The following is a 226,682-nucleotide window of genomic DNA, read 5'->3' as shown; positions in this document are numbered from 1 at the left end:
AGCTTGGCGGCAACCTCCAGGTCGATGCCCTGCAGCGCTGCATATTCGTTGAGGCCGTACACGGTCTTTTCACCTGCCGCGGCGAGCCCCGGCAGGCACATGAAGCAGAGGACAGCGGATAAGGGCTTGAATGTCATAGATCCTGGTGCACGGCGTTCCGTTTATCGGTTCAGGCCCTGGCATTACTGCACAAGCTCCTTCGGTAGCCTTCTCTCTCTATTAATAAGAGCAGGAGAGCGGCAAACAGCGCGGCATTCTAGCACGGTGGTTTTCTGACGCCACCGCCGACCGGATCCGGCGGACCCAATGAAGAGACAGTTATGGTGGAGGGGGTTATTAGACGATTGTCGACAATGTGGTTTTTTGTTTTGACGTATTCGCTTTGATTGGGTAGTTTTTGCCGTATTGATTCTCAAGGTGTCGACAATATGCTCGATCAGCTCGAAACGCCGGTGCTGGCCCAGGATGATTCGGAAACCCTTTCCGAAAACGTCTTCCGGCGTATCCAGGCCGCCATCGTCAAGGGTGAGATTGCCCCCGGCAGCAAGATCTCCGAGCCCGAGCTGGCCCGTACCTACGGCATCAGCCGGGGTCCACTGCGCGAAGCGATCCATCGCCTGGAAGGCCAGCGCCTGCTGGTGCGGGTGCCGCATGTCGGTGCCCGGGTGGTGTCCCTGAGCCATGCCGAGTTGCTGGAACTCTACGAAATCCGCGAGTCCCTGGAAGGCATGGCCTGCCGCCTGGCGGCCGAGCGCATGACCCTGGCGGAAATCGACGAACTGCGCCAGGTCCTGGAAACCCACGAGCGCGACGCGGCATTTCAGGCCGGTGTCGGCTATTACCAACAGGAAGGCGATTTCGACTTTCACTATCGGATCATCCAGGGCAGCGGCAACCGCACCCTGACGCAAATGCTCTGCGGCGAGTTGTATCAACTGGTGCGCATGTACCGCATCCAGTTTTCCACCACGCCCAACCGTCCGCGCCAGGCCTTTGCCGAGCACCACCGGATTCTCGATGCCATCGCCGACCGTGACGGCGAACTGGCTGAATTATTGATGCGCCGGCACATCGACGCTTCCAAACGCAACATCGCGCGTCATTTCCAAGACAGCGCCGCCACTGAACGAGGTGAGTCATGAGTTCCAGCAAGAGCACGCCAGGCCAGCGATTCCGCGACGCGGTCGCCACCGAGCACCCGTTGCAGGTGGTTGGCACGATCAACGCCAACCATGCGCTGCTGGCCAAGCGCGCCGGCTTCAAGGCGATCTACCTGTCGGGCGGTGGCGTGGCGGCCGGTTCCCTCGGCGTGCCGGACCTGGGCATCACCGGCCTGGATGATGTGCTGACCGATGTGCGGCGGATCACCGACGTGTGCGACCTGCCGTTGCTGGTGGACGTGGACACCGGTTTCGGTTCCTCGGCGTTCAACGTGGCCCGCACCGTCAAGTCGATGAGCAAGTTCGGCGCGGCGGCGATCCACATCGAAGACCAGGTCGGCGCCAAGCGCTGCGGCCATCGGCCGAACAAGGAAATCGTTTCGCAGCAGGAAATGGTCGACCGCATCAAGGCGGCCGTCGATGCCCGCACCGACGACAGCTTCGTGATCATGGCCCGCACCGATGCCCTGGCGGTGGAAGGCCTGGAGTCCGCGTTGGACCGTGCGGCCGCGTGCATCGAGGCCGGTGCCGACATGATCTTCCCCGAAGCGATTACCGAACTGGAGATGTACAAGCTGTTCGCCAGCCGCGTGAAGGCGCCGATCCTGGCTAACATTACCGAGTTCGGCGCGACGCCGCTCTACACCACCGAACAGCTGGCCGGTGCCGACGTGTCCCTGGTGCTGTACCCGTTGTCGGCGTTCCGCGCGATGAACAAGGCTGCCGAGAACGTCTACACCGCGATCCGTCGCGACGGCACGCAACAGAATGTCATCGACACCATGCAGACCCGCATGGAGCTCTACGATCGCATCGACTACCACACCTTCGAGCAAAAGCTCGATGCGTTGTTCGCTGCGAAAAAGTAACGGGCGAAGCCCTGCAACGTGCCGATTCCCTACAAATTCAAGAACTGGAGATAGCAAATGGCCGAAGCAAAAGTACTCAGTGGTGCCGGGCTCCGTGGCCAGGTAGCCGGCCAAACCGCCTTGTCCACCGTGGGCCAGTCCGGTGCCGGCCTGACCTACCGTGGCTATGACGTTCGCGACCTGGCGGCGGATGCGCAATTCGAAGAAGTGGCTTACCTGTTGCTGTACGGCGAACTGCCGACCCAGGCGCAGTTGGAGGCTTACATCGGCAAACTGCGTCAATTGCGCGATCTGCCCCAGGCTCTGAAGGAAGTACTGGAGCGCATTCCCGCCGACGCCCATCCGATGGACGTGATGCGCACCGGTTGCTCGTTTCTCGGCAATCTGGAACCCGAGGCAAGCTTTTCCGAACAGCACGACAAGACCGACCGCCTGCTGGCTGCATTCCCGGCGATCATGTGCTACTGGTATCGCTTTAGCCACCAGGGCCAACGCATCGAATGCGTGACCGACGAAGCGTCCATCGGTGGCCATTTCCTGCACCTGCTGCACGGCAAGAAACCGAGCGAGCTGCACGTCAAGGTGATGAACGTGTCGCTGATCCTCTACGCCGAGCATGAATTCAATGCTTCGACCTTCACCGCCCGCGTCTGCGCCTCGACCCTGTCGGACCTGTTTTCCTGCATCACCGCGGCGATTGGCTCGCTGCGTGGCCCGTTGCATGGCGGCGCCAACGAAGCGGCCATGGAAATGATCGAGCGCTTCGACTCGCCGGAAGCGGCAATCAAGGGCACCCTGGCGATGCTGGAGCGCAAGGACAAGATCATGGGCTTCGGCCACGCGATCTATAAGGACAACGATCCGCGCAACGAGGTGATCAAGGGTTGGTCGAAAAAACTCGCCGATGAAGTGGGCGACACCGTGCTGTTCCCGGTTTCCGAAGCCATCGACAAGACCATGTGGGAGCAGAAGAAGCTGTTCCCCAACGCCGATTTCTACCATGCCTCGGCGTACCACTTCATGGGCATCCCGACCAAGCTGTTCACGCCGATCTTTGTCTGCTCGCGCCTGACCGGCTGGGCCGCCCACGTGTTCGAACAACGCGCCAACAACCGCATCATCCGCCCGAGCGCCGAATACACCGGCGTCGAACAGCGCAAGTTCGTGCCAATCGAACAACGCTGAGCCCGGAGGGTTTAACCGCCGGTACTGGAGAAACCCGGAACCCTGTGGGAGCGAGCCTGCTCGCGATACGTCGGGTCAGCGACATCATTGTTGGCTGACCCACCACAATCGCGAGCAGGCTCGCTCCCACAGGGGAACAGGTTCACTTCAATGCTGCGCCAGCCCCTCCTGAACCCACCGTGACCGAGTCCTGACGATGAACACAGAATTTCGCAAACCGCTGTCCGGCACTTCGCTGGATTATTTCGACGTTCGCGGTGCCGTGGATGCCATCCGCCCCGGCGCCTACGACGGCCTGCCGTACACTTCGCGCGTGCTGGCGGAAAACCTGGTGCGTCGCTGCGACCCGGCCACCTTGCGCGAGTCGCTGCTGCAACTGATCGAGCGCAAGCGCGACCTGGACTTCCCATGGTTCCCGGCTCGAGTGGTGTGCCATGACATTCTCGGCCAGACCGCCCTGGTGGACCTGGCCGGTCTGCGCGACGCCATCGCCCAACAAGGTGGCGACCCGGCGCAAGTCAACCCGGTGGTGCCGACCCAACTGATCGTCGACCACTCCCTGGCAGTGGAAAGCGCCGGCTCCGACCCCCAGGCATTTGCCAAGAATCGTGCGATTGAAGACCGCCGCAACGAAGACCGCTTCCACTTCATCAACTGGACCAAAAAGGCCTTCAAGAACGTTGACGTGATTCCGCCGGGCAACGGGATCATGCACCAGATCAACCTGGAAAAGATGTCCCCGGTGATCCAGCAACGGGACGGCGTCGCCTTCCCCGACACCTGCGTGGGCACCGACAGCCATACGCCTCATGTCGACGCCTTGGGTGTGATCGCCATCGGCGTCGGTGGGCTGGAAGCCGAGAGCGTCATGCTCGGTCGCGCATCGTGGATGCGCCTGCCGGAAATCGTCGGCGTCGAGCTGACCGGCAAGTTGCAACCGGGCATCACCGCCACCGACATGGTGCTGGCGCTGACCGAGTTCCTGCGCAAGCAAAAGGTCGTTGGCGCCTGGCTGGAGTTTTTCGGTGAAGGCGCCCAGGCGCTGACCCTGGGCGACCGCGCCACCATCTCCAACATGGCCCCGGAATACGGCGCCACGGCGGCGATGTTCTACATCGACCAGCAGACCATCGACTACCTGAAGCTCACCGGTCGCGAAGACGCGCAGGTGCAATTGGTGGAAACCTATGCCCGGCAAGTGGGCCTGTGGGCCGACAGCCTCAAGGGCGCGCAATACGAGCGCGGCCTGAGTTTCGACCTGTCCTCGGTGGTGCGCAACATGGCCGGGCCGAGCAACCCTCATGCCCGCGTCGCGACCGCCGATCTGGCGGCCAACGGCATCGCCGGGCAATGGACCGACGTGCCAGGGCAGATGCCCGACGGCGCGGTGATCATCGCCGCTATCACCAGTTGCACCAACACCAGCAACCCGCGCAACGTCATTGCCGCAGGCCTCCTGGCGCGTAATGCCAATCGCCTGGGGCTGGCCCGCAAGCCGTGGGTCAAGTCGTCCCTGGCACCGGGTTCGAAAACCGTGGCGCTGTATCTGGATGAGGCCGGCCTGACCAAGGAGCTGGAGCAATTGGGCTTCGGCGTGGTGGCCTTCGCCTGCACCACTTGCAATGGCATGTCTGGCGCGCTGGACCCGGCGATCCAGCAGGAAATCATCGACCGCGACCTGTACGCCACCGCCGTGCTGTCGGGTAACCGCAACTTCGATGGACGTATCCATCCATACGCCAAGCAGGCGTTCCTCGCATCACCGCCATTGGTGGTGGCCTACGCCATCGCCGGGACCATCCGTTTCGACATCGAGAAGGATGTGCTGGGCGTGGTGGACGGTCGGGAAATCCGTCTCAAGGACATCTGGCCGAGTGACGAGGAAATCGAAGCGGTGGTCAAGGCTTCGGTGAAGCCGGAACAGTTCCGCCAGGTGTACATCCCGATGTTCGCCATCCAGGAAGACACCGGGCCGAAAGTCACGCCGTTGTACGACTGGCGTCCGCAAAGCACCTACATCCGTCGTCCGCCGTACTGGGAAGGGGCGTTGGCGGGGGCGCGGCCGCTCAAGGGCATGCGTCCGTTGGCGGTGCTGCCGGACAACATCACCACCGATCACCTGTCACCGTCCAACGCAATCATGCTGGACAGCGCCGCTGGCGAATACCTGGCGAAAATGGGCCTGCCGGAAGAAGACTTCAACTCCTACGCCACGCACCGGGGCGACCATCTGACCGCCCAGCGCGCCACCTTCGCCAACCCGAAACTGTTCAACGAAATGGTCCAGGAAAACGGCAAGGTCAAGCAGGGTTCCCTGGCACGGGTCGAGCCTGAAGGCAAAGTCATGCGCATGTGGGAAGCCATCGAAACCTACATGGAACGCAAGCAGCCGCTGATCATCATCGCCGGTGCCGACTACGGCCAGGGTTCGTCCCGGGACTGGGCGGCCAAGGGTGTGCGCCTGGCCGGAGTCGAGGCGATTGCCGCCGAAGGCTTCGAGCGCATCCATCGCACCAACCTGGTGGGCATGGGCGTGCTGCCGCTGGAGTTCAAACCCGGCACTGATCGCAAGACCCTGGGCATCGATGGCAGCGAGATCTATGACGTAATTGGCGAGCGCACCCCACGTGCGACGTTGACGTTGGTCATCACCCGCAAGAACGGTGAGCGCGTTGAAGTGCCGGTGACCTGCCGTCTCGATACGGCTGAAGAGGTGTCGATCTATGAAGCGGGTGGCGTGTTGCAGCGCTTTGCCCAGGACTTTCTTGAATCGGCGGTCGCCGTTTAAATCTCACGATAGGGAGTAGGTGCTTCATGGCTCATGCACCACGCTTTTCACCACAGATCAAAATCCCCGCCACCTACATGCGCGGGGGCACCAGCAAGGGCGTGTTCTTCAAATTGACGGACCTGCCCGAAGCCGCCCGTGTCCCAGGCGCGGCGCGCGATGCCTTGCTGCTGCGGGTCATCGGCAGCCCCGACCCGTATGAGAAACAGATCGACGGCATGGGCGGGGCGACGTCCAGCACCAGCAAGACGGTGATCCTGTCCAAGAGCGACCAGGCCGACCACGACGTCGATTACCTGTTCGGCCAGGTCTCCATCGACAAGCCGTTCGTGGACTGGAGCGGCAACTGCGGCAACCTGTCGGCGGCGGTGGGATCGTTTGCCATCAGCAGTGGCCTGGTGGAGCCCAGCCGCATTCCGCAAAACGGCGTGGCCGTGGTGCGGATCTGGCAGGCCAACATCGGCAAGACCATCATTGCCCACGTGCCGATGACCGATGGCGCGGTGCAGGAAACCGGTGATTTTGAACTCGACGGGGTGACTTTCCCGGCGGCAGAAGTGCAACTGGAATTCATGGCCCCGGCCGCCGAGGAAGAAGGCGGGGGCGGTTCGATGTTTCCCACCGGCAACCTGGTGGACGACCTGGAAGTGCCTGGCGTCGGTACGCTCAAGGCAACCCTGATCAATGCCGGGATCCCGACGATTTTCATCAATGCCCGAGACGTCGGTTATACCGGCACTGAGCTGCAGGGCGCCATCAACGGTGATCCAAAGGCCTTGGCGATGTTTGAAACCATCCGCGCCCACGGTGCCCTGCGCATGGGGCTGATCAAGCAACTGGACGAAGCCGCCCAGCGCCAGCACACGCCGAAAGTGGCGTTTGTCGCGCCGCCGGCGGAGTACGTTTCATCGAGTGGAAAAGCCGTAGCGGCGGGTGACGTCGACTTGCTGGTGCGGGCGCTGTCCATGGGCAAGCTGCACCACGCCATGATGGGCACCGCCGCCGTCTCCATCGGCACCGCTGCCGCCATTTCCGGCACCCTGGTGAACCAGGCTGCCGGCGGTATCGAGCGCAACGCCGTGCGCTTCGGCCACCCGTCCGGCACCTTGCGCGTCGGCGCCGAGGCCAGCCAGGCCAACGGCGAATGGACGGTGACCAAAGCCATCATGAGTCGCAGCGCGCGGGTGTTGATGGAAGGGTTCGTGCGGGTACCGGCAGACACGTTCTGATTCACTACAAAGGATCTGGGTGAAATCACCGCTGATCATTGTGGGAGCGAGCCTGCTCGCGATAGCGTCGGGTCAGCAACATCATTGTTGGCTGACACACCGCTATCGCGAGCAGGCTCGCTCCCGCAAGGTTGCGGTTTGACTGACCGGCCCGGTTCAGCCCTGTTGAAACATCTCCCTGGCCCGTTGCTCGATCTGCTCCTGAGTCAGATCTTCCTTGTGGGTGGCCAGGAACCACACATGCCCATAGGGATCCTTCAAGCTGCCGGAACGATCGCCATAGAACTGATCCTTGACCTCGGCGATCACCGTGCCTCCGGCGGCGATCGCCTGGGCGAACATGCGGTCCACATCCTCGACATATAAGTGCAGGCCCACCGACGGCGATTGGTCCGGATTGCGCAGCGGGCCTTGATCGCACGGCGTGCCGAGCATGATCGGGCTGCCGCCGATCCGCAGTTCGGCATGACCGATGCCACCGTCGGGCATTGCCAGGCGCATGACTTCAGTAGCATTGAAGGCTTTTTTGTAGAACTCGATGGCTTCGGCGGCTTTATGAATGCCCAGGTAGGGCGTAATGCTGTGGAAACCTTCGGGAATGGCTTTGACGCCCATGACGTTTCTCCTTTTTTGTATCGGGCGAAGAGAGGCTTCGTCGATTTGCGCCCATTCACTATAGGCCAGTGATTTCGAGTCGACCCACGTCCCGACGAACGCCTTACGACTCGTCCAGCAGATGTGCACCCGGCCCGCGCTCGCCCAGCACATCGCCCTGGTTACGCAGCGGGCAAGCCTCCATCGACAGGCAACCGCAGCCGATACAACCGTTCAGCCGGTCGCGCAACGCCATCAATTGGTTGATGCGTCTATCCAGGTCCTGGCTCCATTGCACCGACAGAACCTGCCAATCGGCAGCCGTTGGGGCGCGATCGTCCGGCAGGGTCTTCAATGCTTCGCCGATCTCCGCCAAGGGAATCCCCAGGCGCTGGGCAACCTTGATCAGCGCCACGCGCCGCAACACCCCTCGGGGATAGCGGCGTTGGTTGCCCTGGTTGCGGGTGCTTTTGATCAGGCCCTTGGTTTCATAGAAGTGCAGGGCGGTGACGGCCACGCCGCTACGGGCGGCCACCTGGCCAACGGTGAGTTCCTTGTGGATGTCTATCTGTGCCATAGCGGATTCATTGCTTGACCTTGACTTAAGTGGAGGTTTTACGCTGCACGCCTTCGGATCGCAAGATTCTTACGTTTGTCGAGGACCTTTCATGCACTCATCAAGGAACAATCGCAGCTTCACCCAACTGATCGAATTCGACATCGAGCCTCACTGGCAACAGGCGCTGATCACCGCCCTGTCGGAGCAGACCGAGCGCCTGGCGCGGGAGCATCAGGGCTTCCTGAGTGCCAGCATCCAGGTCAGCGAGGACGGCAGGCGCGTACTCAACTATTTGCAGTGGCAAACCCGCGAAGCGGGTGAGGTGGCGTTTCGACGGTTTGAAAGCGGTGAGCAGGATTTCTGGTGGCTGATCCAGGCCCACCGGGCCAAAGCCGTGACGTTTGGCTCGTTCCAGATGGTCCACAGCATCGAACGCAGCCCGGATAATGCGCTGCAGTGTCAGCTGGTTGGTTGAGGGTAATGAGGGATCCGGAGGGGCGATACCCACTATCAAGAGGGTTGATTTCTGCCGTGCGGGGCCGGCGGGTAGCCTTTGTTCATCGCCCCACGACACCGGACACTCGTCATGAATCGTATCCTTGCCGTTTCGCTGCTGTTGGTCGCCACCGTATTGAGCGGTTGTGCCGCCTCGTCGCCTGAACTGCGCCCCTACACCGCCGAAGAAACCCGCGAACTGGCCCTTGAAGCCTTGAATCGCCGGGGCCTGTCGTTCGATGAATATCACGCGAAAAAAGCCGAGTTGCTCGGTCCATCGCAGAAAAACAGTGGTTTCGACGATCGCGGTGAAATGAGCGCCGGACAGCCGGTGCAGTTGTCTGGAAAGCCAAGCTGAGAGACTGTACCGCCAGAAGTTTTACCCAACTGTCCATGGGTTTGCGACAGGACCAAGAGTAGGGTCATCACCTGACCACACGACGGACTGACCGCCATGACCCTTTCGCTGGACCTGCTGCTGGGCTTCGCCCTGTTTGCTCTTGTCACCTCGATCACACCGGGCCCCAACAACACCATGTTGCTGGCTTCGGGCGTGAATTTCGGCTTCAACCGCACCATCCCCCACATGCTGGGCATCAGCTGTGGTTTCTTTGTCCTGGTGCTGGCGGTGGGCTTTGGCCTGGGCGCGGTGTTCCAGGCGTATCCGCTGCTTTACACCGTACTGCGCTACGTTGGCGCGGCGTACCTGTTGTATCTGGCATGGAAAATTGCCCACTCCGGCCCGGTTTCCGAGAGCGAGTCAGGTAAGCGCACGCCGATCAGCTACTGGGGCGCCGCGGCATTTCAATGGGTCAATCCCAAGGCCTGGATCATGGCCATCGGAGCCATCAGCACCTACACGCCGCTTCAAGGCTACTTTTTCAATGTGGTGGTGATCGCGGCCGTGTTCGCCCTGATCAACCTGCCCAGTGTCAGCCTGTGGGTGGTCTGCGGCAGCCTGTTGCGCAACCTGCTGCGTGATCGTCGCTGGCTGCGTCTGTTCAACTGGGGAATGGCGTTGTTGCTGGTGGCCTCGCTGTATCCGTTGTTGCTTGAAAGCATGAGATGAGGGGCTGAGCTTCGACTGGATGCCTGCTAAGCTCGCTGTTCAGGAGCGTTCCTACGCACTTTTAAACGAAGTCTCACTTCTTTAAGGTTGATCGGGTAGTAACCTCGAACCCAACGAGAGCGCCCGATCCCGGAACAGGCTCTGCGAGTTTTCCATGAATAAACGTCCTTTATATTTCGATTACGCCGCCACTACGCCGGTGGATGAGCGGGTCATCCAGGTCATGGTCGAATGCCTGGGCTTCGACGGCAACTTCGGCAACCCGGCCTCCAGCTCCCATGCCTTCGGGCAGGAAGCCCGGCGCTCGGTGGAGCGGGCGCGGCAGCAGGTGGCGCAGTTGGTGGGCGCGCAGGCGCAGCAGATCGTCTGGACTTCCGGCGCCACCGAATCCAACAACCTGGCCCTCAAGGGTGTGGCCCAGGCGCGCGGGGCGTCCGGCGGCCATGTCATCACCAGCCTGATCGAACACAAGGCGATCCTCGACACCGCCCGGCAGCTCGAAGAGAGCGGCGTCGCGGTGACCTGGCTGGCTCCGGATGCCGAGGGTCTGATCAGTCCGCATGCTGTCCGCGAAGCCCTGCGCGAGGACACCTTCCTGGTGTCGCTGATGCTGGTGAACAACGAGCTGGGCACCGTCAATGACGTTGCGGCCATCGGCGAACTTGTCCGTGGGCACGGCGCGTTGTTCCATGTGGATGCTGCCCAGGGCGCGGGCAAGGTCAGGATCGACCTGGCCCATTGGCCGGTGGACCTGATGTCCTTTTCCGCGCACAAGATCTACGGCCCCAAAGGCATCGGCGCGCTCTACGTCGGCGAGCGTGCCCGACCGCGCCTGTCGGCGCAGATCCATGGGGGCGGGCACGAAGGCGGTTTTCGCTCGGGAACCCTGGCGACTCACCAGATCGCGGCCATGGGCGCGGCCTTCGAGCTGGCGGCCGAGTCGTTCGACGACGAACTCGACAAGATTGTCCATTTGCGCAATCGTTTGCTTGAGCCGCTGCTGGCGCTGCCTGGTGTGTGTATCAATGGCAGTGCGACCCAGCGCATTCCCCACACGTTGAGCCTGACGTTCCATGAAGGTGAGTTCAACCCGGCCGCGTTGGGCGCTTCGCTCGCTTTTTCCGCCACATCGGCCTGCAACTCGGCGAATAACACGCCGTCCCATGTGCTGCTGGCCTTGGGGCACGATGCTCGTGCGGCTGGGCGGACCATACGCCTGAGCCTGGGGCGCTTCACCCGTGAACAGGACATCGACGAGGCCGTGCGGCTGATCAAGGCCGCCTGCGTCGCGGCACCGGCATTCTGGGCCAGTACCCCCTGAGCCGGTTGCCTGGGCCTCGAACAATAATATTGATAAACAGGAGACACGATGAGTACCGAGCCTTTGACCCATGGACTGGTTCCCCAGCGCCTGGCGCGAATCCGCCAACTGATGAGCCGGGAGGGTATCCACGCGCTGCTGGTGCCGTCGGCTGATCCGCATCTGTCGGAATACCTGCCTGGCTATTGGCAGGGAAGGCAGTGGTTGTCGGGCTTCCATGGCTCGGTCGGGACCTTGATCGTGACGAAGGATTTCGCCGGGGTCTGGGCCGACAGTCGTTATTGGGAGCAGGCCACCCAGGAACTGAAGGGCAGCGGCATTGAACTGGTCAAGCTCATTCCGGGCCAACCCGGCCCTCTGGATTGGCTGGCCGAACAGACGCCCGAAGGCGGGGTGGTCGCGGTCGACGGCGCGGTAATGGCTGTGGCGTCGGCCCGAACCCTGGGCAGCAAGCTCGCGGAGCGAGGCGCACGTTTGCGCACCGACATCGATCTGCTGAATGAAGCCTGGTCCGATCGTCCAAGCCTGCCCGATCAGCCGGTGTATGCACACCTGCCACCCCAGGCTACTGTCAGCCGGGTCGAGAAACTCGCCAAGCTGCGTGAAACCCTCAAGGCGCGTGGCGCCGACTGGCACTTCATTGCCACGCTGGACGACATTGCCTGGTTATTCAACCTGCGCGGCGCGGATGTGTCTTTCAACCCTGTGTTCGTCTCGTTTGCCCTGATCAGCCAGCAACAGGCAACCTTGTTTGTGGCCCTGGACAAGGTCGATGGTCCGTTGCGTGCGGTCCTCAAGCAGGACGGCGTAACCCTGCGTGACTACAGCGAAGCAGCGAGCGCGTTACGTGACGTGCCGGGCGGCGCGAGCCTGCTGGTCGATCCGGCCCGGGTCACGGTCGGTTTGCTGGATAACCTGGGCAGTGGCGTGAAACTGGTGGAAGGGCTCAATCCCACGACACTGGCCAAGTCCTGCAAGAGCCTGGCCGACGCCGAGCATATCCGTCGCGCGATGGAGCAGGATGGCGCAGCGTTGTGTGAGTTCTTCGCCTGGTTGGAAAGTGCCTGGGGTCGTGAGCGCATCACTGAACTGACCATCGACGAACACCTGACCGCGGCTCGCAAACGCCGGCCGGATTTTGTCTCCCTGAGTTTCAACACCATTGCCGCTTTCAATGCCAACGGCGCGATGCCCCATTACCACGCCACGGAAGAAGCCCACGCGGTCATCGAGGGTGATGGGCTGTTATTGATCGATTCGGGTGGCCAATACCTGGGCGGCACCACCGACATCACCCGCATGGTGCCGGTTGGAACACCCAACACTGAGCAGAAACGCGACTGCACGCGTGTGCTCAAGGGGGTCATTGCCTTGTCCAGGGCCCGATTCCCGCGTGGCATTCTGTCGCCGCTGCTGGATGCCATCGCACGGGCGCCGATCTGGGCCGAGCAGGTGGATTACGGGCATGGTACCGGTCACGGCGTCGGTTATTTCCTGAATGTCCACGAGGGACCGCAGGTCATCGCCTACCAGGCGGCTCCCACGCCGCAGACAGCCATGCAGCCAGGCATGATCACTTCCATCGAGCCGGGGACTTATCGTCCGGGACGCTGGGGTGTGCGCATCGAGAACCTGGCCTTGAACCGCGAGGCGGGGAGCAGCGAGTTCGGTGAATTCCTTGAGTTTGAAACCCTGACCTTGTGTCCAATCGACACGCGCTGCCTGGAACCGTCGTTGCTGACCCAGGATGAAAAAGCCTGGCTCAATGCCTATCACGCCGAAGTTCAGCGTCGCCTGAGCCCGTTGCTGGAAGGCAGCGCACTGCAATGGTTGCACACGCGAACGATGGCGGTCTGACGCCGGGATCAGCCGAGGGCTTCACGGACGAAGTCCAGGCGATCCTGGCCAAAGAACAACTCATCGCCGACGAACATGCTGGGGGCACCGAACACGCCCCGGGCAACGGCTTCTTCGGTGGTGGCCTTGAGTACTTCCTTGACCTGCTCGTCAGTTGTCAGCGCCAGCACATAGCCAGGGTCGAAACCGTCTTTCTCCAGCACCGCCGCTACGGTCTGCGGATGGCTGAGATCACGGGCGTCGACCCATAAGGCGCGGAACAAACAGTCGATGAACGCCATAAAACGTTCAGGATGACGCAGCTGCATGCCGGTAATGGCGCGCATCAACGACAGCGTGTTGATCGGAAAGTACGGATTGAGCCTGAAAGCCACGCCGTAACGCCTGGCGAAGCGATCCAGGTCCTTGGCCATATGCGCGCCCTTGGCCGGCACGGTAATCGGCGACGCATTGCCCGTTGCCTTGAAGACACCTCCCAGCAACATGGGTCGGTAGACCAGTTCGCTGCCGGTGTGTGCGCAAAGCTGCGGGAGTTGGGTATACGCCAGGTAGGTCGCCGGGCTACCAAGATCAAAGAAAAACTCCACCGATTTGCTCATGGTCACAGCTCTCTTGTTGTTATGGGGAGGGGCTTACCAGCGTTCGCTCCAGGGACGCAGGTCCAGCTCGAAGGTCCAGGCGTCGCGTGGTTGGGTATGCAGGTACCAATAGTTTTCGGCGATGTGTTCGGGATCGAGGATGCCGTCTTCATCCCTGGTCGCATATTTTTCTGGAAAGTTGCTGCGGATGAAGTCAGTGTCGATGGCGCCGTCCACTACCACATGCGCCACATGTATATTCAGCGGGCCCAACTCGCGAGCCATGCTCTGGGCCAGAGCGCGGATGCCGTGTTTGGCCCCCGCGAACGCGGCGAACCCCGAGGCGCCCCTTAAACCCGCCGTGGCACCGGTAAACAGAATGGTCCCGCGCTGACGCTTGACCATGCGTTTCGCCACTTCCCGGGCATTGAGGAAACCGGAGAAACAGGCCATCTCCCAGATCTTGAAGTATTTACGGGCGGTCTCTTCGAGAATGCTGCAGGGCACGTTGGCGCCGATGTTGAAGACAAACGCCTCGATGGGGCCGATCTGGCTCTCGATTTGCTCGATGAGCGCGATCACGTCGTCTTCCTTGCGAGCGTCACAAGCAAAACCGTGGGCTTCGCCGCCCTGGGCGCGTATCGCTTCGACCAATGGGGCGAGTTTGTCGGCGCTACGGCGGGTTACGCACGCGATAAATCCTTCTTGCGCGAAGCGTTTGGCAATTGCGCCGCCTGTGGCATCCCCCGCGCCAACAACCAGTACGACCTTCTTGTTATCCATGATTCGCCTCATTGGTAAACGATCGTTAGCTGAACGAACGTTATGCTACGCTCCGGTGTACGTCAAGTTGAGCGATTAGAGGCAGGATTCATGCGTTATTCCGCCAATCACAAAATGGAAACCCGGGAAAAGCTGCTTGCCAGCAGTGCCGTCTCCGCCAAGAAATCCGGTTTTTCGACGGTGGGCGTCGACGGTCTGATGAAGGCGATCGGATTGAGCGGCGGGGCGTTTTATAGTCATTTTTCCTCCAAGGACGAGCTTTTCAAGGCCATCGTCGAGCGCGAGCTGACCCAAAGCCTGGAGCGCCTGAGCGGTGATCATGTCCTGGACTCGGCCAGGTTGGAGCGTTGTCTCAAGCAGTACCTGAGCATGAGTCACGTTGATCAACCTGAGGCCGGTTGCGCGTTGCCGGTGCTTGGCGCTGAAATCGCCCGCTCGGATGTACAGGTGCGGGAAGCTGCGCAAACGTGGATCTGTCGTTTGCATGAGAGCTGGGCGCGGATACTGGAAAGCGACAGCCTGGCCTGGGCCATCCTGTCGCAATGCGTTGGAGCGCTGGTCGTTGCGCGGATGCTGGTAACGCCGGAGATCCAGCGTAATGTCCTCGAGTCCAGCCAGGAGGAGATAAGCCGTCGAATGGCCGAGCAGCGAGTGGGTTGAGGACCGTTCGCTACTTGCAGATGACGATCATGCTGCGGCTGGTGTAGCCGGCAGGGTTGAGTCCGAAAGGATAATCCCCTGGCTCTTCGACCGCGTCCCCCGACTTGGCGATGATCTTGTAGTTCTTGGGGGCACATGAGTTGGCGGCACTGGCGGCGCATTGGTCCCAGGAGGACGTCAGGCCGGAGCAATTGATGTGCAGGGCTTTCTTGCCGCGTTTGACTTCAGTTCTCGTCGTCGCCGCGCAACCTGCAACTGCAAGTACGACGACCAATATCAAGATTCGTTTCATTCCCGTCCTTAACGCCGTCGTGGATCTCTGTCCACGTATGACTACATTCGCTTGCGCATGAAGCGTTCGTGACGTCCTGTATGAAAAATTCCATGTTTGACATTGGGTTACGGACCTAAACATGGCCTAAATGCGCGACAAATGCCAGAGCTTCGTTGAATCCTGCCTCAATCCGCCGCAATGGCGGGCTTTACGGTGTTATTCAGGGTCAGGGTTGCGCCGATTGACGCAAGGATGATGCAGGCGATCGCCATCCATTGGGCCAATGACAGGTACTCCTGAAGAAATACGAACCCTGACAGGGCGGCGACGGCGGGTTCGACGCTCATCAGGGTGCCGAAGGTGCGGGCAGGCAGGCGGGTCAAGGCGATCATTTCGAGGGTGTAGGGCAAGGCCGTGGAGAGAATGGCGACGCCAATGGCGACTGGAATCAGGCTCGGTGTCAGCAGCGTGGCCCCGGCATGGACGATGCCGATAGGGGCTACGAACAGGGCTGCGATTACCACCCCCAGCGCGGCAGTCTGTACGCCATTATCTGCCCCGGCCTTCTGGCCAAACAGGATATAGAGCGCCCAACAAACGCCCGCGCCCAATGCGTAGCCGGCGCCGACTGGGTCAATGCCGGCGGTGGTGGCTCCCGTCGGTATCAGCAGGAGCAGGCCTGTCACTGCCAGTGCAATCCAAAGGAAGTCGATTGCCCGGCGCGAGTTATAGATAGCCACCGCCAGGGGGCCGGTAAATTCCAACGCCACGGCGATTCCCAGTGGCGTCGTGCGGACTGACATATAGAAGAGGAAGTTCATGCCGCCCAGCGCCATTCCGTAGACGACCACGGTGCGCAGGGACTGGGCTGTCAACTTGGCGCGCCAGGGACGCAGTAGCAGCAGCATGATGATGCTGGCAAAAATGAGTCGTAGCGTCGTAGTGCCTTGGGCGCCTATGACCGGGAACATACTTTTGGCCAGGGAGGCACCAGATTGAATGGATGCCATGGCGATTAGAAGCAGGGCAACCGGGTACAAAGTGGAGGCCAGGCTGCGATGTGGGGGATTCATTACGGAGGCTTGTCCAGGGTAAGGGCGAGGAAAATGATTGTGTTGAGCAATATACTGCGCACTTTGGGCGGCAGCGTCTATATATAAGGCGGATTTCATTTGCCGGATGTCGCGTATGGATAGAAAAGCGAAATTAAGGGTTGACGGCAGATTCTGAGTCTCTATAATTCGCCCCACTTCCGGCGCAGCCGAAACGGAAAACTCCTTGAGTTTCAATGAGTTAGATGTTTTCTGGCAGCGCAGGACTTCAGTTCATCGAAGTCCGGAAGGAGTCGGCAGGGCAGGTTGTTTGGCTCAGTTGACGGTTCGATCTTCTCGGTCGAAAGCGGTGAAAAAGAGGTGTTGACAGCAGCGACCAACGCTGTAGAATTCGCCTCCCGCTAACGAGAGATCGGAAGCGCAAGTGGTTGAAGTTGTTGAGGTTTTGGAAAGCAAAACTTTGAAAACTTCTAAAATAACCGCTTGACAGATACACGGGGCGCTGTAGAATGCGCGCCTCGGTTGAGACGAAAGGCTCAACCCACCGCTCTTTAACAACTGAATCAAGCAATTCGTGTGGGTGCTTGTGGAGTCAGACTGCTAGTCAACAGATTATCAGCATCACAAGTTACTCCGCGAGAAATCAAAGATGTAACCAACGATTGCTGAGCCAAGTTTAGGGTTTTCTCAAAACCCAAAGATGTTTGAACTGAAGAGTTTGATCATGGCTCAGATTGAACGCTGGCGGCAGGCCTAACACATGCAAGTCGAGCGGTAGAGAGGTGCTTGCACCTCTTGAGAGCGGCGGACGGGTGAGTAATGCCTAGGAATCTGCCTGGTAGTGGGGGATAACGCTCGGAAACGGACGCTAATACCGCATACGTCCTACGGGAGAAAGCAGGGGACCTTCGGGCCTTGCGCTATCAGATGAGCCTAGGTCGGATTAGCTAGTTGGTGAGGTAATGGCTCACCAAGGCGACGATCCGTAACTGGTCTGAGAGGATGATCAGTCACACTGGAACTGAGACACGGTCCAGACTCCTACGGGAGGCAGCAGTGGGGAATATTGGACAATGGGCGAAAGCCTGATCCAGCCATGCCGCGTGTGTGAAGAAGGTCTTCGGATTGTAAAGCACTTTAAGTTGGGAGGAAGGGCCATTACCTAATACGTGATGGTTTTGACGTTACCGACAGAATAAGCACCGGCTAACTCTGTGCCAGCAGCCGCGGTAATACAGAGGGTGCAAGCGTTAATCGGAATTACTGGGCGTAAAGCGCGCGTAGGTGGTTCGTTAAGTTGGATGTGAAAGCCCCGGGCTCAACCTGGGAACTGCATTCAAAACTGTCGAGCTAGAGTATGGTAGAGGGTGGTGGAATTTCCTGTGTAGCGGTGAAATGCGTAGATATAGGAAGGAACACCAGTGGCGAAGGCGACCACCTGGACTGATACTGACACTGAGGTGCGAAAGCGTGGGGAGCAAACAGGATTAGATACCCTGGTAGTCCACGCCGTAAACGATGTCAACTAGCCGTTGGGAGCCTTGAGCTCTTAGTGGCGCAGCTAACGCATTAAGTTGACCGCCTGGGGAGTACGGCCGCAAGGTTAAAACTCAAATGAATTGACGGGGGCCCGCACAAGCGGTGGAGCATGTGGTTTAATTCGAAGCAACGCGAAGAACCTTACCAGGCCTTGACATCCAATGAACTTTCCAGAGATGGATTGGTGCCTTCGGGAGCATTGAGACAGGTGCTGCATGGCTGTCGTCAGCTCGTGTCGTGAGATGTTGGGTTAAGTCCCGTAACGAGCGCAACCCTTGTCCTTAGTTACCAGCACGTTATGGTGGGCACTCTAAGGAGACTGCCGGTGACAAACCGGAGGAAGGTGGGGATGACGTCAAGTCATCATGGCCCTTACGGCCTGGGCTACACACGTGCTACAATGGTCGGTACAGAGGGTTGCCAAGCCGCGAGGTGGAGCTAATCCCACAAAACCGATCGTAGTCCGGATCGCAGTCTGCAACTCGACTGCGTGAAGTCGGAATCGCTAGTAATCGCGAATCAGAATGTCGCGGTGAATACGTTCCCGGGCCTTGTACACACCGCCCGTCACACCATGGGAGTGGGTTGCACCAGAAGTAGCTAGTCTAACCTTCGGGAGGACGGTTACCACGGTGTGATTCATGACTGGGGTGAAGTCGTAACAAGGTAGCCGTAGGGGAACCTGCGGCTGGATCACCTCCTTAATCGACGACGGCAGCTGCTTCATGAGCTCCCACACGAATTGCTTGATTCATTGAAGAAGACGATTGGGTCTGTAGCTCAGTTGGTTAGAGCGCACCCCTGATAAGGGTGAGGTCGGCAGTTCGAATCTGCCCAGACCCACCAATTACTGGTGCACCCTGTAGCGATACGGGGCCATAGCTCAGCTGGGAGAGCGCCTGCCTTGCACGCAGGAGGTCAGCGGTTCGATCCCGCTTGGCTCCACCATTACCGATTGGTGACCCTCGTTAAAGCTTAGAAATGAGCATTCCATCAAGACGATGCTGAATGTTGATTTCTAGTCTTTTGATTAGATCGTTCTTTAAAAATTTGGGTATGTGATAGAAAGATAGACTGAACGTTACTTTCACTGGTAACGGATCAGGCTAAGGTAAAATTTGTGAGTGGCTCTTTGAGCACAATCGAATTTTCGGCGAATGTCGTCTTCACAGTATAACCAGATTGCTTGGGGTTATATGGTCAAGTGAAGAAGCGCATACGGTGGATGCCTTGGCAGTCAGAGGCGATGAAAGACGTGGTAGCCTGCGAAAAGCTTCGGGGAGTCGGCAAACAGACTGTGATCCGGAGATGTCTGAATGGGGGAACCCAGCCATCATAAGATGGTTATCTTGCACTGAATACATAGGTGCAAGAGGCGAACCAGGGGAACTGAAACATCTAAGTACCCTGAGGAAAAGAAATCAACCGAGATTCCCTTAGTAGTGGCGAGCGAACGGGGACTAGCCCTTAAGCTTCTTTGATTTTAGCGGAACGCTCTGGAAAGTGCGGCCATAGTGGGTGATAGCCCTGTACGCGAAAGGATCTTAGAAGTGAAATCGAGTAGGACGGAGCACGAGAAACTTTGTCTGAATATGGGGGGACCATCCTCCAAGGCTAAATACTACTGACTGACCGATAGTGAACTAGTACCGTGAGGGAAAGGCGAAAAGAACCCCGGAGAGGGGAGTGAAATAGATCCTGAAACCGTATGCGTACAAGCAGTGGGAGCCCACTTTGTTGGGTGACTGCGTACCTTTTGTATAATGGGTCAGCGACTTATTTTCAGTGGCGAGCTTAACCGAATAGGGGAGGCGTAGCGAAAGCGAGTCTTAATAGGGCGTCTAGTCGCTGGGAATAGACCCGAAACCGGGCGATCTATCCATGGGCAGGTTGAAGGTTAGGTAACACTGACTGGAGGACCGAACCGACTACCGTTGAAAAGTTAGCGGATGACCTGTGGATCGGAGTGAAAGGCTAATCAAGCTCGGAGATAGCTGGTTCTCCTCGAAAGCTATTTAGGTAGCGCCTCATGTATCACTGTAGGGGGTAGAGCACTGTTTCGGCTAGGGGGTCATCCCGACTTACCAAACCGATGCAAACTCCGAATACCTACAAGTGCCGAGCATGGGAGACACACGGCGGGTGCTAACGTCCGTCGTGAAAAGGGAAACAACCCAGACCGTCAGCTAAGGTCCCAAAGTTATGGTTAAGTGGGAAACGATGTGGGAAGGCTTAGACAGCTAGGAGGTTGGCTTAGAAGCAGCCACCCTTTAAAGAAAGCGTAATAGCTCACTAGTCGAGTCGGCCTGCGCGGAAGATGTAACGGGGCTCAAACCATACACCGAAGCTACGGGTATCACGTAAGTGATGCGGTAGAGGAGCGTTCTGTAAGCCTGTGAAGGTGAGTTGAGAAGCTTGCTGGAGGTATCAGAAGTGCGAATGCTGACATGAGTAACGACAATGGGTGTGAAAAACACCCACGCCGAAAGACCAAGGTTTCCTGCGCAACGTTAATCGACGCAGGGTTAGTCGGTCCCTAAGGCGAGGCTGAAAAGCGTAGTCGATGGAAAACAGGTTAATATTCCTGTACTTCTGGTTATTGCGATGGAGGGACGGAGAAGGCTAGGCCAGCTTGGCGTTGGTTGTCCAAGTTTAAGGTGGTAGGCTGGAATCTTAGGTAAATCCGGGATTCTAAGGCCGAGAGCTGATGACGAGTTACCCTTTGGGTGACGAAGTGGTTGATGCCATGCTTCCAAGAAAAGCTTCTAAGCTTCAGGTAACCAGGAACCGTACCCCAAACCGACACAGGTGGTTGGGTAGAGAATACCAAGGCGCTTGAGAGAACTCGGGTGAAGGAACTAGGCAAAATGGCACCGTAACTTCGGGAGAAGGTGCGCCGGTGAGGGTGAAGCACTTGCTGCGTAAGCCCACGCCGGTCGAAGATACCAGGCCGCTGCGACTGTTTATTAAAAACACAGCACTCTGCAAACACGAAAGTGGACGTATAGGGTGTGACGCCTGCCCGGTGCCGGAAGGTTAATTGATGGGGTTAGCTAACGCGAAGCTCTTGATCGAAGCCCCGGTAAACGGCGGCCGTAACTATAACGGTCCTAAGGTAGCGAAATTCCTTGTCGGGTAAGTTCCGACCTGCACGAATGGCGTAACGATGGCGGCGCTGTCTCCACCCGAGACTCAGTGAAATTGAAATCGCTGTGAAGATGCAGTGTATCCGCGGCTAGACGGAAAGACCCCGTGAACCTTTACTATAGCTTTGCACTGGACTTTGAATTTGCTTGTGTAGGATAGGTGGGAGGCTTTGAAGCGTGGACGCCAGTCTGCGTGGAGCCATCCTTGAAATACCACCCTGGCAACTTTGAGGTTCTAACTCAGGTCCGTTATCCGGATCGAGGACAGTGTATGGTGGGTAGTTTGACTGGGGCGGTCTCCTCCTAAAGAGTAACGGAGGAGTACGAAGGTGCGCTCAGACCGGTCGGAAATCGGTCGTAGAGTATAAAGGCAAAAGCGCGCTTGACTGCGAGACAGACACGTCGAGCAGGTACGAAAGTAGGTCTTAGTGATCCGGTGGTTCTGTATGGAAGGGCCATCGCTCAACGGATAAAAGGTACTCCGGGGATAACAGGCTGATACCGCCCAAGAGTTCATATCGACGGCGGTGTTTGGCACCTCGATGTCGGCTCATCACATCCTGGGGCTGAAGCCGGTCCCAAGGGTATGGCTGTTCGCCATTTAAAGTGGTACGCGAGCTGGGTTTAGAACGTCGTGAGACAGTTCGGTCCCTATCTGCCGTGGACGTTTGAGATTTGAGAGGGGCTGCTCCTAGTACGAGAGGACCGGAGTGGACGAACCTCTGGTGTTCCGGTTGTCACGCCAGTGGCATTGCCGGGTAGCTATGTTCGGAAAAGATAACCGCTGAAAGCATCTAAGCGGGAAACTTGCCTCAAGATGAGATCTCACTGGAGCCTTGAGCTCCCTGAAGGGCCGTCGAAGACTACGACGTTGATAGGCAGGGTGTGTAAGCGCTGTGAGGCGTTGAGCTAACCTGTACTAATTGCCCGTGAGGCTTGACCATATAACACCCAAGCAATTTGCTTGCTCCGAGCTGAGAAGCGCAAGGGCACCAGATTGCGGTGTGTGAAGACGAAATGAACCGAAAGTTCGACGCTCACAAAGCACCGAAAGCTGTCACATACCCAATTTGCTGAAGCGAGGCCAGCCGGTCACGAGTCAGTACCCGAATTTCTTGACGACCATAGAGCGTTGGAACCACCTGATCCCATCCCGAACTCAGCAGTGAAACGATGCATCGCCGATGGTAGTGTGGGGTTTCCCCATGTGAGAGTAGGTCATCGTCAAGATTAAATTCCGAAACCCCTATCTGCTGACGCAGGTAGGGGTTTTGTTTTTGTTCGTGAAAAACTCGTAACCATTGTGGGCGCATGAGACCAGGTGCCTACTGCGTCGATGGGCACCCGTTTAACCACGTAGGTGAGACGTTTATGCCTCAGGCACCGGGCAGCTCAGATCCCCTTCCTTACATCTGAGGTAAGTCTTGAAGGTCTCGACTCGCGCCTTGGTGAGCGCTGTGATGCAGTTGCCGTAGATCAGCGGATAGACGCTGCCACCCTTGACCCCAGACGCAGAGAAAGTGCATTCGGCATCACGGAAACCTATCCAGGCCCGCTGTGCTTTGACCAGTGACTGCTTGGCCTCGGGATTGTCTTTCAGGCGCGCTGTGATCTGTTTGTACAAGCTGTTCAGCTCGTTGTCGGCGGCATTCTTCTCTTGGGCCGCGCATTGGTTCATCTCGCCTTGGGTGGTGGCATTGGCGCAGTCGTCGGCTTGGGCGGCGGCAACAAAGAGCAACGGTGTCAGGGCCAAAAACAAGCGTGAGGGCATGGTCGATCTCTCCTTGAAAGGGTTGGAAAAATGCCGGGGGAGTGTACATCGCTCCTTTGGATCTGGCGTCAGTGCAGGGTCAAACAACGGCCTGATACAACTTTCCTGTTGGCCTTGTGGTCTTACAAAGCCTACTGTTGAACACAGGAGGTGACCCATGCATTTATCCGATCGCATCGAAAGAAAGATCTTGCTCAAGGCTCCCCGCTCCCAGGTCTGGCGAGCCCTGGTCAATGCCGAAGCCTTTGGCCAGTGGTTTGGCGTGGCTCTGGACGGCAAACGGTTTGTGGCGGGAGAACGGACCCAAGGCCAGATTACTTATCCTGGTTATGAACACCTTACCTGGGACGTGCTGGTGGAGCGGGTCGAGCCCGAACGGGTGTTCTCGTTTCGTTGGCATCCCTACGCCATCGAACCCCAGGTGGATTACTCCCAGGAGCCCGAAACACGAGTTCAGTTCGAACTGGAAGACATCGACGGAGGCACTTTGCTCAAGGTGGTAGAGTCGGGGTTTGACGGCATTCCCGAAGTACGCCGACTCAAGGCATTCCGCATGGACAGCCGCGGCTGGGATGAGCAGATGGCCAATATCGAAGAGTTCCTGAACAGGTCTTGAGTCGGTGCCATCGGCGGGCTTCATGGGGCTCACCTGAGGGAGCTAAGGGTTTTCGGAAGGGATGTATAGCGAATGTCTTACACGCGATGGTAGTTATGTCGACTATTGCACTTTGGATCCGACGCGTAATCTGTGCTCATCCACTGAAGCACAGGGAGTGCTCAGGATCAGGGACGATCGACCTTGCAAGGATGGCTATCGACAGGGAGTCGTAATGGTCTTGGAAAACCCGCTTCGGCGGGTTTTTTTTCGCCTGTTAAAAGGTACCACGGCGCTGTATAGCGAAAGGCTTACACATCGGCGCTGCGTTCTCGTCTTTTCCCGGGCCGGTCATGGGCTTAATCTGTATCCATCCACTGAGTACAGGGAGTGCTCGGGATCATGGATGACGGGACCAGGCATGGAATGCCAGACAGGGAGTCAAATTGGTCCTCAAAAACCCGCTTCGGCGGGTTTTTTTTCGTCTGTGAAAAAGTGTCACGGCGGTGTATCGACACCCGTGCTGGGGGAATCAGGCGCCGTTGGTCGGTAGCACCTGGGCACGCAGGCGAGCGATGTCCTTGCTGGGGGAAGCGCCAAACAGACGGCTGTATTCGCGGCTGAACTGCGAAGGGCTTTCGTAGCCCATCTTGTAGCCGACTGACGAAACGTCGCTGTTTTCCGACAGTAGCAACCGCCGGGCTTCCTGCAGGCGCAGTTGCTTCTGGTATTGCAGTGGGCTCATGGCGGTCACGGCCTTGAAGCGGTGATGCAATGCCGAAGGGCTGAGGTTGATCATGTGTGCGAGGCTGTCGATGCTCAACGGCTCGGCGTAATGGGTATTGAGCCACTCGATGGCGCGGCTGATGCGATGGGCCTGGGTGTCCGGGATGGCGATCTCATGCAAGCGCTGGCCTTGGGCGCCGCGCAACAGGCGATAGAAAATCTCCTGCTGGGCCAGAGGGGCCAGGGTAGCGATGTCGTCTGGAGTGTCGAGTAATCGCAGCAGGCGCAACACCGCATCGAGCAGTGGCGCATCAATGCGGTCCAGGAACAATCCGCGCCCGGCCCCTTGAGCCGGTACACCGATAGGGCTGGCGTCTGCGATCAGGCGGCAGATCTGGGCCGGGTCGATGTCCAGGCGAATGCACAGATAAGGTCTCTCGGGGCTGGCTTCGATGACCTGTCCGGCTAATGGCAGTGTGACCGAGACCACCAGGTAATTGAGTGGATCGTAGACGTAGCACTCATCTGCCAGCCGTACCTCCTTGCTTCCCTCGATGATCACGCATAGGCCGGGCTTGTGCACGACGTGCAGGGCATCGGTTGGCTGGTTGCTGCGAATCAGGTTCAAGGAGCCGATGGCCGTGGGGAACACTCCATTTTCTGGCGCGAAACGTTTCATCAGCGCCGCCAGTTCGGTGCGGCGTTGGTTGACGCTGTCGTCTGGCGCAACCTGTATGGACGTGGATACCGACATCCGATCAATCTCCCGGGCCAAATAATTGGATCGCGCTAGTAAAGCCGATTGCACGGCCGGCGACCATAGCCGGTTTTATTGCTACAGGATCGTGCAAGTGCGCAGGAGGATCCGGCTAACCCAGCCAGTGGCTGCTTCCCTAATCTGGACCTGTCAGAGCGCTCCCACCGAGGGCGAACACATCCAGACGAGGAAACCATCATGTCCGATATCCAGAATAAAGTAGTCGTGATTACCGGTGCCAGCAGCGGGATTGGCGAAGCCGCGGCGCGTCTGCTGGCCGCCCGTGGGGCCCGCGTGGTGCTTGGCGCCCGGCGCGTCGATCGTCTGCAAGCGCTGGTCCAGGAGCTCGAAGCCGCTGGCCAGCAGGCTTTCTGCAAAGCCGTGGACGTGACCCGCCGCGACGATGTCCAGGACCTGATCGACTTCGCTGTCGAACGTTTTGGCAAGGTGGATGTGATCATCAACAACGCCGGCGTCATGCCGCTCTCCAAGCTCGAAGCACTGAAAGTCGAGGAGTGGGACCGCATGATCGACGTCAACATCCGTGGCGTGCTTCATGGCATTGCGGCGGGCCTGCCCTTGATGCAGCGTCAGCGCAGCGGCCAGTTCATCAACATCGCATCCATCGGTGCCTACGCCGTCAGCCCCACCGCCGCGGTGTATTGCGCCACCAAGTATGCCGTGCGGGCGATTTCCGAAGGGCTGCGCCAGGAGGTCGGCGGTGATGTGCGGGTGACGGTGATTTCCCCCGGCGTGACGGAGTCGGAACTGGCCGAGAGCATTTCCGATGAAGGTGGGCGCGCCGAAATGCGCGAGTTTCGCAGGATCTCCATACCCGCCGAGGCCGTTGCCCGGGCGATTGCCTACGCCATCGAGCAACCGGCGGATGTGGACGTCAGCGAACTGGTCGTACGGCCGACGGCCAGTCCGTACTGAGTGGAACGACCGAACGGCGAGCGAACTGATCCTCTCGCCCCAAACCACTCGTGGCCCGCGCTAGGCAGAAATTTCCAACCGCGCCGCGGCACGCTGGGTGATCTGCGAGCGCACCCGGAATGATTCCGCCGCTCGCCGCTTGGCTTCTTCCAGTATCTGCGCAGGCGCGGTGTCCGGGCAGCCGGCGTCGAAGGGTGGGGCCGGGGCGTATTCGAGTTGGAGCTGGACCAGTTCGGCGGTGTCCTGATCGAACAGTTCGGCCGCCAGGGTCAAGGCAAAATCGATTCCGGCGGTAATACCGCCACCGGTGATCAATTTGCCGTCACGCACCACGCGGTCCTTGATCGGGGTGGCGCCCAGGGTTGATAGCAAACTGTGGTAGGCCCAATGGGTGGTGGCCCGCTTCCCTTGCAACAGACCCGCCGCACCGAGCACCAGCGCCCCGGTGCACACCGACGTGATGTACTGCGCTTGGCTGGCCTGGCGCTTGATGAACGCCAGTGTCTGTTCGTCCTCCATCAAGGGACCAACGCCAGTGCCCCCGGGGATGCAGATCACGTCCAGCTTCGGACAGTCTTCGAAGGTGGTGGTGGGCAACAACACCAACCCGGTGCTGGAGGTGACCGGCGCCAGGTCTTTCCAGATCAGATGCACCTTCACGTCGGGCAACGAGGCCAGCACATCATAAGGGCCGGTCAGGTCCAACTGTTGGACCTGGGGGAATAACAGCAAACCGATCTGCAATGTCATGGTGTTCTCCTTTGGCTAATGCCCGGGGGGTGGACGGTTCCACTTTAGGTCCGTAGGCTCTGGCGTATACGCCAATAAGCCCACGAATTACGCCAACATGCCCAATTCACCGAAAACCGTTCATGTCCTGGCTTTCGCCAACGTGCAAGTGCTCGATGTCACCGGGCCTTTGCAGGTATTTGCCTCGGCCAACGATATGGCCCGCCAGCGAGGCCTGCCATTGCCGTACGCCCCGACGGTGATCGCCGCCGGTGGTGGCGCGGTGGTGTCTTCGGCGGGCTTGGCATTGATGGCCGAGCCGCTACCGACCGAAGGCAGCGACACCCTGTTGGTCGCTGGCGGCTGGGGCGTGTACGAGGCGGCGAAGGATCCGATGCTGGTGGCCTGGGTCAAAGACCAGGGCCGGCGTTCGCGGCGGGTGGCCTCGGTGTGCACCGGGGCGTTCCTGCTGGCCGCCAGCGGTTGGCTGGACGGGCGTCGGGTGGTCACCCACTGGACCCGTTGTGAACAACTGGCCGAGCAGCATCCTCAGTTGCGCGTCGAACCCAATCCGATTTTCATCAACGATGGTCCGGTCTGGACCTCGGCCGGGGTCACAGCGGGCATCGACCTGGCCCTGGCGCTGGTGGAAGACGACTTGGGTCGCGCCGTGGCCTTGGAAGTCGCCCGGCAGTTAGTGGTTTTCCTCAAGCGGCCGGGTGGGCAATCGCAATTCAGCGTGACCCTGTCGCTACAGAATCAGGGTAGCCGTTTTGACGAACTGCACGCCTGGATCGCCGAGAACCTCACTCAGGACCTCGGACTGCCCAACCTGGCCGCCCAGGCGGGCATGAGCGAACGCAGCTTTGTCCGTCACTACCGCGCCGAGACCGGGCAGACCCCGGCGCGGGCGGTGGAATTGATTCGCGTGGAAACCGCCCGCCGTCTGTTGTCCGACACCGGCGTGCCGATCAAGCGGGTGGCGGTGCAATGTGGCTTCGGCAGCGAGGAAACCCTGCGCCGGAGTTTCCTGCGGGCCATGGGGGTGACGCCACAGGCGTATCGCGAGCGTTTCGCTGTCAGCCTTCAAGCAGATCCAGCAGGGCATTGAGGGTGGCTTCGGGAGCCTCCTGGGGAATGTTATGGCCAACGCCGCTCAGCACTCGACGCTCGTAGGGGCCGCTGAAGTGTCTGGCGTCTTCATCCTGTTCAGGGGCAGGCCCCACGCCGTCGTCGGCCCCGCAGAGGGAAATGCTGGGCACGCTGATGTCCGGTTGCGCCGTGAGCCGTTCTTCCAGCCATTCAAGGGTCGGATCCCCCGGTGCGTACATGAACCGATGGCGGTAGGAATGGATCACCACGTCGACGAAGTCCGGGTTGTCGAAAGAGGGCGCGGTGAGTGGATACAGTTCCGGGCCGCGCTTCCAGATCGGTGACCACAGGCGCCAGAGCCACTCACACAGCTCACGCCGGTTTTGCGTCAGACCTTCCACGCCCCGGGCGGTATGGAAGTAATACTGATACCACAGGCGATGTTCCGTCTGCGGGTCCAGCGGTTGGGTTGAACGGGGAATGTCCTGCAGGTTGTAGCCATCGCCGGTGACCAGACAGCGCACGCGCTCGGGCCACAGCGCCGCCACGATACACGCCGCCCGGCCGCCCCAGTCATAGCCGCATAGCGCTGCCTGGGGAATGTCGAGTCCGTGCATCAGGTCCAACAGGTCCTGGGCCAGCGCGGCTTGCTGGCCGGAGCGCATGATCGCCGGGTTGTTGAACCGGGTCGGGCCGTAGCCGCGCAGGTAGGGCACGATGACCCGGTAGCCACGCCGGGCCAGGACCGGAGCGACTTCATCGAAGGCCCTGGGATCATAGGGAAAACCGTGCAGCAGGATGACCGGCTCGCCGCTGGCGGGACCGTGCTCTTCGTAGGCGATGCGCAACAGCGGCGTCACCGCGAAACTGATTTTGAGATCCTGATTCATGTCGGCCTCCGGCAGCGCCCGGTTGCGCTCAGGCGGGTTCCTGATTCACGTATTTGGCCCGGTCCGGCGTGAAGGTCACGATCATCTTCGTGCTGGTACAGGTCAGCGTGCGTTCCTGGGACAAGTCGATGTCCAGGTCTTCACCGCGCAGGCCTTGCCATTGGGCGAGGTATTTGAGGCAGCCGAATTTTTCGTTTTTCTTCAGGCTACGGTTGACCCCGCCTTTCCAACCCAGCACCGGCAATTCACCGGCCAGGCAACGTTGCGCCAGCTCGGGGAATTTTGTTGCACGGTCGCGGCCGATTTCCCAGCACTTGATCAAACCCTTGTCCTGGCCTTCCCAGAGGTCTTCTCGGGTCAAGCCGGTACGGGGCGGGGTGTCGATGGTGCATTTCACGTTGGTCATGCCTGATCCTTGAGTCGGGTTTTTATCGGGCAGCTCCGCTGCACCCGTGAGAGCATCGATCTTAGGAGGGGTTTGGAGGACTGGCAACCTGAAAGGCCCCATGACAAATGAATGGGCCGAATGCCCCTGGTGCTTGTGTGTTCCTACAGAAAAGTTCGGGAACAAGAAATTTCTGACGAGTCGCGACGGTTGTCGGTTAGGAAGCAGTGGAGATAGGCTCTGCCGGTCGCTGCAAAATCAGCGACCGGGCTTGGTCGTCCGGGTTTAGAATGGCGCACGATGCCGCGCAAGCGGCTGTCTGCTTTATGGCTGGCTGTGCGTGGGAGGGCTTCGGGCCCTGCCGGGTTTCCATTCCCTGGTCGACCAACCTGCGTACAGTTCGCCACCCTCTGCTTGGTCGCGGAAATGGCGAACTCCACATTTGAATGGAGTTTCACAGTGGTCAAAATTACCCCCAATCCGCCCAAGGCTGAAAATCTCTCTGCCTACACAAACCTTGATTCAAGAAAACTTCGTGAGGCCGCCGATCGTGCGCTGAGCGTGCATCTCTCTCCAACCACCGAAGCTAAACCCGACACCCACGACGGCCAGGTCTTTTCGGTGGTTCCGGGCATCAATACCGAATCGGTGTTGACCAGCCTCAGCGAAACCCTGGCGTCGGCCAATGCGATGGCCAGTGACCTGGCGTTCGAGCTGGAAGGGTCCCGGCGGCATGTGGCGTTAGGAATTCAGCAGTTGATTGAGTTGGGTACGTTGCTGGCCAATCGTGCGCTGGATGACATCGAGCCAGCGGCCTGACATATCGCCACAAGGCGGTGTTTACTCGAGAGTGACGTCAGTCCGTCTCACGGTTGCCAGTTGTTCTTCTCCCCACTCAACTTGCGATCCAGGAAACTCGCCGCACTGATCAACGCCAGATGGCTCAGGGCCTGCGGGGTATTGCCCAGGTGATAACCATGGCCGTCGAATTCTTCGGCATACAACCCCAGGGGATTGGCGTAGCGCAGCAGTTGCTCGAATTCCAGCTGGGCCTTTTCCACACGGCCGGCACGGGCCAGGCATTCGACGTACCAGAACGAGCAGGCGACGAACGAGCCTTCAATGCCGCTGAGGCCATCGATGGGATCATCGTCGTTGCGGTAGCGGTACACCATGCCGTCGCGCACCAGATGCTTTTCGATGGCATCGAGGGTGGACAGCCAGCGCGGATCCCGGGCGCTGACAAAGCGCACCAGCGGCATCAACAGCATCGAACCATCAAGGGCGGTGCTGCCCAGGCGCTGGACGAAATGCTGGCGTTCATCGTTCCAGAAACGGGTCCAGATGTCTTTGTAGATGGCCTGGCGAGTCTCGTCCCAGCGGGTGAACGGCGCGGGCAGGGAGCGTTTGACGGCGAGGCGGATGGCGCGGTCGACGGCCACCCAGCACATGAGGCGCGAATGCAGGAAATCCTGTTTATCGCCGCGCATTTCCCAAATCCCTACGTCCTTGTCCTGCCAGATTTCGCACACCTGGTCGATCACGTTGACGGTGTGTTTCCAGCCTTCGTGGGAAATGGCTTCGCCGTATTTGTTGACCAGGTACACCGCGTCCATCAACTCGCCGAAGATGTCCAACTGTACCTGCTCGTAGGCCAGGTTGCCGATGCGCACCGGCCGCGCATTGCCGAAGCCGCTCAGGTGCGTCAGTTCGGTTTCCGGTAACTCCTGCCTGCCGTCGAGGCCGTACAGGATGTTGAGTTTGACCGGCTGTCCGCGGCAATCGCTGACACGACCGTGCATCCAGCGCATGTAGGCGTTGGCCTCTTCAACGAAGCCCAGGCGCATGAACGCGTAGACGGTGAACGAGGCATCGCGGATCCAGGTGTAGCGGTAATCCCAGTTGCGTTCGCCGCCGCGTGTTTCCGGCAGGCCGAAGGTGGCGGCAGCCAGGATGGCGCCGTGTTTGCGTGAGGTCAGCAGCTTCAGCGCGAGGGCGGAACGGTTGACCGTTTCCCGCCAGCGGCCCCGGTAGTTGGACTGGCCGATCCAGCCGCGCCAGAACGCCAGGGTCCGCTCCAGGCATATTGCACTGACATCATCCTGAAGCCGGGGATCGTCGATGCCGCCCAGCAGGAACTCGGCGCTCTGGCCTTCCTGCAGGGTGAATTCGGCCACCGCTGCGTTGCCGTCCAGGCTCATGGCCTGGTCGCCGCGCAGGCGCAGGCTCGGTTGCCCCTGCGCCTTGAAGCAGACGTGGGCGCCTTCCAGGTGCGCGGTGGTGGTGGCCCGGGCGTAGTCATGGCGCACTGCGCAGCGCATGCGAAACGTCGCGTGGCCGACCGTCATGTGCACCTTGCGCATCAGCAACGGCAGGTCATCTTCGGTGTCGCCGATGGGCAACAGATCGGTGATTTCCACCACTACGCCGTCGCTCAGCCAGCGGGTTTGCAGCACATTGGTGTCGGGCAGGTAGATCTGCTGGCGCCGGGCGTCCGGCAGGTCGGGCGCGATCTGGAAAATGCCCGCTTGCGGGGTGTCCAGCAGTGAACAGAAGATCGACGGGCTGTCGAATTCCGGCCAGCAGAAGAAGTCGACGCTGCCCCGGTCGTTGACCAGCGCGGCACTGCGCATGTCGCCGATGATGCCGTGGTTTTCAATGGGGCTCTGTGGTTCGTCATGGTCAGCCATTGCCGCGAAACCCCGGATAAAGGCTCATCCCGCCATCGATGAACAGCGTGGTGCCCACCACATAATCGGACAGGTCCGACGCCAGCCAGACCACTGCGTTAGCGACATCTTCCACGTCGCCGATACGACCATAAGGAATCAGCTCCAGCAGCTTTTGCCCCTGTTCGCCCTCGGTGACCTCCCGGTTGATGGCGGTGCGGATGGCGCCAGGGGCGATGCTGTTGATGCGGATGCGATGGTGACTGGTTTCCTGGGCCAGGCTCTGCATCAACAAGTCGATACCGCCCTTGGACGCCGCGTAGTTGATGTGACCAGCCCAAGGAATGCGCTGATGAACCGAACTCATGTGGATGATTTTTCCGGCTGCCCGGGAAACACCCTGGCGAATGCCCTGGCGGTTGAAGACCCGCAGCGCGGCGCGAGCGCAGAGGAACTGGCCGGTGAGGTTGACGCCGATCACGGTGTTCCAGTCGTCCAGGCTCATGTCGACGGCTGCGGCGTCTTTTTGCAGGCCGGAGTTGGCGACCAGGATGTCCAGCGTGCCGAAGGCCTCCACGGCCTGGGCGAACAGCCGCTCGACCTCTTGCTCCTGAGATACATTGGCGCCGAGGGTGATGGCGCGGCCGCCGTTGTCATTGATCTCGCGGGCCAGCGCTTCGGCCGGGGCCGCGTTGGAATGGTAATTGAGCACCACGGCGGCGCCGGCGGCGGCCAACGCCCTGGCCGAGCCCGCGCCAATGCCGGAGCTGGCGCCGGTGACGAGGGCAACTTGTTGCGCGAGGGAAATCTGCATGGGCTTAGCACCTGAACTGAGGGCTTTACCTGCTGACTGGCGTGGAGCATGCAGAGTTCATTTAGGGGAGGCAGTCTTCATGTTCCCCGGGCTCAACTCCCCGACGCGGCTTCCTGGCGCGTCGCAACCATGAACACCCGTGGAAACGGCAGCAGCACCGTACCGTCGTCGAGGGCCGGGTAAGCCTGTTCGACGGCGCGGAGGTACTGCTCCAGGTACTGCGCACGCTGCCCCTTGTCCAATGGCTCGAGAAACGGCCGCAAACCACTGCCCTTGAACCATTCCACCACACCCGCGGCACCGCCGGCCAAAGGGTGATGGTAGGTGGTACGCCACACATCGACGCGACTGCAATGGGGTTTCAGGATCGAATAGTAGGTGCTTGCGTCCGCCACTTCCGTGCGGGTATCGGCCGCCCCGGCCAATTGCTGGGCCCAGGGTCCACTGGCGGCGATGTCGCGCATCAGGCGGTGGGAAGGCTGATGGAGCGTGTCGGGCATCTGGATCGCCAGGGTGCCGCCCGGCGCGAGTTTGTTCACCAGCGACGGCAGCAGGGTGGAATGGTCGGGCAGCCATTGCAGCACGGCGTTGGCGAAGATCACATCGAACGGTCCGGGCTCGTCCCATCGGCCGATATCGGCGATGTCGAACGCCACGGCGGGCAGGCGCTGGCGAGCGGCGTCGATCATGTCGCCGGAACTGTCCAGGCCGCGCACGGTTGCCCCGCTGAAATGCTCCACCAACAGTTCCGTGGAGTTGCCGGGGCCGCAACCCAGGTCGATCACCGAGCGTGCTTCCACAGGGGGAATGGCGGCCAGCAGGTCCCGGGCAGGGCGGGTGCGTTCCTGTTCAAACGTGACGTATTGCCTGGCGGACCAGCTCATGGGGTTCTCCTTCGTCGAAATCGAATCGGGTCGCCGCAGTATAAAGGTGCCAGAGGGATGAGGCGCGTACCTGTTAGTTCTTACAGCAGACAGGTCGATTGACCCGGAATACATTGCCCAATGACATGAGGGGCATCCACCAAGGAGTCATCGAATGGAAACCAGCAAGGGCATCCTGATTACATTGACCGAGAAAACCGGCCAGACCTACCGTGCGGTAGAGATCGATTTCGTGACCCGTATGGCGGGCTTCGTCGATGACGACCCGGATAACGAATTCCACGACTCGATCATCTCGTCCTACAGCTTGCGTGTTTCCAGGAGGGCGCCGGAAGGGCCGTTCAACCAGGTTTCGGCGCATGGCGATATCGATCGTGACAACGATGTGGACGCCGATGACAAGCAGGTCTTGATTGACCTCGCCATCGCCGCGAGCAAGATTTCGGCGCCGACCTGAGCGGGAACCGAGCGCGGGTCTGAACCTATCAGCCGCGTCCCCCTGACCCGATATGAAAACAAAGAGGTGTCGGGGCCGATTCCGCCAGGCGAAAACCTGATTCCGATGATGCTGCTTCTACGCACGGGCCTGGTGGCGTTGTTGCTGGGCTTACTGAGTGTGGCGCCACGGGTTGGCGCAGTTCCCGAATCGCTGCACGTGCTCGGGCGCTCCCATGTGGATGACTATTCGGTGTCCCTGGATGAGGCCGACCGGGTCTGGTTGCGGCGCAAGGGCAGGTTGCTGGTGGGAGCCTCGGCACCGGATTACTCACCGTTCAGCATCACCGGCAATGACAACGATTACGAAGGTCTGACCGCCGACTATGTCCAGTTGCTCGGGCAGTTGTTGCAGGTCGAGGTGCAGGTGCGGCGCTACCCGTCCCGTCCCGAATCGCTCCAGGCGTTGCACGGCGGTGAGATCGACCTGCTCGGTACCGCCAACGGCTTCGAGGCCGCTGACCCGGACCTGATCATGTCCCAGGCCTATGCCGATGACTTGCCCACCCTCGTGGCGCGCATTGATGACAGCCAGGACCTGCCTCCGGACCTGGCGGGCAAACGCTTGGCGATGCTGTACCACTATTTGCCGCCGGCCAAGGTCGAGGCGTTCTATCCCGATGCCACCTTGCAGTTGTACCCCTCGACCTTGAGTGCCATTGGCGCGGTGGCGTTCGGTCAGGCCGATGTCTACCTGGGGGATTCGATCAGCGCCAACTACCTGATCAGCAAGAACTACCTGAACAATATCCAATTGGCGGATTTTTCCCGCATGGAGGTGCAACCGTTCGCCTTCGCGATCAAGCGTGATAACCCGCGCTTGTTGCGCATTGTCGATGCCGCCCTGCAAGCGATCCCCACCCCTGAACGCATGAGCATCCTGCGGCGCTGGAGTGCCGGTGGCGCCAGCATGCCGGGGCAGCAGGCGCTGCATTTCAGTGTTAATGAACAGCGTTGGCTGGATGCGCATCCGCGGATCACGGTGGCCGTCAATGAACATTTCCCGCCGCTGACGTTCGTCGATGACCAGGACCATGTCCGCGGCATCAGCGCCGATGTGCTGGCCAGGATCAGCTTGCGTACCGGCCTGAAGTTCAATCTCCAGCGTGGCAGTTCGCTTGACGGCCTGATCGAACAGGTCAGGAGTGGCCAGGCCGATGTCCTGGCGGCGGCGCCCGTGACCCCTGAGCTCGAGCAATCCCTGCGCTTTACCCGACCCTACCTGAGCGCGCCATTCGTGCTGGTGACACCGCGCAAGGCCAAGCTCCCGCCGACTCTGGACCGGATGGACGACAAGCGTCTGGCACTGACGCGGGGCAACGTGCTGCATGAATACCTGCTGGAGCAGTTCCCCCGTGTGCAGTTGGTTCCAGCGCAAAACACTGCCGATGCCATGGCCATGGTCGCCGCCGGCACGGTGGACGGCGCAGTCAATTCGCTGATCAGCGCCCGTTACCTGATTTCGCGGCAGTACCGCGACAGGCTGCAGATCACCAGCACCGTGGGCACCCTGCCGGCGCGTGTCGCCCTGGCGACCCGACGGGATGCGCTGGAGCTGCATTCGATCCTGGACAAGGCACTGCTGAGCATCTCCCCCGAAGAAATGGATGAGCTGACCAATCGCTGGCGCAGTGAAGTGGTGATCGACGACAGCTACTGGTTGCGTAACCGCACCACCATCCTCCAGGGGTTTGCCATCGCCGCGCTGTTGCTGTTGCTGGCCCTGGGCTGGGTCGTTTATCTGCGGCGGCTGCTGGAGCAGCTGCATGTTGCCAAGGAAAGCGCCGACGACGCCAATCGGGCCAAGACCACCTTCGTGGCGACCATGAGCCATGAAATCCGCACGCCGATGAATGCGTTGATCGGCATGCTGGAATTGGCCCTGAAAAAAGCCGACCAGGGTGTCGTGGACCGGGTTGCCATCGAAGTCGCTTCCGACGCGGCCCAGGGGTTGCTGGGCTTGATCGGCGACATCCTGGACATTGCTCGTATCGAGTCGGGGCGATTGTCCCTGGCGCCGGAGCGGGCCAACCTGGCGCAACTGGTCGAGTCGCTGACGCGGATGTTCGAAGGCCTGGCCCGGCAAAAACACCTGCGTCTGCAGCTGGACCTGGACCCGGCGATCGACAAGGACGTCTTGATCGATCCCTTGCGCTTCAAGCAGATCGTGTCGAACCTGCTGAGCAACGCGATCAAATTCACCGATCAAGGCCAGGTACGCCTGAGCGTGCAAGCAACCTCCGGTCATGACGACAAACGCCTGGGCATTCGCCTGCGGGTGGAGGACACCGGCAGCGGGATTTCCCAGCAGGACCAGCAACGCCTGTTCAGCCCCTTTACCCAGGCTGGCAATAATCGCCAGTCCGCCCGCAGCGGTTCCGGGCTGGGGCTGATGATCAGCCGCACTCTGTGCGAAATGATGGGTGGCACCCTGGCATTGAGCAGCGCCCCGGGGGCGGGCACGCAGATCGAGATCCTGTTGCGCCTGCCCTTGCTCGACGCCCAGGTGCAAGCACCGTCGGCCGAGGTCGAGGCGTCGGTGCCGACCCAGGCCCTGGACATCCTGGTGATCGATGACCATCCGGCCAATCGCCTGCTGCTGTCGCGGCAACTGAGCTACCTGGGGCACCGGGTCCAGGAGGCCGGGGACGGTATCCAGGGTTTGCAGGTCTGGCGCGCCGGACACTTCGATGCGGTCATCACCGATTGCAACATGCCATTGATGAGTGGCTATGAACTGACACGCGCCATTCGCGACGAAGAGCGGGCCCAAGGCTTGTCCCGTGGGGTGATCCTGGGATTTACCGCCAACGCCCAGCGCGAGGAAAAGGAGCGCTGCATCGACGCCGGGATGGATGACTGCCTGTTCAAACCCATCGGCCTCAAGGAACTGCAGGCGCGCCTGGGTTCGCTCAGCGCGTCGCTTGACGAGGAGGAGGCCGTTGCGTTGACCGACAGTTTCGATCTGACCAGTCTCGAACAACTGACCGGCGGCGACATCGTCTCGATCAAGAAACTGCTGGAGGAATTGATCAGCAGCAATGCTGACGACAAGGTACGACTCATCGAGTTGTTCAGCCGACACGATGTCTCCGGGCTCGCGGATCTGGCGCACCGGATCAAGGGCGGGGCGCGAATCATCCAGGCGCAAGGCCTGGTCGCCGCATGCGAGTCGGTGGAAAGCGCCTGTCGAAGCGCTGACGGCATGTTGCTCGCCAATGCGGTGGGTGACTTGCGCCAGGTCATGGACTTCCTCAGCGAACAATTGGAGACCCATGTGGCGAAGGACCTTGCTCCTCCCGGCGCCTTGCGCGAATGACTTCCTACAACCGTGTATCGAGGAGGGCTTTTTCCGACTGTTTTTAAGACTCGTCCTACAGCGTCCCTCAAAAGCTTCCTCTAGCCTGAGGCCCCTTAACGTTTACGAGCCGGTTCATATCCGTCGCGTTGTCATTGGGAAGCCTGTCATGCCGAATAAAGCACTACGTATCATGATTGCCGATACAGACCCTTCTCATCGAATGAAGCTTGAGTACCTGTTCAATCAACAGGGCTATTTCCGGATTGCGCCCGTGAGCAGTGCGCAGGAGCTGATGACATTGATGGCGTTCGGTATCGAGCCGTTCGACCTGCTGGTCGTCGACGCCTGCCTGGCGGAAGGGGTGTTGGATCTGCCGGGGTTCTTCCTCGATAACCCGCAGGTGCGCCATGGAATGATCTACAACGCGCAACAGGGCGGGCTCCTGTCGGTCCCTGTCGCGCGTCGGGCAAGCGTGCAGTTGCATCCTGCGCCGCTACCGGATCTCGCCGCCCTGGCGCGTCTGATGGCACGGGTCGATCCAGCGGACCGCGAAGCGGGCCATTCTTGGAGCCGTCCCCTCAGGCACAGCCACGGCGGCTGATCCTGACCATTGGTCGGCACTGTCAGACCTGACAGGTGGCCGGGCCTGTGGCTTGTGCAAGAGTCCGCTGGAGCATGGCATCGGCGTAGTTTGTATTCATCTGGGGAGTTGCCTTGAAAGACGTGTTGATCGTGGATGACCACCCTGTCATACGGGGGGCATTGCGGCTGATTTGCCAGAACGAGGGGTTTACCCAGATCAGGGACGCCAATGGCGTGCTCGATGCCAGGGCCCTGATCAAGGAGCGCACGCCTGAACTGGTGATCCTGGATCTGGTGATGAACGGCTTCGATGGCCTGGACTTGCTGGTCTGGATCATGGCCCAGTACCCCGAGTGCGGCGTGCTGGTGTTCACCTCCCAGGATGCGCAGCACTTCTGCAACCGCTGCATCTCGGCTGGGGCCAGGGGCTTCGTGACCAAGAAAAGCGATCTGAAGGAACTGACCAAGGCCATTCATGCCTTGAAGTCCGGTTATTCCTATTTCCCCCAGATGCCTGTCAGGCTGGACTTCCAGCAGCGCACCGAACAGCAGGCCCTGGAGAGCCTTTCCACTCGCGAACTGTCCATTCTGCGAATGCTGTCCATGGGCATGCGCGGCAAGGATGTCGCCGAATCCTTGTACCTGAGCCCGAAAACCGTCAGCACCTACAAGACCCGGCTGCTGGAAAAGCTTGGCTTGAAGACCCTGGTGGGTTTATCGGATTTCGCCAAGCGCAATCACCTCTGAGTCGTGGCTTTTCCCTGTGGGAGCGAGCCTGCTCGCGATGCGGGCAACTCGGTCTATCCGCAGACCGCGTTATCGTTCATCGCGAGCAGGCTCGCTCCCACATGAAGCTGCACTACGCCATATCACTCTGGCTGAATTCCTCGGCCAGAAAATCGATCAATGTGCGCACCGACGGCAACAACCCGCGACGTGACGCGAAGATCGCGTGGACAATCCCGCAATTCGGTGCCCAGCCCGGAATCAGTTCCACCAGTCGCCCGGCCGCCAGGTCATCGCGAACCAGCACGTAGGGCAGGTGAGCAATACCGATGCCTGCCAGCGCCGCTTGGCGCAGGGCCAGCAAATCGTCGGTGACCATGCGTGGCGCATGGCGGATCAGCGCGCTGGCGCCGTCCGGCCCCGACAACGCCCACTGATACTCCCGTTGCGCCGCTCCCCAGTGCAGGCTGGGCAAGCCGTTGAGGTCGGCCGGGGAAGCGGGGGAGGACAAGCGTTCCCGATAAACCGGGCTGCCCACCAGGCATTGGGTGCTCTTGCCCAGCGCTTTCATCACCATGTCGGTGTCTTCCAGCGGCGGGAAGCGCACCCGTAACGTGATATCGAACCCTTCGTGAATCAGGTCGACCCGGCGGTTGGTGCTTTCGATGAACAATTCCACCCGTGGGTAACGGATCATGTAGCGGGTCAGCATCGGCCCGACCCAACTGTTGAGCAACGCCGTCGGACAGCTGATGCGCACCAGCCCCTGAGGTTCGGAGCGGTTGCGCTCGATCACTTCCGCCGCGCTCTCGGCCTCGACCCGCATCGCCAGGCAGCGCTGGTAGTAGGCCTGGCCGATTTCCGTCAACGAACAATGCCGGCTGGTGCGGTGGATCAAGCGCACGCCCAGGCGCTCTTCCAGCTGTGCGATGCGTCGGCTGAGCTTGGACTTGGGCATGTCCAGCGCCCGGCCGGCGGCGGCGAAACCGCCGTGTTCGACCACTTGGGTGAAATAGTAGAGCGTGTTCAGGTCTTCGATGATCGTTCTCCAGATAGAACGCTAAAGCCGATTTTTGCAGTCTAGTGCCTCAAAGGTCTCAGTTTTAAGCTGTACCCATCGAATCGCAACACCTGATTGGGAGACACAGCATGAAAAAGATCATTGGTCTGTACACCAGCCCGCGACCCCATTGGGTCGGTGATGGCTTCCCGGTTCGCACGCTGTTTTCCTACGACAACCTGGGCAAGCACATCAGCCCGTTCCTGCTGCTGGACCATGCCGCCCCAAGCGAGTTCGCCCCCACCGATCAGCGTCGCGGTGTCGGCCAGCATCCGCATCGGGGTTTCGAAACCGTGACCATCGTTTACCAGGGTGAGTTGGAACACCGGGATTCCACCGGCAGCGGCGGCAAGATCGGCCCGGGCGATGTGCAATGGATGACCGCCGCTTCCGGGATCATCCATGAAGAGTTCCATTCCGAAGCCTTTGCCCGCCAGGGTGGGTTCATGGAAATGGTCCAGCTGTGGGTCAACTTGCCCGCCAAAGACAAGATGGCCCCGGCCGGCTACCAGACGCTGCTCAAGGGTGACATTCCGAACATTGCGCTGAAGGACGACGCCGGCAGGCTGCGCCTGATCGCCGGGACCTTCGAGGGCCAACAAGGCCCGGCGAAGACCTTCACGCCCATCGACGTCTGGGATATCCGCTTGAATGCCGGCAAGGACCTGACCCTCGACCTGCACGAAGGCCGCAACACGGCACTGGTGGTGCTGCATGGCACGGTCCAGGCCAACGGTCGCGAGCGGATCGAGGCGGGGCAACTGGCCCTGTTCGAACGCGCCGGCGACCAGTTGACCCTGCACGCCAATAACGACGCGGTGGTGCTGCTGCTCAGCGGCGAACCTATCGACGAACCCATCGTCGGCCATGGCCCGTTCGTGATGAACAGCGAGCAGGAAATCCACCAGGCTTTCAACGACTTCCACTCCGGGCATTTCGGCCAGATGGACGCTTGATTGCCGGCCACGCCGATCCATGTGGGAGCGAGCCTGCTCGCGATAGCGGTCCGCCAGTCGCTGAAGCGTTGACGGATCAACCGGCATCGCGAGCAGGCTCGCTCCCACACGGGTTGTGGTGATTCCACGGCGTATACATCTGTGCCAATCTTCTCGCCAATAGCCTTGCTGGAGCTGTCCCCATGCTGTCTCTGATCACCGATCACCCGCTGCTCGGCGCCCTGGTGCTGCTTGTGCTCGACATGCTGTTGTGGCGACTGGTCAGTGCGCAGCGGTCCTATTGGAAGATCGGCGGGCGGCTGGTGATTTTTTCGTTGTTCAGCATGCTGCTGTTCAATGAAGGCCTCAACCCCATGGAGCCGGCGCAGTGGGTCGACGATGTGCCGCGGCACCTGGCGGCCACTGGCTTGCAGATCGCCTGGTGGCTGTTCGCCGCACGAACCCTGACGGTGCTGATCGGTGCGGCAATGATGCAACGGGTCGGCCATACCGGGCGGCTGTTGCAGGATCTGCTTGGTGCGGTGATCTTCCTGATCGCCGTGATTGCCGCGCTGGCTTATGTCCTGGATCTGCCGGTCAAGGGGGTGCTGGCGACGTCCGGGGCGATGGCGATCATCGTCGGCCTGGCGTTGCAAAGCACCCTCAGCGACGTGTTCTCCGGCATCGTGCTCAACACCACCAAGCCTTATCAGCTCGATGACTGGATCTCCATCGACGGCACCGAGGGCCGGGTCACCGACATCGACTGGCGCGCCACGCGCTTGCAGACCGCCCAGGGCAGCATGGCGGTGATTCCCAACTCACTGGCGGCCAAGGCCAAGGTCATCAACTTCAGCCGGCCCAGCGATGTGCACGGGTTGTCCATCAGCGTTCAGGTCAGTCCCCACGCCCGGCCGCAGAAAGTGATCGAAGCGCTGGAGCGCGCCATGATCGGCTGCCGCGCCTTACTTGCCGTGCCGGGCCCTTGCGTCACGCTGAAAAGCTCCACCAGTGCTGGGGCGGAATACGAAATCAGCGGCTTTGTCGTCTCGAGAGCCCAGAAGCGCGAGGTGCGCAATCAATTGTTCGACCTGGCGTTCCGACACCTGCGGGCGTCTGGGATCAGTCTCCTGTCCCACAGCGAAAGCGCCTCGGCCAATGGTTCGTCGCGGCCCCGCGCATTGCTGGACAGCTCAAGCATTTTCTCGACCTTGCGCCAGGAAGAAAAAGACACCTTCAGCCAGAACATGACCCTGCAGACCTTCCGTGCAGGAGACATGATCCTGCCCGCCGGCGAGGTGAGCGATCATCTGTTCATCATCGAATCCGGCGTGGTCAGCGTAACCATGGTACGCGACGGCCAGGTATTGGAAGGCGGGCGCATGGGGCCGGGAGAAGTGATTGGCGAAGCCGGTATCATTTCCGACGTGGCCGCATTGGCAAGCTTTTCGGCCAAGACGTTCTGTACCCTTTATCGCATCGAGAAGGACTACCTCAAACCGTGCCTTGACGCCCGTCACGACATCAATGACGCCATGAAGAACCTGTTGGACGTACGCATGCACCTCGCCCAGAACCTGATCCTCGAAGCCCCCAAGCCCGTGACCAAGAAACGCTTCCTGCACTGGCTGCGCAGCCGGGCCTGAACAACCTGCCCATTGGTCACTCGAACTTCCTAATAATTGGCTATTTGTACCGCGCCGGCCTGGGGCTAACGTAGCGCCACACCCCATTGTTCTGGAGCACACCATGCAACCGCGTATCGATTTCTACACCGCTTCCCCCGACGCCTTCAAAGCCATGCTGGCCCTGGAAAACGCTGTCATGAAACTGGGCCTGGAAAAGTCCCTGCTCGAGCTGGTCAAGCTGCGTTCCTCGCAAATCAACGGCTGCGCCTTCTGCATCGACATGCACACCGCCGATGCCCGCAAGGATGGCGAGACGGAGCGTCGCCTGTACGCCGTGACCGCCTGGCGCGAAGCACCGTTCTTCACCCCTCGCGAGCGCGCCGCGCTGGCCTGGACCGAAGCCCTGACCCGCCTGAGCGACACCCATGCGCCGGATGCCGACTATGAACTGCTGAACGAGCATTTCAACCCCAAGGAAATGGTCGACCTGACCGTGGCTATCAACGCCATCAACGGCTGGAACCGCCTGGCGGTGGGCTTTCGCAAGATGCCCGAGGCGTGAATCTGGCTTCGTAATCAATCCAGATAGGCTTTCGGCGTGCGGCCGGTCATGTGCCTGAAGAACGCGATGAACGCGCTGTCGCTGGCAAAGCCCAGTTCAAAGGCGCTGTGGCTCAGGCTGTGACCGGTGGCTAACAGTTCAATGGCGCGCATCAAGCGCCATTGCTGGCGCCACTGCTGATAACCCATGCCGGTTTCCCGCTGAAAGATCCGTCCGATGGTCCTGCCGCTGGCGCCGATGTGTTGTTCCAGCACCACTAGTGTCGGCGGCAGGCGATCCGGGATGGCAAGCAAGGGGGCCAGGCGCTTGTCTTCGGGCATCGGCAATAGCATCGGTTGTTGCGTCGCCGTGCGAATCTCATCCAGGCACAACCCCAGCAGATGCACGTTACGCCCCTGCGTCCAATCGCTATCGAACGCTGCATCGGTGATCGGTTCGAGGACCGCTCGCAGTAACGGCGAGACATCAATGATGCACACCTGGGGCGGCAAGTCTTTGCACAGCGACGCCGCCAGGTAGATCGACCGATAGTCCACGCTCTGCTGCATCACCGCACGATGAGGTATCAGCGGCGGAATCCAGGCGGCTCGCGACGGCGGCAGCAGGCAGAGCTGCTGTGCCAGCGTGATGCGGGCACAACCTCGGCGTGTGAACAACAGTTGGCCGCGCTGATGTTTGTGCAGGCCGGAGTCGTGCTGGCCCAGCGTCGACGCCAGGCCGATCACCGCTGCGTGGTGGCGGTCAGGGTCGAAATGGGCATGAGAGTCGAGCCAGGCCATAAGGTGTCCGATTTCAGCGATTAGTTGTCTGGCTTTGGATAATACGACAAACGCGAACCTCTAAAATGGCTCGTCTTCAATCCGACGAGCTTGCTGTCATGACTTCAAGATATTTACTCAAACTGGCGATTGCCCTGGTGATGTTTCCCCAGATCGCCCAGACGCTCTATAGCCCTGCACTGGGAGACATCAGTCTTAAATTTACCGTCGGCGCCCAAATGGCAGCGCAGACATTGTCTGTATTTTTCCTCGGTTTCGCCCTGGGTGTGATGGTGTGGGGGCGCCTGTGTGACCGCATCGGTCGTCGGCCCGCCATGCTCGGCGGCATGGCGTTGTATGCATCGGCAACGGTGCTGGCGCTGGGTGTCGATACCTTCAATGCCTTGCTGGCGCTTCAGGCGTTGGCTGCGTTTGGTGCGGCGGTTGGTTCGGTAGTGACCCAGACGATCCTGCGCGACCGTTTTCAGGGTGCTGAACTGGGACAGGTCTTCTCGATGATCGGCATCGCCCTGGCGGCCAGTCCGGCGATTGGCCTGTTCTGTGGTGCCGGCCTGGTGGAGTTCTTTGGTTACCAGGGGGTACTCGGCGCCTTGTTGGCACTGTCGCTGATCCTCCTGTTCTGGAGCGCGCGTTCACTGCCTGAGACACTACCGGCCAACCTGGTGTCGCCACCGCTGCTGAAGACGCTTTGGCGGATGCTCAAGGACCCGGCCATCTGGCGGTCGACATTACTGGTGGCGACTTTCAACGTCGCGCTGTTCAGCTACTACAATCTTGGGCCATTCCAATTCGAGCGGCTTGGGTTGAGCCCCAGGTTGTTCGGTTACAGTGGCGTCATCCTGGCGCTGGGCTCGGGTTTGGGCGCCTGGCTGAACAAGCGGCTGCTGGCACGAGGGTTCAAGGGCAACCGGTTGTCGGCTATCGCGGCACTGATGCTGCTGATCGGTGGGATGAGTGTTCAGGGTCTGCTCGGCAGCCCTGTTTTTGTCGCCGCGATGCTGTTGATCGTACTGGCGTTCGGCGTGGCCATACCTAATGTGCTCGGCACCGCGCTCGCTCATTATCGCGATTGCCTGGGTACCGCCGGGGCACTGTTCGGCTTGTTCTATTACTTGTTGATCAGTGGTGCGCTGATGCTCGCCGGCTGGGGCCAGGCGTTGGGCTGGACCTTGGTTCTATGCGGAACGTTGGCGGTGTGCTTGACCGTCCGCCAGTTGCGGGTCTGAATCCGTTGCTTCTCATTAATGGTAACCATTACTATTCAGACCCCGTCCCCGCAGCGCGCCGTAATGACCCTCAAGTTGCCTCGCAAACCCGGCTTTTTCGAGCATTACGAAGAGTTGATCGGGACCTGGACCCGGCGCCTGCGCAATCGCGAACAGGCCGAGGACCTGGCTCACGACACTTTCGTGCGGGTGCTTGAGGCCAATTCGGCCGGTGTCGAGCAGCCACGGGCCTATCTGCACCAGACGGCACGCAACATCGCAGTCGATGGCTATCGGCGCGAAGATCGACGGGGTGCCATGGAGGAGGCTGTCGACCATAGTCAGTCGTTTTCCAGCGACCCGGAGCATTTCATGCACGCGATCCAGCTGGCGGACTCCATCGAGCGGGCGCTTGCCGAGCTTCCGGCCAACTGCCGCACCGTGTTTGTCTGGCAGAAGATCGAAGGCCTGACCCAGGCGGAAATCGCCGAGCGCCTGGGGCTGTCAAAAAACATGGTGGAAAAGTATATGATCCGCACCCTGCGGCATCTGCGTGATCGCCTGGATGGTGATCTATGACTCCTCGCGCGCTCCCATCCGAATCCGGCCACTTGAGCCTGGCGACCATGAGTCCGGCTAATTTGAACCACAGGACCTCCCATGACCGATAGCCGTGAATGCCCGTGCGGGCGGGACAGGCTTCGCGACGATGCGGCGCGATGGTTCCTGCGCTTGCAAGCCCCGGCCATGAGCGTCGAGGAGCGCCAGCATTTTCACGCCTGGCTGGACGAACATCCCATCCATCGCGACGAAATCCAATTGTTGCAAGGTATTTGGAGTGCCACGGACCTGGTGCCCAGGGAACGCCTGCAAACGCTGTGCGAACGTCCCGCCGCGCGACCCAAGCGTCGACCCCTGTTGCGATATGCAGTGGCCGCCGGCCTGCTCGCGGTGGCGGTTGGATTGGGCTTGTTCAGCGGCCTGGGTTCTCCCACCGAATACAGCGCGGAATTTGCCACGGCCCTGGGTGAGCGCCGGCACATCGCCTTGCCGGACGGCTCGATGATCGACCTCAACAGCCGCAGCCGGGTGCGGATTCGATTTGCCCATCACCAACGGCGAGTGGAACTGGCCGAAGGCGAGGCCTTGTTCAGCGTCGAGCATGACGCCGGTCGGCCATTCACCGTGGAGGCGGGCAACGGCCAGGTGACAGTGACCGGCACGCGCTTCGACGTGCGCCGCGATGCCGACAACACCCGGGTGGCGGTGGAGCAGGGCAGCGTCAAGGTCCAGGGGCGCGATGCGCCGCAGGCTCAGTTCGTCAACCTCACGGCAGGGTTTGGTACCCGGATCGATGCCCAAGGCAAGGTCGCTGCGCCTTATGCGATCAACGCCGATGAACTCACCGCCTGGCGCAACGGCAAACTGGTATTCAACAACGCGCCGCTGAGGGACGTGGCGGAAGAAGTCTCCCGTTATCGCGGCAAACCCCTGCGGGTTGGCAGTGCAGCGGTGGGCAACCTGCTCCTGACCAGCGTGTTCCGTGCCGACAACCCCGAAGCGCTGATCAAGGCCTTGCCGAATATCCTGCCGGTGGCCGTTCATACCCTGGACGACGGCAGCCAGGAAATAATTGCGCGATAGATTCAGGTTTTTTTCGAGTTCTTCGTCTTCTTGTCCAACTGCAACTGGTTTGCATTAACAGACGCGTATTCTTGCGATTTGACAGGACAAGGTTCGACGTGAAAACCCCCGCCAAAAACAACAACCGCACTTCTGCACCCTGGCTGCCGCTGGCCTTGACCCTGGCCGTCAGCGCCGCGCTGCCCCAGGCTTTCGCCGATCAGGCCGCCACCGCGATTCATATCCAGGCGCAGCCGCTGGGCCAGGCCTTGAGCCAGCTTGGGCAGCAGACCTCGTTGCAGGTTTTCTTCCGTCCGGAGGTGGTGGCCGGCAAACAGGCCCCGGCCGTGGACGGCAATCTGTCGCCGGAAGCGGCCTTGCGCCAATTGCTGCAGGGCAGCGGGCTGCGCTACCAACTCGATGAAGGTTCGGTGACCGTGTTGCCGGCACCATCGGTGTCCACCAGTGGCCCGATGGAACTGGGGACTACCGAAATCCAGGTGGTGGGCGACTGGCTCGGCGACGCCAACGCCGAAGTGGTGCAGAACCATCCCGGCGCGCGGACGGTGATCCGTCGCGAAGCGATGGTGGAGCAGGGCGCCATGAATGTCGGCGAAGTGTTGCGGCGCGTGCCGGGCGTGCAGGTGCAGGACGCCAACGGCACCGGTGGCAGCGACATCGCCCTGAACGTCGGCGTGCGCGGCCTCACGTCACGGCTGTCGCCACGTTCTACCGTGCTGATCGACGGCGTGCCGGCGGCGTTTGCGCCGTATGGTCAGCCGCAACTGTCCATGGCCCCGATCTCTTCGGGCAACCTGGACAGCATCGACGTGGTGCGCGGCGCCGGGTCTGTGCGCTATGGGCCGCAGAACGTCGGCGGGGTGATCAACTTCGTGACTCGCGCCATCCCGGAAAAAGCCACCGGCGAAATCGGCACGACCCTGGAAACTTCCCAGCGCGGTGGCTGGAAGCACATCGACACGGCGTTCCTCGGTGGCACGGCGGATAACGGTTTGGGCGTTGCGCTGCTGTATTCAGGTGTGAACGGCAACGGTTATCGCCAGAGCAACAATGGCAACGACATCGACGACGTCATCCTCAAGACCCATTGGGCGCCCACCGAGGTGGACGATTTCTCGCTGAACCTGCATTACTACGACGCCCGGGCCGACATGCCGGGCGGGCTGACCCAGGCCCAGTACGACGCCGACCCGTACCAGTCCGACCGCGACTGGGACAACTTCAGCGGACGGCGCAAGGACGTCTCGTTCAAGTGGATCCGGGAAATCAGCGAGCGTACCCAGGCCGAGGTGCTGACTTATTACTCGGACAGCTACCGTGGCAGCACCATTGCCGCCCGGGACCAGCGCACGTTGGTGTCCTACCCGCGTACCTACTACACCTTCGGCATCGAGCCGCGGGTGTCCCATGTATTCGACCTCGGCGCCACCACCCAGGAGGCCAGTGTCGGTTATCGCTACCTCAAGGAGGGCATGCACGAAGAGGCCAGTCGCCTGGCGTTGCGCGATAACCAGCCGGTGGTGCGTCCGGGCTCCGACGGCCATGTCTATCAGGACCGTACCGGCGGCACCGAGGCCCACGCGGTCTATGTCGATGACAAGATCGACGTCGGCAAATGGACCATCACCCCGGGCATCCGCTTTGAAAGCATCAGTACGCAGTGGCACGACCGCCCGGTGCTCGACACGGCCGGCCGTCCGGTGCAGGAGAAACGTCGCAGCATCGACAGCAACGAGCCGCTGCCGGCCCTGAGCGTGATGTACCACCTGTCCGATGCCTGGAAGCTGTTCGCCAACTACGAGACTTCGTTTGGCAGCCTGCAATATTTCCAACTGGGCCAGGGCGGCGATGGCAACAACACCGCCAACGGCCTGAGCCCGGAAAAGGCCAAGACCTACGAAATCGGCACGCGCTACAACGATGACGTGTGGGGCGGGGAAGTGACGCTGTTCTACATCGACTTCGACGACGAATTGCAGTACATCAGCAACGATGTGGGCTGGACCAACATGGGCGCCACCAAGCACCAGGGCCTGGAAGCCTCGGTGCATTACGACATGGCCGCGCTGGACCCACGCCTCGAAGGCTTGAGCGCCAATGCCGGCTTCACCTACACCCGGGCGACCTATGAAGGTGAGATCCCGAGCTTCAAGGGACGTGACCTGCCGTTCTACTCCCGCCAGGTGGCAAACGTGGGGTTGCGTTACGAAGCCAATCGCTGGACCTACAACCTCGATGTCTTTGCCCAGTCCAAGCAACGCTCACCGGGCAACAGCGTCAATGCCGATGGCAGCTTCAGCGATAACTACCATACCCACGGCAGCGCCGATGGGCAGTTCGGCGACATGCCAGGCTACGTGCTGTGGAACGTGCGCGCGGGTTACGACTTCGGTGAGCAACTGTCGAACCTGAAACTCGGCGCCGGGGTGAAAAACCTGTTCGATCATCAGTACTACACCCGCTCCAGCGACAACAACTCGGGGATCTACGCCGGCGCCCCGCGGACGTTCTTCGTGCAGGCCAGCGTGGGCTTTTAAGTTTCACATCTGCTTCTGTGGCGAGGGGATTTATCCCCGCTGGGCTGCGAAGCAGCCCTAAAACCAGGCCCCTCGGTGTGTCCTGACACACTGCATCGATTGGTTGGGGCCGCTTCGCAGCCCAGCGGGGATAAATCCCCTCGCCACAAGGGTTCCGGGAACATTCAGACTTTCAGGACCTTCCCACTGGCCGCCACCACTACCAGCGACAACGCCAGCAGCCCGAAGGCCACGCTCAGGCTGCTGCCGTGGGCCACGAACCCGATCAGCGCCGGGCCGGCGAGGATGCCGGCGTAGCCGATGGTGGTGATGGCCGGTACGGCAATCGCTTCTGGCATCAGGGTCTGTTTGCCGACGGCGGTGTACAACACCGGCACGATGTTCGAACAGCCGGCTCCCACCAACGCATAACCCAACAGCGCTGCCTGCCACATCGGCGCCAGGGTGGCCAGCAGGAAGCCGACTGCGGCCGTGGTGCCGCCATAGATGATCACCCGTCGGGCGCCCAGGCGGTGCACCACCGCATCGCCGGTCAGGCGGCCGACGGTCATGGTCAGCGCGAACGCGGCATAACCCAACCCGGCATAGGCGGTCTCGACCCCGCGCTCTGTGGCCAGGAACACGGCGCTCCAATCCAGCACCGCCCCTTCGGCCAGGAACACGATGAAACACAGGATGCCGATAAACAACACGATGCCGTGGGGAACGGCGAACGCCGGGCCCGAGCTTTCACTGCCATAAGGCAGCAAGTGCGGCGCGGCCTTGAACAGTGCCACCAGCAGCAATCCATTGACCACCAGCGTCGCGCCCAGCGGCGACAACCCTAGGCCGAGCAGGGCGCTGACGCCAGCCGCGCCGATGATCCCGCCGAGGCTGAACATGCCGTGGAAGCCCGACATCATGGTCTTGCCACTGGCCCGCTCGACGATCACCGCTTGCAGATTCACGGTCGAGTCCACCGTGCCGAGCCCGGCGCCGAACAGAAACAACGCGGCCACCAACCAGGAAAACGTGCTCATCGTCGCCAGCAAAGGCAACGCCAGGCAGATCAGGACCGTGCCACCGCTCAGCACCCGTCGACAGCCGAACCGTGCCGCCAATGCGCCGGAAATCGGCATCGCCAGGATCGACCCCACCCCCAGGCACAACAACAGCAGGCCGAGGGTGCCTTCATCCAGGTTCGCCCGCACCTTGGCATAAGGCACCAGTGGTGCCCAGGCGGCGATGCCGACGCCGGCGATGAGATAAGCGATGCGGGTGGACATCTGTTCCAGGCGTCCGGGCACAAACGTGGGTGGGGGCGTGATGGCGGTCATGAAGCGTCCTTGGTTTTGCGAGGCTGTGATGCGGGTGGGAACCCTATGCTGGCATATCCACTGACCTCACGGCGACCTCTAGGTGCCGACCGAGGGTGCTGCATCGAGCAAGCTTTGCTCCCACAGGCCAGGGCAGCATACAGTGGCGACCCTGCTGGTTGAATGCGGATCGGGTCCATGACGCAGTTCTATGATGCACGCGGCAATATCTATGGTGTCGTTTCACCGCAACAGGTCCGTGCCCAAGGTGTGGACCTGCCGTCGTCTGCGGCCCAGGCGGCACAGGCGCGTGAGTCCTGGGCAGCGGCTGCGGTGCATGGGTTTTGCGCCTGGGCGCCGGGTGAGCAACCACCGGGCGCCAAGGCTCATCGCAGCGACGGTCTGCTGATCGGGCCGTTCCAGGACGAACCGCCCTTTGACCTGTTGATCGTCAACACCGACGGTACCCTGGCCGAGCGCAGTGGCAACGGCCTGACCATTTTCTCCCATGCCCTACAGGCACAAGGTTTGATGCCGGGAGAGGACGATTGTGTGTTGCAGGTACATCACGACAAACACGCAGGCTCATCGCCGCTGCAAACGTCGGTTCGTGCCGCTGAGTTCGAAGGCACGCAGGGCTTCTGGCTGGACCTTGGGCAACCGCTGTTCGGGCCCCAGGCCGTTGCTGCCCAAACGACGGAAAGCGTGCGCTTCAACCAGCGCGAAGTCAGCCGAGTGGCGGTGCTGCAAGCGTTGAACCCGGCGTGGGGCAACAGTCAGTTCGTGAGCATGGGCAACCCCCATTGCGTGACCTTGGTGGACAGCGCCGAAGCGCTGCCGAGCAATGCGCAGATGAGCGCCCCGGCACTTTCCCAAAGCTTGACCCGTATCGCTTATGCCACGCCCGGTGGCGCCGGGATTCCGTGCCCGGCGGGGGTGAACCTGCAATGGGCCTGTCTGGAAGCCGAAGGACAGATCGCTGCCCGGGTATTCGAGCGGGGCGAAGGGCCGACCGCTTCTTCCGGTACCAGCGCCAGTGCCGTGGCCAGCGCCGCTTGGCGGGTGGGTTGGGTGAAAGCGGGACCTGTGCGTGTGGTGATGCCGGGCGGGACGGCACCGATCCTGTTGACAGAGGTGGGCGGGGAGCTGGTGCGGGTCAGTTTGTTTGGGGCGGCGCGGCTTCTTTAGCGTCCTGCTGTGTGGCTGATGACGCTATCGCGAGCAGGTTCGCTCCCACATTGGATCTTCGCAGGCATACATCTTGTGTCCGCCGCATCCCCCCTGTGGGAGCGAGCCTGCTCGCGATAGCGTCGGGCCAGCCACCTCACGGTCAACGGACAGACCGCTATCGTCGGCTCGCTCAGCCCAACTGCGGCCCAAACTCCACCACTGGCATCTGCCGCCTCATCAGCACTTCACCGTTGCGAATCGAGTAGAGCGGCAACCCCTGGCTGCGGATCACTTCATAGTCGCTGTCGGCCGAAAGGATCAGCAGGTTCGCCGGGCGTCCGGCTTCCAGCCCGTAGCGTTCGCCCAGGGCCATGGCCTTGGCGCTGTTGTCGGTGACCAGGTCGAGGGCGCTTTGCAGGTTGCGGTAGCCAAGCATGTGGCAGATGTGCAGGCCGGCTTCGAGTACCCGCAGGATGTTGCCGTTGCCCAGGGGATACCATGGATCGACGATGGAGTCCTGGCCGAAACACACGTTCATCCCGGCTTCCAGCAGTTCATTGACCCGGGTGACGCCGCGGCGTTTCGGGAAGGTGTCGAAGCGTCCCTGCAAGTGGATGCTTTCGGTGGGGCAGGAGACGAAGCTGATGCCCGAGTGCCCGAGCAGGCGAAACAGCTTGGCGCAGTAGGCGTTGTCGTAGGAGCCCATGGCCGTGGTGTGGCTGGCGGTGACCCGGGCACCCATGTCGCGGCTGCGGGCTTCCTCGGCCAGCACTTCGAGGAAGCGCGAATGCGGGTCGTCGGTTTCGTCGCAATGTACGTCCACCAGGCAGCCGGTGCGCTCGGCCAGGTCCATCAGGAATTTCACCGAGCTGACGCCCTGGTCGCGGGTGTACTCGAAGTGCGGAATGCCGCCCACCACGTCGGCGCCCATGCGGATCGCTTCTTCCATCAGATCGCGGCCGTTGCGGTAGGACTCGATGCCTTCCTGGGGAAACGCGACGATCTGCATGTCGATCAGATGACGGTTTTGCTCGCGCACTTCCAGCATGGCCTTGAGGGCGGTGAGCGCGGGGTCGGTGACGTCGACGTGGGTGCGCACATGCTGGATTCCATGGGCGGCGAGGGCCTGGATGGTTTTCGTCGCGCGGGTCCGGGTGTCTTCTTCGGTGATGGTGGCCTTGCGTTCACCCCAGCACTCGATGCCTTCGAACAAGGTGCCGCTCATGTTCCAGCGCGGCTCGCCAGCGGTGAGGGTGGCGTCCAGGTGAATGTGCGGCTCGACGAAGGGCGGCACCACCAGGTTGCCGCCGGCATCGAGATCCTCCGGGCCGAGGCTGGGGGCCTCGGTCTGGCGGGCGATGCTGGCGATCAGGCCGTTTTCCAGGTGCAGCTCATGCAAGCCTTCGCGGTTGCGCAGGCGAGCGTTGATGATGTGCATCGGGCGAATCCTTCTTATAGGTCTTGGAGTGGCGCGTCGGTGGTCCGGGTACCCATGACGCCGATCAATAGCACATACGTTAGCGCGCCAGTGGCGATTCCTACCAGCGGTGCCACCCAGGGTGAATTGAACGCCGCGACAGTGCCGAGCCCATAAGCCAGCAAGCCCGGCCAGTTGAAGGCGGGCAGCCGTGCATCGGACAGGCGTGGATAACGCCCGCGCCAGCGGAAGAAGAAGTCGGCCATGATCACGCCGCCTATGGGCGGGATCACCGTACCCAGCAGGATCAGGTACGGCACCAGCATGTCGTACATGCCCAGCAGGGCCAGCAGGGTGCCGATCACGGCGCCGCCCAGGGTGACGGTCTTGCGTCGACGGGTGCGTAGCAGGTTGCAACCGGCCACGGCGAAGTTGTAGATGGTGTTGTCCTGGGTGCTCCAGATGTTGAGCAGCAGCATCGCCATCGCCGCCATGGCGAAGCCCTGCAACAGCAGCACTTCGACCACATCCGGCTGCTGGTAGACGATGGCCCCGTAAGCGCCAATCAACACCATCAGGCCATTGCCGAGGAAGAAACCAATCAGGCTTGCCAGCACCGCGACTTTCGCCGAGCGGGAAAACCGGGTCCAGTTGGTCGCCTGGGTGGCGCCGCTGACGAAGGTACCGAACACCAGCGTGATGGCGCTGGACCCATCGAGGCTGCCCGTGGGTACCACCGCCAGCAGGCCCTCCAGGCCCCCGACCTTTTCCGTCGCGACCCACATCGACAGCATCAGCAACAACATCATGGCCGGCACGGCGATGTACGAGAGCATCTCCAACCCGCGATAGCCGATGTAGGCCGTGGCGCAGAACCCCAGGCCGAACAGCACCATCAGCCCCAGCACGGCGCCTTCGCCCAGGCCGAAATATTTACCCAGCACCACCGCGGCGGTCGCCGTGCCCCAGGCGTACCAGCCGATCTGGGTGAAACCCAGGATCAGATCGCTGAGCTTGCTGCCGACCTCGCCAAAACAGAAACGGCCCATCAGCACCGAATTGAGCCCGCTCTTGAACGCGATGTAACCCAACCCCGCGGCATAGAGCCCCAGCAGCAGGTTGCCGATCACGATCACGGTGAGCATCTCGGCAAAACCGAACGCGACTCCCAGCTTGCCGCCGGCAAACATCGTGGCGGTGAAGAAGGTGAAACCCAGCAACACCATGGCCGTGGAGGCCAGGCCCTTGCGGGCGTGCACCGGGACTTCGCTCAACGGGTAGTCGTTGCCTGGATCGTTCTGAGTCATGTGGCGGTCCTTGCGCAGGAGGGGGAATGTCGCAAGCGTGCAGCGGTCGTGCCAAGCGGATGATCACGAGGTTATTTATAGACAATCCGAGGAAATGGGGGCGGGCGGGGCGTGAAAGTGGTGCAGCGATGATTCAAGTTGGAACACGGTTCTCATTACCCCCTGTGGGAGCGAGCCTGCTCGCGATGGCGCCGGATCAGTCACGTCCATTTCAACGGATAGGCCGCCATCGCGAGCAGGCTCGCTCCCACAGGGGATTGGGTTTCAGAGAGGCTGGAGCTGTAACAAGAAACCCAAGATTGCCGCCACAATGGCTTCCGGCGCATCTTCCTGGACCAGATGCCCGGCGTTCGGCACCGGGTGGAATTGCGCGCCTGGAATCAGCGCGTGCAGCGCCCGGCCGCGCTCGATGGGGATCCATTGGTCATCCTCGCCCCACAGTATCTGCGTCGGGCAGCGCACACTCGAATACAGGCCCTCTGCCTCGCGGGTGTAACGCTCGTCCATTTGCGCAATCTGCCGATAAAACGCGGCCTGGCCTGTCTCGCCAAGCCACGGCTGTACGTAGGGCGCCAGTTCTGCGTCCGGGATGTCCCGCTTGATCGCGCCGCGGATATACGTCGGCACAATGGCGCGCTGAATGTAATCGGGCAGCCCGCTGAAGGCTGCTTCATGCCGTCGCACATGCTGGACGAAGGGGGAGCCCCAGGGCGACAGCGCCACCGGGTCGATCAGCGTCAGGCTGCGGTAGTTTTTGCCATTGAGCAGGTGCGTGCGCAGGGCGGTGGCGCCGCCAAAGTCGTGGGCCACCACATCGGGACAGTCCAGGCCCCAGTGCTCCAGCAGCTGCGCGAACAGGTGGTTCTGTACGCCGAGGGAGACATCGGCATCGGGTTGCCCGGATTGGCCATAACCCAACAGGTCAAAGTAATGCACCCGGTGGGTGGCGCTCAAGAGCGGGGCGATTCGATGCCACACGTACGACGAAAAGGGCGTGCCATGGACGAATACCAGCGGCGGGCCGTCACCGTGGATGGCATAGCGAATGGTGTGTCCGTTGAAGGTGTATGCCTGATCCAGCGGCCAGTCGGTCATGGTCGATGCTCCACTGAAGGGGGGTTCAGGGGATAGAGCATAGGCCATTGCAGTTTTCCTGGGGAAACATACCTGCGGCGAGGGGATTGATCTGTGGAGAGGGGGGCTATCTGTGGAGAGGGGATTGATCTGTGGAGAGGGGGCTATCTGTGGAGAGGGGATTTATCTGTGGAGAGAGGTCTATCTGTGGAGAGAGGTCTATCTGTGGCGAGGGGATTTATCCCCGCTGGGCTGCGAAGCAGCCCCAAATTTCCAGCATTAATTCGCTTCGTATCTTTGGGGCGCGCTACGCACGCCAGCGGGGATAAATCCCCTCGCCACAGATAGACCCCTCTCCACAGATCAATCCCCTCGCCACAAAAGCTCTATGCAAGATTGGGACTGCGGGTTACTCGCCGCGATAGATGCAGCCGCTGGTGCACGTCTCATGGATGCGAATGGCGCTGAGTTCCGGCAGCAACGGCTTGAGCTCGTTCCAGATCCACTTGGCGAGGACTTCGCTGGTGGGGTTTTCCAGGCCAGGGATGTCGTTGAGGTAGTTGTGGTCCAGGCGCTCGTAGAGCGGCTTGAAGATCGCCTTGATTTCCGAGAAGTCACGAATCCAGCCGGTGTGCGGGTCGATGTCACCGCTCAGGTGAATCGCCACCTTGAACGAGTGGCCGTGCAGACGGCCGCACTTGTGGCCGTCCGGTACGTGGGGCAGGCGGTGGGCGGATTCGAAGGTGAATTCTTTGAAGATTTCCACAAGTTCAGGCTCTTTAAGGTAGCGGTCGCGAGGCAGGCGGCGGAGTTTATCAGTTTGGCTCCGGCGTTGCGCGCTCATGCTGACTAAAGGGTCAGCAAACGCTCGCCCAGCCCACCGTTGGCCGCCAATTCAAGGAACTCGTCGCCCAGGCGGCGACTCTCGTCCATCGCCGTCTGCCAGTAGGTGCGGCGGCTCGCGTCATCGCCCATGAAACGCTTGAAGTCGTTCCGGTCCGGCAGCTTGCCGTAGGGCAGGCGAGCCAGGTACTCACGGGACGGCGCCACCAACAGGACATCTTGCAGGCGTCCGATGTTGCCCCGGCGCCACGGCAGGCTCTTGTCGAACCAGCCGGGAATGACCCGGTCGGTGAAATGGGGATACAGCACGATGTCTTCGCCGCTGTAGGGCAGGTCGAGGTGATAGTCCAGCAAGCCGCCGTCGCGGTAGGTGCCGGCACCGGCGCCCGGCAGGTCGCGCACGCCCTCCATCACCATCGGAATCGAGCCCGAGGCCAGCAGCGCCTGGCGCAGATTGCCGGCCGCAAGCGGGACGAATCGTGATGGGAAGTCGTTCAAGGGATGCAGCGGCGGTGCCAGGCGCGGGTCGTGGATGATCAGCCGTTCGAAATGCCGCGACAGCCGCGCCCGGCCTCGCAGGTTGTCGGCAATGACCGACGACAGGCCCAGGCCCAGCCGCCCGCGATGATCCTGCGCGAGCAAGCCGTGGCTTTTGACTACCATGATGTTGAGCCGGTAATGCGGGTTGGCGAGGATCGTCGCGTCGCGGCCTTCGAGCAGGTCGTCGAGCATGCGTTGCGAACTCTGGCTGACCCCGGCCATGGTCACGCCCTTGGCGAAACTTTGCCCGTTGTACAAACTGCCCAGGCGTCGGATGCTGTCGGCGGCATCCGGCAGGCAGGCGCTGGCGAAGCGCCAGGAGCCCACGGAAGCGCCGATCAACGAGCGCTCACGGGGAGCGGCAGGCAGCCATTCGCCAAACAGCGCCAGGTCCAGTCCCTGGATGCCCAGGGCCTTGGGACCACCGGCGGCACCGGGCAGGATGCCGACGTCGGCCGCCTTGAGGCCGGCTTCGCGAATCCGCGCCAGGGCACGGGGACCTGCCTTGAGGGTGAGGGCGGGAAACTTGATGTGGATGGCGGTCATACCGGTCTCTTGGCGTGGGCAAGCAACGGATTATAGCGACACAAATCCCTGTGGGAGCGAGCCTGCTCGCGATGGCGGCGCATCAGATTTCAACAAGGTGACTGACCCACCGCCATCGCGAGCAGGCTCGCTCCCACAAGGAGCTCGGTCGTTGATCTGTGTTCCATGATGGCCATTCAGCTTCAGTTAAGTTCACCCGGCTACAGTCGCCCCGTGACGATTATAAAAAGGAGATAACCCTTGAACCGCCTGACTGCCTTTTTCATCGCAACGCTCATGGCACTGGGCGCCAGTCTTGCCCACGCACGGGACCTGGGCCCCGACGAATCCCGAAAACTGCAAGACGCTGGTACCATTCAGTCCTTTGCAACACTCAATGCCGCCGCCCTGGCCAAACACCCTGGCGCCACCGTGACCGACGTCGAGCTGGAAGAAAAGTACGGCAAGTTCATTTATCAGGTGGAGCTGCGCGACACCCAGGGCGTTGAATGGGATATGGAACTGGACGCCGTTACCGGCAAGGTGCTCAAGAATCATCAGGATACTTAATGAAGCTTAATCTCTGCGCCCGCGGTCGATGGCCGCTGGTGCTGCTGGCGTTTTGTTCGGTGGTCATGGCGCGGGACCTGGACCAGGACGAGGCCCTGCAACTGCGCCAGCAAGGCGTGATACTGCCGCTGGAGCAATTGCTGCAACAGGCGCTGGACCTGCATCCCGGCGCCAAGTTGCTGGAGGCCGAGCTGGAAGAGAAACACGGCGTCTATATTTATGAGGTCGAGATGCTGGACACCGACGGTGTCGTGCGCGAACTGGATCTGGAGGCCGCATCCGGCCGCTTGCTCAAAGATAAGGAAGACTGATGCGCCTGCTTCTGGTGGAAGATCACGTTCCCCTGGCCGACGAGTTGATGGCCGGGCTGACACGACAGGGCTACGCCGTGGACTGGCTCGCCGACGGTCGCGACGCGGTGTATCAGGGCAGCAGCGAACCCTATGACCTGATCATCCTCGACCTTGGCCTGCCGGGTGTGCCGGGGCTCGAGGTGTTGGCCCAGTGGCGTGCCGGCGGCCTGAGCACCCCGGTGCTGATCCTCACCGCCCGCGGTTCCTGGGCCGAACGCATCGAGGGCCTCAAGGCCGGTGCCGACGATTACCTGACCAAGCCGTTTCATCCCGAGGAACTGCACCTGCGGGTCCAGGCGCTGCTGCGCCGCTCCCATGGCCAGGCCAATCAGCCGACGCTCCAGGCTGCCGGGCTGCATCTGGATGAGGGGCGCCAGTGTGTGGTCCGCGACGGCGCGGACATCCAACTGACCTCCGCCGAATTTCGCCTGTTGCGCTATTTCATGCTTCACCCCGAGCAGATCCTCTCCAAGAGCCATCTCGCCGAACATCTATATGACGGTGAAACCGAGCGTGATTCCAATGTGCTGGAAGTCCACGTCAATCACCTGCGACGCAAGCTGGGACGCAACGTGATCGAAACCCGTCGCGGGCAGGGTTACCTGTTCGGCGGACAGGCCCGGTGAGATCTATTCAGCGACGGCTGAGCCTGGGCCTGATCGGTGTGATGGTGGTGGTCGGCCTGGTCCTGGCGCAAACCAGTCTGTGGCTGTTCGAGCTGGGGTTGCAGCGCTATCTGGAAGCCGGCTTGCGCAATGACAGCGAGAGTCTGCTGGTGGCCCTGGCGCGTGGCCCCCAGGGGCTGCAACTGGATGAGCGGCGCTTGTCGCCGGCCTATCTGCGACCGTTCTCCGGGCATTATTTCCGCATCGATTTTGCCGACGTGCACTGGCGTTCCCGTTCCCTGTGGGACCAGGAACTGCCCCGGCTCGACCATCCGGGCCTGCACAGCAACCTGCAACTGGGGCCTGAAGGCCAGAAACTGTTGGTATTGCGCACCGACTATCGGCGCCTGGGCCAGGCGATTTCCATCAGCGTGGCCCAGGACTACACGCCCGTGCGCGACAGTTTCCTGCGCATGCAGCAGATCGGCCTCGTCCTCGGCCTGGCGGGGCTGTTGCTGATCCTGCTGCTGCAACGGTTTACGGTGCGCCGTGCCTTGCGTCCGCTGGAGAAGGCCCGGGAACAGATCGCTCAACTACAGCGTGGCCAGCGTTCGCAACTCGACGAACAGGTGCCCCTTGAGCTGGAACCGCTGGTGGCGCAGATCAATCATTTGCTGGCCCACACCGAAGACAGTCTCAAGCGCTCGCGCAATTCCCTGGGCAACCTGGGCCATGCCCTGAAAACCCCGCTGGCAGTGTTGCAAAGCCTGGCCTCGAACGAAAAGCTCGATCCATACCCTGAACTGCGCAAGTTGTTGCTTGAACAACTGGAACAGGTGCGCCAGCGCCTGAACCGTGAGCTCAACCGCGCCCGACTGGCCGGCGATGCCTTGCCCGGCGCGCAGCTGGACTGCGATGCGGAACTGCCGGGGCTGCTGGCGACGCTGAACATGATCCACGGCGAGCATTTGCACCTGAGCTATGTGGCCGCGCCAGGCCAGCACCTGCCCTGGGACCGCGAAGACCTGCTGGAACTACTGGGCAACCTGCTGGACAACGCCTGTAAATGGTCGGATGCCGAAGTGCGCCTGACCGTGACCGAAACGGCCGGGACATTCACCCTGGCGGTGGAAGACGACGGCCCAGGCATTCCCGAGGAGCGGCGCGAGCAGGTCTTCAGCCGGGGCACGCGCCTGGACGAGCAGACCGATGGCCACGGCCTGGGGCTTGGTATCGTGCGGGACATTGTCGACACCTGGGGCGGGACGCTGACCCTGCACGACAGCGAGTGGGGCGGGCTGAAAGTCCTGATCGAACTGCCTCGGCGCTGATCACACCAAATCACCCTGTGGGAGCGAGCCTGCTCGCGATGGCGGCGTATCAGCTTGCATCAAGGTGACTGACCGGACGCTATCGCGAGCAGGCTCGCTCCCACAGGAGGGCTGCGGTGATTTTGAATACGGCAACCTCGAAACCCGCCGCACGGCCCTTGCAGCTTGGCGCCGCTTGCTGCAAAGTCCCCGCCTTTTTTCCGGTGGCTTTGCACCGCTGTGCCTTGAGGTAACGATGATAAATGCAGTAATTGCCGCGGTTGGCGTCATGCTGGTGCTCAGCCTGTCCCGTGTGCATGTGGTGATCGCGCTGATTATCGGCGCGTTGGTGGGCGGCCTGACCGGTGGCCTGGGCATCGAGGCGACGCTCAAGGCGTTCAACGCGGGCCTTGGTGGCGGTGCGACAGTGGCATTGTCCTACGCCTTGCTCGGCGCTTTCGCGGTGGCGATTGCCAAGTCCGGCATGGCCCACGCCCTGGCCGACAAGGTGCTGGCCCTGGTGGACCGCCAGGACGCCGCCGGGGGCTCCAGCGTCAAATGGGTGCTGATCGGTTTGCTGGGGACGGTGGCCGTCGCGTCCCAGAATATCCTGCCGATCCACATCGCCTTCATTCCGCTGCTGGTACCGCCGCTGCTCTACGTGCTGACCAAGCTGCAGATGGATCGTCGGATGATCGCCTGCGTCATGACCTTCGGCCTGATCACCCCCTACATGTTCCTGCCCGTGGGGTTCGGCAATATTTTCCTCAATGAAATCCTGCTCGCCAACATCGCCCGCAGCGGCGTGGACGTCAGCGGCATCAATGTCACCCACGCCATGGGCATCCCGGCGCTGGGCATGGTATTCGGCTTGCTGCTGTCGTTGTTCAGCTACCGCAAGAAGCGCGTCTACGACCTGAAGAAAATTGCCCGGGCCGAGCAGGTGGCGGTGCGCTACAACCCGATGAGCCTGATGGTGGCCGGGATCGCTGTGGCGGCGGCGTTCGCGGTTCAGTTGTTGGTGGATTCGATGATCATCGGTGCCCTGGCCGGGTTCCTGATCTTCTCGCTGTCGGGGGTGGTGCGTTGGCGCGAGACTGACGACCTGTTCACCGAAGGCATGAAAATGATGGCGATGATCGGCTTCATCATGATCGCCGCTTCGGGGTTTGCCGAGGTGATGAAGGCCACCGGCGAAGTGCAGAACCTGGTGGAAGCCTCGGCGGCCTGGATCGGCCACAACAAGGCTATCGGCGCGCTGATGATGTTGCTGGTGGGCCTGCTGGTGACCATGGGCATCGGCTCGTCGTTCTCCACCGTACCGATCCTGGCCACGATTTTCGTGCCGCTGTGCCTGCAACTGGACTTCAGCCCGCTGGCGATCGTCTGCATCGTCGGCACCGCCGGTGCCCTGGGCGATGCGGGCTCGCCTGCCTCGGACTCGACCCTCGGCCCGACCTCCGGCCTGAACATCGACGGCCAGCACCACCACATCTGGGACACGGTGGTTCCAACCTTCCTTCACTACAACCTGCCGTTGCTGGCGTTTGGTTGGGTGGCGGCGATGGTGCTGTAGTCCGAGACAGGTTCGCTTTCATCGCGAGCAGGCTCGCTCCCACATTTCCCGTGGGAGCGAGCCTGCTCGCGATTGCTTTTGATATTGGCCTACAGTTTTCCCCAAGCTTGCCGTTAACACAGCTAACCACGCCAATAACACTTACAAGAGTGATCAGCATGCGCCTGAGCCTGAAGGCTAAAGTCCTGTCCCTGGCAATATTGCCGGTACTGTTGTCCGCCATGATCATCAGCTTGACCACGGCTTTCATCTTGACGGAACAGGCCGGTAAAGAGGTTCAGCAGACCCGCGAACGCCTGCTTACCGATGCCAAGGCGACGCTGCAGAGCTACGTAGCGGTGGGCCTGACCGCCATCAAGCCGCTGTACGATGCAGCCGCTCCCGGTGATAACGCGGCGCGGGCCGAGGCCATCAAGCTGCTGTCGAACATCAGTTACGGCAAGGACGGCTACTTCTTCGGCTACGACTCCGAAACCGTGCGGCTGTTCAAGGCCAACAGCCCCGACGGCGTGGGCAAGAGTTTCAAGGAAAACCGTGATCCGAACGGTGTCTACGTCAACCGTGACCTGGTGAAAGTTGCCAAGGACGGGACCCACTACCTCGAATACAGCTCGCCGCTGCCCAATAGCAAGGCCTTGGTGCCCAAGCTCGGCTACACCGAATACCTGCCCAAGTGGGACATGGCAGTCGGCAGTTCGGTCAACCTGGACGGTATCGAAGCCCAGGTGGCGCTGGTGGAAGCCAAGGTCCATGAGCGTGTGCAAGGCGTGATCCTGAGCATTGTCGGCATCGCTGCCGTCGTGCTGCTGGTGATTGCGGTGGTGGGCCTGCTGCTGGCCAACACCATCCTGCGACCCTTGAACCTGATGAAAGACAACCTCGACGACATCGCGGCGGGCGAGGGCGACCTGACCCGGCGCCTGGCGATCACCAGCCAGGACGAACTCGGCCAGCTGGCCGGCTCGTTCAACCGCTTCGTCGACAAGATCCATGGCCTGGTGCGACAGATCACCGACATGACTTCGCAACTGACCGGGCTGGTGGCCCAGGTCTCCGAACAGGCCCAGCGTTCCGAGCAGGCCATGGAGCGCCAGCGCCACGAAACCGACCAGGTCGCCACGGCGATCAACGAGATGTCGTCCGCCGCCCAGGAAGTGGCCCGCAGCGCCCAGGGCGCCGCCGTAGCCGCCCAGCAGACCGACGAAGAAGGTCAATCCGCCAAGCGGGTGGTGGCTGGCAGCATCCAGCAGATTCATGCGCTGGTAAACGACATCCGCAGCAGTGGCGTGTCCCTGGACAGCCTGCAACAGGACGTGGCTTCGATTGTCAGCGTACTCGGGGTGATTCGTTCGATCGCCGAGCAGACCAACCTGCTGGCCCTCAACGCGGCCATCGAGGCGGCGCGTGCCGGGGAAGCGGGACGTGGTTTTGCGGTGGTGGCCGATGAAGTCCGTGCCCTGGCCAGCCGGACCCAGCAGAGCACCCAGGAAATCCAGGGCATGATCGACCGCCTGCAATCGGGTACCCATGCGGCGGTGGAAGCGATGCGTCGTTCCAGTGAGGCCGGTGACGGCACATCGGTCCGGGCCAACGAGGCGGGAGCCTCCCTGGACACCATGGCGCAGTTGATCGGCACCATCAACTCGATGAACGCCCAGATCGCCAGCGCCGCGGAAGAGCAGACCGCGGTAGCCGAGGAAATCAACCGCAGCGTGCATCAGATCGCCGTGGCGGTGGACAGCGTGGCCGACGAAACCCAACTCGGCGCCCAGACCTCCCGCAGCCTGAGCGACCTGGGCCAGCGCCTGGGCAAATTGGTCGGACAGTTCCGGATCTGACGGCCAGGAGCTGCCGAAGGCTGCGATCTTCTGCTTCCGATCCAGATGTCTTCGCCTGGGATGCCAGGCCCTATCGGGAAAGGAGGATCGCAGCCTTCGGCAGTTCCTGCCGTGGTCCGTTGGGTGGCCCCCATCCCTGTTGGAATGGTGAGCCAGTTAAACATTCATGACCGATCCACCGCCATCGCGAGCAGGCTCGCTCCCACAAGGGATCGGTGGTGACGTGCAAGTATCAGATTCAGCCCGGACCCTGTGGGAGCGAGCCTGCTCGCGATAGCGGCGGTTCAGTTGGCAAGGATGCCAACTGCCAAGCCCGCCCCTCCTATGACTTGCGCACATCCCGCATCAACAACCCGAACCGCAGGTCCACCGCATCCGGTATCGGCACGTACACCACATGCCCGTCCCCCGGCGCGACGTCGATGCTCCGGCCTTTCACGTCCTGCAGTTGATGCAGGTCGAAGTGAAAATTGCCCTTGGGCGTCATCAGCTCCATGTGGTCGCCCAGCTCGAAGCGGTTCTTGACCCGCACTTCAGCCAGGCGTTCGCGCCGCTCGCCGGTGAGTTCGCCGACGAACTGCTGGCGCTCCGAGACTGAGCTGCCGTTCTGGTAGTTCTGGTATTCATCATGCACATGCCGGCGCAGGAAGCCCTCGGTATAGCCGCGCTGGGCCAGTGACTCCAGGTCGGTCATCAGGCCACGGTCGAAGGTGCGGCCGGCCATGGCGTCATCGATCGCCCGGCGATACACCTGGGTGGTGCGCGCGCAGTAGAAGTGCGACTTGGTCCGGCCTTCGATCTTCAGGGAGTGCACGCCCATGCGGGTCAGCCGCTCCACATGCTGCACGGCACGCAGATCCTTGGCGTTCATGATGTAGGTGCCATGCTCGTCCTCGAACGCCGGCATGGATTCGTCCGGACGGTTGGCCTCCTGGAGCAGGAATACCTGGCCGGTGGGCGCGCCGAGGCCCAGGGTGGGTTCGGGCTGGTAGCTGTGCACGATGTCGCCCACGGCGTTTTCCACCGCTGGCTGGGCCGAGTATTTCCAGCGACAGGCGTTGGTGCAACTGCCCTGGTTGGCGTCGCGCCGATTCAGGTAGCCCGACAACAGACAACGCCCGGAATAGGCCATGCACAGGGCCCCATGGACGAACACTTCCAGTTCCATGGCCGGCACTTGCTGGCGGATCTCGGCGATTTCCTCCAGGGACAGTTCCCGGGAAAGAATGATCCGGCTCAGGCCCTGTTGTTGCCAGAACTCGACGCTCGCCCAGTTCACCGTGTTGGCCTGCACCGACAGATGGATCGGCATCTGTGGGAAGTTCCGTCGCACCAGCATGATCAGCCCCGGGTCGGACATGATCAGCGCATCGGGCGCCATGGCGATCACCGGCTCGAGGTCCTTGAGGAAAGTGCGCAGTTTGGCGTTGTGCGGCGCAATGTTCACCACCACGTAGAAGCGCTTGCCCGAAGCTTGGGCTTCACGAATGCCCAGGGCCAGGTTGGCATGGTCGAATTCATTGTTGCGCACCCGCAGGCTGTAGCGCGGCTGGCCGGCGTAAACCGCGTCGGCGCCGTAGGCGAAGGCATAGCGCATGTTTTTCAGGGTGCCGGCCGGGGCAAGCAGTTCAGGGGCTACGAGGGGCATGGTGACGTCTGATCGCAAAAAGCGCCGAGGGTACGCCACGGCCGACCAGGCGCTGTTGATCTGGATCAATGGGGTCGGTGAACGCAACGGCACTCCGGCGAATCCCGACGGACTAACACTTATCGAGCCTGTGACATGGAAAGCAAATGAACCGAAAGAGCCTGCAATACAAATCCCAGATGCTGCTGCTGATCCTGGTCAGTGTCGCCTTCATCTGGATCCTGCTGCCGTTCTATGGCGCGGTGTTCTGGGCGGTCATCCTCGGCATTGTCTTCGCGCCGATGCAGCACCGCCTGCAACTGAAGTTCGGCTGGCCGCGCAATGTCACTTCGCTGTTCACCCTGGGCATCTGTGTGGTCATCGCGATCCTGCCGGTGATCGTCATCAGCACGCTGCTGGTCCAGGAAGGCACGGCGTTATACAAGAGCCTGGAAAGCGGGGAGCTGGACATTGCCGATTACCTGGCGCGGTTCAAGGACGCCTTGCCGCCGTACTTCCAGCATCTGCTTGACCGCTTTGGCTTGGGTAACCTGAGCGGATTGCGGGACAAGATCGTCAAGAGCGCCATGCAGGGCAGCGAGTTCTTCGCCACCCAGGCCTTCAGCTTCGGCCAGGGGACGTTTCAGTTCCTGGTCAGCTTCTTTGTGATGCTCTACCTGCTGTTCTTCTTCCTGCGCGACGGCGCGGAACTGGTGCGCAAGGTGCGCACGGCCATTCCCCTGGCGGAGTACCAGAAGCGGCGCCTGCAATTGAAGTTCAATCGGGTGGTGCGCGCGACGGTCAAGGGCAACCTGCTGGTGGCGATCACCCAAGGGGCTCTGGGCGGGCTGATCTTCTGGGTCCTGGGCATTTCAACCGTGTTGCCCTGGGCTGTGCTGATGGCCTTCCTGTCGCTGCTGCCGGCGGTGGGGGCGGGTATCGTCTGGGCGCCGGTGGCGGTGTATTTCCTGCTCTCCGGGGCGATCTGGCAAGGCGTCGTGCTGACGCTGTTCGGCGTGTTCGTGATCGGCCTGGTGGATAATCTCCTGCGCCCGATCCTGGTAGGCAAGGACACCAAGATGCCGGACTACATGGTGCTGGTTTCGACGCTGGGCGGCCTGGCGGTGTTCGGGCTGAACGGGTTCGTGATCGGGCCGCTCATCGCTGCCTTGTTCATTTCCTGTTGGGCCTTGTTTGTCGAAAGCGCGCCCCGGGTGAAGTTGCCCTAGTCGTGCGCCATCAGGCGCTCAACAGGTAGGTGCCGATGCGCTGCGACAGGGCCTGGGCGGCGGGCAGTGAAGTCAGTGGGCCGCTGATGGTCACGCCGTCCTGGACCAGATACCAGCAGGCCAGCAGGCCACGTTCACGGAGAGCGGCGGGAACGGCGCTGCCAATGACAGACATGATTTGAATGTTGAGCATGGGGACAACCTCCATCTATCGATGGGGTTACCTTACGACTCAGCCGGCAAGGGGAAAAATCAACTGCTTCAATAGTGGGAATCGATGCCGCTCAATCGACCACCAGATCGAGCATGTGCACCACTTCCCGTTCATTGAGCACCCCCTTGCGCACCAGGTTTTCCGTCAACAGCGAAAGGAACTTGGCGGTACGATGGCCTTCCAGGTGCTTGAGCTCGGTCAGCACGTTGTACACCTTGCCGGAGGTGCACAGGCCGACGATGCGGTGGGGGTTTTGCGTGGGCATACCTTCGTCCTTGTTGTTATGAAGCTGTTGTTGACGGACAGGGCCAGCTTGCGGCACAGCCATGACGCTCACGTGACAGCTCGGGTTGGCGGAAAAAGAAAGCAGGATTCAGACCATAATGCCTTTTTGGCGCCGGAATATTGTTCCGGTAGCGACCTCGGGCGGGCCTTATACGGCCTCCGGCAGGTTTTTCGCCCACAAAAAAGCCCCTGGATCTTTCGATTCAGGGGCTTTTGATATTGCTGTCTGGCTCCACGACCTGGACTCGAACCAGGGACCCAGTGATTAACAGTCACTTGCTCTACCAACTGAGCTATCGCGGAATGACGCGTATGTTACTGATTGGAAAAGAGAAGTCAAGCTTTGGGTGGTGGGCGGTGGGTTTGATTGGTCGTGGGGGGTACTCAAACACTTGTTACCGCTTCACACAAGTAAGGATCATGCCGCAAAAACGACTGTGGGAGCGAGCCTGCTCGCGATGGCGGCGCATCATTCAACATCAATGTTGGATGACCCTCCGCCATCGCGAGCAGGCTCGCTCCCACAGGTTTTATGCGGTTTTTTAGATCACCTGGACAATCGCCTTGGTCACCGCATCGATGTTGTTCTGGTTCAGCGCGGCTACGCAGATGCGGCCGGTGTCCAGGGCGTAGATGCCGAACTCGTTGCGCAGCCGCGTCACTTGTTCAACGGTCAGGCCGGAGTAGGAGAACATCCCGCGCTGACGTGCGACGAAGCTGAAATCCCGGTGCGGCGCGGCCTTGGCCAGCATGTCCACCATCTGGTTGCGCATGCCACGGATCCGCAAGCGCATTTCCGCCAGCTCGGCTTCCCACTGGGCCCGCAGCTCGGGGCTGTTGAGCACGGCGGCCACGATGCTGGCGCCGTGGGTCGGCGGGTTGGAGTAGTTGGTGCGGATCACGCGCTTGACCTGGGACAGCACGCGAGCACTTTCTTCCTTCGATTCGCTGACGATCGACAGGGCGCCTACGCGCTCGCCGTACAGGGAGAACGACTTGGAGAACGAGCTGGACGCAAAGAAGGTCAGGCCCGATTCGGCGAACAGGCGCACGGCTGCCGCGTCTTCGTCGATGCCGTCGCCAAAGCCCTGGTAGGCCATGTCCAGGAACGGCACATGGTTCTTGGCCTTGACCACGGCCAGTACGTTTTTCCAGTCCTCGGGGCTCAGGTCCACGCCGGTCGGGTTGTGGCAGCAGGCGTGCAGCACAACGATCGAACGGTCGGGCAGGGCGTTGAGGTCTTCGAGCAGGCCGGTACGGTTCACGTCGTGAGTGGCGGCGTCGTAGTAGCGGTAGTTCTGTACGGGGAAACCGGCGGTTTCGAACAGGGCGCGGTGGTTTTCCCAGCTCGGGTCGCTGATGGCCACGACGGCGTCAGGCAGCAATTGCTTGAGGAAGTCGGCACCGATCTTCAGTGCGCCAGTGCCGCCCACGGCCTGGGTGGTAATGACGCGGCCGGAGGCGATCAGTGGCGAGTCCTTGCCGAACAGCAGGGTCTGGACCGCCTGATCATAGGCCGCGATGCCGTCGATCGGCAGGTAGCCACGGGAAACGTGCTGAGCCACGCGAATCGTCTCGGCTTCGACAACGGCGCGCAGAAGCGGAATACGCCCCTCTTCATTGCAGTAAACACCCACGCCCAGGTTGACCTTATCGGTACGGGTGTCGGCGTTGAATGCTTCGTTGAGGCCCAGGATTGGGTCGCGGGGTGCCAATTCGACAGCGGAAAACAGGCTCATTAGTGCGCGGCTCTGAATGGAGTGTGAGGGGACGTGTGGCGCTCCAGCCGGATGCACTAGAGCGGTGCACAAACGGGGAGCTAGTATAGAGGCCATCACCGGGCAGAGCGACAGGCGATTCGGTTTTTACGATAAGTATTTTCGATTTTTTTCGACCGTTAGTCCCTTCGCCGCGTCAAAGACTCCAAGGCGTGTAGGACGTTCGTCTTGAAAGCGAAGGCATTCACCTCCACATTGTCTGCATTCCAGCTTTTTCCACGGGCGACATCAGTCGTTTCGGTCTTCCTCATTCCCGTCGCCTGGCCGACAGGCGTGAACCCAGGGGTTATGTTATGTCTGAATTCCAGCTAGTCACCCGATTCCAGCCCGCTGGCGACCAGCCGGAAGCCATCCGCCTGATGGTCGAAGGTATCGAAGCGGGGCTGGCCCACCAGACGTTGCTCGGTGTGACCGGTTCGGGCAAGACCTTCAGCATCGCCAACGTGATCGCCCAGGTGCAGCGCCCGACCCTGGTGCTGGCGCCGAACAAGACCCTGGCGGCGCAGCTGTACGGTGAGTTCAAGGCGTTTTTCCCGAACAACGCGGTGGAGTACTTCGTCTCGTATTACGACTACTACCAGCCGGAAGCCTACGTGCCGTCGTCGGATACCTTCATCGAGAAGGATGCCTCGATCAACGACCACATCGAACAGATGCGACTGTCGGCGACCAAGGCGTTGCTCGAACGCAAGGACGCGATCATCGTCACCACGGTGTCGTGTATCTATGGCCTGGGCAGCCCGGAAACGTACCTGAAGATGGTGCTGCACGTGGATCGCGGCGACAAACTCGACCAGCGTGCCTTGCTGCGCCGCCTCGCGGACCTGCAATACACCCGCAACGACATGGACTTCGCCCGGGCGACGTTCCGGGTGCGCGGCGATGTAATCGACATCTACCCGGCGGAATCCGACCTGGAGGCGATCCGCATCGAGCTGTTCGATGACGAAGTGGAGAGCATTTCGGCGTTCGATCCGCTGACCGGCGAGGTGATCCGCAAGCTGCCGCGTTTCACCTTCTACCCCAAGAGCCATTACGTCACGCCACGGGAAACCCTGCTGGACGCCATTGACGGGATCAAGGCCGAGCTCCAGGAACGCCTGGAGTACCTGCGCTCGAACAACAAACTGGTGGAAGCCCAGCGCCTTGAGCAGCGGACCCGGTTCGACCTGGAGATGATCCTCGAGCTGGGCTACTGCAACGGCATCGAAAACTATTCGCGCTACCTGTCGGGTCGCCCGGCGGGTGCGCCGCCTCCGACCTTGTATGACTACCTGCCGGCCGATGCCTTGCTGGTGATCGACGAATCCCACGTCAGCGTGCCCCAGGTCGGCGCGATGTACAAAGGCGACCGGTCCCGCAAGGAAACCCTGGTGGAATACGGTTTCCGCCTGCCTTCGGCGCTGGACAACCGGCCGATGCGCTTCGATGAATGGGAAAGCGTGAGCCCGCAGACCATCTTCGTCTCGGCCACCCCCGGTAACTACGAGGCCGAGCATGCCGGCCGGGTGGTCGAGCAGGTCGTGCGGCCGACCGGCCTGGTGGACCCGCAAGTCGAAGTGCGCCCGGCACTGACCCAGGTCGATGACCTGCTGTCGGAAATCAACAAGCGCGTGGCCATCGAAGAGCGGGTCCTGGTGACCACCCTGACCAAGCGCATGGCCGAGGACCTCACCGATTACCTGGCCGACCATGGCGTGCGGGTGCGATACCTGCACTCGGACATCGACACGGTGGAGCGGGTCGAGATCATCCGCGACCTGCGCCTGGGCACCTTCGACGTGGTGGTGGGCATCAACCTGCTGCGCGAAGGCCTGGACATGCCGGAAGTGTCGCTGGTGGCGATCCTCGACGCTGACAAGGAGGGGTTCCTGCGTTCCGAGCGTTCGCTGATCCAGACCATCGGTCGGGCGGCGCGTAACCTCAACGGCCGGGCGATCCTGTATGCCGACCGCATCACCGGCTCCATGGAACGGGCCATCGGCGAGACCGAGCGCCGTCGTGACAAGCAGATCGCCTTCAACCTGGCCAACGGCATCACGCCCAAAGGGGTGTTCAAGGACGTGGCCGACATCATGGAAGGTGCCACCGTGCCCGGTTCGCGCAGCAAGAAGCGCAAGGGCATGGCCAAGGCCGCCGAAGAGAGCGCCCGCTACGAAGCGGAACTGCGCTCGCCAAGCGAAATCACCAAGCGCATCCGGCAGTTGGAAGAGAAGATGTACCAACTGGCCCGGGACCTGGAGTTCGAGGCGGCGGCGCAGTTGCGGGACGAGATTGGCAAGTTGCGTGAGCGGTTGCTGACTGTCTGAGGTTTTTGCGTCGACCTTCCAGGCGCCATCGCGAGCAGGCTCGCTCCCACGGTTGGAATGCGTTCTCCTGTGGGAGCGAGCCTGCTCGCGATGGGCGCGATCCGGTCTGGCAGGTGCCACTCAAATCCCCCTCTGACTGGAGCCCGCCCACCAACGCCTGTTACCATTCGCCCCCTGTTTCATCTTCGCTTTTATATTCTTTCCGAGACATGCCATGACCACCGTCCGTACCCGCATCGCGCCTTCGCCCACTGGCGATCCCCATGTCGGCACCGCCTACATCGCTTTGTTCAACTATTGCTTTGCCAAGCAGCACGGCGGTGAGTTCATCCTGCGGATCGAGGACACCGACCAGTTGCGTTCGACGCGCGAGTCCGAACAGCAGATTTTCGACGCCCTGCGCTGGCTCGGCATCGACTGGAGCGAAGGCCCGGACGTTGGCGGCCCACACGGCCCGTACCGGCAAAGCGAGCGTGGCGACATCTACAAGCAGTATTGCCAGCAACTGGTGGATATGGGGCACGCGTTTCCCTGCTTCTGCACGGCTGAAGAGCTGGACCAGATGCGCGCCGAGCAGATGGCCCGCGGTGAGACCCCGCGCTACGACGGCCGCGCGCTGCTGCTGTCCAAGGAAGAAGTCGCCCGGCGCCTGGCCGCCGGCGAGCCCCATGTGATCCGCATGAAGGTGCCGAGCGAAGGCGTCTGCGTGGTGCCGGACATGCTGCGTGGCGATGTCGAGATCCCGTGGGATCGCATGGACATGCAGGTGTTGATGAAGACCGACGGCTTGCCGACGTACTTCCTGGCGAACGTGGTCGACGACCACCTGATGGGCATCACCCACGTATTGCGCGGTGAAGAATGGCTGCCATCGGCGCCGAAACTGATCCTGCTCTACGAATACTTCGGCTGGGAGCAACCGCAGCTGTGCTACATGCCGCTGTTGCGTAACCCGGACAAGAGCAAGCTGTCCAAGCGCAAGAACCCGACCTCGGTGACATTCTACGAGCGCATGGGCTTCATGCCCGAGGCGATGCTCAATTACCTGGGCCGCATGGGTTGGTCGATGCCGGACGAGCGCGAGAAGTTCTCGCTGCAGGAAATGGTCGAGCATTTCGACCTGTCGCGGGTGTCCCTGGGCGGTCCGATCTTCGACATCGAAAAACTGTCCTGGCTCAACGGCCAGTGGCTGCGCGATCTGCCGGTGGAAGAATTCGCCGCACGCGTGCAGAAGTGGGCATTGAACCCCGAGTACATGATGAAGATCGCGCCCCACGTGCAGGGCAGGGTGGAGACGTTCAGCCAGATCGCGCCGCTGGCCGGCTTCTTTTTTGCCGGTGGCGTGACGCCGGATGCGAAGCTGTTCGAATCCAAGAAACTCTCGGGCGATCAGGTGCGCCAGTTGATGCAATTGATCCTGTGGAAGCTCGAAAGCCTGCGTCAATGGGAAAAGGACAGCATCACCGCGACCATCCAGGCCGTGGTCGAATCCCTGGAGCTGAAATTGCGCGACGCCATGCCGCTGATGTTTGCCGCCATTACCGGCCAGGCCAGCTCGGTGTCGGTGCTCGATGCGATGGAAATCCTGGGGCCGGACCTGACCCGTTTCCGCCTGCGCCAGGCCATCGATCTGCTCGGTGGCGTGTCGAAGAAGGAAAACAAGGAGTGGGAAAAACTGCTGGGCGCGATTGCCTAAGCGGTCGTTGGGGCAGGGCATACCCCGGTTTTCCGGGGTTTGTCGGTAAGTGATTGTTATCCCGGCAAAAAATTTTCAAATTTGTTGAAAATAAATTTGACAGCCCTCCGATACGCCCTTAAGATTCGCCCCGTCCTCAGCGATGAGGGGCTATAGCTCAGCTGGGAGAGCGCTTGCATGGCATGCAAGAGGTCGACGGTTCGATCCCGTCTAGCTCCACCAATTTACACTTCAAGGTCTGGCCACACCGGCCTTGAAGCGATCAGCACTCAGCGTTGATCAGCAGTTAGAAGGGTTTGCGTCCCCTTCGTCTAGTGGCCTAGGACACCGCCCTTTCACGGCGGTAACAGGGGTTCGAGTCCCCTAGGGGACGCCAGTTTTACAGAAGCGATGTTGCAAGATGTCGCTCCGCCGCGAGGCGAAAAACCTGGGGCTATAGCTCAGCTGGGAGAGCGCTTGCATGGCATGCAAGAGGTCGACGGTTCGATCCCGTCTAGCTCCACCAATCGTCAGGTTCAAGGTCTGGCCACACCGGCCTTGAATCGATCAGTTCTCAGCGCTGATCAAGCAAGAAGGTTTGTGTCCCCTTCGTCTAGTGGCCTAGGACACCGCCCTTTCACGGCGGTAACAGGGGTTCGAGTCCCCTAGGGGACGCCACGATTACCCGCTCTGCGGGATTTTATGAGGGTCATTCAATTCTTGAATGGCCCTTTTGTTTGTCTGGCGTTCAGCCAATTCTCCTATCCTCGAAAAATAGACTGCCGACCAGCGGATCGAGATTCTGCTTGCGGAAAATTATTATGAGAATAATATTGTGATCGTAATATTCGGAGGCAAACGATGAGCGATAAAAAAGCACAGACCCGTGAACGCATTATCAAGGCCGCCAGCGATGCGCTGATCCAGCGCGGTCCGGTCGAGCCGAGCGTGGGCGACGTCATGGGCGCGGCCGGGCTGACAGTGGGCGGGTTCTACGCCCATTTCGAAAGCAAGGATGCGTTGATGCTGGAAGCTTTCAAGCAACTGCTCAGCCGGCGTCGCGGTTTGATCGCCGACATGGATGCCGAGCTGACCGGCGAAGAGCGGCGAGCCCTGGTGGCAGCGTTTTACCTGTCACGCAAGCATCGGGACTCTACCGAAAACGCCTGTCCGATTCCGGCATCGATTGGTGAACTGGGACGGCTGCCGGATCCGTTTCGTGAAGTGCTCAACGAACACATTGAGTTAATGGCCGCGCAATTGGCGGCCAGCCCGGAAGATGCCGACAAGGCCCTCGCCGACATTGCCTTGATGGTAGGTGGCCTGGCGCTGGCCCGGGCATTGGGCCCGGGAGAGTTATCGGATCGTGTTCTGCGCGCCGCCAAATCCGCGATGCGGTGAGCCAAGGCGCAAACCGTGGGAGAAGAGCGATGGACAGATTGAGCTGGATTCGTGGTGTCAATGGCACGCTGGGGCGGGTAGCTCCGCGTTTGGTGGCAAAGAAGATGCGCGCACTGTTCATGCGTCCCCGGAACCTGCCGCCACGGGACTGGGAACTGCCATTGCTGGCAACCTCCGAGCGCATCACCTTGCGCTTCGGTCTTTCTGCCCTGCGCTGGGGCAAAGGCCCGACCGTCTTGCTGATGCATGGCTGGGAAGGGCGACCCACGCAGTTCGCCGCACTGATCACGGCGCTGGTGGAGGCTGGTTATATGGTAGTGGCGCTGGACGGTCCGGCCCATGGCCGCTCACCTGGTCGCGAGGCGAATGTCCTGCTGTTCGCCAGGGCGATGCTTGAAGCCGCGGCCGAACTGCCGCCGCTGCAAGCGGTGATCGGGCATTCCATGGGCGGGGCCAGTGCCATGCTCGCGGTCCAGTTGGGGTTGCGCACCGAGACGCTGGTCAGTATCGCCGCACCTGCGCGCATCCTTGGGGTGCTGCGCGGCTTCGCCCGGCTGGTGGGCCTGCCGCCCCACGCGCGTTCGGCCTTCATTCGTCAGGTGGAAAACGATGTGGGCATGCGCGCCTCGAAGATGGACGTTGCGCATTATCAGCTGGATGTGCCGGGGTTGATCGTCCACGCCGAGGACGACACGTCCGTCTCGGTCAAGGAGTCGCAGCTGATTCACGAGGCCTGGTTCGACAGCCGCCTGCTGCGCTTGCCCCAGGGCGGGCACCAGCGGGTGCTGGCCGATCCCCGGGTCATCGATGGCGTGTTATCACTGTTGGCCGGGCGCAATCTGCAAGCACGGCAATCGGCCTGAGTTGTGGGAGCAAGGCTTGCCCGCAGGGATCGGGTACACTGCCCCGATCCACATTCGACCGGGAGAGGGGCATGGGCTGGGATCGGGCAACACCGTTCATCATTGATCTTCAAGTAGCCGCCGAAGACATCGACGGGCTGGGCCACGCCAACAACGCGGTTTACGTCACCTGGCTCGAACGCTGTGCCTGGCGTCATTCCCAGCGCCTGGGGCTGGATCTGGCGGAGTATCGCCGGCTGGACCGGGCGATGGCGGTGGTGCGCCATGAAATCGATTACCTGGCGGCCGCCTACGAAGGCGACGAGCTGCAACTGGCCACCTGGATCGTCGACTGGGACCAGCGACTGAAGATGAGCCGGCATTTCCAACTGATCCGCCCCAGCGACAACGCCACCTTGCTGCGGGCGCAGACCTCATTCGTCTGCATCGAGCTCTCCACCGGCAAACCCAAGCGCATGCCGCCGGAGTTCATCGAAGGCTACGGCCCGGCGCTGGAGGCCTGTGGCACAGTTGGCATCCTCGCCAGCTGATCCACCGCCATCGCGAGCAGGCTCGCTCCCACAGAATCCGGTAAACTGCCGCACGTTTTTTCGTTGAGTGCGTTTTCCCATGCAAATTGCCCTGGCGCCCATGGAGGGGTTGGTCGACAACATCCTGCGGGACGTCCTGACGCGCGTCGGTGGTATCGACTGGTGCGTGACCGAGTTCATCCGCGTCAATGACCGCCTGCTCACACCGGCCTATTTCCACAAGCTCGCCCCCGAACTGCTGACCGGCGCGCGGACCGCTGCCGGCGTGCCGCTGCGGGTGCAGTTGCTGGGTTCCGACCCGGTGTGCCTGGCGGAAAACGCGGCACTGGCCTGTGAGTTGGGTTCAGAGGTGGTCGACCTGAATTTCGGCTGCCCGGCCAAGACAGTGAACAAGTCCCGGGGCGGCGCGGTGTTGCTCAAGGAGCCGGAACTGCTCAACCAGATCGTCGAACACGTGCGTCGCGCCGTGCCGAAACACATTCCGGTCACCGCCAAGATGCGCCTGGGCTTCGATAGTCCGGACGGCGCGCTGGTCTGCGCCACGGCGCTGGCCGAAGGCGGGGCGGCGCACATCGTTGTGCATGCGCGGACCAAGACTGACGGCTACAAGCCGCCGGCCCACTGGGAATGGATCCCCCGGGTTCAGGAAGTGGTCAAGGTGCCGGTGTTCGCCAACGGGGATATCTGGAGCGTCGAAGATTGGCGTCGTTGCCGTGAGATCAGCGGCGTAGAGGACATCATGCTCGGTCGTGGCCTGGTTTCCCGTCCGGACCTGGCCCGGCAGATCACCGCCGCTCGCGCCGGTGAAGAGGTGGTGCAGATGTCCTGGGCCGAGCTGCAGCCGATGCTCCAGGATTTCTGGGGACAAGTGGTCGAACAGCTGACCCCACGTCAGGCGCCTGGGCGGTTGAAGCAATGGCTGGCGATGTTGACCCGCAATTATCCCGAGGCGGTCGAGCTGTTTACCGCGCTGCGCAGGGAAACCGAGCTCGATGCCGTGGGTCATTTGCTAGGTATGCAGCGCACTGAAGCGGCCTGAAAAAAATTTGAAAAAAAGCTCTTGAAAAGTATTTGGCGGCCCCTAGATAAGGGGTACGCGATGCCGAATTCGGGTCGCGGAGACAAAAAACCTTGCTGAACTTTTCAGGAGATTTGAATCATGAGTACTGCATTTTCGCTGGCCCCTCTGTTCCGTTCCTCGGTGGGCTTCGACCGTTTCAACGACCTGTTCGAAACCGCCCTGCGCAACGAACCGGGCAGCAGCTATCCACCCTACAACGTGGAAAAATACGGTGATGATGAATACCGTATCGTAGTCGCCGCCGCTGGCTTCCGGGAAGAAGACCTGGACCTGCAGGTGGAAAAAGGTGTGCTGACCATCAGCGGTGGCAAGCGTGAGGCCAGCAACGACAGCGTGACCTACCTGCATCAGGGCATCGCCCAGCGTGCATTCAAGCTGTCCTTCCGCTTGGCGGATCATATTGAGATCAAGTCCGCCGGCCTGAGCAACGGTCTGTTGAGTATCGACCTGTTGCGGGTGGTTCCGGAAGAGGCGAAAGCCAAGCGCATCCCGATCAACGGTGCGCAGCAGCAACCCGCGCTGCAGAACTGATATATCGCCACTGAAAAAGGGCGCCGAGATGGCGCCCTTTTTCATATCGAAAACTTTGTAAAACTCCATTGTGGCGAGGGGATTTATCCCCGCTGGGCTGTGCAGCAGCCCCATTAGACCGGTCCACCCTAGTCAGCCTGGCACACCGAGGTGGCAGGTTTTAGGGCTGCTTTGCAGCCCAGCGGGGATAAATCCCCTCGCCACAGAAAACAGCTGCGCTCGTTACGGCAACAACCGCTCAAACGCATCCAGCGGCAACGGCCGACTGTGCAGGTAGCCCTGGTACAGATGGCAGTCGAGGCCTTGCAGGAAGTGCAGTTGTTCCAGAGTTTCCACGCCTTCGGCAATCATTTCCAGGTTGAGGCTGCGGGCCATGGCGACGATGGCGCGGATGATCTCGGCGTCGTTGGGGTCGCTGGTGGCGTCGCGCACGAATGACTGGTCGATTTTTAGCGTATCCACCGGCAGACGCTTGAGGTAGGTCAGCGACGAATAACCGGTGCCAAAGTCGTCCATGGCGAAGCTCACCCCCAGTTTCTTGAGGCGGCGCATCTTGCCGATGGTGTCGTCCAGGTTCTGGATCACGATGCCTTCGGTGATTTCCAGTTTCAAAATGGTACAAGGCAGGCCGTGGATCGCGAGGCTGTTCTCGATGCGTTCGACAAAATCGCTCTGACGGAACTGGCGCGGGCTGATGTTCACGCACAGGCTGAACCGTTGCGGATCGATCTTGCCCTTGGCGATCAATTGCTTGAAGCCATCGCAGGCTTCATCAAGGATCCAGGTGCCCACTTCCAGGATCAACCCGCTGTCTTCCAGGACTTTGATGAACTCGCTGGGCGACTGGGCGCCCAGTTCGGGATGATGCCAGCGCACCAGTGCTTCGGCACCGACGATTCGGTTATCCCGGGCGTCGACCTGGGGTTGGAAATGCAGGCTGAACTCGTCGCGGGCCAGGGCCTGGCGCAGGTCGGTTTCCATGCGCAGCCGTTCACTGGCTGCCTTCTGCATGGTGGTGTGGAACATCTGCGAGGTGTTGCGCCCCGAATCCTTGGCGCGATAGAGCGCAATGTCGGCGCGCTTGAGCAGATCGGTTGGGGTGGAACCGTGGTCGGGAATCAGCGCCATGCCGATGCTGGGCGTGACCTGCAGTCGCTGGCCGTCGAGGAACATCGGTTCCGAAAGCAATTCGCGCAGGGTGTCGGCCAGCTTCTGCACCTGCTCGCTGACTTCATTGCGGGTGCCTTCCAGGCCGCTGAGCAGCACCACGAATTCGTCACCGCCCAACCGCGCGACGGTGTCCTCCAGGCGCACGCTGGCTTCCAGGCGCGCGGTGATGATTTTCAGCACGGTGTCACCCACCGGATGGCCCAGGGAATCGTTGATGTGCTTGAAGTGGTCAAGATCGAGGAACAGCAGCGCGCCCCGTAGATTATGGCGCTTGAGCAGGGCGATCTGTTGGCTCAGCCGGTCCATCAGCAAGGCCCGGTTGGGCAGGTTGGTCAGCGGGTCGTGATAGGCCAGGTGACGGATCTGGGCCTCGGCGTTGCGCAGCAGGCTCACGTCCCGGGCGGTCAGCAGCAGGCAGTCCGTCTCGTTGAGCGTAATTGGCTCAACCGACACCTCAACCGTGAGCATTTCCCCGCGCTTGTTGCGCCCGAGCATTTCCTGGTGATGCACGCGGCCCTTGAGTTGCAATTCGGCCAGCAGGGTTGCGCGCTGTTTTTCCTCGGCCCAGATGCCCACCTCGTACACTGTGTTCCCGATCACTTCGTCGGCGCGGTAGCCGGTCAGGCGGCAAAAGCCGTCGTTGACCTCAAGGTAGCGGCCGCTTTCGCGTTCGGTGATGGTGATGGCGTCAGGGCTGGAGTGGAACGCCTTGGCGAATTTTTCCTCGCTGGCCTTGAGGGCCGCTTCGGAGCGTTGTTGCTGGGTGATGTCCCGCAGGGTGGTGACGATGCAGGGCTGGTTGCTGACGTTGATCTGCCGGCTGGAGATTACGCAGGTCAGCGGCTGGCCATCCTTGTGATGGACGACAATGGCAACGTTGTTCAGCGATTGCTCGCGAATCACCCGTTCGATGCGTTGCAGGCTGTTGCCCGAAGCGTCCCAGAGGCCGATTTCATCGGCGCTGTGGCCGATCACGTCACTGGCGGACCAGCCGAAGGTCTGAGTGAAGCTGGAGTTGATCTCGAGGAAGCGGCTGCTGTCCTGATGGGTGACGCAGATCGGATCGGGGCTGACCTGGAACAGCGTGGCAAATTTTTCCTCCGACGCCGCCAGGCTCTGCTCGCGCTCCACCTGATCGGTGATGTCCAGCAGGGTTCCGGCCATGCGCTGTGGGCTGCCGTCGTCATTGCGGTAGAGGCGGGCGCGGCTCTCCAGGTAACGGGAGCTGCCATCCGGCAATTGCACGCGGTAGGTCAGTTGATAATTGCCCGCCGGGCCTTCGCGCAGGCTGCGATACGCATTGCGCATGTTGTTGCGCTCTTCATTGGGCACTCCCTCGAAAAACGCGTCGAACGACTCGTGGAACGGTTTGGGCTCCAGGCCATGGAGCTGCGCGGCACGGGCCGAGCCGTAGAGCATGCCGCTGGGGATGTGCCAGTCCCAGGTGCCCAGTTGTGCCGAGTCGAGGGCCAGGTCGAGGCGTTCCTGGCTGTCCTTGAGGGCCTGTTCGGCCAATTTGCGTTCCGTGGTGTCGAGAAACGTGCTCAGCAAATAGGGCTGGCCTTCAAGTTCGACCTTCTGCGCGCTGAGGATGCCGTTGTGGATCTGGCCGTTACTGGCGCGGAATTCCACTTCCATGCTCACCAGTTCGCCCTTGGCCTTGGTGGCCTCCACCAGTTTCGCCCGCTGGCTGGGGTCGACCCACAAGCCCAGCTCCAGGGTGGTACGGCCGATGACGTCGTGCACCGGCCAGCCGAACAGGCTTTCGAAATACTGGTTGGCTTCGCTGATCAGCCCATCCTCCTGGCGGGTCAGCAGGACCATGTTCGGGCAGAGATGAAAGAGCGTGGCGAAGCGCTTCTCCGAACTGCGCAAGGCCTGTTCGCGCTCGCGCTGGTGGGTGATCTCGCGGATGACCCCGATCATCCGCGGGCGCCCGTGCTTGTCGGGCGATACGCTGCCGCTGATTTCAAGCCAGTGCAGGCTGCCGTCGGGCCAGACAATACGATGGTGCATCGCCTGTTCCAGCGGCGCGCCGGCCACTGCCGCGTGAAAAGCGCGGACGGCCTTGGCCCGGTCTTCAGGCAAGAGCAGGTCCAGGTAGTCCACGTCCGCCGGAAGCGGCTGGCGCGGATCGAAGCCGAACAGCGCCTGGGTGCCCCTGGACCAACTGATCCGCCCGGTGTCGATGTCCCACGACCAGGCCCCCAGCCGTGCACCGTTCAGGGCGGCCAGTAACTGCGGCGCGCTGTCCCAACTTTGCTCGGACCGTTTCGGGTCAAGCGCCTGGATGCGCGGCAGGGGCGGAAGATGGTCGGCGGGTTTGGGCATTATCTAGCGAGCCTTGGGCAGTTGGGCGTTAAGCGCAGGCATTTCGGCTCTATAGGAGTAGCACAACCTATGCCTTTGTCCCTGGCAGATCGATTTGTGCGTCCAGTAAGGACATGAAAGCGCGCGCAGCATTCGACAGCGTCCGTTCAGTGTGCAAGATATAGCCTAGCTGGCGACTGAGTTGTATGCCCGGCAAAGGAATGCGCGCCACCTGATCGTCGAGCATGGTGCGCGGCAGGACGCTCCAGGCCAGGCCGATGGAGACCATCATCTTGATGGTTTCCAGATAATTCGTGCTCATGGCGATGTTCGGTGTCAGACCCTGGGCCTCGAACAGACGCCGGACGATATGATGGGTAAAAGTGTTGCCCCCCGGGAAAACCGCGGGGTGCAGGGCGATGTCCGCGAGGCTGACCGCGGGGTTGTCCAGCAGCGAATGTTCCGGTGCCACGACGAAATCCAGGGGGTCGTCCCAGACCGGTGTGGCGCGCATCAACGCGTGCGGTTCGGGGGCAAGGGTGATGACCGCCAGTTCCGCCCGGCCGTGGAGAATTTCCTCGTAGGCCACTTCCGAATCCAGAAACTGAATATCCAGCGCTACCTGTGGGTAACGTCGGGTGAACTCCCTCAACAAAGGCGGCAGGCGGTGCAGGCCGATGTGATGGCTGGTGGCGAGCGTCAGCCGTCCGGTGACTTCGCCGGTCAGGTTGGTCAGGGCGCGACGGGTGTCGTCCAGCACATTGAGGATCTGATAGGCCCGGGGCAGCAGGGCCCGACCGGCCTCGGTCAGGCCGGTTTCGCGGCCCAGCCGGTCGAACAGGCGGACGTTGAGCTGCTGTTCCAGCCCGGCGATACGCTTGCTGATGGCCGGCTGGGTCAGGTGCAGGTGTTCACCGGCGCCGGAGAAACTGCCCGTCTCGGCAATGGCGATAAAGGCGTTGAGGTTGGCGAGGTCCATGGCGGTCTCGATAGAATTCCTGTTGGTTATGCAAAGTATGAAAAATATGAATTTGAGTTATTTAATGTAGCCCCATAACATCAGCCTCACAAGCCAAAGGGTTATTGAGACACTCAAGATCCAGGGCATAGAAACAAGCTGATGAGGAACCGTCTGATGGCCGGCAAAACGCTCTACGACAAGCTCTGGGATTCGCATTTGGTCAAGCAGCGCGACGATGGCTCGGCGCTGATCTATATCGACCGTCACATCATCCACGAAGTGACCTCGCCGCAAGCCTTCGAAGGGCTGCGCCTGGCCGGGCGCAAGCCATGGCGGATCGATGCCAACATCGCGACCCCGGACCACAACGTGCCGACCACCCCGGAGCGCAAGGGCGGTATCGACGCCATTGTCGACCAGGTTTCGCGTTTGCAGGTCCAGACCCTCGATGACAACTGTGACGAATACGGCATCGTTGAATTCAAGATGAACGACGTGCGCCAGGGCATCGTCCATGTCATCGGCCCGGAGCAGGGCGCGACCTTGCCCGGCATGACCGTGGTCTGCGGCGACTCCCACACCTCCACCCACGGTGCCTTTGGTGCCCTGGCCCACGGCATCGGCACCTCCGAGGTCGAGCATGTGCTCGCCACCCAGTGCCTGGTGGCCAAGAAAATGAAGAACATGCTGGTGCGCGTCGAGGGCAAGCTGCCGTTCGGCGTGACGGCCAAGGACATCGTCCTGGCCGTGATCGGCAAGATCGGCACCGCTGGCGGTAACGGCCATGCCATCGAGTTCGCCGGCAGCGCGATCCGCGACCTGTCCGTCGAAGGCCGCATGACCATCTGCAACATGTCCATCGAGGCCGGTGCCCGCGTGGGCCTGGTGGCCGCCGATGAAAAGACCGTCGAATACGTCAAGGGTCGCCCATTCGCCCCGAAAGGCGCCGAGTGGGACCTGGCGGTCGAGGCCTGGAAAGACCTGGTGTCCGACGCCGATGCCAAGTTCGACACGGTGGTCGAGCTCGATGCGACCCAGATCAAGCCGCAGGTCAGCTGGGGTACGTCCCCTGAGATGGTCCTGGCGGTGGATCAGAACGTACCGGATCCGGCCAAGGAGATGGATCTGGTCAAGCGCGACTCCATCGTCCGCGCCCTGAAATACATGGGCTTGAAGGCGAACCAGGCGATCACCGACATTCAGCTCGACCGCGTGTTCATCGGTTCCTGCACCAACTCGCGGATCGAAGACCTGCGCGCCGCGGCGGTGATCGCCAAGGGCCGCAAGGTCGCGTCGACTATCAAGCAGGCCATCGTGGTGCCGGGCTCCGGCCTGGTGAAGGCCCAGGCCGAAGCGGAAGGGCTGGACAAGGTGTTCCTCGAGGCCGGTTTCGAGTGGCGCGAGCCAGGGTGCTCGATGTGCCTGGCGATGAACCCGGATCGCCTGGAGTCGGGCGAGCATTGCGCTTCCACTTCCAACCGTAACTTCGAAGGCCGTCAGGGCGCCGGTGGCCGTACCCACCTGGTCAGCCCGGCCATGGCCGCGGCGGCTGCCGTCAACGGCCGTTTCGTCGACGTTCGTGAATTGATCTGAAAGGAGAGCGCAGCATGAAAGCTTTTACCCAGCACACTGGTCTTGTCGCGCCTCTGGATCGTGCCAACGTCGACACCGACCAGATCATCCCCAAGCAGTTCTTGAAATCCATCAAGCGCACCGGCTTCGGTCCGAACCTGTTCGACGAATGGCGCTACCTGGATGTGGGCCAGCCCTACCAGGACAACTCGAAGCGGCCGCTGAACAAGGACTTCGTGCTCAACGCCGAGCGCTACCAGGGCGCCAGCGTGCTGCTGGCCCGGGAGAACTTCGGTTGCGGTTCGAGCCGCGAACACGCGCCATGGGCGCTTGAAGAGTACGGCTTCCGCAGCATCATCGCGCCGAGCTACGCCGATATCTTCTTCAACAACAGTTTCAAGAACGGTTTGCTGCCGATCATCCTCAGCGACGCTGAAGTGGACGAGCTGTTCCAGCAGGTCGAGGCCAACCCGGGTTATCAGCTGCAGATCGACCTTGCAGCCCAGACCGTGACCCGTCCCGACGGCAAGGTGCTGGGGTTCGAGATCGATGCGTTTCGCAAGCATTGCCTGCTCAACGGCCTGGACGACATCGGCCTGACCCTGCAGGACGGCGAGGCGATTGCCGCGTTCGAAGCCAAGCATCGGGCGAGCCAGCCCTGGTTGTTTCGCGAGGTTTGATTTCGCATAAGGCATGACGACGCCATCGCGAGCAGGCTCGCTCCCACATTGGATTTGCGGTGTATCCCAAACCCTGTGGGAGCGAGCCTGCTCACGAAGAGGCCAGCCCAGGCACTACAAAACCCTAAGGACATCCCATGACCAGCACCGCCCACAGCCAGGTTGTACAAAAGCAATTCGGTGAACAGGCTTCGGCTTATCTGAGCAGTGCCGTGCACGCCCAGGGCGCCGAGTTCGCGCTGCTACAGGCTGCGTTGGCTGGTCATGGCGATGCCCGGGTGCTGGATCTGGGTTGCGGCGCTGGTCACGTGAGTTTTCACGTGGCGCCGTTGGCCGGTGAAGTGGTGGCCTATGACCTGTCCCGGCAGATGCTCGATGTCGTGGCGACGGCGGCTGCGGAACGTGGGCTGGGCAATATCACCACTGTGTGCGGCGCCGCCGAGCGCCTGCCGTTCACCGATTCTGAGTTCGACTTCGTGTTCAGCCGCTATTCGGCGCATCATTGGGGCGACCTCGGTCTGGCCTTGCGGGAAGTGCGCCGGGTGCTCAAGCCGGGCGGCGTGGCGGCGTTCATTGATGTGCTGTCGCCGGGCATGCCGTTGCTGGACACCTACCTGCAAAGCGTCGAGGTGCTGCGCGACACCAGTCATGTGCGCGATTATTCGGCCGCCGAGTGGTTGCGTCAGGTCAGCGAGGCGGGGTTGCAGGTGAGCAGCACCTCTCGCCAGCGCCTGCGCCTGGAATACCGCTCCTGGGTCGAGCGCATGCGCACGCCCGAGGTGATGCGCGGGGCAATACTCGAGCTGCAACGCGCGATGGGCGATGAAGTGCGTGAATATTTCGAAATTGAGGCCGATGGTTCTTTCAGTACGGATGTACTGGTGCTGTGGGCCGAGCGATAGCCTTTTTCCTGGCCTGCCCGGAAGTAGAAAGCCTGGCGCGTCGGTACAACAAACGAGGAAAGCATGAGCAAGCAGATTCTGATTCTCCCAGGTGACGGCATTGGTCCGGAAATCATGGCCGAAGCGGTCAAGGTCCTGGAACTGGCGAATGACAAGTACGGCCTGGGTTTCGAACTCAGCCACGACGTGATCGGCGGCGCGGCCATCGACAAGCACGGCGTGCCCCTGGCCGATGAGACCCTGGACCGTGCCCGTGCAGCCGATGCCGTGCTGCTGGGGGCCGTGGGTGGCCCGAAATGGGACAAGATCGAGCGCGACATCCGCCCCGAGCGCGGCCTGCTGAAGATTCGCGCCCAACTGGGCCTGTTCGGCAACCTGCGTCCGGCGATCCTCTATCCGCAACTGGCCGACGCCTCGAGCCTGAAGCCGGAAATCGTTTCCGGCCTGGACATCCTCATCGTCCGTGAACTGACCGGCGGTATCTACTTCGGTGCCCCGCGCGGTACCCGTGAGTTGGATAATGGCGAGCGTCAGGCCTACGACACCCTGCCGTACAGCGAGAGCGAAATCCGCCGTATCGCCCGGGTCGGCTTCGACATGGCCCGCGTGCGTGGCAAGAAGCTGTGCTCGGTGGACAAGGCCAACGTGCTGGCATCCAGCCAACTGTGGCGCGAAGTGGTCGAGCAGGTGGCCAAGGATTACCCGGACGTCGAACTGAGCCACATGTACGTCGATAACGCGGCCATGCAACTGGTGCGCGCACCGAAGCAGTTCGATGTGATTGTCACTGACAACATGTTCGGCGACATCCTGTCCGACGAAGCGTCGATGCTCACCGGCTCCATCGGCATGCTGCCGTCGGCCTCCCTGGATGCCAACAACAAAGGCATGTACGAGCCGTGCCACGGTTCGGCGCCGGATATTGCCGGGCAGGGCATTGCCAACCCATTGGCGACCATCCTGTCGGTGTCGATGATGCTGCGCTACAGCTTCAACCTCACCGACGCCGCCGACGCCATTGAAAAGGCCGTCAGTGTGGTGTTGGACCAAGGTTTGCGCACCGGCGACATCTGGTCGGCCGGTTGTACCAAAGTCGGTACGCAGCAAATGGGCGACGCGGTAGTCGCCGCGCTGCGGAATCTGTAATCTCTCTGGTCCACCGCTTCGACGGTGGCCCACTTTTGTATAGGTGCAGTTGCGATGAAACGTGTAGGTCTGATCGGTTGGCGGGGCATGGTCGGTTCCGTGCTCATGCAGCGAATGCTGGAAGAGCAGGATTTCGATCTCATCGAGCCGGTGTTCTTCACCACTTCCAATGTCGGTGGCCAGGGCCCGTCCGTGGGCAAGGATACCGGTGCGCTCAAGGATGCCTACAGCATTGATGAGCTCAAGACCCTCGATGTGATCCTGACGTGCCAGGGTGGCGACTACACCAGCGAAGTCTTCCCGAAACTGCGCGAAGCCGGCTGGCAGGGCTACTGGATCGACGCCGCTTCCAGCCTGCGCATGCAGGACGACGCGGTGATCATCCTCGACCCGGTCAACCGCAAGGTCATCGACCAGCAACTGGACGCCGGCACCAAGAACTACATCGGCGGCAACTGCACCGTCAGCCTGATGCTGATGGGCCTGGGCGGCCTGTTCGAAGCCGGTCTGGTGGAGTGGATGAGCGCCATGACCTACCAGGCGGCTTCCGGTGCCGGCGCGCAGAACATGCGCGAGCTGATCAAGCAGATGGGCGCGACCCACGCGGCCGTCGCCGATGACCTGGCGAACCCGGCCAGCGCCATTCTGGACATCGACCGCAAGGTCGCCGAGGCGATGCGCAGCGATGCCTACCCGACCGAGAACTTCGGTGTGCCGCTGGCCGGCAGCCTGATTCCGTGGATCGACAAGGAACTGCCTAACGGCCAGAGCCGCGAAGAGTGGAAGGCCCAGGCCGAAACCAACAAGATCCTCGGTCGCTTCAAGAGCCCGATCCCGGTGGACGGCATTTGCGTGCGCATCGGCGCCATGCGCTGCCACAGCCAGGCGCTGACCATCAAGCTGAACAAGGACGTGCCGATCGCCGACATCGAAGGGCTGATCAGCCAGCACAACCCTTGGGTCAAGCTGGTGCCGAACAACCGCGAAACCAGCATGCAGGAGCTGAGCCCGACCAAGGTCACCGGTACCCTGAACGTGCCGGTGGGACGCCTGCGCAAGCTGAACATGGGCTCGCAGTTCGTCGGTGCCTTCACTGTCGGCGACCAACTGCTGTGGGGCGCGGCCGAACCGCTGCGGCGCATGCTGCGGATCCTGCTCGAGCGTTGATTGTCTTTGCTGTGTAAAGAACCCGTGCCTTGTGAGAGGTGCGGGTTTTTTTATGGGTAATGTGTGTCTGGGGAGATCGCCATCGCGAGCAAGCTATGCTCCCACAATGAAACTGTCACAGTAGGTTTTCAATGAGCACAGGGCTTGTGGGAGCAAGGCTTGCCCGCGATTTGGCCGGTGCAGTCAGCGCAAGAATTCCCTGCCAATTGCCTGCATACCAACCACCCGGTAAAGTGCCGCTCCCCACGTTTTACCTGAGGTAGACCCATGAGCCAGTCCTTTGACATTGCCGTGATCGGCGCCACCGGTACTGTCGGCGAAACCCTCGTCCAGATTCTCGAAGAGCGGGACTTCCCCGTCGGCAACCTGCACCTGCTGGCCAGCAGTGAATCGGCAGGCAGTTCGGTGATGTTCCGCAACAAAAACGTGCGGGTACGAGAAGTCGACGAGTTCGATTTCAGCAAAGTGCAACTGGTGTTCTTTGCGGCCGGTCCGGCGGTCACCCTGAGCTTCGCCCCGCGTGCCACCGCCGCCGGTTGCACGCTCATCGACCTGTCCGGTGCCCTGCCACCGGAACAGGCACCGCAGATCGTGCCGGAAGCCAACGCCCAGGTGCTGGCGGGCCTCGGCAAGCCGTTCCAGGTCAGCAGTCCGAGTGCGTCGGCCATCGCACTGGCCGTGGCGTTGGCCCCACTTCGCGAGTGCCTGGATGTGCAGCGCATCAGCCTGACCGCCAGCCTCGCCGTATCTGCCCAAGGCCGCGTCGCCGTGACCGAGTTGGCGCGCCAGACCGCCGAGTTGCTCAACGCCCGTCCACTGGAGCCGACTTTCTTCGACCGGCAAATGGCATTCAACCTGCTGGCCCAGGTCGGTACCCCGGATGAGCAAGGCCACACGCAACTGGAAAAACGTCTGGTGCGTGAGTTGCGCCAGGTGCTGGATCAACCTTTGTTAAAGATTTCCGTCACTTGCATTCAAGCCCCGGTGTTTTTCGGCGATAGCTTTAGCGTGACCGTGCAGTCTGCGAACGCTGTCGACCTGACGAAAGTCAACGCTGCCCTGGAAGCGGCCCCCGGCATCGAACTGGTGGAGGCGGGCGATTACCCGACACCGGTCGGCGATGCGGTGGGGCAGGATGTGGTGTATGTGGGGCGCGTGCGCGGTGGTATCGACGACCCGACGGAACTGAATATGTGGCTGACGACGGATAACGTGCGCAAGGGCGCGGCGCTCAACGCAGTGCAGGTGGCGGAGTTGTTGATAAAAGACCTGCTGTAAAAGATACTTGGCAACAATTTGTCGAATGATTCTAGCCGGGCGCTATGCTTGGCCTGGACGCTGAAGGCGAAAATCTCCCGCTAGGGACGTTCCCGGGCATGAGTAGAAACGATCGTGCGCCCCGTCCTTCGGGGCTGCGTGAAATGCCTAGCGGCAGCGACATCAATACCTTCTCGCTGGCCGAGGAATGTTCAAACAAAGGAAGAGGCTATGGTTCAAGTTCGCAAACTGGTGTTAGCAATAGCGGCCGCCTCGGCGCTGTCCTCCGGTATGGCGCAAGCGCTCGGGCTCGGGGAATTGACCCTGAAGTCGACGCCGAACCAGCCTCTGGTCGCGGAGATCGAGCTGCTCGATGTCCAGCAACTGACCGCTGCCGAAGTCGTACCGAGCCTGGCCTCGCCCGAGGATTTCGCCAAGGCCGGCGTACCCCGCCAGGCGTTTCTCAATGACCTGGCTTTCACTCCGGTGATCAACGCCAATGGCAAGAGTGTCCTGCGGGTGACGTCCAGCCGGCCGCTGTCCGAGCCGCTGGTCAAGTTCCTGGTACAGGTGATGTGGCCCAACGGCCGCCTGCTGCGTGACTACAGCGTACTGGTCGACCCGTCCAAGTTCTCGCCCCAGGCTGCCGAGGCTGCCCGACCGAAACCACCCCAGGTGGTGTCGACGCCGGTCACTGGCGCCACCAAGCCGTCCCAGTACACCACCACGCCGCGCGATACCCTCTGGGAAATCGCCGCCAAGGCCCGCAACGGCGGGTCGGTCCAGCAAACCATGCTGGCGATCCAGGCGCTGAACCCGCACGCTTTCATCAACGGCAATATCAACCTGCTCAAGACCGGCGAGGTCCTGCGCCTGCCGGACCCGGTCCAAAGCACCGCGTTGCCGCAACCCCAAGCCATCGCCGAAGTGGCTGCGCAGAACGCCGCCTGGCGCCAGGGGCGCCAAGGCCGTGCGACTGCGGCACCTGGTGGCCAGCAGCAACTGGACGCGACCAAGCGTGGCCAGGGCAAAGCCGCGCCGTCGCAGACCGCCGGCCGCGATAACCTGAGCCTGGTGACAGCGGAGTCTGCGAAGGCAGGCAAGGGTAAAGGCAAGGGGGCTGCCGGCGATGCCCAGGCCCTGAGCGACAAGCTCGCGGTCACCCAGGAAAGCCTCGACTCGGCTCGTCGTGACAACGAAGAATTGAAAAGCCGCATGGCGGACCTGCAGAGCCAGTTGGACAAGCTGCAGCGCCTGATCGAGCTGAAGAATAATCAACTGGCGAAGATGCAGGCCGAAGGTGCCGCAGTTCCGCCAGCCAACGAAGCAACGCCAGCGATGTCGGCGCAGTTGACGCCGGAGCCATCGGCACAAGTCCTTGCACCGGCACCGCAAGCCGCTCCCGAAGCGACGCCCGAAGCGACGCCACCGGCGGCTCCGGCCGAGACCCCGGCGGCATCCAGTGAACAGAAATACAACGACCTGCTGACCAACCCGATCCTGCTCGGCTTGATCGGTGGTGGTGCGTTGGTCCTGCTGTTGCTGCTGCTGTTGCTCGCCCGCCGCCGCAAGGCCCAGCAGGAAGCCGAGAAGCACTTGCGCATGGCCCGGGCCCTCGAGGAGGAGGCCGACTTCTCCCCGGAGCTCGATCTGCCCCCGAGCAGCTTCGAGGGCATTGAAGTACCGGCGCCAAGCGTAAAGCTCGACCCTAAGCCAGCCCCCGCGCCGGCACCCAAACCCGTTCCCCAGCCGGCCCCGGTGGTCGCGCCTGTGGTGGTTTCGCCGCCTATCGCCGCGCCATTGGTCGCCCCGGCTGCCGATCGCTTCGACGATGTGCTGGGCCAGGCCCAGGCCCATATCGATCGCGGTCGCTTGAACCAGGCGGCCGATCAGCTCGAACAGGGCATCAAGGCCGAGCCACAACGCAGCGACCTGCGTCTGAAATTGATGGAAGTCTACGGCCTGCAGGGCGACCGCGACGCGTTTGTCGCCCAGGAACGCCAATTGGTAGCCAATGGTGAAAACTTCGCCCAGGTCGAGCAGCTCAAGAGCCGCTTCCCGGCCATGGTGGTTGCCACCAGCGCGACCCTGGCCGCGGCGGCGGTGGCTGCCGAGCTGGACGCCCAGTACGTCAAGGAGTTGCTGGAAGAAACGCCGGCCACCAATGAAGAACTGGACAGTGCCTTCGACCTGAGTCTGGAGGACCTGGAAAACACACCGGCGGCGCCGGCCCCTGAGCCAGTGCCAGAGCTCGATGCGTTCCCGATGGACGACGATCTGAGCTTTGAATCGGTGCTCAAGCAGCAGACCGAAGCCAACGAAAGCCTGGACGATCTGTCGGAGTTCGACCTGGACCTGGGCGCCGATGCGCCGGCGCCAGCGCCGGCCCTGGACGACGAGGATTTCCTGCTGGACCTGGGCGACGATCTCAAGGGGCTGGACGAACCTGCAGCCGAGACCCCGGCCTTGCTCGACACCCCGGCCGACGATCTCGAGCTGCCGGCGGATTTCGATCTGTCCCTGGCCGACGAAATGGACGCGCCGAAGGATCCCTTCGAGTCCGAGCTGGATGATGTCAACGCCGAGCTGGATCGCCTGTCCGACAGCCTGGGCCAGCCATCCTTCACGGCGGAAGACGCCATGGCCAGTGCCGAAGACGAGCCGGACTTCGACTTCCTCAGCGGCACCGATGAAGTGGCGACCAAGCTCGACCTGGCCCAGGCCTACATCGACATGGGAGACCACGACGGTGCCCGGGATATCCTTGGTGAAGTCCTCAGCGAAGGCGATGCCACCCAGAAGAGCGAAGCGCAGGAGATGCTCGCGCGGCTGGCGTGAGACTTGGGTTCAGACGCAATCCTGTGGGAGCGGGCTTGCTCGCGAAGGCGGTGTGTCAGGCTGCATCAATGTTGGCTGTGCCACCGTTTCGCGAGCAAGCCCGCTCCCACAGGGTCTTGTGAGTGCCGCAAATCCCCTGTGGGAGCGAGCCTGCTCGCGATGAGGCCGGCACATCCAACACCGGATCGACGGTTGCACTGGCATCCCACCCCACCCGCCTTATAATGCCCGCCTTTGCGTACCTCAGCAGGCTGTAATTCCTTGGCAAACATAGACAACCCGGCTGCCGAAATGGCGGCTGACGGCTTTTTCCGGATCGCCTTGGGCGTGGAATACAAAGGTTCGCGTTATCGTGGCTGGCAGCGCCAGGCCTCCGGCGTCGCGACCGTGCAGGAAACCCTTGAAAACGCGCTGTCCAAAGTCGCCGATTCACCCGTGTCGCTGCACTGTGCCGGGCGCACCGATGCCGGTGTGCACGCCTGCGGCCAAGTGGTGCATTTCGACACCCAGGTCGAGCGTTCGATGAAGGCCTGGGTCATGGGGGCCAACATCAACCTGCCCCATGACGTCAGCGTCAGTTGGGCCAAGGTGATGCCGGCGCATTTCCACGCACGCTTCAAGGCCATCGCCCGGCGTTACCGCTATGTGATCTACAACGATCAGATCCGTCCGGCGCACCTGAACGAAGAAATCACCTGGAACCACCGTCCGCTGGATGTCGAGCGCATGGCCGAGGCCGCGCAGTACCTGGTCGGGGTTCACGATTTCAGCGCTTTTCGCGCCGGCCAGTGCCAAGCCAAGTCTCCGATCAAGGAGCTGCATCACCTGCGTGTGACCCGTCACGGCAAGATGATCGTGCTCGACATCCGCGCCAGTGCATTCCTGCATCACATGGTGCGCAACATCGCCGGCGTGCTGATGACCATCGGCGCCGGTGAGCGGCCGGTGGAGTGGATCAAGGAAGTGCTCGACAGCCGCATCCGCCGCTCCGGTGGCGTGACGGCGCATCCGTTTGGCTTGTACCTGGTACAGGTTGAATACCGCGACGAGTTCGAATTGCCGGAGCGTTACATCGGGCCACATTTCCTCACCGGCTTCTCGGAACTCGACGGCTGACGCCCTCCGCTGCATTTGCTACCATCCGGGACTTTCACGGATTTAGCTGGGGTTTTGACAACATGTCGGTCGTTCGCAGCAAGATTTGCGGGATCACCCGCGTTGAGGACGCGCTGGCAGCTGTCGAGGCCGGAGCCGATGCCATCGGGCTGGTGTTCTATGCCAAGAGCCCGCGGGCGGTGACCGTGCAGCAGGCGAGGGCGATCATCCAGGCCTTGCCGCCGTTCGTGACCCCGGTCGGCCTGTTCGTCAACGCCAGCCGTTGCGAGCTGGGCGAGATCCTCGATGCGGTACCGCTGGGCCTGTTGCAATTCCATGGCGACGAGAAGCCGGCCGACTGCGAAGGCTGGCATCGTCCCTACATCAAGGCACTGCGGGTCAAGGCGGGGGATGACATCGCGGCTGCATGCGAGACGTTCGCCAGCGCCAGCGGCATTTTGCTGGATACCTATGTGGAGGGCGTTCCAGGTGGGACCGGTGAAGCGTTCGACTGGTCGCTGGTGCCCCGGGGGCTGAGCAAACCGATCATCCTCGCCGGTGGCCTCACGGTTGACAACGTGGCCGAAGCGATTCGCCAGGTTCGTCCTTATGCGGTGGACGTGAGCGGCGGGGTGGAGCAGGGCAAGGGCATCAAGGATCCGGCGAAGATCCGGGCATTCATGGCCGCTGTGCGCAGCAGCCAGTCGCCAATGTGACGGCTGGCAGACTGCCGCCGTCCATACCTGCACTGTACACAGCAGGCAGGCGCCGCCTCCGGGCGGGCCGATAGCGTAGCGGCAACCGCGGTGCAGCGGTTGCAGGAATGGTTGAGAAAGGTTGGGCCGCACGCAGGTCATGTTTCGCGCTGACCGTGGTGGCCTTTCGGCCCTCGCCGCACAATGAATTTAGCTCAAGGGCATACGCGGGGCCGCGAACCAGAGCGTTCGGGCCGCCGGTACTGGAGAAAGAAAGCATGAGCAACTGGTTGGTAGACAAACTGATCCCCTCGATCATGCGTTCCGAGGTGAAGAAAAGCTCGGTGCCTGAAGGTCTGTGGCACAAATGTCCATCCTGCGAAGCGGTGCTGTACCGTCCCGAGCTGGAAAAGACCCTGGACGTTTGCCCCAAGTGCAATCACCACATGCGCATTGGCGCGCGTGCCCGTATCGATATTTTCCTGGACGCCGAAGGCCGTGTTGAGCTGGGTGCGGACCTGGAGCCCGTGGATCGCCTGAAATTCCGCGATGGCAAGAAGTACAAGGATCGCCTGACCGCGGCCCAGAAGCAGACCGGCGAAAAAGACGCCCTGGTGTCCATGAGCGGCACCCTGCTAGGCATGCCGGTGGTGGTCTCGGCCTTCGAGTTCTCGTTCATGGGCGGTTCCATGGGCGCCATCGTCGGTGAGCGCTTCGTTCGCGCCGCCAATTACGCCTTGGAAAACCGCTGCCCCATGATCTGCTTCGCCGCTTCCGGCGGTGCGCGGATGCAAGAGGCACTGATCTCGCTGATGCAGATGGCCAAGACCTCCGCCGTCCTGGCGCGTCTGCGTGAAGAAGGCCTGCCGTTCATCTCGGTGCTGACCGATCCGGTCTACGGCGGTGTCTCCGCCAGTCTGGCGATGCTGGGCGACGTGATCATCGGTGAGCCTAAAGCCCTGATCGGCTTCGCTGGCCCGCGGGTCATCGAGCAGACCGTGCGCGAAAAGCTGCCGGAAGGCTTCCAGCGCAGCGAGTTCCTGCTGGAGCACGGTGCCATCGACATGATCATCCATCGCCAGGAGCTGCGTCCGCGCCTGGGTAACCTGTTGGCTCAACTGATGGGCCTGCCGACGCCTCAGTACGTCGCCGCACCCATCGAGCCGATAGTGGTTCCGCCGGTGCCTGCCGGGCTATGACCGAACGCACCCTGGACGACTGGCTGGCCTACCTCGAGCAATTGCATCCATCCGCCATCGATATGGGGTTGGAGCGCTCGCAAGCGGTCATGTCCCGCATGGGGCTGGGCAAGCCGGCGCCCCGGGTCATCACCGTCACCGGCACCAACGGCAAGGGCTCGACCTGTGCCTTCGTGGCCTCACTGCTGCGGGCCCAGGGGTTGAGCGTCGGTGTCTACAGCTCGCCACACCTGCTGCGTTATAACGAGCGGGTGCAGGTCAACGGCGTCGAAGCCGCCGATGCCGAGCTGTGCGAGGCTTTCGCCGCGGTGGACGCCGGGCGGGGCGAGATTTCCCTCACGTACTTCGAGATGGGCACCCTGGCGGCCTTCTGGCTGTTCGCTCGTGCCGGCCTCGACGCCGTTGTGCTGGAAGTCGGCCTGGGCGGGCGGCTGGACACGGTCAACCTGGTGGATGCGGACATCGCATTGGTTACCAGCATCGGCGTGGACCATGCCGATTACCTGGGTGATACCCGCGACTCCGTGGCCTTCGAGAAGGCCGGCATCTTTCGTCAGGGCGCGCCTGCGCTCTGCGGTGATCTCAATCCTCCGCAACCGCTGCTGGACAAGGTCCGGGAACTGGCCTGTCCGTTCTTCCTGCGGGGACGGGATTTCGATCTGGCCATGACCGAGCAGCATTGGCAATGGCGCGGTAGCGATCTCCAGGGGCACCCGGTGGAGTTGCGCGACCTGCCGCTGCTGGATCTGCCTATGGAGAACGCCGCGCTGGCGCTCCAGGCCTACCTGCTGCTGGGTCTGCCGTGGGACGCCGGGCAGATCGTCAAGGCGTTGCAGGCGACTCGCGTTGTCGGTCGTCTCGATCGGCGCCAGTTCCAGTGGCAGGGCAAACGCCTGAACCTGTTGCTGGATGTCGGTCACAACCCCCATGCGGCACAGTACCTGGCCGAGCGCCTGGCGCGGCGGCCGGTGGCAGGGCGACGCCTGGCGGTGTTCGGCCTGCTGTCAGACAAGGATCTGGATGGCGTGGTCGAGGCGTTGGATGCTAGTGTCCAGCACTGGGCGGTAACGCCCCTGGATTCGCCGCGCTCACGTCCTGCAATTGAATTGCAGGCGGCCTTGCAGCGCCGTGGCGCTTCGGTGGATGCTTACGACAGCGTTGCTGCCGCACTGGAAGGGCAGTGCGCCGTGGCAACGGCCGATGACGAAATCCTGTTGTTCGGATCATTTTTTTGTGTTGCCGAGGCCCTGCAATGGCTGGCCCGGCGCTCCACGGAGGAAGCTGCAGATGGCATTGCTGGATAAGGCATACAAGCAGCGCATGGTGGGGGCCCTGGTATTGGTGGCCCTGGCGGTGATTTTCCTGCCGATGCTGTTTTCCCGTCAGGACGAGCAGCGCCAGGTCACGGTCGATGCACCTGCCGCGCCCCAGGCGCCATCGGTTCCGCCTGTGCAGGTCGAGCCGGTGACGGTGCCCGAGCCGCAGGCACTGCCCCAAGAGCCGGTCCCGAGCGACGAGGAACTGGCTGAGCAACCGGCCACGCCATCTGCACCGATCCCCGCGGCACCGGCTGTCCCGACCAAGCCCGCTGTCGCTCCGGCGCCAGCTCCTGTGCCGGCGACCCCGGCGGTCAAGCCCGCGCCGACCCAGCCGACCCAGCCGATCACCGCGGCACCGACCAAGCCGGACACCAGTCAAAGTCGCGTGGACGCCAATGGCCTGTCGGTCAGTTGGTCCGTGCAGCTGGCCAGCCTGAGCAGCCGCGAAAGCGCGGAAAACCTGCAGAAATCCCTGCGCAGTCAGGGCTACAATGCCTACATCCGTTCCGCCGATGGCAAGAATCGGGTGTTTGTCGGGCCGTTGATCGAGCGTGCCGAGGCCGACCGCCTGCGCGACCTGCTCGGTCGGCAGCAGAATCTCAAGGGTTTTGTGGTGCGTTTTCAGCCGGAACGCGGCTAAGCATCTGATTTCATACACACTGACAATCGCCGCTTACCGACAGCCCTGGGCTCTGCTAAAATGCGCCGCCTTATCCGTCTGTAGGCTGCACCGTGCCATTTACCTGGGTTGACTGGGCGATCGTTGCGATCATCGCCATCTCCGCATTGATCAGTCTGAGCCGAGGCTTCGTCAAGGAAGCCCTCTCGCTGCTGACCTGGATCATCGCGGGAATCGTTGCCTGGATGTTTGGTGGCTCGCTGTCCCAGTACCTCGCCGGATACATCGAAACGCCGTCGGCTCGCGTGATCGCGGGCTGTGCCATCTTGTTTATCGCCACCTTGCTGGTCGGCGCCATGATCAACTATCTGATCGGCGAACTGATTCGCGTCACCGGGCTTTCCGGGACGGACCGGTTCCTGGGCATGGCCTTTGGCGCCGCGCGTGGCGCGTTGCTGGTGGTCGTGGCTGTCGGGCTGCTGAGCCTGGGGCCGGTACAACAGGATTCGTGGTGGCAGGAGTCCCGGCTCGTGCCACAATTTCTATTGGTCGCAGACTGGTCAAAAAACCTGATCCTGGGTTGGAGCAGTCAGTGGCTTGCCAGCGGTATCAGCGTACCCGCTGAAATACCGTTCAAGGAACACCTCTTGCCGACGGCCAAAACGCCGCAGTGAGTGTTGTTCAGTTCAGATCCATTAAGTAGGGGTTGCGTCGCATGTGTGGCATCGTCGGTATCGTCGGTAAGTCGAACGTCAATCAGGCGCTGTATGACGCGCTAACCGTGCTCCAGCACCGCGGCCAGGACGCTGCCGGTATCGTGACCAGCCATGACGGCCGGTTATTCCTGCGCAAGGACAACGGTCTGGTGCGTGACGTGTTCCACCAGCGTCACATGCAGCGCCTGGTCGGCCACATGGGTATCGGCCATGTGCGCTACCCGACGGCGGGCAGTTCGACCTCGGCCGAAGCCCAGCCGTTCTACGTCAACTCGCCGTACGGCATCACCCTGGCGCACAACGGCAACCTGACCAACGTCGAACAGTTGGCCAAGGAAATCTACGAATCCGACCTGCGTCACGTCAACACCAGTTCCGACTCGGAAGTGATGCTCAACGTGTTCGCCCACGAGCTGGCCCAGCGTGGCAAGCTGCAGCCGACCGAAGAGGATGTGTTCGCTGCCGTGACCGACGTGCATAACCGTTGTGTCGGTGGCTACTCGGTGGTGGCGATGGTCACCGGCTACGGTATCGTCGGCTTCCGCGACCCCCACGGCATTCGTCCTATCGTCTTCGGCCAGCGTCACACCGACGAAGGCGTCGAATACATGATCGCCTCCGAGAGCGTGTCCCTGGACGTGCTGGGCTTCACCCTGATTCGCGACCTGGCGCCGGGCGAAGCGGTCTACATCACTGAAGACGGCAAGCTGTTCACCCGCCAGTGCGCGACCAACCCGAGCCTCACGCCGTGCATCTTCGAACACGTCTACCTAGCGCGCCCGGACTCGATCATCGACGGCATCTCGGTCTACAAGGCCCGCCTGCGCATGGGCGAGAAACTGGCCGAGAAGATCCTGCGCGAGCGTCCGGACCATGACATCGACGTGGTCATCCCGATCCCGGACACCAGCCGCACCGCGGCCCTGGAGTTGGCGAACCACCTGGGCGTCAAGTTCCGCGAAGGCTTCGTGAAGAACCGCTACATCGGCCGGACTTTCATCATGCCGGGCCAGGCCGCGCGGAAAAAATCCGTGCGCCAGAAGCTCAACGCCATCGAGCTGGAATTCCGCGGCAAGAACGTGATGCTGGTGGATGACTCCATCGTGCGTGGCACCACGTGCAAGCAGATCATCCAGATGGCCCGCGAAGCCGGTGCCAAGAACGTGTACTTCTGCTCGGCGGCCCCGGCCGTGCGCTACCCGAACGTCTACGGCATCGACATGCCGAGTGCCCATGAGCTGATCGCTCATAACCGCACGACTCAGGAAGTCGCCGACCTGATCGGTGCCGACTGGCTGATCTACCAGGACCTGCCGGACTTGATCGAAGCCGTGGGCGGCGGCAAGATCAAGATCGAGCAGTTCGACTGTGCGGTGTTCGACGGCAAGTACGTCACCGGCGACATCGACGAGGCCTACCTGAACAAGATCGAAAGCGCCCGCAACGATGCGTCCAAGGCCAAGACCCAGGCGGTCAGCGCGATCATCGATCTGTACAACAACTAAAGTGACGCACCGGCCCTGAGGGGCCGGTTTGCGTTTGACCGATTGCAGGAGTGACAGCATGAGTCAGGATTGGGATGCCGGTCGGCTGGACAGCGACCTTGAAGGCGTAGCGTTCGACACCCTGGCGGTTCGCGCCGGCCAGCACCGCACGCCGGAAGCCGAACACGGCGATCCGATGTTCTTCACCTCCAGCTACGTGTTCCGTACCGCGGCCGACGCGGCGGCGCGGTTCGCCGGTGAAGTACCGGGCAATGTCTACTCGCGCTACACCAACCCCACCGTGCGCGCTTTCGAAGAGCGTATTGCCGCGCTGGAAGGGGCCGAGCAGGCGGTTGCCACCGCCACCGGCATGGCGGCGATCATGGCCGTGGTGATGAGTCTGTGCAGCGCCGGTGATCATGTGCTGGTATCGCGCAGTGTCTTCGGCTCGACCATCAGCCTGTTCGAAAAGTACTTCAAGCGCTTCGGCGTGGAAGTCGATTACGTGCCCCTGGCGGATCTGTCCGGTTGGGATGCGGCGATCAAGGCCAATACCAAATTGCTGTTTGTCGAATCACCGTCCAACCCCTTGGCCGAACTGGTGGACATCGCCGCGTTGGCGGAAATCGCCCACGCCAAGGGCGCCATGCTGGTGGTCGACAACTGTTTCTGCACCCCGGCGCTGCAACAACCGCTGAAACTGGGCGCGGACGTGGTGGTGCATTCGGCCACCAAGTTCATCGACGGCCAGGGCCGTTGCATGGGCGGCGTGGTGGCCGGTCGTGGCGAGCAGATGAAAGAAGTGGTGGGCTTTTTGCGCACCGCCGGGCCGACCCTCAGTCCGTTCAACGCCTGGGTCTTCCTCAAGGGCCTGGAAACCCTGGGCCTGCGCATGAAAGCCCATTGTGCCAATGCCCAGGCCCTGGCCGAGTGGCTGGAGCAGCAGGACGGCATCGAGAAAGTCCATTACGCCGGCCTCAAGAGCCATCCGCAGCACGACCTGGCCCTGCGTCAGCAGCGCGGTTTCGGTGCCGTGGTGAGCTTCGAGGTCAAGGGGGGCAAGGAGGGCGCCTGGCGCTTCATCGATGCTACCCGGCTGGTGTCCATCACCGCCAACCTGGGCGACAGCAAGACCACCATTACCCACCCGAGCACCACCTCCCACGGCCGTCTGTCGCCGCAGGAGCGTGAAGCAGCGGGAATCCGCGACAGCCTGATCCGCGTCGCGGTCGGCCTGGAAGACGTGGCCGACCTGCAAGCCGACCTGGCGCGTGGGTTGGCGGCCTTGTGATCGAGCTGGCAACGCCGTCCAGCGGCACCCATGGCCGGGTTGCACTGGTGACGGGCGCTGCCCGGGGCATTGGCCTGGGCATCGCCGCCTGGCTGATCTGTGAAGGTTGGCAAGTGGTCCTGACCGACCTGGATCGCGAGCGCGGTTCCAAGGTGGCCAGGACGTTGGGCGATAACGCCTGGTTCATCGCCATGGACGTAGCGGACGAAACCCAGGTCGCCACCGGCATTGCCGAGGTGCTGGGCCAGTTCGGCCGGCTCGATGCGCTGGTGTGCAACGCGGCCATTGCCGACCCGCACAACATCACCCTCGAAAGCCTGGACCTGGCCCACTGGAATCGGGTCCTGGCGGTGAACCTCGGCGGGCCGATGCTGCTGGCCAAGCACTGTGCGCCTTACCTGCGTGCCCACAACGGCGCCATCGTCAACCTGGCCTCGACCCGTGCCGCGCAGTCGGAACCCGACACCGAAGCCTATGCCGCGAGCAAAGGTGGCCTGTTGGCCCTGACCCATGCCTTGGCGATCAGCCTCGGGCCGGAGATCCGGGTCAATGCCGTCAGCCCTGGCTGGATCGACGCACGGGACCCGTTCCAGCGCCGTGCAGAGCCGTTGACCGACGCCGATCATGCCCAGCATCCGGCGGGCAGGGTAGGCACGGTAGAAGACGTGGCGGCGATGGTGGCGTGGTTGTTGTCGCGCAATGCCGGTTTCGTCACGGGCCAGGAGTTCGTGGTGGACGGCGGCATGACCAAGAAAATGATTTATGAATGATTGCAGCTGCAAGTGGCGAGCTACAAGCTGCCAGCGGTTTCGCGGTGTTGGCATTTCTGCTTGCAGCCCGAAGCTTGTCGCTCGAAGCTGTTTTTGAAAAAAACTCAACCCTGCTATTGACTTAGCTTCGGCACCTGCGTAAATTTCGCGGCCTCAGCGAAGCAAAGGGTGATTAGCTCAGCCGGGAGAGCGTCTGCCTTACAAGCAGAATGTCGGCGGTTCGATCCCGTCATCACCCACCATGTTCCATGAGAGTCTTGCGAAAGCAGGACGGAAGCTGTCAAAAGCCTCCACCGACGCGCAGCGGTAGTTCAGTCGGTTAGAATACCGGCCTGTCACGCCGGGGGTCGCGGGTTCGAGTCCCGTCCGCTGCGCCATATTTTCCGAGTCAGGTTCGCCTGGTTCGAGATCAAGCCCAAGGGGTTGGTCAGACGAGTCAAATGGACGCAAGTCCACAGCGATACGCAGCGGTAGTTCAGTCGGTTAGAATACCGGCCTGTCACGCCGGGGGTCGCGGGTTCGAGTCCCGTCCGCTGCGCCATATCTGCTTCGAGGCCCACTGAACGCCTTGAAGCCGGGAAGAAAGCCGAAAAGCCTCTTCTGATCGATAGCAAAGACCCTGGTCGAAAGACCGGGGTTTTTTGTGTCTGCAATTCAGGTCAAGCCTGCGACCATTCCAGTTTCTGAAAGAGTGGATTGTAGTTTGTGCGGATTCCGTCGCAGGTGCATCGGAGGGAATATGAGCGCTCACGCTCACCTCCGCGGGGGGTGAAAGAACCCTGACCATAGCCGCTGGCGCGAATTGTCGCCGCGTGCGCGAGGTGACCTCGAATGGATAAAGTCTCGACTTCGCAATTTTCTGCTTGGCATGAAGGCGAGTTGACCTTGCAGCGCGCAGTCGGTGCGGTCGACATGATGGTGGGTGTCGGCCAACGACAAATGGCCCGCTCATGGATGCCGGACCAGCATCGCGAGTTCTATGCCCAGTTGCCCTTCGTAGTGCTGGGAACGGTGGATCGGCAAGGCGATGTATGGGCGACAATTCGCACGGGGCAACCTGGCTTCATGAGTTCTCCCGCGCCGGAACGTCTGCACATCAGCCTCCAGCCGCAGCCCGACGACCCGGCCCAGAACGGCATGAAGCCGGGCGATGCCATCGGCATGCTTGGCATCGAGCTGCATACCCGCCGGCGCAACCGCATGAATGGCAACGTACTGCGTCAGTCGGATGAGGGGATTGAAATCGCCGTGACCCAGGCCTACGGCAATTGCCCGCGCTACATCAACTTGCGTCAGTACGCCTTCGTCGATGAGGCCGCAGGCGCCGTGCTTGAGTTGACCGGCGCGGACCCGCAGGTGCGTCGTATGGTCACCGCGGCCGACTCGTTCTACGTCGCGACCTACGTGGTGCGCGACGGCCAGAACCAGGTCGATGCCTCGCATCGCGGCGGCAAGCCCGGTTTTGTGCGAATGGAAGAAGACGGGACCCTGACCATTCCGGATTTCTCCGGGAATCTGTTTTTCAACACCCTGGGCAACATCCTGCTGAACCCCCGGGCCGGTCTGGTATTTATCGACTTCCAGAGCGGTGACCTGTTGCAAATGAGCGGTTCAGCCGAGGTGCTGCTGGACAGCCCCGAAATCGCCGCGTTCCAGGGCGCCGAGCGGCTATGGCGCTTCAAGCCGCAGCGTATTGTCTACCGTCAGGCCGCGCTCCCGTTGCGCTGGACAGACACGGTCGAGGGCGCCTCACCCAACTCGATGATGACGGGCAGTTGGGAGCGGGCGGCCGAGCGCTTGCAGGCCGAAGCTTTGCGCAGCCACTGGCGAGCGATGCGGGTGGAGCGCATCGTGGATGAGAGCCGCGCCATTCGCTCGTTCTATCTGCAAGCCAATGACGGCGTCGGACTGCCCAGGTTCGAGCCGGGGCAGCATTTGCCCGTGCGGGTTCTGCTGGAAGGGCAGCAGGCCCCCGCCATTCGCACCTACAGCGTTTCCAGTTCACCATCGGATGAATTCTTGCGCATCAGCGTCAAGCGCGACGGTTCGGTGTCCTCGCACCTGCATGAGCGGATTCAAGTAGGGGACTGGATCGAAGCCCGTGCGCCCCAGGGGGATTTCACGGTCCAGGCTTCCGAGCGGCGTCCACTGGTGCTGCTGGGCGCGGGCGTTGGTATCACGCCGTTGCTGTCGATGCTGCGCGAAGTGGTCTATCAAGGAAAACGCATCAATCGTATGCGGCCGACGTGGCTGATACAAAGCAGCCGTTCAGTCGCCGACCTGGCCTTTCGCGATGAGGTCGACGAACTGGTGGCTCGTGCGGGGGACAAGATCAAGGTCCTGCGTGTGGTCAGCCAGCCGCCCATCGACGGTTCAGCCGACCATTACGACATGGCCGGCCGCATCGACATTGAACTGCTCAAGACCTTGCTCCCGTTGAATGACTACGACTACTACCTCTGCGGGCCGGGGAGTTTTACCCAGGCGCTGTACGATGGTCTGCGCGAATTGCGCATTCCGGATGATCGCATTCACGCGGAAACCTTCGGTCCGTCAACACTGGTTCGTGACATTGAAGTCAGCGTGCCAGCGGCGGAACAGGTGCCCATGGCCGATGAAGCGGTGAAAGTCCTGTTCGCCACCTCGGGCAAGGAAGCGCGCTGGGAACCCGGCACCGGGACGTTGCTCGAACTGGCGGAAGCACGGGGTCTGAATCCGGAGTTCAGTTGCCGCGGAGGTTCCTGCGGCACCTGCAAGACCCGACTGAGCAGTGGCCAGGTGCATTACCTGAACACGCCGGCGCAACGATTGGAGGCGGATGAGGTGTTGATCTGCTGCGCCGTGCCGGCGCAGGGGAGTGAGACGTTGGTGCTGGACGTTTGAGGCGGTTGGAGGCTGTTCCGGGTTCAATCGGGTGCCTTCAGCAAGTTCGACAGGCGGGTCAGCCCCTGGGTCAACTCCTCGAAAGATGGACCCCCAAGACACAGGCGAATGCCAGTCATCGACTGATCGCGATCCACCATCAGCGATTCTGGTGCTGTCACCCTGATGCCCGCCTGGGCCGCCGCCTTGGTGAAGTGATCAGCGGCGTCGCGAGGCATCGGTAGCCAGATGTGATAGGCGTCCGGATGCGAAACGAGTGCGGCCTCGTCGAGCAATGCGGTGGCGAGGCTTGTCCTGCGTCGCGCTTCGTGGCGCAAGTCCTGCTGGATTGAAGCGATCACGCCGTTGGACAACCAGTCCTCCACCACGGCGCAAGACAACGGCGACGGACCCAGGGGAATATCCTGCAAGGCTTCCTGCGCAGCGCCGTGCAATTCAGCGGGCAGCGTGAGCATGCCGATCCTCAGCCCGGGACCGAGGGACTTGGACAGACCGTTGACGTGCAACACCCTCTCGGGCGCCAGCGTCGCAAGGGCAGGCCCTGGCGCAGATCCCAGCGCATAGACACCATCTTCGATGATCCACACACCCGCTTGTCGACAGACCTCGACAATAGCCTGCCGTCGCGCCGCACCCATCGTCGCCGTGGTCGGGTTGTGAAGCGTGGGGGTGAGATAGACCACTTTGTTGCTGGCTGCTGCGAGATGACCGAGGGCCTGGGCGAGTGCCTCCGGCAGCATGCCTTGCGCGTCGATCTCGATCCCCTGCATCCGATGGCTTTTGCGCCGGGCCAGGGCAATCGCGCCGGGATAGGTAAGGCGTTCCGTCAGGATCACCCCGTGGGGGCCGCAGGCGAGATCGAAAGCCAGGGAGATGGCTTGGCGGGCATTGCTCGTCAGCACCAGGTGGGACGGTTCGACCACGATGCCGAGGGTTTCAAGCCAGCGGGCCAACAGGCGACGATGTTCCAGATGTCCGGCGGGGGGTGAGTAGAGATTGAGATGGTCGGCGTCGATCTTGCGAGCGATACCGGTCAAGGTCCGCGCCAGGAGCCGGCTCGTCAACATGGCGGGCGGCACGTTGGATGAAAGATCGATCAGCCGCTGCTCGTGTGCCTGCAGGATGGCCACGAACGTTGCCCGACCCTTGACGCTGCGCACCAGCCCCCGCCGTTCCAGGGCGGCATAGGCTTTCGTCACCGTACCCAGCCCGATCCCCAGTTGCCAGGCGAGCTGCCGATGGGCGGGGAGGCGGTCGCCACTTTTCAATCGACCTTCAACGATGTCGTCGGCCAGGGCGCGCACCAGGCGTTCCGATGCGTTCGCGTCGATGTCCGCGAGACGGGGTGTCCAAGGCGATTGAAGGTGCATTGCGGATACCCGTTGAACGAATAGTGTCGCGTGACACTATTTCAATAGTCATGAAGTGTCACGCGCATTATGGTGCTTGCGGAACAACGGTTCGGCTGTTCCGGACGACGGAAACGCCGCCGTCTCGGACGCCTCTTGAGGACATCCAATGATCGATCATCCGGTCATGCTTGCCTTTGGCAGCTACATCCTTGCCGCCGCCAGCCCGGGCCCGAGCAATATGGCGATCATGGGCGTGGCGATGCGTGACGGGCGCTCCCACGCCTTGGTCCTGGCATCCGGCGTCATGACCGGTTCACTCTTCTGGGCATTTCTGGCGGCGACGGGCATCTGCGCATTGTTGGCCGCTTATGCCCAGGCGCTTTTCATCATCAAGGCGGCGGGCGGGGTCTATTTGCTCTACCTGGCGATGCGCGCGGGCAAGGCTGCCATGGCATCGACACACGACAGCGCCGAGACGGTTGCCGGGCGGGAGGCTCGGCGTTATCTGCCGCTGTACCGCCAGGGCGTGCTCATGCACATCGGCAACCCCAAGGCCATCATGTCCTGGATGGCGATCATGTCGCTCGGGCTCCGTGAAGATGCCCCAGCCGGCACCTTGCCTGCGATCATCGGCGGTTGCGCTTTGCTCGGCATCATTATCTTCGGCGGCTACGCCATCGTGTTTTCGACGGCCCGGATGATCGCCGTCTACGCCCGGCTGCGGCGTTGGATTCAAGGGCTGTTTTCTACGCTGTTCGCGGTCGCGGGATTGAAGCTTCTCCTGTCCTCCCATTGATTTCTGCGTTTTGAAGCCATCAGGAAAACGAAGGAGGGTGCCTTGGACCCTGTGATTAAAATCATCGACGTGTTTGGCGCCGGGCCGTTCTCCGGCAACCCACTGGCCGTGGTCATGGGGGCCGACGCGCTGGAGACGGCTGGCATGCAACGACTGACTCGCTGGTTCAACCTGTCGGAAACGGCCTTTGTGCTATCGCCAACGCACCCGGACGCAGACTACCGGGTCAGGATCTTTTCGCTGGACCGGGAGTTACCGTTCGCCGGGCACCCGACATTGGGGAGCTGCCATGCCTGGCTTGCGACCGGTCGCAAACCCAAGAACGAGGCGCACGTTGTCCAGGAATGTGGTGCGGGGCTCGTGAGCATTCGTCGCGATCAAGGCCGGCTGTGCTTTGCCGCTCCTGCGGTGATTCGCTCCGGAACCCCGTCAAGGGAAGAGCTGAGCGAGGCGGTGCAACTTCTGCGGATAGATCCGCGTGACGTCGTCGATGCGGCCTGGGTCGACAATGGTCCTGGCTGGCTGGGCATCCGACTGGCCTCGGCCGAGCAAGTCCTGGCCCTGCAACCGGCACAAAACTGGCCGCGCAGAATCGATGTGGGCGTGGTCGGGCCGCATTCCAGTGGTGATACGGCCTTTGAGGTGCGCGCCTTTTTCAGCAACCACCTGGGCGCCATCGTTGAAGACCCGGTCACGGGCAGCCTGAACGCCTCGCTGGCGCAGTGGTTGTTCGAGGCTGGTCTGGCTGGGCAAGCCTATGTTGCAGCTCAAGGCACCCGTCTCGGTCGCAAAGGCCGCATCCATGTGTGTCGCGATGACGCCGGCCAGGTCTGGATTGGTGGCGAGACGCGCACTCAGGTGGAGGGGAGGTTGCAGGGACTTTCTGAATATCAGGCCCTTGATTGAGTGGCCCCACCCATCACATGGGGCCACCGAATGCGGGTTTCACACCCCCAGCTTGTCCCGCAACCCGTAATACCACGCGCCCAACGCCGCGAATGGCGTGCGCAGTAGCTGGCCGCCAGGGAAAGGGTAGTGGGGCAGGTCGGCAAACGCATCGAAACGCTCGGCCTGGCCACGCAGCGCCTCGGCCAACACCTTGCCCGCCAGATGCGTATAAGTCACGCCATGGCCGCTGCAGCCCTGGGAGTAGTAGATGTTATCCCCCAGCCGTCCGACCTGCGGAAGACGCGACAATGTCAGCAGGAAGTTTCCGGTCCAGGCGTAGTCGATCTTCACATTCTTGAGCTGCGGGAACGCCTTGAGCATCTTCGGCCGGATGATCGCTTCGATGTTCGCCGGATCCCTCGCGCCATACACCACGCCACCGCCGAAGATCAGGCGCTTGTCGCCCGTCAGCCGGTAGTAGTCGAGCAGGTAATTGCAGTCCTCGACGCAATAATCCTGGGGCAACAGGCTGTGGGCCAACTCGTCTCCCAACGGCTCGGTCGTGATCACCTGCGTGCCGCAAGGCATGGACTTGGCCGCCAGCTCCGGCACCAGGTTGCCCAGATAGGCATTGCCGGCCACGATAATGAACTTGGCCCTGACCTTGCCCTGCGGCGTATGCACCACCGGGCTGGCACCGCGCTCGATGCGCACCGCCGGCGACTGCTCATGAATCACCCCACCCAGGGACTCCACGGCCGCCGCCTCACCCAAGGCCAGATTGAGCGGATGGATATGCCCGCCGCTCATGTCCAGCATGCCGCCGATATACTGATCGCACGCCACCACCTCGCGAATACGACGCTGATCCAGCAGCTCCAGCTGGGTATGGCCGAAGCGCTCCCATAAACGCTTCTGCGACTCCAGATGGCCCATCTGTTTAGCCGTGAGGGCGGCAAATACACCGCCGTCCTTCAGATCGCACTGAATCTGATACTTCGCCACCCGCTCCCGAATGATCCGCCCACCCTCGAATGCCATCTTGCCCAGCAACTGCGCCTGCTGCGGGCCGACACTGCGCTCGATCACATCGATGTCGCGGCTATAGCTGTTGACGATCTGCCCGCCATTACGACCCGACGCGCCAAACCCCACCTTGGCGGCCTCGAGAATCGTGACCTTGAAACCGTTTTCCAGCAAAAACAGGGCAGAAGACAGGCCGGTATAGCCTGCGCCGATCACGCACACATCAGTCTCGATGTCATCCTGCAGGGCCGGGCGGGGCGGCACCGGGTTGGCCGACGCGGCGTAATAGGACGCTGGATAAGGTGTGTTCGCCATTCTGCAACCTCTGTTTTATATTTTTTACGAGTGCGCAGATCCTACCCGAGATAAAAATCGGCCGCCAGCCACCTCAAAATCTTCGTCCCATGGGGGAAATTAAATATTTTGCATATTCATAGGGTTAGGTGAAAAAAAGGTGTTGACACCCCTTCGGAATTCCGTAGAATGCCGCCTCACAGCAGGCACGTAGCTCAGTTGGTTAGAGCACCACCTTGACATGGTGGGGGTCGTTGGTTCGAGTCCAATCGCGCCTACCAAACAAAATCCGCTCTGCTGGGCGGTCTAGAAGGGCTCACCGAAAGGTGGGCCCTTTTTTGTTGTCTGCAATTTGCAGAACGATCCCATCCCATGGCTCCATCGACGCGACAATCTCAAAAACTCTCCCCCTTCTTCCTGATGCATAGACAAAATGGCCGGGCCGTAATAGCGTTGTGCCTTATTTCTTCAGGTATGAGTGAGTATAGGGATATGCGCGGGATCATTATGTTGGTTGGTATGGCGGCTTCATTTTCGGCAGTGGCGTACGCAGATACCGATGTGAAAAAGGAGATCATCGATCGATGCAAGTCACAGATGGGGACGTATGGGGCTGCAATGGTGAAGGCTTGCGTTGACCAGGATCTGGATGCTTTAGCTGCCGTCAATAAAATTCCTGAAAAGTACAAGCCGACGGTAGCGCGCTGCATGAAGCAAATGCGCACATACGGATTCGCGATGGTTAAAGCCTGTGCTGATCAGGATATTGAGGCAGAAAAAGCTCTTAGTGAATATTGAGCAATGATTCCCTGTTAGACGCTTTGTTTTCAGGAGTACATCCCCCGTCTGTCTCATAGGAGGCTTCCATGAAAATGCTGTCTGCATTGACATTGCTGGCATCGGTATTAAGCGCAACAGCTTCTGCGGATACGTTTGACGGCTATGGATGCACCGATGACTGCTCAGGGCATCAAGCGGGGTATGAGTGGGCGGAAGAAAATGGAATCGATGATGAGGGGGCCTGTGACACGGGGTCTCCGTCATTCGATGAGGGTTGTCAGTCATTTGTTGACGGTGGCAGTGGGATTATCTCGTCGGATAGCGATGAATAGGACGAGTGAATGGCGTGCTGGCAGAGGGAAGAGAACCGGGAAAACTAGGACAGACAACGATTATGACGAGCTGATAGGAAGTGAGCCAAATCCTAGGTGGAAATAAATCTGTCCCCTTTTTACCTTTTTACCGGTAGAGGGGGCCGTGGGCGACTTTCTCGACCCGGGCATTGATTGGGGCTGCTCGGTCCTTGGCCCAGTGCGGCCGCCAGCCCCAACGGACCAGGTCGGCGTGCAAGCTGTCGCCTTCCTGATGGAAGAGGGCGAGCTGTTGCGATGGAGCGGCGTTGTACCGCTCCAGTTGATCGCCCACGGTGCTGACCATGGCGTTGGGCATGCTCAGCGCAGCCACGAAGTCATGGATGCCGGTGTATTGGGATAGTCGTCCGCACATAGCGCCCCCTGGCTGCTCAGTTCCGATTCTTGCCGGTTCTCACATCGGGAAGGCTATCGCCCTCATACACCTTCAGGCGCTGGTACAGGTCGGCTATCAATTTGTCTTGCCCACCGAGTTCATTGTTGGTCCTGTTCATCAGCTTCACGTATTCCAGTTGCTCTGAATTCCGATCCCACTTCACCTGCTTCAGTTTAGCGCGAGCTTGGCGCATTCCTTGGCCTCGGCGGCGTGCATTTCGACCAAACCGAAGATGTCCTGCCGGGCTTTGCGTAGCTGAGCGGTCAGCTCCTGGACCTCGTTATCCAGCATCAAGTAGGATTGTTCGTACATTTCCAGAGTTTCTGAACGAGCCCGAAACCCTCTCTCTAAAAATAAGCCGCTCTCCATAAAATGATACGTGCGCCGACTACATCGGAGGACGTTGCAATTTGACCCACTCTTGTACGGTTGGTCGTTGCCATTGGCGCTGCGCGTACTCCACCAGCGCGGGTGGTACGGAGTCACCATTGAGTATCAGCCGGTTGAGCATCAAGGCCAGATCCACATCGGCGATCGACCATTGGCCAAACAGGTACTCGGGGTTGTCGGCCAGTAGCGTTTGTGCGGCACCGAACAGCTTGCGCGCTGCCGACTCGGCAGCTGGCGACAAGGGGGTTGATTTGAGTCCATAAAACACAACCAATGTGGATCGTTCCTGCCGAATGGGCAGCAGGTCACTTCGCACCCATGCCTGTACTTGTCGTGCCTTTGCATGCTGCATCGGATCTTGTGGGTAAACCGGCGCCTGGGGGAAAACGTCTTCTAGGTACTCAGTGATCGCCGACGATTCAGATAAGGCGAAGTCGCCGTGCACAAGTGTGGGTACCCGCTGGGTCTGCGAGAGGCTGGCATAGTCTTCTGACTGGTTTTCGGATGCGTCGAGGTCTAGCGGGATCATTTCAAATTCGATGCCCTTTTCGCGGAGTACCACGAAAGCCGACATGGCATAGGGGCTGGAAAATTGAGAGTCAACGTACAAGCGCAGGCGGGAATTATTCACAGGGTCATCTCCTTATGCAGAAGGAGGTACGCTACGAGATCCACAGCAATAAATAAAATTCATGATTTTCATGGGCTTATTCCTGATCGGAATACCTTGTCGCCGCCCGCCCTCGTCTGGCTTGCCACTGAATAATCATTCAGTGCTGCTGTCACGCGTAACTTCGTCCGAAGTCGGTCATTCAGGCGTCATCAGAACCGCCAAGGTCATCTTGATGAACTCTTCGTTCTTGTCGATCGTGTCCAGGGCACCGCGCGCATTGTCGGCGACATCAGCTGAGCCGCGCGCCTCGACCCAGTTGGATAGCTCCAAGATGGCAGCCTCCAGGGCGAGCTGGTTCTCGTTGATCTTGAAGAGCAGGGAGGGGAGCAGGTCTGAGTTGGGTATGGGCGACTCCTTGTTCGATGAAAACAGGGTAGCAGTTTGGGAGGGATATTCGGTTGGCAGAGCGCCGGGGAGGGTGGTAGTACTGTAGGAATATACAACGCTAAGTTATTGATTCTTATAGGGCGTATCGCCAGTTTTGGAACGATCAAAAAACTATTATTTCCCCAATGAATCAGGAGCTTATGCGTGTCTCGTGGTCACCTTGACATGGTGGGGGTCGTTGGTTCGAGTCCAATCGCGCCTACCAAACAAAATCCGCTCTGCTGGGCGGTCTAGAGGGGTTACCGGAAACGGTAACCCCTTTTTGCTTTTTCCCTTGGGCAAACTTTGGGAATATTTTGGGCAAACGAACACCGCACTACACCTTCAGGTCGGCTTTGACCTTCATGTAAACCACCGCCTCTTCGCCGTGCCCTGTCTGGTAGTGCTCGGTCATCTTGACGTCCGCGTGCCCCATCAATCCCTGGATGTATTCCTGATCGAAACCCTGCTGCTCGTATAGCCAGGCACCGAGTGCTCGGATCTCGTGAAAGGTCGGGCGCTCGCCGGCCGGCATATGGTCGTAACAAGAACAAAAGAGCCGTACCAGGCGAAGATCGAGGCTGGTCTACTCGATGTGAAGTTCGGCACCTTCGAGCATCCAATAGACGGCATCGTCCCAATGTGCTCCACGCTGATCACAGGCAAGGGGCTGACCAAGCTTCAGGCAATGTGGCAGAGCAGGGAAGAGAACTTGCTGACCTAGCAAATGCAGAGAGCCCGGCCATACGCCGGGCTTTCGCAGGATAGGGGTGTTAAAGTCCTGCCCATTAGAGGGATGAATTCATGACGCAGGAAGAGCAAGCCATTTCTGAGCGTGCTGCGGTATTTGCAAAGCAAAACCGAACCCGTATCGCCCGGGATCTGGCCTGTTTGGAGACCTATCCGAGCGATGAGTACCCAGTCTCTGTGTTCATGGCTGGGTCGCCGGGCGCAGGGAAAACTGAGGTGTCCCGGGCGTTTATTGGAATGATGCAAGCCGGTGGATCGAAGGCGTTACGGATCGATCCTGATGATTTTAGAGTTTATTTTCTTGAGTACACGGGGCGAAACTCCAGTCTTTTCCAGCGCGGGGTAACGACCATTGTTGAGCGAACCCTGGATTTGGTTTACCAGCAACGTCAATCGTTCCTGCTGGATGGGACTCTTGCGAATCTCGAAGTGGCGCGCCGAAATATCTCGCGGGCCCTTGATAAAGAGAACAGGTCTGCCCAAGTAATCTACGTCTACCAGCGTCCTGAGCTTGCCTGGGAGTTTGTTCTCGCGAGAGAAAGGAAAGACGGAAGGAATATTCCTTGCCCTGAGTTTGTCAGACAATTCTATGCTGCAAAGGTCTCTGTCTGTACTCTCAAGCGTGAGTTTCAGGATGCGTTGCAGGTGGATGTGATCATCAAGGACAACGATGGCGCGAACGGCGATATTGGCATTGACCTTTCAGCTGACGAAATTGACGGGTTTATCAACCAGCCCTATGATCCCAACGAGCTTGAACGTATTTTGAACGGAGTATTCCCATGAAAGGCGAAAAGGCAGCAGGCGCTTCGACGAAGCCTCATGGTTCGTCGACAATGTCTGAATTTTTCCGCCACGGGTCCGCGGAAGAAAGGCGAGAGATTTATCATATGGCGGCTCGTGCGGCCATTGATGAGCAGAAGGATGTGATCCGCTCGTCGAAATCTGGCGAGTTTATGGCTGCAAAATGTAAATAATTCTGTCTCCATCTCCAAAGCCCGGCCTAGCGCCGGGCTTTTTGCATCTGGGCTCAAGGTTTTTCGGCGTTAGCCTTCTCTAGCAGGCCTGCGATGTCCTCCAAGAGCACCAAGTCCGACTCTCTGAGCCTTCCCTTCGCCGCGGCTCTGGCCAGCTTCTCAATGACTGCTATCGCCTTGGGCGAAGCGCTTTGTTGCATTTGCCTGATAGTTGCCGAGGTCGGCGCGGGTGCAATAGCGCATGATCAACCCGCCTTCAGTTCAACGAGGGCTTCGGGAACAAACACATGGCCAAAGGGTTGGCCTGGGCTTCCAGGTCCCAGCCTTTGCCCATCTTGCGTGGCTCGGCCTTGCTGTAGAACGGTTGGCCCAGGGTGTTGACGGTTTCGTTGTAGTTGGCCGGGGCGTTGAACAAACGGAACACGCCGCGGGCGACCGGGAAGACCTGGGCGACGTCGGCCGGGATGAAGCGCTGGCCGCTGACGGTGACGTCGTACTCGACGTATTCGATGCCGCCAAAGGTGAAGCCCGAACGCAGGTCACCGCCGAGACGATCTTGGGCCGCTTGATAATGGGCGAACGCTTCTTTGACCTTGGCGTGGTCGGTGAGCGCGTCAAACCAGTCTGGCCCACACAAGGCACGAAAGCCGGTGACCATCACGCCGCCTAGTTCGGATTCTGCGTGGCGTTTGGCGTCGAGGCAGGCTTTGCGCACGTTGGTCTCGGGCTTGCTGAGGGGCACGGTGACCCTCTTCTGCTTGACGTCGAATTCATCAAACAGGTCGAACAACACCGAGCCGTCGGCATCCAGCAGTTGGCCGCGCAATGCGCCAACGCGCTGGAATTCGCGGATGGCTTCGACGCTGTTTTTCAGCTCCTGCAGGTGGTCGTTGACGACGGTGACGACGGGCGCGGTGGCGCTTTCCTGGCCGAACGCGGCGATGCCTTGCAATTGGCTGGGCAGGATTGAGCTGCTGACCGGCAGGTGCAGGGTTTCGAAGGTGCGACGTTTACGTTTGCGGCCTTCGAGCGGCGTCGGGTCGTCGTTGCGGGACGTATTGGGCACCAGCACTAGGCGGCCTTCGCGCTCATCAATGACGACGGCGGTGCTGGTGACGCCTTTCTCGTCGAACAGCCCCATGACGCCGACTTTGCCGGGGATGGCTGGGAGCTTGTTCACGGCGGCGGTGAGGTTGGCAACGCTGAACAGGTCTTGCAGGTTCATGGTGGGCTCCGGTTAAAGGGTGGCGCGGGAGACAATGCCTTGGGCGTTGAGTTCGGCGAGGGCCGCGGTCTTCTGCGGCTCGGTGATGCCGGCCGGCCAAACCAATTCGGCCAGGGCGAGGACCGCACCGCGAGCGATGACGACGCCGGGCTTGTCGCCGGTTCTGGCGTCGACGTGCTCGGCCAGTACGGCAGCGGCTTTTTTGGCGCCGGTGCTGCTGAGGTCGAGGGCCTGGTATTTGCCGGCCACCTTGGCGAGTACCTGCCCCAGGGGGTAGTCGGTGCCGCCGAGTAGGACGGCCTTGTCTTTGGTCCAGCCGGGACTGACTTGCATCAGCAGTAAATCGCCAAGGTCTTTGGGTGGGGTGAATGTGGCCATGGGGTTTCCTATCGTTGGGCACGGGCTTCGGCGTCGGCGAGCAAGGGGTTGGCAGTGGCGGCGTCGGCCTGACCGGTGCGGGCCTTGGTGGCGACTTCGGTGGAGCTGACGGCTTGGGTCAGGTCCTTGAAGAGGGTTTTGAGGCCGACGCTTAGGGGCTGGCGTTGGTCGCCTTCGCCGAACTCCAAAGGGGTGGTGCCGGACTGCACGGCGTCGAGCGCCGCGATGAACACGGGGGCGTGCAGTGGCTTCATGCCGGCGGCGACCAGTTGCTCAGCGTAGGCGACTCTGGTGGCGTGAAGGGTTTGTTGGGCGGCGATGCGGGCAGCGTTGTCGCGTTGGGTGAGTTCGGCTTCTAGGCGGAGGTTCTCTGCTTCTAATGCGGTGGTGTTTGGGTCGCTTTCGCTGAACTCGATGACGCCGGGTTCGCCTTCGGCCAGTTCGATGGGGCGAAGGCCTTTGACGGCCGGTGGTTGGGCGCCGAGGAAGCCGACGTGGCGTAGGTAGTAGACGCCGGGCACGGGGTTGTTGGCGGCGGTTGGGTGGTAGAAGGACGCGGAGATTTTTTTGTAGCTGCCCTTGGCGATTTGCTCGGCGAACGCGGCGTCGATTTGCTGGGGTTCGGCGATGAGGCCGTGGGCGGTGGCGGATAGGGATTTGACCCAGCCGGCGGCTGGGGCATCGTGTTGCGGGTGGCCGATGACCAGGGGGGCTTCGTGGAGGGTTGGGTTGTAGGCGGCGACGGTGGCGGCTAGGTCGGCTTCGGTGAAGTTGTAGGTGGTACCGCATTGGGCGGTGTGGGTGCCGGGTTTGAAGATGTGGAGTGGGTTCATGACGGCTGCGCTGTTGGGATGGTGTGCGCAGTTTCGGGGCTTCGGACGGGTTGGGCTTTTAATCAGGATTAGGGAGGTGTTGCCCCGAGGTTGGCGTGGTTGAGGTGGGTACAAAACGGCAGCAAAAGACGCGAACGTGTGCGAGCAGACGTTGGCTTTGAGGGAAGCATTGGGGTTGATCGCGGATGATGAGGTCGGCTGCCGAGGGGCAAGGCCTCTGACGCGTTTTATAACGTATTTATGCCGGGGATCTGAGGTTGCCGCCGGGCAACGTGAGTTGGCTGATGCACGCGGGCGACAGGCGCTTATAGGGCTGAGTGGCTTGACGCCCCCTTGCCGGGTGGGCGAGTCGGCGGCTCTGTAGACTGGGGCTACAAAGGTCCGACTCGGCCTCACGTTACGGGCTGGCTGCTAGCGTGGATCGACGTTATCCAACGCCCTGTTTGCCAATAGCTCGCTCAGCTCGATCACCTGCTGAATGCCCAGCGCGACATGTCGGCGTGATCCGTCCAGGTCGAACGCCAGGTCGTTGATCATGGCGTTGGCCGAGGCTAGGTTTTCGCTGAGGTTGGCGAGCAGGCTTTCAGTGTCGATGCCGTCGATGACGGTGAAGAGCTGGCTCGGGGGTGGATCTTTCTTGGGTTTGTCCTGTTCGGGCTTCAAATAGAAATTGAGTGCCCGCTCGGTAGCTTCGTGGAGTTTCTCCGGATCGAGGCTTGAGTAGGATGAGGTGGGATCCGAATCCGGAGGATTGGGTGTGACCTTGAACATGATGAAACTCCTGTACCTGGTTGAGCCACACCATGCTTGTCGCTAAGCAAGTTAGGGTGGCGGCTGTACGCAGGTTAGCGAACCGGGGGTACAGGAGCCCGGCAGACCCGAAGGTCTCCCGCGCACAGCCACCATTACAACAGTCGCAGATAGGAATATCTGCAATGAGATCAGGAGCGCTGATGCAACCGTACCGATTCGGGTCGCTAAACCCGGTCACTGATGAGCAGTGACGGAAACCAAGCTACCGGTACGGCCCAGGGCACACAAGCGGGCGGATTCTGGCTTAGTTGTAGGCAAAGGCGCAAGGTGACGTAGCCTTGGGATTAGGGCTCGGTGTTACGGGGTGTGTATGGTGTAGGACTCGAGGATATGTCCATTTGCCATTATATTCCGACAGACGATAGGATGCAGCATCACATGGGAGGTGTCATGAACCTACATGAAGTGTTTGGCATTCAGCCTACGCTGCGAGAGCACTCGTAATATAGATCACATTGATCTTGATTAGACGACTAAAAAACCGTTCGAAAGAATCAGATCCGCGTTGCACTCCGAGTGCCAATTCGAGATAAGTTGGCCGAATATTGATATTCAAATTTTTAACAAGGAAGGCGTTAATGCAGGGGCCTGTGCAGGATCGTTTTGGTCGGGATACATCACATTTGCTGGACTCGACAGGCGTAAAATCGCCAGAGTTCGCAACCGAATGTATTGCTGCGGTCGAAGGCCTTTTCGGAAGGTCTTGGTTGGATGGTAATGAAGGACAATTAGGTCATCGACTTCAGACTCTCTGGAGAAGAAAGGATTGGTTGGCCACCAATGAACTTTTTGGTTTGGGAAAAACGATTCTAGAGCTGGAGAAAACGCATCAACAATGGCTAAATTCAACGGCAAAAAAAATAAAGTCAGGCATTAAAAATGCTCATGGATTTATCACGGAAATATTAACTTGCGGCTCTATAAAGGCAAACACAGGAAAAGTTAGCCCCGCACCAGGCAATCAAAAGGGCTATGATTTCGCTGTCGATTTTTCCAAGCGGTTTCAAATATTTCATATCAATTAAGAGCCAGACAATGGCTCAGTATGAAACTGAATTTCATCAGTTAGGCGACCAGTTGAAGTCAGCTTTTTCTGAGCGACTTAATTCTTTAGGGAAACGTGGAAGACTGATCCTTTACTCGGATCTATACATTCCACCGAGTACTTTTGAATTCTTAATAGATTTTGTGCGCAATAAGCTAAGAAGATACGACACCTATACATACAAAGGCTGTAGCCTAAGATTTGCTGAGCTTGAACGCTCAAAGGAAACTTATGCATCCTCCATCCAGTCGCACTTTGTCCTCATTTATTGCCCGCAGCATTTCAGTGCGTTGAGAAATGCAAAAAACAAACTAGTCGAAGCTGGCGAAAATATGCTAGCGCAACTGCCATGCTCTGATAATTATTTTCGCTATCTATGGGTCAGAGTGCACAGCTCAACAGAAATAGCGATACTAAAAGAGGCATGTGATTTAATGCTGAAGGATCATGGACATGATTATGGATTTGATGCTGTAGTTTTTCTTCAACCATCTGTAGCGAGAGATGGCTCCGATAGCGTCATTAATACTTATGTCACCATTGCAATGGCCGAACTGCACCAAGGGTTTAATCGCGCAATTGTGGAGGGACGAGCTGGGCAGTTAATCATAGACACGCCTGTGGGCACTCTTTCGAACAAACCTTCAGAGCTATATCTGTTCAATGAAAACGGACGAATGAAGATACCTGAGGGCAATTATGTCTATCAGAAAGCGGATCTCTATCATTTGCTACGGAGAGAGGGTGATGAATTCGTTGGTAATTTTTCCTCTCCCGCCTCGGGCGTTCGTCATCACCTTGTTTATAAAGACGCATCAGGAGAAGCTCTTTTCGATGCGAAATTTGTAGAGGTGGACGAAACGCTGATTATCTAAAAATCTCATGATTCATAGCTGTCACGACCGGCCGGTTTGGTTAAATGTCGGTCAATCGTGATGGGCCAGGGGGCTCCCCAAAGTAACCTGCATGCAATGAGACGCGTTTTCACGCACCCTGCTGCCGCTCGCTCATCCGGCCCACACGTCACCTATCCCTTAAAGTATTTTTTCTCCACCGGAGGCATGTTTACCTCTTAATGTACGCTCAAGAATCAGGTACGGAAATGTGAAACCTTCTTGAGTGAAAACCCTGTTTGTGGATGGCATGGAAAGCAAGAGTCGCATGGCAGACGAGTTGAACGGTGAGCGATCAAATATTCGGGTGGCGACGCACTCCTCGATTTCACTGCCCTCATGAGCTATGCACCATGCGTAGCACGCATACCGCTCAGGTTCAGCTTTTTGGATCGAGGGTAACAACTGCTTCCACCACCTTGCGTAAAAGTCGAGGATGAGCTTCTCTGATATACGACGCGGACTTGATGACCGCGTCCACTACGGACGGGATCTACGCCTTACCTTGCCAACGACTAAAACAATAATGGGTAGCGCACATGGAAATAAAATATTGCTTGGCTTTAATCAGCACAGTGAGTCTTCTGGCTGGCTGTAATATTATGACTAATTATAAAGAGCTGGAGGCTAGTAAGCGCTTGGCAATAGTGACGGAGGTAAAACAGGAAATAGGAAGCGGTAAGTATCACGAATTCAAAGTTACTTGCCCAGAAGCTAGTCCAGACGCGCTCATGATGTTGGCGGGGAGTTTGAGCGGCGAAGCTAAAAACGGAGTGGCAATCGCTTCGGCTTTTTCGGAATCAGGATCTAACATAGGTCTAAGAACCCACTCAATTCAGTTGCTAAGGGACCAGCTATTCAGTATTTGTCAGGCATACGCAAACCAAGGATTGACAGCATATACCTACCAAACATTGCTGAGCCGAAACCAGCAAAATACAATCGCACTTATGGCAATTGAACAGCTAACCGGAGTGCTTAAGTCCCCACAAATTTCGATTACTACAAACTCCGACTCTGGGGCATCACAGCTTTTAAAACTAGAGGAAGAATTGACGAAGGGGAAGGAAAAATTAGCTTCGATCAAGGACCAAACCTCCGTTGAGGCTGTAGCCCTGAAGAAAGAAATAGCGGAATTGGAGAGCAAAAAAACTACGACTCAAAAAATCACAGCATCTACCTCTGGGAAAATTGAAGTAAAGTTACCAGACTCGACTGGACAAGGCTTAACATCAACAAATGTCAAGGTTGTTACGGATGCGGTGCTTAAACTAGTAGAGATGACAAACGACACAACCGGTGCCCCTAATACATTTATGGTGTGTACTGATTTATTGCAAAGCAGTGCTTACTTGTCAAAAGTCAATATTGAATCTAGCCAAGGTAGAGCGCAATGGACGCCCTTGGAGTCCGCATGCAAAGATTTTGTTGCTCAAACCATGTCAGCAAATACAGAGCTGGCAAAAGCAATCAATACTGAGTCGATAGAGCTGAACAAACCTTTCAAGCCAACTACAGTAAGAGATGGCTCCATACAGAGAATAAAGGCGTTGCAGCAGATAATGAAGCAAGCCTACTAGTATATATTCTTGTTCAGCTAAAAAACTGCTGATTAACTTGCCGCATTTGTGCGGCAAGTTTTATCACTCCGCTAGCTAGTTTTGTGCTCAATCAGTAAAAGTTAGCTTGATAAAGCTTGAATGGTGCTCAAACGATAACTCTGAACCGATGTTCGACTCTTGCAATGAGCTACTATCTCCACATAGCTGCAGATGCCCCTAATGAGTGCGTCGGCAGCCCGGCGAGTATGGATGGATGCAGATGAGATTTCCCAGAGAGCATTTTAGGTTAGCTCAGGCGGCCCAACTGTTACATGATATTAGGCGTGCCCCCAATCAGCTCTCAACTGTGCTTGAGTTGCAGCGTTCGCTCATCCGTAATATTTCGCGGGGAGAAAGGCGTATTCGCCGGCTGAAACGAGCAAGGCATCGGTTGAGCGCGTTGAAGTCTCGTGGTCGGTTGACTAAGGAAAAGGCGAAGCTGGTTAAGCTCTTAGTTAATCGAATAGACGCTATGGTCGTTGAAGTGCGCCATCTTCTATTCCTATGGAGATGCTTTGGTGACGGAATAGCTTTTACTTACCAGTCGAAATACAGCTTAAAGCATTTGCTCTACGATGGCGACTACAACGTCAAACAGGATGCAGGATTTATCTCTGACAAGACTGGCTTTCGCCAAGAGTATCGGCACTGCCGCCTCGGAATACGCATGGGCGTCCCAGTAGTATTGTCAGATCTGACCAACATCATTCGCCACGGCGACATTTGTGCGCTCGGCGCTGAAGATCCTGTGCCTATTGAAATGAAGTCATCCAAGAACCGTAACGCACGTAGTGATCGGCAAGTTGAGCAACTTCAAGTACTTGCCGATTTCTTTGCAAATGATGGAGCTGTGAATTTTCGAGGTACCGGCAACACCAAGCGCGTTGAAATTATAAATCCTGAGATCAACTACGAGCGAGAAATCAACGATTGCATGACGCGGGTGACTGCCTGCGGGTTTGCTTCAAGTTCCCCCGAGCCAGGCCTTAGGTACATAATATTCAGTACCGAATGGTTTACAGAAAATCCTGGGCTTCTTGACGCCGAGTTGAGAGCCTATGCCAGCTATTCGACCCTATGTGTTTCACTGACACCAGACATGAGTTGGTTGCCTGCCTATCCGTTCACCCTATCGATGGACGAACATAATTCAATTCTCTTCATGCAGGAGATTGTCCATATTGTCGCACTCATCGACCTTCTAGTGCTAAAAAAGCATTTTAACGCCCAAGGGCTTCACGCCACTATGCTCATGAATGGCGCCGATGCTGTTCAGATATGTATTGACCCAACAGACCTAATGAAAGGAGCAATGCGCTTAAGTGAACAGCTACTCCTGCGTACGGTGTGCGAGTTTCAGTCAATTAAGTGGTTCGCTGACGAGCACTCATTATTTTTTGAGCCCAAGAACTGGACCCTAAGTATCGCCCCGGATACGCCTGGCTTGATATCTGAACCTCTTCCAGGTTGGCAAGACGTCATTGACTGCTTCGAAGGTCTCGAATGATTGCCAATCACATTCAAAGTATAATTTTTCCAGGGACAAATTCCACGTCTAGCGGTGATTCATCTGTGCCAATATAATTTGCATGAATTAATAGACTTTGCGGATCTTCTTTCTTAAGTAGATGTATAACGATTTCGCCTGTTATAGTTGCGTTTCTTAGTACGCTAAACTCGCAGGCTCCGTCCCCATTAGCGGAGTCGACGCCCACCTCCCGTTTAACTTCATCGGAAGCATGAAGCCATTCCCCATAGTCACCGACGAAACTGATTGGGATGTCGGCGCAAAACGATACAGGTACCACGTAATGCCCAGGATCAATGCACGCCACCGGTGCAAACTTTTTTTGCTCAATGCTTGAGATCACTAGACTTCCTGCACTAACCCCGCCGAAAACGGAAAGCGGCAAGCTACCCTGATTTTCTATCTGATCATCTTCCCAGTACGCATAAAAGAAATCCGACTCAGGAGATGAAAAATAATTAATTACTTTCTGAAGAAAAGCGTCAGAACCAATAACCGTTTTAAATTCTTCGATAGCTTTATCCTGGGCATCTAATGCATGTAGCTTACTCTCAAAAACTGGGCTGCGAGTTAGTTCTGAAAGCTCCCCGAATACTTGCACATTAGCGTTTTTTCCTAAGTGCGCTTTTAGCTGGCCATCCTTACAAATAAAAACAAGTGGTTTGCCATCATCAATCAAATTTTCTAGCGAGCAACTTATTACTGCATCAGGGATGTCATCGCGATTCTTAGGTTTTTTAAAGCATCCATTGCCTGAAAAATAGTCATCCCATATATTTTCGTAGCACTCTGGAGCCATATCGATGACACTTACGTTGAAATCAGAAAGCCATTTCCGCGTGGTTTCTTTAAGATAAGACTCAAGCTCAGGAAAAAAATTAGACAATTGGGAGTCAAGGGTATCAAGCATAGAAATATTCTTGTTAGCCTTGGTGAATATTTTATTGATATCTTTCAGGTTATCTTTAGCTCCCTGCAACTTTGATGAGATTTCTGCTAGCCGTTTGGTGTCGTATTCACGAATAACCATCCGACTGATAACTATTTGGATAGAGCCTGCGACAACCAGGCGATGCAAAAGTCGCATCGACTGGGACGTATACCCCTCTTGATGCAAGATATTTGTATCTAATGAAATCCTCAATTAGCGTCTCCAGCCGACTCTCAAGATAATTCCCTAAATTTCAGCCTGCGCGTCTAACTTTTAGGCTGCGCTTCGACAGCTACCAGATGTAGCACATTACCATCTCACTTGCACAAGGTGTCTGACTTTTCAGAGCGCCTGGCGGATCAAACTGCAATCTAATCTCAAGATAGTAGCCATTAATCTAGATGAGCTAACGCTGAATTTAGGCTCTGTACGAAATCCCGAGAAACCCAATTGGCGCTCCTTGCACGCTGAGATTTTGTAGAGTCACCCGCCATCAGCGGAAAGGAATTCTGTGATGGCGAAGCGTTATGAACTCTCGGATGAGGCCTGGGATGTGGTCTCCGATCTCTTCATCGAAACTCATGGCCGGGGGCGGCCTCGACTGAGCGACCGATTGATGCTTGACGGCGTGCTATGGGTGCTCTGTTCGGGTGCTGCATGGCGAGATATGCCTGAGCGCTTCGGCCCATGGTCAACGGTGTATCAACGGTTTCGGGGCTGGCGAAATCAGGGAACGGTCGAACAGATGCTCAAACGCTTGCACCTGAGATTGAATGAGCAGGGCTTGATCGATCTGCAAACCTGGATGATCGACTCAACAGCAGTACGCGCAACCCGGGCCTCATCTGGCGCCGGGAAAAAAGGGGGCTGACGAGCCTGCCGATCACGCTCTAGGCCGTAGTCGCGGCGGCCTGACAACCAAAATCCACATGCTTTGCGACGCCAACGGAACACCGTTGCGCTTCCTCCTCTCTGGCGGTCAAGCCAGTGACATCAGCTACGCACAACCACTGTTGGACGAGGTCAGCATTCCATCGAGCCAACGTGGCCGTCCGCGCAAGCGCTGTAAATGGCTGCTCGCCGACAAGGGCTATGATGCCGAAGCGCTGCGCCGCTACTGCGACCAATATCGAATGCAGCCCGTCATCCCGCTGCGCTCAATGAAGCGCAAGCCCAAGCCTGGTTTACCCAGACTGTTTGATCGGCCCAAGTACCGACAGCGCAACATCATCGAGCGCATGTTTGGCTGGCTGAAAGAGAACCGTCGGATCGTGACACGCTTCGACAAGCTCGCAAAAAGTTATGCCGCCATGGTCTCACTCGCATGCTCCATGCGGTGTTTGCGACATCTCTTTTCGTACAGAGCCTAAGCGATGCCTACTACGCTACCTACTTTTTGTTGTGTGAACTGCACCGTCGGGGCGTGGACGGGGTGTTCGAACAATACGGCGCTCGACGGCGCAGCACGGATTTTCAGTTGGGGAAGTCCTTGGGGTCGGAAGATCATTTGGTTGAACTGAAAAAACCAAAGGCAAAGCCGTCCTGGATGAGTCAGGCCTATTACGAAAGGGCACCTGAAACGCTGACGGTACGTGAGTTGAAGGCCGGAGGGAAAATCCTGGTCACCACTTCGAGTTGCCCGCAGCAAGTGCCCAAAGCGTCCCTCAAATCCCTGTTCAAGGATCGATGGCATGTGGAGTTGGATCTGCGCAACCTCAAGACTACGCTGGGGCTTGAAGCACTGAGCTGCAAGACGCCGGATATGGCCGTCAAAGAGTTATGGATTTACTTGTTGGCGCACAACCTGATACGGATGCTCATGACGCAATCAGCTCTGTTAGTCGACTGCCTGCCTCGCGAACTGAGCTTCAAGCATAGCCTTCAGCTGTGCCTTGCGTTGAGGCAGTACGGGGCTCAAGAGCAAGAGGACAAGATGCTCAATCTGCTTGAGCTGATTGCCCAGAAGCGCGTCGGTAAGCGTCCAGGCAGAATTGAGCCGCGAGCCATAAAACGAAGACCCAAGCCTTACCCCATGCTGATGGAAACACGTCGATCAGCAAGGGCCGAGGTCAGGAAGAATGGACATCCGAAGAAGGTTAAGTAAGTGCCATTCGGAACGGGTACATTTTTGGTTTCGTTCATAATTGGTCCTATCTAATAATCGTAACCGGTCCCTTTTGCAATAGAGCTTTTTCGCTACTCGTTCTCCATATTGCTTTCGATGGACGGGTTAGACCTCAGGGGGCACACAACGCTCTTAGCCTTGGGATCAGCCAGCCAAAGGCCAACCAACCCGCGCCGCACGCAGGAGACTGGCCTTAACAACCAAGCGGTGAAATGGGGCAATGATCAAAATATAGGCCCGGCCTAGACGATTGTGACACTGCACCACGGTTGAAAAAACCAGTTGGCGACTGCCTTCCAGTTCTGCTTCTTCAACACATAGGATCGATATCCGGAAGTCGAGGTGCTTGTCGTCCTCTCCCAGCACGATTTCAGTCTGGTTTGTGCTGTAGACCTTGAAGATTCCAACCCGATTGGCAAGGGTTGCCAACTGTTTGGCTGTCTTGAGACCAAAACAGGCAACGATAGTGTCTCGGACTTTCATGAGCCCGCCGATCCAGGAGGGCTGGTGGGAAAGGATGAATCGAGCCAGTAAATCCGGATTGCCAGAGGCGCCCGCCGGGAGCCGAATCGCAAAGGCGTCCGCCAGGTTCGTCGACTTGTAAAGGTGGGTGATGCCGGACCTGGCGGGGACTGGTACGGATGTAATGAGCTCAAATTCTCGGCGCATCGGGGGATCCTTCCTGAGTTCTGACACGAATTAATTGGATGTTGTTGAAGCGCCCATTTTTCCTTGGCAAATGCTGAGCCCAATCAAAGCATCATAGAGCGCTTGCTGCCCGGTTGGCAGAACAGGAAGCAACGTCGCACGGCGCTTGTCGACATCGAACCAGGATTCCACCAACCATCCCACCAAGTAGAGTGCCGAAAGGCATCCGCCAGCGGTTGCAATGTTCCCCTGGCATACAAGAGGCTGGTCCATGGACTCAAGTCCCAGGGCTTGCAGTTCCGATCGTGCATCCGGGTGTGTAGTCGCTTGGCCGTTAAGCAACCCAAGTCGTTCGAGAATGAAGGCACCGGCGCAGATGGAGCCGATTCTCTGGCGTCTGGCGTCAAGTTCAAACGACGGCAGGAAATCCGGGGCGGCAAGTGCGGAGGGGATGCCTTCCTTGCCGCTGACGAACAATACCGCGTCGGCACTATTGGCTTCGGAAAGCGGACCGTGCACCGAAACAGGCAGGCCGTGCGCCGATCGCACGATAGGGCTGGAGCCCACTATTCGGACGTGCCAGTCCTCAGTATTGCGGCCTAGAATGTCCCACATCAGGAACAGGTCGATATCAGTGAATTGTCGAAAGCGACCAGAACGATTTTCTTCAAGGCGAGCTCCATGACAAGTGCTGGTGTTCGCAACGTATCAATCGGTTGCCCACCCTACACAGTCTGTATGGTGCTACACAGGGAGCGAAATAACGGGTGAGAAAACTAACGCGTAACCATTGGATCGCGGCTGGTTTTGAGGCCCTCGACCAAATAGGACACATGGGCGTTTCGGCCGAGAGTCTATCGCGCCGATTGAATGTGACCCGTGGATCGTTCTATCACCATTTCCGCAATCGCGAAGACTTTGTCCGCACCTTGCTGGCCGCTTGGGAAGAAGACTACACGGAGCGCATGCTCGCTTATGCGGCGCAGGGACGGAGTGCGGGCGAAACCTTGAAACGCTACTTGAGTATTGCGGCTGAGAAACAGCCTGGACGGGAAGTTTCCATTCGAGCCTGGTCGCTGCACGATCCGTTGGTAGGTGAGTTTCAGCAGCGTGTCGACACAAGACGACTGGACTTCGCGATACGGACCTGCCGCCGCTTGGTCCATAGGCCAGGCGAAGCAGAAGTGATGGGTCAGATGGCCCATTTATGCCTGATTGGCGGCCAACAAGCGGGGCTGCGGCGTAAGCGTCTGGGCATCACATCTTGCGTGATGAAACCGGTTCCTAGTTATGCGGCAGCAACTGGCCCATCTCACTCGCCTCCAACGTCGGGAGGCGCATCAAACATCGTTTGCTGTGCTCGCCGTCGCGGCTTTTAGAGTTGAGGTACGGGGCTTAAATTCCAGCCTCGCGGAGCCTCAGTGACTGTGAAAGCCGAAGTCTTTAAAACTTCTCTTTTAAGGTTGAGTGAGTTTTCAACTCTTCTTCAATGAATGCAGAGATCATAGCTCTATATACCCGTTCCACGACATCAGGTGAGGCGCCGAAATCGGTTGCAATTCCGCGCACTTTACTGATGACCTGTTCAACCCTGGCTGGAGCGCGCACATCATCAGTGGTTTTCTTGAAACCCGCCGCCTGAGTGACGAGGTCGCCTCGCTTGGCGAGGAGTGCAACCACATCGCGATCGATGCGGTCTATGTGCTGACGAACTTCCTCAATTGATGCGCAACGTACTTCCATATAGATATCCCTTTTTAAGTAGCCGAAATGCGTCAGTATTCTGGATATGACATTAGCGAGAAGCACTCCATAAGTCCACCGCAAGGTAAGCAGCCAAAGGCCAAGGTCTCCATGTACACCGAAGCGATTACTCGGTGACCGGCGCTGTAGCGTTAACTCGACGACTCGGCCAATATTTGGGCGGGGAACTAGATCCGACCTTGGGCGTTGGGGGTTAGAACTGGCTTTTCGCAGTTTCTGCGGAGCGGCAAACAGACGTCGACGATCATGAGTTTATCCAATCCGTACGCATGAACGGACATGATCCCCATGCTTACTCCAAGGACGTTTTGACTCGTTCGCTGACACAGCGGATGAGTGAATTCGAGCAGTTGCTTTCTCATGTGTGGATGCTGAACTGAGTTATGCGAGGTAAAATTAGACTACGAATCCAGTGAACCTGAAAGATAGAAAGCATGCATACCTACTACTTCCGGCTGAGTCGTACTGAGGATGTGGCGGATTTATGCCGTATCTCGGCAGAGGCTCGTCTGCGTTACAGGACATTTCCATCTCTAGCCCATATCGCTGACACACCTGCGTTGACCCCTTGAGTCCATTTAAAATGCTCTCTCAACACCCCAGCTGTGGAGACATAAGCCGCAGCATGGGTCTTCCGACAGGTACTACAATGACAATGGCTAATTGGCGTATCAATGCTATCGATCTCATAACCTACAGCCCCACAAGCGCAGCTTCCTTTCATTTTCATCCTCCGATTTCGACACAGTGCGAAAATTATGGTCACCATCGTAAATCGAACCAACAAGCAGTGACTAGAATGCTACGCGGAGCGCATGCCTCCGGGATCACGCCCCGCGCAACCAAACCGGTTGCCAGTTGTGTGGCAGCAATTGATCGATCTCACTAGCCCGCTGTGTCGGCAGGCGCGTGAGAACGTCCTTCAGATAGGCATACGGATCATGGCCATTCAGCCGCGCAGACTGGATCAAGCTCATGATCGCTGCCGCCCGCTTGCCGCTGCGTAACGACCCTGCGAAGAGCCAATTCTTGCGTCCAAGAGCCCATGGTCGGATCTGGTTCTCGGCCCAATTGTTGTCTATGGGTACGGCCCCGTCATCAAGGTAGCGCGACAGCGCTGACCAGCGTTTCAGGCTGTAATCCAGTGCTCTGCTGATAGCTGAACCTTCGGGCACGAGATCGCGCTGGGCGATCATCCAGGCATGCAGCGCATCCATCACAGGCACAGCCTTTTCTTGCCGAATTCGACGGCGTAAATCCGGTTCCAGGTCGCGAACTTCACTTTCGATTTCGTAAAGCAACTGGATGTAGCGCAGGGCCTGCTCGGCGAGCATGCTCTTGTTGGTGGCATGCAGTTCGAAGAACTTGCGTCGCGCATGGGCCATGCAGCCGATCTCGGTCACACCGAGTTCGAAGCTGGCCTTGTAACCACCAAAATCATCGCAGACCAGCTTGCCCTTCCAGCCTTGCAGGAAGCTGCGAGCATGCTCACCGGCGCGGCTGGGGCTGAAGTCGTAAACGACTGCCGCTGTTTCGCAGAATTGGCTGGTGGCGTAGGCCCACACATAGGAGCGGTGAGTCTTCTTCGTTCCCGGCATGAGCATTTGCACGGGTGTTTCATCGGCATGAATAACCAGCTGCCCGAGCACCACGTCGCGCAGCGCATCGACCAGCGGCTGCAACTGAACCCCAGTTACACCAACCCATTGAGCCAGGGTTGAGCGTGGAATCGCCAGGCCAGCTCGACCGAAGATCGATTCCTGACGGTAAAGCGGCAGGTGGTCGGCAAACTTGGCGATCATGACGTGGGCCAGCAGGCCCGCAGTCGGAATGCCTTTATCAATAACCTGCGCCGGTACGGGCGCCTGGGTCAGCGTTTCGCAGTCATCGCAGACCCATTTGCCACGTACATGGCGTTCAACGGTAAATACGCCGGGCGTGTAGTCCAGCTTCTCGCTGACATCCTCGCCGATGCGCTTGAGAGCACAGCCACATGGACAGTAAGTGTCGTCCGGTTCGTGATGGATCAGCGTGCGTGGAAACTCAACCGGTAATGCGGTGCGCTTGGGCTTCTGCTTTTTCTCAGACGGAGTTATCACTGCCTGCAAGCTTTGAAGCTCTGCTTCAATCGCTGCGATATCGGTATCGATCAGGTCATCGAGCAGGCTGGCCTGCTCGGGATTCATTTGCTCGCTGCGTTTGGCAAATTTCAAACGCTTGAGCTGGGCGATTTCGTGGGTCAGTTTCTCGATCAGCGTTTGATCACGGTTGATCTTCTTGCCCATGGTCTCAACGGTCTTGCCCATCGTCTCAACTTGTTGGTCGAGCGTCTCGACACGCTGAATTAACTGCGCCGCCAAGGCGCGCAGTTGTTCAGGGGGCAGGTGATCGAGATTGGGTAGCGAAGTCATGGGGCCGATTTTGCCAGAGCAGGCAATTCGCGGCGATAGACCGATAGGCTAATGGTCGCGGTTAAAGCAGTGTGATCGAGCCTCCAGAGCCTGCACGTTGCCATGGCAGACCCAGCACCAATGCCTGAAGCTGCTCGGTATCGAGTTCCATTTCAGAGCCATGGCGAATGCCAGGCCAGTGAAACTTGCCTTGGTTTAACCGGCGCGCTGCCAGCCATATCCCGAAGCCGTCATGCACTAGCACTTTAATGCGATTGGCGCGGCGGTTGGCGAACAGATAAGCACAGTGCGGCTGCGCCGCACCGAACACTGCGATCACCCTGGCCAATGCCGTCTCGGTACCGGCGCGCATGTCCATCGGCTCGGTGGCGAGCCAGATGGAGTCGATGCGAATCATCGCAGAAGGTCTCGAAGAAAGGTCGCGCAGGCAGCAGCATTTTCAGTGGGCCAGCTCACTTTTACGGTGCCGCGCGTGTGCTGTATTTCAACGCAGATGTTCGATGATGATGGGTGGGATTTTGTCCCAGCCAGCGACACGGGTAATGGAATAAATGCAGGTTGCAGCGCTGTGCTTTTCTGCGATTGCAGCCGAATCCATTTGTGGACGAGGTTTGCGTTGAGGTTATGGCTGAGGGCGACGCTGGCAATCGAAGCACCAAGCTGGGCACACTCTTGAATGACTTGGGCTTTGAAGGACTTGGAATAGGAACGGCGTGTTGGCTGCATAAATACCCACTTAAAAGGTTAGAACTGGTGTCCACTTAATTTAAGTGCACACCATGTCTTGGCTTTTCGGGGCTGGGTAGATGACTTGGCCGGACGCATACGCTGCGGCGTGATGCCGCTCGCTTCAATCGTTTCATGCAGCGCGCCTTTTCGCTGTTCGAAGGGGCTCTTCCGCCGTGGCGAGTTAAGTCGTGAGCTAGTGCCTTCCCGGTGCGAAATGAGTCCCTGCACTGGCGCTATGGGCAGGCAACAGACTTTCGGGATTGATGCTTGGTCCATAGGAGACGTCCATTGATCTTTCCTTCAGACCATGACTCGGTCACCAGAGAGCAATGGCCGCTCAGGTTCTCAACAAATGTCCTTGGATAGCCTTCAGGTTCATCTCCACCAAGACGCATCCAATTTGGATCTGTCGAGGCCAGGGATCTATAAGGGGTGCAGGCGGCCAATGTGACCAGCGAGAGTGCCAAAACCAGCTTTTTCATAAAGTCTCGATCAATCTGCAACATGCCAGGCCACTCCATTGCTGACCACCGTCTATTTTCTCGTCCGCGAAGGCGGTCGATAAGTGTGCGGGCAGAAACTGGGCGTGTAGATAGACGGGCTCTTTCCCAATACGCGCTACGGTGAGGCGTTGCTGCAAGTGACGCTATATGACCCACCTCAATCGGCGGAAACCAGACAGCTGGGGGCAGGGCACCGCTTGAGTTCATTTGTAATCGGACCGTCTCATAGTTGTGGTCTGCCCGCGTTTTCCTAGCATCCGCAGCCCACAAGACCATTGTCGCGACTGACAAAGGGATAGCGCTCGATCTGAGCATGATCTCTTTCTGCTCTATTGCACTGCCACCCTGGTAATGCTCGCTCCCTGCGAGCCCGACCTGCGAAGAAGGCGGCCGTTCGTGTAGTTGTACGGCATTAACGTTCCTTATTCCGGCCTGACATTGGAACACCTGGTTTGCCCATTCACCGCACATCCATGGCCCTTGTCCGCAACGCTATCAGGTCAGGATTGGCCATGCTCGATTTCTTCTGGCGCCTGCTGGCACGCTCGAGATAAAGCCTTTTGAAGATGATGGGGCTAAATCTGTAAGGCTCCCGAGGGTCAGTCGTGTCGACGCGACTGGCTAGCCAATAACCTGTACATAATTTATATTTTTGTACAGGTTTTGTAATGGGATGTAGGAAAGTGACCCCTCTCGAAAAGCTTATCTCATGGCATGAGAACTGGGCGCTGCGCAATCAGGTTGTTAAATGCAAGGGCTGTGGCGCAGAGCAGTCCGAGAGCGATAGAGAGCTGGCGTTCATTCATGAGCCGAGCTGTTTGAATGCGAGATTCGCCACCCAACCCTGGCAGGCGTTGGACGAGGTGAGAGAGGCTTATTGGGGCCCGCCGGAAACCTCGTCAGTGGATTAGAGCGGGGAAAACAGCGGCGAACCACGATGGAGACGGATCGATTAAGAGTGAGAGGAGCATCGTGGTTCTGACCCTATTTCATAAAGCCCCCGGCTCGTAGTGGCAAAGTAATGATGCTAAATTCTGCGCATTCAACGTGTGCGCTCATCTGCCGCCACGGGAATGCCTGACCTCTCTCAACCAATTCTGTGGATATGGACATCAATGAACAAAATGAAGCTCTCGATTGCGCTTTCCTGCGCTGTTGCCATTGTGATGTTAAGTGGGTGTGCTGCCTCTGTGAAAAGCGGCGGGACTGAGACGCTGGTCATCCAGGAGTCGGCCAAGCAGAACCTGGTCGTCAATTTCCAGGGAAACAGCAAGGTTGAACAGAACGAGGACTGGTCTCGCCTGAAGCAAGAATGGAGTGACGCCCTGCAAGTGGAAGCGACTCGCGCGGGCTACCACCTTGCCGAAGCCCAGCCGACAAGCCTCGACGGCAAGGACGGGGTCGGCATCAAGATCAACGTGACCAATTTCCGTTACCTGACCCCAGGCGCACGCTACGGAGCTGGTGTCATGGTAGGAAATGCGTGGGTCAATTCCCGCGCAGATTACTCGGACTTGAAATCAGGCCATCTGATTGGCACCCGGACCTATGACACGTCGTCGTCTGCCTGGGAAGGTGTCATGTCGGCCATGACCCAAAAGCAGGTCCAGGCTATTTCTCAGCAAATCATAAGCGACATCAAGAGCGCGAAAACCAAGTGAATGCGAGGGCAGGCTGCGATTGGGTGGATTTCGTGGTGCCGTGATCTTACGTGTAACCAAAGATCAAGAGCCATGGAATGAATACGGATGACGCAATGGCGGACACAAGGATTCTGGAGCAAAGCACGGATCTATGCCGTGCTGGCACTTATCGCAGTGTTTAGTTTCTACTCCGACGCCACTTGGCTCGGTGACGGTTCGTCCAACCGTAAGCGGGTTTTCAGCCCAGGTTTTCTGACGCTGTGCGTTTTGGTGGCGATCTTTGAGCTTGTCGTGCTGAATGGTTTATATGGTGTGCACGATTAAATTCTTATTGTTCGGAGCCCCAAAATACTGACCATTTTCAAAACTGCCGGTGCGCCTCTACAGAGAACGCATCGGGAGGTATCTTAGAGTCAGCTTGCGTGTCCGATCCGGATTTTCTCTATTAACGCCCCAAGTCTTCCAGGGTTTGTCTGGAGCCCACCCTCTTTAGCACGAGCCACTCAGATTGCGTTGCAAATTCCTACGCAAATCTCGGAATCCAGCACCTTGTCGCATCAAAGGATGAATCTTAAATTCCCTCCGTCGCCCGATGGCGACTCGGACTTGCCAACTGGATGGAAGAAATTGCAATTTGGACGAGTTAGTAAAAGAAGTGATCCCGCTGCTGCAGTATTTGATTCCAGGTTTTTTGACTGCATGGATTTTCTACTCGCTGACAGCATTCAAACGGCCCGACACGTTCGGTCAGATTGTCCAGGCGCTGATTTTCACCTTCGTGATTCATGGCGCTGTTTTAGTAATCAAAGCTGGACTGCTGTGGATAGGCTCTAAGGGGTATACGGTTGGACTATGGGATATAAAAGCCGAGGCTTTCTGGTCCTTCGTGGTTTCAGTCCAGCTCGGCTTGCTGTCCTGCTATTGGGCTACAAACGATAAGCTTCATGCCTGGTTGCGGAATAAAAATATTACGAAGCAAACCTCCTATCCAAGTGAGTGGTACAGCACATTCGCAAGGCATGAAAGATTTGTGGTTTTGCATCTGAACGATGAGCGACGTCTTTATGGTTGGCCTTCCGAATGGCCGTCGGATCCATCGAGCGGGCAGTTTGTGATCGAGGGGCCAAGCTGGCTCGAAGATGAGGGCGAGCGGCCTTTCGGGGCGGATTTTGTGGTTGTAGATTCATCGAAGGTACAATGGGTCGAGTTCACCAAGGACGTTTCGGAGTAATTACATGACGAGCAAAGCTCCACAGCCGATGCCCGGCGGCGGAAAATGGGTGTCTACTCAAGACGAAAAATGCAAATCAACGCCGCAGAACGTTAGGCCCAAGGCTCCCTCAGCACCGCCTCCGCCCAAGAATAAGTGATTGTGGGCGATGGCGAAGATCTTATCCCCTGGCTTGCTGGGGCGTGTAGCGTCCGCAAACTTTCGTTTCCAGCATAAATCGCCCTTTCTTGAAAGGAAATCAGTTCTGCTGAGGTCCATAGACGGCATGCTCGACTCTGGATCATGTGTGCTGATGGGGAGTCGCCGCACTGCAGCCGGCGAAGCACGCCCTGAGGAAGGGTTGATCAATGCCTAAGAAACAGCAGGAAAGCAAAGCGGTGACTGCTGCTGACATCGAGCGTTCTATCCAGGCACTGAATAAAATGGCTGAACGCCTCTGGGGCGACGGTCGGGAAGCTGAGGCGAAAGCGCTGATCGATGCCTTGGATGCGTTAAATAGAGCCCTCGATCGGATCAGGATTGGTGAAAGCCGCAGGGTGCTTCATTGACGAGAAGAGCAGCCCGTAACGCTTGATGCCAGTCAGTTAAGCCACAAACCTGTGGGAGCAAAGCTTGCTCGCGATAACGACAGACCAGTCAACATTGCTGCTGACTGACTTACCGCAATCGCGAGCAAGCTTTGCTCCCACAGGTTTTGCGCCGTTTGATCCTTAACTGACTGGTATTAGGCTGTAACACTTCGTTTTGAGTGGACTGATCAGAGGGGGAGGCGTCCTCAGCGGCGTGTGTCTAGCCATTGGTCCGCCACATCACCCATCGTCGATGGCTCGCCACTCTTGATCCAGGCCATGAAGGCGCGATCGAACTTGAATGCGCCGCCGCACTCGTTGGTGAGGAACTGGCGTACCTTCTGCGTATTCCGGTAGTTCTTGTCGATAAGTGTGGAGCGAGTGATAGGTCCTGAGTGCCAATCGAAAGCCATGATCATTCCTTTGATGGATGCCGGTCCGTCCCGGCGTTCCATTGAAAATAGCATCTAGGCGCAACGTTTTCGAACGACTCCATTGCCAAGACGAGACGTGCGTGCAGAGTCTTGGATCAATGAGCAAGCCTGAGCGCCCAATGTTCAGCCCCTGGTCTGCTCCACCAACCACTCACTAAAAACCCGCACCACCGCCTGCCGCTCCCGCCCTGGCACGCACACTACGCTATACCGTGCCCCAGGCAGACGCACCTCAGGGCGATAGCCAACCAATTGCCTTCGTGCAACCGCTTCAGCAACCAGCACGTTACTGGCGAGCACCAGTCCATGGCCGGCAATGGCTGCCTGCAGCGCATGTTGTTCCTGGTCATAACGTCGCAAGCGTGCATTATCCAGCCAGCTCAGGGTGCCTGCCGCGGCGCACCAGGCTGGCCAGTCGACCGCGACGCTTGAGTGGCTCAACCACGGCACGTCGATCAGCTCGACAGGTGAGTTCTCTACGGGCGGCTGCCAGTCGGGGCGGCAATAGACGCCGAAGTACTCGTCCAATAACGGCTGTTCGATCAGCTGTGGGGCAGGGGTGAACAAGGCGCGGATCGCCAGGTCGATGCTTGCGTCACGCTGGAGGTCCACCACCTCGTTGCTGCTGTGAAGGCTGACGTCGATATCCGGGTGCAACCGATGAAAATCCCCAAGCCGGGGTATCAGCCACAGGCTGGCGAACGCTGGCGTAGTACTCACCACCAGAGACTGCTCAGCACCAGATGGCGACAGCATCTGCAGGCCGTGTTGGATATCGAGCAGGGCCCGGTGGATGTGCGGGTGAAGGCGCTCGCCGTCGGCGCTCAGGCGCACGTTCTGGCTGGAGCGTTCGAACAGTTGCACGCCAAGGAAGGCCTCAAGGCTTTTGACCTGATGGGAGATCGCCGCCGGGCTGATATTCAGTTCCTGGGCCGCTGCCTTGAAACTGCCGAGCCTTGCGGCAGACTCGAAGCCGCGCAGGGCGGTGAGGGGCAGTCTGGCGAACATGGGGATGGATGACTCAAGTTGAGCGTGGCTCAATTTAGCTCAATTGTGCGTGGGCGCTCAACTCGCCAGGCTGTGGACTTCTAACCCCAACCCGTGAGAGCCACGATGCAAGGCACCCCCCGCAAGATTCTCCAGGCGATCCTCTATGAGGCTGGCGGCGTGCTGTTCGTGGCGCCGGCCCTGGCGCTGTCCTACGATCAGGGTCTGGTCTATTCGACCCAACTGTCACTGGTGATTTCTGCCGTGGCGCTGGCCTGGAACATGCTTTTCAATGGCCTGTTCGAATGGTGGGAGCGCCGCCAGTACCATCGTCATCGCAGTTGGCGACGACGCTTGCTTCACTCCTTGGGATTCGAGGGGGGATTGACGCTGATCCTGACTCCGGTGATTGGGGCGTGGCTGGGCATCAGTCTTTGGCTGGCATTGATCACCAACCTGGGGCTGTTTGTGTTTTTCTTTTTCTATTCGCTGGCTTTTCAATGGGTGTTCGATCGAGTGTTCGATGTACCGCTTTCGGCGCAGCCCGATCAGGATGCTGCGTCCAGTGCCAATACTCCCTGAGGCTGAACGGACTCTTGGCTTGTCCGCGCTCGGTGATACTGCTAGTTTCACTGCATGGCTCTCTATTGTCTCACCTCGACGACCACCACCACGACCGCTGAAAGCGGAGCGTGCGAGGTGTCGTGAACGATCAGTAGACGAACTTCAAAGGCCCGCCAGCGATGGACAGGGCCTTTTTTATCGCCTTGTGTCGGTGGCTCTAACGCAAGGAGATGCACCATGTACGCACTGTTGATACTTGATGTTCAGGTTGGACTTGTCCATGGCCCGGAAAAGCCATGGCGCTGTGAGGCGTTGTTGAAAACCATCAACGCCCTGATGACGAAGGCGCGCCGCGCTGGCGCTCCTGTTTTTCTGGCTCGGCACATCGGGCCTGCGGGTTCTGCCATCGAAACGGGCAGCCCGCTGACGAACATTGCGCAAGAACTGGAACTGCAGGGCACGGAAGTGGTGTTCGAGAAGCGACGGCCCAATGCCTTTGAGAAGACCAATCTGGCGGATGAGTTGCGATTTCGCGGCGTGACTGGCGTAGTGGTCACCGGCATGAAGACTCAATATTGCGTAGACAGTACTTGTCGTGCCGCTCGCGATCTTGGCTTCGATGCCGTACTCGTTGCCGATGGACATACCACTTCGGATTCGCCTGTGATGAGTGCTGAAGCCATCGTGGCTCACCATAATGCGACGCTGGATGGGCCGTTCTGCCAACTGGTTCCAGCAGGGGAGTGGGACTTCCAGTAGCGTGGCGGTCATGTACCGGAGAGGTGGACGGACCGCACAATTTAATCCGTACCTCTTCCGGTCCTTCGGTAACTTGGGCTTGTTGCCCCCTGCCCATAAGTAGCCGGATTGCCTGGGGTTGCTGTGCGGCCCAGCGAGAGCGAACTCGGCACTTGTGAAGTCCTTCAGCCGGCCACTTCGTCACTCAAGCGCCATCAGGTACTCAGCAGCCTTGCGATACTTTTCAACCCGCTCCAGATCGTTCTGGCTCGGCCTGTCTATCCGTGACAAATCACTGTTTTCCGCGAGGTCGGCCAGTTTCACTCGGCGCGCCAGGGGATCACGGCCGGCCCGTTCGATGAAGACCTGATAGGACTCGCCTTCGCGCTTGGTGAGGGACTCAATGGCGGCCAGAATCGCCTCGCTGAAACCCTCGTTGCGCAGGTCTGCGAGCGTCACGTGGGTGTCTTCGATCACGTCATGCAGCACCGCCACAATACGTTCTTCGTGACGCGACAGACGCAACATGACTTTCAGCGGATGCAGGATGTAAGGCGAGCCACCCTTATCGGCCTGCCCTTCGTGGGCCCGGGCGGAAATCGCAATGGCTTTCTCAAGCGTACTCATGCCACCTCACTCGTTCTACAGGGATGCTCGACGCGGGGACTGATCAATCCCGCAGCAATCTTAGCCAATGCCCAGGTATCCCGCTCGTGCTAGTACGCTGGAGTCCGGGAATCCGGATAAGCCTCTGTCAATATGAACGCATTCACTGAGGCATGAGGTTATCGAATAGGGCCTGTTCGAATTATGTGCTTTTCGGAAGTTGTCTGCGGCTCGCATACTTGCCCCTTCTAAGCCGATCCTTGAACGAGGCGCTGTCTTGTCAAACGTTGAACCCCCTCTGCATGAGTTGAAGCGCGAGTACATCTACGACGGCTTCAAACTGTTGATGCCGATCTCTCTGTTCGTCGTGGTGTTCGGGGTCGCGTTCGGCCTGGCCGCTGCGCAAACGGGCTTGAGTGATACCTCGGCCGTACTCATGAGTACGCTGGTGTTTGCCGGCGCTTCACAATTTGCCGCGCTGGACCTGTGGGGTGAACAGGTCCCTGTGGTGCCGTTGATCATCACTGTGTTCGCCATCAACGCCCGCCACCTGTTGATGGGCGCGACGCTCTATCCGTGGCTGCGGGAGCTGCCGGTGGCCAAGCGCTACGGTGTGATGCTGGTGGTCTCGGACGCCAACTGGGCCATGGCGATGCAAGCGTTCAACCGCGGCAAACCGGGGTTCGGGTTGTTGTTCGGGGGCGGCATTGCGCTGTGGGCCGCCTGGATCCTGGGCAGTTGGCTGGGCCTGCATTTCGGCAGCGCCATCCAGAATCCCGTCAGTTTCGGACTCGACATGGTGATGGGGTGTTTTCTGTTGGCGATGGTGGTCGGCGGCAAGAAGAACTTGCGCATGTTCATCATCTGGACCGTCGCGGCCTGCTCTTCGCTGATGGCTTACTGGTACTTACCGGCCAACAGTCATGTCGTCGTGGGGGCGTTGGCGGGTGGGCTGCTGGGCGCGTTATGGATGGAGGAAAAACAATGAATATCGCGACGGCGGGGTACGGCACGCTGGTGATCATCCTGATCATGGCGCTCGTGACATTGGCGACTCGGTGGGGCGGGGTCTTCGTGATGTCGTTCGTGCCGATCAACTATCGGGTACAGCAGTTCATCACCGCCATGTCGGGCTCGGTATTGGTGGCGGTCCTGGCACCGATGGCGGTCAAGGGGGACGACGGCGCACGCCTGGCGTTGCTCACCACGGCAGTTGTCATGCTGGTCCTGAAGAAACCGTTGCCGGCGATTGCGGCGGGCATACTGGCAGCTGCTGTGGTGAGGCACCTTTGATGCCTATGATTTCATGGGGGGAAAGCCCCTGATCGTGAGCTCTTCATGATTTCCCGAGGGAATAACTGCTTTTTCTCCATGCCTTACCCTTTCAGTCGCAATACGAAAGGGAATACCCGGCGGTTCTCAGCAAACCGACCGACTACGACGATGGCATGGTCCTGCTGTACCGTCAGTGCTGACAGAAACATTTCGTCTTTCATGGGATATTCGGTCCAGCCATGGTTTTTGCCGAAGCTGACGTCGAACGTCCCATCGGGCTGATAACGGCCAACGATCAGGAGCTCTTCATTTTTCCCGGAGCTGCCACAGGTCACAATGCGCCCGTCCGGTTGAACCGCACAGTCGTGCCATCGAGAGCTATCATTCATGATACTGAGGATGGGCTCGCCATAATTGAAACTCGGATCTGCGTTGCCTTCCTTGTCGATGCTTGCCAGCATTCCATGAATCGTACGCCGAGTGGCGGCGCTCCTACCGCTGCCGACTCCGACAAGCGTGAGGTCGTTTCTGAATGCGATGGAGTTGAAAGTTCCTCTGCCTTTATCGCCGAAATCAAAGACAAAGCCACCTGCGCCAAAGCTCAAATCGAGCTGCCCGCTCAAATGTACTCTGACCCATGCCATGTAATTCTTTTGGTTGTACTGTATATGACCTCCCAGATAGATATGGCGATCGGTGACCAACATGCTTCGTGCATTCACACTATGGGTATCGGGGTACGGCTTGGGATGCTCAATGATACTTCCTCCCTTGTTGCCAAAGTCCTGTACGAGATTGCCCAAGTCATCCAGACACATGAGCAGCGTCAAGGCTTTGCCCTCTCTCACAGTAAATCCCGAAATGTACGTGCGCCCGCCATGCAGAAATAACGAAGTTTGCCCAGACTCAAGATACTTTGGGGCAGGGGAGTCGGCTGCAAAGTTGTAGCTGCTCACGCTTAGATTATCGAAATCTTCATGAAGCGGAACCGAGTGACCGTTGACGCCGAATGAAAGATCCGGGGTGCCGTCTGGCAGGTAACGGGCCAGTGCGAAATTGCTAACCATAAAATCAGGTGGAATTATTACTCTTCCAAGGATGAGGATTTTTCCATCTGGTAATAAGTGAACCTGATCTGCCAAGCTTGGTAAGTCAGGTACGAATGAGTTCGTAACGGGGCGGCCGTTATTGAAGGTCTGATCGGGAGTACCGTCAGGATTGAGTGCGGTAATCATGTACTGACTACTGAAGTTGAGTGCAGTGCCACCCACGATATACAGCTTGTTCCCTGGACCAATTGCGACATCGGTGGCGTCTGTTCCGGAAAGAATGAAGATCTGACCATTATTGAATTCGGGATCAAGTTCGCCTGCCCGGGGTGAGGCTGCGTTTGTAGTTTTACTGTTGTCGGTGTCCACGCCTGTATCTCCATTTGGGGTACTGGCGTCATTTCATGCCTCGATCCGATTCATGGCTACTGTCAGAGTTGACAGGTCGCGCTATGTATCTGATGAGTGGTAATGGAAGGACTTATGCAGTTCATAAGTCCTGTACACGTGTTTCCAGAATGTGCTTCTCCGGTCCCCTCGACACCGGAGTGAGAAATCAGATCGTGCAGCCAGTGCCTTCCACGAACGAATGCTCCAGAACGGGAGCCATGAAGAACAAGGACGACTCCTGCGTCGCATCAACAGACGGCAGTTCAAAACCACCCAGCACCTGCGCATGAAACTCACTCAGCCGTTTCGATTCATCTTCCTTTGCCTTTGCCATTCTCGCGTGGTTCGCTGCGATTTCATTGAGAGTTGACACGGTACATCTCCGGTGGCTGACCAAGCGTGATTGGGTTGTCGCAGCGCCAGGATATCGTCGTCCTGGCTGCTACCGCGATTGCTGCAAACCCTGAGCCAGACGTGGCCGGGCAAGGTTGGCCACGTCTGGCAGGCGACGAATGGATTCGTACACCTGTAATGCCTCAACCATGCCTCAACAATAAGTCAGTAAGCGTGCAGCGACGGGCTTAGCGCGAGGTCAGCATCGGTTGCGCGATTTCATTCGGTATCCGCGCCACGGAGCGTTGATCGAGGACTCGGGGTCCGATAGGCCACTACCACCCCGAGGCCGATCAGTCCAGCCGCCAACGCCAGCAGCAGAATCACCTTTTGCAATCCGATCGGCGCCGCCAGCAGCGCGACCAGCAGGCCCGCCAGCGGTTGTGACAGGTTGTTGAGCAACGTGATGATGCCGACGGTCTTGCCGAAATCCTGGGGCGGGATGACTTGCTGGCGGATGCTGCGCATGTAGACGTTGAACATTTTGTCGAAGCCGACGACCAGCAGAAAACCCACCACATAACCCCAGGCGTTCGGGCTGAGGGCGGTGATGAAGGCGCCTGTGGCGATCAGCATGTACGACAGGATGCCCAGCCACTTCAAGGGCAGTGTGACCCGTGCCAGGAGGAACAGGATGCCGATGGTGGTCACGGCACCGGCCGCCTGCAACCCGGCGTAGTAGTCCTTGCCGGCGCTGTATTGGCCAATGACCATGGCCGCCGAAGTGGCGAGCGTGACGCCAATGATCAGATTGACGCCGACCGCCAGGCTGATGATCTTCTTCAGTTCCGCCAGGTTGCGGATATGGCTGAAAGCGATGCGTAGCGGGTTCAGCCACAGGTCGTGATGTTGCTCGAACGTTTCCAGGGTGACTGAACTGGTGCTCTGCCAGTAGCGCATGGCCAGGTCCGCCAGCAGGAACAGCGCGGAAATTGCCAGTACCACCCAATGCCATGCCCACACCTCAAGTATCAGCGCGGCGAGCAGCGGGCCCAATACCAGCCCGCCCTGGTCGGCGATCTGCGAGTAGGACAGGGTCTTGGCATAGGTGTAGTGCTTGAAGATGTAAGGCATCACCACTTCTCGGGCCATGATGCCCTGGGTGGTCAGCACGCCGCACACGGCCGAGAGAGCGATGATCCAGTAGAGGCCGCCAAAGATCCCGTAGAGCGTTATGGCAGCGAGGCACGCCACGGCACGGTAGACCTGGCTGATGTGCAGGATGCGGACGGGCGAGAACTTGTCGCACAACGCGCCGCAGATCGGGAACGACAAATAGCGCGGCAGGGATTCGACAAAGAAAGCCAAGCCCGCCCAGGAGACGCTGTTGGTGGTCTGGAACACAATCAACGGGACGATAAACAGCAAGATCTGATCGGCCAGCCGGGAGAGGAATAATGAAACGAAGAAAGCCAGGTAATCCTTGCGCATGGAGCTCCTTTGGCGTTCGTTGCAGGCCTCAGCGGCGGGGGACGTGATGTGGAACTAATATCATCCTAAGCGTCCATATGTGCAGGGACCTTCCCTTTTTAGTGAGAACCATCATGCTCAAGTCTCGCTCGTTGATAGCAGTGGTTACATGCTTCGCCTTGGTGGCGGGGCCTGAAATTGTCGTCGCGGATCCGGGGAACGGCAAGGGAAACGCTCAGTTCGACCAGGTGCCAGGTCACGGGCAGGGCAAAGGAGGACAAGGCAACAAGGGCGGTCAAGGCAACTATGGTAACCAGGGTGGCAAGGGCAACGCTCACGGCGGTGGCGGTGGCGGCGACTGGCACAACGGCCCGAGCATCGACCGGGGCGGCATCATCGGTGTGATCGGTGGTTACCGCGACTATTGGAGCCCCGGCCCGGCGCTGCCACCGGGCATCCAGAAAAACCTTGCCCGGGGCAAACCGATGCCGCCGGGTATTGCCAAGAAGCTGGACGGGCGTCTGTTGGGACGCTTGCCGCACTACGATGGCTACGAGTGGCGGCAGGTGGGCACTGACTTGATCCTGGTGGCGATCGCCAGTGGCATCATCTACGAAGTGCTGAACGGTGCGTTTGATTGAGGCTCGGCTGAACCCGGCGTAGCAGCCTGTTGGCAGGCTGCTGCTCCCTCAGTTTTCAAGCTGCCGCAGGCGTTTATACAAGGTATTACGGCTGACCCCGAGCCGGCGCGCCAAGTGCGAGATGTTTCCGCCGACCGCCTGCAATTGGCGGTTCAAGTCTTCGGCGTCGTTCAGGTCCACCGACAGTGGCTCCGGTGCGTCCACCGGGTCCATCTCCAGGTCCACGAAGAAATCATCCGGCAGGTGTTCAGGGCGGATCGGCTGTTCCTCCGCCATCGCCAAGGCCACTTGCAGCACGCTGCTGACTTGTCGCAGATTGCCCGGCCACGGATGACGCTCGAACAATTCCTGTACCTCGCGGCTCAAGCCAGCCCATTGGGTCGGCTCGCGATGATGTTCCCAGAGACGTTTGAACAGCGCCTGCTTGTCGCTGCGTTCGCGCAGGGGCGGCAGTTCCAGGGTCAGGCCGCCGATGCGGTAGTACAGGTCTTCGCGGAAACGGCCCAGTTGCACTTGTTCGCGCAGCGAGCGGTTGGTGGCGGAGATGATGCGGATGTCCACCGGGAACAGCTCGGCGCTGCCCACCGGTTGCACGCAACGCTCCTGCAGTACCCGCAGCAAGCGGGCCTGGGTCGGCAGGGGCATGTCGCCGATCTCGTCGAGGAACAGTGTGCCACGGTCGGCCTTGCGGATCAGGCCGATGCTGCCCTTCTGGTTGGCGCCGGTGAAGGCGCCTTTTTCGTAACCGAACAATTCCGATTCCACCAGCTCGGCCGGGATGGCCGCGCAGTTGACCGCAATGAATGGCTGCTGGCAACGGGAGCTGGCCTGGTGCAAAGCCTTGACGAACACTTCCTTGCCGACGCCGGTTTCGCCGTGGATCAGCAGCGGAATGTCTTTTTCCAGCAAGCGTTCGGCCTGGCGCACGGCTTTTTCCACGCGGCTGTCACCAAAGTGCAGGGTATTGAGGCTGATGACGTGGCTGGCGGGAGCGGGAGCAGGAGCAGATGAGGGCGCCGGCACCGGTTCGGTGAAGATGCGTGGCTTGATCGAGATCTGGTTCGGGCGCTTGAGCATGCACTGGAAACGATTGCGCCCGGCTGCTTGCAGGGAAAACGGCAGGCCGTCGGGCTGGTTCAGCAGGTCCAGCAACGAGACCTTGAACAGGCTTTCGATGCTCACCCGCGACAGGCTCAGGCCCAGCAGGTTATCGGCCCGACGGTTGGCGGAGAGGACCTGGCCGCTCTCATCGAAAATCAGCAGGCCGGCCCATTGGCTGTCGAGGTTGTTCAAGCCGGTGTTGAAGATGAGCTGGAAGTGTTCACCGCGGAACAGGTTGAGGATCAGCCGGTTCTCCACGGTCTGGCTCATCATCTTGACCATGCCCAGGGTATGGGAGGGCGGCAGGTAGCTGTCGCTGGACACGTCCAGCACGGCGATGACCTTGCGCTCGGCATCGAAGATCGGCGCGGCGGAGCCGGTCATGAAGCGGTTGGCCTTGAGGAAGTGTTCATCGTGTTCAATGTGCACGGCCTGTTCGCAGGCCAGCGCGGTGCCGATGGCATTGGTGCCGGTGCAACGCTCCATCCAGCTCGCCCCGGCGCTGAAGCCGTGGGCCAGTTTTGGCTCGATGAAGCGCTGGGTGCCCCAGGAGGTCAGCACCTGTCCCTGGTTGTCGGCCAGCATGATCAGGCAATTGGAATTGCTGAGGATGTTCTCATAGTAAGGCAGGACTTCCTGGTGGGTGGTCTGCACCAGGGAATGCTGGCTTTCCAGCAACTGGGCAATGCCTTCGGCGGGCAACGGGTCGAAGGTCGGCGCGCTCTGGTGATTCAGGCCAAAGGCACGGCAGCGGGACCAGGAAGCCTGGATGATGGCGTCGTGGGACAAGGCAGGAGCTGGTGCGGCCATGGGGCACTCTCGCAGAAGCTGTTTTTTATTGTTGTGGTGAGTTTCGCACAGACTCCTTGTGCTGGGGCAAGCCCGATTGCCAGGTAGAACGCAAATCCTGTGGGAGCGAGCCTGCTCGCGATAGCGGTCTATCGGCAATATGGGTGCGGCTGATCCGACGCTATCGCGAGCAGGCTCGCTCCCACAGGAAGACAGTTAAGCCTCAAAAAACCTTCATTCATTGTTGTTCATAATTGTTCATTGTCAACCAGCGAATTGTTCAGTTGTTCAGTCATGTCTGTTCACTTGTGTTCATCGGCGAACGTATTTCTCCTGAAAAAATCCATAAAACCCAATAAATTCAGGGTGTTGAAATTTCTGGCACGGCTTTCGCTTTTAACCTTCGGTCGCTTGACTCCAAAAAATAAAAAGGCCGAGCCATGTCATTAACGCTTGAGCACATTTGTCGCACCGTCGAGGGCCAGTCCTGGATCGACGATGCCAACCTGAATTTCGAACCCGGATCCTTCAACGTTCTGTTGGGCCGCACATTGTCCGGCAAGACCAGTCTCATGCGCCTGATGGCCGGCCTGGACAAGCCTGACAGCGGTCGCATCCTGATGAACGGCGTTGACGTGACGAATCGTCCGGTTCGGTTGCGTAACGTGTCGATGGTCTATCAGCAGTTCATCAACTACCCGACCATGACCGTTTTCGAAAACATCGCCTCGCCCTTGCGCCAGGCCGGTGTGTCCAACGAGGTGATCCAGAGCAAGGTGCTGGAAACCGCGAAGATGCTGCGGATCGAAAAGTTCTTGAAGCGCCATCCACTGGAACTCTCCGGCGGCCAGCAGCAGCGTACCGCCATGGCCCGCGCGCTGGTCAAGGATGCGGAGCTGATCCTGTTCGACGAGCCGCTGGTGAACCTGGACTACAAACTGCGTGAAGAGCTTCGCCAGGAAATGCGCGAACTGTTCCAGGCCCGCCACACCATCGCCGTCTATGCCACCACCGAGCCCAACGAAGCGTTGGCCCTGGGCGGCACCACCACTATTCTTCACGAAGGCCGGGTGATCCAGAGCGGCAAGGCGGCCTCGGTCTATCACCAGCCACAAACCGTGCTGGCCGCCGAGCTGTTTTCCGAGCCGCCCATCAACCTCATGCCGGGACGCATTGCCGGTAATGAAGTGAGCTTCGCCAATTTCGTGCATTTCCCGCTGAACGTCGATCTGCGCCCGGTGGGCGAGGGCGAATTCCGCTTTGGCGTGCGCCCCAGCCATATTTCCCTGGTGCCGAGCAACGACGACGACCTGGAACTGGCGGTGACCGTCGAGGTGGCCGAGATCAGTGGCTCGGAGACCTTCCTGCACGTGCGCAACGAACATTTCCTGTTGGTGCTGCACCTGCCCGGCGTGCATGAGTACGACGTCGATGCGCCGATCCGCATCTACATCCCGACCCACAAACTGTTTGTCTTCGACGCCCAGGGCAAGTTGGTTCAGGCCCCGGGCCAGCGTATTGCGAGGGTTGCCTGATGGCTGAAATTCATTTGCAGAACCTCGCCCACAGCTACACCAGCACCCCGGCGGGCCCCGAGGATTACGCGATCCGCGAGATGAACCACGTCTGGGAGCAGGGCGGCGCCTATGCGTTGCTTGGGCCTTCGGGGTGCGGTAAATCCACCTTGCTCAACATCATTTCAGGATTGCTCAGCCCTTCCGAGGGCCAGGTGAAGTTCGACAACAAGGTCGTCAACGACCTGAGCCCGGAGCGGCGCAACATCGCCCAAGTGTTCCAGTTCCCGGTGGTCTACGACACCATGACGGTGTTCGACAACCTGGCGTTCCCGCTGCGCAACCAGGGTATGGCCGAAGCGAAAGTCCATACCAAAGTGCAGGAAATCGCCGAAGTCCTCGACCTTCAGAACCTGCTGGACAAAAAGGCTCGCAATCTCACCGCCGATGAGAAACAGAAAGTCTCCATGGGCCGTGGACTGGTACGCGACGACGTGTCGGCGATCCTCTTCGACGAACCGCTGACGGTGATCGACCCGCACCTGAAATGGAAGTTGCGGCGCAAGCTCAAGCAGATCCACGAGCAGTTCAACATCACCATGGTCTACGTGACCCACGACCAGTTGGAAGCTTCCACCTTCGCCGATAAGATCGCAGTGATGTACGGCGGCCAGATCGTGCAATTCGGCACGCCCCGGGACTTGTTCGAGCGCCCGAGCCACACCTTTGTCGGTTACTTCATCGGCAGCCCCGGGATGAACCTGATCGAGGTCACCGCGCAACCGGGCGGCGTCGGTTTCGGCTCGACCCACCTGCCATTGTCCGAAACCCTGCAAAAGCGCGTGGCCGAGGCTGAAGGCAAGACCCTGAAAGTCGGTATCCGCCCCGAATTCGTCCATGTCTGGGATGGCCCCTACGACGACGCGATGCGCGCCGAGGTGACCCACGTCGAAGACCTGGGCACCTACAAGATCCTGACCCTCAACCTCGACGGCGCGCCGCTCAAGGTGCGCCTGGCCGAAGACAAACCGGTGCCGGAAGGCACGGCGTATATCAGCTTCCCGGCCCAATGGCTGATGGTGTACGCCAATGAATATTTGCTGGAATCGTCGAACGAGGTGCAGCCATGAACAAGGTGCAGAACAACAAGGCCTGGTGGCTGGTGTTGCCGGTGTTCCTGCTGGTGGCCTTCAGTGCGGTGATCCCGATGATGACCGTGGTCAACTATTCGGTGCAGGACATCTTCGACCAGTCCAGCCGCTACTTCGTCGGTGCCGACTGGTACAAGCAGGTGCTGCTGGACCCACGGCTGCATGACTCGTTGCTGCGCCAGTTCATCTATTCGGCATGCGTGCTGCTGATCGAAATCCCCCTGGGGATCGCCATCGCCCTGACCATGCCGACCAAGGGCAAATGGTCATCCCTGGTGTTGATCATCCTGGCGATCCCGCTGCTGATCCCATGGAACGTGGTCGGCACCATCTGGCAGATTTTCGGCCGCGCCGATATCGGCCTGCTCGGTTCGACCCTCAACGCCCTGGGCATCAACTACAACTATGCGGCCAATACCATGGACGCCTGGGTGACGGTGCTGGTGATGGACGTCTGGCACTGGACTTCGCTGGTGGCGCTGCTGTGCTACTCCGGGTTGCGGGCGATTCCGGATGTGTATTACCAGGCGGCGCGGATTGATCGGGCGTCCAACTGGGCGGTGTTCCGGCACATTCAGTTGCCGAAGATGAAGAGCGTGCTGCTGATCGCGGTGATGCTGCGCTTCATGGACAGTTTCATGATTTACACCGAACCGTTCGTGCTCACCGGCGGCGGGCCGGGTAACGCCACCACGTTCCTGAGCCAGACCCTGACGCAGATGGCCATCGGTCAATTCGACCTGGGCCCGGCGGCAGCGTTTTCCCTGGTGTACTTCCTGATCATTCTGTTGGTGTCGTGGCTGTTCTACACCGCCATGACTCACTCCGACGCCAACCGTTGAGGCCCGCACGATGAGCAATAAAAAGCTGATCCCGTTGCTGCTCTACATCCTGTTCCTGCTGGTGCCCATCTACTGGCTGCTGAACATGTCGTTCAAAAGCAACACTGAAATCCTCGGCAGCCTGACCCTCTGGCCCCAGGATTTCACTTTTCACAACTACAAGGTGATCTTCACCGACCCGAGCTGGTACACCGGCTATCTGAACTCGCTCTACTACGTGAGCCTGAACACGCTGATTTCCCTGGGCGTGGCGCTGCCGGCGGCTTATGCGTTCTCGCGTTACCGGTTCCTGGGGGACAAGCACCTGTTCTTCTGGCTGCTGACCAACCGCATGGCGCCACCGGCGGTGTTCCTGTTGCCGTTCTTCCAGCTGTATTCGTCCATCGGGCTGTTCGACACCCATATCGCCGTGGCGCTGGCCCACTGCCTGTTCAACGTGCCGTTGGCGGTGTGGATCCTCGAAGGCTTCATGTCCGGGGTGCCAAAAGAAATTGACGAGACCGCCTACATTGACGGCTACAGTTTCCCCAAGTTCTTCGCCAAGATCTTCATCCCGTTGATTGGCTCCGGCATCGGCGTGACGGCGTTCTTCTGCTTCATGTTTTCCTGGGTCGAACTGTTGCTGGCCCGCACGCTCACTTCGGTGAATGCCAAGCCGATCGCTGCGGTCATGACCCGCACCGTGTCGGCCTCGGGTATCGACTGGGGGGTGCTGGCGGCGGCGGGGGTGTTGACCATCCTGCCGGGCATGCTGGTGATCTGGTTCGTTCGCAACCACGTGGCCAAGGGCTTTGCCCTGGGTCGGGTCTGAGGAGTCGATGATGGAATGGATGAACTGGACCGTCCCTACGGCGGCTTTTTTTGGGGTCATCGCCTTGCTGCTTGTGGGCATGACCACCTGGGAACTGCGTTCGCCGAGTATCCCTCGGCGCGGTTTCCTGCCGATTGCTACCACCCGTGGCGATCGGTTGTTTATCGGTCTTCTCGGTAGCGCCTACCTGCATCTGCTGGTGATCGGCGTGACCGACTGGAGCATCTGGATAGCGTTCGCGTTGTCTTTGGTGTGGCTGTTGGCAGTGATGCGGTGGGGCTAGTGGCCGTACAGGTCACGTCGAAGGTTCGACGATCAGGCTCTTAAACCCAAACAGGAGGTCTCTATGTTCAATAAAAACAATAAGCTGCGACATAGCGTTTCATTGGCAGCCGCACTGGCACTCAGCGGGTTGAGCGCTGTGGCCTGGGCCGACGCCTATGAAGACGCCGCTAAAAAATGGATCGGCAGTGAATTCAAGCCGTCAACCCTGACAGCCGAGCAGCAGCTTGAAGAACTCAAGTGGTTCATCAAGGCGTCCGAGCCGTTTCGCGGGATGAAAATCAACGTGGTGTCGGAAACCATCGCCACCCACGAATATGAATCCAAGGTGCTGGCCAAGGCCTTCAGCGAAATCACCGGCATCCAGCTGACCCACGACCTGCTTCAGGAAGGCGACGTGGTGGAGAAGCTGCAGACCCAGATGCAATCGGACAAGAATATCTATGACGGCTGGGTCAACGACTCGGACCTGATCGGTACGCACTTTCGCTACGGCAAGACCGAAGCGATCACCGATCTGATGGCCAACGAAGGCAAGAATTTCACTTCGCCGACCCTGGACCTCAAGGATTTCATCGGCACCTCCTTCACCACCGCGCCGGACGGCAAGCTCTATCAACTGCCCGACCAGCAATTCGCCAACCTCTACTGGTTCCGCGCCGACTGGTTCGAGCGTCCGGACCTGAAGGCCAAGTTCAAGGAGAAGTACGGCTACGAGCTGGGTGTACCGGTGAACTGGTCGGCCTATGAAGACATCGCCAAGTTCTTCTCCGAGGACGTCAAGGAGATCGACGGCAAGCGCGTCTACGGCCACATGGACTACGGCAAGAAAGACCCGTCCCTGGGCTGGCGTTTCACCGATGCCTGGTTCTCCATGGCCGGTGGCGGCGACAAAGGCCTGCCTAACGGTTTGCCGGTGGACGAGTGGGGTATCCGCGTCGAGGACTGCCATCCGGTCGGTTCCAGCGTGACCCGTGGCGGCGACACCAACGGTCCCGCGGCCGTGTTCGCCACCACCAAATATGTGGACTGGATGAAGAAGTACGCGCCACCGGAAGCGGCGGGCATGACCTTCTCCGAGTCCGGCCCGGTGCCGGCCCAAGGCAACATCGCTCAGCAGATTTTCTGGTACACCGCCTTCACCGCCGACATGACCAAGCCGGGCCTGCCGGTGGTAAACGCCGATGGCACGCCGAAATGGCGGATGGCGCCTTCGCCGCGTGGTCCGTACTGGGAAGAGGGCATGAAGCTGGGGTATCAGGACGTGGGTTCATGGACCTTCATGAAATCCACGCCGGAGAAGCAGAAGCTTGCGGCCTGGCTCTATGCCCAGTTCGTGACATCGAAAACCGTGTCGCTGAAGAAAACCATCGTTGGCCTGACGCCGATTCGCGAGTCGGACATCAACTCCCAGGCGTTGACCGACCTGGCACCGAAGCTGGGTGGCCTGGTGGAGTTCTACCGCAGCCCGGCCCGCGTGCAATGGACCCCGACCGGGACCAACGTGCCGGACTATCCGCGTCTCGCTCAGCTGTGGTGGAGCCACATCGCCGAAGCTGCCAGCGGCGAGAAAACTCCGCAACAGGCACTCGACGGCTTGGCCAAGGATCAGGACGCGATCATGACCCGTCTGGAACGCTCCAAGGCCCAGGCCACTTGCGCGCCGAAAATGAACCCGGAACGCGATGCGCAGTACTGGTTCGACCAACCGGGCGCACCGAAGCCGAAACTGGCGAACGAGAAGCCAAAAGGCGAAACGGTTAACTACAACGAACTGCTGAAATCGTGGGAAGCAGCCCGCAAGTAAGCACCCTGCAATAAATGAACGGCACCGAAAGGTGCCGTTTTTTTATACCTGGAAACACCACCGAACCCTGTGGGAGCGAGCCTGCTCGCGATGACACCAGCCAGACCCCACCGCCATCGCGAGCAAGCTCGCTCCACTGTCAGGTCGCTGAAAAATTGTCAGCCTGCCTTGACCTTACTTGTCTTGGGACCCCCGGCCACTGGGGTGGGCGTGGCTTTCATCAGGGTATCCAGCGCCTGCCGATAGTTCTTGCCGGCCAGTTTCATGCTGTTGATGTGCGTCCCACCAGGTACCAGCAGCAGGTGCTTCGGCTGATGGGCCGCCTTGAACAGTTGTTCGCTGAACCGCGGCGGAACGTAGTTGTCCGCCGCGCCATGTACCACCAGCAGCGGCATGTTGATCTCGGGGATCTTGTCGATGGAGTCGAACTTCTGCGACAGCAGCCAGCGCACGGGCAGGGAGGTATTCGCCATGGCGGTCGCCACGTCGCCCAGCGAGGTAAAAGTGGATTCGATGACCAGGCCTCGGGCCGGCACGACGCTACCGTCTTTCGCAGCCTTCTGACCGAGTTCGGCAGCGAGGTCCACCGCGACGGCGCCGCCCAGGGAGTGACCGTAGATCAGCCGCAAGGCCGGGTCCGGTTGCAACACTTCAAGTCGTTCCCAGGCGAATCGCGCATCCTCATAAACGCTGGCTTCGGACGGCAGGTCGCCATGGCTCTTGCCAAAGCCACGGTAATCGATCGCCAGCACTGAAAAGCCCAGGGCGTGCAACTGCTGGATGCGAAACAACTGGCCAGTCAGGTTCCAGCGCACCCCGTGCAGGTAAAGGATCGCCGGGGCATTCTTGCGTTCGGCCGGCCACCACCAGCCATGGATATTTTCCCCGGCCTTGAAGCTTTTGGGCTTGAGGTCGAACTCCTGCACGCTACTCGGAAGGCCGCTGAACCAGCTCGCCGTCCCTGGCTCGATGCGAAACACCAGCTCGCGTTCCTTGTGCTGCAACACAGCGCAGCCCACCGGCAACCCGACCACCATCGCAGCCATGCACAAATAGGCGAGCCAGCGGCGCCGACGGGGGAGCAAGGATGAAAGCATCGACGCGACTCGCTACTCTAGACAGAAAGATGCGTTTTAACAGATCCGCACGCAGGGTGGACGGATTTTGCGTGGCTGCTTGTTTCTGACGAGTGGCTTGTACGGTTAATGTGATTACACGAAGCAGCCACACAGCATCACTAGCCACTCACATCCTCGAACTCAGCCAACACCAACCGCTGTCTCGCCCCGCCATAAGGCACCTTGGGTACCCCCGCCAGGCGTTTGCGCAACACCTCGGTCAATGAACACCCGGCTTCCAGGCTGTCGTCGCCAAAGTCCTCTTCGAGGTGCAGCGGATGCACGATCACTTCGAGTGTGCCATGGTCCGGTGGTGCTGCATATTGCAGGTCGGCCGGCGTGCAGACGTAGTCGGCCGTGGCGCCGCCGAGACTGCGCAACCGCCGATTGAAAAAAGTTTTGAAAATACGTTTGGGCAGGCTCAGGTTCTCCCCCAGGTTGCGTGCCAGGCGTATGGGCACGCCTTGTCGGGCGGCGAAGCGGGCCACGACTTCGCCGATGGGCCAGATGTTGTGCACATGGTTGTGGGAATCGAGGTGGCTGGGTCGCACGCCGTAGTCCAGGCAACGTTGCCACTGGGCTTGGAGTTCCTCCTGCACCGCGGCCAGGTCCTTCGCGCCCAGACGCAGGGCATAACGCGACAGGCTCAGGTCGAATTCACCGTTTGCGTCGCAAAATGTGCGGCGCGATGCAATCCACGGGCTCAGCGGCGAGCCATGAGTAATATTGAAGTGCAAGCCAATACGCCCGCGGAGCATGGGGTGTCGGGCCATCTTGCAGGCCTGTTCGAAACCTGGGGTATTGACCATCAGGGTGGCGGAGCTGATGACCCCTGCCTTGAAGGCCGCTTGAATGATTGCGTTGTCGCTGATACTGAGTCCAAAGTCGTCAGCATTGATTATGACCTCGCGAGGCATGATCGTTCTCCTTGCTCTTGGGATTGGGTGAAGATACAGCCGTTGAGTTCCGTTCGGCCGGGCGCTTGCCAAGCCACGGCTTCAGACTTTTCCATAGCCGCAACGCCAGCCCCAGGACCAGGCCACCCGGTTGCCATGAATAGAAGCTCCAGCGCCAGTGTTCCAGTTGTCCGGTCATGCGCTCATGTAATTGATGGCTGGAGTTTTCCAGGCTGACCCGGGATGCGTCGATCCATCGCCAGTTTTCGTCCAGCCCCCAGCGAATCCACTCTTCGAGCAATACCCGGCCGCTGCCCAGGTCGGCGTGCTGCGGCAGGAACGCCAGGTTGTAGTCGTACAATCGGCCTTGGTCCAGCAGGCCGAGGCGATAGCTGATGCAGTCGCCATTCAGTTCCAGCACCACCACCCGCACCAGGCCCTGGGCGGCGAGGGCGGTGAAGGCATGGTTCATCCATTGCCGGCGCCTGGGATCGGCGAAGATGCCGACGCCTTCCTCACCTTTCCAACTGGCGGCCTCGACCTCGGCAAGCGTCCGCAACAGCTGGCCCATGCTGATAGCGTCCGGCGTCACGCGGCGGATTTCGGCACCGCAAGCGGCGATCCGCTTGCGCGCCCGACGCAGCTTGTAACGCGGATCGCCAGAGACCTCCTGATGATCACTGTCACTGATCAAGTGCACCGGAACCCGGCAACTGAGCCGCCGCTCCCCGGTGGAGCTCAGTGCCATCCAGGCGCTGAGGACGCTTTGCTCGCTGACCGGGTCCACCACTTCATTGAGTTGCAACATCGCGTGGGGCACCTGCTGACGGATCTGCATCAGCGCCTGACCCATGCCTTCGGCGTCCAGGCGCGCCAGCAGGGCGATGCGATCGGCCAAGGGGTAACCCAAGTGATGCAGTACCCGGAACCGCAGTCCGCCGATACGCTCACGTCCCGAAACCAGAGGCAGGCATAGAGACAAGTCCTGGTCCTGCCAGCCCAGTAATACATGCAATTGCTGATCAGGCAACAGGGCAAATTCCGCCGCCTGCAGCCAGGCCAGGGTGTTGAACGGGGTTGTGTCGGCCACCTGGGTTCGCAGCTGTTCATAAGCTGATACAGGAAAGTCCGCCGCGCCCAGGGAGCGACACCATTGGAACCGGATGGTCATGGACGTCAGGCCGTCGCAGTGGACGAAACCGGCTTGGCCGGTTTACGGAAAGAGTCCAGGATCGAGCCGGTGTAAAACGTGTCACGGAAGAACCGCCAGCGGCCGAACAAGCAATACATATGGGTGATCTGGCCGCGCTCCTGATAATCCATGCGCAGGTGCAGTTTGACGGCTGGAATATTGCGCAGCTCGAAGACGTCGACCACTTTGTTGCAACCTTGCTCGGCCATGGCTTTCCACAGGTCCAGCTGGAAATCCGCCGATAGCTGGGTCCCCCAGTAAGCGCGGTACAGCTCACCACCGAACTCGAAGAACTCACCCGGTTTGACCGGGAACCAGCAGCGAAAGAAGTGGCGGTCGAAATAGTCCCGTGTACTGCCCCAGATGAAAGCGACGGTATTGCCCTTGTCGTCCAGGTACATGAGCCCGGTGTGGCCTTCGGCAGCCAGTTCGCGCATGGTCTCGACGCGGTCGCCAAAGTACTTGGCGAAGGCATCGGCATTGCTGGTGGTAATGATTTCCCGGCGCAACGGCGTATAGGGCCTGAGGTTGTTGGGCCGTATCGGACTGACCAGATCGCGTTCCATCCACACCAGTTGTTCGTGGAAATACACATAGTGTCTGCACAGCTGATTTAGAACGGCGCGCAGACCTTTTTGCTGAATGCGATCACGCAATTTTTGCAGAACGTTCATGATGCCTCCTGACGGGGGGCGGGTTGAGGAAAGGCCCCATCGCGAGCCTGTTCGCGATGGGGTTGGATCGCCATGGACATCAGGCCGGCGCGGTCGATGCAAGCGGCTGGGCTGGTTTACGAAAGGCGTCCAGTACCGAGCCGCGGTAGAGCGTGTCGCGGAACAACCGCCAGCGACCGAACAGGCGATACACGTGGGTGATCTTGCCGCGCTCCTGGAAGCCCATGCGCAGGTGCATCTTGATCCCCTGGATGTTTTGCAAATCGCAGACATCGACCATGGTGTTGCAACCGTGGCCTGCCATGACTTTCCAGACTTCCAACTGCATGTCCGCCGATATGCTGGTACCCCAATATTCACGGATCGCCTCGCCACCGAACTGAAAATACTCGCCAGGCTTGATCGGAAAATTGCAGCGATAGAAATGACGGTCGAAATAGTCCCGTGTACTGGCCCAGGCGAAACCCACGGTGTCGCCCTGAGCATCCAGATACATCAAGCCTGTGTAGCCTTCGGCCGCCAGCTCGCGCATGGTTTCGACGCGGTCGCCGAAGTGCCGGGCAAAAGCATCGGCATTGCTGACCGTGATGAACTCCAGGCGCATCGGTGGGTAGGGCTTGAGGTTATGCGGGGGGAGTGGGGTCCGCACATCGTGCTCCAGCCACACCAGTCGGGTGTGGAAAAACACGTAGCGCCTGAACAGCAGTTTGAGGACGGAGCGCAGGCCTTTTTTCTGAATGCCGTTACGTAATGTTTGCAAAACGCTCATGGTGCCTCCTGACGGGTGGCGGCTTGGGGGAAAGAGAGGGCGGTCCAGCCCAGGGCAAACACGGTGTCTCCTGGCAGGAGAAACCGGATCTGCCCGGCCTCGCAGTTGAACGGGGCGCTGCGGCTTTGGTTGTCGGGGCCGAAATACACCAGCTCCGCTTGCGCCTGCGGACAGGACGCGCCGTCCAGGCTGACCTGTTGCGGCCGCGTGCTTTTGTTCACGCCCAGCAGGCTGCGCTTCGCGTCGGAGGCCATGGCCAGCACGTCGACTTCGAAGGCGTCGTTATCCAGGCGTAGCACCTGGTTGAGCCAATGCTGTTGGATGAACTGCTGGGCCAGACCCACTGGCTTGAGTTCGAAGCGCTGGCTGTCCAGCACCCGCACCATGCCTTTGGGGTACTCGGGTTCGTCGGCGAGCATGAACCAGTTGAGCATGTCCAGCCAGCCGTCGGCCGAGGCGTTGATGACCACGGACGTCCACCACAGGGCGGCGTAATGGGTTTCCTGGTCGTAGGGGCTCAGGCTCGAGCCGCTGGACATGTTGGTCTGGTCCAGCAGCAGGGCCTTGCGTGGTCGTCCGTTGTTATCCAGGCCCACCAGGCGGGCGGCCTGACGCACACTGTGGCGGTATACACGGGTGGCGAGCAGGTCGCGAATCATCCATTCATGCCAGGCCAAGGCGTCGATCTGATCATCGTATTTGGCCAGCAGACGCCGCGCCCAATCGATACCGCGTTTATCGGCAGCATTGTCGGCCAGAGGGCCGTTGGTGAACCGTGAGCTGGCGGGAATGGCAATGCGCACGCCTGCCCGTGCGTTGGCGGGTAGGGCGCGGACCTGATTGGCCATGCTCTCGAACACTTGCTGGTAGCTGGCGAAATCGGCGTAGTTGAGGTTCGGCTCATCGGCGAAACTGAGGTAGTGGATGCCTTTGCCACCCAAGGCGCGGGTCGCCTTGAGCCAGGCTTGCAAACCGTTGTTGCTGATGCGGTCGGCCTGCAGGTCGGCCTTGCGCGCGCTACCGGCCAGCAGGGTGATGTCCCGGGTGATGCCGAAGCGGTCCTGGTACAGGCGCCGAAACTGATTTTCATAGTCCGGTCTGTCCGCGGTGATGTCGACCAGGCTGTAATAGCTGGCGGCCTGAGGCTTGAGGGCTTCGATCACCGGGTAGGCCGATGGCGGGGGCATGACGTAGGGCAGGTAGACCCCCAGTTTCGGAGTGGTTCCCAGGACCTCGTCATAGAGTTTCAGGCGCGCCTGCCCCGGGTCCTGGCGCAGCGGTCGCAGATGCTCCGGGTCCTGGGCGAACAGATTCGCCGTGCCATCCAGCCAGAATGCCGCCTTGCCGTTGCCCTGCAATTGCAGGCGCCAGGTTTGCTCGACATTGGCGACGGGCAGGGCGACTTGATCGAACTGCCCATAGGCCGGATACGGCTTGAGGTTCAACTGCACCTGTTTGCCATCGGCGACGCGCCGGGCTTGCAGGCTGCGCACGCCGCCGTGGAATTTGCCCGCCAACACGGCCTGTTCACCGGGGGCGACCTTGAAATACAACTCATCGCCGTCGTGGGTTTCGGCATTGAAATGCACCTTGGCCGGGGCGAACAGTGCCCGGGTATGGGCGTCGTGTTCGACGGTGTAGCGGCGGAAACTGTAGCCGGGAATTTCCAGGCGATAGCTGGCGGTCCCCGGCAGCAAAGGCCACTGCTGCTCGCCACGTTCCTGGACCTTCTTGATCAAGCGTTTCCCTACCAGGCGCCCCTGGCCGTCGAGCAGGTACAGGTGTTCCGAATTGGCGTTGGCCTGCCAGGCCGGCACCCAGCGCACGGTCACCCGGTCCGGCCGGTCGGTCTGCAGGTACAGGCTGCCATCGCGGATGCCGGTCCAGGACATGGAGGCGCCATGGGCCGGAAGTGCCAGGGCCCACAGGCATGCAGCCATTGTCCAGCACCGCGCCGACCCTATCGTGAGCAGGCTCGCTCCCACCCTGGATCTGCATCGGGCACTGCTACTGTGATCGACACCAGGCCCCTGTGGGAGCGGGTTTGGTGAGATCCCTGTGGGAGCGAGCCTGCTCGCGATGGCGGACTGAGGGGCGACGAAGCTCATGCCGATTTCCCCATCAGCATCTGCCGCATCGGCAACAGGTCGCTGGGCAGGATGATCAGTGTTTGCCACAGCGCCACGCCGCTGAGGCGGCAATACATCGCCAGCAGCGCCAGGGTCACCCCCAGGTACGCGATGGAGGAAGCGGCAGCGGCACCGACGATGCCATAGCGGGGAATCAACAGCAGGTTCAGCGCCAGGTTCAACAACGCCCCCAAACCCATCAGCAGCGATACCGTACCGGGCCGGTTCTTGCCCAGCAGGTCCAGGCGCAGGATGCTCGCATAGCACAACCCGAACAGCCCCGGCAGCAGCGCCAGCAAGGCAGGATAGGCCGGTTGGTAGACCGCACCGAATAGGGTGACGATCAACCATTCGCCGATCAGCGCCATGCCCAGGCAGGCGCCGAGCATCACCGTGGCGGTCAGACGCAGGGCCAGGGGCGTCAGGCGCTGCATGTCGCGGTCCTGTTGCAACAGGCGTTTCATCAGGGGCGTGGTCACTGCCTCCGGCACGATCAGCAGTAGCTCGGCGGCGGCGCTGGCCATGGCGTAGTGACCCAGGGCCGTGCTGCCCAGCAGGGCACCGATGAACAGGAAGTCCGAGCGCAGCAGCATTTGCTGGAACAGCAGGTCCGGATGGCTGCGGGCGCCGTAGCGCAACAGTTCGTTCTGATGGCTGCGATCCCAGCGCAGGGTGACCACATGATCGCGGCGCAACCACACCCAACCGGCCAGCACCACCAGGCTCAGCCCCGTCAGCCAACTGATCAGTGCCGCTTCCAGGGCCGCGTCCTTCCACATCCAGAACAGCGCCAGGAACAGCAGCAGCGGCGCCAGGGATTCCATCAGGCGCAAGGCATTGAAGCCGCCCACGCCGCCCGAGGCATTGTGCAGCGTCAGCAGGCCGCTCTTGAGCACGGTCAACGGCACGGCGAGCAACAGCAGCCAGGCCAGCAAACCCAACTGCATGGTGATATCCAGCTCAGCACCGAACACCCGCGCCAGTGCCACCACCAGGAGGGTCAGCACCCCGGCCAACAGGCAACCGAACACCAGCACCTGGCTGAGCAGCAGCCCCATCGGGCGTTGTTGTGCCGCCTGGTAACCCACGGCGGTATTCAGGCCGCCACTGGTGGCGGCGCTGATCAGGTCCGGCAAGGTGCTGAGCAAGGCAAACAGCCCGCGTTCGCTGGGCCCGAGAATCCGTGCCAGCAGCACATTGCGCAGCAGGCGCAGGCCGATCATCGCCAGGCGCGTGCCCATGCTCAGTGCCAGGTGCTTGAGGTAATGAGCGCGGCTCATGGGCGTGTCCCTCGGCGGATCCGCCAGGCCAGCAGTTCGGGATGATGGGCATTGCGCTGGCTGACGCCGAAACGCGGCAGGTTCAAGGGGTCGCCGTCGTTGCGATACAGCCCCGCCTCGGTGCCCAGGGCGAAGGTAAAACCGTGGGCCGCCACCTGTTGGCGCACGCGGGCATCGTGATCGCCGTTGGGGTAGCAATACACCGGCAACGGTTGGGCGCAGCCGTTTTCCAGGGCCGTCCAACTGCGCGTCAGTTCTTCGTGCAGGTGCTGGTCGTCCAGCCCGGTCAGAATCGCGTGGCTGGCACCATGGGGCCCGAAGCGGATCAGGCCGGAATCTTCGAGCATGCGCACCTGGGACCAGTCCAGGGCCTGGGGCTGGGAGCCCTGCGGGCAGGTGTCGGTGAGTTCGCTCAAGGTACGTGGATCGAGGCTCTTGAGGCTCTGCAGGTAGTGCAGCAACGCCAGGCTGCGACGCTCGTCGTCGATGTCATCGAGCAGCACCGGCAACGGACGGCCGGCGTTCTGCAAGTGCTCGATCAACGAATGCCGGGCCACCTGGCCATGGCTGCCCCACAGGGTCTCGCCAATGCTTTCCCACCAGAAGTGCTGGCGGCTGCCAATGAAATCGGTGGACAGGAAAATGCTCGCCGGCACCTGGTATTGGCGCAGCAACGGAAAGGCATTCATGGCGTTGTCGCGCCAGCCGTCGTCGAAGGTCAGGGCCACCCGTGGGCGGTTCGGGACGCTATCAGGATCAGCCAGCAACAAGCTCATCAGGGGCACGCATTCGAAGTAGCGTTGCAGCCAGATCAACAGGTGCTCGAAGGCTTCGGGGCCCACGCACAGTTCATTGCGGTGGGGAAGCTCGGCGGCCCGGTCGTTGCTCAATACCCTGTGCAGCATCAGGATCACGCCGGCGCCGCGCATCGGGTGGCGGCCCAGTGACGTGTTCAGGTACAGCCAGCCGCCGGTGCGCTTGAAGACTTGTTTGATCGACATCGGCCACCTCCTCAGCGGTTCTGCTCGGGATTCCATTGGCTGTAGCGCCGGCCCCGCAGGAACTGCCACAGGCCGATGCTCATGCCCGCGAGCGTCACCAGCACGAACGCCGCGAGGCGAAAGGGCCGGGGCAAGCGGTGGTGCATATCCACCAGCCCAAGCAGCGCCATGGCGTAGCCGAGCACCTGGGCGGCCAGGCTCAGGCGATAGAACCCCTGGTCGCTCCACAACCAGAGGTTGCTGAGCAGCAGTGGCAGCAGCAACACCGGCGCCAGGCGGCGGATCAGCTTGTGGCTGATCAGGCCGATGGCGTACAGGCCATGACGCATCGGATTGAGCAACGCCCGACGCTGGGCCAGGCTCTGCAGGCCACCGACGGTGACCCGCTGGCGCCGGCGAAACTGCTTGTCGGCTTCGTCCACGCCCTGGTCGGTCACCCGGGCCTTCGGCACATAGACGATGGACTTGCCGGCGGCCGGCGCGCAGGTGCTGAGGAAGAAGTCATCGTTGACCTGGGCCGGGATCGGCTCGAACAGCTCCCGGCGCAGGGCCAGCAACGCACCATCGGCCGAGACCATGCAGTCGGTGCGGCTTTCCACCCGCCGCAGCCAGCCTTCGTAGTGCCGATACAGGCTGTCCCCCAGGCTCAGGCCCTTGCCCGGCACGGGGATTTCCATGTGTCCGGCACAGGCGCCGACCTCCGGATCACCCAGGGGGGCGAGCAAATGGCCGAGGGTGTCGTGGGCCCATTGGTTATCGGCGTCGGTAAAGACCAGGATCTCGCCGCTGCTGTGGGCCACGCCGGTATTGAGGGCCGCGGCCTTGCCCTGGCGGGGCAGGTCGAGCACGGTGAGGCGCGGGTCGATTACCCGGCGTGCGCAGGCCACCGTGTCGTCGCTGGAGCCGTCGCTGGCGAGGATGATCTGCAGCGAGCGCGCCGGATAGTCCTGGGCGAGCAAGGTGCGCAGTTTGTCTTCGATGTGTCGTGCTTCGTTGTGGGCGGCGATGACGATGCTGATGTCCATCGGCAGTGCCTTGCCGTAGCGCCGGACCGGAAACAGCGGGGTCAGCAGGCCCAGCATCAGCGGGTAACCAAGGTAGGCGTACACCGGCAGCAACAGGCAGGTCCAATAAATGAATTCAGCCACGGGCAGGTCTCCTGACGTTCCAATGACAGAGGTTGAGCAGCAACGCGGCACCGGTCAGGTGCAGGCGCACCCCGTGCAAGGCCCATAGCTGCAAGGTCAGGCGCGGGTCGCGGCGGCTCTGGCGCAGGCTGAGGAACAAGGGGACAAGCAAGGTGATCGACAACAGCATCAGCGCCAGGCGCAACTGGCCCTGGAGCAAGGCAAGCAGCGCCAGCAGATCCAGCCCCCAAGCGGTGATGGACAACACCGGGAACCGCAGCAGGCGCAAGCTCGGACCGTGGCTGCGCAGCAGTTGCAGATGACTGCCCTGGCGCCACAGTTCCTTGCTCATCCACTCGCGCCAACTGCCTTCGTAGCCCCAATGCAGGGCCACGCATTCGTTGACCAGCAACAGTTGCGCGTCGATCTGGCGCAGGCGCAGGGAGAAGTCCTTGTCCTCGCCGGTGCGCAGGGTTTCGTCGAAACCGCCGATCCGTTCGAACCACGACCGACGCATCAACAGATTGGCGCTGGGCAGCCACTGCACCCGGTGCAGGCGATGGGTGCCGGGACGCTGGCTGCGACGCTGCCAGGCTTCCGCGAACCAAGGTGCCTGGCGGGGGGTGTCGAGGTCCAGTCCGAGGACATCGCCCTGGTGACCTTCCAGCTCCAGCAGCAGCTTGAGCCAGTTGGCCGGCATCTCGATGTCGGCATCGATGAACGCCAGCCAATCGCCATGGGCCAGCGCCGCGCCGCGATTGCGCAGGGCGCCGATGTGCACGCCCGGGACGATCAGCACCCGCGCGCCCAGTTCATTGGCGATGCGCGGGCCGTGGTCGTCGGAGCCGTTGTCCACCACGATCAACTCGCACGCCAAGCCTGCCTGGCGAGCTGCTTCCCGGGCCGCCCGCAGGGTCCGGCCGATGTGCCGGGCCTCGTTATACATCGGGATCACAATGCTGACGCCACTCATGGACGAGCCTCCTGTGGCGCGGCCTGTTCGGCCTCGTAGCGCAACACGCTGGTGAGGGCGAGCATGATCCACAGCAACTTGTGGTTCGGCGCACTGAGAAACATCAAGAACAGCCCCAGCGACAGGAAACTCATGCCCAGGTGTGTCAGCAGGTCCGCCTGCGCCCAGTCGCGGCGCTGTAACCAGAGCCCACGGGCGTGCAGCAGGTTGTACAGGCCAAGGCCAAGCATGCCGACGAACATCAGCCCGCCCGGCACGCCGATCTCGCTGAAGATTTCCAGGTAGGTGTTATGGGCCCGGCGATACAGATCCCCCAGCTTGCGGTTGGCCGAGAACGCTTTGGCATAGCCGGTGGGCGCGTAGTGCAGGGGGAAGGTTCCGGGCCCTGACCCGAGTATCGGGTTTTCGCGGATCATCTGGCTGCCGACCAGAATGTAGGAGGCGCGGCGGCCCAGGGATTCGTCCTTGTGGGCGTTGACGCCGGCGCTGAGTATGCTCAACGACTGTATGCGTGCCACGTAGCCGGCGGGCATCACCGCGACCGCCAGGGGAATCAACAATGCCAGCCCGAGCATGGCGAAGCCCAGGTGCCGCGGACGGATGCGTGGCAGCTGCGCACGATAGTGGTACAAGCCGATCACCAGACTGAGCAACAGCACCACCAGTCCGGAACGCGACTCGGTCTTGGTCATGCCGCCCAGCAACAGGATGAACCCCCCGCCCCAGAACAATCGGTGCAACAGGTTCGGACTGCGCAGCACCAGCCACAAGGCCAGCGGTACGGTGAACGCAATCAACAGCGCAAAGGCGTTGGGGTCTTCCAGCAGGCCGGAAGCGCGGCCCTGATCCTGATACTTGGCCGAGAACATCGCGAGCACGCACGTGGTGGCGACGCTCACCGTCATCAGGCGGGCGAACAGATCCAGGTTCAGCTCGCGACCGATCAGCAAGGTGATCACGAATAGAATTGGCCCCACCGTCAGCTCTCGCAGGTGAGGCAGGGACAGGTCCATGTTTTCCGAGATCAACAGGCTCAGGCCATAGAGCACCATGAAGCCGATCAGAGGCTTCCAGATATTGCTGCGCAAGCGTGTCGCGGGAATCTGGTGCAGGGCCAGTTGCAGCATCAGGATCAGGATCAGCGCCAGGCCGAAGAACTTGCTGCCGGAAAACGCGTTGTCCTTGAACAGACCTTCGAATGGCACCAGCGCGGCAATGCCCAGCAAACCCCAGCCGGGCTTGCGGTACAGCACGGCGACGCCGACCAGGCCGAGCACCGCACCCGGGGCGAGGAACGGATAAGGGCTGGCCAGCAACGCCAGGCACACCAGCCCCAGCAGGCTGACGATCGAGAGTGGGACAATCATGGACGAGCCTCCCGTGCCGTACGGATGTAGAGCTGCGACCAGCGTTCGGCCAGCCTGCGCAGGTCGTAGCGGTCCTGTTGGGTGCGGCGTGCGTTATCGGCCAGGATCTGCGCCAGGGGCGGTTCGCTGAATAGCGTTTCGATCTGCCGCGCCAATTCGGCGCTGTCGGCAGGTGCGGCGAGCAAACCGTTGTGACGGTCCTGCACGACATCGGGAATGCCGCCGACGCCGAACGCCACCACCGGTACCCCGGCTTGCATGGCCTCGAGCAGAATCATCGGCGTGCCTTCGGTGCGCGAGCTGATCACCAGTGCGTCGAGTCGACTCCACCAGGCATTCATGTCGGTCTGGTACCCGGGCAGCTCAATGCGCGTGGGCAACCCGGCCTCGGTGATGCGCTTGAGCAGGACCTGGCGTTCCGGGCCGTCGCCGAGCATCACCGCGTGCAGCGACGGGTGCCGCTGGCACAGGGGAATCATGGCGTCGAGGAACAGGTCCGGGCCTTTCTCGCTGCTCAAGCGGCCGACGTAGCCGACCCGCCAGCGTTGCTGGTCGGTGCGGTGGGTCAGTGGCGTGCTGGCTGCTGGCAGGCCGTTGGGGATCACATCGAGTTTTTCCGCCCGCACGCTGGCCTGGCGGTGCAGCGCGGCGATGCTCTCGGCTACGCAGACCACGCGCTTGACCGACGCCGTGCGGCACAGTTGCAGGCTCAGCCAGGTGTAGAAATGCTGCTTGGGGCTGCGCGGCGTGAAGCCATGCTGGGTGATCACCAGCGGCAGATGCAGGAGCGTGGCCGCCGACCAGCCGAACAACAACCCCTTGAAGTTGTGGGTGTTGATCAGCGGTCGCTCGTCGCGGCGCTGGCGCAGGTGCTGCAACAGCTCGGCCCAACTGGCGCAGTGACGGCAATCGACCCCGGCCTGGCGAAAGCGCGTGATCAACGTCGGCGGCGCCGCCAGGAACAGCACCTGATGCTGTCCGGGCGTTGCCAGGCAATGATCGAGCAGCATCCGCTCGGCCCCATAGAAGCCGCCGCTGTCGAGCAGATGAATGATCGACAGGGGGCTGCTGTGGAGGGGCGGGTCGAACGGCGCGTTCAATTTCGCACCCAATGGACAAGGCTGGGCAGGCTCCAGTTGCGGTGCGGGTTGACCTGGTCGGGGGACTGTTCGTTGATCACCAGCAGCACCGGTACATCCAGTTGCTGGCTGATCTGCGCTGGGTGCTTGAAGCGATGGTCAAAGAACTCACGCACGTAGACCAGGGCAATCGCCAGCAGCAGGCCGCTGAACAGGCCAAACGGGATAATCAGCATCGGCTTGGGAAAGGCCGCAGCGGTCGGTTCGAACGGCGGGCTCAGAACCCGGGCGTTGGACAGATCGTTGTCCAGCGAACGGGCGGTGCTGGCTTCGGCGAACCGTTGGGCGTAGGTGGAGAACGCCGCATGCAGGGCGTTGATCTCGGTGTCCATCTGCCGCAGCTTGCTTTGGGTTTCCTGCAACTGATGGATGCGCTCCTTGAAGGCGGCGATGCGTTCGACTTTCTGATTGATCACCGAACTGACCACCGCCAGGTCGGTGGTGCGCTCCTGGACCCGGTTGTTGACCACTTTCAGGAACTGTTGGCGCGTGCGGACGATCTGTTCCCGGGCCAACAGCATCGGTTCGCTGCTGGGCTGGAAGATCGCCAGATCATTCATGTAGCGGCTGACCTGGCTGGTCAGTTGCTCGCCCAGTTGTTTGATCTCCCGGTCCTCGAAGGCAATGTTGTCCACGGTGGTGGTGAAGGTGAACGGGAAGGTGTAATCGTTGAACCGCGAGCTGTTCGCCGACGCCAGACTGGTCTTGAGGTAATCGAGCCAGCGTTGGCTTTGCAGCAGGCGATCCTGATACAGGTTCAGGGCCTGCTCTTCGGTGTTGATGGCGTTCAGGCGGAAGGTGATTTCTTCCTTGGGGTCGGACGAGCCGATGTTTTCCAGCAGCTTGAGCCGAGTGCCTTCCAGGCCGTCCAGGCGGGTCTGGTATTGGGCTTTCTTCTGCTCATAGAAGGTCTGCGGCAGTTCGATCGATTGCAGGTCCTGGCGGTTGCTGAGGTAGTTCTGCAGCAGTTGCGCCACGAACCGGGTGCCCTGGGTCGGGTCGCCGAAGCTATAGACGATGGAGATGACGTTGGAGCCGGGCAGGGTCTCGATCTTCAGGTTTTCGATGGCCTCGTCGGTCAGCGTATCGAGCACGGTGTCGCGCACCGGATCGACCTCCAGCCCCAGGCCCTCGCGCAGCGGGTTGATGACGTACTCGCGCAGGGGCTGGGTGATGTACATCTTGAGCGGCTCGCTCACCCATTTGTTGAGAATGCCTGGGCTTGGGGTGTAGTCGCCCTGGTCGCGCAGAGCACTGATGGTCTGCCGGATCAACGCCGGTGAGCGCAGGATATTGCTTTCGGTTTCCATGTCCGCCAGGGACGGCGGGATGAAAGTGGCGTTTTCCTGGTTCAGCGACGTGGTGGCGTCGCCCTGGGAGAGTTTTTTCGACTGGACGATCACCTGGGCGGTGATGTCGAAGCTCTGCTTGAGCATCAACGGCAGCACCAGGGCGATCACGGCGAAGATCAGGAAGACGCGCTTCACCCACTGCTTGTTGGCGAAGAAGATCCTGAAGAACTCATGCAAATAATTTTCCTTGGGATTCATGATCAATTACCTGTCGCAGAAGTGTTGGTGCTGGATCTGCTGTTGTCGCCTTTGCTATCGAGGCGGTAGCCCAAGCTGACCCCAACGCCCTGGAACAGCACCACATCGGCCAGTTGCCGGGCCATTTCACCGGCTTTGGCCAGACCGGTCTTGGGCACGTACAGCATGTCTTCCGGTTGCAGGTAGGCGATCTGCGAGGCGTCTCCGCTCAGGGCCTTTTCCACGTCGTAGTGACGGGCTTCAACCTGATTGCCGTTGCGACGCATGATCACCACAGAGTCGAGCCTTGCCTTGACGTTTGTGCCCCGGGCCAGGGTCAGCGCCTCGAGAACGGAGATCGGCCGGCGGATCGGGTAGGAACCGGGTTGGGCCACTTCACCGAGGACATAGATCTCGTTACCGGCGGTGGACTTGAGCAGCACGTCCACGGTCATGTGGCCGGGCAGCTGGGCATAGCGCTCGTTGAGGAAGGTCTCCAACTGGGTGACGGTCATCCCTTGCAACGGCACCGAGCCGATTTCCGGGAAGCTGGCGTAGCCGTCCCGGCCCACGATGATTTCCCGGCTCATGCCGGTGGCCGGGTGAGTCAAGGTGTTGCGCAGGTTCGTCTCGCCGGACAGCGGGCTGGTCACCATTACGGTCAATTGGTTGCGATTGGGCTGGAACAGCATTTTCTGGTCGTAGGCCCGTTGCACCGCCAGGCGCGCCTCGTCGGTGGTCAGGCCGGAGATTTTCACCGAGGTGTTGGCGCCCGGCAGTTCGATGCTGCCGTCGGGCATCACCTGTTGCGTGCCGTTGAGTTGGCTGGCGGCGGTGAAGTTCAGGGCCACCTGGTCGCCCGGTTGCACGCGATAGGCCTGGGAGCCGGTGGTGCTGATGTGAAAGATCACATCAAGCACATCCTGGGGCCGCAGGGTCTGTTCGACCTTGGGCATGTCGGTGGCCTGGGCGTTGGCCGGCGCGGCCGTAAGGATCTGCACCGGCATCGAGCTGGTATCGCTGGTGCTGGAGCAGCCGGCAAGCGGCAGCAACAGCAGGACAAGCATCTTGGCGTTCATCTCGTCATCCTTCTGCACGCTTACAGGTTGTTGTAGAGCCACTTCGGCATGTAGTACTTGCGCCGGTTGAACACGCTGCCCACCACTTTCGCGCCGGCCTGGGCCAGGCGCTGGCGGGCGGCCTGGGCCACCTCCCAGCGGGTGTCCTCACCGCGTACCACCAGCACCACGCCGTCCACCTGGGCGCTCATGACCAGGGTGTCGGAGGCCGCATACACGGCGTCGGCGTCGATCACCACGAAGCGGTACTGCGCCGCCAGGTGCCTGAACAGATGGCGCAGCTGTTCGGGATTGAAGCGTTCGGCATTGCGCCCCAGGCGCCCGATGGGCAATAAGTCGAAGGGCAGGCTGGAGGTTTGCACCACGCAGTCCTGCAACAGCGGCGGGGTGAGGTGGTTGAACAGCAGGTCGCTGAAGCCGCGCTCCTTGTGCAGCCCCAGTTGCTGGCTGAGGTTGCGCGGTGACTGGCTGGCGTCCACCAGCAATACGCGGCCGCTGCTCATCTGCGCCAGTTGAGCGGCCAGTGCCATGGCACTGGTGCTGGTCCCGGTGCCGGTGTTGGCGGACGTCAGAAGCAGGATCCGCAGGGAAGGGTCGAGCACGGTCGAGGTCAGGTTGGTCTCGCTCGGGCTTGCGATGCTCAGGATATTCGTTGAACCGTCCATTTAACTCGCTCCGTGGCCGCTGAAAACTTTGAAGGGGGTGATCATCAGGATCTTCAAATCCAACAACAGGCTCTGCTCGGCGATGTAGCTGAGGTCCAGTTCCACGCGCTGGTCGAAGTCGATATTGCTGCGCCCGGAGATCTGCCACAGGCCGGTGAGGCCGGGGTAGATGCTCAGGCGCACAAGATGGTTGTCCTTGTAGCGATAGGCGTTGAACGAGGTTGGGCGCGGGCCCACCAGGCGCATGTCGCCGGTCACCACATTGATCAGGTTCGGCAGTTCGTCGAGGCTGCTGCGTCGCAGGAACCGGCCGATGGGGGTGATACGCGGGTCGTTGTCGATCTTGAAGTCGATGGCGTCGGCACCGTGCTTGTTGAGGTGGCGCAGCGACTCCTTGAGGGCCTCGGCATTGGCGACCATGGTGCGGAACTTGTACATGCCGAAGACGCGGCCGCGGTAGCCGGTGCGCTTCTGCACGAACAGCACCGGGCCGGGGCTGGAGAGCTTGACCAGCACGGCCAGGCCCAGCAGCAGCGGGCAGAGCAGGACCAACAGGACCAGGGCACCGAGGCAGGCGACTACCCGGTTGGTCCGCGAGACGGTCCACGGCCGACCGCCGTCGCGGCCGGTCAGCCAGCCACGGCCTTGCCGGTGGATGGCCGCGTCCAGGCGCCTGCGGTGTTCGGGGTCGACACGTTTGTCGCAGGGGGTATTGATCGGAAGGGATTGCTCATGACGGGTCATAGACTCCTCCTCTGGGTTTCGTCTGCAAGTTCAGCCGCGAGCGGCGGGCGGGCAGCAGGCAGCGCGTAGTAATCGAGGAACCAGTCAATGAAGCGGCCCAGACCCTCGTCCAGTTCGATGCGTGGCTGGAAGCCGGTGGCCCGTGCCAGGTCGCTGGTGTCGGCGCAGGTGTTGAGCACATCCCCCGGTTGCAGGGGCAGCAGTTCGATACGGGCGGTTAGCCCCAGGTGTTTTTCCAGCAGCGCGACGTAGGTCCGCAGGGCCACCGGGTGCTGTCCGCCGATGTTGTAGATGCGCCAGGGCGCGCGGCTGGTGGATGGGTCCGAGGGTTCCACATCCCGCGCGGCTGTCACGTGGGGCGGACGCTCGATCAGCCGGGCGATGCTTTCGACGATGTCGTCGATGTAGGTGAAATCACGCTGGTGCTCGCCATGGTTGAACAATTGCAGCACCCGGCCTTCGGCGATGGCCCGGGCGAACTGAATCGGCGACATGTCCGGCCGGCCCCAAGGGCCGTACACGGTAAAAAAGCGCAGGCCGGTGCAAGGGATGCCGAACAGGTGGCTGTAGCTGTGGGCCATCAGCTCGTTGGCTTTTTTGCTGGCGGCGTACAGCGACAGCGGATGGTCGACGTTGTCCTGTTCGGAATAAGGCGTGCGCGGGTTGGCGCCGTACACGGAGCTTGAGGAGGCGTAGATCAGGTGCCTGACCGGATGACGGCGGCAGCTCTCGAGGATGTTCAGGAACCCGGTGAGGTTGCTGTCGACGTAGGCCCGCGGGTTCTCCAGGGAATAGCGCACCCCCGCCTGTGCGGCGAGGTGGATCACCACGTCCGGGCGGTACGACTGAAACAGTTCATCGATGGCGCTGGCGTCGGTCAGGTCCAGCCGTGCCAGGGGGAAGTCACCGGCCTGAGCCTTCACCCAGGCGATGCGGTCATGCTTGAGCCGGGGGTCGTAGTAGTCGTTGAAATTGTCCAGCCCGCACACCCGGTGGCCGTCGCACAGCAGTCGCTGCACGCAGTGGGCGCCGATGAAACCGGCCGCGCCGGTTACCAGGATGTTCACGCTTGCGGCCCCGGTGCCGAGCCGTCCGGCACGGTGTGCCGCAGCCCGATGCCGCGATACAGCAGCCCGGCGGCAGCGAGGTGTTCCGGGTTGTACAAGTTGCGGCCGTCAATGATGATCCGGGCGCGCAGTTTGCTGGCCAGCAGGTCGAAATCCACCACGCGGAAGTTCTTCCATTCGGTGCAGATCACCAGGGCGTCAGCGTCTTCCAGGGTGTCGTCACGGGTGGCGCACAGGTTCAGGTCCTTGCGGTAGCCGTAGAGCCGCCGGCATTCAGACATGGCTTCCGGGTCGTAGGCCTGGACCCGGGCGCCTTCGCGCCACAGCGCTTCCATCAGGTAGCGGCTGGGTGCTTCGCGCATGTCGTCGGTATTGGGCTTGAAGGCCAGGCCCCAGACCGCAATCGACTTGCCGGCCAGGCCATCGGGAAACTGCTTGGTCAGTTTCTCGAACAGTATGTGCCGCTGGCGGTCGTTGACGTCGGTGACGCTGCGCAGCAGGTGCAGCGGCATGCCGCTCTGTTCGGCGGTGTGCAGCAGGGCCCGCAGGTCCTTGGGAAAGCACGAGCCGCCGAAGCCGCAGCCGGGATAAATGAAGTGATAACCGATGCGCGGGTCCGAGCCGATGCCCTTGCGCACCGCTTCGATGTCGGCGCCCAGTCGTTCGGTGAGGTTAGCCAGTTCGTTCATGAAACTGATGCGTGTGGCAAGCATGGCGTTGGCGGCGTACTTGGTCAGTTCGGCGCTGCGGTTATCCATGAACATCAGCTTTTCGTGGTTGCGGCAGAAGGGTGCGTAGAGCTCGCTCATCTGGTCGCGGGCCAGGGTGTCGGCGGTGCCGATGATGATCCGGTCCGGGCGCATGCAATCGGCCAGGGCGCTGCCTTCCTTGAGAAATTCGGGGTTGGACACCACCCGCACGTTCAGCCGTTTCAAGCCGCGCCGGGCCAGCGCCTGGCGGGCGCACTCAGCGACTTTGTCGGCCGTGCCCACTGGCACGGTGGACTTGATGATCAGGGTGCGATCACTGTCCATGAAGTCGGCGATCTGCCGGGTCACCGCCAGTACATGGCTCAGGTCCGCCGAGCCGTCTTCATCGGCGGGAGTGCCGACGGCAATGAAAATGAGTTCGCCATGATTGACCGCATCGCTGGCCTGGGAACTGAACGACAGGCGCCCGGCCTTGATGTTGTCTTCGAGCAAACCGGAGAGCCCCGGTTCGCTGATCGGGGGAACCGCTTGCTGCAGTTGTCGGATCTTGTTCGGGTCGATGTCGACGCACAACACACGGTGCCCGACGTCGGCCAACGCTGCCGCCTGGATCAACCCCACATACCCCGTCCCAAATACGCTCACGTCCATTCTGGCGTGCCTCGTAGATCGTTTTTATGTAACCCGGATGAAACTGTTTAGGGGGGTATAGCGCAGCCTCAGAAAAGCGTGTCAGCAAAATGACAGTTGTCACTGTTGGCAAAACTAGAAAGTGCCGGGCCTTTTGATATCAAGTTATTGACAGTCTTGGAAAACTGCCGGTTTTAAAGGCTTTTAAGCGCGTCAAAAAAATCGATGAACGGTATTTGTCCATAGATTTTTCGTTTTTTTAGGGGTGTTTCGTGTCATTTTTGGGCTAACTTTTTTTTGACGCAGGTTCTGTTCATGGCCTTTCTTGCGCTTTGGAAAGCCGCTGCTAGTGTCCAGGAACAGAGCATTTTGCAAATGTCATGATTACGTCGAGAACGACATGGCCCGATACCTCAAGGAACTGCTGCTGGCGCTGTACCTGATCAGGGGATATGACTATTACCTTGACCGTCTGGCGGCGCTGGGGTTTGGCTTTGCGACGATACTGTTCGGCGTGATGTTCGTGGCGTTGGTGGTGGCGTTGTGGATGACCGCCTATATCCGCCAGGCCCTCGTGCGGCATCTGTTTGCGTTGGCGATGTTTGCGTCGGCGGTGTTCTTCGAGGTGTACACCCGGGTGACCGACAGTTACCTGACCTACAGCCAGTTCGTGTCGCTGGTGTACTCCGGTGGTTTTATCCAGGAGGCGGCCTGGCAGTATCACGAGGTGATCATCCGCGCGGTGGTTGCCGGGCTGTTGCTACTGTTGGGGATCGGCCTCAAGCCTCGCCGGCGGATAGCGTTGCCCGGTTATCTCCCTGTCGCCGCGCCGCTACTTGGCGTGCTGTTGCTCAGCGGCGTGCTCTTCGTACGGGCAGGCGAGGGCGCCCGTGGTCTACCGGTGATGTACACACCACTGGCCTATTTGAACTTGTTCGCCTATGAGGCCTTGCACAACACGGTCGGTCCCCGGGAACCGGTACGGCTGGTGCGGCAAACGCCGCCGATTGGGCATGACATCGTATTGATCATCGATGAAAGCATCTCCGGCAACTACCTGGATATCAACACGCCGTCGGGTGTGCACACCGGGCTCAAGACACCGCCGTCGGGGGTGGAAATTTTCAATTTCGGCTACGCGGCGTCCATTGCCAATTGCAGCGCCGACACCAACGTCACCCTGCGCTATGGTGGAACCCGCGCTGACTACATGCGCATCAACAGCACCGAGCCTTCGATCTGGCAGTACGCCAAGGGCGCGGGCTTGCGCACCGTCTACATCGACGCCCAGCGCACGGGGGGCAACCTGCAGAATCTGATGACCGATCTGGAGAAAAAGGACATCGATGTGTTTGTCCAATTCGACCAGACCAGCGTGCGCGACCGCGACATGGCGGCGGCGGACAAGTTGATCGAGCTGTTGGGCGATGGACAACCGGAGCTGGTGGTCATCAACAAGGTCGGCGCGCATTTTCCGGTGCACGACAAGTACCCCGACGATTTCATGAGCTATCGCCCCGCCTTGCCGCGAGGGCAGTATCAGGACGTGGCCGACACCGGCCGGCGTGACGGTTTCAATGGCCAGAAGGATGACTGGGTGCTTTACCGCAACGCGTACCAGAACACGCTGTTGTGGAATGTCGGTGAGTTTTTCCGACGGATCTTCAACCAGGCGGCCTTGGCCAATGCCGTGCTGATCTACACCTCCGACCACGGCCAGGACCTGCATGAACGCGGCAACCCGGGGCTCAACACCCATTGCGGCGGAGACCCGGTGGAGGAGGAGGGGCTGGTGCCGTTGGTGGTGATCCAGGGGAGCCACCTGCAGACCCTCGATTGGCGCGAGGCCTGGGCCCGCAACAAGGACCGTTCCAGCCACTACAACATCTTTCCGACGCTGTTGCGGCTGATGGGCTATGACCGTGCTGGAGTCGAAACCCTCTATGGGAAATCCCTGGACCAACCGACCGAAGACGACTTCACTTTCAACTACCGCTTCAATGCACGCCTGGGCGCCAAACCGGCCTGGAAACACATTGACCTGAACAGCATCGTGACCCCGCAATCGACCCAGGCCGAGATGGCGGTGGGGCACTGAACTGCCCGATAGGTAGTGGTTCAGCTTGCATCGATGTTGACGGTGCTGCCGCCATCGCGAGCAGGCTCGCTCCCACCCAGATCCGGAATGAACATACCACCCATGCCCACCGCCAATCCCCTGTGGGAGCGGGCTTGCTCGCGAAAGCGGTGGGTCAGCTTGCATCTGTGTCGAATGTGCTGCCGCCATCGCGAGCAGGCTCGCTCCCACCCCGGCCCGGGGTGAACACATTATCCCTGCTCACCGCTAATTCCCTGTGGGAGCGAGCCTGCTCGCGATAGCGGTGGTTCAGTTTGCAGGGAGGGTCGATGTCAACGGCGTGCATGGACTGATTGCGGCACTCAACTCCGTTATGCTGAGCCTCACCGTGTCTCATCCGAGCCTTTTCCATGCTTGAAGTCCGCGATGTGTTCAAAAGCTACGTGACCCCTCAGGGCCCGTTGCCGGTGCTGCAAGGAGTCGATCTGACGTTGGCGCCGGGCAGCAGCCTGGCGTTGATGGGAGAGTCCGGCAGCGGCAAAAGCACCTTGCTGCATCTGGTCGCCGGGTTGGACAAGGTCGATCGCGGGAGCATCCGCAGTGGCGGGTACCGGCTCGACGGCATGAGCGAAAGCCAGTTGGCGAGTTGGCGGCGAACGGAAATCGGCCTGGTGTTCCAGCAGTTCAATCTCATCAGCAGCCTGTCGGTCGAAGACAACCTGGCGTTCCAGGCGCGATTGTGTGGGCGCCATGACCTTGCCTGGCAGACCCATCTGATACAACGACTCGGTCTGGGGGAATTGCTGCGACGTTATCCCGAACAGCTTTCCGGCGGCCAACAGCAACGGGTTGCCCTGGGCCGGGCGCTGGCTTCGCGTCCGCCTTTGCTGCTGGCCGACGAACCCACCGGCAGCCTCGACGAAGCCACCAGCGATGAAGTGCTGCACTTGCTGCTGGAACTGTTGGACGGCAGCTCCACCAGCCTGCTGATGGTCACCCACAGTTCGCGGGTGGCGGCCCGTTTGGCTGAACGCGTGGTGTTGCATGGCGGGCGGCTGGCGCAGGTGGCTCAGGGGTGATGATTTTCCGCCAAACCCTCAAGGCCCTGCTCAGCCATTGGCGCCTGCACCCGGTGCAGTTTTTCAGTGTGCTGACCGGGCTCTGGCTCGCCACCAGTCTGCTGACCGGCGTACAAGCCTTGAACAGTCAGGCCCGGGACAGCTACGCCCGGGCCAGCCGGCTCATTGGCGGCGAACCCCAGGCCAGCCTCAGTGCGCCCGGTGGCGGCACCTTCCCGCAACAATGGTTTGTCGAGCTGCGTCGCCAGGGTTGGCCGGTGTCGCCGGTGTTGCAGGCGAGGGTGACGCTCAAGGGGCATGAGGACCAGCGCCTGCAACTGATGGGCATCGAACCGGTGTCGCTGCCCGCTGGTGCGGCGCTGGCGGGGCAGGTGCGGGAGATGAGCGAGGTGGTGGCGTTTTTCACGGAACCCGGCCGCACCTGGATCGCCCCGCAAACCCTGCAAGCCCTGGGACTGGGCGAGGGCGACCGGCCCCTGACCGTCGATGGATACGCCTTGCCGCCCTTGCACACCCAGACGGACATGGCGCCCGGCATGCTGCTGATGGACATCGGTTTCGCCCAGCAAGTGCTCGGGCAGCCGCAACGGTTGTCGCGATTGCTGCTGCCTGCCACGTTCAACGCGGCGCTGCCGGAAGCGTTCAACGGTCGGTTGCAGTTCAAGCGCGCCGATGAAGAAAACAACCTGTCGCGCCTGACCGAAAGCTTTCACCTGAACCTCGACGCTTTGGGCTTCCTGTCGTTTGTGGTGGGGTTGTTCATTGTTCACGCGGCGATCGGCCTGGCCCTGGAGCAACGCCGCAGCCTGCTGCGAACCCTGCGGGCGTGCGGCGTCAGTGCCCGGACGCTGGTCATCAGCCTGGCTATCGAGCTGGGGACACTGGCTTTGTTGGGCGGCATTGCCGGGGTCCTGAGCGGCTACTGGCTGGCGAGCCTGCTGTTGCCGGATGTCGCGGCGAGCCTGCGAGGGTTGTATGGCGCCGAGGTGCCCGGGCATCTGAATCTCAGCCCGTGGTGGTGGCTGAGCGGCGTTGGCCTGAGCCTGCTCGGCGCGCTGCTGGCTGGCGCCGACAGTTTGCTGCGGGCGGCGCGCTTGCCATTGCTGGCGCTGGCCAATCCCCAGGCCTGGCATCAGGCCCACGCACGCTGGCTGCGCCGTCAGGGCTGGGTGGCGACATTGGCGGCGCTGATTGCCGTGTTTGCGCTGTTCCTGGGCGACAGCCTGGCCAGCGGTTTTGTCCTGATGACCGCCTTGCTGCTGGGCGCGGCGCTGGCCTTGCCGGTGTTGCTCAATCGTGCGCTAAACCTGCTGCTGCGTCGCAGCCGTTCAGTGCTCGGGCAATGGTTTCTCGCCGACTGCCGCCAGCAATTGCCGACGTTGAGCCTGGCGTTGATGGCCTTGCTGCTGGCATTGGCGGCGAACATCGGTGCCGGCAGCATGACCGCCGGTTTCCGCCAGACCTTCACCCACTGGCTCGAACAACGCCTGACCGCGGAACTGTACGTCAGCCCGCAGGCCCCGGCCCAGGCCGGCGAACTGCACGCCTGGCTCAAACAGCAACCGACCGTAACCGCCATACTGCCCAACTGGCAGGTCTCGGTGCCGTTGCAGGGCTGGCCGACGGACGTTTTCGGCATCATCGACCACCCCCTCTATCGCCAGCATTGGCCGCTGCTGGAATCCGCCGACGGATCTTGGGAGCAACTGGCCGCCGCCGACACGCTGATGCTCAGCGAACAGTTGGCCCGGCGCCTCAAGGTCCGGGTTGGCGATCAACTGACCCTGCCGACCCCGCAGGGGCCATGGACGCCGCGTATCGTCGGGATCTATGCCGACTACGGCAATCCCAAGGGCCATGTGCTAGTCAATGCCGACCACCTGCTCGCCCACTGGCCGGAACTGACGCCGTATCGCTTCAATCTGCGGATCGAGCCGTCCGCCATGCCGGCGCTGCTGGCGGCGTTGCAAAGCCGATTCGACCTGGACGACAGCCGGATTGTCGATCAGGCCCGGCTCAAGGGCTGGTCGACCCAGGTGTTCGAACGCACCTTTGCCGCCACCGCCGCACTGAACGGTCTGACGCTGGCCGTGGCTGGCGTGGCGTTGTTCATCAGCTTGCTGACCCAGAGCCAGAGTCGTCTCGGCCAGTTAGCGCCGCTATGGGCGCTGGGCGTGACGCGCCGGCAACTGATGCTGCTCAACCTCGGCCAGACCTGGCTGCTGTCGCTGCTGACTCTGGTGCTCGCCGTGCCGCTGGGCATTGCCCTGGCCTGGTGCCTGGATGCGGTGATCAATGTGCAGGCGTTCGGTTGGCGTTTGCCGTTGCGGGTGTTCCCGGTGCAACTGGCGCAACTGCTCGCGTTGGCGATGTTCGCCACGTTGCTGGCGTCCGCTTGGCCGCTGTACGCCTTGTACCGTACCCAGCCTGCGGATCTGCTCAGGCGCTTTTCCCAGGAGGATCGTTCATGAAAGTCAGGATCGGCCTGCTGCTGTTGGCGCTGCTCAGCGGTTGTGACCGCCCGCCTGAAACCCAAAAAGGCTTCGCCGGTCTGGGTGGCGAGGCCGTCGCCTTCACCCCGGTCGTGCCAGGGCGGGTGTTCGACTTTCCGGCGGATCACGGCGCTCATCAGGGCTATCGCATCGAATGGTGGTACGTCACCGCCAATCTCAAGGATGCCGAAGGGCGTGAATTCGGTGTGCAATGGACACTGTTTCGCAGTGCCTTGAGCGCCGGCCCCCAAGCGGAGGGCTGGCGCAACCAAACGATCTGGCTCGGCCACGCCGCGGTCACGTCCGCGACGGTCCATCATGCCGCCGAGCGCTACGCACGGGGCGGGGTGGGGCAGGCCGGGGTGCGGACGGTGCCCTTCGAGGCCTGGATCGACGATTGGCAATTCGCGACCCAAGCGAGCGGCACCGACCCCTTGACCGACATGCAGCTGAAGGCCCGCGACCCACACTTTCGCTATGAGCTGCGACTCACGTCGACCCGTCCGCTGGTGTTGCAGGGCGACAAGGGCTTCAGCCAGAAATCCGAACAGGGGCAGGCGTCGTACTACTACAGCCAACCGTTCTTCCAGGCCAGTGGTCAGCTGGAAATCGACGGTCAGCGCTATACGGTCAGTGGCCCGGCCTGGCTCGATCGCGAATGGAGCAGCCAGCCGCTGACCGCCAACCAGACCGGATGGGACTGGTTCTCCCTGCACCTGGACAGTGGCGAGCACGTGATGCTCTACCGCATGCGCCACAAGGACGGGGCGCCGTATCTCACCGGCACCTGGATCGATGCCCGGGGCCAGGCGCAGCCCCTGCATGCCGCGGACATCGAGCTGGTGCCTGTGGACACGGCCCAGGTCGCCGGACGCTCGATGCCGGTGCGCTGGTCCATCAGAATCCCCGGCAAGCAGCTCGAGATCAACACCCGTGCCCTGAACCCTGACGCCTGGATGGCCCTGCGCATCCCCTATTGGGAAGGCCCGGTGCAGGTGAGCGGCAGTCATGGCGGCAGCGGCTACCTGGAAATGACCGGTTATTGAGACTCGTCGGAACTCCCGGGGAGCGGCTCCCTCATACGTTATGAATGCCCGGACAAGGCCTGATAGGAGCCCGTCATGAGCGATGACCTCAAACCCCCGTCGCTGGCCGATTGGCAGCGACTGTTCGACGACAAGGCCTACTGGCAGCAGTCGCCCGATGTTCATTTCAGCGAGTTGATGCAGGTGGCCAACGACCTGTTCGGCCAAGGGGCTATCGACCTGGCGCAGTGGCAGGAGCTCAAGGCCCGGGCCGAACAGCTCCACCAGCGCTCCCCGGATGCCAACGTCGCTGAGGAAGTCGCCGACCCCGATGCCTGATCTGCGAGCCCGAATACCCCAGGAGCAGCCATGAAGAACCATCCCGACCACGCCACACGGAATCCCGATGAACCGGCGCTGCCCGGCGAAGTCGAGCGCGATAACGATGCCCTGCGCCCGAACGACCCGGCCAAGCGTAAGCAGCAGGAGGGTAATCCCGGGACGGGAGAGACCGATGCGCAAAAAACCGGGCGCCATCACGCAAGTCCGTCATCTCGCTCCAATAAAAACGGCGACGTATAACTTGTCAGGCGTATGTAACGCGTTACATGGTTGAATGGATTTGTTGAACTGAGGTGTTGCATTCATCTAACAGATTGTATTGATGGGATCCAAGTTCTGAAACTCAGTCAAACGATCAAATGAATGAAGTGTGAATTGGCTGTCAATAATTAAAAATAACTCAATAGTGAATAACTATTTACAACAGCGAGGCGGACATGGCTCAAAAGTTCCACTATTATTGAGCCCGTTCGCCCAGTGTCTGGCTCTTTACCAGTGCATGGAATGCCGAGGCCGTCGCACTGGGCGAACACCGTCTGAAACAACTCCTCTTATTCATGTACATCGACCGGCAACGCCGGCCGTTGCCTGAATGACTGTCCCGGTATTAACCGGAAACCGGCGAGCGCCAGTCATCGGAGCCCGACGTTCCGCTGACTTCGTGAGTCCAGGTAATCTTGCGATAAGTGAAGTGCACATCTTCCAGATGGGTGAAGTGCGTGTTCGCCGGGTCCTGACAGTTGAGCATGTAGTCCTTGATATCGACGATAATCGCGTCTTCCAATGTAGTGGTGTAGTAATGCTCCTGGGTGCCGGCGGCAGAAGTGCGGTACCACTGGATTTCAACCTTGGTCAGTCGTTCACCGCAGGTCAGGGCTGCCAGCAACAACGGCGAAGCCTTGTCGAAGACCTTGGTGATGATCAGTGGTTTATGCACGCGCTGGCCAGTTGGCTGGCCGGACTGTGGATCGCGCGGGATGATGACCTGATGCTGGAAGCCCTGCACCATGACCTGGTCTTCATGACCTTCCTGATAGGTGTTGCCCACCGAGTCGGCGGTAAACGCGCCGGCGGTGATCAGACCTTGTTTGGTGCCTTCGATGGACATGTACGCGGGGGTAGCCAATGGATGCTCTCCTTGCTGGATAACTAAAGGACCTGGGAAGGGATCTCCCGAGGTGCCGGAGGAGTTATCAAGAGCTGTGCCATTTTTTAAAAAATGCTTTTATTTCAATTGGTTAATTATTTTTATAGAAAAACTGTCGAGTCTTTGTCCGGCCATCTGGACAGGATGTGCGCAACGGCCTGCGCAGTGCCGTGCAGTTTTTTGCGCAACGGTTGCGAGCCTTTGAGAACGGACAGAACGACCCGATTGATGGGTTTCATGGCGAAAGCCGGTGGGCATTTTTTGCCAGTCCCGATCTTGTAGCAGTAACACTCCCGCCGGCCTGCGAAGCAGCCTGATGCTAGTCAGCTCAGAGAAGTAAAAGCGAAATACAACTCTTGTGGCGAGGGGATTTATCCCCGCTGGGCTGCGAAGCGGCCCTCAATCCTGATATCTCGGCGCATCAGACAGATTGTGTTGACTATATTAGGGCTGCTCCGCAGCCCAGCGGGGATAAATCCCCTCGCCACAATCAGTCCACAGCACGGAATCTTTCCAGGCAGGCAGAGGAGCGGGCACCCTACAAACCCAACGCCATCCTGCACTCATCAATGGAGCGCTGCTGCGTCTCGGCGTACAGCCCCAGCTCATCGATGGTCGTTCGTCCCAACGCCGTTTCGAAGGCCTGGCGATTGGACTGTCCGGCGTAACGGCTCTGGGCGTCATCGCCGAGGTTCGACTGGAAGATACCGGCGGCGCTGACCGGCAGGAAATCTTCATACACCAGCGGTTCGGCGCGTAAGTAATGCTGTTCTACCAGGTGCTCCAGCGACGTCGATGGCTCGAGTGTACCTTTGGCGGCCAGGCCCTTTTGTGTCACGAAATAGCGGAAGTACGCCAATGCCTGCCGGCGCAACTCATCGTGGCTGTCCGGGAACGAGGCAAAGTGTTCGGCCATCAGCGTGTTGTAGCGCGTGGCATTGGCCTCGTTGGGAAATTCCCCCAAGGCATCCCGAGCCGCGTTCAGCAACTGATCGTAGAGCGCGCGCCCCTTGGGCGTGAGGGCCGCGCCCCGTTGTTCGATTTCACCAAAGCGGGCGCTGTGGCTGCCTTGGGCGTGGGGCTGGTCGATGAACGCGACGGTCTCGTCGAGTGCCTTGAAACTGGTCTGGCGCAGCAGGATCGGGCACTGGCGGCGGGGCGGGCCTTCGATCACCGCCTTGGGCGTGATGCCATGCACGGGCATCTGCGCCTGGACAATGTCAATGTCCAGGGTGCGCGGCGTCAGGTGATTGATGTGCGGGCCTTTGAAGGCCACCACGTCAGCGATCAGGCGGTGCTGGGCGCTGAGTTGACGGTATTGCTCGGCGGTGACGGTGGCGCTGTGGTGCCAGCGAAACGTTTCCAGGGCTTGCAGGACGAAGTCGTCGGCCTGGGCTTGCGTCAGGCCGCCCTGGCGTTCAGCGAGGTCGATGAGTTCAAGAGCCTTGGGCGTAAAGATCTGCCGTTTGGCCAGCACCGACTCGGCAAACGCCCGAAGCTCGGTGTTGTCGATCAGTTCCAGGCGCAGTAACGAGGTAAACACCCGGAACGGGCTGACCTGCAAGGCGCTTTCGTGCACGGCGCGAAAGGCCGTGGAATGCACCGGTACCCCGGCGGGCGTGAGGTCGTAGTAGCCCACCGGCTGCATGCCCATGACGGCGAACAGCCGGCTCAGGGTTGCCAGTTCCGCAGCAGTGCCGACGCGGATCGCGCCGTGGCGTTCGAGGTCCAGGCGCTCGCGTTCGCCGGTGCTGCTCAGGTGCTCGGCCAGTTGTGGATCGTTGACCAGCACCCGGGCATTGGTCTGTTCCACCAGGTTCATCAGCGCGCCATACAGGGGGACTTCGTCGCGGTACATGTCGGACATCGCCCTGGAGAAGCGTTGGCGGATCAGGTCGGGACTGACGAAGCTCATGATGAGAATTCCTGGTTCGGACTGTGGGAATTGGGGATGAAAGTGGAACGAAAGATCGCAGCCTTCTCCAGCCCCCGCAAACGAAGAATCTTCAGGACTTCATTCTGTCAGGGACTGATCCCCAGCTCCTTCACTGTCCCAACCCCTTGAGGAACCCCCGGTACAGCGCCGCCGTCCGTTCCGGTTTTTCAATCGGCGGCAAGTGACCGAGCCCGTCCCAGATTTCCACCCGCAAATCGGCGATGCCCTTGCTCCACAGCGGCACGCAACTGACGTCGATCATCCGGTCCTGGTGGCCCCAGAGCAGCAGCGACGGGGCGCGGATGTCGGACAGGCGCGGCTCCATCGGCGGGCTGGCGTTGAAGTCGGTATAGATCTCCGCCAGTTCTTCCCGGCACCTGACATATTTATCGGCCACCGCCGCCAACACCACCTTGGGCACCCAGGGCGGTGAGTCCATGGTCATCGCATAGAACGGTGGAAAATCACTGCGCGAGCGCATGAGGGAAGGGTTCCGGCCAGCGGCCACCCGGCGGTCCATGTCGCTGGGCTCCGGCGATGTCACGCCGGCCGGATTGAGCAGCGCCAGGGTCAGCACCCGCTCAGGCGACGTGGCTGCCAGCCAGGCGGCCAGGTAACCGCCCATGGAGTTGCCGATTACATGGACCTTGTCCAGGCCACAGACGTCGAGCAACTCGATTATCCGCCGGGCCTGGGTCGGAATGTCATAGCCACCGCCGGCCTTGAAGCCGGTTTCACCATGGCCGGGCAGGTCGGGAATCAGCACCCGGTAGTCACGGACGAAGGGCCGGGCGAACCGCAGCCAGAGGTTCTTGTCGGCACTGTAGCCATGCAGCATCAGGATGCAGCCGGACGCTTCGTAAGGCCCGCCTTGCAGGGTCGATACCGTCATTTCGCTGATGGGCACGGTGATCTTGTGCAGCCGGGAAAGACGCGTCTCCACAGCCATGCTCAGGTCGAACAGCACCTGGCCGATGCTCGGATAGGTCAGCCAGCTCCAGACAATGAATACAGCGAGGATCACCCACAACAGCATGCCTTCTCTCCATGACCGACGGAATGTGTTTGGCCAGCCTGGGCCGATGGGGCAGACGGTGCTTGTTTACTGCTACCCCTTGTCATGTATAGCCAAATCTGAAGAGGACTACCGGAATTAAATCCCCCGACTTCGGGTAGCGGCTGTCCGTTGGCTCGGGTAGGGTGCCCGTGCAATCTTTCTTTACGGAACAAGGATGAAATCATGATGATTACCCCTCTGCGCTCCCGTCTGGCCGTGAGTCTCGGCCTGAGCCTGGCCCTCGGCGCCTTGGCTCCCGTCGCTTTCGCACAGCCCAATCAGCAGGTCCTCGCCGGTGCCGAACAGTACAAGGGCGAGGCTCTGAAGCTGCTCGAAAAACTGGTGAACATCGACTCCGGCTCCGGGTATGTGCCGGGGCTGACCCAGGTCGGCGACATTGCCATCGACGAGTTAAAGAAATTGGGCGCCACCGTTGAAAAGGTGCCGAACTCCGATGGCAGCCAGCACATCCTGGCGACCCTCAAGGGCACTGGGAAAGCGAAGATCCTGCTGATGGCCCACATGGACACGGTGTTCAAGGAAGGCTCGGCTGCCGAGCGTCCGTTCCATATCAAGGACGGCCGCGCCTACGGGCCTGGCGTGATGGACGACAAGGGTGGCATCGTCGCCGGCATCTATGCGTTGAAGGTGCTCAAGAACCTGGACTTCAAGAATTATGCGCAGATCACCTTCCTGCTCGACGCCAGCGAAGAAACCGGCTCGGACGTCGCCACCGACCTGATCAAGAAAACCGCCAAGGCCCATGACGTGACCCTCAACCTGGAACCGGGTCGTGCGGCCGATGGCCTGGTCGTGTGGCGCAAGGGCAGTGCGACGGCGCTGGTAGAGGTCAAGGGCAAGGCGTCCCACGCCGGTGTGGCGCCGGAACTGGGGCGCAATGCGGCGATGGAAGCGGCGCACCAGATCCTTCAGCTCGGCAAGCTCGGCGACGCGGACAAGAAAACCACCATCAACTTCACGGTGCTCAACGCGGGCGACCGCACCAACGTGATTCCCGACAAGGCCACTGCCAAGGCCGACGTGCGGGCCGCGGTGCCGGAAGAGTTCGACCGTATCGAAAAAGACCTGGCCCGGGTGTCCCAGGACAAACTGATCGCCGACACCGACGTCACCACCAGCCTGAAACGCGGCCTGCCGCCGATGCCGCAGACGGCGGAATCGGATCGCCTGATGGCCATGGCCCAAGGCATCTATGGCGAACTGGGGCGCAAACTCACCGAAGAGGGCAGCGGCGGTGCGGCGGACGCCAGCCTGTCGGCCGGGGTCGGCACGCCGACGCTGGACGGTTTCGGGATCGTCGGCGGCAACATCCATACGCCCGAGGAATACGCGGAAGTGGAAAGCGTCGTGCCCCGGGTTTATCTGCTGTCGCGGATGATCATGGAGTTGGCGGGACGGTAGCCATCAGGCCCAGTGCAAAATCCTGTAAAGGGCAATCCCTGTGGGTTAAGGCATACCCCCTGTGGCGAGGAATCCTGTGGGAGCAAGGCTTGCCCGCGATGAAGCTCACGCGATTGACCGGGGAACCGAGCGCCTGTATCGCGGGCAAGCCTTGCTCCCACAAAATCCCCTCGCCACAAAGGAGTGTGTGGAATCGGCTAGCGCGGTTCGACGTTATCCAGCGCCCGGTTCGCCAGCAATCCACCCAGCTCGATCAATTGCTGGATACCCAGCGCCACATGCCGCCGGGAGCCGTCCAGCTCGAACGCCAGGTCGCTGACCATGGCATTGGCCGAGGACAGGGTTTCGCTGAGGTTGGCGAGCAGGCACTCGGTGTCGACGCCGTTGACCACGGTGAAGAGTTGGCCTGGATCGGTCTTGGCTTCGGTGGGATGGGGCTTGAGATAGAAGTCGAGGGCGCGCTTGGCGGCTTTGTCGAGTTCCGAGGCGTTGGGGTCGGTGTCTGGTGGGTTCGGGGTTACTTTGAACATGGTTGAAGCTCCAGGTAATTAAATTGGAGCCATCACTCTCTCGCTACCAAACGAAGGGTGGCGGCCATACGAAGGTTGGTAGACCGGTTACCTGGCACCCGGCGCGTCCGAGGACGCCCTACGCATGACCACCATCAAATAGAAGACAAAAACGTCCCCTGCATCCGGTTGCACAATGCGCCAGGAAAACCGGGCTACCAAACCCGATCGCTGATTCGTCAGCGACCGGAAAACGATAAAGCCAGGCCCCAAGGCGCACAAGCCGGCGGATTCTGGCGTAGTTGTAGGCAATGGCGCAAGGCGATGTAGTTGCGGCCTACACCGAAACGAACCCAGTAAACACATGGCTTTTGTGGCGAGGGGATTTATCCCCGCTGGGCTGCGCAGCAGCCCTAACAACAGCGACTCAATTGGACCTGATACACCGAGTGACCGGATTTAGGGCTGCTTCGCACCCCAGCGGGGATAAATCCCCTCGCCACAGGGGGTAGTACAGGTCTTGGGATCAGCTCAATTGCAGCCAGATCGGCGCATGGTCCGACGGTTTTTCCATGCCCCGCAGTTCATAGTCCACGCCGGCATCCTTGACCCGCGGCAGCAGGCCGTGGGAGGTCAGGATCAAGTCGATGCGTAGGCCACGCTTGGGCTCGTCCTCGAAGCCGCGGCTGCGGTAGTCGAACCAGCTGAAGCGGTCGGTGACGTCCGGGTTCAGGTGGCGGAAGCTGTCTACCAGGCCCCAGTTCTTCAGGCGGGCCATCCATTCGCGTTCTTCCGGCAGGAAGCTGCATTTTCCGGTTTTCAGCCAGCGCTTCATGTTGTCCGGGCCAATGCCGATGTCGCAGTCTTCCGGGGAAATGTTCACATCACCCATCACCACCACGGGCTGGTCGTTGCTGAAGCGGCTTTCCAGCAGTAGCTGCAAATCGCTGTAGAAACGTTCCTTGGCCGGGAACTTGGTCGGATGATCGCGGCTTTCACCTTGTGGGAAATAGCCGTTCATGATGGTGACCGGCATGCCATTGGCATCGGCGAACGTGCCCCAGATAAAGCGCCGCTGGGCGTCTTCATCGTCGCTCTCAAAGCCTTTGTACAGGCTCAGCGGCGCCTGGCGGGAGAGCAGGGCGACGCCGTAATGGCCTTTTTGCCCGTGGTAATGCACGTGGTAACCCAGGGCTTGCACTTCGGCCAGGGGGAATTGTTCGTCGTGGACCTTGGTTTCCTGCAGGCCGATCACGTCCGGCTGATGCTTCTCGATCAGCGCCGCCAGCTGATGGGGGCGGGCGCGCAGCCCGTTGATGTTGAAGGAGACGATCTTCATGGTCGGCTGTCCTGGCAAAACTGCGATGCTAGCTGACATGTCGGAGAGGAGCCAGCGTGGCAGTAGGACAAATGCACTGCTAATGTCCTGAGGCGAGGGTTCTTTAGCCGCAGCCTTGCTCCCACAAAGCCCCCGCCCAGGCCTCACCAAGCCCGCCCAGGAGATTTCCCAACATGCCTGAAACCGCTACCGCCATCGCCGATATCCACATGCTCGACAGCGGCTATTCCCGCGAAGCCCGTTCATTGCTGTACCAGGCCTATCGCCATGAGCCGACGTTCAGCTACCTGTTAGAGTCCGAGCGCCCGGGTTATGAGCAGCGGGTGAGGGCGACCGTGCGGGAGTTGGTCAAGCAGCATTTTCTCCAGGAGTTGCCTGCCATCGGCCTGTTGGTCAACGACCGGCTGATCGGCATCGCCCTGATCGCTCCCCCCCAACGCCGCCTGGGTATCACCGAAAGCTGGGCCTGGCGCCTGCGCATGGTGTTGAGTACCGGTTTTCGCTGCACCCGGCGCTACTTGGAATACCACGCGGCGGTGACGGGCTGCCTGCCGTCGGATGCGGTCCATGTATTGCCGTTGCTGGGGGTGCATCCGCAATTCCAAGGCAAACACTTCGGCGAGCAGTTGCTCCAGGCGGTGCACAACTGGTGCGCGGTGGATGAGCATTCCGAGGGTGTGGTACTGGACACCGGCAACCCGCGGTACCTGGAGTTCTATAAGCGCCAGGGGTATGAGGAAATCGGTGAGATTGCGGTAGGACCGATCCGCGAACACGTGTTCTTTCACCCCAATCCCCAGGTTCTGCAAAGCGCCACGGCCTGAACCTGCTCCCGGCCTGCGAACTTTTGCGACATGTGCGGTTCTATCAGGCTCCCAAGCCCGTGTTAGCATCCGCGCCATGAAACTCCCAGGACGAATAACCAGTGGCGCGCTTCTGCTGTCTCTCAGCTGCGCGGCACTGGCACAAAGTGAATTGGATGTACGGGTCAAACCCTCCAATGACGCACTCAAGGCCAACGTCGAAGGCTACATCGGTGGCCTGGGCGATCGTGACGAAGAGGCCTTGCTGCGCTTCAGTCGTGGCGCCGAGGAACAGGCGCGCAAAGCCGCTCAGGCACTGGGCTACTATCAGCCGCGGATCGACAGCGAGGTCAAGGGCGGCAAGCAGCCGCGCCTGATCCTGAGCATCGATCCCGGCGAGCCCGTGCATTTGCGCAACGTCACCGTGCGCATCGACGGCCCGGCAGCCTCGCTCAAGGCCTTTCGCGTACCCGACAACGCCGCTCTCAAGCCGGGCGCGGTGCTCAACCATGGCCGCTATGAAGACGCCAAGCGAACGATCCAGAACCAGGCCTCGCGCTATGGCTTTTTCAGCGGTCGATTCGTCAGCCAGAAACTGCAGGTGGACCCCCAGGCCGGCATCGCCGATATCGAGCTGATCTACGACAGTGGGCCGCGCTACGCTCTGGGGCCGGTGCGTTTCGAGGGCGACACACCCTTCGACGAAGAGCTGTTGCAGCGCATGGTGCCGTTCAAGGCCGGTACGGCCTACGACTCAGAGCTGATCGCCGAACTGAACCAGGCTTTGCAGTCGAGCGGATACTTTGAAGGCGTGCGCGTGGATGCGGCGCCCACCGCCGCGACGGACAACGTGATCCCGGTCGCCGTCAAGCTCGACACCCGCAAGCCGCGCACCATGGGCTTGGGCCTTGGGTTCTCCACCGACGTCGGCCCGCGGGCCAAGGCCAACTGGACGCGCCACTGGGTCAATCCCCAGGGCCACAGCTATGGCTGGGAGACGGAGGTGTCGGCCCCACGGCAGAACGTCGGCCTGTGGTACGACGTGCCGCTGGACCCGCCGCTGACCGACAAGCTGCGCTACGCCGGCGGTTATCAGTATGAAGAGCTGGCCGATACCGACAGCCTCAGCAAACTGCTGACCGTAGGGCCCGAATGGCACAGCAAGTTGCCCAGTGGCTGGCAGCGGGTGATATCGCTCAAGTGGCAGCGCGAGGAGTATCGCCTGGGTGACGATTCGGGCCTGAGCACGCTGCTGATGCCGGGCGTCAGCTATTCGTACCTGCGCAGCGACAACCGCATCGACCCACACAACGGCTATCGCTTGCAGTTCGACACCAAGGTCGCCAAGGAAGGCCTGGGCTCGGACAACAACGTGGTCTACGGCACGGCCATGGTCAAGGGCTTGACCACGGTGTTCGACAAGCATCGCCTGCTGGCCCGGGCCCAGGTGGGCGGCAGCGCCACCAATGGCTACAAATCCATCCCACCGTCCCTGCGCTTTTTCGCCGGCGGCGACCAGAGCGTGCGCGGCTACGATTATCAGAGCCTGTCGCCGCAAAACAACGAAGGCGATCGCATCGGTGGCCGCTATATGGTCGCCGGCAGCCTCGAGTATCAGTATTCGATTGCGGAAAAATGGCGGGTCGCGACCTTCGTCGATCAGGGGAACGCCTTCAACAGCCTTGAATTGCCGAGCCTCAAGACCGGCGTGGGTGTTGGCGTGCGCTGGGTGTCGCCGGTCGGCCCGATCCGCCTCGACCTGGCCCATGCGCTGGACGAGGAAGGCGGCATCCGATTGCATTTTTCCATGGGGCCTGAGCTGTGAGTCGTGGTTTGAAGAGAACACTGCTGGCGCTCGCTGGGGTGCTGGCGTTGGTCGTGCTGACATTGGGCACCCTGCTGGGGACGCAGCCGGGCAGTCGCTGGATGCTGGGCCTGGTGCCGGGGTTGAGCGTTGAAAACTTCCAGGGGCGGTTGGGCGGACAGTGGAGCGCCGACCAACTCTTGTGGCAACAGGACAGCCGCCGCGTGGAGCTCGATGGGCTGATCTTCGCGTGGTCGCCGTTATGCCTGGCGCGCATGACCCTGTGCATCGAGCAGCTCAAGGTCGATAAGGCCAGCGTGCAATTGCCACCTTCTGTCGACGCGCCGAGCAGTGGTCCGATCGCGTTGCCGGACCTGGACTTGCCGGTCGCCATCGAGCTGGGCGAAGTGCAGATCGGCAGCCTGCTGTTCAATGGCAGCGAGCAGCTCAAGGGCTTGCAACTGGTTGCCCATTGGACCGCCGCGGGCTTGCAGATCGATTCGGTGCAATTGCAGCGTGACGAGTTGAGCCTGAAGCTTTCCGGGTTATTGAAGCCCGCAGGCAATTGGCCGCTGAAGGCCCAGGGGCAGTTGACATTGCCGGCCCCGGGCGACACGCCGTGGACGCTGGACCTGACCGTCGACGGCGACCTGCTCGAAACCCTCAACCTCAACGCCGACAGCAGCGGCTACCTGCAAGGTCGGCTGACCGGCGAGCTACAACCGTTGGCGGACAACCTGCCCGCCAAGGTGCGCATCACCGCCGACGGCTTCAAGGCCAGCGCCGATCTGCCGGATACGCTGCTGCTCAATCAGCTGGAGCTGACCGGTGAAGGCGACTTGAAAAACGGCTATCAACTGCTTGGCAAGGCCACGCTGCCCGCCGAGCAGGGGCCGGTGGCGTTGGCACTGCAAGGCAAGGTGGACGCCAATGGTGCGCAGATCGCTGGTGTGGACCTGAACGCCGGCGACCGGCAGAGCCTGAACGTGACCGGGCAGCTGGACTGGCGCGAAGGCCTGAGCGCCGATGCGAAAATCGCCTGGCTGGATTTCCCCTGGCATCGCCTCTATCCGCTGATCGACGAGCCGCAGGTGACGTTGCGCAGCTTCAACGGTGAAGTCTCCTACACCGACGGCCGGTACCTCGGTCATTTCCAGGCCGCGTTGGACGGCCCCGCCGGAGCCTTCAGCCTGGGCAGCCCGTTCAGCGGCGACCTGACGCAGATCCATTTGCCACAGCTCCAGCTCGCGGCGGGGCAAGGCAAGGCCGAAGGGCACCTGGACCTGCAATTTGCCGAGGGCATTGCCTGGGATACGGCGCTGGACCTGTCGGCCATCAACCCGGCCTACTGGCTCGGCGAACTGCCCGGCACCCTGGCCGGACCGCTGCGCAGCAAGGGATCGCTGAAAAATGGCACCCTCGACCTCGACGCGGACCTGGACCTCAAGGGCAAGTTGCGCGGCCAGCCGGCGCTGTTCCAGGCCAAGGCCAGCGGCAGCGGTGAGCAATGGAACTTCAGCGCGCTGGACATCCGCCTGGGGGACAATCGCATCAACGGCAGCGGCACCCTGCAACAGAAACTGACCGGCCAGATCGACATCAAGCTCGCGCGACTGGCTCAGCTCTGGCCGCAACTGCGCGGCCAGCTCAACGGCCGTATCGACGTGGCCGGGACCCTTAACGCTCCCCAAGGCAAGCTCGGCCTGCAAGGCACTCAGCTTGCCTTCCAGGACAATCGCCTGCAAAGCCTGAACCTGGACGCCACCCTCGACAGCGCGCAACGAGGCAAAGTCGATCTCAAGGCCAGCGACATCCGCGCCGGCGACACGGCATTGGGCGTGCTGACGCTCAGCGGCCAGGGGGATATCAGGCAGCAAAAGCTCAACCTGAGCTTGCAAGGGCCGCAACTGAAGACTGCCCTGGGGTTCGATGGCGCGCTGGATCAAGGCAACTGGCGCGGACGCCTGAGCAACGGCGAGTTGCAGGTCGGGGGCCAGGACTGGCGCCTGCAAGCCCCGGCGAAACTGGAACGCCTGGCCAACGGCACGCTCAATTTCGGCGCCCACTGCTGGCGTTCCGGCCAGGCCAGCCTGTGTGGCGAGGACCAGCGCCTGATGCCGGAGCCGAAGCTGCGCTATCACCTCAAGCAATTCCCCATTGAAAGTCTCGCCCAGTGGATGCCCAAGGACTTTGCCTGGCAGGGCCGGCTCAATGCCGATCTGCAATTGGATCTGCCGGCCAGCGGGCCGAACGGGCGGGTTCTGGTGGACGCCAGTGGTGGCACGCTACGGATTCGAGACAAGGAACAGTGGCTGGATTTTCCCTACCAGACCCTGAAGCTGGACAGCCGCCTGACCCCCAAGCGCATCGACACAAACCTGAATTTTGTCGGCGCCCGGCTCGGCGAACTGATGGTCCAGGCACAGATCAACCCATTGCCCGCCAGCAAACCCCTCAGCGGTTCGTTCCGCCTGACCGGCCTGGACCTGTCGGTGGCCCGGCCGTTCGTGCCGATGGTGGAAACCCTCACCGGTCACCTGAACGGTAGTGGCACGTTGTCCGGTGGCTTGCTGGCGCCCCAGGTAAACGGCAGCCTCGTGCTCAGCGAGGGAGAGGTGTCCGGGCCGGAGTTGCCGGTCAGTCTCGAAGACTTGCAGGTGCGGGCCACGATTGCCGGCGAAACGGTACGCCTCGACGGTAGCTGGAAAAGTGGCAAGGGCGGGCACGGCAGCCTGAGCGGCAACATGGGCTGGGGCGAGGCCTTGAGCATGAACCTGGCGCTCAAGGGCGCGCAACTGCCGGTCACCGTGGAGCCCTATGCGGTGCTGGAGGTCGCGCCGGACCTCAACATCACGCTGCACGGCGAGCGGTTGTCGATTGCCGGCAAGGTGCTGGTGCCCAAGGGCGAGATCACCGTCCGCGAATTGCCGCCGTCCACAGTCAAGGTTTCGGACGATGCGGTGATCGTCGGCCACCAGACCGAAGAGGGCAAGGCTCCGATGGCCATGGCGATGGACATCGATGTGATTGTGGGCCAGGAGAAACTCGCGTTTTCCGGCTTCGGCCTGACGGCCAACGTCCAGGGCCAGGTGCACATCGGCGACAACATGGACACCCGTGGCGAACTCTGGCTTAACGACGGCCGTTACCGGGCCTACGGGCAACGGCTGACGGTACGTCGGGCGCGGCTGCTGTTCGCCGGGCCCATCGACCAGCCCTACCTGGACATCGAGGCGATTCGCCAGACCGATGACGTGATCGCCGGCATCCGCTTGAGCGGGAGCGCAGAGCAACCGGTCACGCAAATCTTCTCGGAACCGGCCATGAGCCAGGAGCAGGCGCTGTCCTACCTGGTGCTGGGGCGACCGCTCAGCACCACTGGCGAGGACAACAACATGCTCGCTCAGGCGGCGCTGGGCTTGGGTTTGATGGGCAGTTCGGGGGTGACCACCAGCCTGGCCAGTGATTTGGGCATCCAGGATTTCCAGCTCGACACTCAGGGCAGTGGCAACACCACCAGTGTGGTCGCCAGCGGCAACCTGTCGGAAAAACTCAGCCTGCGCTATGGCGTGGGGGTGTTCGAACCGGCCAACACCATCGCTCTGCGCTACAAGCTCAGCAAAAAGGTCTACCTCGAAGCCGCCAGCGGCGTCGCCAGCTCGCTGGATATCTTCTACAAGCGCGATTTCTAAATCTCCCCCTATCCCTTGTGGAGCCTGCTCGCGATAGCGGCCTGTCAATCAACTCATCACTGACTGGAACACCGCTATCGCGAGCAGACTCGCTCCCACAGGGATCTGCTGCGTTCGTCGGGCTGGTATGTAGCCTGCTAGCGATTTGTTTGACATTTGCTGCCTAAGCAGTAATATCTCGACATACATTCACTGCCTAGGCAGCAAACGGTGTCCTGATGAAGCATTTCACTCCAGACGAATTTCACAATTGCCATCTCGGTCTGCTGCTCGGACGTGTCGCGCTGCTCAAAGACCGGATCATCGATACCCACATGGAACCCGTTGGCATCACGGCCGCGCAGTTCAAGGTGTTGATCATCATGGCCCAGCACGGTATCGACACGCCGGCCGAGCTGTGCCGTTACCTGTCCCTGGACAGTGGCTCGATGACACGGATGCTCGATCGCCTGGAACAGAAAGGTTTTCTCGCTCGCCAGCGGTCGGTGGATGACCGTCGGCAAGTACTGCTGGTGCTGACCGATGCCGGCCAGGCTCTGGCGGATCGCCTGCCGGTGATCGGCGCCGATGCCATGAACCAGTTGGCCGGCGCCATCAGCCGCGAGGAGTTGCAGACCCTCGAACAGATCCTCAAGAAAATATTGCTCGCCGCCGGTGATCCCATCACCGTGTTGCGACTGGGGGACAAATGAAGCGTAAAACCTTGCGTACCCGGTTGAGCCTGGTGCTGCTGGCCATGAGCCTTGCGGGCTGTGCCAGCTACAGCGGCCTGAAGACCGAAGGCGTCAGCCTCGAGGCCCAGAACCTCAAGGCCGGACAATCCCTCAATGGCGTCAAGCTGTCGCCGGCTTCGTGGCCGAAAAGCGACTGGTGGTCCAGCCTGGGCGACCCGCAACTCGACGGCCTGATCCGTGAAGCCCTGCGCGACAGCCCGGACATGCAGATCGCCAGTGCCCGGGTGCATCAGGCCAGTGCCGCCGCCTACGCCGCCAACGCATCGCGCATGCCGACCCTGGATGCCAGCGGCAGCGTCAGCCGTTCGCGACTGGCTCGTGACCAGGACCCGGCGGGGCAGGGCGGTGCGTACAGCACCTTGCGTTCGCTGAGCGTGGATTTCAATTACAACTTCGACCTCTGGGGCGGCCAGCGGGCGGCCTGGGAGTCTGCGCTGGGCCAGGCCCGTGCAGCGGAAATCGACCGCCAGGCCGCGCAGTTGACCCTGGCCGCCGATGTGGCCCGGGCCTACAGCGACCTGGGGCAAGCCCACATCATTCATGACCTGGCCGCTGAAGACCTCAAGCGCACCCGGCAGATGCTCGACCTGAGCAAGCGTCGGCTCACTGCCGGGATCGACAGCGAGTACCAGTTCCAACAAACCGAAAGCCTGGAAGCCAGCGCGAGCGCGACGCTGATCGATGCGGAAAAGCGCCTGCAAAGCGCCAAGATCGCCTTGGCGGTGTTGCTGGGCAAAGGCCCGGATCGCGGCAATGAAATTGCCCGGCCCAACGTGCTGCAAGCCAGCGCCGTCGCGTTGCCGTCGAACCTGCCGGCCGAGTTGCTGGGGCGCCGCCCGGACCTGGTGGCGGCGCGCTGGCGGGTCGAGGCGGCGAGCAAGAGCATCGAAGCCGGCAAGACCAACTTCTACCCCAACCTCAACCTGAGCGCGGCGGCGGGGGTGCAGTCCTTGTTGGGTGACGCGATGTTCGGGTCGGCCAGCCGCTTCTTCAACGTGGCGCCGACAGTGTCGCTGCCGATTTTCGACGGCGGACGCCTGCGGGCGGACCTGGATGCCCGGGATGCCGACTATGACCTGGCGGTGGCGCAATACAACAAGAGCCTGGTCAGGGCTCTTGGGGATGTCAGCGACACCATCAACCAACTGCGCGATATCTCCCGACAGATCGGTGCCCAGCAACACGCTACCGAAATTGCCCAGAGTTCCTACGACACCGTGGTCCAGCGCTACGGCTCGGGCATCGGCAATTACCTGGACGTGCTGAGCATCGAGCAGCAACTGCTCCAGGCCCAGCGCCAACTGGCGACCCTGAACGCCGAGCAGATCGATTTGTCGATCCAATTGATGCAGGCCCTGGGCGGCGGTTTCGAGACCGACACCCTGGCCTCGGCCACGGCGGTTTCCGCCACGCCGCATAACTGATTCGAGGTATTTGTCATGGCCACCGCAGAAAATACTCAAGCGTCCGAAAATCAACAGGACAACAACCCACGCAAGCGCAAGGTGATGCTGCTGGCGCTGGCGGTGATCGTCATTTTCGCCGGCCTCGGTGTCTGGGCCTGGCATGAGCTGTACGGTCGCTGGAGCGAAAATACTGACGATGCCTATGTGAACGGCAACGTGGTGGAAATCACTCCGCAGGTGACCGGCACGGTGGTGAGCATCGGTGCCGACGATGGTGACCTGGTGCGCGAAGGCCAGGTGCTGGTGCAGTTCGACCCGAACGACGCCGAGGTCGGCCTGCAAAGTGCCCAGGCCAACCTGGCCCGCACGGTCCGTCAGGTGCGTGGGTTGTACAGCAATGTCGACGGCATGCGCGCGCAGGTCAATGCGCAGGAGGCCGAAGTGAAAAAGGCCCAGGAGAACTACAACCGACGCCGTAACCTGGCGGCCGGCGGGGCGATTTCCCAGGAAGAACTGTCCCACGCCCGGGATGACCTGACCTCGGCGCAGAACGCCCTCGCCAATGCCCGGCAACAACTCAAGACGTCCAGCGCGTTGGTGGATGACACCGTGGTCTCGTCCCATCCCGACGTGCAGTCGGCCGCCGCGCAATTGCGCCAGGCCTACCTGAACAATGCCCGCAGCACCCTGATCGCACCGGTCACCGGTTATGTCGCCAAGCGCACCGTGCAACTGGGGCAACGGGTGCAGCCGGGCACGGCGCTGATGGCGGTGATTCCACTGGATCAGTTGTGGATCGATGCCAACTTCAAGGAAACCCAGCTGCGTGACATGCGCATCGGCCAGCCGGTGGAGATCGAAACCGACCTCTATGGCAGCGATGTGAAGTACAGCGGTACCGTTGACAGCCTCGGCGCGGGAACGGGCAGTGCGTTTGCCTTGCTGCCGGCGCAGAACGCCACCGGCAACTGGATCAAGATTGTCCAGCGGGTGCCGGTGCGCATTCATGTCAACGCCCAGGAGCTGGCCAAGCATCCGTTGCGGGTCGGGCTGTCCACCGAGGTCAGCGTCAACCTGCGCGATCAGAGCGGCCCGGTCCTGGCACAGCAACCTCCGCAGAAGGCCTCGTTCAGCACCCAGGTCTACGACCGCCAACTGGCCGATGCCGACGCGATGATCACGCGCCTGATTCACGAAAACAGCGCTGCCGCGAGCAAGACTGCGCAGCGTTGAAGCAGCGCAACAGACCCTGTGGCGAGGGGATTTATCCCCGCTGGGCTGCGTAGCAGCCCCAAAACCCTGCGACTCGGTGTGCCAGGGTCAACACGTTTCAATCAAACAGGGCTGCTACGCAGCCCAGCGGGGATAAATCCCCTCGCCACAGGGGACTGGTCTTACCTGGCTGCCTCTGCTTTTGCCATCTTCGCTTCCTAGGATTTCGCAATGAGCAATAACGCATCTTTCTCGCCGCCCAGCCTGTTGCTCAGTACCATCGGGCTGTCGCTGGCGACGTTCATGCAAGTGCTCGACACCACCATTGCCAACGTTGCCTTGCCGACCATTTCCGGCAATCTGGGCGTCAGCTCGGAGCAGGGCACCTGGGTGATCACTTCGTTCGCGGTGAGCAACGCCATCGCGCTCCCGTTGACCGGCTGGTTGAGCCGCCGGTTTGGCGAGGTGAAGCTGTTCTTATGGGCAACCATGCTGTTCGTGCTCGCGTCGTTCCTGTGCGGCATTTCCACCTCGATGCCGGAGCTGATCGGCTTCCGCGTGCTCCAGGGCCTGGTGGCCGGGCCGTTGTACCCGATGACCCAGACCCTGCTGATTGCCGTGTATCCGCCCGCCAGGCGAGGGATGGCCCTGGCGCTGCTGGCAATGGTCACGGTGGTGGCGCCGATTGCCGGGCCGATCCTGGGCGGTTGGATCACCGACAGCTACAGCTGGCCGTGGATCTTCTTCATCAACGTGCCCATCGGGATTTTCGCGGTGATGGTGGTACGCCAGCAGCTCAAGGCACGGCCGGTGGTGACCAGCTATCAGCCGATGGACTACGTCGGGTTGATCACGCTGATCATCGGCGTCGGCGCGCTCCAGGTGATTCTCGACAAGGGCAATGACCTGGATTGGTTCGAGTCGAATTTCATCATCATTGGCGCGCTGATTTCGCTGGTTGCCCTGGCGGTGTTCGTGATCTGGGAAATGACCGACCGTCATCCGGTGGTCAACCTCCGCTTGTTTGCCTATCGCAACTTTCGCATCGGCACCATCGTGCTGGTGGGCGGCTATGCCGGGTTCTTCGGCATCAACCTGATCCTGCCGCAATGGTTGCAGACCCAGATGGGCTACACCGCCACCTGGGCCGGGCTGGCCGTGGCGCCCATCGGCATCCTGCCGGTGTTGATGTCGCCCTTCGTCGGCAAGTACGCCCATAAATTCGACCTGCGGCTGCTAGCCGGCTTGGCGTTCCTGGCCATCGGCCTGAGCTGTTTCATGCGCGCCGGGTTCACCAATGAAGTGGACTTCCAGCACATTGCCCTGGTGCAACTGTTCATGGGAATCGGGGTGGCGCTGTTCTTCATGCCGACCTTGAGCATCCTGATGTCCGACCTGCCACCGCACCAGATTGCCGATGGCGCGGGGCTGGCGACATTCCTGCGGACCCTGGGGGGCAGCTTTGCCGCGTCCCTGACCACCTGGATCTGGATCCGCCGGGCGGACCAGCACCATGCCTACCTGAGCGAGAGCATCAGTACCTTCGACCCGGCCACCCGCGAGGCGCTCAACCAGCTCGGCGGCGCGAACCCGCCGGCCTATGCCCAGCTCGATCACATCCTCACCAGCCAGGCGTACATGCTCTCCACCGTGGACTACTTCACGCTGCTGGGCTGGGCGTTCATGGGCTTGATCGTGCTGGTGTGGCTGGCGAAGCCGCCGTTTGCGGCGAAGGCGGGGCCGGCGGCCAGCGGGCACTGACCGGGGCTTGAAGCACAATCCGCTGTGGGAGCAAAGCTTGCTCGCGACAGCGGTGTCTCAGTCAACATCCATGCTGGCGGCGATAGTTATCGCGAGCAAGCTTTGCTCCCACAGGTTGCTCCCACAAGGAGGCTGTGTCTGTCAGTCGGTGGGGGCTGCCAGCAGGGGCGGCGGGGCAAACCCAAACGGCGCCAACGCAAACCCCTGTTCATCTACTTGCAACGCCCAACCCTGCTTGTCCCAATCCCCCAGCACGATGCGCCGGGCGGCCTGTTCGCCGAGTTGCAGCTTATGGATGGCGGGGCGGTGGGTGTGGCCGTGGATCAGGGTCTTCACGCCATATTGCTGCATGATCCGCGGAATTTCCTCGGGGGTGACGTCGACGATGTCGTTGGCTTTCATCCGCACCTGGGTCGTGCTTTCACTGCGCAGCTTGCGCGCCAGCTTCTGGCGACTGCCCAGTGGCAGGTGCCGCAGGATGAACAGCGTGACCGGGCTGCGCAGCCAGCGCCGCAGCTTCATGTAGCCTTCGTCGCGGGTGCAGAGGCTGTCGCCGTGCATCAGCAGCACCGGTTCGCCATTGAACTGCACGACACTCGGGTCCTTGATCAGGGTGCAGCCGGCCGCTTTGCAGAAGGCTTGCCCCAGCATGAAGTCGCGATTGCCATGCATCAGGAAAATGGCCGTGCCGCTGTCGCTCAGTTCGCGCAGGGCCTGGCAGATGGAACGCTGGAACGGCGTCATGGCATCGTCGCCGATCCACGCTTCGAAAAAGTCGCCGAGAATGTACAACGCCTGCGCCGAGCGGGCGCGGGTGGCGAGTAAATCCAGAAACGCCCGGGTGATGTCCGGGCGCTCCTCTTCCAGATGCAGATCTGAAATCAGTAGGATCACTCAATGATCTCGGCTTTCTCGATGATCACGTCATCCTTCGGCACGTCCTGGTGGCCGGCCTTGGAGGTGGTGGCAACGCCTTCGATCTTGTCGACCACGTCCTTGCCTTCGATCACTTCACCGAACACGGCATAACCCCAGCCCTGGGCGGTCTTGGCGGTGTGGTTGAGGAAGCTGTTGTCGCTGGCGTTGATGAAGAACTGGGCCGATGCCGAATGCGGATCCATGGTGCGCGCCATGGCGATGGAGTATTTCTTGTTCGGCAGGCCGTTGTCGGCTTCGTTCTGGATGCTCGGGCTCTTGTCCTTCTTTTCCTGCATGCCAGGCTCGAAACCACCGCCCTGGATCATGAAGCCCTTGATCACACGGTGGAACACGACGTTCTCGTAGTGACCCTTCTTGACGTACTCAATGAAGTTGGCAACGGTCTTCGGCGCCTTCTCGGCGTTCAGTTCCAGGACGATGTCGCCGTGGTTGGTGGTCAGTTTGACTTTGCTCATGATGACTACTCTTTCAAGGAATTCGTGGGTTTCGCGGCCCGAAAGCCCGCAACCGGTCCGGCTGCAATCGGCCAGGTTGGGCAGTTTAGCGTGCCAGGCACGAAATTCGAGGCGGTTTTTTATCCGGCGGCCGATTAAATTCAATCGTTTGCCGGCCTGGCCTGTCAGCGGCTTGACAGCATCGGCTATGATACGGGCTTTGATTTATCAGGCCGCACCCGGCCGCGCACTTGTAAGTTCAAGGATCCTATGAGCAAGCCCACTGTCGACCCTACCTCGAATTCCAAGACCGGCCCGGCCGTACCGGTCAATTTCCTGCGCCCGATCATCCAGGCGGACCTGGATTCGGGTAAGCACACACAGATCGTCACCCGTTTCCCGCCGGAGCCCAACGGCTACCTGCACATCGGCCATGCCAAGTCGATTTGCGTGAACTTCGGCCTGGCCGAGGAGTTCGGTGGTGTCACGCACCTGCGTTTCGACGACACCAACCCGGCCAAGGAAGACCAGGAATACATCGACGCGATCGAAAGCGACGTCAAGTGGCTGGGTTTCCAATGGTCCGGTGAAGTGCGCTATGCCTCGCAGTATTTTGACCAGTTGCACGACTGGGCGGTCGAGCTGATCAAGGCCGGCAAGGCCTATGTCTGCGACCTGACGCCGGAGCAGGCCCGGGAATACCGTGGCAGCTTGACCGAGCCGGGCCGGGACAGCCCGTTCCGTGAGCGCAGCGTGGAGGAGAACCTGGACCTGTTCGCCCGCATGCGCGCCGGTGAATTCCCGGACGGCGCACGGGTGCTGCGGGCCAAAATCGACATGGCCTCGCCGAACATGAACCTGCGCGACCCGATCATGTACCGCATCCGTCATGCCCATCACCACCAGACCGGTGACAAGTGGTGCATCTACCCGAACTACGACTTCACCCACGGTCAGTCGGACGCCATCGAAGGCATCACCCACTCGATCTGCACCCTGGAGTTCGAAAGCCATCGTCCGTTGTACGAGTGGTTCCTCGAGCACCTGCCGGTGCCGGCCACCCCGCGCCAGTACGAATTCAGCCGCCTGAACCTGAACTACACCATCACCAGCAAGCGCAAGCTCAAGCAACTGGTGGATGAAAAGCACGTCAACGGCTGGGACGACCCGCGCATGTCGACGCTGTCGGGCTTCCGTCGTCGTGGCTACACGCCGAAATCGATCCGCAATTTCTGCGAGATGGTCGGCACCAACCGTTCCGACGGCGTGGTGGACTTCGGCATGCTGGAATTCAGCATCCGCGAGGACCTGGACCAGAACGCCCCGCGTGCCATGTGCGTGCTGCGTCCGTTGAAGGTCGTCATCACCAATTATCCGGAAGGCCAGGTCGAGAACCTCGAGTTGCCTCGTCACCCGAAAGAAGACATGGGCGTGCGCATCCTGCCGTTCGCCCGGGAAATCTATATCGACCGTGAAGACTTCATGGAAGAGCCGCCAAAAGGCTACAAGCGCCTGGAGCCGGCTGGTGAAGTGCGGCTGCGTGGCAGCTACGTGATCCGTGCCGACGAAGCCATCAAGGATGCCGACGGCAACATCGTCGAGCTGCGTTGCTCGTACGATCCAGACACCCTGGGCAAGAACCCGGAGGGTCGCAAGGTCAAGGGCGTGATCCACTGGGTGCCGGCCGCCGCCAGCGTCGAGTGCGAAGTGCGCCTGTACGATCGCCTGTTCCGTTCGCCGAACCCGGAAAAGGCCGAGGACAGCGCCAGCTTCCTGGACAACATCAACCCTGACTCCCTGCAAGTACTCACCGGTTGTCGTGCCGAACCCTCGCTGGGCAACGCACAGCCGGAAGACCGGTTCCAGTTCGAGCGCGAAGGTTACTTCTGCGCGGATATCAAGGACTCGAAACCAGGTAGCCCGGTATTCAACCGTACCGTGACCTTGCGCGATTCCTGGGGTCAGTGATCAAGTCTTAAGGGAAACCCTGTGCTTACGATCTACAACACGCTCACCAAGAGCAAAGAAGTCTTCAAGCCGCTGGATGGCAACAAGGTGCGCATGTACGTGTGCGGCATGACCGTGTACGACTACTGCCACCTGGGCCACGGCCGCAGCATGGTCGCCTTCGACCTGGTGACCCGCTGGCTGCGTTTCAGCGGTTATGACCTGACGTATGTGCGCAACATCACCGACATCGACGACAAGATCATCAACCGCGCCAACGAGAACGGCGAGTCGTTCGAGGCGTTGACCGAGCGCATGATCGCGGCGATGCACGAGGACGAGGCGCGCCTCAATATCCTCAAGCCGGACATGGAGCCGCGGGCCACCGATCATATCCCTGGCATGCACGCGATGATCCAGACCCTGATCGACAAGGGTTATGCCTACGCACCGGGCAATGGCGACGTGTACTACCGCGTCGGCAAGTTCATGGGCTACGGCAAGTTGTCGCGCAAGAAGATCGAAGACCTGCGCATCGGCGCGCGGATCGAAGTCGGCGAGTCGAAACAGGACCCGCTGGATTTCGTCTTGTGGAAAGCCGCCAAGCCGGGTGAGCCGAGCTGGGATTCACCGTGGGGCAAGGGCCGTCCGGGCTGGCACATCGAATGCTCGGTGATGTCCACCTGCTGCCTGGGCGAGACCTTCGACATTCATGGCGGCGGTAGCGACCTGGAGTTCCCGCACCACGAGAACGAGATCGCCCAGAGCGAAGCGGCCACCGGCAAGACCTACGCCAACGCGTGGATGCACTGCGGCATGATCCGGATCAACGGCGAGAAGATGTCCAAGTCCTTGAACAACTTCTTCACCATCCGCGACGTACTCGACAAGTACCACCCCGAAGTCGTGCGTTACCTGCTGGTGTCGAGCCACTACCGCAGCGCCATCAACTACTCGGAAGACAACCTCAAGGATGCCAAGGGCGCCCTGGAGCGTTTCTACCACGCGTTGAAAGGTCTGCCGAACGTGCCGGCCGCCGGTGGCGAGGCGTTCGTGGCGCGGTTTACCGACGTGATGAACGACGACTTCGGTACGCCGGAAGCGTGCGCGGTGCTGTTCGAGATGGTGCGCGAGATCAACCGCCTGCGTGAGAGCGATCTCAATGCGGCGGCGGGCCTGGCGGCGCGCTTGAAGGAACTGGCCAGCGTCCTGGGCGTGTTGCAGCTTGAGGCGGACGACTTCCTCCAGGCCGGCGCCGAAGGCCGTGTGGACGCTGCCGAGGTCGAGGCATTGATCCAGGCGCGCCTGAACGCGCGGGCCAACAAGGACTGGGCCGAATCCGACCGCATCCGCGACCAGCTCACCGCCATGGGCGTGGTGCTGGAAGACGGCAAGGGCGGGACGACCTGGCGTTTGGCTGACTGAAGCCTCCGACACCTCGCAACACCCTGTGGGAAGGGATGTACTTCGGTGCGGGATCACCCCGGAACAATGTGGGAGCGGGCTTGCTCGCGAATGCGGTGTATCAGTCAAAGTGATGTTGATTGTAGTGACGCTTTCGCGAGCAAGCCCGCTCCCACACAGATCAGGGTGAATTTTTGATACTGGATTCACCCGGAACAGTGTGGGAGCGGGCTTGCTCGCGATGGCGTCAGGTCAGTCAGCATCTTCGTTGAATGCTGAACCGCTATCGCGAGCAGGCTCGCTCCCACGGAGATCGGGGATGTACGTGGGCGCTAGGTTCACCCCGGAACAGTGTGGGAGCGAGCCTGCTCGCGATGGCGTCAGATCAGTCAACACCTTCGTTGAATGCTGAACCGCTATCGTAAGCAAGCCCGCTCCCACAATTTTTTGCGTACAGCCCACCGATCTTTCTTTTATGAGCTAGTACTGTCAGGTCGATTCGACGTTCTCTCTGACGGGTACCTTCCATGTTGGCTCATTGGTCTCTCGCGGCAATTCATCTTCTGGCGTTCGCCCTCGGCTTGTGGGCAGTGCTCACGCGCGGCACGGCGTTGCGACGCCTGGCCGGTGGCGCGGATGCGGTTCGAAACGTATTGATGGCGGATAACGTATGGGGCCTGTCGGCTCTGGTCCTGCTGGTGACCGGAGGGATGCGCGCTTTCGGCGGCTATGAAAAGGGCTCGGACTATTACCTGCATCAGCCGCTGTTCCACCTGAAGATGACCTTGCTCCTGCTGATCCTGCTGCTTGAACTCGTACCGATGATCACCTTGATCAAATGGCGGGTGGCGCTGGGCAAAGGGACGACGATCGATGCTTCAAGGGCCGGTCGCCTGGCCCGGATCAGCCACATCGAAGCCTTGCTGCTGATGTTGATGGTGATCGCCGCCACTGGCATGGCCCGGGGCGTGAGCTTCGGCTGACCAGCACGAATGCGCGCTTCACCGCCATTAAAACGAAACGTCCGACAGCCATGCTACGAGTCATGGCATTAATATCGGTTTCACGGGCTGGACGGATAAAGCAGGGGCGGGGTGATGCGGGGAGAGGCACGGGCGGCCTGAATCTTTAGCCAGCCATTGCGACGATGCAAACGGGCTGGCTACGGACCGCTGCAAAGCTCAGGGAGTTTGCGGTTTGTCGGGGGCAGTCAGGCCCGCCTGAATGCGCTGATAGATCTCTTCGCGATGCACGGCGACGTTTTTCGGGGCATTGATGCCGATCCGGACCTGTTGGCCGCTAACGCCCAGAATGGTGATCGTGATGTCGTCACCAATGTTTATGCTTTCACCGACTTTGCGGGTGAGTATCAGCATGGTGTTCTCCTTGATTACTTTATTAGGGCACCTGATTCAGACAGTGCAGATGTCGGTACTGCTTATAGATTAGTGCTAAGTGTCACAATGTGGGTGCCTCTTTCTGACGTGCAGATGCAGCATTAATTCCCAGGGTGCGACTATACAGAGAGACCGGGCAGGATTCTCGTGTTTTGCGTACTGTTTGCGGGGTTCTTGGTGGATGTGAGTGCTAAAATCCTTCCCTCATGTCTTCCAGAGGAAACGTTGTGCGCAAATTGGCTTGGGTTATCGCGGTGTTGATGCTGGCGGGATGTGGCGAGGGACGAGAGGCCGAAGCACCGAAGCCGAAGCCGTCCGCGACCTCCACGCCGGCAGTCGCTGCTGCACCGCAATGGGGGGTCGAGGTTCGGGGCGAGACGCCGCAGGCTGTCAGCGACCTGACCGGATGGCTGATCGAGCACAGCTTCATGTCGAGCGTAGTCCGGGAAAACGGCAAGGAACGGGTTCTGGTCGGACCGTTCACCTCCAGGGCCGAGGCCGAAGCCAAGCAGGAGCAGGTCACTGCCGCCCTGGTGCGGGCCAAAAAGCGCAACATCGAGACGCAGGTGGTGGATTTCCCGACGGCTCAATGATCGGATAGCACAAACCCTGTGGGAGCGAGCCTGCTCGCGATAGCGGTGAATCAGTCGATGCAGAAGTAGCTGACATACCGCTATCGCGAGCAGGCTCGCTCCCACAGTTATTTGTGCTGTTCACAAAGGCAAGGTCAGCCGCAGGCTTTCAGATCCACCGGGCCCACGAACTCGTTTCCACGTCCCATCACACAGGCCACGCTCTGGTTGCGCTGGCGCTCCCAGCTTTCCACCGGGTAGGTCTTGTTCCAGGCTTCGTACAGGCGTCGGTCCTGTTTCGAAAGCCGCAGGCCATATTGCTTGCTCATGTAGAAATACGTTCGGGCGATCATGCCCCGGATGGAAGGGCGGGGCATGACTTTCTTTGCCTTGAAATCCACCTGGGTCAGGCATGAGCCGTACTGGCCCTTCTGCACTGGCAGCCAGCCAAAACTGAAGTTGTTCCGATCACCATTCACTTCCCCGATGCTTGGCACCAGATTGTGAAGGTCGGCTTCGGCCCGTTGATAGACCGGGTCGTAGCGGGTGCAGTTCTTGCGCCCGCCTTTTTGCCAGCACTGACGCTGATGACCGATCTGCCACGCCGGAACGATATGTTCCCACTCGATACGGGCTGCGCGACTGGCGTTCTTGCGAGGTACATAACCGCAGGCCGCCAGGTTGACGCGATTGCCGGTGTACTTGCAGCCGCAATAGAACTCGGTGGATTGCGGGGCGTAGAGTTTCCAGGCGACTTTCTTGGCTTCGCTGAAGGTACGAGGGGCCCCGGCCTGGGCGCCTGCGGCGATGAGCACAAGCAGTAAAGCAACACAGCGGACTTTCATCGGACTCAATCTTCCTTTGGCACAACCCAGAAAACCTGCACACCACCATCGTCGCGATAGGCGAGGGTCACGTTGTCGTTCTCGTCGATTTCTTCCAGCAGGCGCTCCCATTCCTCCATGGGCTCGTCGGGAAGGCGAAAGATCAGGGCTGCCTTGGCTTTTTGTGCGGTAGGGGCGTTGATGATTTTCGAGACCCGCAGGCCGAGTTTTGTATAGGAATCTAAGGGGGTAGTTGCAGCGGAGGGCGTGGCCACAGGGTTATCCTTATTAAGCTGTACGTACATACAGTATTTAACCGTAGGCATTTACGCAACTGCTTAAAATTCAAGAAAATCGTCTGACAGCGCTTTTGACGTTTTGATGTGGGAAAAATGATTATTTATTCGCTGGGACGGAAAAGCTGACAGCGGTGACTTCGGGTATCCTGCTCAACCCGATGGGTTCGAGGCGATGGCATGATCCAGGTCCGTTCGAACACAACCGCAACGTTGACAAATCCCCAAAGCCTTACCATAGTTCACTTCACGCAAACGTTTGCGCGGCATTCCGTGCACTGATTTGCTCACAATAATCATAAGATCGGAGTGAACCCATGAAGTTGCCATTCGCTGGACGCCTTCTCGCTGTCGCCATGCTCGCGGCCGCATCCACTGCATTGCCGTTCTCCTCGGCATTCGCCCAGGCCGCTGAAAAGCCCAAGGTCGCCCTGGTCATGAAATCCCTGGCCAACGAATTCTTCCTGACCATGGAAGACGGCGCCAAGGCCTATCAGAAGGAACACTCCGCCGATTTCGACCTGATCTCCAACGGGATCAAGGATGAAACCGACACCGCCAACCAGATCCGCATCGTCGAGCAGATGATCGTGTCCAAGGTCGATGCCCTCATCATCGCGCCCGCCGACTCCAAGGCCATGGTGCCGGTGATCAAGAAAGCCGTCGACGCCGGTATCACGGTGATCAACATCGACAACCAGCTCGACCCCGCCGTGGTCAAGAGCAAGAACATCAATGTGCCGTTCGTAGGCCCGGACAACCGCAAGGGTGCGCGCCTGGTCGGTGAATACCTGGCCAAGCAACTCAAGGCCGGTGACGAGGTCGGCATCATCGAAGGCGTGTCCACCACCACCAATGCCCAGGCACGCACCGCGGGCTTCAAGGATGCAATGGAAGCGGCGCAGGTCAAGGTCGTTTCCCTGCAATCGGGCGATTGGGAAATCAACAAGGGCAACCAGGTGGCCGCGTCGATGCTCAGCGAATATCCGAACATCAAGGCGTTGCTGGCCGGTAACGACAGCATGGCGCTGGGCGCGGTGTCCGCCGTGCGCGCCGCTGGCAAAGCTGGCAAGGTGCAAGTGGTCGGCTACGACAACATCAATGCCATCAAACCGATGCTCAAGGACGGTCGTGTCCTGGCGACCGCCGACCAGTTTGCCGCCAAGCAGGCGGTCTTCGGTATCGAGACGGCCCTGAAGATCCTCAAGGGCGAGAAAGTCGACAGCGGTGCCAACGGCGTGATCGAAACGCCGGTCGAGCTGGTTACGAAGTAATCGTCCTGGCGATGTAGTGGCGCTCGCCCATCCGGGCGAGCGCATGGAGAGTCTTTATGTCCGTTTTCGACCCGAACGCTGTGCTGACTGTCAGTGGCATCGGTAAAACCTATGCCCAGCCGGTACTGACCGACATCGACCTGACGTTGATGCGCGGTGAAGTGCTGGCACTGACCGGTGAAAATGGCGCCGGTAAAAGTACCCTGTCCAAGATCATCGGTGGGCTGGTGACACCGACGACCGGGCAGATGCAATTCCAGGGACAGGACTATCGCCCGGGCAGCCGTACCCAGGCTGAAGAGCTGGGCGTGCGGATGGTGATGCAGGAACTCAACCTGCTGCCGACCCTGTCCGTGGCCGAAAACCTGTTCCTCGACAACCTGCCCAGCCGCGGCGGCTGGATCAGCCGCAAGCAGTTGCGCAAGGCCGCCATGGAAGCCATGGCCCAGGTGGGGCTCGACGCAATCGATCCCGACACCCTGGTCGGCGAGCTGGGCATCGGTCACCAGCAGATGGTCGAGATCGCCCGTAACCTGATTGGCGATTGTCATGTGCTGATTCTCGACGAACCGACCGCCATGCTGACGGCGCGCGAGGTCGAGATGTTGTTCGAACAGATCACTCGCCTGCAGGCTCGGGGCGTTTCGATCATCTATATTTCCCATCGCCTCGAAGAACTGGCACGGGTCGCCCAGCGCATTGCGGTGCTGCGCGACGGTAACCTGGTGTGCGTCGAGCCGATAGCCAATTACAACAGCGAGCAACTGGTGACGTTGATGGTCGGTCGGGAGCTGGGCGAGCACATCGACCTGGGCCCGCGGCAGATCGGCGCGCCGGCCCTGACCGTCCAAGGCCTGAGCCGTTCCGACAAGGTCCGCGATGTGTCCTTCGAAGTCCGCAGTGGCGAGATATTCGGCATCTCCGGCCTGATCGGGGCAGGGCGCACCGAACTGCTGCGGCTGATCTTCGGTGCCGATGCGGCCGACAGCGGCACCGTGGCGCTGGGTTCGCCGGCCACCGTCGCCAACATCCGTTCGCCAGCCGATGCGGTGGCCCATGGCATTGCCTTGATCACCGAGGACCGCAAGGGCGAGGGGCTGCTGTTGACCCAATCCATTGCCGCCAACATTGCCTTGGGTAACATGCCGGAGATTTCCAGTGCCGGTGTCGTCAACAGCAATGACGAGCTGTCCCTGGCTCGGCGGCAGATCGATGCCATGCGCATCCGCAGTTCCAGCCCGACACAGCTGGTGTCCGAGCTGTCGGGCGGCAATCAGCAGAAGGTGGTGATCGGCCGCTGGCTCGAACGCGATTGCTCGGTGCTGTTGTTCGACGAGCCGACCCGTGGTATCGACGTCGGCGCGAAATTCGACATCTATGCGCTGCTCGGCGAATTGACCCGCCAGGGCAAGGCGCTGGTCGTGGTGTCCAGCGACCTGCGGGAATTGATGCTGATCTGTGACCGGATCGGCGTGCTGTCCGCCGGCCGCCTGATCGACACCTTCGAGCGCGACAGCTGGACCCAGGATGACTTGCTTGCCGCCGCATTCGCCGGCTACCAGAAACGTGACGCGTTGCTCAACGAAGCGGCGCCTAGGGAATTTTCATGAAAACCGCATCTGCCGTCAGCAAGCCGAGTGGCAACTTCTATGGCCTCGGTACCTACCTGGGCCTGGCCGGCGCGCTGCTGGCCATGGTCGCGCTGTTCTCGGTCCTGAGCAGCCACTTCCTCTCCTATGACACGTTCAGCACCCTGGCGAACCAGATCCCCGACCTCATGGTGCTGGCGGTCGGCATGACGTTCATCCTGATCATCGGCGGCATCGACCTGTCGGTGGGCTCGGTGCTGGCGCTGGCGGCGTCGACGGTCAGCGTCGCAGTGCTCGGCTGGGGCTGGAGCGTCTGGCCATCGGCCTTGCTGGGCATGGCCGTGGCGGCGCTGGCGGGGACCGTTACCGGGTCGATTACCGTGGCGTGGCGGATTCCATCGTTCATCGTCTCCCTTGGCGTGCTGGAAATGGCCCGTGGCCTCGCGTACCAGATGACCGGGTCCCGGACGGCTTATATCGGCGACTCCTTCGCCTGGTTGTCCAACCCGATAGCATTCGGTATTTCACCGTCCTTCATCATTGCCTTGCTGGTGATCTTCATTGCCCAGGCCGTGCTGACCCGTACGGTGTTCGGTCGATACCTGATCGGCATCGGCACCAACGAAGAAGCGGTGCGCCTGGCCGGTATCAATCCGAAACCCTACAAGATCCTGGTATTCAGCCTGATGGGCTTGCTGGCCGGCGTGGCGGCGCTGTTCCAGATTTCCCGCCTGGAGGCGGCGGACCCGAACGCGGGTTCCGGGCTCGAGCTGCAAGTCATCGCCGCCGTGGTGATCGGTGGTACCAGCCTGATGGGCGGGCGCGGTTCGGTCATCAGTACCTTCTTTGGCGTGTTGATCATCTCCGTGCTGGCGGCGGGCCTGGCGCAGATCGGCGCCACCGAACCGACCAAGCGCATCATTACCGGCGCAGTGATCGTGGTCGCGGTGGTACTGGATACCTACCGCAGCCAGCGCGCCAGCCGGCGGTCCTGAGCCATGGCGACGATCAAGGATGTAGCAGCGCTCGCGGGGATTTCCTACACGACGGTGTCCCATGTCGTGAACAAGACCCGGCCGGTCAGCGAAGAGGTACGGCTCAAGGTCGAGGCGGCGATCCTGCGTCTCGACTATGTACCCAGCGCGGTGGCCCGTTCGCTCAAGGCCAAGACCACGGCGACCATTGGCCTGCTGGTGCCCAACAGCCTCAACCCTTACTTTGCCGAGCTGGCCCGGGGCATCGAGGATTACTGCGAGCGCAACGGTTATTGCGTGATCCTGTGCAACTCCGACGACAACCCGGACAAGCAGCGCAGTTACCTGCGGGTGCTGCTGGAAAAACGTATTGATGGCCTGATCGTCGCTTCCGCCGGTGGCGATGTCGGCCTGGCGCAAGGCTTGAAGGGTGTGCGCACGCCCATGGTCATCGTCGACCGGGGGCTGGACGGCGTGGACGTGGACCTGGTGCGCATCGATCACGAATACGGCGCATACCTGGCAACCCGACACCTGCTGGAGCTGGGGCACCGCGACATCGCCTTTATCGGTGGGCCGGCGGATACCAGCGTGGCGCAGATGCGTCTGGCCGGTTACTGCCGTGCACTGAAAGAGGCGGGGATCGAGTTGCCTGCCGAGCGTATGCTCGAAAGCGATTTCACCAGCACCGGCGGCTACCGCGCCGCAGCCGAGTTGCTTGAACATCAGCCACCCAGCGCGATTTTTGCGGCCAACGACATGATCGGCATCGGTGTGCTGCGAGCTGCCGCCGAGCGCAATGTGCGGGTGCCCAGCGAGCTGTCGGTCATCGGTTTCGACGACATCCAGATGAGCCGCTATGTCTACCCGGCGCTGACCACTGTGGGGCAATCGATCCTGCAACTTGGCGAGATGGCGGCAGAGGTCTTGTTGCGGCGGATCGCCACGCCCGGGCTGGTCACTGATCAACGGATCGTGACGCCCAGCATTGTCTTGCGGGAGTCGACCGCGCCGCTGTCCGGCGCATTCGCCCAATACCGCTGAACCGAATGGATGAGTAGTGACGTATGTCTGCAAAAGTAGTGGTAATAGGCAGCCTGAACATGGACCTGGTGACGCGTGCGCCGCGTCTGCCCCGGGGCGGTGAAACGCTGATCGGCGAGTCGTTCTCCACCATTGCGGGGGGCAAGGGTGCCAACCAGGCGGTGGCTGCCGCGCGCCTGGGGGCGCAGGTGTCCATGGTCGGCTGCGTGGGCAGCGATGCCTATGGCCAGGAGTTGCGAGGCGCGCTGCTGGCCGAAGGCATCGATTGCCAGGCCGTCAGCGTCGTGGAGGGGGCCAGCGGCGTGGCGCTGATCGTGGTCGATGACAACAGCCAGAATGCGATTGTCATCGTCGCCGGTGCCAATGGTGCGCTCACGCCCGAGGTCCTGGACGGTTTCGACAAGGCGCTGCAAGACGCCGATGTCATCATCTGCCAGCTTGAAGTGCCCGACGCCACGGTCGGCCATGCGCTCAAGCGCGGTCGCGAACTGGGCAAGATAGTCATCCTCAACCCGGCACCGGCTTCCCGGGCGCTTCCGGCCGACTGGTACGCATGTGTCGACTACCTGATTCCCAATGAAAGCGAAGCCGCCATGCTGAGTGGGCTGGCGGTGGATTCCCTGGAGACCGCCGAAGCGGCCGCGGCGCAGTTGATCGCCTCCGGTGCCGGCAAAGTGGTCGTGACGTTGGGCGCCCAGGGGCTGATGTTCGCCAATGGCTCGAGTTTCGAACACTTCCCGGCGCCTCGGGTCAAGGCTGTGGACACCACGGCGGCGGGGGATACCTTTGTCGGTGGCTTCGCGGCGGCCCTGGCCAATGGAAAAAACGAGGTCGACGCGATTCGTTTCGGTCAGGTTGCCGCCGCGCTGTCGGTCACCCGCATCGGGGCCCAGCCCTCCATCCCCACGTTGCTGGAAGTACAGGCTTTCCAATCATGAAAAAGACACCCTTGCTGAATGTGGCCCTCTCACGACTGATCGCCTCCCTCGGTCATGGCGATAAGGTGGTCATTGGTGACGCCGGGCTGCCGGTCCCTCCCGGGGTCGAGCTGATCGACCTGGCCCTGACCCACGGCATCCCGGATTTCGTCAGTACCCTGAAAGTGGTGCTCAGCGAAATGCAGGTGGAAAGCCATGTGCTGGCCACTGAAATCTTCGATAAACAACCGGCGGCCCTGTCGACGCTCGAGTCGTTGCAGGCCGAAGGTGCAATGGGGACGCGGGAGTTGGTCAGTCATGAGCAATTCAAGGTCCTCAGCCGACAAGCTCGAGCGATTATTCGCACAGGAGAATGCTCTCCGTACTGCAACGTTGTGCTGATTGCTGGAGTAACCTTCTAAAACCCCGCACAAGGAGTGCACCATGCACCGCTATGCTCAGAAAATGCACCAACTGTTCCGGAGTCTGCTGCTGTTGTCACTGATCACCGCTACGAGCGCCCAGGCGGCGGAAAAAATCGATCTGATCATCGACACCGATCCCGGGGCCGACGACGTGGTCGCCTTGTTGTTCGCCCTGGCATCCCCTGAAGAACTGCAGATCCGCGCGCTGACCACCGTTGCCGGCAACGTGCGCCTGGACAAGACCTCTCGCAACGCTCGCCTGGCCCGGGAATGGGCTGGGCGCGAAGAGGTGCCGGTGTACGCCGGTGCGCCGAAGCCGATGATGCGCACGCCGATCTACGCGGAAAACATCCATGGCAAGGAAGGCCTGTCGGGTGTCACCGTCCATGAGCCGAAAAAGGGGCTGGCCAAGGGCAACGCCGTCAACTACCTGATCGACACCCTCAAGGCGGCCAAGCCCCACAGCATCACCATTGCCATGCTCGGTCCGCAGACCAACCTGGCCCTGGCGCTGATCCAGGAGCCGGACATTGTCCAGGGCATCAAGGAAGTGGTGATCATGGGCGGTGCGCACTTCAATGGCGGGAACATCACGCCGGTGGCTGAATTCAATCTGTTCGCCGACCCGCAGGCGGCCGAGGTGGTCGCCAAAAGCGGTGTGAAGCTGACCTACCTGCCGCTGGACGTGACCCACAAGATCCTCACCAGCGAAGCCCGCCTCAAGCAGATCGCGGCCGTGAACAACAATGCCAGCAAGCTGGTCGGCGATATTCTCAACGAGTACGTCAAAGGCGATATGGAGCACTACGGCATGTCGGGCGGGCCGGTGCATGACGCGACAGTGATTGCCTACCTGCTCAAGCCGCAGCTGTTCACCGGTCGCTCGGTCAATGTCGTGGTGGACAGCCGCGAGGGACCGACCTTCGGACAGACCATCGTTGACTGGTACGACGGCCTGAAGGCGCCCAAGAACGCATTCTGGGTGGAAAACGGCGATGCCCAGGGCTTCTTCGACCTGTTGACCGAGCGTCTGGCACGTCTCAAGTAATCCGCCCCAAGCACAAGACCTGTGGGAGCGAGCCTGCTCGCGATAGGATCTTCAGCCGACAATAAATGTTGGCTGGTCCGCCGCCATCGCGAGCAAGCTCGGCTCCCACCGGTTCCAGGTGTTGCCTCACTTCACGGCGTCGATGACGCTCGGGTAGCGTTCGAATGCCTGCTGGATGAAGTTCCGGGCCACCTCCGTCCCCAGTTCCTTCACCAACAGCTCTATACCGATGATTGCCAGTTCTTCGGGGCTGCCAGGGCTATAGGAGCTGTGGCCCTCCGACCATTTGGCCTTGATGGTGGCTTCGATGCTGATGATGCTCATGGCAGGACTCGCGGGTTGGGAGGTCTTAGGCTCTGTACGAAAAGTCTTGAGACGAAGGTCAGGCAAGGCGAAAACAGCCGAGGAACGCCCGGGGTCGCGTCCGACTGTACTGGAGTACATGGGCATTCCGAGGCTGTTTTCAACGCAGCATGAACGAGTCTCAAGGCTTTTCGTACAGAGGCTAGGTTGAGTTAACCACTTTTGCCCTGGGTTTGGCACTGCGACTTAGGCATCAGGGGAGGGCTGTGCGACACTTGTTTTTTGATTGCTCAAGGAGCCCCTGCCGTGCAGATCGATTTGAACGCGCCTGACGGGCTGACCCTCGACGCCGTTCGCCAGTTGCTGGCATCGGCCAGCGATGACGAACACACCCAATTGCGCGTGACCAAGGGCGGTATCGCCTACCTGTCTTCGGGCGTGGTGGGAGGAACCGACATCGATGGTCTTCTGTTTCGACTTGAGACGTGGGCAAAGGGCTCGGGTTATGTCGGACGAGTCGCTGCCAGTGACGAGGTCTGGGTGATGCAGATCTACAACGCCCTGAAAGACAATTGGCCGAATCCGCCCTTCGACTACATTGATGTTTATTGAGCGCTGAACATATTCAGTCACGATTCATGTCTGACCAGCGGTGTCGGGCTCAGGCAAACTGCCGGCTTTCCAGGTAGAAGAGCGGGGTGGTGGCCCTTCTACTGAAACCAAGCTTCGTTTGGGTTGTCGCACGCTCTCTGTTTATTGATCAACGAAAGGAGGCTTCATGCCTTGGAAGCTCGCGTCATTGAGTATTTTGCTGGCCGCCGGGTTCTTGCACGGTTGCAGCAGCAGCGCTGAATCGTCCCCTGATCCGGTTGCCGCCGAGACCCATTACGACCGCTGCGAAGCGAAGGCCGCCGAGTTTGCCATCGGTAAACAGGCCTCGCCGCAATTGCTGGAACAGGCCCGCACCCGTTCCGGCGCGCAGATTGCCCGGATTCTCAAGCCCAACGACATGGTGACGCTCGAGTACCGCTCCGATCGCCTGAATCTCAATACCGACGCCAACCTGGTGGTCAATCGGGTGAACTGCGGCTGAGTCGCAGTTTTCAACCGCCCATAAAAAACCCCGTCACATGGACGGGGTTTTTTTAGCGCGCCGAGAAATTACTCTGGGCGAACTTGTGCAGCTTGCATACCCTTTTGGCCTTTCTCAGCCACGAAGGAAACAGTCTGGCCTTCTTTCAGGCTTTTGAAACCGTCGCTTTCGATAGCTTTGAAGTGTACGAACAGGTCGTCACCGCCACCTTGAGGAGTGATGAAGCCGAAGCCTTTTTCATCGTTGAACCATTTAACGGTGCCGGTTTGGCGATTAGACATGGTGTATCTCCAAGAAACATATATTTTCAGTAGTGCTGTGCTGCTCAGGCCAACTGGGCACACCTGGGTATCATAGTCGAAATGTTCGATTTGGGAGCCCCCCGGACGTGCTGTTTGCCGAACAGTCGTCTTTTCTTTACCGCCTTATCTGGCTGAAAGCCCCGTTTTTAAAGGCTTTCAGCCGAAAGTAAAGGCGATAAAAAAAGCTGTAAAACCTGCAAAATTCGTCTGAAAAAAGGCAAAATCGGGGTTTTTCATGGGCTCAAGACGGTCCTGAAAGGCCTGTCCGCTCATTTTTTCTTCGAAGGATCGGCCTTGCATTTGGCGATCTGTCCGAGTGCTTTCTGCTGCAATTCCATAGGCGCCTTGTTGTCCATCAGGGCCTGGATGTCGGCGGCCGGGTAGGACTTGATCGCATCAGCGCCACAGGCGCAGTGGGATTTGGCCGCCGCGGCGCCGATCTGGGGCGTGGCCGCCTGAGTGCACTGGGCCATGTATTTCTCACGCTCGCCTTTTGGCCAGTCGGCGTGGGCGGTCAGCGGGAGCAGCAGGGCGAAGGGGGCGACTGCTGCCAATAACGTGTTCAGACGCATGCTGGGATGCTCCTTTGGGTCGATGTCTTGTTATCAGAGGTGTTGCGGGGCGTTCAGTTCAGCACTCTGGCATAAAAACCCGGGGTTTACGCTTGGTGCCGAGCAGGGCTTGTGGGAGCAAAGCTTGCTCGCGGTAGTAGCGCGGGCGGGCCTGAAACATTGTGGTCGGCTGTTATACCTGATCGCGAGCAAGCTTTGCTCCCACAGGCTGCAATTGGAGCGCAGCGATGACCGTTCATCTGTGCTAGCATGCCGGGCTCGGGTATTTTCAGGCACCGGATGACACAGGTCCCGGCAGCGGCAAATGTTCGAATAACCCTGATTTGAATCCCAGTCACTCTGGTTCGGTTTCCCGGTTGGCCGCAAGGCTCCTGCCGCTGTAAGGCAGGCGTTCATGATTGAATGGCCTGGACTGGATCTTGTACTGGCTCATCCCAACCCACGTGACCTTTGGTAGGGGTCACCACTAGGAGAGGAGGCGCCATGCCAACTATTACTCTTCCCGACGGCAGTCAACGTTCATTCGATCATCCGGTATCCGTAGCCGAGGTCGCCGCATCCATCGGCGCAGGCCTGGCCAAGGCCACCCTGGCCGGCAAGGTCAACGGCAAGCTGGTGGATGCCAGTGATGTCATCGACAGCGACGCCACGCTGCAAATCATCACCCCCAAGGATGAAGAGGGACTGGAGATCATTCGCCACTCCTGCGCGCACCTGGTCGGCCATGCGGTCAAGCAGTTGTACCCGAGCGCGAAGATGGTCATCGGGCCGGTCATCGACGAAGGCTTCTATTACGACATCGCCTTCGAGCGTCCTTTTACCCCGGACGACATGGCCGCCATCGAACAGCGCATGCAGCAGCTGATCGAGAAAGATTACGACGTCATCAAGAAAGTCACCCCGCGCGCCGAAGTCATCGAAGTCTTCAAGGCCCGTGGCGAGGACTATAAGCTGCGTCTGGTGGAAGACATGCCGGACGAGCAGGCCATGGGCCTGTACTACCACGAAGAATACGTCGACATGTGCCGCGGTCCGCACGTGCCGAATACCCGTTTCCTGAAGTCCTTCAAGCTGACCAAGCTGTCCGGCGCCTACTGGCGCGGCGACGCGAAGAACGAGCAGTTGCAGCGCGTCTACGGCACTGCCTGGGCTGACAAGAAGCAGCTGGCGGCCTACATCCAGCGCATCGAGGAAGCCGAGAAACGCGATCACCGCAAGATCGGCAAGCGCCTGGGCCTGTTCCACACCCAGGAAGAATCCCCGGGCATGGTGTTCTGGCACCCGAACGGCTGGACGATGTACCAGGTGCTCGAGCAATACATGCGTCAGGTCCAGCGTGAAAACGGCTATCTGGAAATCAAGACGCCGCAAGTGGTGGACCGCAGCCTGTGGGAGAAATCCGGGCACTGGGCCAACTACGCCGACAACATGTTCACCACCCAGTCGGAAAACCGCGACTACGCCATCAAGCCGATGAACTGCCCATGCCACGTGCAGGTGTTCAACCAGGGCCTGAAAAGCTACCGCGAGCTGCCGATGCGCCTGGCCGAGTTCGGTGCGTGCCACCGCAACGAGCCGTCGGGTGCACTGCACGGCATCATGCGCGTGCGTGCGTTTACCCAGGACGATGCCCACATCTTCTGCACCGAAGAGCAGATGCAGGCCGAATCCGCCGCATTCATCAAGCTGACCATGGACGTCTACCGGGACTTCGGCTTCACCGACGTCGAGATGAAGCTGTCCACTCGTCCGGAAAAACGCGTGGGCTCCGACGAGCTGTGGGATCGCGCCGAAGCCGCACTGGCGGCCGCCCTCGATAGCGCGGGCCTTGCGTACGACCTGCAGCCAGGCGAGGGGGCTTTCTACGGTCCGAAGATCGAATTCTCCCTGAAAGATTGTCTGGGTCGCGTCTGGCAATGTGGTACCTTGCAGCTCGATTTCAACCTGCCGATCCGTCTGGGCGCCGAATACGTGTCCGAAGACAACAGTCGCAAGCACCCGGTCATGCTTCACCGCGCGATCCTCGGTTCCTTCGAGCGCTTCGTCGGGATTCTGATCGAGCATTACGAGGGCGCGTTCCCCGCGTGGCTGGCGCCGACCCAGGCAGTGATCATGAATATCACTGATAAACAGGCAGATTTTGCCGCCGAGGTCGAAAAAACTCTCAACCAAAGCGGATTTCGTGCCAAGTCTGACTTGAGAAATGAAAAGATCGGCTTTAAAATCCGCGAGCATACTTTGCTCAAGGTTCCCTTTCTCTTGGTTATTGGAGATCGGGAGGTCGAGATGCAGACTGTCGCTGTGCGTACTCGTGAAGGTGCTGACCTGGGCTCGATGCCCGTCGCCGAATTCGCCGAGTTCCTCGCGCAAGCGGTTTCCCGGCGTGGTCGCCCAGATTCGGAGTAATTATTATTAAGCGTGAAATGAGACAAGATAAACGAGCTGCACCGAAGGCCCCGATCAACGAGAATATCTCGGCACGCGAGGTTCGGTTAATTGGCGCTGACGGCGAGCAGATTGGCATCGTCTCGATTGATGAAGCGCTTCGTATTGCTGAAGAAGCCAAGCTTGATCTGGTGGAAATTTCCGCAGACGCAGTCCCACCGGTTTGCCGGGTGATGGACTACGGCAAGTCGATCTTCGAGAAGAAGAAGCAGATTGCCGCGGCGAAGAAAAACCAGAAGCAGATTCAGGTAAAAGAAATCAAGTTTCGTCCAGGGACGGAGGAAGGGGATTACCAGGTAAAACTGCGCAACCTGGTACGTTTCCTGAGTGACGGGGACAGGGCCAAGGTATCCTTGCGATTCCGCGGCCGTGAGATGGCCCACCAGGAGCTGGGGATGGAACTCCTCAAGCGGGTTGAACAAGACCTGCTCGAGTACGGTTCGGTCGAACAGCATCCTAAGATGGAAGGACGCCAGCTGATCATGGTCATCGCCCCGAAAAAGAAGAAGTAATCACCAGGGCACGGCAGGCCTTGCGATTATGTTTATCAACTGAATGCGGAGTATCCGAACATGCCAAAGATGAAAACCAAAAGTGGTGCTGCCAAGCGGTTTCTGAAAACTGCTAACGGCATCAAGCACAAGCACGCTTTCAAGAGCCACATCCTGACCAAAATGTCGACCAAGCGTAAGCGTCAACTGCGCGGTAGCAGCTTGCTGCATCCGTCTGACGTGGCAAAAGTCGAGCGCATGCTGCGCCTTCGTTAATTTTTGGATCAAGAATAGAGGAAGTAACTCATGGCTCGTGTAAAGCGTGGCGTCATTGCCCGTAAGCGTCACAAGAAAATTATGAAACTTGCTAAAGGCTACTACGGTGCGCGTTCCCGCGTATTCCGTGTTGCCAAGCAAGCCGTAATCAAGGCAGGCCAATACGCCTACCGTGACCGTCGTCAGAAAAAACGTCAGTTCCGCGCTCTGTGGATCGCTCGTATCAATGCTGGTGCTCGTATCAACGGTCTGTCCTACAGCCGTTTGATCGCTGGCCTGAAAAAGGCGTCCATCGAGATCGACCGTAAGGTTCTGGCTGATCTGGCAGTGAACGAAAAAGCGGCGTTTGCTGCGATTGTCGAGAAAGCTAAAGCCACCTTGGCTTAAGTACCCCCGGCAGTCACCAGGGTCCACCTCTGTGGGCCCAGGTGTTAAACGTCATAAATAGGGGAAGAGCCTTAAAGCTCTTCCCCTATTTTGTATCTGGAGTCTGTACATGGAAAACCTGGATGCGCTGGTCTCTCAAGCACTAGAGGCTGTGCAAAGCGCTGAAGATATCAATGCCCTGGAGCAAATCCGGGTTCACTACCTTGGCAAGAAGGGCGAGTTGACCCAGGTGATGAAGACCCTGGGGAACCTGCCGGCCGAAGAGCGTCCGCAGGTCGGTGCGCTGATCAACGTCGCCAAGGAACGTGTCACAGAAGTCCTCAATGCGCGCAAGGCGTTGTTCGAGGAGGCGGATCTGGCTGCCAAGCTCGCCGCCGAGTCCATCGATGTGACCCTGCCTGGCCGTGGCCAGACCTCCGGCGGCCTGCATCCGGTGACCCGGACCCTGGAGCGCGTCGAGCAGTTCTTCACCCGCATCGGCTACGGCATCGCCGAGGGCCCTGAGGTCGAAGACGACTACCACAACTTCGAAGCGCTCAACATCCCAGGCCATCACCCGGCCCGGTCGATGCACGACACCTTCTATTTCAACGCGAACATGCTGTTGCGCACCCATACCTCGCCGGTACAGGTCCGCACCATGGAATCGAAAAAGCCGCCGATCCGCATCGTCTGCCCAGGCCGTGTGTACCGTAGCGACTCGGATATCACCCACTCGCCGATGTTCCACCAGGTCGAAGGCCTGCTGGTCGATCGCGACATCAATTTCGCCGACCTCAAAGGCACCATCGAAGAGTTCCTGCGGGTGTTCTTCGAGAAAGAACTGGCCGTGCGTTTCCGCCCTTCGTACTTCCCATTTACCGAGCCATCGGCTGAAGTCGACATGGAATGCGTGATGTGCAGCGGTAAGGGCTGCCGGGTCTGCAAGCAGACTGGCTGGCTGGAAGTCATGGGCTGCGGCATGGTTCACCCGAACGTGCTGCGCATGTCCGGGATCGATCCGGAAGAGTTCTCGGGGTTTGCTTTCGGCATGGGCGTCGAGCGTCTGGCCATGCTGCGTTACGGTGTGAATGACTTGCGCCTGTTCTTCGACAACGACTTGCGGTTCCTTGCGCAATTTCGCTAGGTCGCGGGTCCGTAACGAATCTATTAGGAGAGCAGGATGAAATTCAGTGAACAGTGGCTGCGCGGCTGGGTCAGCCCGCAGGTAAGCCGGGACGAGCTGGTTGCTCGCCTGTCGATGGCCGGTCTTGAGGTCGATAGCGTGACGCCGGCCGCCGGTGAATTCAGCGGTGTGGTGGTGGGCGAGGTGCTGAGCACCGAACAACACCCGGACGCTGACAAATTGCGGGTTTGCCAGGTCAGCAATGGCGGGGAAACCTTTCAGGTGGTCTGCGGCGCGCCAAACGTGCGCCCGGGCTTGAAGATCCCGTTCGCGATGATCGGCGCCGAGCTGCCAGGCGACTTCAAGATCAAGAAGGCCAAGCTGCGTGGCGTCGAGTCCAACGGCATGTTGTGCTCCCAGGCCGAACTGCAGATCGGCGAAGGCAACGATGGCCTGATGGAACTCCCGTCCGATGCGCCGGTGGGCCAGGACATTCGTGAATACCTGGGCCTGGACGATGCCAGCATCGAGGTCGACCTGACGCCGAACCGTGGCGATTGCCTGTCCCTGGCCGGTCTGGCCCGTGAAGTGGGTGCCTTGTATGACACTCAGGTGACTCGCCCAACGGTCGCGCCGGTTCCGGCAGTGCATGACGAAGTGCGTTCGGTCGAGGTGCTGGCACCCACCGCATGCCCGCGTTACCTGGGTCGGGTGATCCGCAACGTCGACCTGTCGAAGCCGACACCTTTGTGGATGGTCGAGCGCCTGCGTCGCGCCGACGTGCGCAGCATCGATGCTGCCGTCGACATCACCAACTACGTGATGCTGGAGCTGGGTCAACCCCTGCACGCATTCGATCTCGCTGAAATCAATGGCGGCATTCGCGTGCGCATGGCCGAGGAGGGCGAGAAGCTGGTCCTGCTCGACGGCCAGGAAGTCACCCTGAGCGGCGATACCCTGGTGATCGCCGACCACTCCCGCGCCCTGGCCATTGCCGGCGTAATGGGCGGCGAGCACAGCGGCGTTTCCACGTCGACTCGCGACGTATTCCTCGAAAGCGCCTTCTTCGACCAGATCGCCGTCGCCGGCAAGGCCCGCTCCTATGGCCTGCACACCGATGCCTCGCACCGCTACGAGCGGGGCGTGGACTGGCAACTGGCCCGTGAAGCCATGGAGCGCGCCACCGGCCTGCTGCTGGAAATCACCGGCGGCGAAGCCGGCCCGATCATCGAAACCGTCAGTGACCAGCACCTGCCCAAGATTGCACCGGTCACGCTGCGTGCCCAACGCATTTCCCAGATGCTGGGCATGGACATGGATGCCGCCGAAGTCGAGCGTTTGCTCAGCGCCTTGGGCCTGAGCATCAGTGCCGATGGAGCAGGGCAGTGGCGCGTCGAAGTGCCAAGTCATCGTTTCGACATCAGCCTGGAAGTCGACCTGATCGAAGAGCTGGCCCGCCTTTACGGCTACAACCGTCTGCCGGTTCGCTACCCGCAGGCTCGCCTGGCCCCACAGGCCAAGGCCGAAGCCCGCAGCGACTTGCCGGAACTGCGCCGCTTGCTGGTGGCTCGTGGGTACCAGGAAGCGATCACCTACAGCTTCATCGATCCGCGCCAGTCCGAACTGTTCAACTCGGGCGTCGAGCCGCTGTTGCTGGCCAATCCGATCTCCAACGACATGGCGGCCATGCGCTCGTCCCTGTGGCCTGGCCTGGTCAAGTCGCTGCAGCACAACCTGAACCGTCAGCAAGACCGCGTGCGCCTGTTCGAAAGCGGCCTGCGCTTCGTCGGTCAACTGGACGGCCTGAAGCAGGAGCCGATGCTCGCCGGCGTTGTCTGCGGCAGTCGCCTGCCGGAAGGCTGGGCGCAAGGTCGCGATGTCGTCGACTTCTTCGACGTCAAGGCTGACGTCGAAGCGGTACTCGGCTTCGCCGGTGCGCTTGACGCATTCACCTTCGTGCCGGGCAAGCATCCAGCCCTGCATCCGGGGCAGACCGCGCGCATCGAGCGAGACGGGCGTGAAGTCGGCTATGTCGGCGCGATTCACCCTGAACTGTCGAAAACCCTGGGCCTCGATCGCCCGGTGTTCGTCTTCGAGCTGGTTCTGGCCGAAGTGGCACTGGGGAAAATGCCGAAATTCCAGGAGTTATCGCGCTTTCCTGAAGTGCGCCGTGACCTGGCGTTGCTGGCTGACCGCGACGTTGCTTCCAGCGCTGTGCTGGACGTAATCCGTGAAAATGCAGGCGAATGGCTGACGGACCTCAGGCTATTTGACGTGTATCAGGGTAAAGGCATTGATCCGCATAGAAAAAGCCTTGCAGTCGGCTTGACCTGGCAGCATCCATCGCGCACTCTTAATGACGATGAGGTGAATACCGCAACGCAGAATATCCTCACCTCGCTCGAAAACAGGTTGAACGCCACGTTAAGGAAGTGACGTATGGGGGCTCTGACGAAAGCTGAGATGGCGGAACGTCTGTATGAGGAGCTGGGCCTGAATAAACGGGAGGCCAAAGAACTGGTCGAACTGTTTTTCGAAGAAATCAGGCACGCTCTCGAAGACAACGAACAGGTCAAATTGTCCGGTTTCGGCAATTTCGACCTTCGGGACAAACGCCAGCGGCCTGGCCGCAATCCGAAAACGGGAGAAGAAATCCCGATCACGGCTCGCCGTGTGGTCACCTTTCGTCCAGGGCAGAAGTTGAAGGCCCGAGTTGAGGCTTATGCTGGAACCAAGTCATAACGACGAGCTACCCGTCATCCCGGGCAAACGCTACTTCACCATTGGTGAAGTCAGCGAGCTGTGTGCGGTAAAACCACACGTGCTGCGCTATTGGGAGCAGGAGTTTCCTCAACTCAACCCGGTCAAGCGCCGCGGAAACCGCCGGTACTATCAACGACAAGACGTGTTGATGATCCGGCAGATCCGCGCGCTGCTGTATGATCAGGGCTTCACCATCGGCGGCGCGCGCCTGCGCCTCTCCGGTGACGAGGCCAAAGACGATACCACCCAGTACAAACAGATGATCCGCCAGATGATTGCCGAGCTCGAAGATGTGCTGGTGGTGCTCAAGAAATAAAATTCTGCTTTTAAATACTTCCAGTTTTCAAAAGCTTGCGTTATATTCCTGAGCGTTCCGCTGAGAAGCGGAACAAGATTCACGCCTAGTCGGGGCGTAGCGCAGTCCGGTAGCGCACTAGCATGGGGTGCTAGGGGTCGAGTGTTCGAATCACTCCGTCCCGACCATATTTTTCAATGATTAAGGCCAATGTTCACAGCATTGGCCTTTTTCATGTGCGTGAAATTTGTGTGCCTTCTCGATTTTTCACGCTGTTTTCTCTTCAACATCATCAACGCCGGCCCCCAGGAGTCGGTGCTGATATCTTCTTTGTCGCCATAATGAAGATCTACCTCAGAGTGAAGTAACGATCGCCTGAGGCAAAGCGTCGCGCTCGGCGAAGATGCTTACCGCTAGCGTCAACTCACCTCCACAACCGCATCAAACTTCGCCCGAGCCGCCTCCACCTCTGGCAATTGATCAAGCGTCCACTTATGCAGTTCACGAAGCGGCTCTTGTAAGGTTCGCCCCAGTGGGGTGATCTCGTACTGCACCGCCACGGGCGAGAACGAAATGACCTTGCGCGAGACGAGACCATTGCGTTCCAGCCGTCGCAGGCACTGGGTAAGCGCTTTTTGCGTGACACCTTCCAAGCGGCGCTTGATGGCATTGAAGCGATGCGGCCCGTCATCGAGCACCGCCAGGACCATCATTGACCACTTATCTGCAATCTGGTCGAACAGTGCCCGGCTTGGGCACTCCGACGAGAAACATTGCGGCTTCAATTCCAGCATCGAGGTTTCCTCAAAGATACCTAGGCGACTCTAGGTGCCTAATTGACATTTGGTTTACAAAATATACTTATGTGACTTCCAAAAGCAAACGGAGTCCATCCAATGTCGAACCTTGATACCAGCATTTTATTCCGTCCTTTTTCCATCCGGTCGCTTGAACTGAAAAACCGGATTGTCATGGCGCCGATGACTCGGCAGTTTTCGCCGGAAGGGGTGCCCGGTGAGGGGAGCGCTGCGTATTACCGGCGGCGGGCTGAGGGCAGGGTTGGGTTGATCTTGTCCGAAGGGACCGTCGTTGATCGTCCTGCTGCACGTAACGATTCCAACATCCCTTTTTTTCATGGCGACGCCGCGCTGGCCGGATGGAAGAACGTGATCGATGCCGTTCACCAGGCAGGTGGCCGTATGGGGCCGCAGATCTGGCACACCGGTGCCGTGCGCAACGTCAACGGTTGGGAGCCCTCTGCGCCCGTCGAAAGCCCATCCGGTCTCGATTCGCCGAATGACCCGCGTGGTGTGTCCATGAGCGAAGAGGACATCGCAGATACGGTTGCGGCATTCGCCAGGGCAGCGGCGGATGCCAAGCGCCTGGGTTTCGACACGGTGGAGATCCATGGGGCTCATGGTTATTTGATCGATCAGTTCTTCTGGTCCGGTACCAATCAGCGCACTGATCGCTACGGCGGACCGACGATCAAGGAGCGCTCCCGTTTTGCTGCTGAGATCGTGTCGGGCGTTCGCCATGCGGTCGGACCCGAATTCCCGATCATCATGCGGGTTAGCCAGTGGAAGCAGCAGGACTTTGGCGTACGTCTCGCTGAAACCCCGGCCTTGATGGAAGACTGGCTGCTGCCGTTGGTCGAGGCGGGTGTCGATGTTCTGCATTGCTCGCAGCGGCGCTTCTGGGAAGCCGAGTTTCCCGAAATCGACGGTGAGAACGGGTTGAACTGCGCGGGCTGGGCGAAGAAGGTCACCGGTGCCACAACCATCAGTGTCGGTTCGGTTGGGCTGGATAATGATGTCACCAACGCTTTCGCCGGCATGGGATCAACCCCTGCGAGTCTGGATCGACTGGTCGAGCGCATGGAGCGCGAAGAATTTGATTTGATCGCTGTGGGACGTGTTCTGCTGAGTGACAAGGATTGGGTCGCCAAAGTGGAAAATGCCGATTACGCCGATCTGAAGGGCTTCAATCCGGTCTCTTTGGCCGAGTTGGTTTAAGCCTTATTGCAAAGAGGACAGTAAACCGGGCTTTGCCGTAATGCTGCTCACTTAGGATTTGCCCGGTTCATTGTGGCGAGGGGATTTATCCCCACAGGGCTGCGAAGCAGCCCCAAAGCCCTGCGACTCGGTGTATCAGACGGATTGAGTTGCCTGTGTAGGGGGCTGCTTCGCAGCCCAGCGGGGATAAATCCCCTCGCCACAGGTTCATCGCTTCTCTTAAGTAAGCAGCATTATGGGCTCTGGCCGGGCCTTTCTGAGCAGGCATTCAGCGCGAATCAACCTCTTCCGAGATCTCGAGGGCTGATCTTGCCTTGCGTCTCCGGATCCAGCCAAGGAAGGTGTGAACCGGGTGTAGCACGGCTGCAAGCAAGCACAGCAGCAATATGACGAACATCAAAATCAAAGGGGTGCTTTCGTGCGAGAACATGGTGGGTACTCCTGTAGTCACTATGTTGTAACCCGCAGGGTAGACGCGTTTGATCATGATTGGGATGAACGTATGTTCATCCTCGGGAGCTTGAATTGTGCTACGGCAGAGCCTGCGTAAATGGTCGATTCCGGTTCGAAAAACCTGTCGCGACCTGTAACGAAGTTCACGAAACGGCGTGATAAAGTGCGCACGTTTTGGCCGACAGATGGCCTGAGTTCTACGATCAAGGAGCGTTTGAATGTCGTTGTTAAGGATGTCCACACTTTCACTGTGCTTGGCAGGTTTCGGGTTTGCTGGCGGCGTTTTCGCGAATCAGCAGGATGAAAAGCATCAGGGCTTGGTCGCCTTGGTTGCCATGGAGCAGGTGTGCAACAAAACCAACCCTGGCCTGAAGGGTGACGTGGAGAATGCCATGGCCTCTGATCCCAGGATCGACGAGGCGACCAAGGCGGAAGTCAGGAAGATAAAGTCCGATCCGGCTTATAAGTTTCAAGTGATGGGCATGGCGAATAACCTCGCCAACTCGCCGCTGGCCGGCACAGCGCAGGGTATGTGCAAGGATTATGCGCCGAAGTAGTCCGGTGCATCCGCGGCCTATTCCGCTATCAACAACAATGACTGTGGCACCGGGCTCTGCGGATGTTGCGGTTCCTGCAGGCCTGTCAGCCGAAAGCCCGCCATGTCCAGGGCATTGAACCAGCTAGGCAGGGTGCGCAGGTACCACGGCATCGGTTGCCACTGCCCCTTGAAGCCTTCAAAGCGTTCCTGCCGCCAGCCATCCTGATAGTCGCCCGCGGCGGCGACCCACGGATGCAAGGTCTGGATCACCAGGGCGCCGCCAGGGACGAGCAGGGCCTTCAGGGCGACGAGCAGGGGAATGATGTCCTGGTGCAGCAGGGCGAAGTTGGCACAGATCAGGTCGTAGTCGTTGCCGATATCCACCTTCGCCTGAACCAGCGCTTCATAGCTGGCCAGATGCACGAGTGAAGAGCCGGCCGCCCGTGCGGACTCTACCAGCGTGGCATCGCCATCCACCCCAACCGTCTGGATACCCCGTCCAGCCAGGGCACGCAGTAACCAGCCTTCACCGCAGCCCAGGTCGAGCACGCGCTCGGGTTGGCGACCGAGTATTGCCAGCAGGATGGCCTGGTCGGTGACTTCGCGCCGGCTTTCGATGGCGCCGGCGCGGACGGCATCGATCCAGGCCTGGGCGTTGTGGTGCCAGCTTTGAAGGAGTTCTGATTCGTGGGTGGGCATGTCAGTGTCCGGTGGAAGCCTGAATACAAGAATAGAGTACGTTCCCCAGTCGCTTTATCTTGGTTCGGCTGCACTTCGCCCGTCATGTCGACAAAATGTACTTCGGTGTACATTCTTGGGGCGGCAGGGTACATTCAACTCACGTTTTTTGAATAAGGTGAGCGAGATGTCCCAATTGGGGAAGGCCCGTGGCAAGGCCCAGGACACCGGTTGGCGCGGGTCGCCGGAGGGCTGGCTGGAGGCCGCCTACGATGCTTTGAAGGAGTCGGGTATCGATGCGGTCCGGGTCATGCCGCTCGCCAAGCGCCTGGGGTTGTCGCGAACCAGTTTCTACTGGTTTTTCGAGGACCGTGAACAATTGTTGGCCGCTTTGCTTTCCCGTTGGCGCGAGACCAACACGGGGGGCTTGATCCGGCAGAGCGAAAGCTATGCGGAGAGCATTTCCGAAGCGATCCTGAATGTGTTCGAGTGTTGGCTCAACCTGCGATTGTTCGATTCGCAATTCGAATTTGCCGTGCGCAGTTGGGCGCTGCAGTCGGCTGAGGTGGCCCAGGAGGTCGCTACCGTGGACGAACAGCGGATCAGCGCCCTGGCGAGCATGTTCAAGCGGTTTGGCTATGACAGCCAGGGTGCCGATACCCGCGCCCGTACGATTTACCTGACCCAGATCGGCTATATCAGCATGAACACCAGTGAGCTGATCACCACGCGCTTCCAGCGTATTCCTCATTACGTCAGCATTTTCACCGGCAAGGTTCCCAAGCAACGCGAGCTGGATCGCTTCTATGGGAAGTTTGGCTATGCCGAAAAAGAACCTGGGATTTTCGTTCCCTTGACGGACACGTTCGATGAAGGTGCTGGCGATGATCAATGAGACTCTGGGGATCATCGGTGGCACCGGCTGGTTGGGCGGGGCAATCGTCAAGGCGCTGCTGGAGCAGGAGCTGGTGCCGGCGGGTAACCTGGTCATTTCCAACCGCTCCGGTAGCCACCCATTGGCCCGGCAAGGCGTTTGCCTGGCTACGGACAACCAGGCGCTGGTAGCGCGCAGCGACGTGGTCATCTTCGCGGTACGCCCCGAACATTTCGCCAGCCTGGACATCGACGCGACGGGCAAGACCGTCGTTTCCCTGATGGCCGGAATCACGGCGCAGGCGATTGCCGCGCAGACCTCGGCTTCGACAATCGTGCGGGCGATGCCCAACGCGGCGGTGGAAATCCGGCAATCCTTTACGCCATGGTTTTGCTGGGGAGAGGTGAGTGAGGCGACGAAGGAGCTGATGCAGCGGTTGTTCGAGTCGGTGGGCACTGCGGCTGAGGTCCGGGAAGAAAGCTTCATCGACTACCTGTCTGCGCTGTCGGGCACCGGTCCTGCCTTGCCGGCCTTGCTGATGATGGCGTTGACCAACCAGGCGGTGGCCGCCGGCCTGCCTGCCGATATTGCGCAATTGGCTGCAAGGAACGTCGTGGTCAACAGCAGCCAGCTCCTGCGAAACCACGATGCACTGGAGATGATCGAGGCCTTGGTCGCCTATCGAGGCGTCACGGCCGCAGCATTGCAATCAATGATCGACAGTCGCTTCGAGGAGCACGTCGGCCGGGCATTGCAAGCCGGCGCTGCGGTTGCCCGCAAAGGGCTTCATGCCTGATAGGAACAACACCGCTTTGCGTGGCGAGGGAGCTTGCTTCCCGCTGGAATGCGCAGCAGGCCCCCGGCGCCTGGCGCCAGGGGCATGATGTTCAAATGTCCTTGAGCAACCGCAGCGCATCGTAGATGGCGGCATGGGTATTACGCGCCGACACGGCGTCGCCAATCCGGAACAACTGGAAACGGCCCTCGGGGTTGGTCACGATGTTCTGAGTTTTCCCGGCGATCAGATCATGCTGTTCCACCGCACCGTTGTTGCGCGAATGGGGACGCAGCTCAAAGTACAGATCGTCGAGGGGCAGGGTGCCGTGATTGATCACCACCTGATCGACCACCCGCTGTTTGTGCACCTGACCATAATCGCTGCCGAAGTTCGCCACCAGTTGCCCATCGCGTTTCTCCACCGAGTCGACCCGATAGGTAACGGTAAAGGTGACGTTCAGGTCTTGCAGGCTGCGCATGTAGGGCACCAGGTTCATCGCCATCACCTCGGGCGCGAACGAGCGGTCTGGTGTGACGATCTCCAGTTTCGCCCCGCTGTGGGCGATGACCTCGGCCGCTTGTAGCGCCGCGTGGTCGCCCGCGTCGTCAAAGATCAGCACGTTCTGGCCGGGTTTCACGTCGCCGGAAATGATGTCCCAGGTCGACACCACCAGTTCGTTGCCGTGCTCGAGCACTTCGGTGTGCGGCAAGCCGCCGGTGGCGACGATTACC

Annotated in this window: 214 protein-coding genes, 12 tRNA genes, 3 rRNA genes and 6 pseudogenes (2 of these 235 cut by a window edge); 143 read left to right on the top strand and 92 right to left on the bottom strand. The window is 60.4% G+C overall.

What is annotated here, in order from left to right; translation table 11 throughout:
- A protein-coding gene (locus LOY35_RS19545; RefSeq protein WP_258625802.1) for an ATP-dependent zinc protease crosses the window boundary here: on the bottom strand, positions 1-137 show its 5' portion. Its footprint begins 400 nt before the window's first position; 137 of the gene's 537 nt are visible here — the first part of the coding sequence; the start codon lies at positions 135-137; its stop codon lies beyond the left edge, outside the window.
- A 291-nt stretch (positions 138-428) separates the two neighbouring features.
- On the opposite strand from LOY35_RS19545, the gene LOY35_RS19540 reads away from it, so the two are divergent.
- The 5 genes from LOY35_RS19540 (at position 429) to prpF (ending at position 7,231) form a co-directional block, all read left to right on the top strand.
- Positions 429-1,142 (top strand): GntR family transcriptional regulator, encoded by a 714-nt coding sequence (locus LOY35_RS19540; RefSeq protein ID WP_258625800.1) that lies wholly within the window; start codon positions 429-431, stop codon positions 1,140-1,142.
- On the top strand, positions 1,139-2,029 hold the full coding sequence (gene prpB / locus LOY35_RS19535) for a methylisocitrate lyase (protein ID WP_024776829.1): 891 nt from the start codon (positions 1,139-1,141) through the stop codon (positions 2,027-2,029). The genes LOY35_RS19540 and prpB overlap by 4 nt, the downstream gene beginning before the upstream one ends.
- Positions 2,030-2,086: 57 nt before the next feature.
- A complete protein-coding gene (prpC, locus tag LOY35_RS19530; protein ID WP_258625797.1) occupies positions 2,087-3,214 on the top strand; it encodes a 2-methylcitrate synthase in 1,128 nt (375 codons plus the stop codon).
- Between the two features lie 196 nt (positions 3,215-3,410).
- Complete coding sequence (gene acnD / locus LOY35_RS19525) at positions 3,411-6,002, top strand: Fe/S-dependent 2-methylisocitrate dehydratase AcnD (RefSeq protein ID WP_258625795.1); 2,592 nt, start codon at positions 3,411-3,413, stop codon at positions 6,000-6,002.
- A gap of 26 nt (positions 6,003-6,028) precedes the next feature.
- Positions 6,029-7,231, top strand: a complete 1,203-nt coding sequence (prpF, locus tag LOY35_RS19520; protein WP_258625793.1) for a 2-methylaconitate cis-trans isomerase PrpF — start codon at positions 6,029-6,031, stop codon at positions 7,229-7,231.
- Positions 7,232-7,387: 156 nt separating this feature from the next.
- Here the strand turns inward: prpF and LOY35_RS19515 are convergent, their stop codons facing one another.
- Complete coding sequence (locus tag LOY35_RS19515; protein WP_144931419.1) at positions 7,388-7,846, bottom strand: VOC family protein; 459 nt, start codon at positions 7,844-7,846, stop codon at positions 7,388-7,390.
- Positions 7,847-7,949: 103 nt separating this feature from the next.
- Positions 7,950-8,402 carry a redox-sensitive transcriptional activator SoxR gene (soxR, locus tag LOY35_RS19510; RefSeq protein WP_258625790.1) on the bottom strand — a complete coding sequence of 151 codons (453 nt, stop codon included), beginning with the start codon at positions 8,400-8,402 and terminating at the stop codon, positions 7,950-7,952.
- A gap of 91 nt (positions 8,403-8,493) precedes the next feature.
- Here soxR and LOY35_RS19505 point away from each other — a divergent pair, with 91 nt between their 5' ends.
- The 5 genes from LOY35_RS19505 to LOY35_RS19485 all read left to right on the top strand — a co-directional run bounded on the left by LOY35_RS19505 (position 8,494) and on the right by LOY35_RS19485 (position 13,126).
- Positions 8,494-8,859: an antibiotic biosynthesis monooxygenase gene (locus tag LOY35_RS19505; RefSeq protein WP_258625788.1), complete on the top strand. Its 366-nt coding sequence runs from the start codon at positions 8,494-8,496 to the stop codon at positions 8,857-8,859.
- Positions 8,860-8,970: 111 nt separating this feature from the next.
- Complete coding sequence (locus tag LOY35_RS19500) at positions 8,971-9,237, top strand: hypothetical protein (protein WP_258625786.1); 267 nt, start codon at positions 8,971-8,973, stop codon at positions 9,235-9,237.
- Positions 9,238-9,333: 96 nt separating this feature from the next.
- A complete protein-coding gene (locus LOY35_RS19495) occupies positions 9,334-9,948 on the top strand; it encodes a LysE family translocator (protein ID WP_055127052.1) in 615 nt (204 codons plus the stop codon).
- A gap of 154 nt (positions 9,949-10,102) precedes the next feature.
- Positions 10,103-11,269 (top strand): cysteine desulfurase family protein, encoded by a 1,167-nt coding sequence (locus LOY35_RS19490; protein ID WP_258625783.1) that lies wholly within the window; start codon positions 10,103-10,105, stop codon positions 11,267-11,269.
- Positions 11,270-11,317: 48 nt separating this feature from the next.
- Positions 11,318-13,126, top strand: a complete 1,809-nt coding sequence (locus LOY35_RS19485; protein ID WP_258625782.1) for an aminopeptidase P family protein — start codon at positions 11,318-11,320, stop codon at positions 13,124-13,126.
- An 8-nt stretch (positions 13,127-13,134) separates the two neighbouring features.
- Here LOY35_RS19485 and LOY35_RS19480 read toward each other — a convergent pair whose 3' ends face one another.
- The gene (locus LOY35_RS19480; protein WP_258625781.1) at positions 13,135-13,725 is read right to left on the bottom strand and encodes a 2-hydroxychromene-2-carboxylate isomerase; all 591 of its coding nucleotides are present in this window, start codon (positions 13,723-13,725) and stop codon (positions 13,135-13,137) included.
- Positions 13,726-13,758: 33 nt separating this feature from the next.
- The gene (locus tag LOY35_RS19475; RefSeq protein WP_258625780.1) at positions 13,759-14,487 is read right to left on the bottom strand and encodes an SDR family oxidoreductase; all 729 of its coding nucleotides are present in this window, start codon (positions 14,485-14,487) and stop codon (positions 13,759-13,761) included.
- Positions 14,488-14,577: 90 nt separating this feature from the next.
- Here LOY35_RS19475 and LOY35_RS19470 point away from each other — a divergent pair, with 90 nt between their 5' ends.
- The gene (locus LOY35_RS19470; protein WP_258625779.1) at positions 14,578-15,147 is read left to right on the top strand and encodes a TetR/AcrR family transcriptional regulator; all 570 of its coding nucleotides are present in this window, start codon (positions 14,578-14,580) and stop codon (positions 15,145-15,147) included.
- Between the two features lie 10 nt (positions 15,148-15,157).
- On the opposite strand, the gene LOY35_RS19465 is transcribed toward LOY35_RS19470, so the two are convergent.
- Positions 15,158-15,439 carry a hypothetical protein gene (locus LOY35_RS19465; RefSeq protein ID WP_258625777.1) on the bottom strand — a complete coding sequence of 94 codons (282 nt, stop codon included), beginning with the start codon at positions 15,437-15,439 and terminating at the stop codon, positions 15,158-15,160.
- Positions 15,440-15,606: 167 nt separating this feature from the next.
- Positions 15,607-16,494 carry a threonine/homoserine exporter RhtA gene (gene rhtA, locus LOY35_RS19460; protein WP_258625776.1) on the bottom strand — a complete coding sequence of 296 codons (888 nt, stop codon included), beginning with the start codon at positions 16,492-16,494 and terminating at the stop codon, positions 15,607-15,609.
- A gap of 685 nt (positions 16,495-17,179) precedes the next feature.
- On the opposite strand from rhtA, the gene LOY35_RS19455 reads away from it, so the two are divergent.
- The 5 genes from LOY35_RS19455 (at position 17,180) to rrf (ending at position 22,388) form a co-directional block, all read left to right on the top strand.
- A 16S ribosomal RNA gene (locus tag LOY35_RS19455) occupies positions 17,180-18,716 on the top strand.
- 65 nt (positions 18,717-18,781) lie between these two features.
- A tRNA-Ile gene (locus tag LOY35_RS19450) sits at positions 18,782-18,858 on the top strand.
- A 26-nt stretch (positions 18,859-18,884) separates the two neighbouring features.
- A tRNA-Ala gene (locus tag LOY35_RS19445) sits at positions 18,885-18,960 on the top strand.
- 250 nt (positions 18,961-19,210) lie between these two features.
- A 23S ribosomal RNA gene (locus LOY35_RS19440) occupies positions 19,211-22,102 on the top strand.
- Between the two features lie 170 nt (positions 22,103-22,272).
- Positions 22,273-22,388 (top strand): 5S ribosomal RNA (gene rrf / locus LOY35_RS19435).
- Together the 16S, 23S and 5S rRNA genes with 2 tRNA genes alongside form the textbook arrangement of a ribosomal RNA operon.
- A 139-nt stretch (positions 22,389-22,527) precedes the next feature.
- On the opposite strand, the gene LOY35_RS19430 is transcribed toward rrf, so the two are convergent.
- The gene (locus LOY35_RS19430) at positions 22,528-22,929 is read right to left on the bottom strand and encodes a lysozyme inhibitor LprI family protein (protein ID WP_258625775.1); all 402 of its coding nucleotides are present in this window, start codon (positions 22,927-22,929) and stop codon (positions 22,528-22,530) included.
- A 157-nt stretch (positions 22,930-23,086) separates the two neighbouring features.
- On the opposite strand from LOY35_RS19430, the gene LOY35_RS19425 reads away from it, so the two are divergent.
- On the top strand, positions 23,087-23,545 hold the full coding sequence (locus LOY35_RS19425) for an SRPBCC family protein (RefSeq protein ID WP_258625774.1): 459 nt from the start codon (positions 23,087-23,089) through the stop codon (positions 23,543-23,545).
- Positions 23,546-24,056: 511 nt separating this feature from the next.
- Here the strand turns inward: LOY35_RS19425 and LOY35_RS19420 are convergent.
- Positions 24,057-25,004, bottom strand: coding sequence for an AraC family transcriptional regulator (locus LOY35_RS19420; protein WP_258625773.1), 948 nt, complete (start codon positions 25,002-25,004; stop codon positions 24,057-24,059).
- A gap of 201 nt (positions 25,005-25,205) precedes the next feature.
- On the opposite strand from LOY35_RS19420, the gene LOY35_RS19415 reads away from it, so the two are divergent.
- Positions 25,206-25,943, top strand: a complete 738-nt coding sequence (locus LOY35_RS19415) for an SDR family oxidoreductase (protein ID WP_258625771.1) — start codon at positions 25,206-25,208, stop codon at positions 25,941-25,943.
- Positions 25,944-26,003: 60 nt separating this feature from the next.
- Here LOY35_RS19415 and inhA read toward each other — a convergent pair whose 3' ends face one another.
- Positions 26,004-26,693 carry an isonitrile hydratase gene (gene inhA, locus LOY35_RS19410; RefSeq protein ID WP_258625770.1) on the bottom strand — a complete coding sequence of 230 codons (690 nt, stop codon included), beginning with the start codon at positions 26,691-26,693 and terminating at the stop codon, positions 26,004-26,006.
- A 97-nt stretch (positions 26,694-26,790) separates the two neighbouring features.
- Here inhA and LOY35_RS19405 point away from each other — a divergent pair, with 97 nt between their 5' ends.
- Positions 26,791-27,783: a GlxA family transcriptional regulator gene (locus LOY35_RS19405; protein ID WP_258625769.1), complete on the top strand. Its 993-nt coding sequence runs from the start codon at positions 26,791-26,793 to the stop codon at positions 27,781-27,783.
- Here LOY35_RS19405 and LOY35_RS19400 read toward each other — a convergent pair.
- Positions 27,752-28,654: an alpha/beta fold hydrolase gene (locus LOY35_RS19400; RefSeq protein ID WP_258625768.1), complete on the bottom strand. Its 903-nt coding sequence runs from the start codon at positions 28,652-28,654 to the stop codon at positions 27,752-27,754. The two genes, LOY35_RS19405 and LOY35_RS19400, sit on opposite strands and share 32 nt — an antisense overlap.
- Positions 28,655-28,682: 28 nt before the next feature.
- The gene (locus LOY35_RS19395; protein WP_258625766.1) at positions 28,683-29,060 is read right to left on the bottom strand and encodes a hypothetical protein; all 378 of its coding nucleotides are present in this window, start codon (positions 29,058-29,060) and stop codon (positions 28,683-28,685) included.
- Positions 29,061-29,498: 438 nt separating this feature from the next.
- Here LOY35_RS19395 and LOY35_RS19390 point away from each other — a divergent pair, with 438 nt between their 5' ends.
- Positions 29,499-29,858, top strand: coding sequence for a DUF6124 family protein (locus tag LOY35_RS19390; protein ID WP_258633685.1), 360 nt, complete (start codon positions 29,499-29,501; stop codon positions 29,856-29,858).
- Between the two features lie 47 nt (positions 29,859-29,905).
- On the opposite strand, the gene LOY35_RS19385 is transcribed toward LOY35_RS19390, so the two are convergent.
- From LOY35_RS19385 to tam, 3 genes are all read right to left on the bottom strand, one after another.
- Complete coding sequence (locus tag LOY35_RS19385) at positions 29,906-31,729, bottom strand: glycoside hydrolase family 15 protein (protein WP_258625764.1); 1,824 nt, start codon at positions 31,727-31,729, stop codon at positions 29,906-29,908.
- A complete protein-coding gene (locus tag LOY35_RS19380; RefSeq protein ID WP_258625762.1) occupies positions 31,722-32,522 on the bottom strand; it encodes an SDR family oxidoreductase in 801 nt (266 codons plus the stop codon). The genes LOY35_RS19385 and LOY35_RS19380 overlap by 8 nt, the downstream gene beginning before the upstream one ends.
- A gap of 92 nt (positions 32,523-32,614) precedes the next feature.
- On the bottom strand, positions 32,615-33,406 hold the full coding sequence (tam, locus tag LOY35_RS19375) for a trans-aconitate 2-methyltransferase (RefSeq protein ID WP_258625758.1): 792 nt from the start codon (positions 33,404-33,406) through the stop codon (positions 32,615-32,617).
- A gap of 154 nt (positions 33,407-33,560) precedes the next feature.
- Between tam and LOY35_RS19370 the strand changes: the two genes are divergently transcribed.
- From LOY35_RS19370 to LOY35_RS19355, 4 genes are all read left to right on the top strand, one after another.
- Positions 33,561-33,863 carry a hypothetical protein gene (locus LOY35_RS19370; protein WP_258625757.1) on the top strand — a complete coding sequence of 101 codons (303 nt, stop codon included), beginning with the start codon at positions 33,561-33,563 and terminating at the stop codon, positions 33,861-33,863.
- Positions 33,864-33,968: 105 nt separating this feature from the next.
- Positions 33,969-37,220 (top strand): transporter substrate-binding domain-containing protein, encoded by a 3,252-nt coding sequence (locus tag LOY35_RS19365; protein ID WP_258625756.1) that lies wholly within the window; start codon positions 33,969-33,971, stop codon positions 37,218-37,220.
- A gap of 148 nt (positions 37,221-37,368) precedes the next feature.
- On the top strand, positions 37,369-37,803 hold the full coding sequence (locus tag LOY35_RS19360) for a response regulator (RefSeq protein WP_258625754.1): 435 nt from the start codon (positions 37,369-37,371) through the stop codon (positions 37,801-37,803).
- 113 nt (positions 37,804-37,916) lie between these two features.
- The gene (locus LOY35_RS19355) at positions 37,917-38,531 is read left to right on the top strand and encodes a response regulator transcription factor (protein WP_041020959.1); all 615 of its coding nucleotides are present in this window, start codon (positions 37,917-37,919) and stop codon (positions 38,529-38,531) included.
- A 112-nt stretch (positions 38,532-38,643) separates the two neighbouring features.
- Here LOY35_RS19355 and LOY35_RS19350 read toward each other — a convergent pair whose 3' ends face one another.
- Positions 38,644-39,552, bottom strand: a complete 909-nt coding sequence (locus tag LOY35_RS19350; protein ID WP_258633684.1) for a LysR family transcriptional regulator — start codon at positions 39,550-39,552, stop codon at positions 38,644-38,646.
- A 107-nt stretch (positions 39,553-39,659) separates the two neighbouring features.
- Here LOY35_RS19350 and LOY35_RS19345 point away from each other — a divergent pair, with 107 nt between their 5' ends.
- The 3 genes from LOY35_RS19345 to LOY35_RS19335 all read left to right on the top strand — a co-directional run bounded on the left by LOY35_RS19345 (position 39,660) and on the right by LOY35_RS19335 (position 42,695).
- The gene (locus tag LOY35_RS19345) at positions 39,660-40,526 is read left to right on the top strand and encodes a pirin family protein (protein WP_258625753.1); all 867 of its coding nucleotides are present in this window, start codon (positions 39,660-39,662) and stop codon (positions 40,524-40,526) included.
- 182 nt (positions 40,527-40,708) lie between these two features.
- A complete protein-coding gene (locus tag LOY35_RS19340; RefSeq protein WP_258625752.1) occupies positions 40,709-42,151 on the top strand; it encodes a mechanosensitive ion channel family protein in 1,443 nt (480 codons plus the stop codon).
- A gap of 103 nt (positions 42,152-42,254) precedes the next feature.
- Positions 42,255-42,695, top strand: coding sequence for a carboxymuconolactone decarboxylase family protein (locus tag LOY35_RS19335; RefSeq protein WP_041020941.1), 441 nt, complete (start codon positions 42,255-42,257; stop codon positions 42,693-42,695).
- A gap of 14 nt (positions 42,696-42,709) precedes the next feature.
- Here LOY35_RS19335 and LOY35_RS19330 read toward each other — a convergent pair whose 3' ends face one another.
- The gene (locus LOY35_RS19330; RefSeq protein ID WP_258625750.1) at positions 42,710-43,474 is read right to left on the bottom strand and encodes a helix-turn-helix transcriptional regulator; all 765 of its coding nucleotides are present in this window, start codon (positions 43,472-43,474) and stop codon (positions 42,710-42,712) included.
- Between the two features lie 98 nt (positions 43,475-43,572).
- Between LOY35_RS19330 and LOY35_RS19325 the strand changes: the two genes are divergently transcribed.
- The 4 genes from LOY35_RS19325 to LOY35_RS19310 all read left to right on the top strand — a co-directional run bounded on the left by LOY35_RS19325 (position 43,573) and on the right by LOY35_RS19310 (position 48,860).
- Complete coding sequence (locus LOY35_RS19325) at positions 43,573-44,700, top strand: MFS transporter (protein WP_258625748.1); 1,128 nt, start codon at positions 43,573-43,575, stop codon at positions 44,698-44,700.
- Positions 44,701-44,763: 63 nt separating this feature from the next.
- A complete protein-coding gene (locus tag LOY35_RS19320; protein ID WP_258625746.1) occupies positions 44,764-45,258 on the top strand; it encodes a sigma-70 family RNA polymerase sigma factor in 495 nt (164 codons plus the stop codon).
- An 81-nt stretch (positions 45,259-45,339) separates the two neighbouring features.
- The gene (locus LOY35_RS19315; RefSeq protein ID WP_258625745.1) at positions 45,340-46,323 is read left to right on the top strand and encodes a FecR family protein; all 984 of its coding nucleotides are present in this window, start codon (positions 45,340-45,342) and stop codon (positions 46,321-46,323) included.
- Between the two features lie 98 nt (positions 46,324-46,421).
- Positions 46,422-48,860, top strand: coding sequence for a TonB-dependent receptor (locus LOY35_RS19310; RefSeq protein ID WP_258625743.1), 2,439 nt, complete (start codon positions 46,422-46,424; stop codon positions 48,858-48,860).
- A 164-nt stretch (positions 48,861-49,024) separates the two neighbouring features.
- Here LOY35_RS19310 and LOY35_RS19305 read toward each other — a convergent pair whose 3' ends face one another.
- Positions 49,025-50,176: an MFS transporter gene (locus LOY35_RS19305; protein WP_258625742.1), complete on the bottom strand. Its 1,152-nt coding sequence runs from the start codon at positions 50,174-50,176 to the stop codon at positions 49,025-49,027.
- A 177-nt stretch (positions 50,177-50,353) separates the two neighbouring features.
- On the opposite strand from LOY35_RS19305, the gene LOY35_RS19300 reads away from it, so the two are divergent.
- A complete protein-coding gene (locus tag LOY35_RS19300) occupies positions 50,354-51,343 on the top strand; it encodes a diaminopimelate epimerase (RefSeq protein WP_258625741.1) in 990 nt (329 codons plus the stop codon).
- 172 nt (positions 51,344-51,515) lie between these two features.
- Here LOY35_RS19300 and codA read toward each other — a convergent pair whose 3' ends face one another.
- From codA to LOY35_RS19275, 5 genes are all read right to left on the bottom strand, one after another.
- Complete coding sequence (gene codA / locus LOY35_RS19295) at positions 51,516-52,763, bottom strand: cytosine deaminase (RefSeq protein WP_258625740.1); 1,248 nt, start codon at positions 52,761-52,763, stop codon at positions 51,516-51,518.
- A 14-nt stretch (positions 52,764-52,777) separates the two neighbouring features.
- Positions 52,778-54,049 carry a cytosine permease gene (gene codB, locus LOY35_RS19290; protein WP_258625738.1) on the bottom strand — a complete coding sequence of 424 codons (1,272 nt, stop codon included), beginning with the start codon at positions 54,047-54,049 and terminating at the stop codon, positions 52,778-52,780.
- A 264-nt stretch (positions 54,050-54,313) separates the two neighbouring features.
- Positions 54,314-55,144: an alpha/beta fold hydrolase gene (locus tag LOY35_RS19285; protein ID WP_258625737.1), complete on the bottom strand. Its 831-nt coding sequence runs from the start codon at positions 55,142-55,144 to the stop codon at positions 54,314-54,316.
- 388 nt (positions 55,145-55,532) lie between these two features.
- Entirely contained in the window at positions 55,533-55,889 is a 357-nt protein-coding gene (gene queD, locus LOY35_RS19280; RefSeq protein ID WP_047700553.1) for a 6-carboxytetrahydropterin synthase QueD, read from the bottom strand.
- A gap of 83 nt (positions 55,890-55,972) precedes the next feature.
- Complete coding sequence (locus LOY35_RS19275; RefSeq protein ID WP_258625736.1) at positions 55,973-57,052, bottom strand: patatin-like phospholipase family protein; 1,080 nt, start codon at positions 57,050-57,052, stop codon at positions 55,973-55,975.
- Between the two features lie 240 nt (positions 57,053-57,292).
- Here LOY35_RS19275 and LOY35_RS19270 point away from each other — a divergent pair, with 240 nt between their 5' ends.
- The 7 genes and pseudogenes from LOY35_RS19270 to LOY35_RS28650 all read left to right on the top strand — a co-directional run bounded on the left by LOY35_RS19270 (position 57,293) and on the right by LOY35_RS28650 (position 63,283).
- Positions 57,293-57,601: a PepSY domain-containing protein gene (locus LOY35_RS19270; RefSeq protein ID WP_258625735.1), complete on the top strand. Its 309-nt coding sequence runs from the start codon at positions 57,293-57,295 to the stop codon at positions 57,599-57,601.
- Positions 57,601-57,912: a PepSY domain-containing protein gene (locus LOY35_RS19265; protein ID WP_258625733.1), complete on the top strand. Its 312-nt coding sequence runs from the start codon at positions 57,601-57,603 to the stop codon at positions 57,910-57,912. The genes LOY35_RS19270 and LOY35_RS19265 overlap by 1 nt, the downstream gene beginning before the upstream one ends.
- Positions 57,912-58,580, top strand: coding sequence for a response regulator transcription factor (locus tag LOY35_RS19260; protein ID WP_258625732.1), 669 nt, complete (start codon positions 57,912-57,914; stop codon positions 58,578-58,580). The genes LOY35_RS19265 and LOY35_RS19260 overlap by 1 nt, the downstream gene beginning before the upstream one ends.
- Positions 58,577-59,890: a sensor histidine kinase gene (locus LOY35_RS19255; RefSeq protein ID WP_258625731.1), complete on the top strand. Its 1,314-nt coding sequence runs from the start codon at positions 58,577-58,579 to the stop codon at positions 59,888-59,890. The genes LOY35_RS19260 and LOY35_RS19255 overlap by 4 nt, the downstream gene beginning before the upstream one ends.
- Before the next feature lie 238 nt (positions 59,891-60,128).
- The gene (locus LOY35_RS19250; RefSeq protein ID WP_258633682.1) at positions 60,129-61,445 is read left to right on the top strand and encodes a Na+/H+ antiporter family protein; all 1,317 of its coding nucleotides are present in this window, start codon (positions 60,129-60,131) and stop codon (positions 61,443-61,445) included.
- Between the two features lie 158 nt (positions 61,446-61,603).
- A pseudogene (locus LOY35_RS28655) lies at positions 61,604-62,377 on the top strand (cache domain-containing protein); the annotation flags it as partial.
- Between the two features lie 84 nt (positions 62,378-62,461).
- Complete coding sequence (locus LOY35_RS28650; protein WP_408981262.1) at positions 62,462-63,283, top strand: methyl-accepting chemotaxis protein; 822 nt, start codon at positions 62,462-62,464, stop codon at positions 63,281-63,283.
- 322 nt (positions 63,284-63,605) lie between these two features.
- Here the strand turns inward: LOY35_RS28650 and yegQ are convergent, their stop codons facing one another.
- Complete coding sequence (gene yegQ, locus LOY35_RS19240) at positions 63,606-64,931, bottom strand: tRNA 5-hydroxyuridine modification protein YegQ (protein WP_258625727.1); 1,326 nt, start codon at positions 64,929-64,931, stop codon at positions 63,606-63,608.
- A 146-nt stretch (positions 64,932-65,077) separates the two neighbouring features.
- Between yegQ and LOY35_RS19235 the strand changes: the two genes are divergently transcribed.
- On the top strand, positions 65,078-66,139 hold the full coding sequence (locus tag LOY35_RS19235; RefSeq protein ID WP_258625725.1) for an AI-2E family transporter: 1,062 nt from the start codon (positions 65,078-65,080) through the stop codon (positions 66,137-66,139).
- Between the two features lie 10 nt (positions 66,140-66,149).
- Here LOY35_RS19235 and LOY35_RS19230 read toward each other — a convergent pair whose 3' ends face one another.
- The 4 genes from LOY35_RS19230 to LOY35_RS19215 all read right to left on the bottom strand — a co-directional run bounded on the left by LOY35_RS19230 (position 66,150) and on the right by LOY35_RS19215 (position 68,377).
- A complete protein-coding gene (locus LOY35_RS19230) occupies positions 66,150-66,332 on the bottom strand; it encodes a hypothetical protein (RefSeq protein ID WP_047700561.1) in 183 nt (60 codons plus the stop codon).
- 91 nt (positions 66,333-66,423) lie between these two features.
- Positions 66,424-66,618, bottom strand: a complete 195-nt coding sequence (locus LOY35_RS19225) for a hypothetical protein (protein WP_024776483.1) — start codon at positions 66,616-66,618, stop codon at positions 66,424-66,426.
- A 247-nt stretch (positions 66,619-66,865) separates the two neighbouring features.
- Positions 66,866-66,941, bottom strand: a tRNA-Asn gene (locus tag LOY35_RS19220).
- 239 nt (positions 66,942-67,180) lie between these two features.
- Positions 67,181-68,377, bottom strand: a complete 1,197-nt coding sequence (locus LOY35_RS19215; RefSeq protein ID WP_258625724.1) for an amino acid aminotransferase — start codon at positions 68,375-68,377, stop codon at positions 67,181-67,183.
- Between the two features lie 332 nt (positions 68,378-68,709).
- Here LOY35_RS19215 and uvrB point away from each other — a divergent pair, with 332 nt between their 5' ends.
- The 11 genes from uvrB (at position 68,710) to LOY35_RS19160 (ending at position 76,806) form a co-directional block, all read left to right on the top strand.
- Positions 68,710-70,725, top strand: coding sequence for an excinuclease ABC subunit UvrB (uvrB, locus tag LOY35_RS19210; protein WP_258625722.1), 2,016 nt, complete (start codon positions 68,710-68,712; stop codon positions 70,723-70,725).
- 214 nt (positions 70,726-70,939) lie between these two features.
- A complete protein-coding gene (gene gltX / locus LOY35_RS19205; RefSeq protein WP_041023763.1) occupies positions 70,940-72,421 on the top strand; it encodes a glutamate--tRNA ligase in 1,482 nt (493 codons plus the stop codon).
- 146 nt (positions 72,422-72,567) lie between these two features.
- Positions 72,568-72,643, top strand: a tRNA-Ala gene (locus tag LOY35_RS19200).
- Positions 72,644-72,721: 78 nt separating this feature from the next.
- A tRNA-Glu gene (locus tag LOY35_RS19195) sits at positions 72,722-72,797 on the top strand.
- Positions 72,798-72,850: 53 nt separating this feature from the next.
- A tRNA-Ala gene (locus LOY35_RS19190) sits at positions 72,851-72,926 on the top strand.
- Positions 72,927-73,002: 76 nt separating this feature from the next.
- A tRNA-Glu gene (locus tag LOY35_RS19185) sits at positions 73,003-73,078 on the top strand.
- Positions 73,079-73,261: 183 nt separating this feature from the next.
- Positions 73,262-73,801: a TetR/AcrR family transcriptional regulator gene (locus tag LOY35_RS19180; protein ID WP_258625720.1), complete on the top strand. Its 540-nt coding sequence runs from the start codon at positions 73,262-73,264 to the stop codon at positions 73,799-73,801.
- Between the two features lie 29 nt (positions 73,802-73,830).
- Positions 73,831-74,664 carry an alpha/beta fold hydrolase gene (locus tag LOY35_RS19175; protein ID WP_258625718.1) on the top strand — a complete coding sequence of 278 codons (834 nt, stop codon included), beginning with the start codon at positions 73,831-73,833 and terminating at the stop codon, positions 74,662-74,664.
- 71 nt (positions 74,665-74,735) lie between these two features.
- Entirely contained in the window at positions 74,736-75,194 is a 459-nt protein-coding gene (locus LOY35_RS19170; RefSeq protein ID WP_258625716.1) for a thioesterase family protein, read from the top strand.
- Positions 75,195-75,273: 79 nt separating this feature from the next.
- Positions 75,274-76,233 carry a tRNA-dihydrouridine synthase gene (locus LOY35_RS19165; RefSeq protein WP_258625714.1) on the top strand — a complete coding sequence of 320 codons (960 nt, stop codon included), beginning with the start codon at positions 75,274-75,276 and terminating at the stop codon, positions 76,231-76,233.
- Positions 76,234-76,353: 120 nt separating this feature from the next.
- Positions 76,354-76,806: an Hsp20 family protein gene (locus LOY35_RS19160; protein WP_041023758.1), complete on the top strand. Its 453-nt coding sequence runs from the start codon at positions 76,354-76,356 to the stop codon at positions 76,804-76,806.
- 222 nt (positions 76,807-77,028) lie between these two features.
- Here LOY35_RS19160 and LOY35_RS19155 read toward each other — a convergent pair whose 3' ends face one another.
- Both LOY35_RS19155 and LOY35_RS19150 read right to left on the bottom strand, forming a co-directional pair.
- A complete protein-coding gene (locus LOY35_RS19155) occupies positions 77,029-80,307 on the bottom strand; it encodes an EAL domain-containing protein (RefSeq protein WP_258625711.1) in 3,279 nt (1,092 codons plus the stop codon).
- 67 nt (positions 80,308-80,374) lie between these two features.
- Positions 80,375-81,265, bottom strand: a complete 891-nt coding sequence (locus LOY35_RS19150; RefSeq protein ID WP_258625709.1) for a LysR family transcriptional regulator — start codon at positions 81,263-81,265, stop codon at positions 80,375-80,377.
- 156 nt (positions 81,266-81,421) lie between these two features.
- Between LOY35_RS19150 and leuC the strand changes: the two genes are divergently transcribed.
- The 21 genes from leuC (at position 81,422) to LOY35_RS19045 (ending at position 102,880) form a co-directional block, all read left to right on the top strand.
- Positions 81,422-82,840, top strand: a complete 1,419-nt coding sequence (gene leuC, locus LOY35_RS19145) for a 3-isopropylmalate dehydratase large subunit (protein ID WP_258625707.1) — start codon at positions 81,422-81,424, stop codon at positions 82,838-82,840.
- A gap of 14 nt (positions 82,841-82,854) precedes the next feature.
- Positions 82,855-83,499 carry a 3-isopropylmalate dehydratase small subunit gene (leuD, locus tag LOY35_RS19140; protein ID WP_041023754.1) on the top strand — a complete coding sequence of 215 codons (645 nt, stop codon included), beginning with the start codon at positions 82,855-82,857 and terminating at the stop codon, positions 83,497-83,499.
- Between the two features lie 137 nt (positions 83,500-83,636).
- Entirely contained in the window at positions 83,637-84,401 is a 765-nt protein-coding gene (locus LOY35_RS19135) for a class I SAM-dependent methyltransferase (RefSeq protein WP_258625705.1), read from the top strand.
- 63 nt (positions 84,402-84,464) lie between these two features.
- Positions 84,465-85,547 (top strand): 3-isopropylmalate dehydrogenase, encoded by a 1,083-nt coding sequence (leuB, locus tag LOY35_RS19130; RefSeq protein ID WP_024779162.1) that lies wholly within the window; start codon positions 84,465-84,467, stop codon positions 85,545-85,547.
- Between the two features lie 54 nt (positions 85,548-85,601).
- Entirely contained in the window at positions 85,602-86,714 is a 1,113-nt protein-coding gene (gene asd / locus LOY35_RS19125; RefSeq protein WP_258625703.1) for an aspartate-semialdehyde dehydrogenase, read from the top strand.
- A 267-nt stretch (positions 86,715-86,981) separates the two neighbouring features.
- Positions 86,982-87,992 carry an aspartate-semialdehyde dehydrogenase gene (locus LOY35_RS19120; RefSeq protein ID WP_258625702.1) on the top strand — a complete coding sequence of 337 codons (1,011 nt, stop codon included), beginning with the start codon at positions 86,982-86,984 and terminating at the stop codon, positions 87,990-87,992.
- Between the two features lie 210 nt (positions 87,993-88,202).
- A complete protein-coding gene (locus LOY35_RS19115; RefSeq protein ID WP_258625700.1) occupies positions 88,203-90,809 on the top strand; it encodes a FimV/HubP family polar landmark protein in 2,607 nt (868 codons plus the stop codon).
- Between the two features lie 291 nt (positions 90,810-91,100).
- Positions 91,101-91,925, top strand: a complete 825-nt coding sequence (gene truA, locus LOY35_RS19110; RefSeq protein WP_258633679.1) for a tRNA pseudouridine(38-40) synthase TruA — start codon at positions 91,101-91,103, stop codon at positions 91,923-91,925.
- Positions 91,926-91,987: 62 nt separating this feature from the next.
- The gene (locus LOY35_RS19105) at positions 91,988-92,620 is read left to right on the top strand and encodes a phosphoribosylanthranilate isomerase (protein ID WP_258625698.1); all 633 of its coding nucleotides are present in this window, start codon (positions 91,988-91,990) and stop codon (positions 92,618-92,620) included.
- Between the two features lie 257 nt (positions 92,621-92,877).
- Positions 92,878-93,798, top strand: coding sequence for an acetyl-CoA carboxylase, carboxyltransferase subunit beta (gene accD / locus LOY35_RS19100; protein ID WP_258625696.1), 921 nt, complete (start codon positions 92,878-92,880; stop codon positions 93,796-93,798).
- Positions 93,795-95,102 (top strand): bifunctional tetrahydrofolate synthase/dihydrofolate synthase, encoded by a 1,308-nt coding sequence (gene folC, locus LOY35_RS19095; protein ID WP_258625694.1) that lies wholly within the window; start codon positions 93,795-93,797, stop codon positions 95,100-95,102. Before accD ends, folC begins: the two co-directional genes overlap by 4 nt.
- Positions 95,086-95,757, top strand: coding sequence for an SPOR domain-containing protein (locus tag LOY35_RS19090; protein ID WP_258625692.1), 672 nt, complete (start codon positions 95,086-95,088; stop codon positions 95,755-95,757). Before folC ends, LOY35_RS19090 begins: the two co-directional genes overlap by 17 nt.
- Before the next feature lie 92 nt (positions 95,758-95,849).
- A complete protein-coding gene (locus tag LOY35_RS19085; protein ID WP_041023745.1) occupies positions 95,850-96,410 on the top strand; it encodes a CvpA family protein in 561 nt (186 codons plus the stop codon).
- A gap of 41 nt (positions 96,411-96,451) precedes the next feature.
- Complete coding sequence (gene purF, locus LOY35_RS19080; RefSeq protein ID WP_144930189.1) at positions 96,452-97,957, top strand: amidophosphoribosyltransferase; 1,506 nt, start codon at positions 96,452-96,454, stop codon at positions 97,955-97,957.
- Positions 97,958-98,015: 58 nt separating this feature from the next.
- Positions 98,016-99,227, top strand: coding sequence for an O-succinylhomoserine sulfhydrylase (locus LOY35_RS19075; RefSeq protein ID WP_055129740.1), 1,212 nt, complete (start codon positions 98,016-98,018; stop codon positions 99,225-99,227).
- A complete protein-coding gene (locus LOY35_RS19070; RefSeq protein WP_258625689.1) occupies positions 99,224-99,997 on the top strand; it encodes an SDR family oxidoreductase in 774 nt (257 codons plus the stop codon). Before LOY35_RS19075 ends, LOY35_RS19070 begins: the two co-directional genes overlap by 4 nt.
- Positions 99,994-100,122 carry a hypothetical protein gene (locus tag LOY35_RS19065; RefSeq protein WP_258625688.1) on the top strand — a complete coding sequence of 43 codons (129 nt, stop codon included), beginning with the start codon at positions 99,994-99,996 and terminating at the stop codon, positions 100,120-100,122. Before LOY35_RS19070 ends, LOY35_RS19065 begins: the two co-directional genes overlap by 4 nt.
- Before the next feature lie 41 nt (positions 100,123-100,163).
- Positions 100,164-100,239: transfer RNA gene (locus LOY35_RS19060), tRNA-Val, on the top strand.
- Between the two features lie 58 nt (positions 100,240-100,297).
- A tRNA-Asp gene (locus LOY35_RS19055) sits at positions 100,298-100,374 on the top strand.
- An 87-nt stretch (positions 100,375-100,461) separates the two neighbouring features.
- A tRNA-Asp gene (locus LOY35_RS19050) sits at positions 100,462-100,538 on the top strand.
- Positions 100,539-100,828: 290 nt separating this feature from the next.
- Complete coding sequence (locus LOY35_RS19045; protein ID WP_258625686.1) at positions 100,829-102,880, top strand: FAD-binding oxidoreductase; 2,052 nt, start codon at positions 100,829-100,831, stop codon at positions 102,878-102,880.
- Between the two features lie 23 nt (positions 102,881-102,903).
- Here the strand turns inward: LOY35_RS19045 and LOY35_RS19040 are convergent, their stop codons facing one another.
- Positions 102,904-104,250, bottom strand: coding sequence for a PLP-dependent aminotransferase family protein (locus LOY35_RS19040; RefSeq protein ID WP_258625685.1), 1,347 nt, complete (start codon positions 104,248-104,250; stop codon positions 102,904-102,906).
- A 148-nt stretch (positions 104,251-104,398) separates the two neighbouring features.
- On the opposite strand from LOY35_RS19040, the gene LOY35_RS19035 reads away from it, so the two are divergent.
- Complete coding sequence (locus tag LOY35_RS19035) at positions 104,399-105,028, top strand: LysE family translocator (RefSeq protein WP_258625684.1); 630 nt, start codon at positions 104,399-104,401, stop codon at positions 105,026-105,028.
- Between the two features lie 42 nt (positions 105,029-105,070).
- A complete protein-coding gene (locus LOY35_RS19030; protein WP_258625682.1) occupies positions 105,071-105,934 on the top strand; it encodes a PhzF family phenazine biosynthesis protein in 864 nt (287 codons plus the stop codon).
- A gap of 39 nt (positions 105,935-105,973) precedes the next feature.
- Here LOY35_RS19030 and LOY35_RS19025 read toward each other — a convergent pair whose 3' ends face one another.
- The gene (locus LOY35_RS19025) at positions 105,974-107,257 is read right to left on the bottom strand and encodes an FAD-binding oxidoreductase (RefSeq protein WP_258625680.1); all 1,284 of its coding nucleotides are present in this window, start codon (positions 107,255-107,257) and stop codon (positions 105,974-105,976) included.
- A gap of 183 nt (positions 107,258-107,440) precedes the next feature.
- Here LOY35_RS19025 and LOY35_RS19020 point away from each other — a divergent pair.
- The 3 genes from LOY35_RS19020 to LOY35_RS19010 all read left to right on the top strand — a co-directional run bounded on the left by LOY35_RS19020 (position 107,441) and on the right by LOY35_RS19010 (position 108,348).
- Positions 107,441-107,517: transfer RNA gene (locus LOY35_RS19020), tRNA-Val, on the top strand.
- A 91-nt stretch (positions 107,518-107,608) separates the two neighbouring features.
- Complete coding sequence (locus LOY35_RS19015) at positions 107,609-108,034, top strand: hypothetical protein (RefSeq protein ID WP_258625678.1); 426 nt, start codon at positions 107,609-107,611, stop codon at positions 108,032-108,034.
- A gap of 68 nt (positions 108,035-108,102) precedes the next feature.
- Positions 108,103-108,348: a hypothetical protein gene (locus LOY35_RS19010; RefSeq protein ID WP_258625677.1), complete on the top strand. Its 246-nt coding sequence runs from the start codon at positions 108,103-108,105 to the stop codon at positions 108,346-108,348.
- A 130-nt stretch (positions 108,349-108,478) separates the two neighbouring features.
- On the opposite strand, the pseudogene LOY35_RS19005 reads toward LOY35_RS19010, so the two are convergent.
- From LOY35_RS19005 to LOY35_RS18985, 5 genes and pseudogenes are all read right to left on the bottom strand, one after another.
- Positions 108,479-108,742 (bottom strand): annotated as a pseudogene (locus LOY35_RS19005) (SOS response-associated peptidase family protein); the annotation flags it as partial.
- Positions 108,743-108,931: 189 nt separating this feature from the next.
- Positions 108,932-109,075 (bottom strand): hypothetical protein, encoded by a 144-nt coding sequence (locus tag LOY35_RS19000; protein ID WP_258625675.1) that lies wholly within the window; start codon positions 109,073-109,075, stop codon positions 108,932-108,934.
- A gap of 76 nt (positions 109,076-109,151) precedes the next feature.
- A complete protein-coding gene (gene yfcF, locus LOY35_RS18995) occupies positions 109,152-109,784 on the bottom strand; it encodes a glutathione transferase (protein WP_258625674.1) in 633 nt (210 codons plus the stop codon).
- A gap of 177 nt (positions 109,785-109,961) precedes the next feature.
- Positions 109,962-110,171: a hypothetical protein gene (locus LOY35_RS18990; protein ID WP_258633677.1), complete on the bottom strand. Its 210-nt coding sequence runs from the start codon at positions 110,169-110,171 to the stop codon at positions 109,962-109,964.
- Positions 110,172-110,529: 358 nt separating this feature from the next.
- Entirely contained in the window at positions 110,530-110,727 is a 198-nt protein-coding gene (locus LOY35_RS18985; RefSeq protein ID WP_258625673.1) for a tyrosine-type recombinase/integrase, read from the bottom strand.
- A 269-nt stretch (positions 110,728-110,996) separates the two neighbouring features.
- On the opposite strand from LOY35_RS18985, the gene LOY35_RS18980 reads away from it, so the two are divergent.
- Complete coding sequence (locus LOY35_RS18980; RefSeq protein ID WP_258625671.1) at positions 110,997-111,728, top strand: zeta toxin family protein; 732 nt, start codon at positions 110,997-110,999, stop codon at positions 111,726-111,728.
- The gene (locus tag LOY35_RS18975; RefSeq protein WP_024776658.1) at positions 111,725-111,919 is read left to right on the top strand and encodes a hypothetical protein; all 195 of its coding nucleotides are present in this window, start codon (positions 111,725-111,727) and stop codon (positions 111,917-111,919) included. The genes LOY35_RS18980 and LOY35_RS18975 overlap by 4 nt, the downstream gene beginning before the upstream one ends.
- A 256-nt stretch (positions 111,920-112,175) precedes the next feature.
- On the opposite strand, the gene LOY35_RS18970 is transcribed toward LOY35_RS18975, so the two are convergent.
- The 4 genes from LOY35_RS18970 to LOY35_RS18955 all read right to left on the bottom strand — a co-directional run bounded on the left by LOY35_RS18970 (position 112,176) and on the right by LOY35_RS18955 (position 115,126).
- The gene (locus LOY35_RS18970) at positions 112,176-113,144 is read right to left on the bottom strand and encodes a major capsid protein (RefSeq protein WP_258625669.1); all 969 of its coding nucleotides are present in this window, start codon (positions 113,142-113,144) and stop codon (positions 112,176-112,178) included.
- Between the two features lie 12 nt (positions 113,145-113,156).
- Positions 113,157-113,522, bottom strand: coding sequence for a head decoration protein (locus LOY35_RS18965; RefSeq protein WP_258625667.1), 366 nt, complete (start codon positions 113,520-113,522; stop codon positions 113,157-113,159).
- A gap of 8 nt (positions 113,523-113,530) precedes the next feature.
- Positions 113,531-114,355, bottom strand: coding sequence for a phage protease (locus LOY35_RS18960; RefSeq protein WP_258625666.1), 825 nt, complete (start codon positions 114,353-114,355; stop codon positions 113,531-113,533).
- 411 nt (positions 114,356-114,766) lie between these two features.
- Positions 114,767-115,126: a DUF6124 family protein gene (locus LOY35_RS18955; RefSeq protein ID WP_258625665.1), complete on the bottom strand. Its 360-nt coding sequence runs from the start codon at positions 115,124-115,126 to the stop codon at positions 114,767-114,769.
- A gap of 620 nt (positions 115,127-115,746) precedes the next feature.
- Here LOY35_RS18955 and LOY35_RS18950 point away from each other — a divergent pair.
- The 4 genes from LOY35_RS18950 (at position 115,747) to LOY35_RS18935 (ending at position 120,214) form a co-directional block, all read left to right on the top strand.
- Entirely contained in the window at positions 115,747-116,193 is a 447-nt protein-coding gene (locus LOY35_RS18950) for a hypothetical protein (RefSeq protein ID WP_258625664.1), read from the top strand.
- 10 nt (positions 116,194-116,203) lie between these two features.
- Complete coding sequence (locus tag LOY35_RS18945; RefSeq protein ID WP_258625662.1) at positions 116,204-117,088, top strand: hypothetical protein; 885 nt, start codon at positions 116,204-116,206, stop codon at positions 117,086-117,088.
- A 557-nt stretch (positions 117,089-117,645) separates the two neighbouring features.
- Positions 117,646-118,686 (top strand): hypothetical protein, encoded by a 1,041-nt coding sequence (locus LOY35_RS18940; protein ID WP_258625660.1) that lies wholly within the window; start codon positions 117,646-117,648, stop codon positions 118,684-118,686.
- A 241-nt stretch (positions 118,687-118,927) separates the two neighbouring features.
- Positions 118,928-120,214: a hypothetical protein gene (locus tag LOY35_RS18935; protein ID WP_258625658.1), complete on the top strand. Its 1,287-nt coding sequence runs from the start codon at positions 118,928-118,930 to the stop codon at positions 120,212-120,214.
- Positions 120,215-120,227: 13 nt separating this feature from the next.
- Here the strand turns inward: LOY35_RS18935 and LOY35_RS18930 are convergent, their stop codons facing one another.
- Positions 120,228-121,379: a PIN domain-containing protein gene (locus tag LOY35_RS18930; protein ID WP_258625657.1), complete on the bottom strand. Its 1,152-nt coding sequence runs from the start codon at positions 121,377-121,379 to the stop codon at positions 120,228-120,230.
- A 301-nt stretch (positions 121,380-121,680) separates the two neighbouring features.
- On the opposite strand from LOY35_RS18930, the gene LOY35_RS18925 reads away from it, so the two are divergent.
- Together LOY35_RS18925 and LOY35_RS18920 are read left to right on the top strand one after the other, a co-directional pair.
- A protein-coding gene (locus LOY35_RS18925) for an IS5 family transposase (protein WP_258625656.1) occupies positions 121,681-122,536 on the top strand; the annotation gives its coding sequence in 2 pieces (ribosomal slippage) (positions 121,681-122,019 and positions 122,021-122,536; 855 coding nt in all).
- Positions 122,533-123,270: pseudogene (locus LOY35_RS18920) on the top strand (transposase); the annotation flags it as partial. The gene LOY35_RS18925 and the pseudogene LOY35_RS18920, both read left to right, overlap by 4 nt.
- A gap of 165 nt (positions 123,271-123,435) precedes the next feature.
- On the opposite strand, the gene LOY35_RS18915 reads toward LOY35_RS18920, so the two are convergent.
- Positions 123,436-123,960, bottom strand: a complete 525-nt coding sequence (locus tag LOY35_RS18915; RefSeq protein WP_258625654.1) for a DUF2867 domain-containing protein — start codon at positions 123,958-123,960, stop codon at positions 123,436-123,438.
- Between the two features lie 30 nt (positions 123,961-123,990).
- Positions 123,991-124,610 (bottom strand): annotated as a pseudogene (locus tag LOY35_RS18910) (DJ-1/PfpI family protein).
- 96 nt (positions 124,611-124,706) lie between these two features.
- On the opposite strand from LOY35_RS18910, the gene LOY35_RS18905 reads away from it, so the two are divergent.
- Positions 124,707-125,318, top strand: coding sequence for a TetR/AcrR family transcriptional regulator (locus LOY35_RS18905; RefSeq protein WP_258625651.1), 612 nt, complete (start codon positions 124,707-124,709; stop codon positions 125,316-125,318).
- A gap of 64 nt (positions 125,319-125,382) precedes the next feature.
- On the opposite strand, the gene LOY35_RS18900 is transcribed toward LOY35_RS18905, so the two are convergent.
- Positions 125,383-125,682, bottom strand: a complete 300-nt coding sequence (locus LOY35_RS18900; RefSeq protein WP_004668039.1) for a chorismate mutase — start codon at positions 125,680-125,682, stop codon at positions 125,383-125,385.
- 275 nt (positions 125,683-125,957) lie between these two features.
- On the opposite strand from LOY35_RS18900, the gene LOY35_RS28645 reads away from it, so the two are divergent.
- Together LOY35_RS28645 and LOY35_RS28425 are read left to right on the top strand one after the other, a co-directional pair.
- Complete coding sequence (locus tag LOY35_RS28645) at positions 125,958-126,083, top strand: transposase domain-containing protein (RefSeq protein ID WP_397417207.1); 126 nt, start codon at positions 125,958-125,960, stop codon at positions 126,081-126,083.
- A gap of 54 nt (positions 126,084-126,137) precedes the next feature.
- Positions 126,138-126,269 (top strand): annotated as a pseudogene (locus LOY35_RS28425) (N-acetyltransferase); the annotation flags it as partial.
- On the opposite strand, the pseudogene LOY35_RS18890 reads toward LOY35_RS28425, so the two are convergent.
- From LOY35_RS18890 to LOY35_RS18870, 5 genes and pseudogenes are all read right to left on the bottom strand, one after another.
- A pseudogene (locus tag LOY35_RS18890) lies at positions 126,269-126,427 on the bottom strand (GFA family protein); the annotation flags it as partial. The pseudogenes LOY35_RS28425 and LOY35_RS18890 sit on opposite strands and share 1 nt — an antisense overlap.
- A 103-nt stretch (positions 126,428-126,530) precedes the next feature.
- On the bottom strand, positions 126,531-128,114 hold the full coding sequence (gene tnpC / locus LOY35_RS18885; protein ID WP_122324940.1) for an IS66 family transposase: 1,584 nt from the start codon (positions 128,112-128,114) through the stop codon (positions 126,531-126,533).
- A gap of 61 nt (positions 128,115-128,175) precedes the next feature.
- Entirely contained in the window at positions 128,176-128,511 is a 336-nt protein-coding gene (tnpB, locus tag LOY35_RS18880; RefSeq protein ID WP_024669638.1) for an IS66 family insertion sequence element accessory protein TnpB, read from the bottom strand.
- Positions 128,508-128,840, bottom strand: coding sequence for an IS66-like element accessory protein TnpA (gene tnpA, locus LOY35_RS18875; RefSeq protein WP_122324941.1), 333 nt, complete (start codon positions 128,838-128,840; stop codon positions 128,508-128,510). The genes tnpB and tnpA overlap by 4 nt, the downstream gene beginning before the upstream one ends.
- Positions 128,841-129,076: 236 nt before the next feature.
- Positions 129,077-129,349, bottom strand: coding sequence for a hypothetical protein (locus LOY35_RS18870; protein ID WP_258625649.1), 273 nt, complete (start codon positions 129,347-129,349; stop codon positions 129,077-129,079).
- Positions 129,350-130,461: 1,112 nt separating this feature from the next.
- Here LOY35_RS18870 and LOY35_RS18865 point away from each other — a divergent pair.
- The 4 genes from LOY35_RS18865 to LOY35_RS18850 all read left to right on the top strand — a co-directional run bounded on the left by LOY35_RS18865 (position 130,462) and on the right by LOY35_RS18850 (position 132,768).
- Positions 130,462-131,007, top strand: a complete 546-nt coding sequence (locus LOY35_RS18865; RefSeq protein ID WP_258625647.1) for a hypothetical protein — start codon at positions 130,462-130,464, stop codon at positions 131,005-131,007.
- Positions 131,008-131,094: 87 nt separating this feature from the next.
- Positions 131,095-131,313: a hypothetical protein gene (locus tag LOY35_RS18860; protein WP_258625644.1), complete on the top strand. Its 219-nt coding sequence runs from the start codon at positions 131,095-131,097 to the stop codon at positions 131,311-131,313.
- Between the two features lie 310 nt (positions 131,314-131,623).
- Complete coding sequence (locus LOY35_RS18855) at positions 131,624-132,220, top strand: DUF6338 family protein (RefSeq protein ID WP_258625641.1); 597 nt, start codon at positions 131,624-131,626, stop codon at positions 132,218-132,220.
- A 347-nt stretch (positions 132,221-132,567) separates the two neighbouring features.
- Positions 132,568-132,768: a hypothetical protein gene (locus LOY35_RS18850; protein WP_144931686.1), complete on the top strand. Its 201-nt coding sequence runs from the start codon at positions 132,568-132,570 to the stop codon at positions 132,766-132,768.
- Between the two features lie 227 nt (positions 132,769-132,995).
- Here the strand turns inward: LOY35_RS18850 and LOY35_RS18845 are convergent, their stop codons facing one another.
- Positions 132,996-133,202, bottom strand: a complete 207-nt coding sequence (locus tag LOY35_RS18845) for a DUF6434 domain-containing protein (RefSeq protein ID WP_258625638.1) — start codon at positions 133,200-133,202, stop codon at positions 132,996-132,998.
- A 144-nt stretch (positions 133,203-133,346) separates the two neighbouring features.
- A complete protein-coding gene (locus LOY35_RS18840; protein WP_258625637.1) occupies positions 133,347-134,231 on the bottom strand; it encodes a LysR substrate-binding domain-containing protein in 885 nt (294 codons plus the stop codon).
- Between the two features lie 105 nt (positions 134,232-134,336).
- Between LOY35_RS18840 and LOY35_RS18835 the strand changes: the two genes are divergently transcribed.
- Both LOY35_RS18835 and LOY35_RS18830 read left to right on the top strand, forming a co-directional pair.
- The gene (locus tag LOY35_RS18835) at positions 134,337-134,792 is read left to right on the top strand and encodes a PACE efflux transporter (protein WP_258625635.1); all 456 of its coding nucleotides are present in this window, start codon (positions 134,337-134,339) and stop codon (positions 134,790-134,792) included.
- A 219-nt stretch (positions 134,793-135,011) separates the two neighbouring features.
- Complete coding sequence (locus tag LOY35_RS18830) at positions 135,012-135,533, top strand: cysteine hydrolase family protein (RefSeq protein ID WP_258625633.1); 522 nt, start codon at positions 135,012-135,014, stop codon at positions 135,531-135,533.
- Positions 135,534-135,713: 180 nt separating this feature from the next.
- Here the strand turns inward: LOY35_RS18830 and LOY35_RS18825 are convergent, their stop codons facing one another.
- The gene (locus LOY35_RS18825) at positions 135,714-136,139 is read right to left on the bottom strand and encodes an HD domain-containing protein (protein ID WP_258625631.1); all 426 of its coding nucleotides are present in this window, start codon (positions 136,137-136,139) and stop codon (positions 135,714-135,716) included.
- Positions 136,140-136,395: 256 nt separating this feature from the next.
- Here LOY35_RS18825 and LOY35_RS18820 point away from each other — a divergent pair, with 256 nt between their 5' ends.
- Positions 136,396-137,106, top strand: a complete 711-nt coding sequence (locus LOY35_RS18820) for an AzlC family ABC transporter permease (RefSeq protein WP_258625629.1) — start codon at positions 136,396-136,398, stop codon at positions 137,104-137,106.
- Complete coding sequence (locus LOY35_RS18815; RefSeq protein WP_258625628.1) at positions 137,103-137,411, top strand: AzlD family protein; 309 nt, start codon at positions 137,103-137,105, stop codon at positions 137,409-137,411. Before LOY35_RS18820 ends, LOY35_RS18815 begins: the two co-directional genes overlap by 4 nt.
- Positions 137,412-137,494: 83 nt before the next feature.
- Here LOY35_RS18815 and LOY35_RS18810 read toward each other — a convergent pair whose 3' ends face one another.
- From LOY35_RS18810 to LOY35_RS18800, 3 genes are all read right to left on the bottom strand, one after another.
- Entirely contained in the window at positions 137,495-138,811 is a 1,317-nt protein-coding gene (locus LOY35_RS18810; RefSeq protein ID WP_258625627.1) for a delta-60 repeat domain-containing protein, read from the bottom strand.
- Between the two features lie 187 nt (positions 138,812-138,998).
- Positions 138,999-139,205, bottom strand: a complete 207-nt coding sequence (locus LOY35_RS18805; RefSeq protein WP_258625625.1) for a hypothetical protein — start codon at positions 139,203-139,205, stop codon at positions 138,999-139,001.
- 239 nt (positions 139,206-139,444) lie between these two features.
- Positions 139,445-140,656 carry an MFS transporter gene (locus LOY35_RS18800; RefSeq protein ID WP_258625624.1) on the bottom strand — a complete coding sequence of 404 codons (1,212 nt, stop codon included), beginning with the start codon at positions 140,654-140,656 and terminating at the stop codon, positions 139,445-139,447.
- Between the two features lie 113 nt (positions 140,657-140,769).
- Between LOY35_RS18800 and LOY35_RS18795 the strand changes: the two genes are divergently transcribed.
- Positions 140,770-141,276: an RcnB family protein gene (locus tag LOY35_RS18795; protein WP_258625622.1), complete on the top strand. Its 507-nt coding sequence runs from the start codon at positions 140,770-140,772 to the stop codon at positions 141,274-141,276.
- A 48-nt stretch (positions 141,277-141,324) separates the two neighbouring features.
- Here the strand turns inward: LOY35_RS18795 and LOY35_RS18790 are convergent, their stop codons facing one another.
- On the bottom strand, positions 141,325-143,187 hold the full coding sequence (locus LOY35_RS18790; protein ID WP_258625620.1) for a sigma-54-dependent Fis family transcriptional regulator: 1,863 nt from the start codon (positions 143,185-143,187) through the stop codon (positions 141,325-141,327).
- 419 nt (positions 143,188-143,606) lie between these two features.
- On the opposite strand from LOY35_RS18790, the gene LOY35_RS18785 reads away from it, so the two are divergent.
- The 6 genes from LOY35_RS18785 to LOY35_RS18760 all read left to right on the top strand — a co-directional run bounded on the left by LOY35_RS18785 (position 143,607) and on the right by LOY35_RS18760 (position 149,573).
- The gene (locus LOY35_RS18785; protein WP_258625619.1) at positions 143,607-144,701 is read left to right on the top strand and encodes an ABC transporter ATP-binding protein; all 1,095 of its coding nucleotides are present in this window, start codon (positions 143,607-143,609) and stop codon (positions 144,699-144,701) included.
- A complete protein-coding gene (locus LOY35_RS18780) occupies positions 144,701-145,810 on the top strand; it encodes an ABC transporter ATP-binding protein (RefSeq protein ID WP_258625618.1) in 1,110 nt (369 codons plus the stop codon). Before LOY35_RS18785 ends, LOY35_RS18780 begins: the two co-directional genes overlap by 1 nt.
- Positions 145,807-146,673, top strand: a complete 867-nt coding sequence (locus LOY35_RS18775) for a carbohydrate ABC transporter permease (protein WP_258625617.1) — start codon at positions 145,807-145,809, stop codon at positions 146,671-146,673. The genes LOY35_RS18780 and LOY35_RS18775 overlap by 4 nt, the downstream gene beginning before the upstream one ends.
- Positions 146,674-146,683: 10 nt before the next feature.
- Complete coding sequence (locus LOY35_RS18770; protein ID WP_258625616.1) at positions 146,684-147,484, top strand: carbohydrate ABC transporter permease; 801 nt, start codon at positions 146,684-146,686, stop codon at positions 147,482-147,484.
- Between the two features lie 10 nt (positions 147,485-147,494).
- A complete protein-coding gene (locus tag LOY35_RS18765) occupies positions 147,495-147,767 on the top strand; it encodes a DUF2160 domain-containing protein (RefSeq protein WP_186707524.1) in 273 nt (90 codons plus the stop codon).
- A 63-nt stretch (positions 147,768-147,830) separates the two neighbouring features.
- Positions 147,831-149,573, top strand: a complete 1,743-nt coding sequence (locus LOY35_RS18760; protein WP_258625615.1) for an ABC transporter substrate-binding protein — start codon at positions 147,831-147,833, stop codon at positions 149,571-149,573.
- A 158-nt stretch (positions 149,574-149,731) separates the two neighbouring features.
- On the opposite strand, the gene LOY35_RS18755 is transcribed toward LOY35_RS18760, so the two are convergent.
- The 18 genes from LOY35_RS18755 to LOY35_RS18670 form a co-directional block, all read right to left on the bottom strand.
- Positions 149,732-150,670: an alpha/beta hydrolase gene (locus tag LOY35_RS18755; protein WP_258625614.1), complete on the bottom strand. Its 939-nt coding sequence runs from the start codon at positions 150,668-150,670 to the stop codon at positions 149,732-149,734.
- 140 nt (positions 150,671-150,810) lie between these two features.
- Positions 150,811-151,608 (bottom strand): ChbG/HpnK family deacetylase, encoded by a 798-nt coding sequence (locus LOY35_RS18750; protein ID WP_258625613.1) that lies wholly within the window; start codon positions 151,606-151,608, stop codon positions 150,811-150,813.
- Positions 151,580-152,758 (bottom strand): GNAT family N-acetyltransferase, encoded by a 1,179-nt coding sequence (locus LOY35_RS18745; RefSeq protein ID WP_258625612.1) that lies wholly within the window; start codon positions 152,756-152,758, stop codon positions 151,580-151,582. The genes LOY35_RS18750 and LOY35_RS18745 overlap by 29 nt, the downstream gene beginning before the upstream one ends.
- Before the next feature lie 5 nt (positions 152,759-152,763).
- Entirely contained in the window at positions 152,764-153,453 is a 690-nt protein-coding gene (locus LOY35_RS18740) for an N-acetyltransferase (protein ID WP_258625611.1), read from the bottom strand.
- A gap of 79 nt (positions 153,454-153,532) precedes the next feature.
- Positions 153,533-154,222, bottom strand: a complete 690-nt coding sequence (locus LOY35_RS18735; protein ID WP_258625609.1) for an N-acetyltransferase — start codon at positions 154,220-154,222, stop codon at positions 153,533-153,535.
- Complete coding sequence (locus tag LOY35_RS18730; RefSeq protein WP_408981163.1) at positions 154,219-156,162, bottom strand: hypothetical protein; 1,944 nt, start codon at positions 156,160-156,162, stop codon at positions 154,219-154,221. The genes LOY35_RS18735 and LOY35_RS18730 overlap by 4 nt, the downstream gene beginning before the upstream one ends.
- Before the next feature lie 164 nt (positions 156,163-156,326).
- Positions 156,327-157,631 carry a lipopolysaccharide biosynthesis protein gene (locus LOY35_RS18725; RefSeq protein ID WP_258625607.1) on the bottom strand — a complete coding sequence of 435 codons (1,305 nt, stop codon included), beginning with the start codon at positions 157,629-157,631 and terminating at the stop codon, positions 156,327-156,329.
- On the bottom strand, positions 157,628-158,632 hold the full coding sequence (locus tag LOY35_RS18720) for a polysaccharide deacetylase family protein (protein WP_258625605.1): 1,005 nt from the start codon (positions 158,630-158,632) through the stop codon (positions 157,628-157,630). The genes LOY35_RS18725 and LOY35_RS18720 overlap by 4 nt, the downstream gene beginning before the upstream one ends.
- A gap of 11 nt (positions 158,633-158,643) precedes the next feature.
- Positions 158,644-159,780 (bottom strand): glycosyltransferase family 2 protein, encoded by a 1,137-nt coding sequence (locus tag LOY35_RS18715; RefSeq protein ID WP_258625603.1) that lies wholly within the window; start codon positions 159,778-159,780, stop codon positions 158,644-158,646.
- Positions 159,773-160,732, bottom strand: a complete 960-nt coding sequence (locus LOY35_RS18710) for a glycosyltransferase (protein ID WP_258625601.1) — start codon at positions 160,730-160,732, stop codon at positions 159,773-159,775. The genes LOY35_RS18715 and LOY35_RS18710 overlap by 8 nt, the downstream gene beginning before the upstream one ends.
- Positions 160,729-162,099 carry an O-antigen ligase gene (locus tag LOY35_RS18705; protein WP_258625600.1) on the bottom strand — a complete coding sequence of 457 codons (1,371 nt, stop codon included), beginning with the start codon at positions 162,097-162,099 and terminating at the stop codon, positions 160,729-160,731. The genes LOY35_RS18710 and LOY35_RS18705 overlap by 4 nt, the downstream gene beginning before the upstream one ends.
- The gene (locus tag LOY35_RS18700; protein ID WP_258625598.1) at positions 162,096-163,199 is read right to left on the bottom strand and encodes a glycosyltransferase family 4 protein; all 1,104 of its coding nucleotides are present in this window, start codon (positions 163,197-163,199) and stop codon (positions 162,096-162,098) included. The genes LOY35_RS18705 and LOY35_RS18700 overlap by 4 nt, the downstream gene beginning before the upstream one ends.
- Positions 163,196-164,788 (bottom strand): Wzz/FepE/Etk N-terminal domain-containing protein, encoded by a 1,593-nt coding sequence (locus LOY35_RS18695; protein ID WP_258625596.1) that lies wholly within the window; start codon positions 164,786-164,788, stop codon positions 163,196-163,198. The genes LOY35_RS18700 and LOY35_RS18695 overlap by 4 nt, the downstream gene beginning before the upstream one ends.
- Before the next feature lie 2 nt (positions 164,789-164,790).
- On the bottom strand, positions 164,791-165,846 hold the full coding sequence (locus LOY35_RS18690; protein ID WP_258625595.1) for a polysaccharide biosynthesis/export family protein: 1,056 nt from the start codon (positions 165,844-165,846) through the stop codon (positions 164,791-164,793).
- A 20-nt stretch (positions 165,847-165,866) separates the two neighbouring features.
- Complete coding sequence (locus LOY35_RS18685) at positions 165,867-166,511, bottom strand: CpsD/CapB family tyrosine-protein kinase (protein ID WP_258625593.1); 645 nt, start codon at positions 166,509-166,511, stop codon at positions 165,867-165,869.
- Entirely contained in the window at positions 166,512-167,255 is a 744-nt protein-coding gene (locus LOY35_RS18680) for a sugar transferase (RefSeq protein ID WP_258625591.1), read from the bottom strand. It lies immediately after the preceding gene.
- Positions 167,252-168,322 carry an NAD-dependent epimerase gene (locus tag LOY35_RS18675; protein WP_258625589.1) on the bottom strand — a complete coding sequence of 357 codons (1,071 nt, stop codon included), beginning with the start codon at positions 168,320-168,322 and terminating at the stop codon, positions 167,252-167,254. Before LOY35_RS18675 ends, LOY35_RS18680 begins: the two co-directional genes overlap by 4 nt.
- Positions 168,319-169,683, bottom strand: coding sequence for a UDP-glucose/GDP-mannose dehydrogenase family protein (locus LOY35_RS18670; RefSeq protein ID WP_258625587.1), 1,365 nt, complete (start codon positions 169,681-169,683; stop codon positions 168,319-168,321). Before LOY35_RS18670 ends, LOY35_RS18675 begins: the two co-directional genes overlap by 4 nt.
- Positions 169,684-170,062: 379 nt before the next feature.
- Here LOY35_RS18670 and LOY35_RS18665 point away from each other — a divergent pair, with 379 nt between their 5' ends.
- From LOY35_RS18665 to LOY35_RS18640, 6 genes are all read left to right on the top strand, one after another.
- Positions 170,063-171,760, top strand: a complete 1,698-nt coding sequence (locus LOY35_RS18665) for a sulfatase-like hydrolase/transferase (RefSeq protein WP_258625585.1) — start codon at positions 170,063-170,065, stop codon at positions 171,758-171,760.
- 389 nt (positions 171,761-172,149) lie between these two features.
- Positions 172,150-172,818, top strand: a complete 669-nt coding sequence (locus LOY35_RS18660; RefSeq protein ID WP_258625583.1) for an ABC transporter ATP-binding protein — start codon at positions 172,150-172,152, stop codon at positions 172,816-172,818.
- Complete coding sequence (locus LOY35_RS18655) at positions 172,815-175,289, top strand: ABC transporter permease (RefSeq protein ID WP_258625581.1); 2,475 nt, start codon at positions 172,815-172,817, stop codon at positions 175,287-175,289. The genes LOY35_RS18660 and LOY35_RS18655 overlap by 4 nt, the downstream gene beginning before the upstream one ends.
- On the top strand, positions 175,286-176,356 hold the full coding sequence (locus LOY35_RS18650; protein WP_258625579.1) for a lipocalin-like domain-containing protein: 1,071 nt from the start codon (positions 175,286-175,288) through the stop codon (positions 176,354-176,356). The genes LOY35_RS18655 and LOY35_RS18650 overlap by 4 nt, the downstream gene beginning before the upstream one ends.
- Positions 176,357-176,431: 75 nt before the next feature.
- A complete protein-coding gene (locus tag LOY35_RS18645; protein ID WP_258625577.1) occupies positions 176,432-176,674 on the top strand; it encodes a hypothetical protein in 243 nt (80 codons plus the stop codon).
- A gap of 30 nt (positions 176,675-176,704) precedes the next feature.
- Positions 176,705-176,917: a hypothetical protein gene (locus LOY35_RS18640; RefSeq protein WP_258625575.1), complete on the top strand. Its 213-nt coding sequence runs from the start codon at positions 176,705-176,707 to the stop codon at positions 176,915-176,917.
- A gap of 367 nt (positions 176,918-177,284) precedes the next feature.
- Here the strand turns inward: LOY35_RS18640 and LOY35_RS18635 are convergent, their stop codons facing one another.
- The 3 genes from LOY35_RS18635 to LOY35_RS18625 all read right to left on the bottom strand — a co-directional run bounded on the left by LOY35_RS18635 (position 177,285) and on the right by LOY35_RS18625 (position 180,796).
- The gene (locus LOY35_RS18635) at positions 177,285-177,803 is read right to left on the bottom strand and encodes an Hcp family type VI secretion system effector (protein WP_258625573.1); all 519 of its coding nucleotides are present in this window, start codon (positions 177,801-177,803) and stop codon (positions 177,285-177,287) included.
- A 559-nt stretch (positions 177,804-178,362) separates the two neighbouring features.
- The gene (locus LOY35_RS18630) at positions 178,363-179,739 is read right to left on the bottom strand and encodes a VOC family protein (RefSeq protein ID WP_258625571.1); all 1,377 of its coding nucleotides are present in this window, start codon (positions 179,737-179,739) and stop codon (positions 178,363-178,365) included.
- 130 nt (positions 179,740-179,869) lie between these two features.
- Positions 179,870-180,796 carry an alpha/beta fold hydrolase gene (locus tag LOY35_RS18625; RefSeq protein ID WP_258625569.1) on the bottom strand — a complete coding sequence of 309 codons (927 nt, stop codon included), beginning with the start codon at positions 180,794-180,796 and terminating at the stop codon, positions 179,870-179,872.
- Between the two features lie 204 nt (positions 180,797-181,000).
- On the opposite strand from LOY35_RS18625, the gene LOY35_RS18620 reads away from it, so the two are divergent.
- Complete coding sequence (locus LOY35_RS18620; protein WP_258625568.1) at positions 181,001-182,239, top strand: M20/M25/M40 family metallo-hydrolase; 1,239 nt, start codon at positions 181,001-181,003, stop codon at positions 182,237-182,239.
- A 197-nt stretch (positions 182,240-182,436) separates the two neighbouring features.
- Here the strand turns inward: LOY35_RS18620 and LOY35_RS18615 are convergent, their stop codons facing one another.
- Both LOY35_RS18615 and xthA read right to left on the bottom strand, forming a co-directional pair.
- Positions 182,437-182,769 carry a DUF6124 family protein gene (locus tag LOY35_RS18615; RefSeq protein ID WP_258625566.1) on the bottom strand — a complete coding sequence of 111 codons (333 nt, stop codon included), beginning with the start codon at positions 182,767-182,769 and terminating at the stop codon, positions 182,437-182,439.
- A 505-nt stretch (positions 182,770-183,274) separates the two neighbouring features.
- Entirely contained in the window at positions 183,275-184,087 is an 813-nt protein-coding gene (xthA, locus tag LOY35_RS18610; protein WP_258625564.1) for an exodeoxyribonuclease III, read from the bottom strand.
- A gap of 173 nt (positions 184,088-184,260) precedes the next feature.
- On the opposite strand from xthA, the gene LOY35_RS18605 reads away from it, so the two are divergent.
- The 7 genes from LOY35_RS18605 to LOY35_RS18575 all read left to right on the top strand — a co-directional run bounded on the left by LOY35_RS18605 (position 184,261) and on the right by LOY35_RS18575 (position 195,499).
- A complete protein-coding gene (locus tag LOY35_RS18605; RefSeq protein ID WP_258625562.1) occupies positions 184,261-184,911 on the top strand; it encodes an N-acetyltransferase in 651 nt (216 codons plus the stop codon).
- Between the two features lie 76 nt (positions 184,912-184,987).
- Complete coding sequence (locus tag LOY35_RS18600) at positions 184,988-186,715, top strand: autotransporter assembly complex family protein (RefSeq protein ID WP_258625560.1); 1,728 nt, start codon at positions 184,988-184,990, stop codon at positions 186,713-186,715.
- On the top strand, positions 186,712-190,386 hold the full coding sequence (locus LOY35_RS18595; protein ID WP_258625558.1) for a translocation/assembly module TamB domain-containing protein: 3,675 nt from the start codon (positions 186,712-186,714) through the stop codon (positions 190,384-190,386). The genes LOY35_RS18600 and LOY35_RS18595 overlap by 4 nt, the downstream gene beginning before the upstream one ends.
- Before the next feature lie 218 nt (positions 190,387-190,604).
- Positions 190,605-191,078, top strand: a complete 474-nt coding sequence (locus tag LOY35_RS18590) for a MarR family winged helix-turn-helix transcriptional regulator (protein WP_258625556.1) — start codon at positions 190,605-190,607, stop codon at positions 191,076-191,078.
- Complete coding sequence (locus LOY35_RS18585) at positions 191,075-192,544, top strand: efflux transporter outer membrane subunit (RefSeq protein WP_258625553.1); 1,470 nt, start codon at positions 191,075-191,077, stop codon at positions 192,542-192,544. Before LOY35_RS18590 ends, LOY35_RS18585 begins: the two co-directional genes overlap by 4 nt.
- 15 nt (positions 192,545-192,559) lie before the next feature.
- Positions 192,560-193,759, top strand: coding sequence for an efflux RND transporter periplasmic adaptor subunit (locus LOY35_RS18580; RefSeq protein WP_258625551.1), 1,200 nt, complete (start codon positions 192,560-192,562; stop codon positions 193,757-193,759).
- A 210-nt stretch (positions 193,760-193,969) separates the two neighbouring features.
- Positions 193,970-195,499 carry a DHA2 family efflux MFS transporter permease subunit gene (locus tag LOY35_RS18575; protein WP_258625549.1) on the top strand — a complete coding sequence of 510 codons (1,530 nt, stop codon included), beginning with the start codon at positions 193,970-193,972 and terminating at the stop codon, positions 195,497-195,499.
- A 141-nt stretch (positions 195,500-195,640) separates the two neighbouring features.
- Here the strand turns inward: LOY35_RS18575 and LOY35_RS18570 are convergent, their stop codons facing one another.
- A complete protein-coding gene (locus tag LOY35_RS18570) occupies positions 195,641-196,393 on the bottom strand; it encodes a UDP-2,3-diacylglucosamine diphosphatase (RefSeq protein ID WP_258625547.1) in 753 nt (250 codons plus the stop codon).
- Positions 196,390-196,893, bottom strand: coding sequence for a peptidylprolyl isomerase (locus LOY35_RS18565; RefSeq protein ID WP_258625545.1), 504 nt, complete (start codon positions 196,891-196,893; stop codon positions 196,390-196,392). The genes LOY35_RS18570 and LOY35_RS18565 overlap by 4 nt, the downstream gene beginning before the upstream one ends.
- 249 nt (positions 196,894-197,142) lie before the next feature.
- On the opposite strand from LOY35_RS18565, the gene LOY35_RS18560 reads away from it, so the two are divergent.
- From LOY35_RS18560 to LOY35_RS18550, 3 genes are all read left to right on the top strand, one after another.
- Positions 197,143-198,840: a glutamine--tRNA ligase/YqeY domain fusion protein gene (locus tag LOY35_RS18560; protein ID WP_258625543.1), complete on the top strand. Its 1,698-nt coding sequence runs from the start codon at positions 197,143-197,145 to the stop codon at positions 198,838-198,840.
- Between the two features lie 21 nt (positions 198,841-198,861).
- Positions 198,862-200,244, top strand: a complete 1,383-nt coding sequence (cysS, locus tag LOY35_RS18555; RefSeq protein ID WP_258625541.1) for a cysteine--tRNA ligase — start codon at positions 198,862-198,864, stop codon at positions 200,242-200,244.
- A gap of 506 nt (positions 200,245-200,750) precedes the next feature.
- Positions 200,751-201,206 (top strand): DUF2214 family protein, encoded by a 456-nt coding sequence (locus LOY35_RS18550; RefSeq protein ID WP_047700655.1) that lies wholly within the window; start codon positions 200,751-200,753, stop codon positions 201,204-201,206.
- 198 nt (positions 201,207-201,404) lie between these two features.
- Here LOY35_RS18550 and csrA read toward each other — a convergent pair whose 3' ends face one another.
- On the bottom strand, positions 201,405-201,599 hold the full coding sequence (gene csrA, locus LOY35_RS18545) for a carbon storage regulator CsrA (protein ID WP_003179932.1): 195 nt from the start codon (positions 201,597-201,599) through the stop codon (positions 201,405-201,407).
- Positions 201,600-201,847: 248 nt separating this feature from the next.
- Here csrA and LOY35_RS18540 point away from each other — a divergent pair, with 248 nt between their 5' ends.
- The gene (locus tag LOY35_RS18540) at positions 201,848-202,213 is read left to right on the top strand and encodes an SPOR domain-containing protein (protein WP_258625538.1); all 366 of its coding nucleotides are present in this window, start codon (positions 201,848-201,850) and stop codon (positions 202,211-202,213) included.
- A gap of 134 nt (positions 202,214-202,347) precedes the next feature.
- On the opposite strand, the gene LOY35_RS18535 is transcribed toward LOY35_RS18540, so the two are convergent.
- Complete coding sequence (locus LOY35_RS18535) at positions 202,348-203,037, bottom strand: endonuclease I family protein (RefSeq protein ID WP_258625537.1); 690 nt, start codon at positions 203,035-203,037, stop codon at positions 202,348-202,350.
- 5 nt (positions 203,038-203,042) lie between these two features.
- Complete coding sequence (locus LOY35_RS18530; protein WP_258625536.1) at positions 203,043-203,342, bottom strand: DUF1654 domain-containing protein; 300 nt, start codon at positions 203,340-203,342, stop codon at positions 203,043-203,045.
- Positions 203,343-203,629: 287 nt separating this feature from the next.
- On the opposite strand from LOY35_RS18530, the gene LOY35_RS18525 reads away from it, so the two are divergent.
- The 7 genes from LOY35_RS18525 to LOY35_RS18495 are packed head-to-tail and all read left to right on the top strand — an operon-like array spanning position 203,630 to position 210,583.
- The gene (locus LOY35_RS18525) at positions 203,630-204,586 is read left to right on the top strand and encodes a sugar ABC transporter substrate-binding protein (protein WP_258625534.1); all 957 of its coding nucleotides are present in this window, start codon (positions 203,630-203,632) and stop codon (positions 204,584-204,586) included.
- 56 nt (positions 204,587-204,642) lie between these two features.
- Complete coding sequence (locus tag LOY35_RS18520; protein ID WP_258625532.1) at positions 204,643-206,196, top strand: sugar ABC transporter ATP-binding protein; 1,554 nt, start codon at positions 204,643-204,645, stop codon at positions 206,194-206,196.
- The gene (locus LOY35_RS18515; protein WP_041024377.1) at positions 206,193-207,170 is read left to right on the top strand and encodes an ABC transporter permease; all 978 of its coding nucleotides are present in this window, start codon (positions 206,193-206,195) and stop codon (positions 207,168-207,170) included. The genes LOY35_RS18520 and LOY35_RS18515 overlap by 4 nt, the downstream gene beginning before the upstream one ends.
- A gap of 3 nt (positions 207,171-207,173) precedes the next feature.
- Positions 207,174-208,193, top strand: a complete 1,020-nt coding sequence (locus LOY35_RS18510; RefSeq protein ID WP_258625531.1) for a LacI family DNA-binding transcriptional regulator — start codon at positions 207,174-207,176, stop codon at positions 208,191-208,193.
- A 23-nt stretch (positions 208,194-208,216) separates the two neighbouring features.
- Positions 208,217-209,131, top strand: a complete 915-nt coding sequence (rbsK, locus tag LOY35_RS18505) for a ribokinase (protein WP_258625529.1) — start codon at positions 208,217-208,219, stop codon at positions 209,129-209,131.
- Positions 209,128-209,532 carry a D-ribose pyranase gene (rbsD, locus tag LOY35_RS18500; protein WP_258625527.1) on the top strand — a complete coding sequence of 135 codons (405 nt, stop codon included), beginning with the start codon at positions 209,128-209,130 and terminating at the stop codon, positions 209,530-209,532. The genes rbsK and rbsD overlap by 4 nt, the downstream gene beginning before the upstream one ends.
- A gap of 22 nt (positions 209,533-209,554) precedes the next feature.
- Positions 209,555-210,583: a nucleoside hydrolase gene (locus LOY35_RS18495; RefSeq protein WP_258625526.1), complete on the top strand. Its 1,029-nt coding sequence runs from the start codon at positions 209,555-209,557 to the stop codon at positions 210,581-210,583.
- Positions 210,584-210,709: 126 nt separating this feature from the next.
- Here LOY35_RS18495 and LOY35_RS18490 read toward each other — a convergent pair whose 3' ends face one another.
- On the bottom strand, positions 210,710-210,907 hold the full coding sequence (locus tag LOY35_RS18490) for a hypothetical protein (RefSeq protein ID WP_258625521.1): 198 nt from the start codon (positions 210,905-210,907) through the stop codon (positions 210,710-210,712).
- A 285-nt stretch (positions 210,908-211,192) separates the two neighbouring features.
- On the opposite strand from LOY35_RS18490, the gene LOY35_RS18485 reads away from it, so the two are divergent.
- Positions 211,193-211,498, top strand: coding sequence for a hypothetical protein (locus tag LOY35_RS18485; RefSeq protein WP_139644403.1), 306 nt, complete (start codon positions 211,193-211,195; stop codon positions 211,496-211,498).
- A gap of 166 nt (positions 211,499-211,664) precedes the next feature.
- Complete coding sequence (locus tag LOY35_RS18480; protein ID WP_041024371.1) at positions 211,665-211,979, top strand: I78 family peptidase inhibitor; 315 nt, start codon at positions 211,665-211,667, stop codon at positions 211,977-211,979.
- Positions 211,980-212,047: 68 nt separating this feature from the next.
- Here the strand turns inward: LOY35_RS18480 and LOY35_RS18475 are convergent, their stop codons facing one another.
- A complete protein-coding gene (locus LOY35_RS18475; RefSeq protein WP_003179963.1) occupies positions 212,048-212,260 on the bottom strand; it encodes a cold-shock protein in 213 nt (70 codons plus the stop codon).
- A 290-nt stretch (positions 212,261-212,550) separates the two neighbouring features.
- Entirely contained in the window at positions 212,551-212,853 is a 303-nt protein-coding gene (locus LOY35_RS18470) for a hypothetical protein (protein ID WP_258625518.1), read from the bottom strand.
- A 483-nt stretch (positions 212,854-213,336) separates the two neighbouring features.
- Here LOY35_RS18470 and thrS point away from each other — a divergent pair, with 483 nt between their 5' ends.
- From thrS to LOY35_RS18425, 9 genes are all read left to right on the top strand, one after another.
- Entirely contained in the window at positions 213,337-215,259 is a 1,923-nt protein-coding gene (thrS, locus tag LOY35_RS18465; protein WP_258625516.1) for a threonine--tRNA ligase, read from the top strand.
- Positions 215,259-215,810, top strand: coding sequence for a translation initiation factor IF-3 (gene infC, locus LOY35_RS18460; protein ID WP_169432615.1), 552 nt, complete (start codon positions 215,259-215,261; stop codon positions 215,808-215,810). The genes thrS and infC overlap by 1 nt, the downstream gene beginning before the upstream one ends.
- A gap of 60 nt (positions 215,811-215,870) precedes the next feature.
- Positions 215,871-216,065 carry a 50S ribosomal protein L35 gene (gene rpmI, locus LOY35_RS18455; protein WP_002553160.1) on the top strand — a complete coding sequence of 65 codons (195 nt, stop codon included), beginning with the start codon at positions 215,871-215,873 and terminating at the stop codon, positions 216,063-216,065.
- Positions 216,066-216,095: 30 nt separating this feature from the next.
- Complete coding sequence (gene rplT / locus LOY35_RS18450) at positions 216,096-216,452, top strand: 50S ribosomal protein L20 (protein ID WP_041024369.1); 357 nt, start codon at positions 216,096-216,098, stop codon at positions 216,450-216,452.
- A gap of 109 nt (positions 216,453-216,561) precedes the next feature.
- Positions 216,562-217,578: a phenylalanine--tRNA ligase subunit alpha gene (gene pheS, locus LOY35_RS18445; RefSeq protein ID WP_139644397.1), complete on the top strand. Its 1,017-nt coding sequence runs from the start codon at positions 216,562-216,564 to the stop codon at positions 217,576-217,578.
- A gap of 36 nt (positions 217,579-217,614) precedes the next feature.
- Positions 217,615-219,993, top strand: a complete 2,379-nt coding sequence (pheT, locus tag LOY35_RS18440; RefSeq protein WP_258625508.1) for a phenylalanine--tRNA ligase subunit beta — start codon at positions 217,615-217,617, stop codon at positions 219,991-219,993.
- A gap of 3 nt (positions 219,994-219,996) precedes the next feature.
- Positions 219,997-220,299, top strand: a complete 303-nt coding sequence (gene ihfA / locus LOY35_RS18435; protein WP_002553164.1) for an integration host factor subunit alpha — start codon at positions 219,997-219,999, stop codon at positions 220,297-220,299.
- Positions 220,280-220,636, top strand: a complete 357-nt coding sequence (locus LOY35_RS18430) for a MerR family transcriptional regulator (protein ID WP_003179985.1) — start codon at positions 220,280-220,282, stop codon at positions 220,634-220,636. The genes ihfA and LOY35_RS18430 overlap by 20 nt, the downstream gene beginning before the upstream one ends.
- 90 nt (positions 220,637-220,726) lie before the next feature.
- Positions 220,727-220,803 (top strand) — tRNA-Pro (locus LOY35_RS18425).
- A 231-nt stretch (positions 220,804-221,034) separates the two neighbouring features.
- On the opposite strand, the gene LOY35_RS18420 is transcribed toward LOY35_RS18425, so the two are convergent.
- Positions 221,035-221,409: a helix-turn-helix domain-containing protein gene (locus tag LOY35_RS18420; protein WP_258625505.1), complete on the bottom strand. Its 375-nt coding sequence runs from the start codon at positions 221,407-221,409 to the stop codon at positions 221,035-221,037.
- Between the two features lie 102 nt (positions 221,410-221,511).
- On the opposite strand from LOY35_RS18420, the gene LOY35_RS18415 reads away from it, so the two are divergent.
- Positions 221,512-222,630 (top strand): NADH:flavin oxidoreductase, encoded by a 1,119-nt coding sequence (locus LOY35_RS18415; protein WP_258625502.1) that lies wholly within the window; start codon positions 221,512-221,514, stop codon positions 222,628-222,630.
- A gap of 268 nt (positions 222,631-222,898) precedes the next feature.
- Here LOY35_RS18415 and LOY35_RS18410 read toward each other — a convergent pair whose 3' ends face one another.
- Positions 222,899-223,060, bottom strand: a complete 162-nt coding sequence (locus tag LOY35_RS18410; protein ID WP_258625500.1) for a hypothetical protein — start codon at positions 223,058-223,060, stop codon at positions 222,899-222,901.
- A 241-nt stretch (positions 223,061-223,301) separates the two neighbouring features.
- On the opposite strand from LOY35_RS18410, the gene LOY35_RS18405 reads away from it, so the two are divergent.
- Positions 223,302-223,640, top strand: a complete 339-nt coding sequence (locus LOY35_RS18405) for a hypothetical protein (RefSeq protein ID WP_258625496.1) — start codon at positions 223,302-223,304, stop codon at positions 223,638-223,640.
- A 17-nt stretch (positions 223,641-223,657) separates the two neighbouring features.
- On the opposite strand, the gene LOY35_RS18400 is transcribed toward LOY35_RS18405, so the two are convergent.
- Entirely contained in the window at positions 223,658-224,320 is a 663-nt protein-coding gene (locus LOY35_RS18400; RefSeq protein WP_258625494.1) for a bifunctional 2-polyprenyl-6-hydroxyphenol methylase/3-demethylubiquinol 3-O-methyltransferase UbiG, read from the bottom strand.
- Between the two features lie 166 nt (positions 224,321-224,486).
- On the opposite strand from LOY35_RS18400, the gene LOY35_RS18395 reads away from it, so the two are divergent.
- Both LOY35_RS18395 and LOY35_RS18390 read left to right on the top strand, forming a co-directional pair.
- Entirely contained in the window at positions 224,487-225,194 is a 708-nt protein-coding gene (locus LOY35_RS18395) for a TetR/AcrR family transcriptional regulator (protein ID WP_258625492.1), read from the top strand.
- Complete coding sequence (locus LOY35_RS18390; protein WP_258625491.1) at positions 225,184-225,969, top strand: pyrroline-5-carboxylate reductase; 786 nt, start codon at positions 225,184-225,186, stop codon at positions 225,967-225,969. The genes LOY35_RS18395 and LOY35_RS18390 overlap by 11 nt, the downstream gene beginning before the upstream one ends.
- 91 nt (positions 225,970-226,060) lie before the next feature.
- On the opposite strand, the gene LOY35_RS18385 is transcribed toward LOY35_RS18390, so the two are convergent.
- Positions 226,061-226,682, bottom strand: the end of a protein-coding gene (locus tag LOY35_RS18385; protein WP_258625489.1) for an NADH:flavin oxidoreductase. It continues 1,415 nt past the right edge of the window; only the last 622 of its 2,037 coding nucleotides appear in the window; the start codon falls outside the window, past its right edge; the stop codon is at positions 226,061-226,063.

The sequence above is a fragment of the Pseudomonas sp. B21-028 genome, assembly GCF_024749045.1.
Lineage (GTDB): Bacteria > Pseudomonadota > Gammaproteobacteria > Pseudomonadales > Pseudomonadaceae > Aquipseudomonas.
Note: the sequence above shows the minus strand (reverse complement) of the source record. Positions and strands in the feature narration are given on the sequence as shown.

Excerpts from the sequence above, each read along its gene's own strand:
- LOY35_RS19540 (WP_258625800.1), top strand. The coding sequence starts at position 429 with ATGCTCGATCAGCTCGAAACGCCGGTGCTGGCCCAGGATGATTCGGAA.
- prpB (WP_024776829.1), top strand. The coding sequence starts at position 1,139 with ATGAGTTCCAGCAAGAGCACGCCAGGCCAGCGATTCCGCGACGCGGTC.
- prpC (WP_258625797.1), top strand. The coding sequence starts at position 2,087 with ATGGCCGAAGCAAAAGTACTCAGTGGTGCCGGGCTCCGTGGCCAGGTA.
- acnD (WP_258625795.1), top strand. The coding sequence starts at position 3,411 with ATGAACACAGAATTTCGCAAACCGCTGTCCGGCACTTCGCTGGATTAT.
- prpF (WP_258625793.1), top strand. The coding sequence starts at position 6,029 with ATGGCTCATGCACCACGCTTTTCACCACAGATCAAAATCCCCGCCACC.
- LOY35_RS19515 (WP_144931419.1), bottom strand. The coding sequence starts at position 7,846 with ATGGGCGTCAAAGCCATTCCCGAAGGTTTCCACAGCATTACGCCCTAC.
- soxR (WP_258625790.1), bottom strand. The coding sequence starts at position 8,402 with ATGGCACAGATAGACATCCACAAGGAACTCACCGTTGGCCAGGTGGCC.
- LOY35_RS19505 (WP_258625788.1), top strand. The coding sequence starts at position 8,494 with ATGCACTCATCAAGGAACAATCGCAGCTTCACCCAACTGATCGAATTC.
- LOY35_RS19500 (WP_258625786.1), top strand. The coding sequence starts at position 8,971 with ATGAATCGTATCCTTGCCGTTTCGCTGCTGTTGGTCGCCACCGTATTG.
- LOY35_RS19495 (WP_055127052.1), top strand. The coding sequence starts at position 9,334 with ATGACCCTTTCGCTGGACCTGCTGCTGGGCTTCGCCCTGTTTGCTCTT.
- LOY35_RS19490 (WP_258625783.1), top strand. The coding sequence starts at position 10,103 with ATGAATAAACGTCCTTTATATTTCGATTACGCCGCCACTACGCCGGTG.
- LOY35_RS19485 (WP_258625782.1), top strand. The coding sequence starts at position 11,318 with ATGAGTACCGAGCCTTTGACCCATGGACTGGTTCCCCAGCGCCTGGCG.
- LOY35_RS19480 (WP_258625781.1), bottom strand. The coding sequence starts at position 13,725 with ATGAGCAAATCGGTGGAGTTTTTCTTTGATCTTGGTAGCCCGGCGACC.
- LOY35_RS19475 (WP_258625780.1), bottom strand. The coding sequence starts at position 14,487 with ATGGATAACAAGAAGGTCGTACTGGTTGTTGGCGCGGGGGATGCCACA.
- LOY35_RS19470 (WP_258625779.1), top strand. The coding sequence starts at position 14,578 with ATGCGTTATTCCGCCAATCACAAAATGGAAACCCGGGAAAAGCTGCTT.
- LOY35_RS19465 (WP_258625777.1), bottom strand. The coding sequence starts at position 15,439 with ATGAAACGAATCTTGATATTGGTCGTCGTACTTGCAGTTGCAGGTTGC.
- rhtA (WP_258625776.1), bottom strand. The coding sequence starts at position 16,494 with ATGAATCCCCCACATCGCAGCCTGGCCTCCACTTTGTACCCGGTTGCC.
- LOY35_RS19430 (WP_258625775.1), bottom strand. The coding sequence starts at position 22,929 with ATGCCCTCACGCTTGTTTTTGGCCCTGACACCGTTGCTCTTTGTTGCC.
- LOY35_RS19425 (WP_258625774.1), top strand. The coding sequence starts at position 23,087 with ATGCATTTATCCGATCGCATCGAAAGAAAGATCTTGCTCAAGGCTCCC.
- LOY35_RS19420 (WP_258625773.1), bottom strand. The coding sequence starts at position 25,004 with ATGTCGGTATCCACGTCCATACAGGTTGCGCCAGACGACAGCGTCAAC.
- LOY35_RS19415 (WP_258625771.1), top strand. The coding sequence starts at position 25,206 with ATGTCCGATATCCAGAATAAAGTAGTCGTGATTACCGGTGCCAGCAGC.
- inhA (WP_258625770.1), bottom strand. The coding sequence starts at position 26,693 with ATGACATTGCAGATCGGTTTGCTGTTATTCCCCCAGGTCCAACAGTTG.
- LOY35_RS19405 (WP_258625769.1), top strand. The coding sequence starts at position 26,791 with ATGCCCAATTCACCGAAAACCGTTCATGTCCTGGCTTTCGCCAACGTG.
- LOY35_RS19400 (WP_258625768.1), bottom strand. The coding sequence starts at position 28,654 with ATGAATCAGGATCTCAAAATCAGTTTCGCGGTGACGCCGCTGTTGCGC.
- LOY35_RS19395 (WP_258625766.1), bottom strand. The coding sequence starts at position 29,060 with ATGACCAACGTGAAATGCACCATCGACACCCCGCCCCGTACCGGCTTG.
- LOY35_RS19385 (WP_258625764.1), bottom strand. The coding sequence starts at position 31,729 with ATGGCTGACCATGACGAACCACAGAGCCCCATTGAAAACCACGGCATC.
- LOY35_RS19380 (WP_258625762.1), bottom strand. The coding sequence starts at position 32,522 with ATGCAGATTTCCCTCGCGCAACAAGTTGCCCTCGTCACCGGCGCCAGC.
- tam (WP_258625758.1), bottom strand. The coding sequence starts at position 33,406 with ATGAGCTGGTCCGCCAGGCAATACGTCACGTTTGAACAGGAACGCACC.
- LOY35_RS19370 (WP_258625757.1), top strand. The coding sequence starts at position 33,561 with ATGGAAACCAGCAAGGGCATCCTGATTACATTGACCGAGAAAACCGGC.
- LOY35_RS19365 (WP_258625756.1), top strand. The coding sequence starts at position 33,969 with ATGATGCTGCTTCTACGCACGGGCCTGGTGGCGTTGTTGCTGGGCTTA.
- LOY35_RS19360 (WP_258625754.1), top strand. The coding sequence starts at position 37,369 with ATGCCGAATAAAGCACTACGTATCATGATTGCCGATACAGACCCTTCT.
- LOY35_RS19345 (WP_258625753.1), top strand. The coding sequence starts at position 39,660 with ATGAAAAAGATCATTGGTCTGTACACCAGCCCGCGACCCCATTGGGTC.
- LOY35_RS19340 (WP_258625752.1), top strand. The coding sequence starts at position 40,709 with ATGCTGTCTCTGATCACCGATCACCCGCTGCTCGGCGCCCTGGTGCTG.
- LOY35_RS19335 (WP_041020941.1), top strand. The coding sequence starts at position 42,255 with ATGCAACCGCGTATCGATTTCTACACCGCTTCCCCCGACGCCTTCAAA.
- LOY35_RS19330 (WP_258625750.1), bottom strand. The coding sequence starts at position 43,474 with ATGGCCTGGCTCGACTCTCATGCCCATTTCGACCCTGACCGCCACCAC.
- LOY35_RS19325 (WP_258625748.1), top strand. The coding sequence starts at position 43,573 with ATGACTTCAAGATATTTACTCAAACTGGCGATTGCCCTGGTGATGTTT.
- LOY35_RS19320 (WP_258625746.1), top strand. The coding sequence starts at position 44,764 with ATGACCCTCAAGTTGCCTCGCAAACCCGGCTTTTTCGAGCATTACGAA.
- LOY35_RS19315 (WP_258625745.1), top strand. The coding sequence starts at position 45,340 with ATGACCGATAGCCGTGAATGCCCGTGCGGGCGGGACAGGCTTCGCGAC.
- LOY35_RS19305 (WP_258625742.1), bottom strand. The coding sequence starts at position 50,176 with ATGACCGCCATCACGCCCCCACCCACGTTTGTGCCCGGACGCCTGGAA.
- LOY35_RS19300 (WP_258625741.1), top strand. The coding sequence starts at position 50,354 with ATGACGCAGTTCTATGATGCACGCGGCAATATCTATGGTGTCGTTTCA.
- codA (WP_258625740.1), bottom strand. The coding sequence starts at position 52,763 with ATGCACATCATCAACGCTCGCCTGCGCAACCGCGAAGGCTTGCATGAG.
- codB (WP_258625738.1), bottom strand. The coding sequence starts at position 54,049 with ATGACTCAGAACGATCCAGGCAACGACTACCCGTTGAGCGAAGTCCCG.
- LOY35_RS19285 (WP_258625737.1), bottom strand. The coding sequence starts at position 55,144 with ATGACCGACTGGCCGCTGGATCAGGCATACACCTTCAACGGACACACC.
- LOY35_RS19275 (WP_258625736.1), bottom strand. The coding sequence starts at position 57,052 with ATGACCGCCATCCACATCAAGTTTCCCGCCCTCACCCTCAAGGCAGGT.
- LOY35_RS19265 (WP_258625733.1), top strand. The coding sequence starts at position 57,601 with ATGAAGCTTAATCTCTGCGCCCGCGGTCGATGGCCGCTGGTGCTGCTG.
- LOY35_RS19260 (WP_258625732.1), top strand. The coding sequence starts at position 57,912 with ATGCGCCTGCTTCTGGTGGAAGATCACGTTCCCCTGGCCGACGAGTTG.
- LOY35_RS28650 (WP_408981262.1), top strand. The coding sequence starts at position 62,462 with ATGACTTCGCAACTGACCGGGCTGGTGGCCCAGGTCTCCGAACAGGCC.
- yegQ (WP_258625727.1), bottom strand. The coding sequence starts at position 64,931 with ATGCCCCTCGTAGCCCCTGAACTGCTTGCCCCGGCCGGCACCCTGAAA.
- LOY35_RS19235 (WP_258625725.1), top strand. The coding sequence starts at position 65,078 with ATGAACCGAAAGAGCCTGCAATACAAATCCCAGATGCTGCTGCTGATC.
- LOY35_RS19230 (WP_047700561.1), bottom strand. The coding sequence starts at position 66,332 with ATGCTCAACATTCAAATCATGTCTGTCATTGGCAGCGCCGTTCCCGCC.
- LOY35_RS19225 (WP_024776483.1), bottom strand. The coding sequence starts at position 66,618 with ATGCCCACGCAAAACCCCCACCGCATCGTCGGCCTGTGCACCTCCGGC.
- LOY35_RS19215 (WP_258625724.1), bottom strand. The coding sequence starts at position 68,377 with ATGAGCCTGTTTTCCGCTGTCGAATTGGCACCCCGCGACCCAATCCTG.
- uvrB (WP_258625722.1), top strand. The coding sequence starts at position 68,710 with ATGTCTGAATTCCAGCTAGTCACCCGATTCCAGCCCGCTGGCGACCAG.
- gltX (WP_041023763.1), top strand. The coding sequence starts at position 70,940 with ATGACCACCGTCCGTACCCGCATCGCGCCTTCGCCCACTGGCGATCCC.
- LOY35_RS19180 (WP_258625720.1), top strand. The coding sequence starts at position 73,262 with ATGAGCGATAAAAAAGCACAGACCCGTGAACGCATTATCAAGGCCGCC.
- LOY35_RS19175 (WP_258625718.1), top strand. The coding sequence starts at position 73,831 with ATGGACAGATTGAGCTGGATTCGTGGTGTCAATGGCACGCTGGGGCGG.
- LOY35_RS19170 (WP_258625716.1), top strand. The coding sequence starts at position 74,736 with ATGGGCTGGGATCGGGCAACACCGTTCATCATTGATCTTCAAGTAGCC.
- LOY35_RS19165 (WP_258625714.1), top strand. The coding sequence starts at position 75,274 with ATGCAAATTGCCCTGGCGCCCATGGAGGGGTTGGTCGACAACATCCTG.
- LOY35_RS19160 (WP_041023758.1), top strand. The coding sequence starts at position 76,354 with ATGAGTACTGCATTTTCGCTGGCCCCTCTGTTCCGTTCCTCGGTGGGC.
- LOY35_RS19155 (WP_258625711.1), bottom strand. The coding sequence starts at position 80,307 with ATGCCCAAACCCGCCGACCATCTTCCGCCCCTGCCGCGCATCCAGGCG.
- LOY35_RS19150 (WP_258625709.1), bottom strand. The coding sequence starts at position 81,265 with ATGGACCTCGCCAACCTCAACGCCTTTATCGCCATTGCCGAGACGGGC.
- leuC (WP_258625707.1), top strand. The coding sequence starts at position 81,422 with ATGGCCGGCAAAACGCTCTACGACAAGCTCTGGGATTCGCATTTGGTC.
- leuD (WP_041023754.1), top strand. The coding sequence starts at position 82,855 with ATGAAAGCTTTTACCCAGCACACTGGTCTTGTCGCGCCTCTGGATCGT.
- LOY35_RS19135 (WP_258625705.1), top strand. The coding sequence starts at position 83,637 with ATGACCAGCACCGCCCACAGCCAGGTTGTACAAAAGCAATTCGGTGAA.
- leuB (WP_024779162.1), top strand. The coding sequence starts at position 84,465 with ATGAGCAAGCAGATTCTGATTCTCCCAGGTGACGGCATTGGTCCGGAA.
- asd (WP_258625703.1), top strand. The coding sequence starts at position 85,602 with ATGAAACGTGTAGGTCTGATCGGTTGGCGGGGCATGGTCGGTTCCGTG.
- LOY35_RS19120 (WP_258625702.1), top strand. The coding sequence starts at position 86,982 with ATGAGCCAGTCCTTTGACATTGCCGTGATCGGCGCCACCGGTACTGTC.
- LOY35_RS19115 (WP_258625700.1), top strand. The coding sequence starts at position 88,203 with ATGGTTCAAGTTCGCAAACTGGTGTTAGCAATAGCGGCCGCCTCGGCG.
- truA (WP_258633679.1), top strand. The coding sequence starts at position 91,101 with ATGGCGGCTGACGGCTTTTTCCGGATCGCCTTGGGCGTGGAATACAAA.
- LOY35_RS19105 (WP_258625698.1), top strand. The coding sequence starts at position 91,988 with ATGTCGGTCGTTCGCAGCAAGATTTGCGGGATCACCCGCGTTGAGGAC.
- accD (WP_258625696.1), top strand. The coding sequence starts at position 92,878 with ATGAGCAACTGGTTGGTAGACAAACTGATCCCCTCGATCATGCGTTCC.
- folC (WP_258625694.1), top strand. The coding sequence starts at position 93,795 with ATGACCGAACGCACCCTGGACGACTGGCTGGCCTACCTCGAGCAATTG.
- LOY35_RS19090 (WP_258625692.1), top strand. The coding sequence starts at position 95,086 with ATGGCATTGCTGGATAAGGCATACAAGCAGCGCATGGTGGGGGCCCTG.
- purF (WP_144930189.1), top strand. The coding sequence starts at position 96,452 with ATGTGTGGCATCGTCGGTATCGTCGGTAAGTCGAACGTCAATCAGGCG.
- LOY35_RS19075 (WP_055129740.1), top strand. The coding sequence starts at position 98,016 with ATGAGTCAGGATTGGGATGCCGGTCGGCTGGACAGCGACCTTGAAGGC.
- LOY35_RS19065 (WP_258625688.1), top strand. The coding sequence starts at position 99,994 with ATGATTGCAGCTGCAAGTGGCGAGCTACAAGCTGCCAGCGGTTTCGCG.
- LOY35_RS19045 (WP_258625686.1), top strand. The coding sequence starts at position 100,829 with ATGGATAAAGTCTCGACTTCGCAATTTTCTGCTTGGCATGAAGGCGAG.
- LOY35_RS19040 (WP_258625685.1), bottom strand. The coding sequence starts at position 104,250 with ATGCACCTTCAATCGCCTTGGACACCCCGTCTCGCGGACATCGACGCG.
- LOY35_RS19035 (WP_258625684.1), top strand. The coding sequence starts at position 104,399 with ATGATCGATCATCCGGTCATGCTTGCCTTTGGCAGCTACATCCTTGCC.
- LOY35_RS19025 (WP_258625680.1), bottom strand. The coding sequence starts at position 107,257 with ATGGCGAACACACCTTATCCAGCGTCCTATTACGCCGCGTCGGCCAAC.
- LOY35_RS19015 (WP_258625678.1), top strand. The coding sequence starts at position 107,609 with ATGGCTCCATCGACGCGACAATCTCAAAAACTCTCCCCCTTCTTCCTG.
- LOY35_RS19010 (WP_258625677.1), top strand. The coding sequence starts at position 108,103 with ATGAAAATGCTGTCTGCATTGACATTGCTGGCATCGGTATTAAGCGCA.
- LOY35_RS19000 (WP_258625675.1), bottom strand. The coding sequence starts at position 109,075 with ATGTACGAACAATCCTACTTGATGCTGGATAACGAGGTCCAGGAGCTG.
- LOY35_RS18985 (WP_258625673.1), bottom strand. The coding sequence starts at position 110,727 with ATGCCGGCCGGCGAGCGCCCGACCTTTCACGAGATCCGAGCACTCGGT.
- LOY35_RS18980 (WP_258625671.1), top strand. The coding sequence starts at position 110,997 with ATGACGCAGGAAGAGCAAGCCATTTCTGAGCGTGCTGCGGTATTTGCA.
- LOY35_RS18975 (WP_024776658.1), top strand. The coding sequence starts at position 111,725 with ATGAAAGGCGAAAAGGCAGCAGGCGCTTCGACGAAGCCTCATGGTTCG.
- LOY35_RS18970 (WP_258625669.1), bottom strand. The coding sequence starts at position 113,144 with ATGAACCTGCAAGACCTGTTCAGCGTTGCCAACCTCACCGCCGCCGTG.
- LOY35_RS18965 (WP_258625667.1), bottom strand. The coding sequence starts at position 113,522 with ATGGCCACATTCACCCCACCCAAAGACCTTGGCGATTTACTGCTGATG.
- LOY35_RS18960 (WP_258625666.1), bottom strand. The coding sequence starts at position 114,355 with ATGAACCCACTCCACATCTTCAAACCCGGCACCCACACCGCCCAATGC.
- LOY35_RS18955 (WP_258625665.1), bottom strand. The coding sequence starts at position 115,126 with ATGTTCAAGGTCACACCCAATCCTCCGGATTCGGATCCCACCTCATCC.
- LOY35_RS18950 (WP_258625664.1), top strand. The coding sequence starts at position 115,747 with ATGCAGGGGCCTGTGCAGGATCGTTTTGGTCGGGATACATCACATTTG.
- LOY35_RS18945 (WP_258625662.1), top strand. The coding sequence starts at position 116,204 with ATGGCTCAGTATGAAACTGAATTTCATCAGTTAGGCGACCAGTTGAAG.
- LOY35_RS18940 (WP_258625660.1), top strand. The coding sequence starts at position 117,646 with ATGGAAATAAAATATTGCTTGGCTTTAATCAGCACAGTGAGTCTTCTG.
- LOY35_RS18935 (WP_258625658.1), top strand. The coding sequence starts at position 118,928 with ATGAGATTTCCCAGAGAGCATTTTAGGTTAGCTCAGGCGGCCCAACTG.
- LOY35_RS18915 (WP_258625654.1), bottom strand. The coding sequence starts at position 123,960 with ATGCGCCGAGAATTTGAGCTCATTACATCCGTACCAGTCCCCGCCAGG.
- LOY35_RS18900 (WP_004668039.1), bottom strand. The coding sequence starts at position 125,682 with ATGGAAGTACGTTGCGCATCAATTGAGGAAGTTCGTCAGCACATAGAC.
- tnpC (WP_122324940.1), bottom strand. The coding sequence starts at position 128,114 with ATGACTTCGCTACCCAATCTCGATCACCTGCCCCCTGAACAACTGCGC.
- tnpB (WP_024669638.1), bottom strand. The coding sequence starts at position 128,511 with ATGATTCGCATCGACTCCATCTGGCTCGCCACCGAGCCGATGGACATG.
- tnpA (WP_122324941.1), bottom strand. The coding sequence starts at position 128,840 with ATGCAGCCAACACGCCGTTCCTATTCCAAGTCCTTCAAAGCCCAAGTC.
- LOY35_RS18870 (WP_258625649.1), bottom strand. The coding sequence starts at position 129,349 with ATGTTGCAGATTGATCGAGACTTTATGAAAAAGCTGGTTTTGGCACTC.
- LOY35_RS18865 (WP_258625647.1), top strand. The coding sequence starts at position 130,462 with ATGAACAAAATGAAGCTCTCGATTGCGCTTTCCTGCGCTGTTGCCATT.
- LOY35_RS18860 (WP_258625644.1), top strand. The coding sequence starts at position 131,095 with ATGACGCAATGGCGGACACAAGGATTCTGGAGCAAAGCACGGATCTAT.
- LOY35_RS18850 (WP_144931686.1), top strand. The coding sequence starts at position 132,568 with ATGCCTAAGAAACAGCAGGAAAGCAAAGCGGTGACTGCTGCTGACATC.
- LOY35_RS18845 (WP_258625638.1), bottom strand. The coding sequence starts at position 133,202 with ATGGCTTTCGATTGGCACTCAGGACCTATCACTCGCTCCACACTTATC.
- LOY35_RS18840 (WP_258625637.1), bottom strand. The coding sequence starts at position 134,231 with ATGTTCGCCAGACTGCCCCTCACCGCCCTGCGCGGCTTCGAGTCTGCC.
- LOY35_RS18835 (WP_258625635.1), top strand. The coding sequence starts at position 134,337 with ATGCAAGGCACCCCCCGCAAGATTCTCCAGGCGATCCTCTATGAGGCT.
- LOY35_RS18830 (WP_258625633.1), top strand. The coding sequence starts at position 135,012 with ATGTACGCACTGTTGATACTTGATGTTCAGGTTGGACTTGTCCATGGC.
- LOY35_RS18825 (WP_258625631.1), bottom strand. The coding sequence starts at position 136,139 with ATGAGTACGCTTGAGAAAGCCATTGCGATTTCCGCCCGGGCCCACGAA.
- LOY35_RS18815 (WP_258625628.1), top strand. The coding sequence starts at position 137,103 with ATGAATATCGCGACGGCGGGGTACGGCACGCTGGTGATCATCCTGATC.
- LOY35_RS18800 (WP_258625624.1), bottom strand. The coding sequence starts at position 140,656 with ATGCGCAAGGATTACCTGGCTTTCTTCGTTTCATTATTCCTCTCCCGG.
- LOY35_RS18795 (WP_258625622.1), top strand. The coding sequence starts at position 140,770 with ATGCTCAAGTCTCGCTCGTTGATAGCAGTGGTTACATGCTTCGCCTTG.
- LOY35_RS18790 (WP_258625620.1), bottom strand. The coding sequence starts at position 143,187 with ATGGCCGCACCAGCTCCTGCCTTGTCCCACGACGCCATCATCCAGGCT.
- LOY35_RS18785 (WP_258625619.1), top strand. The coding sequence starts at position 143,607 with ATGTCATTAACGCTTGAGCACATTTGTCGCACCGTCGAGGGCCAGTCC.
- LOY35_RS18780 (WP_258625618.1), top strand. The coding sequence starts at position 144,701 with ATGGCTGAAATTCATTTGCAGAACCTCGCCCACAGCTACACCAGCACC.
- LOY35_RS18775 (WP_258625617.1), top strand. The coding sequence starts at position 145,807 with ATGAACAAGGTGCAGAACAACAAGGCCTGGTGGCTGGTGTTGCCGGTG.
- LOY35_RS18770 (WP_258625616.1), top strand. The coding sequence starts at position 146,684 with ATGAGCAATAAAAAGCTGATCCCGTTGCTGCTCTACATCCTGTTCCTG.
- LOY35_RS18765 (WP_186707524.1), top strand. The coding sequence starts at position 147,495 with ATGGAATGGATGAACTGGACCGTCCCTACGGCGGCTTTTTTTGGGGTC.
- LOY35_RS18760 (WP_258625615.1), top strand. The coding sequence starts at position 147,831 with ATGTTCAATAAAAACAATAAGCTGCGACATAGCGTTTCATTGGCAGCC.
- LOY35_RS18755 (WP_258625614.1), bottom strand. The coding sequence starts at position 150,670 with ATGCTTTCATCCTTGCTCCCCCGTCGGCGCCGCTGGCTCGCCTATTTG.
- LOY35_RS18750 (WP_258625613.1), bottom strand. The coding sequence starts at position 151,608 with ATGCCTCGCGAGGTCATAATCAATGCTGACGACTTTGGACTCAGTATC.
- LOY35_RS18745 (WP_258625612.1), bottom strand. The coding sequence starts at position 152,758 with ATGACCATCCGGTTCCAATGGTGTCGCTCCCTGGGCGCGGCGGACTTT.
- LOY35_RS18740 (WP_258625611.1), bottom strand. The coding sequence starts at position 153,453 with ATGAACGTTCTGCAAAAATTGCGTGATCGCATTCAGCAAAAAGGTCTG.
- LOY35_RS18735 (WP_258625609.1), bottom strand. The coding sequence starts at position 154,222 with ATGAGCGTTTTGCAAACATTACGTAACGGCATTCAGAAAAAAGGCCTG.
- LOY35_RS18730 (WP_408981163.1), bottom strand. The coding sequence starts at position 156,162 with ATGGCTGCATGCCTGTGGGCCCTGGCACTTCCGGCCCATGGCGCCTCC.
- LOY35_RS18725 (WP_258625607.1), bottom strand. The coding sequence starts at position 157,631 with ATGAGCCGCGCTCATTACCTCAAGCACCTGGCACTGAGCATGGGCACG.
- LOY35_RS18720 (WP_258625605.1), bottom strand. The coding sequence starts at position 158,632 with ATGTCGATCAAACAAGTCTTCAAGCGCACCGGCGGCTGGCTGTACCTG.
- LOY35_RS18710 (WP_258625601.1), bottom strand. The coding sequence starts at position 160,732 with ATGAGTGGCGTCAGCATTGTGATCCCGATGTATAACGAGGCCCGGCAC.
- LOY35_RS18705 (WP_258625600.1), bottom strand. The coding sequence starts at position 162,099 with ATGATTGTCCCACTCTCGATCGTCAGCCTGCTGGGGCTGGTGTGCCTG.
- LOY35_RS18695 (WP_258625596.1), bottom strand. The coding sequence starts at position 164,788 with ATGAATCCCAAGGAAAATTATTTGCATGAGTTCTTCAGGATCTTCTTC.
- LOY35_RS18690 (WP_258625595.1), bottom strand. The coding sequence starts at position 165,846 with ATGAACGCCAAGATGCTTGTCCTGCTGTTGCTGCCGCTTGCCGGCTGC.
- LOY35_RS18685 (WP_258625593.1), bottom strand. The coding sequence starts at position 166,511 with ATGGACGGTTCAACGAATATCCTGAGCATCGCAAGCCCGAGCGAGACC.
- LOY35_RS18680 (WP_258625591.1), bottom strand. The coding sequence starts at position 167,255 with ATGACCCGTCATGAGCAATCCCTTCCGATCAATACCCCCTGCGACAAA.
- LOY35_RS18670 (WP_258625587.1), bottom strand. The coding sequence starts at position 169,683 with ATGGACGTGAGCGTATTTGGGACGGGGTATGTGGGGTTGATCCAGGCG.
- LOY35_RS18665 (WP_258625585.1), top strand. The coding sequence starts at position 170,063 with ATGGCCCGATACCTCAAGGAACTGCTGCTGGCGCTGTACCTGATCAGG.
- LOY35_RS18660 (WP_258625583.1), top strand. The coding sequence starts at position 172,150 with ATGCTTGAAGTCCGCGATGTGTTCAAAAGCTACGTGACCCCTCAGGGC.
- LOY35_RS18650 (WP_258625579.1), top strand. The coding sequence starts at position 175,286 with ATGAAAGTCAGGATCGGCCTGCTGCTGTTGGCGCTGCTCAGCGGTTGT.
- LOY35_RS18645 (WP_258625577.1), top strand. The coding sequence starts at position 176,432 with ATGAGCGATGACCTCAAACCCCCGTCGCTGGCCGATTGGCAGCGACTG.
- LOY35_RS18640 (WP_258625575.1), top strand. The coding sequence starts at position 176,705 with ATGAAGAACCATCCCGACCACGCCACACGGAATCCCGATGAACCGGCG.
- LOY35_RS18630 (WP_258625571.1), bottom strand. The coding sequence starts at position 179,739 with ATGAGCTTCGTCAGTCCCGACCTGATCCGCCAACGCTTCTCCAGGGCG.
- LOY35_RS18625 (WP_258625569.1), bottom strand. The coding sequence starts at position 180,796 with ATGCTGTTGTGGGTGATCCTCGCTGTATTCATTGTCTGGAGCTGGCTG.
- LOY35_RS18620 (WP_258625568.1), top strand. The coding sequence starts at position 181,001 with ATGATGATTACCCCTCTGCGCTCCCGTCTGGCCGTGAGTCTCGGCCTG.
- LOY35_RS18615 (WP_258625566.1), bottom strand. The coding sequence starts at position 182,769 with ATGTTCAAAGTAACCCCGAACCCACCAGACACCGACCCCAACGCCTCG.
- xthA (WP_258625564.1), bottom strand. The coding sequence starts at position 184,087 with ATGAAGATCGTCTCCTTCAACATCAACGGGCTGCGCGCCCGCCCCCAT.
- LOY35_RS18605 (WP_258625562.1), top strand. The coding sequence starts at position 184,261 with ATGCCTGAAACCGCTACCGCCATCGCCGATATCCACATGCTCGACAGC.
- LOY35_RS18600 (WP_258625560.1), top strand. The coding sequence starts at position 184,988 with ATGAAACTCCCAGGACGAATAACCAGTGGCGCGCTTCTGCTGTCTCTC.
- LOY35_RS18590 (WP_258625556.1), top strand. The coding sequence starts at position 190,605 with ATGAAGCATTTCACTCCAGACGAATTTCACAATTGCCATCTCGGTCTG.
- LOY35_RS18585 (WP_258625553.1), top strand. The coding sequence starts at position 191,075 with ATGAAGCGTAAAACCTTGCGTACCCGGTTGAGCCTGGTGCTGCTGGCC.
- LOY35_RS18580 (WP_258625551.1), top strand. The coding sequence starts at position 192,560 with ATGGCCACCGCAGAAAATACTCAAGCGTCCGAAAATCAACAGGACAAC.
- LOY35_RS18575 (WP_258625549.1), top strand. The coding sequence starts at position 193,970 with ATGAGCAATAACGCATCTTTCTCGCCGCCCAGCCTGTTGCTCAGTACC.
- LOY35_RS18565 (WP_258625545.1), bottom strand. The coding sequence starts at position 196,893 with ATGAGCAAAGTCAAACTGACCACCAACCACGGCGACATCGTCCTGGAA.
- LOY35_RS18560 (WP_258625543.1), top strand. The coding sequence starts at position 197,143 with ATGAGCAAGCCCACTGTCGACCCTACCTCGAATTCCAAGACCGGCCCG.
- LOY35_RS18550 (WP_047700655.1), top strand. The coding sequence starts at position 200,751 with ATGTTGGCTCATTGGTCTCTCGCGGCAATTCATCTTCTGGCGTTCGCC.
- csrA (WP_003179932.1), bottom strand. The coding sequence starts at position 201,599 with ATGCTGATACTCACCCGCAAAGTCGGTGAAAGCATAAACATTGGTGAC.
- LOY35_RS18535 (WP_258625537.1), bottom strand. The coding sequence starts at position 203,037 with ATGAAAGTCCGCTGTGTTGCTTTACTGCTTGTGCTCATCGCCGCAGGC.
- LOY35_RS18530 (WP_258625536.1), bottom strand. The coding sequence starts at position 203,342 with ATGCCTACGGTTAAATACTGTATGTACGTACAGCTTAATAAGGATAAC.
- LOY35_RS18525 (WP_258625534.1), top strand. The coding sequence starts at position 203,630 with ATGAAGTTGCCATTCGCTGGACGCCTTCTCGCTGTCGCCATGCTCGCG.
- LOY35_RS18520 (WP_258625532.1), top strand. The coding sequence starts at position 204,643 with ATGTCCGTTTTCGACCCGAACGCTGTGCTGACTGTCAGTGGCATCGGT.
- LOY35_RS18515 (WP_041024377.1), top strand. The coding sequence starts at position 206,193 with ATGAAAACCGCATCTGCCGTCAGCAAGCCGAGTGGCAACTTCTATGGC.
- LOY35_RS18510 (WP_258625531.1), top strand. The coding sequence starts at position 207,174 with ATGGCGACGATCAAGGATGTAGCAGCGCTCGCGGGGATTTCCTACACG.
- rbsK (WP_258625529.1), top strand. The coding sequence starts at position 208,217 with ATGTCTGCAAAAGTAGTGGTAATAGGCAGCCTGAACATGGACCTGGTG.
- rbsD (WP_258625527.1), top strand. The coding sequence starts at position 209,128 with ATGAAAAAGACACCCTTGCTGAATGTGGCCCTCTCACGACTGATCGCC.
- LOY35_RS18495 (WP_258625526.1), top strand. The coding sequence starts at position 209,555 with ATGCACCGCTATGCTCAGAAAATGCACCAACTGTTCCGGAGTCTGCTG.
- LOY35_RS18490 (WP_258625521.1), bottom strand. The coding sequence starts at position 210,907 with ATGAGCATCATCAGCATCGAAGCCACCATCAAGGCCAAATGGTCGGAG.
- LOY35_RS18480 (WP_041024371.1), top strand. The coding sequence starts at position 211,665 with ATGCCTTGGAAGCTCGCGTCATTGAGTATTTTGCTGGCCGCCGGGTTC.
- LOY35_RS18475 (WP_003179963.1), bottom strand. The coding sequence starts at position 212,260 with ATGTCTAATCGCCAAACCGGCACCGTTAAATGGTTCAACGATGAAAAA.
- LOY35_RS18470 (WP_258625518.1), bottom strand. The coding sequence starts at position 212,853 with ATGCGTCTGAACACGTTATTGGCAGCAGTCGCCCCCTTCGCCCTGCTG.
- thrS (WP_258625516.1), top strand. The coding sequence starts at position 213,337 with ATGCCAACTATTACTCTTCCCGACGGCAGTCAACGTTCATTCGATCAT.
- rpmI (WP_002553160.1), top strand. The coding sequence starts at position 215,871 with ATGCCAAAGATGAAAACCAAAAGTGGTGCTGCCAAGCGGTTTCTGAAA.
- rplT (WP_041024369.1), top strand. The coding sequence starts at position 216,096 with ATGGCTCGTGTAAAGCGTGGCGTCATTGCCCGTAAGCGTCACAAGAAA.
- pheS (WP_139644397.1), top strand. The coding sequence starts at position 216,562 with ATGGAAAACCTGGATGCGCTGGTCTCTCAAGCACTAGAGGCTGTGCAA.
- pheT (WP_258625508.1), top strand. The coding sequence starts at position 217,615 with ATGAAATTCAGTGAACAGTGGCTGCGCGGCTGGGTCAGCCCGCAGGTA.
- ihfA (WP_002553164.1), top strand. The coding sequence starts at position 219,997 with ATGGGGGCTCTGACGAAAGCTGAGATGGCGGAACGTCTGTATGAGGAG.
- LOY35_RS18430 (WP_003179985.1), top strand. The coding sequence starts at position 220,280 with ATGCTGGAACCAAGTCATAACGACGAGCTACCCGTCATCCCGGGCAAA.
- LOY35_RS18420 (WP_258625505.1), bottom strand. The coding sequence starts at position 221,409 with ATGCTGGAATTGAAGCCGCAATGTTTCTCGTCGGAGTGCCCAAGCCGG.
- LOY35_RS18415 (WP_258625502.1), top strand. The coding sequence starts at position 221,512 with ATGTCGAACCTTGATACCAGCATTTTATTCCGTCCTTTTTCCATCCGG.
- LOY35_RS18410 (WP_258625500.1), bottom strand. The coding sequence starts at position 223,060 with ATGTTCTCGCACGAAAGCACCCCTTTGATTTTGATGTTCGTCATATTG.
- LOY35_RS18405 (WP_258625496.1), top strand. The coding sequence starts at position 223,302 with ATGTCGTTGTTAAGGATGTCCACACTTTCACTGTGCTTGGCAGGTTTC.
- LOY35_RS18400 (WP_258625494.1), bottom strand. The coding sequence starts at position 224,320 with ATGCCCACCCACGAATCAGAACTCCTTCAAAGCTGGCACCACAACGCC.
- LOY35_RS18395 (WP_258625492.1), top strand. The coding sequence starts at position 224,487 with ATGTCCCAATTGGGGAAGGCCCGTGGCAAGGCCCAGGACACCGGTTGG.
- LOY35_RS18390 (WP_258625491.1), top strand. The coding sequence starts at position 225,184 with ATGATCAATGAGACTCTGGGGATCATCGGTGGCACCGGCTGGTTGGGC.